This window comes from Paenibacillus sp. FSL R7-0652 (genome assembly GCF_038595045.1).
Taxonomy (GTDB): domain Bacteria; phylum Bacillota; class Bacilli; order Paenibacillales; family Paenibacillaceae; genus Paenibacillus.
This window is the reverse complement of sequence record NZ_CP152001.1, coordinates 5,430,700-5,661,385: the sequence shown is the minus strand read 5'-3', so window position 1 is coordinate 5,661,385 and position 230,686 is coordinate 5,430,700. Positions and strand designations below refer to the sequence as shown.

Here is a 230,686-nt window from a genome sequence, read left to right as displayed (position 1 = left end):
GAACTGGAGCATGCATGGATGTGTTATAACCGGATTGCTGAACTGATCCAGCAGATGAGAGCACTTCTGGTACGGGAAGAACATGGGCTTGCGCTGCAGGAGGATGCCAATGAGCAGCTTGTGCAGTGGCTTGGACAGGCGAAGCTGCTCGAAGAACAGGCGGTGGATTCTTTTCGTACCATATCAGCGCAGTATGCGGATCGTAAACGATCTACGGTACCCCGTTGGGGCACACACTCCGCACGGTAGAATTGGGGATGCAGTGGTACGATGAACAAAAGGAAGGCAGAATGGATGCAGGAATGGGGCTCAAAGCATGAAAAAAATGAGGTTATTGACTGATTTGGCTGATTTAATTCAGCGACCTCAGGCCAATTCGGAGATCACGAATACGGATACGTGGCGATACGGGGCAGGCACCTATGCAGATGCGTTATACCCTATTTTGTTACACAAAAAGTGGACACATCTTCCGCTTTATATGATTGCAGGCATGACAGCAAGTCTTTTTCGTTTCGTGGTGGACCGTCGTCTGACGAAGGAATCCGTATCGGCGTATAACTGGATGGCAGAAAATTTTGCTGCTGCCGATTTCATCGGAGTGACTGCGAGTCAGGCTGCCGGGTTTTCCTTTGAACCGACGTTTCCCCTTTATCAGAAGCAAGCTCTCCATGATATCAAAAATTCGATCGATCGGGGAACTGGGGCGATGCTGTGGCACGATCAATTTGTGGTGGTTGTCGGATACGATGATGACGAGGAAGTATTGTTTTTTTGCACAGGAGATGATCCTGACGTGCTTCGTTTGCCCTATTCCTTAGTCGGCCAGAATAACTCACCGTATTGGTATTATCAAGTGTTGGAAGCTCACCAATCCATCGATATGTGGGAAGTGTGCAAGGAGTCGTTAATCCAGGCTGTATTCAAATGGGAAACGCACGACTATATGCTGCCAGCGCAGGATTACGCTTGCGGTTCTGCCGCATACACCGCGGTTGCGGATGTGCTGCAGTCGGGAAACTATGAGACGCATCAGGCGGCAACGGTGCTTCGCTATTATGCTTATACAAGAGGGGACATCTCCTCATATGTCAGAGCACTTGAACATTTATCGCCGCAGATGGATCAAGTTATTAAAAAATACACAAAACTTGCGATTATCTATGCATCGATTGTTGAATTGTTGGATGATTCCGCGGCGTGGGATGCAAGAGAGCCGGAAAGTGTACAGCGAGTTAGTGCACTTATTCGGAGCGCAGGTGATATGGAACAAGCTGCTATTGATGCGATTAAACATGCTTTTCCCGAAACGATCAACAATCGCTTCTCGGATATTGGGCTGAGATAACACCGCGACACTTTAACATCAAATGAGCTGTACATCAAATGATTTGTAAAAAGACACCAGAGAGGCGATGAGCCAGTCTGGTGTCTTTTTGCGTATGATCCGAGTTTCGAACACAACGTGGATGAACGTTACTTTTACAAAATAATATATAAAATTTGAAATAAAGGTAATCTGAATCCTGATTCATTCCGAATATTATAATATATGGTCTTATTTGGATGGTGAATTCAAGGAATGAATGGGGGCAGAACGATGGTACGGAACCCGGAAACCCTTCAGGAATGTATCGAAAACGCAAGGCAGAGACTTTACCAGATGGCAAACCAATATACGAGTCTGCAGCATCCGGAAGTCATTCGTCAGTCGATGGTGCTGGATGAATTAATTAATGAATATAACGATGCCAAACGCTTCATTTCACGAACGAACCATCATAGCTAGGGTCAAGTGTACGAACGGCTGACTGAACCTCCGAAATTAGTCGTCCGCGTTCTTCGTAGAGCGGCATCTCTTCTTCATCAAACTGAAAATGAATTGTTCGGACATCGCCTTCAGACAGTGTCATATTATGAGATTCTAATTGAATGAGAAATGAGTCATCAAACCTTATTCCATCTCGGTCCCGGTAGCAGTACATATAGTCAATATCCTTTTCTTCAAGCACTAACACACCTTCTTCCGTCAACTTCATCATGGTATCCTCCTTCATAAAGTAGGGTATGCAGTATCTATTTACATTATATAGCGCCTGTTAAAATTTAGGGATAGCTGCATCATACATGACCTGAATATTTTATAACATGAATGATTTCTGTTTCGCTTAGTTGTAGGAGTTTAGTCTTCAAGTAATCGTACGAAAGTCTGACAAGGAAACAACCCATTTCACAAATACACCGAAACGAGGCGGCTGATATCTCATTTCGGTGTTTTTTTTGTGCTTCCTCCGAAGTTTCACGTCAGAGAAGAGACTCTTGATCAGAAGCAAGTAGGGGACAACCGTGCGTAAGACTTATTGTTGCGAGTGCAGTTGAACGTGTAAAATATAGGTGATTTGCGAATGTTAATGCGTATTTTTAACGTTGAATAGACAGGCTGTTGAGCTGATTTGAGATAGAGGCCATCGTGGTTTTAGAACAGAAGTACATACAACATGTTTTACGAAAGGCAGGAGATAGAATGACAGCAGCATTGGAACAAGCTTTGGAAGAGATAGTTCAAGCCATTCATGAATGGTTTGACGAGCAGGCGGCACGTACGGATTTAGAGCAGACGATCCAGCGAACGAAACTGCAGATGGGCATATTCGATGATATCTTTGTTTTGTACAAGCCGGGAAGAACGATTGTAGATAGCCTGGACATGGGATGGGATGAAGGCTCATTATCGACGCAGACGATCCGGTTTACAGAAGAACTGGTACGCACCGAGATCCAGCCAAGGCTGGTCGAGGTGGTTCAGGAGAAATTAGCCGAATGGGCTGATACACCGCTGATTGATTACCGGTTTACGTTTAGAGGCAAATTTCCTACGAGGGACGGGATGCTGAAGCTGACGCTGCTGGAATACATCAACGAAGAGAAAAGACAGCAGCTGCTGGAACGAATTCGTACGTATACGGAGCAAAAACTGGAGAAGGGCGTATACCCGACAAAGCCGCTTGAAACGAACTTTCTGGCAAAACATCTGCTTGATCCTGTGTTGTTTCCCTCTCTGGATACGGCATGGATCATCAGACAATATGAACGGATTCAAACGTTAAATCGGGAGCGGAAGGACGCTCTCGCCGAGCACCGTCATACGATCATTTATGCTTTGACATTATGGGCAGAACGGCAGTTTTTACCTCAGTATTTTGACGTTCAGATTTCAGATTATCGGGAAAATGAATACACGTTGAAGCCAGGCCAGAAGCTTGGCGGACTTGTTAAAGATATAAGTAAGGATAAGGAAATGGATCAGGATTTCGATCTGGCTCAGGCTCAGGATGAGGCTTCACACCCCATCGATCTGCTGCTCTATGCAGCGGTGATGATTCTGCGTTTCGAACCCAGTTACAGCAAGCCAAGGGGGCTCAAATTTCTGGAACTGGCCAAGCAGCTCGGTAGTAAGCAGGCAGATCGGATGTTGACCGAGGGAAGCGGTACATATAAGCCGGAAGATACTTATGTTAAAACGGAGCTGGTGGAATGCCAGGCCAATGATGTTTTTGCACGGATAACGATTCAGATACATCAGGAAGGACCGGGAGCATATCAACAGGCATTAACCTTTATTATTCGTTTGCTGGAGCAGGGATTCCCCAAAAGTTATCATATCAAATTGAAATCCAAAGTGAAGCAGTACCTCCCAATCAAAGGATTAGCCAAATCAGATACACACCGGTTTTTTGCCAATGCGCTGGTATATTCTGAGCTGTATCCTCTACTGGAGCAGTACGCACGAACGGCCATCCAGGAATTTGAGTTTTATGCCGATACCGAAGGGGAGAAAAACGGGATGCCTGGCAGTTATGCCGTCTTTGGGCTTGGACTTGCAGATGAACAGTATTTTCCTCTGGTTCACGATTATATGGAACAGGTCGATGATGAACATCAGATGATTCAGGACAAGTTTATTGCTGCTTTTGTCGATAAATATGGGGTATCAGCAGATTCAGCGCCGCTTCTCGTTCAGAGTTTGCGCCGTTCAACGGACGGACTGAAGCTCAAATTGCTGCCGGAGTTCGAGCAGGAAGAAAAGCTTGATTGGCTTCTTGAACAGGTTCAGCAGCTGGAAGCATATGAAGTAGAACGTGTGCTTTACCCGATTTTTGGCAAGGTGGAGAAACTGACAGCGCTGGCCCGTAAGGCGGAGGGGAAACGAAAAGAATTATTACTGGGGCTGTCAGAGGCCGCAGGCAAATAAACGATTCTGTTACCAATTCAAATAAATGAGCTTGGCGATCCATTAAAGAATGCAGCAGATATCATGAGATGTGATGAGAGGTGGAGCTTGAGATGGAAGCTTTAATGAGAGACGTCTGGCAGGGGTTGTCTGAGCAGGAAAAGCAGGAATGGATGCAGCGCATTGCGCTTCAGCTGCCTGAAGGGATGCAGTATGAGGGGTTGCAGACGTTTGAACGATATGGACAGCGGACTCAGACCGGAGTATTTACACACGATGAACAGCGATTCGTGTTTGTTCCAGGTGATCAGGTAACATTAGGTTGGGAAAAGTGGCATCACGGCATGGATGAGCAAACGACGGCTGATCTGCACGAAACTGCAAGCAGTTACGGGATTAAGGACGTACAATCGTTTCTGGCTGGCCAGATGTCACCTGTACGAGAAGTTAACATCGGACCAATGCTTGTGGAGTGTGAGACCATCTCCCTGGGGTGGATTGAGGTAACCGAGGAGGAAGCGTTTGCCCAGGAGCATGATGATTTTCCTAAAGCCTTAGCCGAATTCAAGGAATCGGGGCTGAATGAATATGAACTTCACCTGGAATTTAAACTGATTCAAGACAAAGGAGAGGTTCGAATTCTCTGGTTTAATGAAGGGATCGAACTGGAGGACATTGTAAGGGAAGAAACAGCGGCTGGATTCAGTTTGTTGACGGAAGACGAGTGGGAGTATATCTATGGGGGCGGATGCCGCACGTTATTCCCTTGGGGCGATCACTTTGACTATACGATGAGACTGAAGCATTTCGGGTATCTCCATAATGCTGATAAAGCCAATCCCCTGTCCGGGGATGAAGATACTGGAACAGAAGCATCCTCTTCAGTTGAACCAAATCATCGACCGTATGATCTGGAGCTGCCGAATTTCTTTGGTATTCAGTTTGCCGGAGATCCATATAAATACGAGCTTACGCTGGATGCAGATGGAGAAGCGATGCCAAAAGGCGGAGATGGCGGAACTCTGATTCATGGCGGAGCAGGCCCACTGCTGGGTTTTCTGCCGGCTGCCTCCGTGTTTTATCGGGATGTGAATGTGGATGAACTGGATTGGGAGGAACTGATGGATACCCTGTATTACAGAAGGGTGATCCGATTAACAGATATGAAGATGGACTAAAGCAAAAAATAGGGGGACAGCATATTTGCTGTGCCTTTTATATTTATAATTGGGTATATATAATCAGGCTTGGCTGCTTAACTTCAGGAATGGGGACACATTGAGCAGCACCCTCGTTCCTTTTACAATAAAAGAATGAGTGCTTTCTAAAGGCGTTCATTTTTGGAAAAGGGGAATACACGTGTCATTATATACATCCTTTCAGTGTAACGGTTCGGAGACGCTGTTTCTATTTGAAATCTTGAATATACCAGAGGCAGAACAGCTTCGGGCAGAGCTGCATGCTGCTGCAGGCCAGGGAGAGGCTGCACCTTCGTACACGCAGCTTCTCAAAGACCTGGTACAGGATCATGTAATAAACATCAACGATCAGGAAATTACGATAGAACCTCAGGTACATACGCTGCTTACGGCTTGCAAGCTGAGCAGTGCGGTAACCCGTCTGGAGTTATGCAGCACGGATCAGGGCAGATCCGTAACGTATGGTTTTTTATCAAGTGATCAGTTGGTCGAGTGGATCTGGAAGCCTGTGCATCATCAGTCCGTATTCACTTCATACCCTTCCTTACAGGATATGTTTCAAGTTCTCGGTAACCGACTGGATATTAATGATCCTCCGCCAGAAGCTGTTCCTGATCTGGGACAAGGGAGTATACGCACGTCCATCGGGGCTGACACGTTGCGCCGCTTGTTTGAATTGGAGATAAGCCCAGCGGGACATAGTGATGAACAAGCGGGGAAAAGCGGAAGAACCGAAGAAGCTAAAGAAACCGATAAAATGCAGGTCATATTGGAAGAAGATAAACATCTGGCTCAGGGCTGGGTGCAGCCCTTGTGCCGCAGTTTAGCTGCTCTAGAGCAGCAGGGCCGATATGAAGTGTATACCCGGGGTGCAGATGAGAGATCACAAGTCATTTATTTTATCGGCAGTACGAGTGGAAACTGGCTCTTTCTTGAAGGGGAGACAGAGGATCTGTTTACCGCATTCATCGTAACAGAGGAAGAGCTGGTACAGAGTCTCTTTCTGCTCACAACACGTTCCATATCCGTTCTTCCCTATGTGCGCTGAACGGGAGGGACGTTACGTCCGAAAAGTTAGGGGGATTGAACATGACAAAGATTGTTATGAAAGCAGCATATCTGAATGCACTTGCCCAGCAGATCGAACAAGTCACTGCACAGCTGCAGCAGGTTGATGGTATGCTGCAGCATGCGATCCAAGGAGCCGCATGGCAATCGGGTAACCGGCAGACGATCATTGGACTGTATCAGGCGCATCAGCAGCGTTTTCAAAGTGCAGGGCAAAGCATGCAGCAGCTGGCTGCTTATGTGAAAACAACCCGGCAGACGATGCAGCAGCAGGATAATGCTGGTGGTCAATTGGGGGTGACGGGTATTAATCTGCTTGCTCCGTTTGATGGGCTGGGCAGCACGGTCGGTACAGTAACCGCGGCTATGGCGGTTGCCCGTCTGGGATATCGAGTGAAGAACGGTTACATGGTCAAAGCTCAGCTGGATCGAAATACACCTCGGGTTCTGGTTCGTGAGAGCCATGATGCAGTCAAAGGCAATAAGGCTCCAAACGGGCGTCCAAGAGACTATAAAATCCATTATTTACGTGACATTGAGGCCAAAATTGCCAACGGAACAGCTACTCCGCAGATGAAGGAAATTGCCGCCATGCTCAAGCCTGGTTATGGAGTCAAATCAGCGCTGACGGACAAGCTGGGATGGGCCAGTGTGGGTATTGATGTATTTACAGATACCAAAGAAAATATTAGCGAAAATGCAGGCACCGACAAGATTGCTGGTGATATTATCGGGAACGTTGTTGTGGGCGGAGCCACCACTGTAGGAGCGACTCTTCTAACCGCAGCCGTTCTGCCAGCAGCAGCACCTGTACTGGCAGTAGGTGCCGTTGGTCTGGGAGTTTCGGTCGGTCTAACCTATCTTGCGGAAGGGATAAAGCTGGATATGGACCTGGACGGTGACGGAAAGGATGATTCGGTGAAGGATGTTGTCAAGCATGGCGCGAAGAAAGCCTGGTCTACCGTGGCGGGGTGGTTTAAGTAGATGGCGAATAAACAGCGTTCAAAACGTTCAGTGCATAAGGGAAATACGTCTGCTGGTCCTGTGATGTATGAAGGGACGCCGTATCCCAAGGAAACGTTCGAGAATTATCTGGTCATCTATGCACCGGATGGTATTCGGCTCAGCGCAGGCACACTCGTTCTGTTTTTTCTCAATGTATTTCTTCTGATACCTATATTCAGTGTACCGTTTCAAGCTTTGTATGCCTATCTGCTGCTTCCGCCGCTGGCTGTTATGAACCTATGGGCCATTGCTCTGATTGCAGTCCCGCGCAGGCTGCAGCTCAATTATGTATTGTTTCGAGGCGTATTCGGACTTGTATGCTCAGCTTCGTTTATGGTAGTTATACAGAAATTCGCCTATGAAGCACTGGGTCTGACTACGCCATGGTATGCGATTGGATCTTTTGCAGTATACTTCTTTGCCTTATCTCAGTATGTAAGGTTTCGTTTACAAAAATTAAAGCAGCCGCCTCAGCGTAAAAAGGAGGACAAAAGTACGGGTATGCCTATTGCTGCCTTAACCGCAGTTACAGGAGGAGCATACCTGCTGGCCAACATTTCACTGGCCTTCGTTACACAGCAGACGGTGGCTGTTGTTCTAATATGTGTATATATCCTGCTGGCTTTTGTTGTCTTTCATTTTGTTATGGATCTGCATCGATATTACTGGCTTCGCCGAGTTATGAATAGATCGGAGTCGGTTTAATTCAGCGAAAAAGCAGGCCTAAGCAAAAGGTCACCAGATATGAGGAGGATGAATAGTTTGGAAAATAATACACCTGCACTGCTGCCCAACGGGTCTGTGATTCGTTTGAAAGAGGGCACCAAAAAACTCGTCATCTATGGACGGAAGCAAATGTTAATGACCGAGCCTCCGCGGCAGTTCGACTATATTGGCTGCCCATATCCGGAAGGTTACATTAATCCGGATTACACTTATGTATTTAACCATGGGGACATTGAGGAAGTTATTTTCAAGGGGTATAGCGATGAAGAGGAAGAGGCTTTTGCAGCAGAGCTTGAGCAGGCGTGACGATTCATTACGTCAATTCTGATGTTGGCCTCGGCTGCTGGTATTCTTGATACAAACGGATCAGTGTTAACGTGACTGATCCGTTTCACGGAAACGTGTCGCAGTCTGCTGCAGCTGCGTGCCTGTCTCCATTAAACCTCGCAAATAACTGCTCACAGTGGTCATACTGTTATTCATGCGCTCCAGAAAATCACGCTGCCGATTGCCTTCCCATTGACCTTCGGATTGATCAATCATCGTTTTGAGTTGGTTAACGATGTCTTGTCCATTCTGCGAAGCTTTGTTGAATTGAACGGCAAGCTGCAGCAGCTCCTCTGGCGACAGATCAATGCGCTGATTCATAGTACACTCATTCCTTTCTATTTACATTTGCAAAATCGGGATAACTTCATTTATTATAACCCTTTCCGCATCAAAATGAAGCTGGACAAAAGCCGCGTTTTGCGAGCAGCATAAACGGCCTATAACCAAGACAAAACACACACTAGACGGCTTCCAGGTCTGAAGAGCGGAAGAGCCGATATCGTATGTGTTTTGTTATTTTATTTATGATCTTATGGGTTTATGATCTGATGATGCCTTATGAGCGTTATGAGGAAGAGGACTGCAATTACTTCATTTTTTGCACGCCTGCAGCCATCTGTTCCAGCTGCGTATGCGTCAATTGGTTGTTGGGCGAGCTGATTGTGACATAACGATCCTCCAGCTTGAAGGTGAGCATGTCGGTTTTGTCCGGTGTGTACCATTTGGCGGATACACCGTTAGGCAGTTTTACTGTTTTGCCGTCATAGCTGAACGAGTAGTCTCTAGGAGACACCGTTACATTCATGCGGTTAAAGACAAAGTTTACGCCATCTCCGCCTGCACCCACACTTTTGAATGTATCTCCCGCAACCATATGTTGTGGTGCATAAGCGGTGGTAAAGCCATCGAATTGAGCAAATGATTTATGGATCTGTTCCAGTTGTTGTTTGGAGTAACTTACATTTTCAAAAGCAGTAATACCTTGATCATTGCCGCTCTTTACTTTTTGTACAGAGACAGCGACTTGTTGCAACTGTGCTTGGGACAGCTTATGATCTGGCGAGCTAAGGGTGACATAACGATCATCCAGTTGGAATGTCAGCATGCCGATATCGCTTGGTGTATACCATTTGGCGCTGACGCCGTTGGATAGTTTCACTTCTTTGCCTGGGTATCCGTCTGAGTAGTCTCTCGGCGAAACATCAACCTTCATATGGTTGAAAATAAAGCTTACACCATCGCCGCCAGCGGCTGCGCTTTTGAACGTGTCACCTGCAACCATCTGCTGCGGAGCATATGCTGCCTCGAAGCCATCGAATTGCGCAAATGCCTTTTGGATAGCTGCTTTCTGTGCTGCGGTATAGGTTACATTGGTTAATGCAGTTGGATTGCTGTTCGTTTCACCAATAATGACTTGTTTGTTCGCACCATCGTAGGTTACAGGCACATGCAGTGCATCAGCCAATGCGCGAACCGGTAGATAAGTCGAGTTATTATACGTGATCGGTGCAAGTTTTTTACCATTCCCGTCAGTCGGTGTGTATGCTGCACCGTCTACATTAAAGCTAATCCCGTGATTGAGGTAAGCCGAGATTTTCTCCAATTGTGTTCCGGCATATACACCGGCTGCTCCGGTTAAGGTCATACCCAGCACCATCATGGTGGCCACGGATTTCTTCATATTTTTTTTCATCATATATATCTCCTTTTAATGGGGGTTATTTTGGTCTTGCTGTTCCTTATGGCTTTATATTACCCTTCGAACATATCCAGAATAATTCTGAATTATCTCCAACTTGTAAACATGTGTAACAATCTTTGCATGATGACGGGTAGTTGTTAACTGACGATCCAGAAGCAGCAGCTTGTACAGGATCGTGTGATTATGGAGGGAGGAAAACGGATGAATGTAAACAGGATTGAGCGGTTTTATAATATTGGACGAATACAGCGCTGTGCTGCCATAGAGCAGGGGAAAAGTTCAGATGCAAAATGCGTTACGTCTTCAGCTGGCAGATTTGTTTTGCGCAAACTGAGAAATCAACAGCAGGCTGTAAATGAAGACAGGCTTCATCGCGTATTATCACTGCATCATATCTCTCCGGCGCTGGTGAATACGCGTAATGGAGGGTCCTATGTTCGTGATCATGATGGGATCTATAACCTGCAGCATTATATTGAAGGAACGAGACCATTTAACCAAGCTTCCATACAGTTTGTGTATTTTGGCCAAATGCTTGCTCAATTTCACAGCCTGATTGGCAGGCTTGAAATCGCTGACCAGCCGGATCGCTTTGCTTTACCTTTGTTGTGGGCACAAGTCTGTGATAAAGTCAGAGGTTCTTCGTCAGCTGTTATTGGTTCACTGGAAGAACATGTACAGCGGTGTATGACGTATGCAGTCAGAGATGAGGGCGTAGTTCACGGTGATCTGGGGGTCTGGAATATGTTATTTACGGAGCAGAGGACGGTTTTGATCGATTTTGGAGAAGCGAGAAGAGGTGATCCACACTTTGATGCGGCTGCCGTGCTAACTTCAATGATTCCTGAAGCGGCAGCTGAGCATGAGTTTTTCTCCGCGTTGGAAGATGTGATGAGAGGGTATGCTGAGGCTGGTGGACTGCTCACAAAAGAACGACTGTATGAGCAAATCCATCTGTGGATACTGCGCGGCTGGTTGGCATCAATCAGAGAGAGGGGAGTTACCTCCCCAGTGGTGAGGTATATTGAGCAGGGCATGCAAAGAATTATAACTTTGAACAGGATGATACTTTAGTGTTCATACAGCCCCAATCAATTGTACAAATACAGTACAAATCCGCCTATGCCCAGTACGACGGCACCCACGTATACATATGTAAGTTTACTCAAATTTTGCCGTGTACGGCGATCATATTCGGGGTTACTGATGCGATTGGCTTTCGAATTTCCGATGATAAGTGTAGCAATTCCGCCAAACAAGGCGATCCCGATAACCAATGCATAAGGCAGCCAAGTCATGAGTTGACCTCCTTTTCCAGTCGATGGAAAGTGTTTGCTTCTATTGTATCTCAGGTTCACTCGCAATGTAAGCTATTATTGAGAAATATAGGAAATTTATGTGATCTGAATTTAAAGGATTTACATACACTATGTAGATGGAAAAATGAATGATATCTATACGATATATTACAGTTTGAGTTGTGTGTTTTAGACTCGGATCACTAGAACTTTATTTTTTTTTAGTTAAAAAAACCTAGATGTATCAAGGAATTGCGGCTTTCTTTATCGAAAGCTGTAATTTTTTTTGCCTGCGATGTGATCCAGAATGGAGAACCGTGCGTTACACCCTATGAAGACAACGACAAAGAACAAAGATACACAAACATACTTAAGGAGTGACTTACCAATGAAGATGAAAATGAAAACTTTTATTGCACCTGTACTTAGCTTGTCGCTGTTAATGCCAGGAATCGCGGGAGCTGCTGCTGCACCCCAGACTTCCACTTCCATGACGATGATGAAAGCATCCGTAAACACCCCTGCGGCTGACCTTAGAGCAAACCTGGATCATCTGCTGTCCGAGCACTTTGCGTTGGCGGTAACGGCTATGGCGAAAGCTTATGATGGAGCAAAAGATGCCGATGCAGCCTACAAAGCACTCGACCAAAATGCATTGGATATGCAGCCGGCGATTGCTTCGCTCTACGGTGAAGCAGGTGCCAAAGAATTCGAACGCATCTTCCGTGCACATAACAAATATACCGACGATCTGGTGAAAGCCACTAAGATGGGCAATCAGGCCGGCATCAAGCAAGCACAGGATAACATCAACGGATTCGTGGATGAATTCTCCACATTCCTGAGCACAGCAACAGAAGGTAAGCTGCCGAAAAACGCGGCTAAACAAGCATTGAAAGTGCATGAAGACCTCGTGCAAAAAGTATTCGATGAGTACGTAGCCGGAGATTACACCGATGCATACAAGGCATATCGTGAAGGGTTCAAGGAAATGTTCGACGTAAGTAAAGCACTTTCCACCGCGATTACTACACAAATGCCTGAGAAATTTAACAACACCAAAGCAGATACCAAAGCAGCTGATTTGAGATCTGCACTCAATCACTTGGCTTCGGAGCACTTTGCGCTTTCCGCTCTGCAAATGCAGGAGCAGTATGATGGGCGCACAGCGGCATCGGGTGCCCTTGTTACAGCAGAAGCTGGAAATACGGCAGACTTCAAAGCCGCGATTGCTTCTATCTATGGTAATGAAGGAGCGAATGCATTCGAGAAAATCTGGGTGACGGACCATGTCAATGCTCAAAGTGATTATGTCAAAGCGGTAAAAGATAATGATGCGACTGCGCGTGCATCCGTGCAAAAACGGATCGACGGATTTACAACGGAGTTCGCTACATTCCTGGATTCCGCAACAGCGGGCAACCTGCCGAAATCGGCAGCACAACAAGCCCTGACGACGCATGAAAATCAAGTGCAAAAAGTGCTGGATCAATATGCAGCAGGCAGCTATGATGCTTCTTACACGACGAACCGTGAAGGCTTCAAAGTGATGTTCGGGGTAGGTCAAGCGCTGGGTAATGCCATTGTGACCCAATTCAACGACAAGTTCCAAGAGACAGCACCTACCATGCCTGCACCAACACCAGCTCCGGACATGACAACAGTATGGATGAAGCTGAACAGCAAAATGCTGAAAATTAACGACAAAACAACGAACATGGATACCACACCTGTACTTTGGAAAAATACAACATACATCCCGCTGCGTTTCCTGAGTGAAGGCATTGGCGCGACAGTGAAGTGGGACAAAAAGGCTCAGCAAGTTACAGTTATGGCCGGTAATGATACACTCGTATTCTGGGTGAATAACACGGTCATGGAAGTGAACGGCACGAAGAAAAACGTTGGTTCCACCGTGTTTGTAAACAAAGACGGACGTACACAAGTACCGCTGCGTTTCATTGCTGAATTGCTGCAATGGAATGTGAAATGGGCTCAGAAAGATGGTTCCATTACGCTGACTAAAGCAATGTAAGGCAAACGTAACGCAAATATCGATGCTGTGCGCCAATACACTTTATCAGTTGATATCATCAATCTCATATTCATACCGAAAAAGCTGTCCATGTGGCAGCTTTTTTGTATTCGCCTGAAAGAGCAAATATTTGGTATAATTAATCGCGTAATCAATTACATAAGCATTCTAATAACTCGAGAAATACAAAGTGTTATTTAATTATTCAAAATGAACATTGAAAGAGGAGGACAGAGGTATGAGTTCAGCATCCCATTCAGAGAAGCCCGCACGAGGTGTGGATACCCGTTTATTTATTGCCTGGGCTGTGTCTGTCATTGCAACCGGGGGAAGTCTTTATTTTAGTGAAATCAAAGATTTTCTTCCATGTGATCTGTGCTGGTTCCAGCGCATCTTTATGTATCCGTTAACGATTCTGCTCGGGATCGCGTACTTCAAGGATGACGTAGGGATTACCAAATACGTGCTTCCACTGAGCTTTATCGGAGGTGGTATCTCCTTGTATCACGTTACTATTCAACGGATCTTCTCGGCTACGGGCAATGCGGTGGCATGCGGTAAGGTACCATGTTACACCGACTATCTGAACTGGTTTGGTTTTATCACGATTCCGCTGCTGGCGCTGATCGCATTTATCATCATTATTGTCATGCTGTGGGGAATTGGCAAAACATCTAAATCTTCTATTTAAGCATTTTTCTTAAACCTTCTATATTAAGTGTTTTTTTAAATCTACGTATGAAGTGTTCTTCTTAAATCTTCGTATGAAGTGTTCTTTTTAAATCTTCGTACTCGGAAAGGAACAATGGTGATGAAGGGACAAGCTCGCTGGTATATGCCTTTGCTCATACTGATTCTTTTTATGACCGGCTGCTCCTACACGGAGGGGTCCGCTTCAGGTGAGATGCCAGAGATGATTCGAGTAAAAATGATGATTCCGGATAAGGTGAAGGTGAGCGAAGAGGCTGCTTTACAGATTCAATTGACTCAGGGAGAGCAGCCTGTGAATGATGCGGATCATGTACAGTTCCAAATCTGGAATGAACAGAACGAACCTGAGGCCCCTTCCATTGAGAAGGGGATGATGAATGCCGATGAGCTCGAGGCGCGTGGGGCAGTAAAGGCCAGTTCTGTAGGCGATGGGATATATGAAGTGAAACATACATTTCTGGAGCCGGGGGTATACGTTGTTCAGGCCCATGTGACTTCAGGTGCAATGCACACCATGCCGAGGGCCAAAGTTGTCGTGGAATAATGCAGCCATGAGAGCAGTGGGATGATCCTAAACGTGAAATAGGTATATAATGATGGTGGATAAAAGAATGTAGATTGGAAAAGAGGCTACTATGGCAACTATTCACGATGTTGCACTCAAGGCAGGTGTTTCAGTAACTACCGTCTCGCGTGTATTGAACAACAGGGGTTATATCAGTCAGAAGACACGTGACAAAGTCTACCAAACGATGGACGAGCTGAATTATAGACCCAATGAGATTGCCCGTTCCCTGCTGCGCAAGCAGTCCAACCTTATTGGTTTGATCATTCCAGATGTATCCCATCCGTTTTTCGGAGAACTGGCCAGTTATGTAGAGTATTATGCATACCAGAATGGTTTCAAAATCATGCTGTGCAACTCTCATATGGACCCTTCCAAAGAACGTGAATATGTAGAGATGCTTAAAGGAAATCGGGTTGATGGAATTATCATGGGGAGCCACACACTTGAAGTGGATGAATACGTTAATCTCCATTCTCCCATTGTAACTTTTGATCGACAGATTGGAGAGGACATTCCGTATATATCCTCCGATAATTATCAGGGCGGTGTCATGGCGGCGGAGTTACTGCTCTCCAAGGGGAGAAGGCATATAGCTCATATCTGTGGTAATTTGGGGTTGAATATGCTTTCTAATCGTCGTACGACAGGCTTTCTGGATACGCTGGAGGCACATGGGGTCAAGCCAATCATGATTTATGAAACCGATCTCAATGTGTTTGATCAGCATCAGTATACGGAATTAATGGATAAACTGCTCACAGAGCAGCCGCTGTTGGACGGATTATTTGTAACGAGTGATCTTATGGCTGTTCATGCGCTTAAAAAAACGATTTCTAGCGGACGCAGGGTACCCGAGGACATCGCTATTATTGGATACGACGACAGCCGTTCAGCTTGCTACACTGTGCCCGGAATTACGACGATCAGACAGCCGGTAGAAGATATGGCTGAGCTGGCCGTTGAGCTGATTCGGCGCCAGATCGCAGAGGAACAGGTAAATATGGAGAATATTTTTCCTGTAACATTGGTGGAGCGGGAGACAACCTGAATCGGGTTGTCTCCTTTTTCTCGTGGAAGCGAGAGGTAGGAACTCTCGTGGCTTATTTGAAATCAGAAGAAAAATCAGTCAAAAAAAATTATTTTGATCGATATGTCAAACGATTGACATGTCAAACCTTTGACATTATAATCTGACTTGTAAGCGTTTCCTCTTTACACTAATGAATGGGGGCCATAACAAGATGAAAAAAGAACAACGGTGGATGGGGATTTGGGTTTTGTCATTAATTATGATGCTGGTTCTATCAGCCTGCGGTGGGAAAGCAGGCACGGATTCGAATGCTTCCCCGGGGTCAAATGATGGTGGAAGCGAGAATATTAAAATAACGATGCTCAACTCCAAATCAGAGATTAACAATCAATTGGAGCAGGCAGCCAAAGACTTTCAAGCGGAAAATCCAAATATTACACTTGAAATTGTGCCTGTAGGCAGTGGACAGTCTCCGTTTGAAAAGGCCTCTGCCCTCTATGCATCAGGTAATCCGACAACGATGATGATGCTGGATACCGGGGATGTTGAGAAGTTCAAGGATCGTGTTCTTGACCTTACCTCGGAGCCTTGGATGAAAGACGCAGTAGAGAACAGTACAACAGCTACAACGTTTGATGGCAAAAATTACGCTTTCCCTTTCTCCATTGAAGGATATGGATTCATCTATAACCAGAAAGTGCTGGATCAAGCGGTAGGCGGCACATTTGATCCCAAATCGGTAGAGACCACAGCGCAGCTGGAGGACTTGTTCAAAAAAATAGCAGCTGCCGGCAAAGCACCTTTGATTATTTCACCCATGGATTGGTCGCTTGGAGCGCATTACCTGCCGCTTGCTTATGGCGGACAATCCGCGGACCGTTCCCAAGTGGATCAATTCATGAACGATCTGAAAGCAGGCAAAGTAGATCTGGCGTCCAACGCTGTGTTTAATGGTTTGATGGATACCTTTGATGTGATGAAAACGTACAATATCGACAAGGCTTCACCACTTTCCGGTACGTATGAGCGTGGACCCGAAGTGCTCGGCAAGGGCGAAGTGGGAATCTGGTTCATGGGAAACTGGGCTTGGCCGCAAATTTCCGGATTTGATACAGCAGATGGGAAATACGGCTTCCTGCCGGTTCCTGTAAGCAATAATGCAGCCGACTTCGGCAATTCACAGATCTCTGCCGCCGTCTCCAAACGTATTTTGCTGGACAAAGAAAAAAGTACACCAGCACAACAAGATGCTGCGAAGAAGTTTTTGGACTGGATCGTTTACAAAGAGAAAGGTCAGGATTTCCTGGTGAAACAAGCCAGCATCATTCCAGCATTCAGTAACATTAAGCTGGAGCCAGCGGACCCGCTTGGCAAATCCATTAGTGAATACATCAAAGCAGGCAAAATTGAAGAATCCATGAGCACCCTTCCAGCCGATCATTGGTCCAAATTGGGAGCTTCCATGCAGAAATATTTGGCTAATGTTGTTGATCGCGCAGGACTTGCCAGCGAGATTCAAGCTTACTGGACTAACGTGAAATAAATGAATTAGTACAGCTTTACACACAGCATCATGGGAAGTTTTTCTCCACAGGACTGAAGCCTGATATGGGTCAGACAGAAAGCAGTATAAGTTACTTCTGACTGACCCATCATATCGGCGAACTGTCAGGTTCATGACTTGGAGAGCGATAGAGTGGAGGATGACAATGCTTACTGAAAAAGGATTATGGACACGTCTGCGCACTCGCCTGATATTTACGGGCCCTACATTATTTGCTTTTGCTGCAGTCATGATTATTCCGTTTTTGTACGGTATCTATTTAACATTTACGAACTGGGATGGCATTGCAGTAGACCAAAGCTTTGTTGGTTGGGATAATTACATCGGTGTGTTTAAAGATACAGTGTTCTGGCAGTCATTTGGTATGACGCTGGAGTATGTATTTATTACGGTTGTGTTAACCAACGTAGCTGCTTTTCTGCTTGCATATGCCGTAACCAGGGGAATCAAGGCACAAGGCTGGTTTCGGGCCGGTTTCTTCCTGCCCAATCTTGTAGGGGGTATTGTACTTGGTTTCATCTGGCAGTTTATTTTTAATCAGGTACTTGTATTTGCAGGTCAAAAACTGAACATGCCGTTCTTCTCCGCCTCTTGGCTGGCTGATCCGGACAAAGCTTTCTGGGCACTTGTTATCGTGACTGTTTGGCAGTATGCAGGTTATATGATGGTCATTTATATAGCCGGTTTGATGAACGTACCAAGAGATGTGCTGGAAGCGGCAAGCATTGATGGAGCAAGCAATCGCAAAATGCTCATGCGCATCGTACTGCCACTGATGGTTCCTTCCTTTATTGTGTGTGTCTTCCTGTCACTGCAGCGCGGATTTATGGTGTACGATCTGAATGTTTCCCTGACAAGTGGCGGTCCTTTCAAAAGTACAGAGATGGTATCCATGCATGTATATGAACAAGCTTTTCTCGCACGTGACTATGGGCTGGGCCAGGCTGAAGCCCTTGTTCTGTTTATCCTTGTGGCGACCATTACATTGCTTCAGGTGTATTTTAGCAAAAAGCTGGAGGTCGAGGCATGATGGCTGGACAATCACGTATTCTGAACGGACTGAAACTCGCAGCCTTAATTGTTGGCATGATCCTGTTCGTATTTCCCTTTGTACTGCTGATCTTGAATTCATTTAAAGCCAATCAGGCCATTACTTCTGACCCGCTCGGCCTGCCTGTTTCTTTTCAACTGGAAAATTACGCAAATGCGTTTGATAAAATGGGTTATTTATCGGCCTTCAGCAACTCCTTGCTGATTACGGTGGCTGGCGTACTGCTTATTGCACTCTTCTCTGCGATGACTGCACATTATTTTGTTCGACACCACAGCAAGCTGAATCAGTATCTCTTTTTCCTGATGGTAGCTGCGATGATTATTCCGTTTCAGGCGATTATGATTCCTCTCGTGAAAATTTACGGCTCACTTGGTCTGCTGGATAACAAGTGGTCACTGATTTATATGTATATTGGCTTTGGCAGCCCTCTTGCCGTATTTATTTACCATGGATTTGTCAAAAGTATCCCGTTGGAACTGGAAGAAGCTGCTCTGATGGACGGCTGCGGCAGAGTGCAGACTTTTTTCCGAATCGTACTTCCGGTACTGCTGCCTACTACCGTTACGATCAGTGTGCTGAACGTTTTATGGATATGGAACGACTTTTTGCTTCCATCGCTCGTGCTTACGTCGTCCGAGCAGCGGACGCTGCCGTTGTCCACCTTTTATTTTTACGGAACGTACACGGTGGATTATGGTCCGCTGATGGCTGGATTGGTATTGACACTGCTGCCTGTACTGATTGTATATCTTTTTGCACAGAAGTATATCATTCAGGGAGTTATGCAGGGCGCCATTAAATAAGTTCAGCAAGGCGAGATAGAGATACAGAGACTGGAGTGAAGACATATGAAGCATGAAGCGCAGATCGAAAATCGTTATACCCTTGAAAGGGCAAAGGCGTATATAGAGGAACATCGTCACAACGTTAGTCCCGTCTATCGTCTAGGGTATCACCTGATGCCGGAAGTCGGCTGGATGAATGATCCCAATGGATTTATTTATTTTAATGGCATGTATCATATGTTCTATCAATATTATCCTTACAAACCGGTGTGGGGACCGATGCATTGGGGCCACGCCGTAAGTCATGATTTGGTGACATGGTCGTATCTGCCTGTGGCATTAGCACCGGATCACCCGTATGATCGTGATGGTTGCTTCTCAGGTAGTGCTATTGTTCAGGATGGCAAACTTGTACTCATGTATACGGGGCATGTAGTCACCGGACCAGATAAAGATAAGGATTATCGCCAGACGCAGAATATTGCTGTATCAGAGAACGGCGTTGATTTTGTCAAAAGCGAGCTGAATCCGGTTATTGGACTGCATCAGATTCCAGAACATGCAAGTCCTAAGGATTTTCGTGATCCAAAAGTGTTTGAACGTAACGGCATGTACTATTGTGTGCTTGGGTCCAACGATGATGCCGGAAACGGAAGGATTCTGCTGTATCGTTCAGCAGACTTGCTGAACTGGACTTATGTTAACGTGCTGGCTCAGAGCGACGGAACGCTCGGGGACAACTGGGAATGTCCAGATGTATTTTCGCTGGATGACCGGGATGTGCTGATCATGTCCCCGCAGCGTATGCCAGCCCAAGGTGAACAGTATCGGAATCTACACTCCACCGTATACATGATGGGAACACTGGATACGGACAAGGGAGTGCTTCAATATGACGAGTATGTTCCGCTTGATTGCGGCTTCGATTTCTACGCACCCCAGACGATGGAGGATGCACAAGGACGAAGAATAATGATGGCCTGGATGGAGACATGGGAGAGTGAAATACCCACACAAGCATCCCACGCCTGGGCAGGGGCCATGACGCTGCCGCGCCAATTGATTCGTGAGGGAGAACGTTTGATATTCCAGCCGCTTCCCGAACTTTCCAAGTACAGAGTTTCAGGTGTGGAACAAAAGGCTCGTTCAGTAGAAGATGGCACACATGATCTTGGCATCAGCGGCGATTGTTATGAATTGCATGCTGTGTTTGACGCAGCGGAGGCTCAGTGTTTTGGATTAAAACTGCGCACAAGCGAACACGAGGAAACCGTTATTGCTTATGATGTACAGGAGCGTCGTTTAAGCATGAATCGCGATCGAGCCGGACAAGGACTTGGCGGAGAGCGTGCAGCGACAGTAGAGCTTCGTGAAGGCAAACTGGAGCTTCGTATTTTTGTAGACATTAGTTCGATTGAGGTTTTTATTCAGCAGGGAGAACAGGTTATGTCAGCACGGATATATCCTGACCCCAACTCTAAAGGGATTGAAGTTTTTTCACAAGGAAGATGCACACTGACCGAGCTTCGCAAATGGGATCTACAAGTATAACTCCGAATGCAGGAATACCCCTTGACCTTGAAGTATACTTCAAGGTTTATTCTTGTTGTATCAACCGCATTTGGAGGGAAAATCATGAAATTATTTGAATGGATATTCGTACTGGTAACGATAGCAGGGGCGCTGGGTTTGCCGTTTTATTCAAAACGCAGAAAGCTTGCGATAGTTGGACTTACTGCGTTGATCATTGCATTTCTGCTGCATGCAGTTATTGATTCATTGCGCGTGATGCTGCTGCCATCCTATATTGTTGCTCTCGTACTTTGCATTCTGTTCATCGTTCAACTTGTGAAATGGAGCCTTCGCGGTGAAGGCGATGTACCAGCACCGTATAACAAGAAATCGAGATTGCGTACCTGGCTGCGCGGTTTGTTCATCCTGCTTCTTACGGCTTTCTCTGGCATCGGATCAGGGCTGCTGACCTGGTATTTCCCGACATTTACGATACCCGAGCCAACAGGACAATTTGCTATCGGTACATTTTCACAGCGAATTGTAGATGAATCCCGTGAGGAGACTCTTTCTCCTGAAGCAGGGGACAAGCGGGAACTGATGATTAATGTGTGGTATCCAGTAGATCCAGAAGTTGCAGAAGGCATTAAACCGGAGTCATACCCTGCCGAATTGGGGGAAGCGATCAGTCTGGTGTTTGGCATCCCGCCTCAGGTGTTCAGTTACCTAGACACGATACCGACACATGTGGTCAAGGGTGCAGCGATGTCTAATGCAAGCAGTTCTTATCCCGTTGTCCTGTTCTCTCCCGGTGTCCGTTCGGCTCGTTTTCAGAGTATGACGGCGGTGGAGGAACTGGTCAGCCACGGTTATATTGTTGTAGGAATGGATCATCCGTATACGTCGGCTCAAGTAACCTTCCCGGATGGTCATAAGGTTTCTTATGATGCCGGGCCTGAATTTACAGCATCGGAAGAACTGTATCAATATAATGTGCAGGGAGTGGGCATACGTGCGGCCGATGCACGTTTTGTACTCGACACACTTGAACAGTGGAATGTGAACGATCCCAATCAGGTGCTGGAAGGCAGACTTGATTTGAATCATACGGGTATTATGGGACACTCGTATGGCGGAGCGACAACAGCAGAAGCACTGGCACAGGATGAACGTTTTCAAGCTGGGCTCAGTTTGGAAGGCGGATTTTGGGGCAGTGTATCCAAGTCTTCGCTGAAACAACCTTTTATGTACATCATGTCTGGCAAAACAGCCAAAAGTTTGGGACCGAATCCTACGGAGCATGAAAAATTATTCTATCCCGAGTTTGAACCCGATCTCCAACATGTAATGAAGAACAGTCTGAATGATACCTATTATCTAACCGTGGATGGATTTTTTCATCAGAGTTTTACCGATATTGCGTTAATTTCACCGCGGTTATTTGCCAAGGACATGCCTGCAGAGCATAATATCGATATTACGAGAAGTTATGCGCTTGCCTTTTTTGACCGTTACCTGAAAGGAGAAGCGCAGCCTTTGCTGCAGGGCAGTTCGGCAAAATTTCCCGAAGTAACGTATGATAACGAGTATACAAAGGTTCGCAGCAAACAGGCGGAATAAGTCTTCCGGAAAGGCGGAGATCGGTGTGCATACGATGACAAGAGGGCAGCTGGCTAAAAAAACGGGAGTAAGTATGGCGACACTTCGATACTACGAGGACAGCGGCATTCTGCCTGCTCCACATCGATCTCCTAGTGGATATCGGTTGTACACCGAGGATTATCTGGTCAAAGTCAAATTTATTAAAGACGCACAGATGCTCGGTTACTCGCTCAAAGAGATACAGGAGACTCTGCAGCTGCTGAGTAATGAGGATATGGAGAAAGAGACGTTGAAAACCCTTGTCCGCGAACGGATTGCCGACATTCAACAGCACATCGATCATCTGGAACAGATGCAGAAAAATTTGGCCGGATTGCTCCTTACACCAGAGGACGATATCGACAGCTATATTCAGTCATTTAGAGTAGAGAAGAGAGAGCCGTAATCACGGCTCTTTTTCTATTTAGGAGCACAGCAGACTTGAATGCAGACAAGTCGTATGTAACGAGCAGGAAATGGTGGTGAATAAGGTAAGTGCATGTTGATCTTTCTGGAGCCTGTAGGCAAAAACATCTGGAGTATGTGATGTGAAAAAACACCTCCAAAGCGAATCCTGAATGTCGACCATCAGGGTGCTGCTGTGGAGGTGTTTTCTTGTTTTTTCACTTATGTCATGCCGGTTTCACGCAGAAAGTGATGCACAATCTCTGTCTGATCCTTGATGCGGGTTGTACGCTTAACGATCAAAATAGAGTGCCAATTTTAAGGTTATGGTAATAAATTACTATGTCTAAGAGGGAGAGGGTGGTAATATGTTCTTATTTATTACAATTTTAGATGGTATTTAGGACCTAGTGAGTAAGTGTTTAGAGTTGGAAATACATATAATTTCAGAGTTTAGAAGTGAACTTAAGAAGGGATATATCAATCTCAGTTTATGTGGACTTCTAAATGAAGTTCTTTAAGCAAGACCTATATTGCGATTAAGGGTAAAGGAGATCGAATGAATGAGGAGAATGAAATGTCGTAAAATTCTAGCTGTTTTTTTATCAACAAGCATGCTCTTATCCAGTGCAGCGCTTGTCGGGGGAGACAGGGTTAACGCAGCGGGGACAGATCCTGTCAGTACAACGGTGTCTATGCAGGCCTCCGTAGATCAACCATCCGAGACCATGAATACAGCAGAGGCACCCCTTGCGAAACCGGGCAACTTAGTTGTAGAAACAACGGATGAAAAAATTCATGTTACTTGGGATGCAGTAGAAGGTGCAGAGAAGTATGCGTTAACAGTAGACGGGAACAAAGAATATGAAGGTGTAGAACGTATTTTCGAAAGGTTCGCACCTCCAGGTACATCATATGAAATCGCAGTGTGGGCCATTGATCAAGCAGGTACACCGGGTGAAAAATCAACAATAGTCGCGGAAACCAAAGAGAGACTAAAACCTGCAGCACCAACGAACTTTAATGTCACTACAGATGAAACTTCACTTACTGCAAGTTGGAATGCAGCAGAGAGAGCTTCCGGCTATGTCGTTACGGTAGATAATGAAAAAGTTTATGAAGGAAATGATCTTTCCTGCACCCTCGAAGGGTTAACACCCAATAAGCAGTATAGGGTAGAAATATGGTCAGTTAATGAATACGGAGTCAGCTGGAAATCAACGGATACTGTCAAAACTAAAGATCCAGACAATCTACCGGCTCCCAAAAACTTGAGAGTGGATTCAACCTGGAATTCAATTACAATTTCATGGGATGCTGTCGAAGGTGCTGATAAGTATTACGTTAGAAAGAACAACGACTATGTATATGATGGACCAGACACGACTTATACGATAACCAATTTAAATCCAGATGTTCCGTATACCCTCTATGTTTATGGATATAACACGACATCGAATAAACTTGGCGAACTGGGTAGAATCACTGGAGTAACCAAAAGATTGCCAGCACCGGATCATTTTAAAGTTGTACCCAAAACCAACTCCATTAAGTTATCCTGGGATGAGGTAGATCATGCTGTTGAGTACGAGCTGAAGCGGGGAAAATTAATCATTTATACAGGTCCATTAAAGACGTTTATTGATACGGATCTGGATGAAGGTAAAGCGTACAATTATACTGTCACTGCAAAGAATGATTACTCATCCGGTTATCCTGCTGCTGCGAGTACATCTACATTAGTTACACCACGGCTTCCATATCCTGAAAACGTTCGAGTGACCGAGCTGACATATAACAAAGTTCGCCTGGATTGGGATGCAGTAGATGGAGCGGAAGAATACGAAATCTCTAGGAATGGAATGACTATTGGGGTTCCTATGGAAACTTGGTGGATAGGAAATTTGGAAGGCTTATCAGGAGACATCTCGTATAAAATAGCCGCCATCAGGAAGGGAGTAAGCGGTGAAGCCGCAGTAAAAAAAGTAACTATTCCGAGCAGACCCGTACCAGGTGAAGCACCGAGTGGTAATCTGAAGTTAGAAGTGAATCGAATCTATCACGATCAAGTAAGCCTCGGTTGGAATCAAGTTGCAGGAGCTTCATATTACGATGTATTCCGGGATGAAACCCATAAAGTATGGTCGGGTAAACTGAATATAAAAACAATAACAGACAGCAATATGAAACCGGAAGAAAGTCATACGTATAAAGTAGTTGCAGGTAATGAATCAGGCATTTTAGAGTCAAACGTAATTCATGTAAAAACAGCAGCAAAGCCAAAGCCGATCGCTATCATGCCAGCACAGCCGCTGGAAGGAACGATTACATTTGATTTCAAAGTTACGGATGGCGCTGTGATGTATGTGGAGCGTAATCCGCAAACGGTCTATACCCCTCTAGAAGATGGGACCTATCGTCAAACCTATTATAATGCTGCTGCTGACGTAAGACGTGACGAAGGTATTGTTACCCCAATCAACGGCAGGCTGCATTTCAGTGAGACAGGCGTGTCCCCTAACAGAAACTACAACTATGATATCGTTGCTGTTGTACATAACACGGATGGAACAGAAACCGTAGTAGCCAGAGAAGGAATCAGTATCAGTACTCCTGCTGATGGCAGCGGTGCGACAGTGCCAGGAACTGTAGTTGATCCAGGTAATGGGGGAGGAAGTACACCAACACCGGGTTCAGGGTCTGGGAATGGAAACGGCACAACGCCGTCAGCACCTGGAACGGAAACAGGTGGAGCAGCTGCCAGCTCGCCTTCTGGAAACAGTCCTTCCGGCGGCGCCACTACTGGTAATGCAAAGAATGATCATGGAGCTGAAGATCGTTCTGGAACGGAAAAAGAGGGCACTAAAGTCACTCCTCGAGAGGAAACAAAATCGGAAACCTATACGGATATCGATACAAGCTATGCCAAAGAAGCCATTCTTTTTCTGACTTCCAAAGGAATCGCTAAAGGGTACTCAGATGGAACATTTGGCCTCAAGAAAAAGGTAACCCGGGCCGAATTTGCTGTCTTTTTAAATCGTGCTCTCGGGTACACCTCCTCATCTCCGTATGCCGGAACATTTAAAGATATCGATCCGAAAGCATGGTATGTGTCAGAACTGCATGCTGCAATCGAGAATGATATTACGAAAGGTTTTGCAGACCATACCTATCGTCCGAATGAAGTTATTTCAAGAGAACAGGCGGCGGTAATGCTGTCTAACGTGTTGTTGAAAAACGGATCATTGTTGTTGTCTGCAGTTTCATACGAAGATCATACCAACGTCGCAAGCTGGGCAAAAGAAAGTGTGAAACTGGTTACCCAAGAGTCCGTTATGAACGGATACCCTGGGAACAAGTTTATGCCCAAACGCTCCTTGAGCCGAGAAGAAGCTGCACAGTTGATTTATAATCTCGTCCAACTCGTAGACTAGGGTGTGTCTGAAAACGCTGAAGGGAGCAGATTTTGCCGAATTTTTGTTCCATGCCAGGAAGTTTACCGCAGGCGTGCCGGGGCACGTCAAGGGAAAGTGACGCAGCAGGGTGCGAAAAGGGGGAAAAAGATGCACTTCAGCGGGTTTCAAGACACGCCCTAAATAAAAGCACAGCGTTTATCGCAAAAATAAAACGCCTCCAAAGCGAATCCTGAATGTCGACCATCAGGGTGCTGCTGTGGAGGTGTTTTCTTGTTTTTTCACTTATGTCATGCCGGTTTCACGCAGAAAGTGATGCACAATCTCTGTCTGATACTTGATGCGCGCCGTGCGTTTCAGGCTCCAGCACGTTTCAACGGTGACAGACTTCGCTTGGAGCAGCCTTGAAGCAGCGGTACGAGCGGAGCCCGGCAGCTCATGCCGCTTCAGATTAAAATGATGCTTGCGAACCGAAATAGATCGGTTCATGCGTTCTATTATCCTGCGGCAGACCGGAACACTAGAGCTGCCCGGGTTGGTGATCAGCGTTTGTCCGAGGACGCGTGGACTGAGCTGGGACAGGCCGTTGGCTTCATGCAGATCAAGCCACCAGTCAGGCTGATGCTGGCGTGCAAGCTGGAATACAGCGGCTGCCAATGGATGTTTGGCTTTGCCGGATTTGCGGCGGGGAAAGGTACGATTCAGGTCGGGTTTACCTCTGATTTTCTTCATATATGCCTGCTGATTCACTCTCGGCACAATGATCAACGTTCCGCGATGGATCACGCGCCGCCCTGCGGCACAATCATCGGCAAGTTTCTGCGCAGCGGCCATGCTCGCTGTTTCATTGCCATGAACTCCAGATGTAATCATCATGACGGGCCCGGGATTCGTTCCGCGTATAATGTAATAAGGCACAGCATAAGGGCTTGAGGCAGCAAGAACATGTCTGGTCACAAGCATGACCCTCACCTCCGCTATTACAGTACGTCATGTCCCTCTTTCCTGTAACGGCGTTCGAACAGCCCTGTATCCCGATTCAATATAAAATAGGCCGACATTGGATTAATCAGTATACATTGTGAATCACATCCTCAAAGTCCGGTTCTTTCATCTCGATATCGTCAATCTCTCCCCACTGCTCCAGTTCCTTCAGAATGTCCATCGTACGCCACTCCTTCCGATTCACCAATGCAGTCAGCACCCGGTCGTCCATGCTTGTAACCTGAATGGCAGAAGGCAGCGTGTTCGGCAGCTGAACCTGTTTTCGGAAGGCGACACGAATCATGGTAGGAAGGCCGATCGTATCCCGTAGGGAGGAGATTGTACCGTCATACGTCAGCTGCCCATGATTAATGACCATGACACGGCTGCACAGCTGTTCGATATCATCCATATCGTGGGTGGTGAGCAGAATGGTTTTGCCAAACTCTTCATTTAATGTGCGCAGAAACTGGCGAATATTCCGCTTCGCATTCACATCCAGCCCAATCGTGGGTTCGTCAAGAAAAAGCAGTTCGGGATCATGCAGCATGGACGCTGCCAGATCGGCCCGCATGCGCTGCCCGAGGGAAAGCTTGCGAACCGGAGTCGCCCAGAATGATTCAAGATCCAGCAGTTCGGCGAACTGGGACAGCCGTTTCTTTTTGACCTCCGGACTCACGCCGTACATCTCTGCCAAAATATCATACGAATCCTTCACCGGTAAGTCCCACCAGAGCTGACTTCGCTGTCCAAATACGACCCCGAGTTGGCGAACCGTCCTGCGCCGTACCTCATGCGGATTCATCCCGCCAAGCAGCACCTCACCCCCCGTGGGGTGAAGAATGCCTGTCAGCATTTTGATCGTGGTGGATTTGCCAGCTCCATTGGGGCCAATGTAACCTACAAATTCCCCCTGCCGGATATCAAAGCTGATATCACGCACCGCTTCTTTGGTCACATACTGACGTGAGAACAAGGTGCGTACCCCCGAGAAGCGGCCTTCCCGCACAACAGGGGTTTTGAATTGTTTATGCAGGTTGCGTGCCGTAATCATATTCATGTGTATTTCGCCTCCTCCGTTAATGTATAAATAAATCGTTCAATGTATAGAGCTTCTCTAACTACCCGTACTTTGGTATTTGGTCATGCCGAACGCCCAGAATCGCAAACTGGCAGCTAAACATGTCACTGCTACCGTAGCAATGACGGCCAGCACCCATACACCGCCTTCACCGCGCAGCAGGTAGAGAGAGGGAATGTAGTTCACGAATCCAACGGGAATCGCAGTCAGCAGGAGGCTGGACATCCATTTGGGATAGAGAGTGAGTGGATATTGAGCCGCTGTGCGGGCGGCATCCTCTGTAATGACCTGCAGCTCCTCGATACGCGTCGTCCAGAAACCAAGAGTCGCTGTAGCGAGTCCGATGGAAAAAAGAATAATGGCTCCCGTTACAATAATAAACAGAGAGAGTGGGATGACCGTCCAGCCGATCTGCCCGCTGTGCATCATGCCCGCCAGCGACCAGCACAGAATGAATCCGCCCTGAAGCACTTCACCGATCATAATGCGGAAATTTTGCGGCATCAGTGCAAGCAGGACTGGCATCGGTCGTGTCAGCAGTTGATCCAGCTCACCACCTACCAAATATTTCTCCAGATGATGCACCTCATTACCGAATGTACGGTACAGCGTTTTGGATAACGTCATAATGGCGAAGAGGTAACCGATTTCATGCAGCGACCAGCCCTGGATTGCGCCAAACTTGTGCAGCACCAGTGCGACCATCAGAAACTCGGAGATTTGAATAAGTGCGGCGAGAATAGACCCCAGCACGAAATTAAACTTGTACTGCATCCGGCTGCGGATGCTGGTTCGAATGAGTATTTTATATAAGTGGAACCAGGAAATTGGCTTCATCCGCCCTGCACCTCCACTTTACGACGTAACACTTTGGTAATGGCAAGACAGAGCAGTGTCATGAACACACACCAAAGCAGGGTTCCCCACAGCAGGGAGCCATCTTCAAAACCAAGATAAATTCGGGTGGGAACATAGAGTAAAAATGGATAAGGAGACAGCCAGGCCAGTTGTTCCAGCCATGTTGGAAGCCATTCAAGCGGGATGAAGAAACCGGCCATCAGGTTCATCAGAGCATGATTAGCCCAGTGAAGCCAGGACGATTCCGTAGTCCACATAGAGGTTGCGCCGATGATGTAGTTCATACAGATGGATAAGTATGCTGCGCCAGCAAGTGCAAGTGCGGACCAGCCTATTGCAGCGGCCTCCGAAGGCCATTTTAGGGAAAAAACGAGAGAGTAGAGCAGGTAGATCGGCAGGCTTTTGTACACGAATTGGTAGGCGATCTGCCCCCATTCACGTGCCATCAGGTGGGTGAACAGATGAACGGGACGCATGAGGTCCAGCGCAATCTGCCCTGTCCTGACACTAAGCGGAATGCCCAGTCCGTTCGTCAGGAAACCCGAGATCCAGAGTGACGATTGCGTGAAGGCGATGTAACCGATCATTCCCTGTACCCCGTATTCTCCGAGCTGATGATCGGCCCCGATGCCGATCCAGAGACAAGCATACATGTAACCAAACATGGCGCTTGCCAGGTTGTGTACCATGTGTGCCCCGCGATATTGCAGGTTTCGGGCGTAGGCTTTGGAAGCGAGCGTAAGATAAAGCATATGACACCTCCGATAAGTGGATTGAACGGCGGACCCGTTCACTTCAGTCAAGGCGAAAAAGAGAGAAGGACAACAGCATACCAATATATTCCTTCACAGGCAAGACATTTTTTTAGAGAATACTGGAATCTTAGGGGTTGTTCATGAATGCGCCACAAGACAGGCAGGGAAGAATTCCTTTATAATGAAGAGGTAAAACCACAAGCGGTTACAATTGTGTTTATTCAAATTTAAAATAACCGCCGGGCATGTGCCTGACGATGGGTAGATGATTACCAGCACGAACAATCCGGCAAGAGAGAAGGATGTCATGAAGAAAATTGCATGGGTCACCGACAGCACCAGTACACTGGATTCCGCTTTTGCGGAGCAAAATCATATCTATATCGTGCCGCTGCGCATCGTATTTGGCGAGGAATGTTACCGGGAAACCGAGGAGATCTCGTCCGACATATTCTACGAGAAGCTGGATGCTTCTTCGCGCGCAAGCAGTTCACAGCCGCCGATTGGCGAATTCATTGAACTGTATGAGTCCATTAAGGATCAGTACGATGAGATTATTACGATACACTGCTCCACGGAACTTAGCGGAACGCTCCACACCTCAATGCAGGCTGCGGAGATTGCAGGCGTGACGGTTACCGCAATTGATTCGAGGGCAGGAGCCTATCCTCTTCGCGAGATGATTATGCAGGGCCTGGAGTGGCAGAAGCAGGGATATTCAGCTGCCGAGATTAAATCCAATATTGAGCAGATGATTGAACAGATGTCTTTTTATCTGATTCCTGCCAGCCTTCAGAACCTTCACCGCAGCGGGCGTGTGACAGGAACACAACTGATCATCAGCCAACTGCTCAAAATCCATCTGCTGCTTCGATTTGAAGAGGGCAAAGTCGTCGTTAACGAGAAAATTCGCACCTTCAAACGTACCAAGGAGCGCATGCTTGAGATGCTGAAGAAAGACGTGGAGAAAGTCAAACATGTATGCATTATGCATGCAAACAATCAAGAGGAAGCCCATACGATCAGACAGCAGATTTCGGAACTGCTCCCACGTTTAAAAACAGAAATTATGCCGTTCATTCCGGTAGTCAGCATTCATGCTGGAGCGGGCACAATCGGATTGTGCTGGATTCGCAGTGAGCATGCATAGGCACCCAACGAATCTGGATTGATATTCATAAGCGAGTAAGCAAAATAATTAATCATAAACAAACCTGATCGAGCACACTTGAAGCCCAAGTGCCTGTTTGGTCAGGTTTTTTTGATAGGTCATTGCCAATTTCAGCAAACTGTGAGGTAATGAAGAAAACGGTCTTATAGAACAGCTTCATAGAAAATCTTTTATATCGGAGGGAAGTTGATGTCAAGTCACCGTTTGCTGCTTGTTGAAGACGACCGCTCGATTAGTGAGATGGTTGGACCTTATTTGGAAAAAGAGGGCTTCGACCTTACATATGCTTATGACGGTTTGGAGGCAGAGCAGCTGTTCAAAGAGACGAAGCCTTGTTTTGATCTGATTATTCTTGATCTGATGCTGCCCCATCGCAGCGGGATGGATGTGCTGCAGACGATTCGCGCCAGCAGTTTGGTGCCCGTACTTATTCTTTCGGCGAAAGACGGAGAGGTGGACAAAGCGCTGGGTCTCGGTTTTGGCGCTGACGATTACTTGAGTAAACCGTTCTCGCTGATCGAGCTTACGGCTCGCATCAAAGCAGCGATCCGAAGAGCCAATTATACAGCCCAGCCCGCCGAAGAAACTGCACCTCATCAGCGGATAACGATCGGCGGACTTGTCGTGGATATAGAGACGTACGAAGTAGAACGCGAAGGGGAGCCAATTAAGCTGACGTCCAAAGAGTTCGGTATTTTAAAATTGCTTGTAACTCATCCCGGCAAGGTGTTCACAAAGGCACAGATCTATGCATCCGTCTGGAATGATCATTACTACGGAGACGAAAATATTATTAACGTACATATGCGCCGCTTGCGGGAAAAGCTGGAGGTTGATCCTTCCGCTCCACGTTACATCAAGACATTATGGGGGATCGGATATAAGCTGGAGGCGGAACAGGTATGATCATTATGCTTTGGCTCCTTTCTTTGTCTACAGTGCTGCTTGTATGTATAGCTGCCTTGCTTGGGCTGAGGCTGCGTAAACGCAGTACGCACCTGAGCTACATCCATAACAAAGTATCAGGGATTCTGGAGCAGGGTACGTTTGAACGTTTGCTGGTGTTTGATAGCGACGCGCAGATAAGCAGGTTGTTAAATGACATGAACCGACTGCTTGAGCATGCCCATCTGGCTAAGGCTGATTATGCTAACCAAGAGAAAGAGATGCGTAATATGCTCTCCAACATTTCACATGATCTGAAGACCCCGCTTACGGTTGTACTCGGCTATAGTGAAACGCTGCAGCACAGCTCATCCCTGACGGATGAAGAACGGAGAGTCATGACGGAGAAAATACAAGATAAGGCACAGGAAGTGCTGCGGTTAATTCATTCCTTTTTTGACCTCGCCAAGCTTGAATCCGGAGACCGTGAGCTGGAAGTAAGTCGTGTGAACATCAGCGAACTGTGCCGGGTGAAAATGTTATCGTTTTATGAATTGCTTACGAAGCTGGGACTGCATGTCGAACTGGACATCCCTGAACAGGACGTATTTGTAAGGGGGAACGAAGAAGCGTTGGATCGGGTGATGGATAACCTAATTACGAATGCCATGAAATATGGAGCCGACGGGAAAGTGCTGGGAATATCGATACTAAACCGTAAAGAGGGGCCGGTTACAATTCAAGTATGGGATCGGGGGAAAGGCATTCCCGAAAAAGAGCACAGCCGTGTCTTTGAGCGAATGTATACGCTGGAGGATTCCCGTAATCGGATGTATCAGGGCAGCGGCTTGGGCTTGACAATCACGAAGCGGCTGGTAGAACGAATGGGCGGACGTATTGACCTGCACAGCGTGCCGCATCAGCGTACCGTATTTTCCTTTACGTTAGAGGGGATGTAGGACGTTAAATGTCGAGCAGAAAAACTTGGAAAAGCGGAGCGTTCACTGAAAAGTTTTCTGAAAGAAATCAGCATCGGAAGCATATGCTTATCACCTGATTTCTCCCTTTCTAGAGGGAATCAAAAAAAATCTGGAGATACAATGTGGGGCGATTATTCTGCCATCGAAGTGTCTTTGTAAATTAGTGGGGTATCAACTTAAGGTTTTTGTAAGATTTGATTAATAAAAAAGCAGACTTTTTTCTTTACAATACAGATATAAGAACCCGAGCAGGGGACGTAAAGGAGAATGGCCAGATGAGTTATATTGCACGGACCATCAATCTAACGAAGGTGTACGAAGGGACAGAGGTTGTATCCGGCGTTCATATGAATATTAAACAAGGCGAGATTTATGGATTTCTGGGCCCCAACGGAGCAGGGAAAACAACATTAATGAAGATGTTAACCAATCTCGTTAAACCTACAGCGGGTGAGATCGAACTTTTTGGCGAAAAGCTGAACCCGAATTCATATGAACTGTTGAAACGCATGGGCAGCATAATCGAGTATCCCTTTTTCTATGACAAACTGTCTGCTAGGGAGAATCTGGACCTTCATTGTGAGTATATGGGTTTCCCGAACAAACAAATGATTGGCAAACATATGGAGATGGTCGGTTTGAAGGATGCGGGCAGTAAACCTGTGAAGGACTTCTCTCTCGGTATGAAGCAGCGGCTTGGGCTGGCTCGTGCACTTATAACGACTCCCGAGTTGTTAATTCTGGATGAACCGATCAACGGGCTGGACCCGGTCGGTATCAAAGAGATGCGTGAACTCTTCAAAAGGTTAAGCACAGAATATCGTATTACCATGCTCATCTCCAGTCACATACTCGGTGAAGTGGAGCAGGTTGCGGACACGATTGGCGTCATCCGTCATGGAAGGCTCGTAGAGGAAGTATCCATGGAAAGCATTCGCGGCAATCACACCGATTACATTGAAGTACAGGCTGCGGATCCCCGCAAAGCTGCCTACGTAGTAGAACATTTGCTTCATCTGGACAATTACAAACTGTTAGATGAGCAGACGCTGCGTATTTATGATCCGGGTCTTATCCCATCCGATCTCAACAGTAAGTTGGTCCAGCACGGTGTTGCGGTAGAGTCGATATCCAAACGATCGCATTCTCTGGAAGAGCACTTTATGAGTCTGATGAAAGGGGATGATGACGCTGCTTAAACTTATCCGTCTGGAATGGCGCAAGCACCGCTTTGCCCGTAATTTTGTGGGTGTGGGTATCGCCAATATCAGCATTCTTCTATTCATTATCCTGATTGGCATTACAGAACGAGGGGCTGCAGATTACGTCCTGGCGAATTACCATGACGCCTTCATCCTGATTGATACCATTGCCCGAGCGGTATTTATCATATTCGCAGGTTCCCTGATATCCAAATTAATCATTAGTGAGTACCGGGACAAAACGATGAATGTCATGTTCACCTATCCGATCAAGCGGCATAAAATTATCGCTGCAAAGTTAATACTGGTATTTATATTTACTTTCGCAATGATTATGTTTACAGATATTCTGATGGGGACTCTTCTGCTGGCTGCGAATCAATATTATGGCTTTATTACCGAGCCGCTGGGGTCGGCAGCGTTGGGGCAGCTGGTGCTTAAATACACGATCAGTTCACTCTCTGCAGCTGCGATGGCTCTGATTCCCCTATTCTTCGGTATGCGCAAGCATTCGGTAACAACTACAATGGTTGCTTCGGTTCTCCTTGTTTTCATTGTGTGCTCCGGTTTCGGCGGCCCTACAATGTCGCTCAACGATATCATCGTTATTCCGTTGACCTTAGGAGCGATAGGATTATGGATTGCTGCACTTTCCATGGTACGGCTGGAGACCAAAGATGTGAATTAAGACATAACTTCTTTTCCTTCTGAAAACCACGCGCTGCATGGCTTGACATGCCATTGACATCCGCACGTACAAGGGATAGGATAGTGTCAACTGAAACACGAAGGAGATTAGAACGACCATGACGATTCCTAAAACATTGACCATCGCAGGTTCAGATACGAGCGGCGGTGCTGGTATTCAAGCGGATTTAAAAACATTCCAGGAGCTGGGTGTATACGGAATGACCGTATTAACAACGGTTGTTGCGATGGAACCTGAAACATGGGATCACCAGGTCTTCCCTGTAGAGTTGAATGTGGTCGAAGCTCAGCTTCGTACTGTTCTGGACGGCATTGGCTTTGACGCCATGAAGACAGGCATGCTTGGTTCTGTTGATATTATTGAGCTTGTCGCCAAACATATTCGCCGCAGCGGTCTCCCGCAGATCGTTATCGATCCGGTTATGGTCTGCAAAGGCACGGATGAAGTGCTGCAGCCGGAAAATACAGAAGCGATGATCGAGTTTTTACTGCCGGGGGCAGACCTCGTCACACCAAATCTGTTTGAAGCTTCCCAACTGGCGAAGAGCGGTCCGATTCGTTCCAAAGAGCAGATGGAAGCCGCCGCAGCTGCCATTCATGCTCATGGTGCCAAGCATGTTCTGATCAAAGACCGCGGTGTAATTAACCCGGGTAAAGCGATGGACTTGCTCTATGACGGAACAAACGTTGAATGGTTTGAGGCTGATGTTGTCGGCTCCGGGTATACACATGGTGCAGGATGCACAACCTCCGCTGCGATTACGGCAGGTTTGGCTCGTGGCCTATCGGTGAAAGAGGCTGTACGTGAAGGAAAAGCGTTTATTACCAAAGCGATTGCTGGCGGGTTCCCGTTGAACCGCTTTGTTGGTCCTACACTGCATGCTGCACATCGTTTGGAGCACCAACGTTAATCATCGTTCACAATGAGCCTGTTCTTCACAGGACGGCCTGCAGCGCAGCGTATGCTTTTAATAAGCATATCCGGAATTTCATCTTAGGAGCGGTCAACAAACAGTGTACTGCCTGTTGGCTGCTTCTTTTTTTATGCTCATTTTGATAAAAAATAGTAACTTTTGGTATATATTAATCGTATATATGGTGAAGCAGATCTCTGAATGGATCTGGATTTATATGGATGCATCTGGACACATGAACGACACATGAAGCAGGTATGTTAACTTTAGTAATCGAGAAGGAGAGTCGGTCATGATCAGAACCGTGCTTCTGGTAGAAGACGAAAGCCGCATTCGCGAGATTGTGGCCGATTATTTTATAAAAGAACAATGGCATGTGATTGAAGCTGAGGATGGAGTACAGGCGCTGGAACAGCTGGCGCTGCATCAGGTGGATCTAGTCATACTGGATGTATTAATGCCTGAAATGGATGGCTGGACATTATGCGGTCATATTCGCTCTACTTCTGCCGTACCTATTATCATGCTCACCGCAAAGTCCGAGGATGATGACAAAATCCACGGTTTTCAATTAGGTGTAGATGATTATGTTACCAAACCGTTCAGTCCCCGGGTTCTCGTCGCGCGGGCGGAGACATTGATGAAACGTGTGGAAGGCGCGGTAGGACGTGAGCAGGGGGCGATCCGCTTTGGCGGGGTCACTCTTGATCCTTGGGCCAAACGTATAGAGAGAGACGGGGCCGAGGTGGAGCTTGCACCAAAGGAATATGAGCTGCTTCTCTATCTCGCTCGGAATGCAGGTATTGTCCTATCGCGGGAAGCGATATTGAATCGGGTATGGGGATTTGACTTTGAAGGTGATTCCCGAGTGGTGGACACACATATCAAGAAACTCCGCAGCAAATTGGGGGATGAAGCCAAGTGCATTCGGACCGTGATTGGTACAGGATATCGTTTTGAGGCGGAGGCATGAGAAGAAACGGCGTAACGATGAAGCTGTTTCTGGTCATGGCCGGGTTCCTGCTCCTGCTGTACGGAACAACGGTACTTGCCCAGCTGATCTGGTTCCCCGATTTTTACCAGCATCAGAAGATCACAAGTATGAAAAAGAAACTGTCCAAGTTTGAACAGCAGTATTCCGCGAGCCACTGGAATGATCTGCAGCTTGCCAAAGAAACAGGCAGGTTCATGCGCCAGAATCAGTCCCATCTCGTTATTTTGACGAATACAGGCAAACTGGTAGATGATCCCTTTCACATTACACTTCTTCAGGAAGACGGCAAGCGTGTGAAGGTTTCCCTATCTCTGTTCATTAATAGTGAGAACGCAGGCTGGATCAGGTCTCATCTGAAGTTTGGGCAAAAACTCACCGTAAAGGGGCCATCCGGCAATCTGGATCAACCTGAACCGATGGTATACCCATTCAAAATTCAGGATGCGGCTTCTGCCGCATGGGGAACGGAGACCTTTCAGGAATCACTGCTGCCGGTTCAGGAATGGACCGGGGTATTAACAGAGGTTGTGCTGCCTGACCTCGCGACCTGGAGTCAGCGGCAAGGACTGCTTGTGCAGGCTCTCGAAAGCCGGTTCCCATTGTCATCGGAAGATCAGCAGACGCTGTCTAACGGTAACATGATTAATGAGGAATGGACGGACGGCTGGAGCGGTGTCCGCAATGTGATTACGATTGCTCCGGTGCATCGTGCCGGTTCAGAGCAGCAGTTGATTTTTTCTCTCACCTCACTTCAGGAGATGCGGGAAGCGAATGAAGCGACTCGTTTATTTTATGGATACTTCGGCATTGGTGCTTTTGTTTTGATTCTGCTGCTTGCGCTGCTGCTGTCTCGAATTATTACAAAGCCGCTTCTTGCTCTGAATCATGTGGCCAAGAAGATGTCCACGCTGGATTTCACGGTGAAATCACCGATCCGGCGCAAGGATGAGATTGGCAGCCTTTCCGATAGTCTGAATGCATTATCAGGTACACTTGGTCAAACATTGGAGGAACTTAGACAGGCCAATGAACAGATGCGTACCGATATGGAAATGAAGCAGCAGATTGAACAGCGTCAGCGTAAGTTTTTTGCCGATGCCTCTCATGAACTCAAGACGCCTATCAGCATTATTAAGGGATATTCGGAAGGGCTGAAAGACGGCGTAAGTGAAAACAAGCGAGAACGCTACATTGAAGTCATTGTAGACGAAGCTGTCAAGATGGAGACGATGGTTGAAGAGATGCTGGATCTGGTGAGACTTGAATCTGCTGCGATTCAGCTGAATACAGGAGCGATTGCCCTGGCAGATATGATTGAAGATATTACCGGGCGTCTCGGACCTCAGCTGAAAGGTAAAGGACTTGAAGTTGTGCTTGTTTCCACAACGGAGCAGACCGTTGAAGGCGACCGAAGCAAGCTGGAGCAGGTATTTTATAATATTATGATGAATGCTATACGTCACGCGGTTCCGCAAACCGATATAATGATTGAGATTAGCAGACATGAAGGATCTGTCCACGTTACGATTGAAAATAAAGGTGAACATATTGCGGAAGAAGAACGTCAGTATATATGGGAGAGGTTCTACCGTGTAGAACGTTCGCGCAATCGCAAAATGGGAGGGACCGGGCTGGGCCTGGCCATTGCGAAGCAGATTCTGGATCTGCACGGGTGTGGTTATGGTGTGGAGAATACACCGGATGGCGTACGTTTTTATATTACATTTCCTAAAGCCTAGTATGAAAGGAAGTTAAATCTTATGAAGTCTTTACCATCCATTTTAACCTTGGGTAATTTAAGTTCGGGGATGCTTGCAGTCATTATGGCGATTCATGGGGAGTTCGCCTTGGCTGTGACGATGATCTGGGTAGCGATGTTCTTTGATCTATTCGATGGATATGCAGCGCGCAAGCTTCATTGCGAAGGGGAATTTGGCAAGGCACTTGATTCACTGGCCGATGTCGTTTCTTTCGGGACAGCTCCTGTGCTGATTTTATACCTTAACTCAATGACCGAAGTCGGTTTCCTGGGTATGGCGTTGACAGCATTGTTCCCCGTGTGCGGAGCACTTCGTCTTGCACGGTATAACTGTCAGAAAACACCCGTTAGTGGTTTTGTCGGAATGCCGATTACCTTCGCAGGTGGGCTGATGTCCTTCTTCGCTCTGTGGAGTCCTTATTTTACTCAGGGAGTAGCATACCTCGTTATTGTTGTATTATCAGGTCTTATGGTCAGCCAAATCCGTTTCCCTACACTGAAGCAGCTGCTGCCCTCTCATGAGAAGGATATTGTGGAACCGAAATAAGGAGCGAGTCGAGTATGGAATTTGCTAAAGAAATTATTAGTCAATATGGGTATTTTGCAATATATGGATTACTCGCTCTTGGCGTCATTGGACTGCCGATACCGGATGAGGTGCTGATGACCTTCGTGGGTTATCTCGCCTCCATCTCGGTTCTGAATTATTGTGTATCCATTGCTGTTTGCTTTGGCGGGGCGTTTACTGGAGGCATACTGAGTTATACCATTGGCAGAAAAGCAGGCAGGCCCTTGTTTGATAAGTATGGCAAATGGATAGGGATCAATGCCAAGCGATTCAGTAGGGTAGAGACCTGGTTTCTCAAGTATGGATCCTGGTCTGTTATTCTCGGTTACTTCATCCCAGGTGTTCGTAATCTGATGTGCTGTTTCTCTGGCATGAGCCGCATGGGGATGGGCAGATACGTAATTGTTTCAAGTATTGGTGCCTTTGCCTGGTGTGTCGTGTTTATTTCGATTGGTTTCTATGTAGGTGTATTAACGTAGGTTGGACAATCTGTGCAGGGTGGACAGATTATGTTCACTTCGCTAAAAGATTTCCGGTTCCCAGTCGCCGCATCCGGCATCAGTAAGGGATGCAAATTATAACTCAGGATAGAAGACCTCTTGTGCGTAAAGTGGTCTTTTTTACTGTCTATTTTTTTAAAAATAGCCAATGCCAACTCCAACTTAACTCCACAATTACCTAAGCCAAGCTAAGTGGACCTCAAGACGATTTAGGACTAGATTAAGCTGAGTCGAATGATTTCTTCAATCTTAACCTAAGCTCTTTAAAGCCCCCTAATCCAATTGGACACTCGAAGCTACCTCAGATACACTAAATGAAATGAGGAGAGTGTTCATGAAAAGACGATTTAGATGCCCAGTTGAGGCGAAAAAGGAGTATGTCGTAGAGGTGCTTTCTGGCCTTCGAACGGAGGTCGTGGCACGAAAGTACGGCATGTCTCCTAAAACGCTGACGACTTGGGTTCGTCAATACGAAGATGAGGTGGGGGAACTGGTGGCTAAAAAACAAAAAGAAACGCAACAAATACAGCAAGACGCAGCCAACTATCAAGAATTACAGGAGAAATACGATGAAGCTTTGAAACTTCTTGACGCAAAAGAATTAGAAAACCAGATTCTCAAGGATCTCGTTAAAAAAAGTACCCCGACTACAAACAGCGATAGTTTGGATTGAGCGAGGATATCCTGTCCGTACGGTGCTCCAGATCTGCGATGTTCCTCGCTCAACATATTATTATCACTTGAAACACCCTGAACGCCAGCAACCCATAAGTAGCGGAAGAAAAATCCCTGGATACCCTTACAACCAGCAAGGGAAACGTATTTCGGACACTCGGATTGTCGGGTTTCTTCGCCGTTTGATTCAAGGGCCAGATGCGGCATTTGGCTACCGAAAACTAACCGTGTTGTTGCGCCGAAAATACAACCTGGTGATTAACAAAAAGAAGGTGTACCGACTCTGTAAGACCCTCGATATCCTTCTCCCTCAGCGCGAACGAATCCATACCGCACTGAGGAAAGTGGCTAATAACCGGGTGGTGAATGGGCCTAACCAATTGTGGCAGATGGATATCAAGTACGGTTATGTTGCGGGGAAACGCCGGCACTTTTTCCTCGCAAGTATTATTGATGTCTTTGATCGTCGAATCGTCGCTCACCATCGAGGTAAAGCCTGTGACACGCAGAGTATCCTGAGCACCATCCAGCAGGCTCTGTTGACTTGGCGTATCCCTAAACCAACCCAAAGCTCGTGATTCGTACGGACAACGGCCCTCAGTTTGTGAGTAAGGCTTTCTATGCTTTCTGTGAAGAAGCAGGCTTGGAGCATGAACGGACACCCATTCGAACCCCAAATAAGAATGCTTTTATTGAATCGTTTCATAGTGTTCTGGAACGAGAGTGTTACCAGCGACATTGCTTTGAAAGCTACGAAGAAGCTTTTTCCGAAGTAGATCGCTATATTCGTTACTACAATAAAGATCGCATTCACGGCAGTTTGTACGACTGGTCGCCAACAGATTATTTACGTCTGGTGGACGAAGGAACCATAGCGCCTAAATCCATTGCGTTATGATGCGTCAATTTGAGAAAGAGCTAGCTAGTGTCCAATATTAAGGGGTTGAACCGAGCTAAAGCTGGACCAAGGGCCAAAATCGTAAGTGAACTAAAGCTAACTCGACCCCAAATATATCCAAGTCAAACCCAAGTCAAACCCAAGTCAAACCCAAGTCAAACCCAAGTATACTTAAGACATAGCCTGTCCAAACTACACAAACCACCCCAAAACGACCCTGAAATTCCGAATATTGAGTGAAGTACGTTTACCAAAATTCTAACGATTTCAGATAACCTTATTTGGGCGATATAGTGCTGTATGAAATTGTAACGATCCCCAGGAAGCTTATTTCGGCCAATTACCAAGAAACAGCCCCGGTTTTCCCATCCAATGATCCAAATAAGATCTCCTGAGATCGTTAGAAAATAATTGAGTGCATTATACCCCAAATAGCGTCTCTGGAAATCGTTAGAAAGAATTACTATAGGCACTTCTGTAGACAACTGCATCCATGCACTTTTCTCTTATGATCGTAAAGCGTAAGTCCGATACCTTTTATTACCGCTCGCAGCATATACGATCTGTTGGTCCAGCAGATTGCGGAGAATTTTTCGGGTGTGAACGTTAGAAATTCGCAGATGTGCTGCCAGCTCTGAAGGTGTAAAAGGGCGGACTATACGTCTTGCGTATCGGACTGCTTCAGCATCCAACCAGTTCAGGGACGGAGGTACATCTGCAGACACGAATTTACCTATGAAAGCCAGCACCAGCTGCTGACACTGTTTCGGTTCGTCTTTGATGGAGAGATAGGCAATTGGTAGAAAAGTCCAGTCTTCCAGCGTTAAAAGACAATGGCGCCAGCACAAATCCTTGAAACGCCTCACATCGAGATCACGGGCGTGAGGCCCATAGCCTTGAATTTCGATGCCCCCCTTCACGCCATTACCTGGTAAATAGGCTAGGTCCAGATAGCGATAACCGTTGTGAAAGTCCCGAACCTCCCATTCAGGGTAAAGATGGTTAAAGTTTTTCATTACAGGAAACCAGACAGAACGTAGAAATTCCAACGTTCCATGTTCAAGTCCATGTTCGATGCGGGACCGTACCCGTGGGTTTGTTTCTTTGGCAATCAGTGCTGCCATTCAACTCCCATACGCCTCATCAAAATCATAACTCATCTTGCTCATCCAATGACCACCCCCATAAATTTAAAAGCAAAAAGCCGCTCTGCCCCATTCAGCCTCCACAGGGGAGAGCTGGAAAATGGACAAAGCGGCGTGTACTCCACGACCGACATTCTTTCGTGTCACAAGTGACTAAAGAAATTACGATCACTTTATAACTATCATACTCGATTTACAGAAGTAACGCACTACACAACATGTGTAACTCTCATCACTGAAATGTTAACTATTACCTGCATCTACTTTTATCATGTTCGCTGCAAACTGATCTGTTCCATGCTGAGGATTTACCCATCCTGATGAGACTCTTCGATCCCGCGCTCCACACGACGGTCTCCCTTTTTACGGGCAAACGTGATCTTAAGCAGCGGTGGGGTGACTAGAGTGGTGACAATAACCATAATAACCACGCTGGTGAAATATTCAGCATCAAGCAGACCTGACGCAAGTCCAGTGGAGGCAATAATGAGAGCAACTTCGCCTCTGGAAATCATGCCTGCCCCGATGGCAATCGAAGAAGAACGGTCAAAACCGGTTAATCGGGCACCGATACCTCCGCCAAGAATTTTGGTCAAAATGGCTACAATGCTGATGACGATGATCAGGCCAATCTGAGAGCCCACACCCTCAAAAGTTACATTTAGTCCAATGCTGACGAAGAAAACGGGGACAAATACACTGTATGCGATAGGTTCCACCTTTTGCTCCACCTCATGTTTGAAGCCGGTTTGAGATACAGCAATACCTGCTGCAAATGCACCGATAATACCGGCAACGCCCATCCATTCTGCAAAATAAGAGAAGCCAAAGCAGATAATTAGTCCTGCCGTAATGACAGTTTCCGTAACGCGCAGCGGGGCCATCCATTTCATAATACGCGGCACGAGCAGCCAGCCTGCTGCAGTGATGATAACGAAGAACAGCAGCTTTTTACTGATCAGCCAGGCAATGGACACATCTCCGCCCCCCGTTCCAAGTACACTCATCATAACGGCGAGAAGTACAACGACGAGTACATCATCAACTACGGCAGCTCCCAGAATGGTTGTACCTTCACGAGAACTGAGCTGGTTCATATCCTTCAATGTCTGTACGGAGATACTTACGGACGTGGCACAGAACAACAGACCAAAGAACAGCGCATGAGTCTGTGACATCCCAAAGGCTATTGCCGATCCATATCCCCCGATAAAAGGTAAAATAACTCCGCCCACTGCCACAGCGAAAGCGGACTTCCAGTTTTTTTTCAACTGCTCCAGGTCGGTTTCCAGACCTGCAATGAACATAAGCAGCAGTACGCCGATCTCGGCCATGTAATGCACAAAATCACTTTTCTCCACCCAGCCAAGCAGGGCAGGTCCAAGAATAACACCTACAATAAGTTTTCCCAGCACCGATGGCTGGCCTAATCGAACGGACAGATCACCTGCAAGTTTGGTGAAGATTAAGATAAGGGCAAGAACGAGTACAAATTCCACAGTCGGTTTCTCCTCTCTGATCGCGGCATACTTAGAATATCCTTTCCAAGGGAAAACAACCCGTCCCAGCCGGTCTGCAACAGACAAAAGGCATGGAACAACGATAACAAGTTACCGTTCCATGCCTAAAAAAGACAAAGAGGGGCCCTTGGTGACAGGCTCCTCCGTAGTCGACGCGTATGTGATTAAGTGCATTAATTATAACACATCTGCCGACTTGGGTAAAATAGTACTCGGGCAAAAAGGGATGAAAACGGCCTTCAACGGGCATTTATACGTAAAGGCCGCATTTTTTGTTCAGAGTGTTGTCACTTAACAGCCCTGATTCGCCGAGATATAATGATATAGAACACAGAAAGTTAGGATATGAGGAGGATTTTGCATTGGCTAAAAAGGAAAGAGGGGATCTGGACATGTCATCCAATCAGACGACCCCGACCAGTAATAAAAATTTCGCAGGTATCATTATTACCATCTCCATTCTTGCTAACGTTATCATCCTGTTACTGTTTTTTGCACCATCGATCGGTTATAAAGGCGACGTCACATTTGACATTACTGTGCTGCCGCGCTTTAACGCCGTATTTAACAGCTTTACCTTTATCTTTTTGCTTGCGGCACTGATCGCGATCATCAAACGTAACGTCAAGCTGCACAAGCGCTTTATTTTAGCGGCATTTTCAACGACGCTGCTGTTTCTGGTGACGTATCTGACGTTCCACTATCTTTCCCCGGAAACGTCCAAATTTGGCGGCGAAGGAATCGTTCGTTCCATCTACTTCTTTATTTTGATCACGCACAGTATTCTGGCTGCGCTGATTGTACCGCTGGCGCTGTTTACCTTGGTATGGGGCTGGACGAACCAGCTTCAAAAACACCGTAAAATTGCACGCTGGACCATGCCGATCTGGCTGTATGTCAGCTCCACAGGGGTAGTCGTTTACCTGATGATGGCACCTTATTATTAATTCTATTTCACGGGTTTAACCATTCACGTCATGTATTTTTTCGAAAGAAGCTGTACCTGGGGTTAGCAGATACTAATACGGCTGCTGTATAAGTTTGCTGGATCTGTGGTTGATGTATCCAAGGAAGGAGGGGCACGTGATGTACAGAATAGTATTGATTCGCCATGGACAGAGCATGTGGAACGTGGAAAACCGCTTTACCGGATGGACTGACGTGGATCTGACTGAGGATGGTTACGGGGAAGCGCGTAAGGCGGGGAAAATTCTGAAAGAGCAGGGGTTTGATTTTGACTGTGCTTACGCCTCGGTACTGAAACGTTCCATCCGTACATTGGATATTGCGCTGGATGAGATGGACTTGATGTGGATTCCGATTGAGAAGACGTGGAAGCTGAATGAGCGCCACTATGGAGCGCTGCAGGGATTGAACAAACAGCAAACTGCCTTGAAATATGGAGAAGACCAAGTCCATGAATGGCGGCGTTCGATTAACGTATCACCTCCGGCTCTGGATGAGAATGATGATAGATATGTGCAGGATTTGGACAAGTATAAGCGACTTGGCTGCACGATCCCGCGTACTGAGAATTTAATGGATACGTCCAAGCGGGTACTGGAGTACTGGGAGGCAGAGATCAAACCGATGGTTTCGGCGGGAAAAAGAGTGCTGATCTCCGCGCATGGCAATACGCTCCGTTCCCTTGTCATGCATCTGGACCAAATGTCCGAAGCAGACGTGATGGCGCTCAACATCCCGACAGGCATTCCGCTTGTCTATGAGTTGAACGAAGAGCTTCACCCGATCGGTCATTTTTATCTGACCGCCGATGGCTCAACTTACAAACATGAAGAGATGAGCCATGCAGCTCGACCATCCGACTGAATCAAAGAACAGCTCATACAGGCTCGCGTAACGGAGCACAATAACCAAGCAAAGATGATCACCGAACCATTCTTCATTCGGTGGATCATCTTTTTTGTACGGTTAAACCGAAGCATCAGGGGTGTACCTGTGAGAGAGAGATTTATTTTTTCAAAGGCAGGCCTTGGTATCGTTTCGTTTGCGCTGGATCGGGTAAAACTCAAACAAGACACAACGTACATTAAACCCTAAGGAGGAGAGCTGCATGTCAAAACGGAAATTGCTTATGACAGCCCTAGGAGCTGGTGTGACGTATTTGATGAGGAATAAGCAGGCCCGAGATAAAGTGATCAGCACGGTATCCAATATGGTGAAAAAGAATGGATCATCCGCTCAGAGCGCCAGACCGCGAGCAGAGGTTAACAGCAGAGAGTGGAAAAATTAAGGCAGCGGCGTGATATACGATCGCGGCTATGTATGACTGTGGATCAAACCTGGGACGATGATTCCGGGTTTTTGTTTTGCAGGCTGCCGGGTTAGATACTGCGCTGAGAATGCGATTTTTACCAGGAAGAATGATACAATGAATACTTGCAGAACGTATGGAGGGAGATGCACTTATGGAAAATGGTCGTATGGACACAACCATGAAAAGAAATCGTTTGGGCACATCCGATTTAATGGTGGGGGAGATCGGACTGGGCTGTATGTCGCTCGGAACGGAACTGAACTCTGCGGTGAAATTGATTCACGAAGCTTTGGACCATGGTGTCAATCTGCTGGATACAGCGGACCTGTACGATGCTGGGCGAAACGAAGAGATTGTGGGACAAGCGATTAAAGGCCGCCGGGACCAGGTTATTCTTGCTACGAAAGTGGGCAATCGCCGGATTCCTGGTAAAGAAGGCTGGTCATGGGACCCGTCTAAAGCCTATATCAAACAGGCTGTGCATGAAAGTCTCCAGCGTCTGCAGACTGATTATATTGATTTGTATCAGCTGCATGGCGGCACACTTGATGATCCAATCGATGAGACCATTGAAGCCTTTGAGGAATTAAAGCAGGAAGGACTCATTCGGTATTATGGCATTTCTTCGATCCGTCCGAATGTCATTCGGGAATATGTAGAGAAGTCATCGATTGTCAGCGTGATGAACCAGTACAGCGTAGTGGATCGCAGAGCCGAAGAGGAAGTGCTGCCTTTGCTTGAGGAAAAAGAGATCAGTGTCATCGCCCGTGGTCCAGTTGCCAGCGGTGTGCTGGCTGATTCGGGAACAGAGAAGGCGAATAAAGGTTACCTGGATTACACGCCCAATCAGCTGCACCATATTCGCCAAGGGATGGCTCGGCTCGTTACAGATGACCGCAGCATGGCGCAGACAGCTATCCGTTATGCACTGGCTCACCCGGCTGCAGCTGCTGTCGTACCTGGAGCCAGCTCCAGAGCGCAGCTGCTGCACAACATTGCCGCAGCTTCGTCGCCACCACTCACCGCAGCCGAGGTTCAGGTCATTCGTGAGCATACTCCGGCTAACCGATACACACAGCATCGCTGATCGATTCGCTGCCTGTTTCCAAATGTAACTTTTTAAAGTACAATAAAGACAGGCGGCAGGAAGAGTAACGTGGACCAAGTTAGACTGCTGCATACAATAGGTAAACATGAACTAGAATGATATAAGGAGAGAACTCATATGGAAAGAATTCAAAGTGAACAGCAATACCTCGACCTGATTAACTCAGACGGTTTAACCGTGATCAAATTTGATACAACCTGGTGCCCGGACTGCAAAAACCTGGATCGCTTTATCGGTGATGTTATGAATAAACATACAGACAAATCCTTTTATGCCCTCGATGCAGAACAGTTCCAGCCGTTTGCGGAAGAGAATGGTGTACGCGGAATTCCAAGCCTGCTTGTATTCCAAAATGGCAAGAAGCTTGCACACCTGCACAGCAAATGGGCAAAAACCCCTACACAGATCTCGGAGTACCTGGAGACGCTTGAATCTAAAGTGTAATCGAATATTGATGTGATGAAGATGGATTCATGACGAAACCCCTGCCTGTCTTACGACCAAGCAGGGTTTTTTGAATTATGTGACTTCATTGGACTCACAGTTTGACAATGAACTTACATATTAACCATTTTATTTCCTTTGGGCTTGAGATTTACAAGCAGAATACTGGCAATTATCATAATCAGTCCGGCAACCAAATTGACCGTCACCGACTCTCCAAGGAATAAAACACTGCAGAGCAGTGCAATCAGCGGAATTAGAAAGGTAAAGGACCCTACTTTGCTGGCTTCTCCGTTACTGACGAGTTTGAAGAATGCAAGCCAGCCTAAGGCAATGACAAATACCGAAATAAACAGCATATCCGTTATAAAAGAAAGGCCCCACTGCACATTTCCCCAACTTTCAGATGCTGTCCCTGCCGCAGTGAGTACAATCCCGCCAACCAGAATCGGAATCGCCGTCATCCAGAGTCCATCTACTTTGGTAGAGTTCTTTTTCATGTATATGGTACCCGCAGCCCAGCTTAAAGCACTAAACAACCCAAGTATTACTCCCTCAGGGGATATCTGGCCAGTCATACCGCCGAGACTGATCACAGCTGTACCTGCAAAGCCCAGGAAGAGCCCGGTGATTTTCATCCCATACATTGTTTCTCCCAACCACAGCCAAGCCCCGATCCCGAGCAGTACAGGCTGCAGGAAAACGATGGAGGAGAATAATCCTGCGGGTACCTTTGTCAGGCCGACTGTCTGGAATCCGTAGAAAAAAATGATGTTAAATACCGCAGAGATCGCATAAATATGCCAGGTTTTCCGAAGCTGAAGTGTTTTGTAACGTGGAAGAGCATAGAGTCCTAGGACGAGCCCTCCAATCAGCAGACGCATGCCTGCAAAAAGAAGAGGGGGGGTAAAGTTTAATGCATATTTGGTCAAGGGCCAGTTTACTCCCCACATAAGAACCAGGAAAACCAGAATCCAGCCTGCTTTTGCACGTGATAAAGCCATAGGTCAAACGTCTCCTTTAAAGATACATAGCAAAGACTGCTGCAACCGCATGATCGCTCAATCTATACCATACTTCATGTGAATTCGGATAAGAACAGCGCCCAAGAGGTCTCTCGTTGCTCGCTCCGTGTTCTCCATGATACAATAACCAGCGGGATAATTGAAATGCATGTTAATTATGAGGAGCATACCAAAATAGTTATGAACAATTCACAATTACAGCTGTTTGTTAAAGTCGCCGAGACAGGAAGCTTCACACGCGCAGGACAGGAGATGAACATGACACAGCCTGCAGTCAGCCGGTCCATCTCCTCCTTGGAAAATGATTTAGGCGTTACGCTGATCATACGAGATCGGCGCAATGGTATTATGTTGACGGATATAGGGCAGCGAATTCTGGTCATCTTCCGACAGATTTTACAGCAGTACGATAAGGTGCATCAGGTGGTAGCTGCCGAGAAGGGCCTGGAGATTGGCACGATCCGCATTGGCTCTTTCCCCATGTCATCTGCACATCTGCTGCCCAGAATTATTCGCTCAATCCGAGACAGGTATCCGAATATCGAATTTGAACTGCATGAAGGCAATATTATGGAGATACAGGAATGGCTGCATTCACGTGCTATTGATGTCGCTTTAATCATCGCTACCGACAAGGAAGCTGCGGATATGAACTATGAAACGATGCCGTTATACAACGAAGAGATGCTGGCGGTGTTTCGAGAGGATGAGATATTTGCTAATGAGGAAATGTTACATGTGAGAAAACTGAGTGGACAATCGATGATTATCTGTAATGGCGGTTATGAAGTGCCGATTGTAGATCTGTTTGAACGTGCAGAAGCGGAGCTGAATATCGGCTTTATCGTGCATAACATCAATACCTGTCTTAACCTGATTGAACAGGGACTTGGAACAGCCATTCTGCCTGCCATTTCGCTGTCTTGGCTTCCTTCGGGTGTAAAAGCGCTGCCTACAGAGCCAAAGGCATATCGCTGTATCGAGATTGCTGTACCTTCGCTGATGGAGGCTTCCCCAGCTTCCCGTTTGTTTATAGAGACTGCACAGCAGCTGTACGGATCATAATCAGGGTCTTGTTTAGAATTTGTTCAGTGTCGTTCTGTATACTAATAGAACAAACTGAATATTGGAGTGAACAAGAGCCGAATGAGCAGAGAGATTTTGGAAGAGATGCATCAATTGAGCCATAATAATGATCGAAGGTATCATTTGCTGATGATTGGTGTAAAGCAGTTGTTAAATGAACAGAAGCTGAATAGGTATCGTTGGTTGGGGAGACTGAAGGAACGAAAAAGACAGCGAAGCATACAGGCAGATCGTTGGGAATAATATCGGATTACCTGAACATGCCTAAGTAATGCCAGGCTTACATTGTACATATTAAATTATAGCCAAATGGCGGCCCTGCTTCCGGAGGAAGACAGGGCCGCCATTTCTGCTGATCGGTTTGATGTTGGATAAGAATGGAGATGTGTAACCCCGTTTTTGTTCCATTCATATAAATTACATCATCAGAATCACGAAGAATACTGCTGCCAGTACAAAGCGGTATACAGCGAAGACAGTCAGGCTCAATCTTTTCAGAATAGACAAGAATGTCTTAATTGCCAGCATGGCCACGATGAATGCGGCGATAAATCCAATCGCAAAGATGAGAAAATCATCGCTGTTCAGATGATCAATGCTTTTGTACATATCGTATCCCGTAGCACCAATCATAATTGGAACGGACACGAGGAAGGTGAACTCTGCCGCAGCTACCCGGCTGATTCCGGCAAACAGGCCGCCGGAGATTGTGGAACCGGAACGAGAAAAGCCCGGCCACAACGCCAAAATCTGAAACATGCCTACAGCAAATGCCTGCTTGTAGGTAATATCATCAACATCATGTGTGGTAATACGTGAGCTTTTACGGCTCCAACGCTCAGCTGCGATCATCAGTAGACCACCGATCACAAGGCTGTACAGTACGGTTTGCGGACCAAACAAGTGAGCTTTAATCCAGTCCCGGAACACAAGTCCGATGACGACAGCAGGAACCATCGCCAGAATGATATGGCCCAGATTGAGACGGCGGGAATACGGCCTTTTGCCTCCGGTGAAGCGAAACATATCAATGAATTTGTTCCAGTACAATACAACAACAGCCAGTACAGCACCAAGCTGCACAACCACCTCAAACGTTTTGACTGACTCGTTGTCCTCTGATAGACCCAGCAGGTGAGCTGTCAGAATCATGTGTCCGGTAGAGGACACGGGCAAAAACTCAGTCAAACCTTCGATGATGCCCATAATAATGGATGATATAAAGTCCAATTCTCTTCCTCCTTGAGATGCAGATGACAGCCATAAGGGCCTGTCCTGCTATGACGATGTCTGTCCTTTCGAACAAGACTATCCTCTATTATGCTCAGAATGGTCTCCCACTTCAACTCTATGCTTGTAACCCGGTGTTTAAAACTATATTGACAAAAACCGAGTTATCCCATAGGATATACATTAACTGACTGACTAATCAATCGGGAGGTTTGCAATCATGGCCAAAATCAACGGTTTGGAGCCCGGAGAAGAGCGCCGAGACCAAATTATCCGTATAGCGATGGAACGATTCGCGACCCAGGGGTATCATCAGACCAAAATTTCCGATATTGTTCGAGAGGCTGGAGTTGCTCAAGGAACGTTTTACTGGCATTTCAAGAGCAAAGAGGCCATTGCCTCCGAAATTTTGTTAACCGGCAGAGAGCAGCTGCTGGAGGCGATCGGGCAGGGCTACCGCAAGGATGCGGGATCGGTTGAAGATATGGTGAAGGCCTCGGAGAAGCTGTTTACCGACTTGTTCACCTTTGCGGCGGCGAATCGGTATTTTATGGAGCTGCTGCTTAAGGGAATTGTGACCGAAGCGTCCGTTCAGGCGCTGGTCGAAGAGACTCGCAATGCGGTGGAGACGGCTTTCCGTCACAATATGGAGCGTGCTGTCGAACTGGGCATGCTGCCAGCAGATATGAAAGTACCCCTGCGTGCGGCGCTGCTTGTAAGCATGATCGAGGGTATGATCTCACGCTGGTTGTTTGGCTCGGAGGAGCTGCACAGCCGTTTCCCGGATATAGACGCTGCAGCGTTAGCAGCTGAAGCGGCGAGTTTTGAATTTTACGGCCTTCTTGGTACATAATGGGCAGCGGGGTCGTGGCGTTATTTTCAGGAAAGAGGCAGGAAAATTACACAATTACACGCTTCTTCACATGATTAAGCCAGTCACAGGGAATAATGGAAGCACCAAGAGAACATAAGATGAATGAGAGGAAGTTAACGTCATGAATAACACATATGGAACTAAAATTCGCAAAGGGTGGTCTCTCACCGCAATTCTGCTCATGGTTGTGCTCGTACTGAGTGCGTGCGGCAGCAAGGCTGCGGATAATGGGGACACGAATACGGGCAATACAAACAATGCAGCACAGTCTGGTGGCAGCGAACTGGAACAGATCAAATCCGCAGGTGTGATTAAAGTCGGCATGATGGGCACGTATCGTCCGTACAACTTCCTGAATGACAAGAAAGAAATGGACGGATTCGATGCGGATATCGCACGTGAAGTGGCGAAGCGCCTTGGCGTTAAAGTTGAATTTGTATCTCAGGAGTTCTCGGGTCTGACACCAAGTCTGCAGGCGAAAAAGCTGGATGCGATTATCAGCCAAATGACGATTACGGACGATCGTAAAAAAGTGCTGGATTTCAGTGATCCGTACATCACGAACCAAGTCAAAATTATTGTCAAAGAAGACAACAATGATATTACGAAACTGGAAGATTTCAAAGGCAAAACGATCGGTGTAGGTTTGGGCACTAACGATGAAACGTACCTGCGCAGCGAAGTGCTGCCCAAAGTTGGAGAGTTTACAATCAAAACGTATGATGATGTCATTTCATCCCTGAAGGACCTGAACGCAGGTCGGATCGATGCTACGATTAACAACCTGTATGCTTTGAAACCGATTATCGATGCGAATGGATTCAAAATTAAAGCTGTAGGCGAAGCAATCAAAAGCGACCAGGCAGGGATCGCGGTGCGTAAGGACAACCCTGAGCTTGTCGCTGCATTGAACGATGCGCTGCAAGGCATGAAGGACGACGGCACATACAATACTATTTTCAAAAAATGGTTTGGTGAAGAGCCTGCGCAATAATGAACCGGCAGGGCGAAGGGAAGTTTGATCCATGGAACTGGTATTCGAGAATATCCCCTTCTTTCTGAAGGGGGCTTATTATACGCTGTATGTCACGGTGATCTCCATGTTTTTTGCCTTTATCATCGGGTTGCTGGTAGCTATTGCTAGGCTTAAAGGGCCGGTGTGGTTAAGGCTGATCGCCAGATTTTATGTATCCATCATGCGGGGCACCCCGCTGCTGGTGCAATTATTCGTCATTTATTACGGGCTTGTCGACTATGGTGTAACGCTTGGGTCGCTTACGGCCGCTTGTCTGGGGCTTAGTTTAAATGCCGGTGCGTTTCTTTCCGAAACGTTCCGCGGGGCGATTCAAGCTGTACCGAAAGGGCAAACGGAAGCGGCATACGCGACGGGTATGACTCCCGCACAGGCGATGAGACGTATCATTTTCCCGCAGGCCGTGCGCATTGCCATTCCACCGATGGGTAATACCTTTATTGGCATGCTCAAGGAAACATCGCTAGTCGCTGCTATTGGCGTTACCGAACTGCTGCGTTCTGCACAGCTTTTGGTATCGCAGTATGCAGTCAATATGCCATTTTATCTGGCAATTGGCGTAATGTATTGGATCATGAGCATCGGCTTCTCGGCCATTCTGGAACAAGTGGAGCGCCGGCTGGCCCGGGCTTACTAAAGGGGGAGAGGACCGATGATTACTACAACCGGACTGACTAAACGTTTTCAAAATCATGAAGTGCTCACCAATATCGATATGCATGTAGATGCCAAGGATATTGTTGTCCTGCTGGGTCCCAGCGGTTCGGGAAAAAGCACCCTGCTGCGCTGTCTCAATGGACTCGAACAGCTGTCCGGCGGACAGATCGAAGTGAACGGCATTGTGGTAAACAGTGCAGATCCGCTGCGCGTGCAGCGTGCCCGGGTACTGGAGATTCGTCGCCAGACCGGCATGGTGTTCCAGCAGTTTAACCTGTATCCGCACAAGACGGTGCTTGGCAATGTCATGGAAGGTCTTATAACGGTGAAAAAAATAAAGCGGGATGAAGCCGCCGAGCGCGGGCGTCTTTTGCTGGGTCGTGTAGGTCTGTCGGACAAGGAGGACGCTTATCCTTCCCGTTTATCGGGGGGCCAGCAGCAGCGAGTAGCCATTGCGCGTGCTCTGGCGATGGAGCCGGAAGTGATGCTGTTTGACGAACCTACCTCAGCCCTTGACCCCGAACTGGTTGGAGAGGTGCTGTCGGTGATGAAAGAGCTGGCACAGGAAGGCATGACGATGCTGGTCGTGACACATGAGCTGAAGTTTGCCCGGAACGTGGCGAACAAAATCGTCTTTATGGCGGACGGTTCCATTGTCGAGACAGCAAGCCCCGAAGCCTTTTTTGAACACCCTGAGCAAGAGCGCACGCGCCAGTTCCTGCGGCAGATTACCGAATTTTAAACCACCCAGTGATGGGAAGGTTATTCTGTCATCGGAGTGTATGTGTAAACTAACTAAAGGAAGAAGGAAAACATCATGAATGTAACAACAGTATGGAAGGGAAAACGCGCCTTTACCTCTGAAGGACCTTCAGGGTATGCTGTAGGTATGGATGCCACAGCAGCATATGGCGGTGACAGCCAAGGCGCTACGCCGATGGAATTGTTACTGGCAGGACTTGGCGGCTGCATGGGGATCGACATTACGATGATTCTGGATGCTTTTCTGGATAAGATCGATTCGATCGAGATCGAAGCGCAGGGCACACGCAGCGAGGATATGCCGAAAGGTTTTACGTCCATTGATCTGATCTTTAAAGTAGACGGCGACATCCCGGATTACCGGATCTGGAAAGCCATCCAGATGGCCGAAGAGAAATACTGCGCCGTTTCCGCGTCACTGAGCGCAGATATCCATCCGAAGCTGATTCTGAACGGCGTAAGCACGCCACGTCCTTAAAACAGCTTTAATTTAATTTAAGCTTTAAAAACACATCAGATTTAATGAAAAGAGGCACTTCCAATCGTGGAAGTGCCTTTTTAGCGTAGGCATGTTTTTTGGGTTCCATCCATGTATCTCAAACCATATCTCCTTTTTAATGTCAAATCGAACGCTGCAGTTATGTGGTATGATGGATGCGCGGGTTAGCGTGACCTGTTTCTAATGAACTGAAGATGTAAGCGCTTATACGGACGATGGAAGGTGCAGATATGTTAAAACGGCTGATTCGAACTTCGAATAATCTCAAATTAAAGCATAAATTGCTCATTTCCTATGTGCTTGTTGTTATGATTCCAGTGCTGATTATTGGTCTCGCTGTTACCAGTTATTTTCGTCAGCAGGCGCTGGATAATGCCATCGGGCAGACCATCATTAATGTGGATAAAATTAAAAGCCAGACGGCGACCATGCTGCGTGTGCCCACCGATATATCCAACATGCTGATGTTCAATGCCGATCTCAAGGAGATCGTGAACCGGCGTTACAAGAGTGTGGTAGAGCTGACTTCGGCCTATCTTGCCTATAAAGACTTTCAGGAATATCGAAGGCTGTACCGCGAAATAGCCGGTATTCGATTTTACTCCCCCAACCCGACATTGATTAACAATCTTGAGTTTATTCCGGTGAATGAACGGACCAAGGAGAGCTACTGGTATAAGGAAGCGCTGAAAACGACGAGCATCGGCTGGTTCTATATCCCCGGCAGGGAAGACAACCCGGTTCACCGGCTCAGTCTGGTGCGCAAAGTTCCGTTTGCCGAATATAAGACCGAAGGTGTACTGATGATTGTGATCAATCAGGAGGAACTTAACGGCCTCCTGCGTCAGGAGCAGTTTGAGACGCTGATTACGGACGAACAGGGTTATGTAGTTGCAGCCAAAAATACCGAACTGGTCGGTAAGACGCTGGATGAGCTTGATTTTGGCGTAGATCTGCAGAGTCAGCCCAAAGGCACCATCGAAGCTGATTTTCAGGGGGAGCCTTCCAATATCGTGATTGATGAACTGGGGCCGGGGTCCAGCTTCAACAAACTGAAGGTCATCTCGGTGTTTGCGACCAAAAATATCGTGAAAGATGCTAACCAGATCAGCCAGATTGGCATGATTTTTATTACTTTGGTGCTGGTGATCGCACTGCTGCTGGTATATATCATCTCATTCCTGACCTCAAACCGGCTTCTCCGGCTCAGCAAACATCTGAACAAGCTGGCTCTCGGGGACTTGAATGTCACTTCGCGTATTGACGGAAATGATGAGATTGGTCAATTATCACGCCAGTTCAATTACATGGTGAAGAGCATTAACGAATTGATGACCCAGGTGGTCGAGACCACGGAGCAGAACAACCGATTGGAAATCGCTCAGAAAGAGATTAAACTGAAAATGATGGCCAGCCAGATCAATCCCCATTTTTTGTTTAACGCGCTTGAATCTATTCGCATGAAGGCTCATATCAAGGGGGAGGCAGAGATTGCGAATATTGTCAGGCTGCTTGGCAAGCTGATGCGAAAAAGTCTGGAGATTGGCAGCGGTAAAACGACGTTTCGGGCAGAACTGGAGATGGTACGTTCTTATCTGGAGATCCAGAAGTTCAGGTATGGAGACAGACTAGCGTTTGAGATTCATGTGGACCCTGAGGTGGAGAGAATGTATATTCCTCCTTTGATCATTCAGCCGATTGTAGAGAACGCCATTGTACATGGTTTGGAAAACAAGGAAGGTACTGTGCAGGTTCATATTCATATCTGGCTGAAGGATGGCATAGTGGGGGTTCGAGTTAAGGATGATGGGGCGGGAATCACGCCGGAAAGGCTTACTGAAGTGATGCAGTTTGTCAGCGGCCCCGAGGAAGAGGAGAAGAGCCGGATTGGGATGCGTAATGTGCATCAGCGTTTAACGTTGACGTATGGGGAAAGTGCCGGGTTACAGATTAACAGTGTGTACGGGGAAGGAACGGAGGTTTCTTTCACCTTGCCAGCAGGAGGGAACCAGCATGTATAAAGTATTGTTGGTAGACGATGAACCGAGCATTCGCGAGGGACTGACCACCATTATCGATTGGGAAAAATACAGCTTCCAGGTCATGGCTACAGCCGGAAGCGGGCGAGAAGCGATCGCCTGTTTCCACGAAATGAAGCCGGACCTGACCATTATTGATATACGGATGCCAGGCATGACTGGCCTGGAGGTAATAGAAGAGCTCCGCCTGACTCAACCGGATGCACATTTTCTGATTTTAAGCGGGTATGCTGATTTTGATTATGCCAAAAAGGCAATCAGCTTCGGCGTGGACGGCTACCTGTTGAAGCCGGTGGACGAAGAGGAAATCATTGCTGAACTGGAGCGCATTGCGGTGCAGCTTCAGCAGGAGCAGGAGACGCAGGCGCGTTACGCGGGAGAAGATACAGCCTACAGGGAACATCAGATTGAGGCGCTGCTCTATGACTCACTGCAGGGTACGGGAAGCAGGGAGGAAGACAGCCTTGGACTTCACTGGCCGCAGTATCAAGTGATTCTGCTGGAAATTCATGCAGCACCGGATCTGCAGCGAGGAAATGAGATGAAGCGCAAGCTGATTGAAGCATTTGATCAGAAGGAGAGAGGGATCGTGTTTTCCTTTCATTCCGGACTGGGGCTGTTAATTAAAGAAGTGGTTACTCGGGACTCTGCAGCACAGGAGATGTACGAGGAGCTGCAGGCATTACTCGCGGAATGGAACGTACACATGTACGCTGCTGCGGGAGAACCGGTACATTCTACAGCGGATATTGCCAGATCATACACACAAGCTAACACCCTTCTAGCGGAACGTTTCCTGTTCTCCGGGCAGCGAATCGAGCGCTGGGACGAAGGGCGGCTGTCTCCTTCAAATATTACAGATGTGAACGGTCAGGAAACCGTAACAGAAGGGGTACAGGAGCCTGATGAAGTTGAATTGGCGGACAAGCTGTATTATGCCCTGGATATTCGCAGTAGTGAATCCGTGATGCGTGTGCTTGGAGAGATGGAAGAGCGCCTGATTCCGTACCACTGGACGGAGCAGGCAATCAAAACAGCATTTTCTCAAGTGTTCTCGCTCGCATTTAACAAGCTTGCTGCGGCTAATCAGCAGATGCAGTCTATTATGCAGGAGCACTCGGTGCTGATTAACGAGGTATATCATCAGTTTACGATGGCCGACCTCAAAGCGATGGCAGCTGAGCATTTGAATCGTCTGATCCAGCGAATGGGCGGAGGCAGCAAGGATACAGTGATGAAACAGATGATTGAATTCATTCAACGTAATCCGGGCGAGAACCTCAAGCTTGAAGTTCTGGCTGAGGTGTTCAATTACAACAGCAGTTATTTGGGGAAATTGTTCAAGAATCACACCGGGGAGTATTTTAACGCCTTTCTGGATAAAGTCCGAATCGAGCAAGCCAAAGTGCTGCTTGACGAAGGATTAAAGGTGCATCAGGTAGCTTCAAGGGTGGGATATGCCAACGTGGACTATTTCCACGGTAAATTCAAGAAATATGTGGGTGAGTCTCCTTCGGCGTACAAACAATCCAGATCCCAAGCCCAAGCCAAAGAAACGGGTTATCAGGAGGGCGAAAACGAGTGATCCAGACTTACCTCTGGTGCTCATCGTAATTATAGCGGATGTACTTCCTGGAATAAGCAATGGTTTACGAATACCCTGCACCGTAGACTGACCTGCACAAAGTACAAGAGTCCAGAGGAAGGGTGGCCCAGATTATGAATCCGCAGTCGGATGCAGTCGAAGCGCGTTATACGATCCATTTGAATGGAACCTGGCATTTTCTACTGGCCCAGCAGGCCGAAGAACATACTGAACACAGCGGGCATAGTGAAAGCAGGAACACGAAGCAATGGTGCCCTCCGCACCCGGAGGATGCTCTATGGAACACGATTCAGGTGCCGGGGTCTTGGGAGGAGCAGGGGTATGGTCAGGCTCCCGGGTATGCCCGAATCGATACATGGACTAAAATTCGTGAGTATGAGGGCTCAGCTTGGTATGCCAGAGATGTCTTTATTCCCGCTGACACCCGGAGCGGACATTATGTATTCGGACTGAAAGGCGTGCGTTGGACATCAAGGCTTTGGTTCAATGGAAACGAAGCCGGCATAAGGGACAGCCTGCTTACTGAACAGACGTGGGATATAACCCCTTGGGTAAAGCCAGGGGAGAACAACCGTATAGAGATTTGGGTCGATAACACGATGAAGCTGCCTCTCGCGGGCAGTCACATTCATTCATTACATACGGCCGCGGCTTGGGGGGGCATTACAGGAGGAGCATTTCTGGAAAGGCAGCCTTTACGGCGGGTACATAACTTACGAATTGAGCCTGACATGGCCAGCGGAACGATATCGGTTCAGTGCACGATCAGCAGACCCGCTGAAGTCTCCGCATCACGGATGCAGCTGCGGATTGATATCGAGCACCCGGATGGAACATGGCTGAGGCCCCATCTTTATGATGTACAGAGTGCCGAGAAGCAAGTAAATGCCAGAACGGAGGCTCAGGAGAACGACGGAGCGGAAACAGGTGTGATTATAGTATCATATCGGGTTGAACTGGGAGCGGAGAGAACGATCATAGCGTGGAACGATGAGAACCCTGCTTTATACCGGGCAGTGGTTCGATTGAAGGAAGGGGAACAGGAGCTTGACCGGATGGAACAGCGATTCGGTATGCGTTCTTTTGCAGCACGTGGTAAACAATTAATCCTCAATGGAACGCCAGTCTTTCTGCGCGGGTACGTGGACTGCTGTATATTTCCGCTCACTGGATATCCGGTTTGGGATTACGAGCACTATGTGAAGCAGTTTCGCACAGCCAAGTCTTACGGCTTTAACCATGTCCGTTTACACGGGTGGAGTCCACCGGAACCGTTCTGGGAGGCCGCCGATGAAGAGGGCATGCTTGTGCAGGCAGAGCTTCCGCACTGGTCCCGTTTTTTTCAAGAGAGTCATACTGCTGCTCCGATAGAGATATTGAGCTATCTCACACAAGAACTGGATCGACTGCTGGAGGCCCTGCATCGCCATCCTTCTTTTGTCTTGTTCTCACTGGGCAATGAGCTGATTGGTGCGAACGGACATCCCGAACTGAATGCACTGATCGCAAGAGCGAGAGAGAAGGACCCGTCCAGATTATACACGGATAATACAGGCTTTGGGCAGCTTCCCCCACAAGGAAGAGAAGCGGATTATTATATTCAGTCCTTTAACTGGCATCCTCCGCTGGAATCCGTTTTGTCGGCGGTGCCGGATACGACACTGGATTATCATGCGGTTACAAGGCTGGCATCACACCCGGTCATCGGGCATGAACATGCACAGTTCACGATGTATGTGCGTCCCCAGGAGCGGGAGAAGTATACAGGAGTCTTTCGTCCTACGTGGTTAGATCCTGTCGAAGAGTCACTCCAGCGTAAAGGCATGATGGTGAAGCTGGAACCGTATCAGCAGGCAACGGGTAAACATCAGATGCGATCACTCAAAGAAGCGATGGAGCGAGTAAGACGTACGCCGGATGCAGCAGGCATCCAGCTGCTGGATATCCGCGATTTCCCGGGACAGGGGCATGCCACCACCGGTTTTCTGGATGTATTTTGGGAGGATAAAGGAATAACAACCCCTGCTGAAGTAAAACAGTTCAATGCTGATGTGGTCATACTTCTGAGCTGCATAGAGCGGACTTATTACGCTGGAGAGCTGATCGAGATTGATGTGCGCATATCTCATTATGGCAAAAGGACATTAAAAAATGCTTCCATTCACTGGAGAATGGCTGCGGATGGACAGCTGCTCACGGAAGGAGAATGGAGCTGCGGAGATATTCCCTGTGGTTCGGTCCTGTCTCTCGGAAGTGTGAAGATTGATGCACCGGGCCATGGTGTATCAGCCTTTCGAGTGGAGGCCGAGCTGCGCTGCCATCCTGTGAATGATGCAATTCATCCTGTCAGCGCTGAACACTCCATCGTGCATCCTGCCAATCATCTGACGTCCGTTACGGCAGCCCAGAATGTTTGGCATGGCTGGTCTTTCCCGGTGGTACAGGCGGCGAGCGAACGCCATGGGGATATGAAGCGCATCTGGAATACGATGAAGGAACTACAGCCCTTGCTGGTTGAATCACACTGCGAGCGTGTGGACCATGTAGATGGCTGCAGGCTGCTGAGACAAGGCCAGCATGAGCTGTTAATTGTGAAGTCCCTGACTCCCAATGTGCTGGATGTGCTCTTGAATGGCGGCCGTATTTGGCTGCAGCCGGATGCCGAGGATCTGTATGATCCGGTGGAAACGAAGTACCTGCCGGTGTTCTGGAATTATCTCATGTTTGCTGCGCAGCCGGGAGCCACGATGGGCATGCATATGGAGAAAGAGACCGCCCTTCTTGGGAGCTTCCCGCATGATGGGGCCTCCGATTGGCACTGGTATCATCTTGTGAATGGTACGCCTGCAGTTTGCCTCGACACGATGCAGGATGTTAATCCGCTGATTGAGGTGGTGGATCATTTCCACCGGGCCAAACGGCTGGCCTATGCATTTGAAGCCAGAGCAGGAAAGGGCCGTATTCTGGTATCTACTTTTCCTTTTACGGACACAGCCTTGATGAAGCGCCCGGAAGCCGCCTTTCTTTTTCAAGAGATGCTGTCTTATGTCCAGGGAGAGCAGTTTAAGCCGAGCAGTTCCGTTACAGCGGCCCAGCTGCTTGGAATGTTCAAGCTGAAGCCTATTCAATTTACATTGTGATATAAAGCATTTATTCGGAGACCTGCAAAGGTCTCTTTTTTATGTTTTTCGGCTAAAGGTAAACGATTTCTAAAAAACGTTTTCGTAAATATACTAACAAAGTTAAATCTAACTTTATATGGATTTATAAAAGTTAATAAGTCTATATTATCTCTAATTTTAAAGGATTAATGTCTGATTTTAGGGGGGGATATCTAATTTTTATATGATTTTCTCTAAAATCCAGATGGTATTTTGAAAACGCTCTATCGATTATGATTATTTTATAAAAACAGAGGAGGGGGAACGGAGATGGAAACGCTAACAAAGAAATCCGCTTCCGCGAAACGAAGCAGGGACCCCAAACCGCCATTGAAGCAGCGGCGGAACGGAGTTTGGGACAGAATGAAACAGCAGAAATATCTTTATCTGATGTCACTGCCATTCGTCGCTTGGGTTTTTGTATTTAACTATCTGCCGCTGTGGGGATGGACGATGGCTTTTCAAAATTATAAACCTGCCAGGTCATTCGGAGAACAGGATTGGGTTGGTTTTAAACACTTTGTAGAATTGTTCAGTGATGACCGGTTTTATCTGGTGCTTCGAAATACACTTGCAATGAGCTTGATGGGACTGATTGTCGGTTTTATCGTGCCGATTTTCTTTGCCATCCTCTTGAATGAAATGAAAGGTATGTTCTTCAAACGGGCTGTGCAGACCGTATCGTACCTTCCTCACTTTGTATCCTGGGTTGTTGTAGCAGGGATTATTACCAAGATGCTGTCGACCGATGGCGGAATTATCAATGATATTCTGATGGGTCTTCATATTATCGATAAGCCGATTCAGTTCATGGCGCAGGGGAACCTGTTCTGGTACATTGTTACCGCCTCGGATATGTGGAAGGAAACCGGCTGGAATGCCATCATCTATCTGGCGGCCATTACGGGTATTGACCAGGAGCTGTACGAGGCTTCACGTGTAGATGGTGCGAACCGCTTCAGACAGATGTGGCACATTACACTGCCGGGAATTCGAACGACGATCTCTGTATTGTTCATCATGTCGATAGGACACCTGATCAGTATCGGTTTTGAGAAGCAATTTTTGCTGCAGAACAGTCTAGTACTGGATTACTCGGAAGTCCTTGATCTCTACGCACTGAATTACGGTTTGAATATGGGTCGATTCTCGTACGGTACAGCGATAGGCATATTCAATTCCGTTGTCAGTATCATCCTTCTGTTTACGGCTAACGGTTTGTTCAAAAAATTCACCAAAGAAAGCATCATGTAGGGAGGGGGAGACATTATGGCGAACAAAACATTCAATGCCACACGGGGCGATAAAGTGTTCGATATATTCAATATCCTCGCGATGACCATGGTGCTGATTGTAACACTCTATCCATTCCTCAACGTACTGGCGATCTCGCTGAATAACTCGGCGGATACAGTACGCGGCGGAATCTACTTATGGCCTCGTGAATTCACACTGCAGAACTATCAGACAATCTTTCAATATGAGGGGCTGCTGCAGGGTTTGAAAATCTCCATTATGCGTACCCTTGTGGGTACACTGCTTGGGCTGATCAGTTCATCGATGATTGCCTTTACATTAAGCAGACCTGATTTCGGACTGAGAAAATTCGTATCCACAGCGCTGGCATTGACGATGTATTTCTCGGGTGGTCTGATCCCTGTATATATCCTGATGCGTGACCTGAACCTGATTGGTACATTCTGGGTATACGTACTGCCAGGTATGATCAGTGCGTGGAACGTATTCATCATCCGTTCATTCATTGACGGTCTGCCATATGCCCTTCAGGAATCGGCCAAGCTGGACGGTGCGAATGATTTCAAAATTTATTACCGCATCATTCTACCGCTGTGCAAGCCTGTACTTGCAACCATTGCGCTGTTCCTCGCCGTGGGACAGTGGAATGCATGGTTTGATACGTACCTATATAACGGCTCGAAGGCGCATCTGACTACTTTGCAGTACGAGCTGATGAAGGTGCTGCAGAGTACGCAGCAGGGCTCGGGTGCCGGACGGAACGCCAATGATATGGCACAGCAGATGGCACAGATTTCTCCGGAATCCATCAAAATGGCGATAACGATCGTCGTAACGGTTCCGATTCTGATTGTTTATCCGTTCCTGCAGAAGTACTTTGTTGGCGGAATGACACTTGGTGCGGTAAAAGCATAGACCTTGGTACAGATGTAAAGACTGGCCTAATAATGGATTGTAAACCTATAATAGAGTACTTATATAGAGAAGCTCAGGGTATCCCGACTGCTGCCATACACTATAATTTCAGTTTTGGCGGCGGGGCAGGGATCACTCATGAAGCTAAGAGAGGAACAGAACAGTTCCGTATAAGACAGACGTATGAAATAGGGAGGATTACCATTATGTCCAGTTTTAAAATGAAGGTCGCACTGGGGCCGCTTCTGGCTTTACTTTTGATTACATCCTGTGATGGAGGCGTCGGCGGTAAAACGTCACTTACGAATACCAGCGGAGCGCAGTCTCCGCTTACGTTCGATTTTTTCAGTGTTGATCCAAATCCAAACTGGAATGGCATGAAGGATGAAGTCGGCACGGTTATTACAGCCAAAACAGGCATCACCTTGAACGGCGAGTTTGCCGTTAGCGGGGGACAGGACAGAATATCCCTGATGGCAGCAAGTCGCGACTATCCGGATATCGTTTCACCCAAGGGTGAACTCAGCAAGCTGGTGGATGCTGGCGCAATGCTGGACCTGACCGACCTGATCGAAGAACATGCTCCCAACTTGAAGAAGCTGTATGGTAATTACATGAATCGGTTGAAATACAGTAACGAAGATCAGGCAATCTATGTGCTGCCGACGTATTATGCGGTGGACCAGAAATATTTTGATGCAGGCGGGGGATTCGGTATTCAGCATCGTGTGCTGAAAGAACTCGGATACCCCAAGGTTCGAACACTTCAGGACTATGAAAATGTACTGCGGGCATACAGCGACAAACATCCGATGACGGATGGTCAGCCGACCATTCCGTTAACGCTGGATGCAGACAACTGGAGAATCATGATTACCGTCACGAATCCGGCCTTTCTGGCCACAGGCGCACCGGATGACGGCGAATACTATATTCATCCGGAAACCTATGAAGCGATGCTGCATTACAAACGCCCGGAGGAAAAAGAGTATTTCCGCTGGTTGAATCATATGTACAGCGAAGGTTTGCTCGATCAGGAAAGCTTTGTGCAAAAATCAGATCAGTACAAATCCAAAATTGCAAGCGGACGTGTACTGGGTGTCATTGATCAGGATTGGGGGTATGCCGATGCAGAGGACGCACTGAAATCGTCGGGTAGAGCGGAGTCAGCTTATTCTCATTTCCCGGTGACACTGTCCGAGGAACTGAAAGATCACTCTTTTCAAGACCCAGGATTTGTATCCGGCTGGGGAGTAGGTATAACCACTGCTAATCCTGACCCGGTACGTACCATTCAATTCTTTGATTATTTGGCTTCCGAGGAAGGGCAGATTCTGATGAACTGGGGCATTGAAGGCAAACACTACGAGATCAAGGATGGCAAGCGTGTGATTCCGGCAGCGATTCAGGAGCAAAAAACAAACCATGCTTCTGCGTTCCAAAAAGAGTCTGGAATCGGACTATATAAAAATATGTCCGGACGCTATGGAGATGGCGTGAAAGATTCCACGAATAATTATTACACGACAAGTTTTCCTGAACAGATTGAAGCTTCATATACTCAAGCAGAGAAAGAGACCCTTCAGGCATACGGTGCTTCAACATGGAAGGATCTGTTCCCGAGTGAAGAGGAATTTCCGGTTAAACCTTGGGGGGCAGCCTATAACATGCCAGCACCAGGAGATTCGGATTATAATGTCGTTTTCCAGAAAACACAGGATATCATCCGCAAACGGATTCCCGAAGCTGTCTTAAGTTCACCCGACAAGTTTGATGCCATCTATGATGGCATGATCGCTGAACTGAACCAGGCGGGAGCAGAAAAAATGGAAAAACAATATACGGCATTGATTCAAAATCGCGTTCGGTTATGGAACGCTGATTAGTGTTCGGTAAGTACAGACCTGTCCATTGAAAAAATAAAATAGAACCCGGAATATCGGGTTTCTTTTATAACGAAAACGTTTTAGTGAAACCGTTTTAGATTTTTGAAATTAGCTATTGACAAGGGTTTTCTTAAATATTATGATTCAACTGTGAAAGCACTTACAATTAATTGTGCATCTACTGCAGCCGTCTACCCGACAGAAAGAAGATTAAACATATCTGAAGGGAACAAAGCCTGGTCACTCAGAACGGCACCCTCATCCACTGGAAAAAAAGTAAGCGCTTCTAATGTTACTGAATCTGAGAAGAACGTTGGATTCACCCGAATATGGTATGAGCAGGCAGGTCCTGTTGTACAAATACACAGCTTCATTTTATCCAAAAGGGGGATTACACATGAAGGGCAGAACACCAAAAACATTTGCAATGCTTTTGTTAGCCAGCGCGCTTGCAATCACAGCAGGATGCGGAAGCAGTGGAGAGAAATCAGCTTCAGAGAAACCGGTGGACACGGGTGACACGACGACCCCGATTACGTTTACATTCTTTGGAGCAGATGCCAGTCCGAACTGGAACAACATGAAGGATGCTGTCGGGCAGGAGATTACCAAAGCAACGGGGGTTACACTTGAAGCTGAGTATGATGTAAATAATGGCGGCGACCAGAAGATACCGCTCATGGCTGCCAGCGGTGATTACCCTGATATTATCTATCCTAAAGGAAACCTGTCGAAGCTGGTGGATGCAGGCGCAATGCTTGACCTGACCGACCTGATTGAGGAGCATGCTCCCAACCTGAAGAAAATCTATGGTGACCAGATGAACCGTTTGAAATACAGCACAGAAGATCAAGCCATCTATACGATTCCAACCAATATGGGTGTAGGTAACGTCGCGTTTGATGCTACTGGCGGGTTTGAGATTCAGCAGAAGGTATTAAAAGAGCTGGGCTACCCGGAAGTGAAAACACTCGAGGATTATGAGAATGTGCTGCGGGCTTACTATGAGAAACATCCAACAATCGATGGGCAGCCTACTATTCCGCTGACGCTGAATGCCGATGACTGGAAGATTATGATTACGGTTACAAACCCGGCCTTCCAGGCAACAGGTGCACCAGACGACGGGGAATATTATATCAATCCTGAAACCTATGAAGCGATGCTGCACTACAAACGTCCAGAGGAGAAAGAATACTTCCGCTGGCTGAACAAAATGTATAACGAAGGTCTCCTGGACAAAGATACCTTTGTTCAGAAGGATGATCAATATAAATCCAAAATTGCCAGCGGCCGCGTTCTCGGTCTGATTGACCAGGAGTGGAACTATGGCGAAGCAGAAAATGCACTCAAATCCAAAAACAACGGTGAGAGCACGTATGCGCACTTCTCCGTCTCATTGAACAAGGATATTGTGGATCATACATTCCAGCCAACCGGTTTTGACGGTTACGGTATCGGAATTACTACCTCTGCGAAAGATCCGGTTCGGATCATCAAGTTTATGGATTGGCTTGCTTCCGACGAAGGCCAGGTCCTCCGAAACTGGGGGGTTGAGAACCAGCATTATAAAGTCGAAAATGGCAAACGCATCGTGCCGGAAGATGTCCAGGACCGCAAGATCAACGATAACTCCGCCTTCACTAAAGAGTCTGGAATCGGGATGTATAACGTATTCAGTGCCAGATACGGTGATGGTGTGAAGGATTCCACAGATAACTACTACACAACCAACTTCCCTGAACAGATTCAGGCTGGATATACAGCAGCTGAGAAAGAAACGCTGAAAGCTTACGGCATTACAACTTGGAAAGATTTCTACCCGTCTGAGGATGATCTGAAGCTGAAGGATTGGGGTGCAGCATACAACATGCCGGTGCCTTCCGATACCGAATATAATGTTACCTTCCAAAAAACACAGGATATCATCCGCAAACGGATTCCTGAAGCGATTTTGGCCAAACCGGATCAATTCGACAGTCTCTATGACGGGCTGCTGGCTGAACTGGATAAAGCGGGCGCAGTAGAGATGGAAAAACAATACACCGTATGGATCAAGGATCGTGTATCCCTCTGGACGGGAAAAGATGTGAAGTAATGTTGGAACCATAACGATTGAAACAGGGGTCGTTGATTACATTTTACGAATAAGTTTGGCTTAACTAATATGTGGTATCCTCAGGCCCCTGGCCTGTTATACAGATAAAACCTTCATAAATAGGGGGAGATAGACAATGAGAGGCAGTATGAAAGACAGAATTACAGGTAAAAGACCGAAGACGTTTGCTATGTTAATGCTCGCTAGTGCGATGTTGGTTACTGCTGGATGCGGTAACTCCGGCACCAAGGAGACTACCGAATCCAGTGGTACCGATCCGATTACGATCTCATTCTTCGGTGCGGACCCTAGTCCAACCTGGAACAACATGCAGGATGCCGTTGGTAAAGAGATCACAAAGCAAACCGGAGTAACGATTGAAGCAGAGTATGATGTCAACAATGGTGGTGACCAAAAGGTTGCATTGATGGCAGCTAGCGGCGACTATCCAGACATGATTTTCCCAAAAGGAAACTTGTCAAAGCTGGTGGACGCAGGTGCAATGATTGACCTGACCGATCTGATTGAAGAACATGCACCGAACCTGAAGAAAATCTATGGTGATCAGATGAACCGTCTGAAATACAGCACGGAAGATCAAGCGATCTATACCATCCCAACGAATATGGGGGTAGACAACGTTGTCTTTGACGCGACAGGCGGATTCGAAATCCAGCAAAAGGTACTGAAAGAACTTGGTTATCCTGAAGTAAAAACACTTGAGGACTACGAAAAAGTACTTCGTGCCTATTATGAAAAACATCCAACGATCGACGGTCAGCCAACGATTCCATTGACGCTGAATGCCGATGACTGGAAAATCATGATCACGGTTACGAATCCGGCCTTCCAGGCAACAGGTGCACCGGATGATGGTGAATACTATATCGATCCAGAAACGTATGAAGCGAAACTTCACTACAAACGCCCAGAGGAGAAAGAATACTTCCGGTGGCTGAACAAAATGTACAATGAGGGCCTTCTGGACAAAGATACGTTTGTACAAAAGGATGACCAGTACAAATCCAAAATTGCCAGCGGCCGTGTTCTGGGCCTGATTGATCAGGAGTGGAACTATGGTGAGGCTGAAAATGCATTGAAATCCGCAGGCAAGGATGACAGCACGTATGCTCATTTCTCTGTTTCCCTGAATAAAGATATCGTTGACCATACGTTCCAGCCAACAGGGTTTGACGGTTACGGCATCGGAATTACCACGTCCGCGAAAGATCCGGTTCGGATCATCAAGTTCATGGATTGGCTTGCATCGGATGAAGGTCAAGTCCTGAGAAACTGGGGCATTGAAGGCGACCATTATAAAGTAGAAGATGGTAAACGTGTGATTCCGCAGGAAATTCAGGATCGCAAAGTAAATGATAACTCCGCATTCACCAAAGAAACGGGAATTGGCATGTATAATATTTTCAGTGCCAGATACGGCGATGGTGTGAAGGATGCAACCGACAATTATTACACAACGAACTTCCCTGAGCAGATACAGGCTGGATACACAGCGGCGGAGAAGGAAACGTTGAAAGCTTACGGTATCAGTACATGGAAGGATTTCTACCCTTCTGAAGATGATCTGAAGCTGAAGGAATGGGGCGCAGCGTATAATATGCCCGTACCTTCCGGAACAGATTACAGTGTTAAATTCCAGAAAACACAGGATATCGTCCGCAAACGAATTCCGGAAGCTGTCTTGACTTCACCAGCCAATTTCGATGCGACCTATGATGCATTCCTGGCTGAGCTGGACAAAGCCGGTGCAGTGGAGATGGAGAAACAGTATACGGAATGGATCAAAGATCGTGTGTCTCTGTGGACAGGTAAAGATGTGAAATAACAGGAGATATCCACTATGGTTTTCATCCGGAAAAGGCCCTCGCTCTGAGGGCTTTTTTTTGTGGAGCTGTGAGAAGGAGCATTGACGACATTTTTGAAATCGAATATAATCCTCTTATTGTAAGCACTCCCATTCCAAAATGGGATATCCCCGCTGGTTGTGATGTTATGACTGCTTAAAGCGAATTGCCTTTTTTATTTACACTTCTTCGAAAACGTTTTAGGAAACTGGTTTCGTAATGAAAATGTACCACCTATATTTTTAGTATGCCGCCGGATCAATGATCCAGGCGCCATCAGAGACGGAGGATTAAGCCATGACCATATTTCAATTCCCTCAGGATTTCCGCTGGGGAACAGCAACTGCATCCTATCAGATTGAAGGGGCTGCGCACGAGGGAGGACGCGGAGTTTCCATCTGGGATACATTTGCACGCACTCCTGGCAAAGTGTTTAATGGCGACAATGGTGATGTCGCTTGCGACAGCTACCACCGTTATGAAGAAGACATTGCACTGATGAAAAAGCTCGGTATCAACACCTATCGTTTCTCCATTGCATGGCCGCGTATTATTCCGGACGGAGATGGCGAAATCAACCGTGAAGGCCTGGATTTCTATCATCGTTTTGTAGATGCTTTGATTGATGCTGGAATTGAACCGTTCCTTACCTTGTATCACTGGGACCTGCCGCAGACACTGGAAGATGACGGGGGTTGGGGAAATCGCAGAACCGTAGATGCTTTTGTCAAATATGCAGAAGTGATCTTCAAAGAGTTCTCAGGCAAAATCAATTTCTGGCTTACCTTTAACGAACCATGGTGTATTGCATTCCTCTCGAATATGCTGGGTATCCATGCACCGGGTAACAAAGATGTGCAGACAGCCATTAACGTGGCTCACGGCCTGCTGGTTGCTCACGGTAAGGCTGTACAATCCTTCCGCCGTATGGGGATTACAGGACAGATCGGTATTGCTCCGAATGTTTGTTGGGCTGAGCCTTACAGTAAATCTCCTGAGGATCAAGCAGCATGTGATCGTTCGATCGCGCTGAACACAGACTGGTTCCTGGATCCAATCTACAAGGGCTCATATCCACAATTTTTGGTGGATTGGTTTGCAGAGGCTGGCGCAACCGTGCCGATTCAGGACGGGGATATGGAAATTATCTCAGAGCCGATCGACCTGTTGGGGATAAATTATTACACGATGGGCATTAACCGTTATAACCCGGAGGCAGGTGTACTTCAGTCTGAAGAGCTGAATATGGGCCTGATCAAAACAGACATCGGCTGGCCGGTGGAATCACGCGGCTTGTATGAATTCATGCATTACTTGCAGAAGTACGGCAACGTGGATGTATATATTACCGAGAACGGTGCCTGCATTAATGATGATCTGGAGAATGGGAAAATTAACGATGATCGCCGCATCTCTTATTATGAGCAGCATTTGGCCCAAATCCATCGGATTATCAATGACGGAATTAACCTGAAAGGTTATATGGCCTGGTCTCTAATGGACAACTTTGAATGGGCCGAGGGATACCGGATGCGCTTTGGTCTGGTGCATGTCGATTATCGTTCGCTTGTAAGAACCCCTAAGGAAAGCTTTTACTGGTATCAGAACGTGATCAAGAACAATTGGCTGGAAATTCGGAACTAATTGGTTTATTGTACGGATTTATGTTTCTTCTATTATATATAGGCGGCTCTGTCGGATATTTCCGATGGGCCGCTTTTTTCTGCTGTCTGAGTAAAAATGAAGTTCATAAACCGTTCATAAGCTTCAGCCTGTAATGGTGTTATGAAACGAGTGTTTTTGGGTTATAAGAAGTAAGAGGATGTGTGAATGCGTTTGTCAATATGTTTCACGGAAATAAAGTGTCCAAAATGAGAAATAAATTTGAACATTTATTGACTAAAATTCATACTAATGTGGTATATTTGTATAAGGAAAGCACTTACAAAAAGGGAAAAGGAAGTGTTTACTATGGCATCGAAGACAGCAATGGTCAGCCAATTAGAGCGTAAAGATAAAAATATGCGTCGCGCAGTCTTGACGATGACAGTTTTGGCATGGATTGCACTGATTACTGGAGTTGTGCTGTGCCTAATTAACTTGAATGATTTTAATGATCGTAATTTGGGATTAATGGTTGGCATTGGTTTTCTTGTAGGGAGCGTATTTATTTACGTCATTGCCAAAGCGATTGGTCTGGTTCATACACGCCGGGAAGACGAAGGCGCGGATTAATTATAATCCTGCGCAATATTGTCCATAATAAGACTGGAATATTCCCCGGAATCCAGTCAATAAAGCCCTTTGCGGATTCGTTGACCTTGTTCAACGGGACTGCAAAGGGTTTTATTTTGTGACCTGGAGTGTAAAGATTACAATGTACAAATATCAACCGATCCAGTGATTTGTGAGAAAAAATTCACACATTTAGGGTGTAAAATCGACAAATTTGTTAACAAGAATAAAAAAGTCGCTCGTTTCTGATATCTTTAGTAGGAAGAGAGTAGTATACTGATTTTTTAGTATGAGCGAATATTTGAGGAGAGGGGATCAAAATGAACAAGAAACCTAGGTCGCTAACTCGGATTATTATTCCGGTTGTCCTGACGTTGGTTACAATTGCCTTGATTGTCTGGCCAATGGTGGCAGGCGGGCAGTACGTTGTTATGGATCCGAAGGGGCCTATCGGCGCATCGCAGAGAGATCTGATTGTTATTACGACACTTCTTTGTGCGATCGTTATCGTTCCTGTGTTGATTTTGTCTGCTGTAATCGTTTGGCGTTACCGCGACAAGCCAGACAACAAAAACGAGTACCAGCCAAACTGGGCTCACAATACGAAGGCGGAAGTTATCTGGTGGACCATTCCGATTATTGTTGTCGGGCTGATTGCCATTATTACAGTTCGCTACACGTATGACCTTGAGCCTTCCAAGCCGCTGGCTCATGAGAAAGCACCAATTACGATTCAGGTATCTTCACTGGATTGGAAATGGTTGTTCCTGTATCCTGAGCAGGGCATTGCAACGGTTAACACGCTGAATATTCCGGCAGACCGGCCTGTGAAATTTGAGCTTACTGCGGATTCACCGATGAACTCATTCTGGATTCCGCAGCTGGGTGGACAAATTTACACGATGTCAGGTATGGCGATGACCTTGTATTTGCAAGCAGACCATGAAGGTAAATACTGGGGCTCGGGAGCTAACTTCACCGGTGAACACTTTGCGCAGATGCGTTTTGATGTAAATGCGACTTCGGATGAAGAGTTCGACCAATGGGTGAGGGAAGTTAAAGACCAATCCCAGCCAATGACACAAGAAACGTATGATGCTCTGGCGAAGCCGGGAACAAGTAATGTTGCTTATTACTCTGCCTTCCCTGAAGGTTTGTTCCAGAACATCGTGACTAAATATGTTGTTGACGGCAAAAGTGCTCACAGCAAGCATGAAAGTTCAAGTTCGAACGAAGCTGCTGGAGACAAATCCTTATCTGTACCGAAAGTAAATACAAGTACGAACTAAAGATTGAAAGGAGGCCCCCAATGTTAGAGAGATTAAAGGAGTTTGCATCGGAGTTTTTTGTAACCGGCGACCCGCTGATCTATGGAGCAGACGTGGCGATCGGGATTACGATTATTGCGATCGTATCGGTGCTGACTTATTTCAAAAAATGGGGCTGGCTCTGGCGTAACTGGTTAACTACTGTCGATCATAAAAAGATCGGTATTATGTATATCATTGCTTCCATTATCATGTTGTTCCGTGGTGGTGTGGATGCATTGATGATGCGTCTGCAGCTGGCTATGCCTAATATGGATTTCTTACATCCAGAACACTATAATCAGGTCTTCACAACACATGGTACGATCATGATCCTGTTCATGGCGATGCCATTTATGTTCGGTTTGTTTAACGTCATTGTGCCGTTACAGATCGGAGCAAGGGACGTGGCATTCCCGTTCCTGAACGCACTGAGCTTCTGGTTATTCTTCCTGGGCGCAATGCTGTTCAACCTGTCCTTCGTCATCGGTGGTTCACCGGATGCTGGATGGCTGAGTTATCCGCCTCTATCGGAGCTGTCACACAGTCCGGGGGTAGGACAGAACTTCTATATATGGGGTATCCAGATATCGGGTATCGGTTCCCTGGCGACCGGTATCAACTTTATGGTTACCATCATTAAAATGCGTGCGCCAGGCATGAAATGGATGAAACTGCCGATGTTTACATGGTCGGTATTCTCCACTTGTATTATTATCTTGTTTGCTTTCCCGATCTTGACCGTGACACTTGCACTGCTTTTCCTCGACAGGTTTGCCGGGGCGCACTTCTTCACACTTGATCTGGGCGGCAACCCAATGATGTATATCAACTTGATCTGGATGTGGGGTCACCCTGAGGTATACATTGTCGTCTTGCCGGCATTTGGTGTGTTCTCCGAGATCGTAAGTACGTTCTCTCGTAAAAAACTGTTTGGTTACAAATCGATGGTATTCGCGATGCTGATCATCAGCTTCCTGTCCTTCTTTACATGGGCGCATCACTTCTTCACGATGGGTTCCGGGGCGGACGTCAATGCATTCTTCGCGGTAACTACGATGCTGATTGCGATTCCGACAGGGGTTAAAGTCTTTAACTGGCTGTTCACGATGTATCGAGGCAGGATACGCATGGCTACACCGATGATGTGGACCATTGCCTTTATCCCGTGCTTCATCGTCGGGGGGATGACAGGTGTTATGCTGTCCGTAGCTCCTGCTGACTTCCAGTTCCACAACAGTTACTTCCTGATTGCTCACTTCCACCAAGTGTTGATCGGCGGCGTTGTCTTTGGATACTTCGCAGGTCTGTACTACTGGTGGCCTAAAATGTTTGGTTTCCAACTCGAAGAGAAACTGGGCAAATGGGCATTCTGGACTTGGAATATTGGTTTCTATGTCTGCTTCATGCCGCAGTACGCTGTCGGTCTGATGGGTATGACACGTCGTCTGAGCACATATGGCTGGGATACTGGCTGGTGGGAACTCAACTTCGTATCCACAATCGGGGCATTCCTGATGGGTGTCGGATTCTTGTTCCAAGTTGCACAAATTGCAGACGGTATTCGTAAATACAAAACACTCAAAGCATCTGGCGATCCATGGGATGGTCGTACGCTTGAGTGGTCTATTCCTTCACCAGCTCCGGAATACAACTTCGCTGTTACACCGCGCGGAGATGATGTGGATGAGTGGTGGGAAGAGAAAGAACGTCGTGCGAAAGGTATTCATCCGCCTGAGCCTGTATATGAGCCAATTCATATGCCGAAGAATTCCTCGATTCCGTTCATTATGTCTGTCTTCTGGTTCGTAGCCGGTTTTGGCTTCGTCTTCGGATGGCTGTGGATGGCAATTCTCGGACTTGCTGGCGTAGGTATCTGCATGATCGCTCGTTCCTTCTCTTACGATACGGATTATTATATTCCGGTCGATGAAATTAAACGTACCGAAGCGTCGTTAAGGGGGTCGGTATAGATGGCTCAAGCAGCCGCTAAGCACGGTGAGAATCATGCACACGGTCATGACCATGGCCACCATGATCCACAGGAAATGAAAATTCTCGGATTCTGGTTCTTCCTGATTTCCGACGTTATCCTGTTCTCCGTATTGTTCGCAACCTTCATTGTGCTGCGTGACAATACGGCGGGCGGACCGATTTTGTCTGACTTGATCAAAATGCCTGGTGTAATTGCCGAAACCTTCCTATTGCTCACAAGTTCCTTTACGAGTGGACTTGCGGTTCTGGCAATGAACCAGGGTAAAGTAAAACAATTGATTAACTGGCTTATCATTACAGCTGTTCTGGGTGCAGGCTTCCTTGCACTGGAAATTTATGAATTTGTTGAGATGGTTCACGAAGGATTCAGCTACACAACGAGTGCTGCTTCCGGCGCGTTCTTTACCCTCGTGGGTACTCACGGACTCCACGTATCGCTCGGTCTGATCTGGATGATCGGACTGATGTTCCAACTGAAAAAACGGGGTATTACCGATGTCACTCGCGGTAAAATCAACGTAATCAGCTTGTACTGGCACTTCTTGGACGTCGTATGGATTTTCCTCCTGACGATCGTCTATCTGATGGGGGTGATGTAGATGGCAGAGCACAACGCACATGATTCCCATGGACACGAACAACATGGCTCACTGAAGTCCTATGTCGTCGGTTTCATTCTGTCCATCGTTCTGACCATCATTCCTCTGGTCGTGGTGCTGAACGATATGATGGGCAAAACAGGAACAATGGTTGTTATTCTTGGTACAGCGGCACTTCAGTTTGTGGTTCAACTCTTCTTCTTCATGCATATCCGTGAAACAGAGAAGCCTCGCTGGAATGTGATGGCCCTTATCTTCGGATTGCTGATGATGTTGACCATCGTCATTGGTTCGATCTGGATCATGCTGAACAACGCAGTAGCACATTAATATGTAACATAGAGAACCTTCTCGTCTGTCATTCAGGCGAGAAGGTTCTTTTTTATTTTTTTGTAAGTAGTGGTATGGAAAAAACGATCATATGTGCTGTTATAGGTGGTTGCATAGAATGTTTTTAATGTTACGATGTTTATATAATGGAATGTTGTTCCAGCATACAGCGGGAAAGACTTAAGAGCTTGGTTAGGAGAGAGAGTAGAATGAGAGCAAAGGTCATCCGATATTATCGTTTTGGGGAACCAAATGAAGTACTGCTTGTGGAAGAAAAAGAAATACTACGGCCTGGGGAGGGCGAAGTAAACGTAAGAATGTTGGCCAGACCTATTAATCCATCCGATCTTATTCCTGTTCGAGGAGCCTATTCACATCGCACGCTGCTGCCGGCTGTTCCTGGTTTTGAGGGTGTGGGAGTGGTAGAGGCTGTCGGGAGCGGAGTATCACATCACATGCTGGGGCGTCGTGTTTTACCGTTAAGGGGAGAGAATACGTGGCAGGAAGTAGTGAAGACTTCTGCTAGGCATGCAGTCATCGTGCCTGATGAGATCTGTGACGAAACGGCATCTCAGATTTACATTAATCCCGTAACTGCTTGGCTGATCTGTAACCGTATGCTGCATCTTACGTATGGTAATACATTGATCGTCAATGCCGGCGGCTCTGCAATTGGGCGTGTATTTGCACAATTATCGAAAATTATCGGTTTTCGAATGATCGCGCTTACAAGGAGCGATCGGCACACTGCTGACCTGCTCCGTCTTGGGGCGGATGTCATCGTGAACACAACAAAGGAACAGCTTCAGGAAAGAATCATGACAATAACAGAAGGACGAGGCGCTGATGCAGCCGTGGATTGTATTGGCGGAACGGATGGAGAGCAGCTCGTGAGCTGTCTTGGACAGAGCGGTATGCTTATCAGTATTGGACTGCTTTCAGGAATTACCCCATTGTGGCATGAGTTAACCCGAGGAACACAAGTTCAAGTGAAGCTCTTCTGGCTTAAACACTGGGTGGAACGCTGTTCACAGGAGGAGTGGACGCAGGTATTTAATGAGGTAATGACGCTGATCCGTGCTGGGCAGCTGGTCATGGCAGACACGAGCGAGAACTATGAGTTAACGAATGTGCATCAGGCTGCTGCTGCGGCGGAAGCGGGTTTGAAGGGGAAAATACTTTTGAGGAGCTGGAGGTGATTGAGTTGGCAATTCTGAAAAAAATCATGTGTCTAAGTATGTTATGTATGGTTCTTCTTGTGCTATCTGCTTGCTCGGAAAAAACGGAGAGCAGCCTGGTGACGGGAGATGAGGAGCCGAGTCTTCCGGCGGTTGAAGTTTCTTTGCAGGAGGCGGAAGCCAGGGTTCCTTTCAAAATTAAACAGCCGGTCGTCCCGTTTGAAATCACCGAACAATATACTCGAATTTTAGAAACGAATGGAACATACGAAGCAGTGGAAATGACGTATGCAAACAAGGACGAGGATGCAAACTTAATTCTGCTGATCACCAACTCCAAGGCAGATACCCCTCCAAAAGGGAAAATAGGTCGTAAGTTAACCAACGGTTCACAAACCTGGGACCAAGGGAATGGAGAAATAAGTGCCATCTACTGGAGAGATGAGGGGTTAACTTATGCTCTTGTATCCGGCAAAAATAACAATCTTGAACCGCTGTACGACTACACAACATTATTAGAAATAGCGAATACGATCTAATGATTTTCATTTTTCTTAAAATAAGGGTACACAAAAGATACAAAATGAACTAAAATGAACTTATATGAACTTTAACAAACATTAATGAACACGATTGACTGTCAGAAGGACTCAACAAGGCTCGATCCTAACATTATTCATAAGACGAAAGGGATGGATTACAGATGGAAAACCGTTATGCAGCACACCCGAATGAAGTGAAGACGTATGATACAGCTCGTTTGCGTGAGGAATTCCTTATGGAGCAGTTGTTTGCCAAAGACGAACTGGTGACTGTGTACTCTCATGTGGATCGTTACATTGTGGGAACTGCAGTGACACACAGCAAGGACATCACCCTTGAAGTAAACTTGAAAGATATCGGAACGGACTTTTTCTTGGAGCGCCGTGAAATCGGTATCATTAATGTGGGTGGACAAGGTACTGTAACAGCGGACGGAGAAGTGTACGAAATTGGAGCGAAAGAATGTCTTTATATCGGTAAAGGGGTCAAGGAAGTTGTATTCAAGAGTAATGGCACCGAGCAAGCGGCTCAGTTCTATTTCGTTTCTACACCAGCTCACCATACCTATCCGACAGTAAAAGCAACCCAAGAGCAAGCACAGCCGAACCATCTCGGCAGCATCGAAAGCTCGAACGAACGTACCATTTATCGTTACATTCACCAGGGTGAAGGCGGAATCAAGAGCTGCCAGCTCGTGATGGGTATCACGGAATTGAACAAAGGAAACATGTGGAACACGATGCCTGCACATACGCATAACCGTCGTTCTGAAGTATACCTGTACTGGAATCTGCCTGAAGATGGCGTTGTATTCCACATGATGGGTGAACCGAACGAAACACGCCATCTCGTTGTACGTGATCGTCAAGCGATCATCTCTCCAAGCTGGTCTATTCACAGCGGTGTGGGTACGAGCAATTATACATTCTGCTGGGCCATGGCTGGGGAAAATCAGACGTTTGAAGACATGGACGGCGTAGCGATGAAAGATCTGAAATAAACAATAATCCAAGAATCAATACATGAATAAATACAAATAAATGATTGAATGAAGCAATGAACCATGTACAATGAATCTACCAATGAAGTAACCGATGAATGTTCGAATTTAAGCCGTCTGATGTGGAAGTGAATGGGAATGTGTCATTCAAACACGATATTCATTTTTGCATTCAGAAATAGGAAGTTGATTAGATGAATCCATTGAAACGACATGAAAAAATAATGGAGGCTCTGCTGGAGCGCCAGGAAGTCACCGTCAGCGATTTGAGCGAACTGCTGCAGGTGACAGGCAAAACGGTACGAGAGGATCTCGACAAGCTGGAGACTATGGGACTGCTTGTACGTGTACATGGCGGGGCCATGCTTGCTCAGAACGACCAGTATGGCATTTTGAACAGCAGGGGAGTGCTGGAGAAGCGCCAGTCCGAGAAAACCGAGATTGCGGAGCGGGCGCTTGCTTACATCAAACCGGGTGATATTGTCGCTCTGGATGGTGGAAGCACAACGCTGGAGATGGCGAAACGATTGGAGAATCAGCCGTTGACAGTGATTACGAGTGATTTGTATATCATTGCAGAGCTGACGAAAAAGGAACAGGTACGGCTGGTCGTTCCCGGTGGAGCGCGTGTGCGTAATATGTTGGTGGGTGAGGATACAGCGGCGTTTATCTCCGGTCTGAATATTCACAAAGCCTTTATTTCAACCACGGCGCTTCATCCCGAATTTGGATTGTCCATCTATACAGGGGATTTAGTTCCCTTGAAAAAAGCGATGATTGCTGCCGCACAGCAGGTATTTGGTGTGGTGGATCATTACAAATTCGGGCAGTTTGCTCTCCGTACTTTCGCGCAGTGTTCTGAACTGGATTATATTATCAGTGACCGACATCTGGAAGAAGAGACAGCGGATCTATACAGGCAGCTTGGTGTCAATGTGGATTACCATAGTTAACTTCATATCCTTTTTACGTAATGAAATAACGAATGATTAATGTTGTTGTTTGCATATCAAAGACATGCGGAGGAATTGTTCATGAACCCATTTGATTTAAGCGGACAAGTTGCCATGGTGACAGGTACTTCGGGAGGACTCGGGCAGGGAATGGCTGTTGGCCTTGCGGAAGCTGGGGCTGATGTGGTGCTGGTGTCATACTCCAAACCGGCAGAGACAGCAAGTGCTATTGAAGCGCTGGGACGCAAAGCGTATATCATTGAAGCTGACCTGAGCAAGGAAGAGGAGCTTTCAGCTGTATTTGAAAAAGCGCTCGCTTTCCAGGGCAGAATTGATATTCTCGTCAACAATGCCGGCATTATTCGCCGCACTCCGGCAGCAGATCACGCGCATCAGGACTGGCATGATGTTATTGCGCTGAACCTGAACAGTGTATTTTTCCTGAGTCAGCTGGCAGGCAGACATATGATTGAACGTGGAAGCGGCAAAATCATTAATATCGCATCGATGCTTTCCTATCAGGGCGGCATTAATGTACCGGGATATACAGCTAGTAAACATGGCGTTGCCGGGTTGACGAAGGCGCTCGCCAATGAATGGGCTGGCAAGGGTATTCAGATTAACGGAATTGCCCCAGGTTATATGGAAACCGATAATACAACGCAAATTCGTGCGGACGAGAATCGTTACCGCGATATTACGGCACGTATTCCTGCAGGGCGTTGGGGAACTCCTGAGGATTTGAAAGGTCCGGTTGTGTTCTTGGCTTCTGCCGCATCGGATTACTTGAATGGTCACGTACTGAATGTGGATGGCGGATGGATGGCACGTTAATCGGGCTTTCGAGATTCGCTCTGCAGAAGGAGGCAGTGAGATGAAACTTGGCATTCTGGCCCATACGTTTGGTAAACGGCCTACAGCTGAACTGGCACAGACGATTGCGGATAATGGATTCAACTCCGTGCAGCTGGCTCTTGCCAAAGCGTTGTCGGATATGGATTCAGCGAATGGCAAATTGAGCCCTGGATTCGCTAATGAGGTAGGAGAACAATTTGCCAGCCGCGGAGTGAAAATTGCTGTTCTGGGCTGTTATATCAATCCGATTGATCCTGATCCTGTGAGCCGTCGCGCAGACATTAACCGGTTCAAGGAACATTTGCGATATGCCCGGGATTTCGGGTGCAGTATGGTGGCAACAGAAACAGGAGAACGAACGACTTATCGGGATACTCATCCAGACACGTATGATGAAAAGTCATGGAGTGTTCTGAAGGACACGCTGGAGGAAATCACGGAGGAAGCCGAGAAATGGGGCGTACATGCCGCCATTGAACCTGTAGCGACACATACGCTTCATACGCATGAACATATGACCCGTTTGTTTGAAGAGATTCCATCATCTAATCTGGGTATGCTGTTTGATCCGTGCAATCTTATTAAACAGCATCATACAGCAGATCAAGGAGCTTTTCTGCGCGAAGTCATGGAGAAGCTGTATGAGAAGATTATCGTGATTCATGCAAAGGATGTAGCTTTCAATGTACAGGGGGAGAAGTATAATCCTGTTCCTGGTGCGGGAATTCTGGATTATCCGTTGTTCTTCGAATTGCTCAAGACGTATAAACCACACATTGATATCTCGCTGGAAGGTGTGAATGCAGAAGAGGCTGTTCCTGCTGCCAAGCATCTGCGTGAGGTGTGGAATGCTGTAAGGGTGTGAAGAGTTGAGAAGCTCGTCTGCTCATGAAGCTCACACTTATGATTTTGAGTTATATATTGCAAGTTAAATGATTGAAGTTGATTGAAAGAATCGAAAAACCTTTGCTGCGGCGAAGGTTTTTTTGCTGCAGGCGATGTGAGATTTACATATTTATATTTCTTATCGGAAAAATCGGAAATAAACTCTTTTCAAAACCGACATCTTGTGAGAGAATATGGAAAACATAAGCTGTCATGAACAGATATCAGTAAAGCAGGAATTGAGAATCAACACACACACAAGAATGTATATATCAAGGGAGGATTCAGAATTATGTCAAACGAACGTGAGCTTTCATTTGAAACATTAGCTATTCATGCAGGTCAAGAGATTGACCCTACAACTCAATCTAGAGCTGTACCCCTGTACCAGACCACATCTTATGGATTCCGCGATACGGAGCATGCCGCTAATCTGTTTGGTTTGAAAGAGTTTGGCAACATCTACACACGTCTGATGAATCCGACAACGGATGTATTTGAGCAGCGGATTGCGGCGCTGGAAGGTGGAGCAGGCGCATTGGCTACAGCTTCGGGTCAGGCTGCTATTACGTTCTCTTTGCTAAACATTGCTGGTGCTGGAGATGAGATCGTGTCCTCGGCGAGCCTGTACGGTGGTACGTATAACCTGTTCTCTACAACACTGCCGAAACTGGGTCTTGATGTGAAGTTCGTAGATTCCAGTGATCCAGAGAATTTCCGTGCGGCAATTACGGAGAAAACAAAAGCGTTGTACGCTGAAACGATTGGTAACCCGAAAGGTAACGTACTTGATATTGAAGCCGTGGCAGCGATTGCTCATGAGCACGGAATTCCATTGATCGTGGATAACACATTCCCAAGTCCGTATCTGCTTCGTCCAATTGAGCATGGAGCGGACATTGTCGTTCACTCTGCGACGAAGTTTATTGGCGGACATGGTACGTCCATCGGCGGTGTAATTGTAGACAGTGGTAAATTCGACTGGAAAGCAAGTGGCAAATTCCCGGGATTGACTGAGCCAGACCCAAGTTACCATGGGGTTGTGTATACAGAAGCGGTTGGCCCGATTGCTTATATTATTAAAGCACGTGTACAGCTGCTGCGTGACCTCGGTGCATCCATCTCCCCATTTAACTCATGGTTGTTAGTACAAGGTTTGGAGACACTGCATCTTCGTGTGGAACGTCACAGCAGCAACGCTCTGGCCGTAGCGGAATATTTGGAGAAACATGAAGATGTTCTTTGGGTGAGCTATGCAGGTCTGCCAAGTCACCCATCTTATGAGCTTGCACAGAAATATCTGCCAAGAGGGCAGGGGGCAATCTTAACGTTTGGAATTAAAGGCGGCGTAGAAGCAGGACGTAAACTGATCGAAAATGTAAAACTGTTCTCTCACCTCGCCAACGTGGGCGACTCCAAGTCATTGATCATTCATCCGGCAAGCACCACGCATGCCCAACTGACGGCCGAAGAGCAGACCGCAGCTGGCGTAAATCCGGAGTTGATCCGTCTGTCCATCGGTACAGAGAACATTCAAGATATCATCTATGATCTGGAGCAGGCGATTAAAGCGAGCCAGGGTGCAGGCGTAGGGGCTTAACGCGTAAGATAAATTAAAAGGTTAAAGAATAGTCAATGTACAGCATAAGGTCAGAGCCGTGTTCAGCGGACTTTGGCCTTTTTTGCGGGCCATTTTCGGTAGATGTCTGGCGAATTGCGTGTCTTGGTGAAACTTCACCAAGCGGAATGAGAGGATAAGAGTGTAGAGCGCTGTGTTTACTTTTGATATGCTTAATGTACTATAGTTCCCCTAGGAAGGAGGCGGACAGGATTACATTGCGTATAGGTTATGCTGTTCCCATTCTAATCTTAGCAGCTGCTGATATTGGCCTGTTGATCTTCATTATAAGCAGCTTTCAAGGTTTATCTGAGACAGGAAGGGCAAGTTTGCTGCTGCTTGTATTTGCTTTGCTGACTGCATTAACAATTATATCTATTGTTCGGTATATTTCATGGATTAGGGACAAAAGAATTTGATGTTTTTATGCAGGGCATGATCAGACAGGATAGGTGATTATATTTCTTTCTTGTGACTTTTGGCTGCTGTTAACGGGTTTGATTCCCTATTCAAGTTACTATTCAAGTCGCTGCTGGCGGCTTTTTTAGTATCTACGTTTGATGTTAAGTCTGGAGTTTTATTTGGGATATCCATTTACAAATCCACGACACAGGCATATAATAAAACAAAAGTTGCATTGAGTAAAAATAATTGCATAAGCACAAAAATGATTATCATTCTCACTGAATAATTGATTCATTGAGGATGCGAAATCATCTCTAAACCATGCTGCTGCGGGATTTCCGCAGCAGCATGTGCCATTTTTAGGGCAGTAACAATGGCTCTCATTCTCAATACAACTTAGGTTAAGACAGTCAGATGAGAAGCGGAAACCAGCAGCAGTCGAAATGTTCGATTCAGCGAAGTCCAACGAATAAGCAGAAACCAAAGCCAAAGCAAAACCAAAAGCGAAAGACAAAATGCAGTGTCGTTACGCTCAAAAACCCATACGGAAGGAACGTGATTTATATGCAAGCGATACACCAGCCTTTACAAGGAAAACAGCAAGCCAAGCAGCAATCGACCCATACTCCTGGTCCTAACCGGGGCAAGAAGCCGGACTTCCGAGTCATGCTGCAGAACAAGGAGATGCAGGCGGCTTTAGGCAGCGGTCTTATGATGCTAATTGCATGGGGGATTGCTCCTTACTTTGGGACATTGTCTGTCATACTTTACATTGCAGCTTATGTTATCGGGGGCTGGACCAAGGCGAAGGAAGGCATTGGAACGCTGGTCAAAGACCGCGACCTGGACGTTAACCTGCTGATGATTGCCGCATCACTCGGAGCAGCGGCTATCGGGTACTGGAATGAAGGAGCAATGTTGATCTTTATTTTTGCCCTCAGCGGAGCCTTGGAGAGTTATGCGACGGAGCGCAGTCACAAAGATATTTCATCCCTCCTGGCACTTAAACCCGAGACGGCACTGCGGATTGAAGATGGACAGATGAATGTGGCAGCTATTGAGGATTTGAAGCCAGGGGATCTGCTGCTGGTGAAGCCGGGAGAGCTGATTCCAGCGGATGGGGTGGTTTACCGGGGAAGCTCTTTTATCAACCAGTCGTCTATTACAGGAGAATCCATGCCGGTGGATAAGAACATAGGTGACGAAGTTTATGCAGGTACGGTGAATGGCGAAGGGGCAGTATATGTCGAGGTCACCAAGTCAGCTGAAGGTTCGCTGTTCGGCAAGATTATTAAAATGGTGGAAGAAACACAGGCTGAGGTGCCGGACTCGCAGCGTTTTATGGAACGCTTTGAAGGTATTTATGCTCGCATCGTTGTAGGAGTTACGATTCTGGTTATTGTAGGAACACCGTTGATCTTGGGATGGACGTGGAATGAAGCTTTCTACAAAGCAATGGTTTTTCTTGTGGTGGCTTCACCATGTGCGCTTGTTTCATCGATCATGCCTGTAATGCTGTCCGCAATGTCGAGCAGCGCCCGCCGCGGCATTTTGTTCAAGGGTGGGGCGCATATGGAGAATATTGCTCATACCAAGGTGGTTGCTTTTGACAAAACAGGTACGCTCACGATGGGAACACCCCAAGTAACAGATATTCTGACTGCACCGGGCATAAGTAGGGAGCAGCTGTTATCTGCGGCAGCGTCCATTGAAAATCTCTCGATGCACCCTCTTGCCCGTGCTGTTGTTGAACAGGCCAATAAGGAAAATCTGCCTTTGCAGGAAGCAGAGCATGTGCAGTCCATTACTGGACACGGCATTGAAGGAACGTTGAACGGCATCGTATGGAATATTGGAAGGCTGGATGGAACAGTGTGGGCACAAGATACACGAGAGATGCAGATGGAAGAGAGGAGAGCCGCGAAAACCCTGGGGCTAATGCCGAACGGAGAATCGAAGGATAGTAATTCCCTGGAACCCACAGCCGATGAAGTTGAAAGATCCGTAAACCGTGCTCCAGAGTGGGGAGAGGTATGTGCTGCGCTGGAGCAGGAAGGGAAAACGATATCCGTTGTAACCGTGAATGGTGAGTTTGCAGGTTTGATTGCGATGCGGGACAGGATTCGCCCACAGGCAGCAGCTGCTGTACAGAAGCTGAAGAGCATGGGGGTCGAAGCTGCGATGTTAACCGGTGACCGTGCCCGTTCCGCCTCGGTGATTGCTGGCGAAACGGGAGTTAGTCTGGTTTATGCAGATCTGCTGCCTGAAGACAAGGTGAAACAGGTACAATCGCTTCGCGAGCAGTACGGCCATGTGCTGATGGTTGGTGACGGGGTCAATGATGCCCCAGCACTTGCGGCAGCAACCGTGGGTATGGGGATGGGCTTATCAGGAAGCGGGACGGCCATTGAGGTAGCCGATGCAGTGCTTATGAATGATAACATTGAAGAGATTGCGTGGGTGATTGGGCAGGCTCGACGGGCAGAGCGCACGGTGAAGCATAATATGTGGTTTGCCATTACAGTTATTCTGGCATTGATTGCAGGAAACTTCCTGCAGGATGTCGCCCTTCCGCTTGGCGTGGTTGGTCATGAAGGAAGTACCATTCTGGTTATTTTGAATGGACTTCGGCTGCTGCGTTAAAGTTAATCTGTCATCAAGCTTAACGTGATAGCTTTATAAAACAACTTGCAGCGCCCGGCAGCTCCCGTTTGAACCTGTGGTCAGAGGGTAATAGTCGTAGAGACGATACAGCGTATCTCGCTAATGATAGTTACTCTGATAATAACTTTGAATAATAAGGGAGCTGTGAAAAAATGGGCCGTTACGTACAAGTTGAACCGAGTGTAAAAGTATATGTTGAAGATATTGGTGAAGGGACTCCGGTGCTGTTTTTGCACGGCTGGCCTGTCAATTATAAAATGTTTGAATACCAGTTGAATGTGCTGCCGAATCACGGGATTCGTTCAATTGCGATGGATTTCAGAGGTTATGGCTTATCGGATAAGCCGTCAACCGGTTACGACTATGATCGCATGGCAGACGATGTTCGTGCGGTCATAGATGATCTGGGGCTGACGGATGCGGTGCTGGCCGGGTTCTCTATGGGTGGTGCCATTGCTGCACATTATATGGCGCGGCATCAGGGGCACGGGGTATCCAAGCTGGCGCTGCTGTCGGCAGCGGCACCTGTATTTACCCAGCGTGAAGGTTATCCGTATGGTTTGACGCCGGATGAACTGAACGAGAAGATTATTGAGCCGATTTTCACGGACCGTCCAAAGCTGCTGGATACGTTTGGCGGGATGTTTTTTGCGAAGGAGCACAGCCAGCCTTTCATGCAGTGGTTCCATGCACTCGGCATGGAAGCTTCTTCTTATGGTACGATCAGCAGTGCCATGGCGCTGCGGGATGAGGATTTGCGCGGGGAGCTGGGAACGATCCAGGTGCCTACAGCCATTTTCCACGGTAAAAAGGATGAAATCTGTCCGTTCGAATTCGCGGAGGAGATGCAGAAAGCGATCCCTTCGGCTGAAATGGTTGTTTTTGAAGAGAGTGGACACGGTGCATTTTACGATGAGTTGAACAAATATAATGCCGAACTGATTCGCTTTATCCAATCTTGATCTTGATGTTGTAGATGTTGATGTACTAGTTAAAAAGAATAAACGGAACGCCCTACCGAGGATATAAGCAATTTCAGTAATTTCATGGAATCTTCATTTGTGGCAAAATAAAGAACCCGACTTCAGCGTGCAGCTGTTGTATCGGGTTCTTTTGGCTTTCCGTTTTGACGTCTAGCTTTTTTCGTTTATGTTCCATTTAGAACAGTTCGGTCAGCCCAATCATCGTAATCAGCCCAAACAGGAACGAGATTGTTGCTGCGCGTGCATTGCCGTCTCCGTGGCTTTCGGGAATCAGCTCTTTATAAACGATGAACATCATCGCACCTGCTGCAAACGCCAAACCGTATGGTACAAGGCCAGCCACCAGACTGCTGAGCGTATATCCGATCATAGCGGTAATAATCTCTACAGCTCCGGTCAGAGTTGCAATACCAAGCGCCTTGAAGCGGCCGATATTTTGATTGACGAGAAAGAGAGCGACCAGAAAGCCTTCGGGTGCATTTTGCAGACCGATAGAAAAGGCGATCAGATTCCCCAGATTCTCATCTGTACTAGCGTAACTTACACCGACAGACAAGCCCTCCGGCAGGTTATGCATTGTAATGGCTGCGATAATCATGAAGGCTTTGCCTTCAATTTTGAAAGGCATCTTCTCGGGATTCTCCAGATCTACGTGCGGGATCCGCATCTCCAGCACAAGCAGCACCAGGCTGCCGAGCATAATGCCAAACGCGAGCACGAACAGATTGGACTGTCCGAGTGCTTCGGGAATGAGATTGTACACCGAGGCCGAGGTCATAATGCCCGCTGCGTAAGCGAGCAGAATGTCGCGCAGACGATGTGATATTTTACGCATAAATAAAATCGGTACGGCTCCAAGTCCGGTAGACATGGCCGAAATAATGCTGCCTAGTAGAGCGTCGTTCATGCTTCCATTTTCCCTCCTGATGAAGACTTCTTCATAATCGCTGCCGAGCATTGACACCGTACATAAAAGAGATCATAATGAACAACAGATTAGAATGATTATAAATTAGAATTCCGTTTCTGCATAGGTGAATCGTCATATTCGCAGGCAGTTTATGGACATGACATGGGCTATTCGTTTTAGTGTATGCAAAGGCTCGCGCTTTTGATGCCGGAGAACCTGACCTTTTTGCAGAACCTGGGGGAGGAACTATACATGTATAAATCAATTATTATTGGAACAGGCCCTGCTGGGCTGACAGCAGCAATCTATCTGGCACGTGCTAACTTGAATCCGCTTGTTATTGAAGGACCACAGCCGGGAGGACAGCTGACAACAACGACGGAAGTAGAGAACTTCCCGGGTTTCCCTGATGGTATCATGGGTCCTGAGTTGATGGATAACATGCGTAAGCAGGCAGAGCGTTTTGGTGCTGAATTCCGTACAGGTTGGGTAAACAATATCGACATGAGCGAGCGTCCATTCAAAATTCAAGTAGAAGGTATGGGCGAACTTGTATCGGAAACGTTGATTCTGTCTACAGGTGCTTCCGCTAAATATCTGGGTATTCCAGGAGAAGAAACAAACGTGGGACGCGGTGTCAGCACATGTGCGACATGTGACGGATTCTTCTTCCGCAACAAAGAAATCATCGTTATTGGCGGTGGCGATTCCGCATTGGAAGAAGCAAGCTTTTTGTCCCGTTTCGGTTCGAAAGTAACCTTGGTACACCGTCGTGAGGAACTGCGCGGTTCCAAAATCATGCAGGATCGTGCACGCAGCAACGAAAAAGTAGAAATGGCTCTGAACCGCACACCACTTGAAGTTATTGCTGGCGACAACGGCGTAACTGGCTTGAAGGTACTCAACAACGCAACAGGTGAAGAAGAAGTGATTCCGGCAAGCGGCGTATTCGTAGCCATCGGTCATACACCGAACACAGGTTTCCTCGGCGGCCAGATTACGACGGATGAGCATGGTTACATTTTGACAACACCTGGTACTTCTGAAACCAATATCCCAGGCGTATTCGCATGTGGTGACGTTCAGGATACACGCTACAAACAGGCGATCACAGCTGCAGGCAGCGGATGTATGGCTGCGATGGATACAGAGAAATTCATTGAAAGCCTGGAGCACAGCGCGGTTGCATTGTAATTCGCAAGTTCAGTGTTTAAAGAGTGCTTGATTAAGCTTATTAATTATTAACCATATAAATCAAATAATCATTATGAGGTGAATTGAACATGGAAAACGTAATTGTATACACATCCACGAACTGCCCGAACTGTAAGTCTGTTAAATCTTTCCTGGCTGACAAAGGCATTGCTTACGAAGAGCGCAACATCGAGACAAGCGATGAGTTCGCACAACAAGTATGGGACATGGGCGTACGTGCAGTTCCTTTGACAGTAATCGGTGAACACCGCATCCTAGGTATGAATAAAACGCAATTCGCGAAAGTACTGGACGCTTAATTCATGCTATTCTAGTATGTAAGCTTACTGTGTAGTTTAAAAGAAATGAAGCTATTCCGGTTCGCGCGAGCCGTTTGAATATAGAAGTGAAGAGAGGAAAACCGTACCTGATGAGGTGCGGTTTTTCTGTTTTTTGCATTTTGAATGGAGTGGTGAAAGAGAAACAAAAAGAAGACGCGTAAAGCAGCGTCTGGGGTTCAAGACGTTGCGTATAAGCGTCTTCTTTTTCCGTTTGTACAAAAAATCCTATGCCTTTACATCCGTTGAGGTGTTAAGACGTTCTCGCTAGAAAAAAATACTCATAAACGTCTGAAATACGACATACACCAGCAAGCCTGACAGCATGTACATGACACCAGCCTTCTTTTTGCTCTGAAAAAATCGAAGTATGCCTAGGCTGAACAGGGGCGCAAGCACAATCAGGAACAGGAGTACGGTGACAAACACTGGCGCCGAGATATCTGATGTATCCACGTAGGTCACGAGTTTTCACTCCGTTTCATTATCGGATAACACAGCAGCGCGAGCGCTGCCATGACAAAAATCACATAACACCATTATACCTCTGGATTTCTTTAACAAAAAGGGAGGAAATGGGGCGAAATCTTGTCAATTTTATATGTTTTTGTGCTGAATATTAAACAGAGACGCGCACATTACCTAAGAACTGGGATATTGCAGCGTAGGCTGCCCCGATTCGGGTCGAGCGGCTGCCGAGCGCAGCCCATTCCACCTGCAGACTGCGGCGGTGATATGGCAGGGTTCGTTCCTCAACCACCTGTTTGAGTGCAGACTCAATCCAGGGTTTGGCTTCTGAAAGCGGGCCGCCAATAATGATGCGTTCCGGGTTAAAGCTGTTGACAATATTGGTAATGCCGATGCCGAGCTTGCGTCCAACCATTTCGTACAAGTTCAGTACAGCTTCGTGACCCTCCTGAGCCAGTTCAATCAATTCCTTGGTAGTACGCCCAGGCAGATGCTCCTGATCCGGGTGCTCATATACTTTTTCCGAGGCATACAATTCCCAGCATCCCCGATTACCGCAAGAGCAGGGCAGGCCCTCTGCTTCAATGGACATATGTCCAGTCTCACCCGCATACCCCCAGGCTCCCTTGTATAATTCACCGTCAACGATGATACCTGAACCAATCCCGATGCCTGCACTGATATAGATTAAATGACGCACGCCAATACCTGCACCAAAGTTCAGCTCGCCCCGCGCTCCCGCATTGGCTTCATTATCAATCGTAACAGGAAGCTTGAAGCTGTCCTCCATCATCGCCCGCAAAGGAACCATCTCCCACTTCAGGTTGGGTGCAAACAGCACAGTGCCCTGCTCATCGACCATCCCGGGAACACCGATGCCAATGCCGATCACGCCATGAGGGGAGGGAGGAGCCTGCCCGATCAGGTAATCTGCTGCCAGCTTTAATTGTTCGAAAACAGACGCTGCATCATGCTGCATCAGATCGGCGGCATATTCGGCAACGATTTGGCCCTCGAGGTCGGAAAGCACGCCTTTCAAACGGGTGACCGTCAGCTCCAGTCCGACTGCGTAACCCGCTGTTCCGCGAAAAAGCAGCATCAACGGCTTGCGCCCCCCGCTGGACTCTCCGGGGCCAATCTCCTGCACGAGTTCGTCACTGATCAGATCCGCGACCAGATTGGATACCGTTGCTTTGTTCAGACCCGTCACTTCGGACAATTTGGCCCGGGAAAGGGGGGCATGGCGCCGGATCGTATCGAGTACGATCGACTTGTTTATTTTTTTGACCAGCATCTGGTCGCCAGTAATTTTCATATCGCTTAGGCACTCCTATTCTTCGTAACAAAGGATTTCATGTATATCCGCTAAGAAGCTATTCGACTATTATAGCGTAAACGAACAAGGAAAAAACAATTTTATTTAACTTTGTTTAACCGATAGACAAAGTTAAAACGATGTGTTAGGATAACGTTGTAAACGATTTCTTATACAAACTCTTTTAAAACTTTTGAGGAGGCATTTATCACATGGCCTATTTTGAATCCGTTAATAAGATTGCATTCGAAGGTAAAGATTCCAAGAATCCATTTGCTTTTAAACATTATAATCCACAAGAAGTTGTCGCTGGCAAAACGATGGAAGAGCACTTCCGTTTCGGTATGGCGTACTGGCACACATTAACTGCAGGCGGAAGCGACCCGTTCGGTGCTGAAACAGCAGTACGTTCATGGGACAGCTACTCCGGTTTGGATAAAGCGAAAGTTCGTGTAGAAGCAGCTTTTGAATTCATGGAAAAAATGAATCTGCCATACTACTGTTTCCACGATGTAGACGTGGCTCCAGAAGGCGCATCACTGCGTGAATTCTACAGCAACATCGATACAATCGTTGATTTGCTCGAAGAGCACATGAAAGCAAGCGGCAAAAAGCTGCTCTGGAACACGGCTAACATGTTCTCCAATCCACGTTTTATGTTTGGTGCAGCATCCACTTGCAACGCTGATGTATATGCTCATGCAGCAGCTCAGATCAAAAAAGGTCTGGAAGTAGGTAAACGCCTAGGTGCAGAAAACTATGTATTCTGGGGCGGCCGTGAAGGCTACGACACATTGTTGAACACAGACATGCAGCTGGAGCAGGACAACATTGCTCGTATGTTCCACATGGCTGTTGACTATGCGAAAGAAATCGGCTTCGACGCTCAGTTCCTGATTGAGCCTAAACCAAAAGAGCCAACAAAACACCAATATGACTTTGATGCAGCAACTTCGATTGCTTTCTTGCAAAAATATGATCTCGACAAACAGTTCAAACTGAACCTTGAAGCGAACCATGCAACGCTGGCAGGTCACACATTTGACCATGAAATCCGCGTAGCACGTATCAACGGCATGCTCGGTTCCCTGGATGCCAACCAAGGCGATCTGCTGATTGGCTGGGATACGGACGAGTTCCCGGTTGATATGTATGATGCTACTCTGACCATGTATGAAGTGTTGAAAAACGGCGGTCTGGGCAAAGGTGGCGTAAACTTCGACGCTAAAGTTCGCCGTGGCTCCTTCGAACCTGAGGATCTGTTCCTGGCTCACATCGCAGGTATGGATACGTATGCGAAAGGTCTGAAAGTAGCTTCCAAGCTGATCGAAGACCGCGTATTCGATGAATTCATCGAGCAGCGTTACAGCAGCTTCAACGAAGGCATCGGTGCAGATGTTGTTGCAGGTAAAGCAACACTTGCTTCCTTGGCTGAGTATGCTTTGAACAACGAAAACCCACGCAAAAACCAATCCGGACGTCAGGAATTGTTGAGAGCAAAACTTAATCAATACATCTTGGCTGACTAATAACAGTCTTAGAGGAAGAGTAGATTCATGTCCGAACGAACTGCCTATGATTCTATGACTAGATCATTGCCGCAGATAAAGCAGGAATCATACCTCTTCCTACTCGGTGCAAAAGTATGCTGCACCCTGGACGTTGAATAAGCGTGACATTCAAACCGTCCCCGCTTTCCTCTGGGAAGGCGGGGACGGTTTGTTGTCATTGTTGGAGCCCGAGTTGCCTCAAACGAGTGCGGTTGTACCGTTTGAAGGAAAGCCTTAGAAGCGGCATGCAGAAACGGAGTGGGCAGAAAGAACCCGGAGAAACGAAGTGTTCGCATTTACAACCGGATTTCACCCTTGGAAAAGGGGGAATGAGGAAATCCGGGGGTAAGAGCGATCGCAGGGTTTTCTGCATACGGAGTGACCTTCCATGCCGACCTAAGGTTTCAATCCTGTATAAACGAAAGGAGTATACTTATGAGTTATGTAATCGGCGTCGACCTCGGAACGAGTGCAGTCAAAACCGTTTTGGTTAATCGTGAAGGCAAAGTGGCATTTGAGGCATCAGAGGCATATCCTTTGTACCAGCCTAAGGCTGGATATAGCGAACAAAATCCAGAGGATTGGGTGGAGCAGACTATTGTGTCGCTCCGCAAGCTGCTGGAAGTATCGGGTGTGCAGCCATCCGAGATTGAAGGATTAAGTTTCTCGGGACAGATGCACGGGCTGGTACTGGTGGATGCAGAAGGCAAACCGCTGCGTAATGCCATCCTGTGGAACGATACCAGAACGACAGCGCAGTGCCGCCGGATCGAGAATGTACTGGACAGCAAGCTGCTCAGCATTGCCCGGAACCGTGCACTGGAAGGTTTTACACTGCCCAAAATTTTGTGGGTGCAGGAAAACGAACCCGAACTGCTTGAACAAGCGGCTTTATTCCTGCTGCCAAAAGACTACGTCCGTTATCGCCTGACGGGGGATTACGCCATGGATTATTCCGATGCAGCAGGCACATTGCTGCTGGATGTGGCCGGCAAACAATGGAGCTCAGAGATTGCGGCAGCATTCAACCTGCCGATGTCCCTGTGCCCACGCCTGGTTGAATCCTTCGACGAAGTTGGCACGCTGCTGCCTGCGATTGCGGAGCAAACCGGTCTGGCGCAGGCAACCAAAGTTTTTGCTGGCGGTGCGGATAATGCCTGCGGAGCCATCGGCGCAGGTATCTTAAGTGAAGGACAAACGATGTGCAGCATCGGTACGTCCGGAGTGGTCCTCTCGTACGAAGAAAGGAAAGACCTGGATTTCGAAGGGAAGGTTCACTTTTTTAATCACGGGGAGAAAGATGCCTTCTATATTATGGGCGTGACATTGGCAGCAGGATACAGTCTTTCCTGGTTTAAAGATACGTTTGCCGCAGACAAATCATTTGATGTGCTCCTGCAGGGCATTGATCACATTCCGGCAGGAAGTCATGGTCTCTTGTTCACACCATATATCGTCGGAGAGCGTACCCCTCACCCGGACGCGAATATCCGCGGCAGTTTTATCGGCATGGATGCCGGGCACAAACTGGAGCATTTCGGACGTGCCGTTATGGAAGGAATTACGTTCTCCCTGCGCGAGTCAATCGATATTCTGCGCAGCGCAGGCAAAACCGTAAACGAAGTTATTTCGATTGGTGGCGGGGCTAAGAACGAAGCTTGGCTGCAGATGCAGGCCGACATTTTCAATGCCACGATTGTGAAGCTGGAGAGCGAGCAGGGCCCGGCAATGGGCGCAGCGATGCTGGCGGCTTATGGCAGTGGCTGGTTCCCGACGATGCAGGAGTGTGCGGCGGCATTTATTCGTCCGGCGAAGTCCTATGTACCGAATCCTGAGACGGCAGCGGTATATGATGATTTGTTTGCCCTTTATCAAGAGGTGTATGTACAGACACGTGGTATGAATGATCGTTTGGCGGCATATCGCTAAGTGGAATTTTGGATCGTGGTATTTTTCATATGATATAAGTTACGAGTCCATGGATAGAGAACGTATTCAGGAAGCATTCGCACAGGCGAATGCTTCTTTTTGTTATGAGCCGCAGTAAGTCCCCATAAAAAGAGGTAACGATACGATCGCTGCACAGCAGGAAACATATGTTTCTTAGGTCATCTCAATGTTTGTACCCTGCATAACCGCATTCGGGCTGAGCATAGATTGGATATAGAGTGTTCAGAAGAATTGCATCAATAGAACGTTCAGAAAGATTGCATTAAACGTTCAGAAAGATTGCATTAATGGAAGAGAAACAGGAAGTACGGGGGTGAGGTTTTGGATGAACAGGAGCAGCCTGCCAGAAATAGTCCGCATATCACTTTGTCGATGATTGTTCGCAATGAGGAGAGACGTTATCTCAAAGAAGCTCTGGAGACGCATCGTCCTTGGATTGATCAGGCTGTCATTATTGATGATGGGAGTACGGATGGAACGGCGGCGTTGTGCAGGGAACTTTTAGATGGAATTCCGCTTGTGCTGGTAGAGAATCCGGTGTCCCGGTTTTCTGATGAGGTAAGGCTGAGGAAGCAGCAGTGGGAAGAGACAACGGCGGTTAATCCGGAATGGATTCTTAATTTGGATGCGGACGAGATTTTAACGCAGGACTTCGGCATTCTGCGTGATGAGTTATTAAACGGACCGGAAGAAGCCATTTATTTCCGTTTGTATGATATGTGGAGTGAAACCGCGTACCGGGAAGATGCATTTTGGCAGGCGCATGCGTATTATCGACCTTTTCTTATTAAATATCGTCCAGGGATGGTTTATGAATGGAAGGAAACACCGCAGCACTGCGGCCGATTTCCTATGAGCATTCAGCATCTGCCTTATGCATGTCATGCCCCAAAAGTGAAACACTACGGCTGGGCCAGGGAAGAAGACCGTATCCGTAAATATGCGAGATACCAGACATTGGACCCGGAGGCACGGTATGGCTGGAAGGAGCAGTATGAGTCGATACTGGATGCAGCCCCGCGGCTTATTACATGGACTGATTGAGGAGAAGGGAGTGGGCTCGTTGAAGAAAGAACAGAAGGAAAAGAAGCGGCTGCCGCAGGAGGGTGAGAACCCTTCACACGATTTGCAAAAGTTGAAAGATCTGCAAGACCACCAAGACCTGCAGGACCTTCCGAAGTTAAAAGACGGCCAAGATCGTATATTGATCGCCAGCCCTGTGCGGCAGACAGCGGTGATTTTAAATGAATTTTTGGGCTCCCTGCAGACACTTGATCGAAGTACTGTTCAGACAGCATACCTGTTTGTGGATGACAATATAGAGAAGGCTTGCTCCCAAATGCTGCATGATTTTATACTTCGACATGACGGGACGGTAATTCAGGCCCGTGAAGTGAAAGATGTGGAATGTACGGAGGACCAGGGGAGTTACAACAAGGATGAAGGAGGTCACTACTGGAGGAATGAACAGGTATGGCGCGTTGCCAAACTGAAAAACTACATTTTACATTTTGCACGTGAACATCACTATGATGCTGTGTTTCTAATTGATTCCGACTTGGTGCTGCACCCGCGAACCCTCGAACAGCTTGCCTCCAGCGGCAAAGAGATCATATCCAACATTTTCTGGACACGCTGGCAGCCGGGAGCCAAGGAAATGCCGCAGGTCTGGCTTCAGGATGAGTACGCACTCTATCGACGAGGCGGTTCAGCTCCTGCGGGAACGGAAGCGGAAGATGAGGACGCGCAGACGAATGCTTTTCTTGATCAGCTGCGCATCCCGGGATGTTATGAGGTAGGCGGGTTAGGTGCCTGTACACTGATTCGGCGGTCTGTACTTGAAGCAGGAGTGAATTTTGACCGGATTCCGAATGTATCTTTTTGGGGAGAGGATCGTCATTTTTGCATTCGTGCTCAGGCCTATGGGTTTCAACTGTATGTGGATACTCACCTGCCTGCCTACCACATCTATCGTTTATCCGAGCTGCCGGGGGCGCTTGCCTATAACCGCAGAGTCAGACGAGGCGAAGAGGCGATCAGCATAACCTTATGTATGATTGTGAAAAATGAAGAGGCCTCCCTTGCCAGATGTCTGGATTCGGTAAACGGTATTGCGGATGAGATCGTCATCGTGGATACAGGCTCTACCGACCGGACACGTCAGATTGCTTCGCGTTACACCGATTGCATTTTTGAGTTTGAGTGGGTAGATGATTTTGCTGCGGCACGGAATTTTGCATTTGATCAAGCATCCTGCGAATATATTTTGTGGCTTGATGCTGACGATGTGTTTGAAGCCGTGGACCGTGCGAAGCTGATTACGTTGAAACGCTCGCTTGATCCCGCGGTGGACAGCGTGACCATGGATTATAACCTCTCCTTTACGCCAGAGGGCAGGGTGGCGTACAGTCTGCGGCGGAATCGTCTGGTACGGCGTGATCGCCATTTTCGCTGGATCGGGGCGGTGCATGAATACCTGGATGCAGCAGGCAATCTACTGCACAGTGACATCGCTGTGACCCATAAAAAAGACAAGGTGTACACAGATCGTAATCTGCAGATTTATCGCAAACGAGAGCAGGCTGGTGAAGATTTCTCGCCGCGTGACCTTTATTACTTCGGCAATGAACTCAAAGACCATGCTCATTATGAAGAAGCGATAACCTATTACGAAAAATTTCTGAATACTGGACTAGGCTGGGTGGAGGATCGGATTGCAGCCTGCCAGAAAATAGCGGATTGCGAGGCATTCCTGAAACGGCCGGAGCGGGAAGCAGCTGCGTTGTTTCGAGCCTTTGCCTATGATCTGCCGAGAGCCGAGGTGTGCTGTCGTCTGGGGGGATATTTTGCCGATAGAGAAAACTACCGCCAAGCTATTTTTTGGTATGAACAGGCCGTGCAGGCGATCCGTCCTGCGGATCCGATGGTTGTGTTAAACGAGGCTGCATGGACCTGGATGCCCCATCTGCAGTTATGCGTATGTTACGACCGAATGGGTAATCGGACAAAGGCCAAGGAGCATAATGATACTGCACTGGCTTATCATCCGACTCATCCAAGCATGCTCTACAATGATCGATATTTTAAGGATTTGGAGAAGGAAAGTGTGCTGGAGAACGCATAGCGTATGGGCAGAAGGACTTCGATAGCGGCATGTTAGCAGCGGGTAACAGTACTCATTGTTACTCCTCTTTTCAGATAACTATAATGAACATGGATGTTACCGTAGACGGCCTCTTTGCGATAAAGAGGTTTTTTTGTATCGAATAATACACTAAACGGACCTAACGTGATGGTTAAAAGGCATGATATTTCCTGTCTGAAACACAAAACAGAGGGAAGTGCAACAGGAACGGGCGAAAAAAAGTCTTTAATCTAACCAAATACGTTCAAAAACAACAATATAGAAAGCAGTACAGGAGCAGCGGGGTATATATAGAAGGAGTTTGTTTGATATTTATATCACAAAAAGTGAAAATCATTTAACGCACAGTTGATTATGACATCGTATGATGAACATATGGCCATTAGCGGAAAGGAGAGACGCCTTGTGAAAGCGAGAACGATGATTGGTGGTATGCTGGCTGTGGCTGCGGTAACGGCGGGAGGTTTATGGAAGGCGGCGGTAAAAAGCCAGACACCCAAAAAAATTCCGATTACGATAACACCGCCCATGCCCTTTGAGGACATTACCTTTGAAAGTGGAGGAGGACGAGTGCAGGGCTGGTTTATTCCAGCGAGACCCGATGTTCCCAAGCCTTGGCCGCTCGTCATTATCGCACATGGCTGGGGTTCCAATCGTTCGCGTGTGCTGCGATATGCACGCCCGATCTGGGAAGCGGGATATGCTCTGTTCATGTATGATGTTCGGAGCCACGGCGCCAGTGATCCAGTTCATGCTGCTTCAGCATACCTGTTCAGGGATGATCTGCTGGCTGCACTAACCTATGTATCCGGCCGATCCGAGATTAACCCGGAAGCTGTTGGTGTGTTAGGTCATTCTCTAGGTGGACTGGGGACAATTCTCGCACTGACAGAAGGCATTCCGGTATCAGCCGTCATCACCGACTCCATGCCATCCCAGTTTCAGGTCATTGTCAGTTCGGAGCTGAGACGCCGGCGTCTGCCTTTGTTTCCTCTGGCGCAATTAATTCCCCGCATCTGGTTCTGGCGGTTGGGTGAATCCCTGAAGACTTATCGGCAGAATGATCCGGTCATGCTGCTGAATGAACGGCGAAAAGGCGTGCAGCTGCCGCTGCTGATGGTGCATTCCAAAGGGGATAATTTTATTCCGCCGAGTGAGTTGGAATATTTTATGTCCAAAGCGGATCCGCCTGTAGAGCATCTTTGGGTTAACAGCAAAGGACACAGCTGCTCCGAGGAAGACCCGGCTTTCTGGAACGCGGTTATTCCGTTTCTGAAAACGCATGTTCATTCCGTTTCACAACCGGCTGCTGCACATGATGAAATTGCAGCAGAGCAGACCAGTACAGATCTTAATGCAGGCTGAAGGTAAACCTAAACAGAATATCCAAAAAGACAGCTTATAGATGGATACAAAATAGCTGAGAGATAGAGAAAAACGCCGGCAAGATTGGCGTTTTTTTGTTGCTTCCAGCCATATACATAAATTCACAATCGTAAAATTACCCGGAAAACAGCGATTAAAAAGGAAGCTTATGGTATCATAGAATAGAATGCCAATATTCATACAAGATCATTTATGATGCATTCTGTATGAAATTGAAGGGAGAGGTAACCATTTTGAGTTGGGATTGGAAAATGAATGGAAAGCTTAAAACGTTCACAGCCAAAGCCGCAGCATCAGCAATGGCAGCATTACTGTTTACGACACAGGCTCCGGGTTTCACAGGCAGCGCATTCGCTGCTCAAGCTGGAGAAGGCTCAGTGAGTAAAGCCGTGACGGGGGAAAATGAACAACTAGACGTAACAAGCAATGACGTGCCAGAGGGTGCAAAGATTTCATCCAGGCAAGCCGCTGAAAATATATTAAAGCTGTTTCCGTTATTAAAAAAAGCAACGATCTCGTCTGCGAATTTTGATTCGCCGAATTCCTATCCGCCACCGGATTACAAGGCATGGGATATCGGATTTCAAGTCACACAGGGCAATCACACAATGGGGTTCAGCGCAAATGTGCATGCAGGTACAGGGGAAGTACTCAGCGTACATCTGCCATCTGAATTTTTGGAAGGGCGATTATCCGCAACCGATGTTCGGCTGACCAAGGAAGAAGCTGAAAAGACAGCTGTGGAACTGCTGTATCAGGCGATCCCTGGACTTGAGGAAGGCCAGTATGAATCGCTTGGAGACATGTATTCACCGATGGAGCAGCAGGCGCTGTTTGGCCGCGCTCAATATCAGTTTGGTTATAACTTAAAACATGATGGAATATTGTCGGATGCAGAGACAGTCTACATAAGTGTGGATGAAAGAGGGCAGGTCGTATCCTATTCAAGGTCGACGATCTCGGCGAAATATCCATCCTCCAAGCCGAAGGCATCGGAAGAGAAAGCCAGACAGATGTTTGAGGATGGATTAGATGTAGAATTGGCCTATATTTCCAAAGAGCGTTTTTCTTCGAAAAAAGGTCAACAATATGTTCTTGGTTATTTGCCAAAAGGCGACAGCATTGGACCGATTAACGCGAATACGTTGGAAAGAATTGATCCGCTGACTGGTAAGGCTGTGAACAAGGACAGCCTGTATCTTAATAAAAAGGTGACAGGAGATGCAGCTGCATTTGCAGCGGCAGGCGGTCAGCGTTTGAATGTGCAGCAGGCGGTAGATCGAGTTGCAGCTCACTTTGATATTCCCAAGGATTACAAACTGCAGCACAGCCAGTTAACCAAAGGGAATTATGGTGACATGAACAATCAGGTGTGGAGTTTGAGCTGGAGCAACCGGAATGCAAACATATCGTATATGTTTATGCGCGACATCTCTGCTCAGGTCGATGCAGTGACAGGACAGGTGTACAGCTATACGCTGATGCAGCGGGTTGGACCAGAGATGGGGCAGGAGAAGCCATCTCAGGAGAAGGAGAGCAGGACTGTTACTCCGCAGCAGGCTGAGAAAAAAGCGATGAATACGATCATTGCAGCTGTTCCGAATGCAAAAGAGCAGTATCAGCTGTCCAGAATCATTGAAACGAAAGATGCCCGTACGTTCCTGTTCCAGCGTTATCTGAATGGAATTCCGGTTCAGGATGATACGGCGCAAGTTCAGGTCATGAATGATGGGGCCGTTACGGAGTTTTATACGCGCTTGGCGGCATCGGCGGAACAACTTCCGACAGATATCAAACCTGCGATTAGTTACGAAGAAGCCAAGGAACTTTATTTGAAAAAATACAAGCTGATGCTGAATTATACTCGCCACGGCGGATATAGTCTGGGCAGCAGTGAACCTGTACCTTTCGGAGTAAACCTGGCTTATGTACCTGTAAGCGGTAAGAAATCGATCTATAATTCTGACGAATTGCTGGATGCAAATACAGGAGAATGGTTCTTCACCTACGGTGGGGTAGATGCAGCATCTCAGGTAGAACCGACAGATATTGCCGGTCACACTGCTGAATCAGCTTTGCGTAATATGACCAAGCATAACGTACTGCTGCCTGACGAGCAGGGGCGTGTATTCCCGGACCGTGTCATTACACGTGGGGATTGGTTCAACTATTTGGCAAGAGCTCTTAATCCGAACATGGATATGTACTATAACAGCGACAGCAATGACAGACTTTTTGCTGACGTATCTCCGGACAGTCCGTATTACAAAGCAGTGAAGGTGTTAATGGATCAACGCTGGCTCGAGGGAGCAGATCCTGAAAAGCAGCTGAAACCCGAGGAAGAGCTGACACGTGAGGAATTGGCTGTGCTGCTTGTGCGTATTTTGCGTTACGAGAAGCTGGCAGGATATTACATGCAGCCGTCAGACCTGCCGAATATTGCTGATGCTGGTGCAATCAACAGCAAGGGTGCTGTTTCTCTGACTCTGAAGCTTGGTTTGCTTCCTTCTATTGAGGGAAGATTTATGCCTGCACGCAAAGTAACCGCAGCTGAAGCTTCTCAAGTCCTTGAACGCCTTGCCAAGCTGCAGGGAAAGACAGATACATTTATGAGCGGCAGCCGCCTATATTAATCCGGAACGAACGAAGTTCATAACTTGCAGTGCAGGGACATAGGATGAAGAGAAGCCGGAAACGTGATGACTGCAGCTGATAATCAAGGGGCCTTCCGTGGAAGGTCCCTTTTAAATTTGACTGCACTGGTATGAGAAATATAGAACAAGGAATGCAGCACTTTTTATGATACAATAAAGCATAAGAATGCTGTAAAGAGGGGTGGTTCCTTTCATGGCCAAGAACGCTAAACGAGTGATTACCTTATTGCTGGCCGGCTGTCTTGCTGCGGCCTGGCTTCCACGTACGGTTGATCTGGATCAATTGTATGCTGCCTCGGGTACATCCGAATTATCCACAGTGACGGATTTGCGTCAGACGCTGTTAAACGCGATGTCACAACGTAAAGAGGAACTAGTGTTTACCTATAAGGGCAATGTAAAGGGCCTGAAAAAACAGCTGCAGACCTCTATCGACGAAGCAATGAAGAGCGACCCCTATATTCAATATACGGTAAAAAGTTATGCTTTTAACTATAAAGGCTCGAATACATCAGCCGAGGTGAATGTGACCCTCTCTTACCGGGAGACGAAAGCACAGACCGATTACGTCAATCGGAAAGTCGCCAATGTTCTGAAAGAAATTATCAAACCTGGTATGAACAACCATGAGAAGGTCAAGGTGATTCATGACTGGATTGTGCTGAATGTCTCTTATGATACTTCATTGCAAAAATATACAGCTTACGACGGATTAGCTACAGGCAGTACTGTGTGTCAAGGATACTCGCTGCTTGCATACCGCATGCTGGAACGGGTAGGGATCGAGAATCGTATTGTCGAAGGTACAGCAGGCGGACAGCTTCATGCATGGAATCTGGTAAAACTGGATGGCCAGTGGTATCACATGGATACAACATGGGATGATCCGACACCTGACCGTAAAGGCAAGGTGAGTCATAATTATTATTTGCTAAGTGATAAAGAGATGGCGCGTGACCATGTCTGGACAGGCAAAAACAAGTACCCTGCGGCACCTGCGCCTTATCGTGATGCGCTGCTTAAGCTTGTGAAAGCACCAGGGAGCAAGCAGGAGGTATATCAGAAGCTGTACCACGCATTGGAGTACTCGCTCTATGATGAACAGGATGCGGTTAAGGAGCGGGCAGTGCTTAAAACCAAAGTCCAAGCTGTAATTAAAGAGGGCGGCACTTCGCTGACGTTCAGATATAAAGGAACAGAGAACAGCCTGATTGAAGATTTGCAGGACTTGTACCAGCTTGGTATGAAATCTATCTCTTATTTTGTCTCCAAGATGGAGGGTACGGCCGATCTGCGTGTCAAAATTAATTGGACATTATAGCGGACGCAGCATATTCACACGAAATACAATAAGCTTCAAATGTAGATATTATCAATCTACAATCTATGTGCTGCAGGATCAACAATCTGATAGCGTAATAGGAGCGCTCCATATGAGGGGCGCTCTTTTTGCTGTTCTGTTTACGAAAATGTATGTTGTCTATTTTTTGTATATGTTGCCCTGTTATTCTATTCCTCGGCGTCTGCCAACATTATGAACGAGGAGGATATGTGGAACATGAAGAGACGATTGGGCATCATGTTGATTGCACTATTGCTCATTACGCAATTGCTGCAAGGGATGGTGTTAACATCAACCGTGCATGCTCAGGATGACACAAATCATATGTCAGCCGGTACATTGAATGATCCAGCATCACCATCTGCACTGGAAGAGGATACGCTGCCTGAAGAACAGGTCAGCACGGAAGCTGGTGCAGATGAAGAAGCAGTCCCGGAAGCAGAAGAAGTGGACCCCACGGTGTCTGCAGAGGAAATGAATGAAGCAAGCATAAGCCCTATGGCTGCTCCCGCTGCGGCTTCGGAGATTCAGGAGAACCTGATCACGAGTGTGCAGATGTACAACCAGAAACCGGAGTACAACGGCAGCGGTCAGATCGAAGTTAAAGGAGACAAGATCGAAGATATTCGTCCGCGGATATCAGATGAGGTTGCGGTTGTTTTTACATGGGGATTCGGTGATGATGCCCATTCTTACGGAGACGGGTCAACCTTTACATTCCGTCTGCCTGACAAATTTATTATAGGCTCACAGCTGAAAGGGAACCTGGACGGGGGAGTCGGGGAATATGTTGTGAACCCGGACGGTACCATTGTATTTACCTTTAATGAATTGGTTGAACATGCCAAGCTGGAAGGAAACTTCTATGTCTGGCTCAATTTTGACGAGAGTAAAATGGAAGACGGACTGAAACAGAAGATCGACTTTAGCGGCGCAGGTCAAGGTATCATTGATGTGAATTTTGCAAATACCGCGAAGGATGGAATTCAGAAGTCAGGGAAAGCCAATAATAATAATTTTAACTCGGATCATATTGATTGGACGGTCGATTTTAACCAAGGCGAGAAGAGCATGACGAATGTTGTTCTGCAGGATACACTGCCACCAGAGCTTTCACTTCAGGGGGATATTGAAATCCGTGAGCTTCAGGTGCAGTTAAACGGTTCTGTGAAGGAAGGACCGGTGGTCGATAGAGCATCCCAGTTCCCGGTGAATCTTGGGAATATCGACAAGGCATACCGGATTACCTACAAGACCAGCATTAAGGCACCGACGAGTGCTCCTTATACAGGAGTCCTTTATACCAATGAAGCAGCGATAACAGCAAATGAGAGTGAGTATAATGAATCCGATGTTGGCCGTGTAACGGTCAGCTTCAATGAGCCGCTGAACAAGTCGGGCCAGGAAAGTGCATATGACCCGGTTACGCAGACGATTACATGGAAGGTGCAGTACAACTATAATCAGCAGAGCATCACACAGTCCAATGCGTGGCTGGAAGACCGTTTTGATACAACCAGACAGAGACTGGTTGCAGATTCAATTAACGTATATGAAGTTGAGATTCAATCTGGTGGTCGTCCTGGGACGAAAACATTAGTTGGTCCTGAAAACTATACCGTAAGTGGTGTTGATGACGGCTTTAATGAAGGTTTTAAGCTTCAGTTCAACAGCGGTATTAACAAAGCTTATGAGATTGAATACAAAACCCAAGCGATACCGCGTATATACGAGAATGAGACTGTAGTTAATACCGTGAATACACAGGATGGCACGACCAAGGAAGGCCGAAAAAATATTGAGGAAGTCATTTTAGCCAAAAGTGTAAAAAGTGAAAATTTCAATACCAAAGAAATCGAGTGGCAGATTGTGCTCAATCAGGATCAGAAAGAGATGACTGATATCGTCATCACAGATGACTATACAGGCAGACATATGAAGCTCATTCCAGACAGTCTGCAGATCAGTGGAGATCAGAAGGATCAGTTCGAGGAAGCACCAGTGGCTGACCCGGAAGATGCCAATTTCGAAAAAGGCTTCACGATTCGCCTGAAGCCGGGCGGTATGATCGATAAACGGCATGTGATTACGTACAAAACAAGCTTTGATCCAACGGCAGGAATGCCGACAAATAATGAATATCGCAACACAGCAGCGTTAGACTGGAAGGAAGCAGGCGCTGCACAGACCACCATTACCAAGTCTGCTGTTGTCAGACCGCAGAATTACACCATTGAGAATGGGAACAAGCGGGGCGAATACAGCGCCAAAGACAAGGCGATCACGTGGACAATTGATGTGAATTACAATCTCTATGATATTCAGGATGCTGTTCTCAAGGATACCTATATCGGTAATCAATCCTTTGTGGAGGGCTCATTTAAAGTGTATGAGCTTGAATTGAGGGGCGCCAACAATGTTACTTCTGTTGGTGATGAAGTTGTGCTGACATCAAGTCAGTTCCAGCTTAATCCCGATGGCAAAGGTTTTACACTGAATCTGGGTAACATCGGCAAAACGGCTTACCGCGTCGTATATCAAACCAGTCTGGATGGAGCTTATGCGGTGGAAGGCTCATACAGCAATCATGCTGTTTTGACGGATGGGGATGGCGGACCTGTTCGCTTTGACAAGGAAGCTGTGGTTACACCTGCCCATGGCGGAGTATATGTGAAGAAGACAGGACAGCAAGTGGGGACATCCGATCTGGCTTCATGGGTCGTGAACGTGAACCCGAGTCAGTCGTTCGTTGCGGCAGGTTCCCAACTATCAGACACATTATCCAGCAATCAAATTTTGCTTGCCGACTCATTAAAGCTGTATGAAGTCCAGCTGCCTGCAAACAATTCGGGCAATATTTCGGTAAAAGCTGGGCTGGTTGATCCAGCGGAATATGAATTGGTGGTAGAAGGCAACACCTTCACCTTTACTTTCAAGAATGACATAAACACAGCTTACCTTCTGGAATACCAGTCCTATATTAACGCGGATGACGGCGATAGAATCGAGAATAAGGCCGAATATGCAGGACAGTCTTCTTTCGTTGTGGGAGAAGGGAACCAGGCAGGGATTCGAGTATCGATGGCTGGTGCAGGTGGAGGCGCATCGACGGGTCTCGGCAAGATCAAAGTGCATAAAGTGGATGACAGCGGTGAGCCGCTGAAAGGAGCCATTTTTGCCATCTACAATGCTTCCGGCACAATTCTTCTGGAAACGTTGGAACCGACAGATGAGAACGGAATGGCGGAAAGCAGCCGAAATTACCGTCTTCACCTGACCAACGGTGTGCCATACCGTCTCAAAGAAGCTGCAGCGCCTGCGGGATATCTCGCTGACCCGGAATATGGTTCGGCTTCAGGACAAACGATTTTGTTTAAGGATGCAGCCGCAGCCTTCGAGATTGTAAACGAAAAGATTCGCCAGGGATTTGAACTGAAGAAGCTGGATGCAGCCGATTCCGCCAAAGTGCTGGAGGGGGCCGTGTTTGAACTGTATCGCATACAGGGCTCAACACGTGAGAAGCTGGATGAACTCACGACGGGAGTAGACGGCAGAATTGCTAAGGGTGATTTGGAAGCGGGAACGTATGAATTAGTTGAAATTCAGGCTCCTGACTTCTACACCGTGGACAATACACCGATTTCCTTCACGATTACAGCGAACCAGACACAGATTGTGACACTGACAAAGACGAACCAGATCGGTACAGGAGGCAAACTGACTGTAACGAAAGTGAACGCCAAGGATCAATCTCCGTTAAGCGGGATTGAGTTCGAACTGCGGGATTCTTCCAACAGCATTGTAGATAAGGGAGTAACCAATCAGCAGGGCATCATTGAGTTCAGCGATCTGGCTTATGGTGGATATAAACTGGTAGAAACCAAAGCGGAAGGTTTCGTCATTGAAACACCAGAGACTTCCATCTCCATTACCAAGCCAGACAATCAGGTCAAGATTGAAAACAAGGAAAATGACCGTTCGGTAAAACTCGTGAAATATAATACAGGCCGAACACAGCATCTTCAGGGAGCCATTTTTGAGCTGCGTGCTCAATCGGAACTTATGGGACCGGATGGAGAATGGTTGTTTAACAAAGTCACAGGCATCGACTCTGCGCTGCTGATAACCGATGTTCGTGGTGAAATTAACCTGAAGCAGCTTGAACCGAATACGTATCAATTGGTTGAAGTTAAAGCCCCGGCCGGATATCAACTGGACCAAACACCGGTTTTGTTTGAGATTACAGCTCAGCAGACCGAACCGATTGTTGTAGAAAAAACAAATCAGGCTGTTCCGGTATCAGGTGGACCAGGTGAACCGTATAATCCAGGTACGCCAAGCACTGGCGGCACTCCGGAACCAACTAAACCTGACACTCCTGATTCAACGAAGCCAAATACTCCTGTAGAAGAAAAACCAGGGATAACCGTGCCTGGTACAGTGGTCACAGACCCTTCACAACCGGCAGAACAAAACGGGAGCACAAGCAAACCGGAAGATGATTCCGAAGAAGTACCTTCAACCCCTGAGACAGGTGAAGGAAATGAGACAGAACCTCAGGTGGCAGAAGGTGATGATGCGGGCGAAGATGGTGAGCTTACCCCTTCTACTGGCACAGAATCTGAAAGTGAGGTTTCATCAGGAAACGGCAGTCATTCGTCAGCTCAAGGTATGCTGCCGAAGACAGGTGAAGAGAGCTCCATCGCTTACACGGTCTCGGGCTTAATGCTGATGGCGATTGGGAGTGCAGGGTACTTATACTTCCGCCGCAGAGAGAAATTCCAACGCTAAAGTGAGATGCTGACACTAACCTGAACTAATATGTATAACGTATAATTAAACACCCTCCAGCCTATGCCGCGAAGAATGGATCTTCGTGAGCAGGCGGGAGGGTGTTTTGACGTTTCTTTGGTTCAGGCTGGATGACGGTGAAGCAGTCTATTCAAGTGTTTACTTTTACAGCGCGTATAATGAGCCGGTGTGTAGCATCGATCAGCGGATCGCAGGTAATTAAAGTTAGAACTTCTCCAAGTCCCGGGTCTTTCAGTACAGATACATCGGAAGGCTCCACCACGGTAATCTTGTCGATTTCGTAGTGTATGGTTGTTTGATTGGCAAGTGTGATTTCTACGGAATCACCCAGTTTAAGCTCACCCAACCGGTTGAATAATCGACCTTTTCGATGAGCACGATGAGCAGCAATGGCCGCATTACCCGATTGTCCGATCGAAGCAGTCTCCACCAGATGGGCTGCAGCAAACTTCATATTTTCCTGAGTCGCACCTTCCAGAATAGGCAGACGCACATCAATAACCGGAATAGAGATAATTCCAAGTGTTCCGGGAGCGGGAGAAAGTTTGGCAGCAGCCTGAGTTGTTCCTTCTTGGTCTGCATGACCGGTATCGACACTGCGTTCAAAGGTATGATTCAGCTGGGACAAGCCCGACTGAAGATGTTCCAGTTCATCCAGGACTCGGCTCTGCTGCCAGTCATAATACATTCCTTGGAGCGTGGGAAAGCTGATCGTCAACAGGCCTAACAGCACAAGCAGGACAGACCATTTTTTCAAAGTACAGCTCTCCTTCGGTTGAGGTATAATAGATGCTCCTTTTCTATTGTACGGATCAACCTATACAAAATATGGACAGAAAAACCCCTATTCTAGCTGAACTCTCAGCAGAACAGGGGAAAGGATACCTTAAAGCTTATTCATTCATGCCGGATGAATCAGCAGGGGAGAAGTCGCATTCCTGCAGCGGAATAACCTTGGTCTTTTTGATCCATTTGTAACCAAGCCACAGAATCACGAACAGCGGAACACTCAGGTAAGCAACAAGGACCCCGCTCCAGTCGATCTGGTCGCCTATAAATGCCTGATAGTTCTGTCCCAGAATGACGATGATGCACAGCACAAAAGCAAAGATTGGCCCAAACGGGAACCATCTTGCGCGGTAAGGCAGGTCCCTGAGGTCTCGCCCCTGCGCAACGTAGGCGCGGCGGAAGCGGTAATGGCTGATTGCAATTCCGAGCCAAGTAATGAAGCCGCACATACCCGATGCATTCAGAAGCCATGTATACACGATGCCGTCACCGAAGAGCGAAGCGAGAAACGCGAGCATGCCAACGGCCGTGGTGACGAGCAGCGCATTCATCGGAATGCCGCGTTTGTTCAGCTTGCCAAGGAAACGTGGGGCCTTCCCGTCCCGGGCAAGAGCATACAGTACCCGGCTAGAAGCGTACATACCGGAATTGCCGGCAGAGAGCACGGAGGTCAGAATGACGGCGTTCATGACGGAAGCCGCAATGGCAAGCCCTGCTTTTTCGAAGACCAATGTAAACGGACTTACTCCGATGTTTTCCAAGTCACCTTTGAGCAAATTCGGGTGTGTGTATGGAATAATTAAACTGATTACGGTAATAGCCAGGATATAAAAGATCAGAATGCGCCAGAACACCTGACGGATGGCACGAGGCACATTTTCACGAGGGTTCTCGCTTTCACCCGCGGCAACGCCAATCAGTTCTGTTCCCTGGAAAGAGAATCCGGCCGCCATAAACACACCCAGTACAGCGAAAAATCCGCCGTGAAACGGTGCATCCCCGATGGTAAAGTTGCTGAAACCAACAGCTTCACCGCCCAAAATACCAAAGATCATAAGTACACCGACGCTCAGGAAGATGATGACGGTAGCGACTTTGATAATCGCAAACCAATATTCCGATTCTCCATACCCTTTGACGGACAGAATATTCAAGGCAAAGATCAATACCAGAAACAGCAAGCTCCAGAGCATGGATGAGCTGTCCGGGAACCAGTATTTGATGAGAACTGTAGCAGCAGCGAGTTCGGCGGCAATCGTAACCGCCCAGTTATACCAGAAGTTCCATCCCATGGCGAAACCCAGAGCGGGATCAACGAAACGTGCGGCGTACGTATTAAAAGAACCGGAGTCCGGCATAAAGGTTGCAAGCTCTCCCAGACTGGTCATGAGGAAATAAACCATAATACCAACGGCCGCGTAAGCAATTAATGCCCCGCCGGGACCGGCAGTCGAGATGGCTGTACCACTTGCCAGAAACAGTCCGGTACCAATCGAGCCGCCCAGGGCAATCATGGTCATGTGGCGTGCACGCAATCCTTTTTTCAGGGAAGGCTCGCTGGTAGTTGTTGTTTGTGATTGGTTGCTGCGGTCTTGCATGGTAACACTCCTTCATTTGTATTGCTGATGCTGTTACATAGGTCCATAAACAAAAAAAGACCACAGGCATAAGCCAGCGGTCTTAAACTTCAATATCCGCACCATATCCCAGATGATTAAGATAGCTCAACACAGCAGAATCCATACCTTTTGAACAAAGATAAAAATACGTGCTGTGACAGTTCTGCACCTTTCGGCTGCAGCCCCAGCTCACCGGACCGATAAAGGAACGTCCAGTGAACTTCGGCGGGTACACCTTTCGGCTGATCTCAACAGCGGCTCCTAGCGCCTTCTTCAGCTTACTGATCGCACCCGCGACCTCTACCTCACCATACAATGGATGAGGTGTATCTATTGTTTATGAAATTGAAATGAGAAATCACGCTTCGAGCAGCGTGTAACCTGTTAATCAAACAGACAACAAGTATACCGCTCATCGTTTTACAGTGCAATGACAAATGTTGGAGTGTATCTGTAAGGCCCCACTAAAGGAAGAGCTGAAGAAAAATCTAATCCTGCTTTTTATTCCTTCCTGCCATCTGCTGCCAGACGGTTCCGGCAGCCTGTTCGCCTGACTCGATGCGTTCCAGGGCCATTTTGGCCTGCAGACTCACTTCAAACTCAGGATCTTCAGCAGCGAGCCGGAGTGCCTGCTCGGCCTCCTCGGTCCCAACTTCATAGAGGAAGCGGGCTGCGCGCCAGCGTACAAGCTTGCTCTTGTCAGTTAACGTTTCGATCATAGCTGATGTAGCGGCAGGATCCCCAATGTCTGACAGCGTATCTCCCGCTGTGCGGCGCACGGCAGGAGAACTGTCCCGCAGCGCTTCATATAGAAGTTCCATCGCCTCAGGTGTGCGAATATCGCCAAGATAGACCACAGCCAGACGCCGAATTTGCATTTTGCTGTCCCGCAGCGCCTGAGCGACAAGCGGCAGTCTTTCCTCTGTTGGCTCCATACCATCCAGTGCAGCATACCGTACATTCCAGTCTTCGCTGCGAAGTGCTTCTTCCAGTTCGGCACCCTCCAGCGCACGGCGGTGCTCAATGAACTCCTCTGTATTGGTACCATGTGCAATAGCCTGCTGGATGACCTGCTCCAATCGTTCAGGTGGATACGCGGCTTCCAGTTCCTGCTCAACCTCACGCGCGATATCCGGCAGTTCACCGTACCGTACCCCGTAATCGCTCAGTTTGCGCTCTTTGATCAGCGTGGCACTGGCAACCTCGGTAACCGCTTTGACGAAACGGTCCGACAGGGAAATGCGTTCTTCGTTCGTACCGGCTTTGACCCGTATCTGCATCGGCACTCCCCGGAAGAATTGTACAAATACTTGTGCTTCTCCAAAGTGCTCACCTGAAGCATCTTCAGATTCAATCCAGTCCAGATTTACGCCTTCCTGACCCAGACGACTCTGTACTTCACCAAGAATGACAGACCAGTCAGCATTCCCCTTACGGTCCAGTGCAACGAAATCAGTGGTGTGGAACACACTTTTCACGCCCGGAATGTTAAGCATCTGACGAATAAACGCCGGAGCTGAACGTTCGTTGTCCAATGTATAGGTTCTGCGAATCCCGTCCTCCAGACGTTCGTCAAGATGCAGCATCATCGTATTTGGACTCGGTGTTGGTTCAATGGAAACTATATTCATGGGTGCAACCTCCTATAATACCAAATTGATACGTAATGTCCCGTAAAGTAAATCACACGGGTTATCTCTATTTTACATGAATTCAGGAAAACTGCGAAATGCATAACGGTCGGGAGATGCTCGGAAGATGGATGTGAAGAAATGCGAAGATTGTTAACACTTCTTTCATGTCCACGCACAAACATTCTTAAATGAAAGCTGACACAATGTAGGGAAGAAGCTAATGGAGGTTATACTTATGGAACCTGTTACTGTGCTAACGGATGGAGAGCGCTGTATCAACTATGAGAAAATCAATCAGTTGTTCGAGGATTGGATCGCTGCTGTGCCATCAGATTCAGTAAAGGAAACAGGAAGAGGAGACTGGGAAAATTCACGTTTTTGTATAGTGGATTACAGGAACGCCGAACAGGCTGTATCTGCAGCAAAGGCCATTCGTGCTTTTGTACCGGACGTTCCCGTACTGGTTATTACTGATTTTCAATCATTGATTCGCAAACGCCATCTGCGGGAAATTAACGGTACTGGTGTTGTGAAGATGCTGCTCTGGGATGAACAAGATCCTGACCATGTGGTTAGAAGCATTGAGCGGTGGCTGCACACTTTTGGATATGAAGCACCCTTAACCATGCCCTCCGTTCTATATATAAGGTAGAATGGAAAAATCATGGTAAGGCTGCTGCTGTTTATCAGCTGTAAGACAGCTTAATGGATGACCAGCTAGACCATATATTTATAGCCTGTACCCCATACCGTTTTAATATAACGGGGATTTTTGGGGTCGGGCTCTATTTTTTTGCGCAGACTGGAGATATGTACGTCGATGGTTCGATCCAGATAGGCACGTTCCGAGCCTTTAATCCGGTCCATCAGTTCATTGCGGGTAAACACTTTGCCCGGATTACGATACAATTCCTTCATAATTTCGAATTCTATATGAGTGACCTCAATTTCAACCCCATTGACAAAGAGTGTTCTTCTGTATTCATTGACATTGATCTGACCCTTAACTTCATCCGCCTGATTCTCTTTTACAGGTTTATCCTGGTAAGTAATAACGGACCTCCGCAGCAGCGCTTTAATTCTGGCATCCAGCTCTTTCAGACTAAACGGCTTGCAGAGAAAATCGTCCGCGCCATTATGTAATGCACGCAATCGGTCATTAAGCATTGTGCTTGCGGATATCATCAGTACAGGAACGGTAGAATTTTGACGAAAAGCATCAACAAGCTCATTGCCATCAATTTCGGGGAGCATTAAGTCCGTTACAACAATATCGGGCTGAAACTGGGGAAATAGATGAAGTGCTTCACGGGCATGATGTACCCGTTCCGTTATGTATCCTTCCTCCTCAAGAAAAAAAGCGATCATATCAGCCAAATTTTTCTCGTCTTCTATAAGAAGTACTTTGATAGACACTGCCTCACACTCCTGGGACAAGAATTTGTTAAGAAAATACGAAATAAATCATTTGAAATACCGCAAAATTTTTAATGTTTGTATTCCAGAATATAGGAAGTATACGCATCGTGCGAAAATACTGGAATAAATGTGACTTTAGTTTAACATGGGTATCATCTATTTCCGAACAATAAAAATTCCCAAACGTACGCCGGGTGTTACATACAGTATAATAGACCAGACGAGTGCACGGGGAATAAATATAGTGAAACCGTTCACACATGAGTGGCAGATCGCTTTGCTGCCCTTGTTATGACATCGTTCTGTGCAAGGAATCGGCTGTGGGTGAGGAAAGGTGCGCATGTATATTGTAAAAGCAAAAAAGATAATGGAATGGATTGCACTGAAGCTAAGAGTGCCTTGGATTGGGATCCTCTTATTGATTACGCTCGGTTCTTTGAGTGCAATCTTCCCATTTACGTTATTTTATGGAGTGCAGTTTATGCTGATCAGCGCTGCGGCTCTGGTGGCTCTCCGCTTATACGGTGCCATTTACGGATTCATAACTCTTATTGGCATTCATCTGATTAAAATTATGATTGTGGGGTGGGAACCGCTCACTGCACAAATTATTGCTGTACGGTTCATAGAGCTGTTCTGGATGCTGGGTTGGCTGAGGCGAGGAAAACTTGGAAGTTTAATTAAGGCTAACGCGATCTTCTGGATTGCCATGTTAATTCCTGTAATTGCTTTTGGTCATCTGATGATGGGATTAAGTATTGAACAGTTAAAGTACGAGTACATGTACATGGCTGTGATCAGTATGGTTAATGCGATGTTCGCAGGAATTGTAGTTGATTTCTGGTATACTACCGGAGGCCGTCAGTTGGGCCACTCCGTCACTATCCCCCTAAAAAGGATTGCATTCAAATACGTTGTTGTTTTTGTTATTTTTGTTTCCCTGCTGCTGCTGTCTGTGGACAGCCGGAGGCAGCTGCAGCAGATGAGCGAGATTATTTTTTATGATTTGAATCATGCGGCTAACGCGGTAGTACAGGATCTAAATGAACAATATGTTAACTCGGATAATTTAGAGATTACGATGAAGCGTTATCGTCACTTATTAGATGTTAATGTAATTCTCCTTGACCGAAAAGATACCGTAATTGCCGCGGGAATAGATACACTCCATAGAGGTGAGTATCTGGACATAAACAATTTCCGACTGCTGAAGGCGGGAGACAGCTCGATTCTGTTCAGTTCGGATCGGATATCCGGCAGCACACATTATAGTGATGTACTTCATTACTGGAGACAGGCATCTTTTGTGTATCAGGCAGACGTCGCTGCGGGAGCTCCTTACCGTGTGTTAGTACAGACCGATTCGGACCGTTATTATTCGCGTATTGAATCGATTTACCTGACAACGCTGCAGACCTTATTTTTCATCATTGTAACTTCAATGATTGTAGCAGCACCTCTGAGTAATAAAGTCGTCAGTCCTCTGCTTCGATTAACAAGAATGACGGGATCTCTTCCCAGAATCTTATTTCGAAACAGGCAGATGGAATGGCCCAGCAGTCATGTTACTGAAGTCCAGATCCTGATTGGCAATCTTCGAAAAATGGCTGACGTACTGCTTGAACAATTCGAACAGATCCGGTTGGATAAATTAACGCTGGAAGACCGGGTTATAGAACGAACCAAAGAGCTCAAAAACAGTGAAGAAGTAAAACGGGCCATCATTGATTCCTCCATCGATGCAATTATCGCAGTAGATGCCAGCGGATTAATTGTAGAGTTTAACCCGGAGGCTGAGCGAATGTTCGGACTTGGGCGGGAAGAAGTTGTACTTCAGAAGGAAGCTTCTTCTCTTTTTCAAGGGGCAAGCTTTCAGGAAATCAAAGAAATGCTGAAGGAAAATGAGTACAACGAAGGCAGGAGATATACCACAGTCGAGGAGATTTCAGGAGTCCGAAGAGAGGGCTCTGCCTTCCCGATTGAATACAAAATTGTAGAGGTTCAGCTGGGAAGCCATGAGTCTTTATATAACCTTTTTATCAAAGACATCACGGAACGAACCAGAGCCGAAGAAGAACGGGTAAGGCATGCGCTTGCGCTGGAGAAGCTGAATGCTGAGTTGATTCGTGAGAAGGTTGCTATTCAGGAACAGCGCGATATCAGTGAACAATTTATTGAATCGGTTCGCGAAGGACTTGTCATGTCCGACCGCTCAGGGACAATCACGATCGTGAATCGTAGAATTGAAGAGATGTTTGGGCTTGGGAATTTCTTGGGGGAATCGATTACCGACTTGGCTCAAGCGATTGATTCCATGGTGCTGACCGATAATTTCAACCTTACGGAACAGACCAAAGCCTTCTTGAATGGAGAACAAGCATTCATCGAGACGAATTTCTTTTTTGACAATGTAGAACAAAGTGTGTTTTCACTGTACATGAAACAGATGGACGTGCCGGGGAAAAAACATGGATTCCTGCTTGTCTTTCGCGACTTGACCGGAGAAGAGCGGCTAAACCGGATGAAAAATGAATTGATCAGTGTTGTCTCTCATGAACTTCGTACACCTGTAGCAACCATTATGGGATATGTGGAGCTGATGCTGATGTACGATCTCCCGGCATCTCAGCGGAAAGAGTTCATGGAGACCATTTCATCTGAAGGCAAACGTCTGAGCAGCCTGCTGGATGATGTACTTGATATCCAACGACTGGATAATGAGGGGATGACCTATCATATGACCTATGTTCCACTTGTGGATCTGGTTGAAGGTGTGGCCGAGCAGTGGAACATGAAGTCTTCTCAACGGATCTACGTACATGTCTTTAATGGTGATCTTTTTGCTTATGCGGACCAGAACAGGATTGTTCAAGTACTTCATAATCTGATTGGCAATGCGGTGAAATACTCTCCTGGAGCAGAGCGAATTGACGTAACGTTATGGGAAGAAGAAGGAGCACTTTGCATTGATGTAAGGGATTATGGGATAGGTATTGCCGAGAGCGAGAAGGAACTGCTGTTTAACAAGTTTTATCGTGTAGATAATTCGGATCACCGTCAGATTGGCGGAACGGGCCTCGGTTTATATATTTCCCGCAAAATTGTGGAGGATCATCACGGGAGTCTGACCTTCATGTCGGCCCCGGGTAAAGGCAGTACGTTCAAAGTCCGGCTGCCCAAACAGGACGTTGTCCTCTAGTGTGTTTACCGAAAGTTGATATGGTATGGAGAGCTTTTATCTTTTGGCACGTGTCGGTGCGGAAAGGTAAAGGCTTTTTTATTTTTATTTTTATTTTAAGCATTCAAGCTTTATTTTTCATCATTAATATTGTTTTTTCGTCATCTGGGATAAAAAATCGGGAACTTTTGCACACTGTATATAGAGCCATAATTTGCATCCTGTGCAAAAAGGAGGGCAACACATATATGTTTCGCAAACAAGAGAAAAAACTTATCATCGTCTGTCTTGTGGCAGCGGTGGCTGTGCTGTATGCCGTGGTCAAAAGCATCATCCGTATTATGAGTTATTGAAAATCCGTTCAGGCAGAACGAATCCGCTGTTGTACATAATCTATCATTATACAGCTGAACAACGATAACGATTACGCCGAAAGAGGAGTGTGCCCATGTCATCTCTGGACCCTGTACTGCTCAGCCGGATACTGACCGGTCTGACCCTGTTTGTGCATATTATTTTCGCTTCGATTGGCGTGGGTGTACCGCTCATGATTGCATTGGCTGAATGGCGGGGACTGCGCACCAATGATATTCATTACACGCTGCTGGCTCGCCGGTGGGCCAGAGGTTTTGTGATTACAGTGGCTGTGGGTGTTGTCACAGGGACGTCCATCGGGTTACAGCTGAGTCTGCTGTGGCCGATGTTTATGCGAGTCGCAGGTCAGGCCATTGCGCTGCCGCTTTTTATGGAGACGTTTGCCTTTTTCGTGGAAGCCATCTTTCTCGGAATATACCTTTACACCTGGGATCGTTTCAAAAAGAAATATACGCACATGCTGCTGCTCATTCCGGTAGCTCTCGGCTCATCCGCTTCCGCGATCTTTATTACAACCGTGAATTCTTTCATGAACCAGCCGCAGGGTTTCACCTTGATTAACGGCATCATGAAGGATATTGACCCGATCGCTGCCATGCTGAATCCGGCGACGCCAACCAAAGTATCCCACGTGCTTGCTTCCTCTTATACTTTGAGTGCGGGTGTACTGGCGGGTATTGCGGCGTTCAGTCTGCTGCGCGGACGGGACCATGTGTACTACAAAAAAGCACTCAAGCTCACAACGGTATCTGCGCTTGTATTTGCGATCAGCACCGTCATGATCGGTGACTCGTCCGGTAAATTTCTGGCGAAATATCAGCCGGAGAAGCTGGCCGCTGCCGAGTGGCATTTCAAAACGATGAAGGAGGCACCGCTCGTTTATGGCGGTATTCTGGATGAAAACAACGAGGTCAAATATGCCATCGAGATTCCTTATGCGCTGAGCATTTTGGCAGGCAATCGCCCGGATACGGAAGTGAAGGGACTGGAGGAATATCCGGCAGACCTCAGACCACCGCTGTCCATTCATTACATGTTTGACCTAAAAGTGACTACCGGGGTCATCATCCTGCTGATTCCAGTGCTCTACGTACTGCGCCGGTGGATGCCTGGACGTAAACCTTATCCCAAATGGCTGCTGCTTGGTATCGTGTTCCTTGGCCCACTGGCGATGATTGCGATTGAGCTTGGATGGATGTTTGCCGAGGTGGGCAGACAGCCCTGGATTTTGCGTGGATATATGAAGGTGTCCGAGGCGGCAACGACCTCCACATCCGTCGGTTGGATGCTGGTGCTGTTTATTCTGCTGTATCTGGTGCTGTGTTTCTCATGCATCCGCGTCATCAGCAAGCTGTTCCGCAACAAAGAGGCGGAGAAGGAACTGGATTCGCTGGGTCTGGAAGGAGGCATCGTGCATTGAGTTTTGAAATTGCGGGTATCGCGATATTGTGGACGTTCCTGTTCGGTTATCTGATTGTGGCGTCGATTGATTTCGGTGCGGGGTTCTTCAGCTTTTACAGCATTTTGACCGGACACGAAAACAAAATTCATAACATCATTCAGCGTTACCTGTCTCCGGTGTGGGAGGTGACGAATGTGTTTCTTATTTTCTTTGTGGTGGGTCTGGTCGGATTTTATCCCGACAGTGCGTTCTATTACGGGACAGCCCTGCTTGTGCCGGGTTCTCTGGCGATTGTCCTGCTGGCAATCCGTGGAGTGTACTATGCATATAACACCTACGGCAACCACGGGAAAAACAGCAAAATCTATCTAGCGCTGTACGGCGCAACGGGACTTCTGATCCCGGCGGTATTCTCCACCATTTTGGCCATTTCCGAAGGAGGGATCATTGAGCAGGCAGGCGAAAAGGTATTTTTTCGCTGGCGTGAATTTTTGACGAATCCCTACACGTGGTCTGTTGTGCTGCTGGCGTTGGTGAGTGTGCTGTACATTTCGGCGATGTTTCTGTCTTATTATGCGAAGCGGGCGGGCGACGAGCCAGCCTTTGGCGTCCTGAGGGAATATGCGCTGCTGTGGAGCCTGCCCACCATTTTCGCGAGTTTTCTGGCTTTTCTGCAAATTAACAAACAAAATCCGGCTCACTTCGAACAGATGGTCAATATGTCGTGGATGTTCATCGCATCCTTTATCTGTTTTGTCATTGCAGTGTCGCTTGTGTGGAAAGAGAAATATCTGGGATGGTGTTTCGTCGCAGTGATGCTGCAGTTTGCCTTCGCCTGGTACGGATACGGCCGATCGCATCTTCCGTACATTCTCTATCCATACATCAACATCTACGATAGCTTCACGAACCGAACGATGGGTATTGCATTGATTACGGCATTCAGTCTGGGGCTGCTGGTGCTCATCCCTTCGCTGGTGCTGATTATGAAGCTGTTCCTGTTTGATGCCAATTATGTACGCGGTAACGCCGGAAAAAAGAAAGGATGACTTCGCCATGTTCGCGACGATGATTTCGAATATTCTCTATATGCTGTCTGCTCTGCTTCCCCGGCAGCTTACGGTGCTGAGATCTGCATGGCCGACAGGCATCTATCCGGGACTGCACCTGCACCCGCTTTTGGAAGAAGGGGTGAAAGGCATACCGGGTATCACGGGGCTCAGCTTCTTTGAGACCTTTACGATTATGTATGCTCCGCCCCTGATTATGGTGGCTGCCATTGTTTTTCTGTTTGTGTATATGGCGGTATACAAAAATCCAAAGGATTGATCTCATTACAGCTGTGCTTCATGGCAGGTGGTACGACCGTTCGGGATGCGGGTAATCTGATGTTAAGAACCGAGGAAGGGAGGAGGCCCCTTCATGCCCAAAATTCGCTATAACAATATCGATAATGTCAGTACAGACAAAACGTTGAAGGAGTTCAAGCAGTGGAGAGAACAGCGCCGGCGCAAAGTCAAGGACTATTCCTACAAAGTCCCGAAGCATGACCCGGAGCTGGACTATTTACATGCCAACCGGGAAGAAACTACAATAACGTGGATCGGACACTCCACCTTTTTCATCCAGTATTATGGACTGAACATCGTGACTGACCCGGTATGGGCCGAGAAAATGGGATTTCAACGCAGGCTCGGTGCCCCGGGCATTCCGATTCAGGATGTTCCGCCGCTCGACGTTATCCTGATCTCTCATTCACACTATGATCATCTGCACCTGGCTTCCCTGCGCAAGCTGGTTACAGCAAAGACCCTTCTGATTGTACCGGACGGCTTGAGACGTAAAATGATCCGGAAGGGATTTCACCGATGTCATGAGATGAAATGGTGGGAGCACCTGGTGCTCGGTGGAGTGAAAATTACGTTTGTGCCTGCCCAACACTGGACACGCCGAACGTTGTTTGATACGAATACGTCTCATTGGGGCGGTTATGTACTGGAGCCGAATCACGCCGTACATGTTTCAGAAGAGAGCGCTGCGGCAGCGGCGAGGGAGACGGCCGAAGGATCTGTTTCTGCCGATTCAGATTCGCATAAACCCAGCGGTGGAAAACCGGCATTCGGAGAGCCGCCTGTCCTTTATTTTGTCGGAGATACCGGGTATTTCAAGGAATTCAAAACGATTGGTGAACGTTTCGACATTGGTGTCACGCTGATGCCGATTGGCGCGTACGATCCGGAATGGTTCATGACTTCCCAGCATGTGACACCGGAGGAGGCTCTTCAGGGATTCGTGGAAACGGGTTCACAGCTCATGGTACCTATGCATTATGGAACCTTTAAGCTGGCGGACGACACACCGAAGGAAGCACTGGATCGGCTGGAGACGGAGCGAGAACGGCTTGGAATCGCCAAGGAACGGATTCGGGTGCTGGGACACGGCGAGACCCTTCGCATCCGGCATGAGACTGCCGAGACAGAATAAAGGGGCTAACAAAAGCCAGCCAGATATGGTAATCTATAAACATACGTGCATGAACAGCATATTTACCAAAACTTTAATCCGTAAAAAGCGGCTGATTTTCGAATTTGCCGCTTTTTTGTGTTATAATATGGTGCCAGAATAGGCATCGGATATTGAATCCATGATTTTACGCAGGTTGCTATTCATGCAGTATGCAGATTAACCAATAAAGGATGGTATGCTTAATGATCAGTACAAGCGGCATCACGCTCCGCTACGGAAAACGTGCGCTTTTTGAAGATGTGAATATCAAATTCACGCCAGGCAACTGTTACGGCTTGATCGGTGCGAACGGAGCCGGCAAATCAACGTTTTTGAAAATTTTGTCCGGTGAGATTGAAGCCAACTCGGGAGAGGTGCACATCACCCCGGGCGAACGTATGGCCGTTTTGAAGCAAAACCACTTTGAATATGATGAGTACCCGGTTCTCGAAACCGTAATTATGGGTCACTCTCGTTTGTATTCCATTATGAAAGAGAAGGATGCCCTGTATGCGAAGGCAGACTTCACAGAAGAAGATGGCCTGCGTGCAGGTGAACTCGAAGGTGAGTTTGCTGAGCTGAACGGCTGGGATGCAGAACCGGATGCAGCAGCACTCCTGATTGGTCTTGGAATCGATCGTGATATGCATGACAAAAAAATGGTAGAGCTTAGCGGTAACGAGAAAGTCCGCGTATTGCTGGCACAGGCACTGTTCGGTCGTCCGAATAACCTGCTTCTCGATGAGCCTACCAACCACTTGGACCTCGAATCTATTCAATGGCTCGAGAACTTCCTGATGGATTATGAAGGTACCGTTATCGTCGTATCCCATGACCGTCACTTCCTGAACAAAGTATGTACGCATATCGCGGACATCGACTTTGGTAAAATCCAGCTGTACGTAGGTAACTATGACTTCTGGTATGAGTCCAGCCAATTGGCACTTGCTTTGCAGCGGGATGCCAACAAGAAAAAAGAAGAGAAGATTAAAGAGCTGCAGGCCTTTATTCAACGTTTCTCCGCGAACGCTTCGAAATCCAAACAGGCGACTTCCCGGAAGAAGCAGCTCGACAAAATTACGCTGGATGACCTGCGTCCGTCGAACCGTAAATATCCATTTATCAACTTCAAACCTGAACGTGAAGCGGGGAAACAGCTGCTTACCGTTGATCGTTTAAGCAAAGCGGTTGAAGGTGAAAACATGCTGAACGATATCAGCTTTGTGGTGAATAAAGGCGACAAAATTGCTTTTGTTGGCCCGAACGGTAATGTCAAATCGTTACTGTTTGATGTCGTGATGGGTGAAACTGAAGCAGACAGTGGTGAGTACACTTGGGGGGTAACAACAACTCAAGCGTATTTCCCGAAAGATAACTCGAAGTACTTTGACGGTGTAGAGATGAGCTTGGTGGATTGGCTGCGTCAATACTCCAAAGATCAGGACGAAACATACCTACGCGGTTTCCTGGGCCGTATGCTGTTCTCCGGAGAAGAAGCTTTGAAAAAGGCAAGTGTGTTGTCCGGGGGAGAGAAAGTCCGCTGTATGCTGGCAAAAATGATGCAGACCGGTGCGAACGTGCTCATTCTCGATGAGCCGACGAACCACTTGGATCTCGAATCCATCACTGCACTGAATAATGGTTTGATCGACTTTGACGGCACGATGCTGTTCACATCCCATGACCATCAGTTTATCCAAACGATTGCTAACCGCATCATTGAAATCACACCTACAGGTCTCATCGATCGTCAGATGAGCTATGATGAGTATCTGGAAAGCGAAGAAGTGAAAGAGCTGCGCAGCAAAATGTATCCAGTCGAAGCATAAAATCGCTTTTAAAATAAGAACAAACCAAAAACCGCAAGTCCTCCATAAGAGGGCCTGCGGTTTTTGGTTTTTCATGCTGGAGCTGAATAAACCGCCCCGGTACTCCAGTACATCTGTCTGGAACTAAGATCCGCCTGTACGACGGCGCTGGTTGTTCGGCTTTTTGTTGTTCTGGCTCTTCATCGCTTTAGGGCCGCCTTCAAAGTAAGCACCGGACTGGTTACCGGAATTTTGCTGCTCTTTCTTTTGTGCCAGCTTTTGACGGATTGCATCCTGCAGGCTGACCTTTTTCGGTTCTTTATTTTCGCTCATTGTATATCCCTCCCGGTCTTACAGTAAGCCGTCCAAATTGGACGGGATGTACTCATTTTATACGTTTTATAAAAGCCTCACAAGGGCAACCTGATAAAATGCCGGTTTTCACCAATTTTGCCTGAACCAACATTGTTTCTTACCTTCTACAGCCCTGCCTAATGGAAACTTTGTTTCAGCCTGCCTACAGCGATGCGGCTTGGCAACACTGTTTCTGTAGACCCACACGACCTGCATTTGGTAATATGAGAAAACCGTTATTGGAAACGTGAAAAGGAGTGTCGTCCGATTGAACGCTTACGAAGAAATACGTAAAGGAGAGCGGGGAGCCTGGATTAGTATTGCAGCTTACCTCGTATTATCTGCTTTTAAGCTTATCTGTGGATATTTATTTGCTTCCAGCGCTTTGCTTGCAGACGGCATCAATAACGCCACAGATATTGTGGCATCTGCTGCAGTGTTAATCGGGCTGCGCATCTCGCAAAAACCGCCAGATTCGGATCATGCTTATGGTCACTTTCGGGCGGAGACGATCGCGGCACTGATCGCCTCATTTATTATGGCTGTTGTAGGACTCCAGGTGTTGGTTGAAGCAGTTCGTTCATGGTACGCGGGTGATTATGCTGCTCCAAACCTTTGGGCAGCCGGTGTAGCCGTAATCTGTGCTGTGGTCATGCTGGGGGTATACCGCTACAATTCTCGTCTGGCCAAACAAATTAACAGTCAGGCTTTGCTGGCGGCAGCCAAAGATAATCGTTCGGATGCCTGGGTAAGTATTGGTGCTGCCATCGGTATTGTCGGTTCACAATTTGGACTACCGTGGCTTGATAAAGTGGCTGCACTCCTTGTAGGTCTGCTGATATGCAAAACAGCTTGGGAAATTTTCCGTGATTCCACTCACCTGCTCACGGACGGTTTTGACCAGAAGCAGCTGAATGATTTGAGGTCTGCCGTTGCCCGTGTTCCTGGTGTCGAAATCATTAAGGACGTCAAAGCACGAGTACATGGCAGTCATGTACTGGTGGATGTGGTGATTGAAGTGGACGGAGGATTAACGCTGATAGAGAGCCATGAAATATGTGATCAGGTTGAGGAACGTCTGAAACGATCACATAATATTATGCATGTTCATGTGCATGTTGAGCCGCGATCAGAAGAGACACATCCGAGCTAATCCACGAAACAGAATTTTTAGACCGCGTACATCAAAAAAAAGGACAGACGCAATGCTGCGTACTGTCCTCTTTACTTATGTTATAAACGATTATACCATATTATTGAATAGCAACATGAATCCAGGCTTTGCCTTTCCATGTGTACACTTGAACCCACTCACCGCCGTCAAATCCGTCAACCACTTCACCTGTCGTATCGATGACTTGGGCTGCCAGTGCACCGATTGGTTTGCCGTTTGGTGCATCATAGAACCATGTGCGCTCGAGCAGGTTCAGCAGCATTGTTGGTGCAGTAACTACGTCACTTGGTTTTACAAGCGGCTCCTCGAATTTGATATCATCAGTGGACGGTGTTTCTGTTGTAGTTGAAGTACCTTGAGCGCCTGTGGAATCAACGGTTGTACCTGTTACAGTCTCAGCATTACCTTCAACTGTTTCTACAGCAGGTTTGTTGACTTCAACAGCCGGTGTAGTAGTCGCCGGTGTAGTAGTAGTTGCTTCTGTACCAGATGCTGGCGTTGTTACCGTGCCGGTAACCGCTTCCTCAGCGCCTGCAGCAGCAGCCATGGAACCCATCAATGTTAAAGCAGCGGCAAAACTTACGATTTTTTTCATTTGTATTTCCTCCTCGATAGATATGTAGTTTTTGTTGCCCTGTGTTAAAAGTAACCAAGCAAGCATGTCTCTGAATCACAAATTATAACAATATTTTCTTGGTTTCTCCAGAGTCAACTGGCGCATCTGTGGGTATATAACAAGCTTGTAAAATTCATACTTTCGCGGCATACAAACGGGCGGGCTATATCATTAAAGTCCTGTTTTTCCAGGACTCTTCGGGGATTCAGGTTGGAATAAAGCAGAGGGGAGTGTAATACATAAATATAGGAAAATAGGAAGGAGTACCTGGCTTGAAACGAACAAAAGCCGACGTGCCCGGAGGCATCATCGGCTTTCGTATGTAAGCAAGTGAATCCAATTTAGACACTTTCATGTCATCGCATTCGGCTTCTTCCTGTAATGAGGGAAATGATAAAGAGTACAACAAAGATGAAGAAGAGTACTTTTGCAATAGAAGCGGCTGCTTCAACAATCCCGAAAAACCCGAAGATTCCGGCAATCAGTGCAATAATCAGAAAAACGACAGACCATTTTAACATGATAATCATCCTTTCGTAATATGGTTTGTGGCGTGGACTGTTGTGTCTCACTGCCCTGTGTAGTCTAACCTTAACCGAGTGCCAATGACTTGAAACATGGTGTTTTTTTCTACCGCTATACATCGATCGAGGCACATTTTCTTTTGTTTCGCCCGTGAAAGGCCCGGGTAACTATAGCAATAACAAAACCGACGCACTATGGAAAGAGAGGTTGTTCTTAATATGATCTATCAACTAAGCGTGGCCCTGATTGCAGTGGCATTTGCAGTACTTGTTTTCTTTCTGATTCGCACACTGAAATCGGCCCAGGGTTCACTGGATAACGTCTCTCAGACACTGCAGGAAGTGCAGAAGACCATCGATGAGCTCAGTTATGAAGTAAAACAAACGGTAAGACATGCGAATGACATCACGGCTGATGTGCAGCACAAGATGAAGAAGATTGATCCGGTCATGGAATCTGTCGAGAATCTGGGAGAAGTACTGAGTGAAGTGACGGCAGCAGCCAAGCAGGTGTCAACTACTCTCATGACCCGATTTCAGACGAAGCAGCCGAAAGCGGGAACAGGCAAAACGTCTGAATCCCATCAGGTAACGGCTCCACCAGCTACGGCTTCGGAACGTACACTGCAGTCCTATGAAGCCGTATATCATGATGATGCAAAGGGCGGGAAGAACTGGATGAAATATATCGATGTTGCGGCTAATGTATGGCAGCGTATGCGCAAATAACATGACCGTGTTCTGAATGAGGTGAAGCCTTCAGGGCGGTGATGAACCTGATGAAAGGGTGAGAATCATGATGAAACTACTGCTAGTGACGATGTTTAGCGTAATTTCTCCCTTTTCCGTTCAACCGGCAGCACCTGCTGCTCACGATATGCAGTGGACGGTAATGGAGGAACAGAAGCCAGAAATAACTTTGGCTGCTGATCATTCCGAGACGTTCGGGCAGTTTCGGACTCTGAATGGCGTTTCACTGGAGGATGGAAAGCAGAAAGTGTTAGGCAAACTGGGCCAGCCAGTCGATATCAAAAAGGACCCTTATCTGGGATGTCCGGAATATCATTTCCGTGATGTACATGTTGGAATATGTGAAGATACGGGCATTATTCAATATGTGCATGTCGATGGATCACGCGAAGACTTGAAAGTGAATGGGAAATCAATCCCGATGCACATTGACGCTATTCATCAAGCGCTGGGCAAACCGTATTATACAGCTGAGGATGGCGAGGTGTATGTTCGCGGTCAGTATGCAATCAAAGTGTATCTGAAACCGGGCTCCAGTGAGATTGAAGGGGTTGACTTTTTTGACGATGCGGTGTCCTGAGGTCAATAATCCAGCTTAGGTTTCAACGTAAAATAGTATGGTTATATACTATAAGAGCTCGATAAAGAAGATTAAATCAGAGGAGAGTGGAAACGATGAATTCAACCAACGCACAGGCTTATGCCAAAGTGGTAGAAAACGGAGTTCAAGCAGTAGAAGCGGTGAAAGAATTGCAGACTACTGGATACTTAGCTGATCATATCTTCGTACTAGCCCACGAGAAGGATCGTACAGATCGGATTGCTGATACGGCAGATGCTAAGGAGATTGGCATGAAAGAGGAAGGTATATTCGATTCCATGGCGAATTTGTTCCGTTCACGTGGTGACGAGCTTCGCGCCAAGATCGTATCGATGGGTTTCACAGAAGCCGAGGCTGACTTTTACGAGAGTGAATTGGATAAAGGCAAGGTTCTCGTTATTGCCAAAAAGAAAGACTAACTTTTAAAGGCTGAACCCAGGGCTGCTTTATCAGTTAATGTCCTGTGGTATAACAGCAAAGGCTCAATCAAAAACATAGATAAGGAATGGGGTGAACCCCATTCCTTATCTATGTTTTTGCAAGTTGTTCGCCCGGGCATGGGCGATAACCAGGTGAGCAGCAGATGCAAAAATGTTACAAAAGGATAGAGGGGAAATCCCTTTGATGGTGCTATTTTCTGATAGTCATTTTCTGGTTTTATCATTATAGTTATACTAGGAATTGTTATGTCTACTGACTCTTTGGATGAAAAATTTGTATAAATAAGGTTGTTCGATTAACTGATAATCATCGACAAACCCGGACGCCACAGATAAGGAGATAGAAATGAGAATACTTATTGTTGACGACAATCCGACAAATGTCATTATCATTCGAGAAATTTTGAAAAAGGAAAATTACCGCGATATTGTGACAGCAAGTTCCGCTATGGAGATGTTCGAAGTATTGGGAATCGGTGAGGATAACAACGAACCGCGTCCGAAAACATCGGATATTGACCTGATTTTGCTGGATATGATGATGCCTGAAATGGATGGAATTGAAGCCTGCAGCATCGTGCAAAAATTCGAAAATCTGAAAGACATCCCAATTATTATGGTTACCGCGATCGGTGATTCCAAAAAATTAGCCGAGGCCCTCGACGCGGGCGCATCCGATTATGTAACGAAGCCGATTAACAAAGTGGAACTGATGGCCCGCATTCGGCTGGCTTTACGTTTGAAACAGGAAAAGGATTGGCACAAGGAACGTGACCAGCGGATTCAGGATGAGCTGAAACTGGCGGCGATGGTTCAGAACGCCGTATTGAGCCATGCGATCGAAGATCCATCGTTCGAGGTGCATGCCATTTATAAACCATCTTTTGAGCTTGCAGGTGATCTGTATTCCTGGTTTCCTCTCGGAGAAGGACGGTATGGAGTACTGCTTCTCGATATGATGGGGCACGGCATATCTTCATCCCTGTTCACGATGTTTATCGCTTCCGTTCTTAAGGATACGGTAACAACGTATGTTGACCCGGAGAAGGTTATTCAGGAGCTGAACCGCCGCTTTAACCAGCTGCATCTTGGAAAGCAGCTGGTACAGTACTACTTTACAGCGATTTATTTGGTCGTTGATACCCGAATGAAGCGTATCGATTATGTGAATGCCGGGCATCCCCCAGCTTTATTTTTCCGCAGTGACGGCAGTGTGACTTCGTTTGACAGCGTATGCTGTCCTGTTGGATTGTTCGACAAAATGGATATTGAACCTCAAACTATTCATTACGAAGGTTCCGGGCATATAGCCATGTATACCGATGGGCTGCTCGAAGCGGTTCAGGGAGATCAGGAGCAGCAGCTGGAATTTCTGAAAGAACAGTTAAAAGGTTCTCATGAGTGGAATGAAGAAGCGATGCAGAAGCTGTTTTTTGATGATGAACTCAATCCGGAACGGGATGATGATAAATGTCTGGTGTGGATTACATTGGATAAAGGGGCGGAAACGGAATGAAAATCAGGAATAAACTGCTGATTGGTTTTACCGCCTTGATGGTCATCATGATTGCCCTCACCTTTGTAAGCTATGAACGGCTTAACAGCAGTAACAAACAGATCGATCAGATGTATCAGGAACGTTATCTTAAAGTCCGATTCACTTCTGCGGCGCGCGGGGAAGTCAACGATATTGCCAAAGTGCTGGCTAACTTGTTATTGAACCCGAACAATTCGGTCAAAGCAGCAGAAACGGACTTGAAGGAAATGAAGGAAAGGGGCGCCGGTTATCTGAAACAAGTCAGAGACCGGGCGGATACTGCCACGGAGCATCAACTTGTCGATCAGGTGAATAACGCGTGGGATGCTTATACGAATTATGCTTCAAGAGTGACTAGCCTGATGTCCCAGAATCGGGTGGAGGATGCGAACAACTATCGCAACTCGACAGGACTTGCGGTTCAGAAGGGAGCGGTGGACACCCTAAATGCGCTGTCTCGTTATCAGGATCAGGAGATTGATGCCGAGATCAAGGACGCCAATGCTGCCTATACGAGAGCGGTCCAGATAACGGTAAGCATCATGGTGGCCGGATTGCTTCTCGCCCTTGGAGTCATTCTCTGGGTGCTTCCAAGCATTACGCGTGGTCTGAACACAGTGTCGATGATGATTACCAGTTTTGGCAAAGGCCGGTACAAGACGATCCGCCGAATACAAATCAAATCGACCGATGAGATTGGGCAGATTGCCACTGTTTTCAAAGATGTCTCGAACGATCTCGAAGAGAAGTTGGAGATCGAAAAAGCATATGTACAGGCGCAGCAGGATCAGAACTGGATGAGCTCCAACATTGCGAGAGTACCTGAGCTGCTTCGCGGAATCGGCTCCATCCGTCAGATTTCCCAGATGTTTATTAGCGAATTCACACCTGTACTTGGTGCGCAGCTGGGCGTCGTCTATCTGATTGACGAAGAGAAACATCCAGATGAGCTGAGACGCTATGGGTCGTACGCTTTTGAAGAGAATGGAGAGCTGGGCAAAGAGGTATATCGGATTGGGGAAGGTTTGATTGGTCAGGCGGCACTGGATATGACCCCAATTGTGCTGGACCACACGCCTGATCAATATGTGAGCATTGGTTCCGCTTCAGGTTCGGCACCAGCTGCGGGAATTATGATCTATCCTGTCGTGTTTGAGGATGAACTGATTGGCGTGGTAGAACTGGCTTCTTTCGAAGGTTTTGGTGAAATGCACAAGCAGCTGTTCGGTCAGCTGATTATGAATTTAGGCGTCATTCTTAACAATGTTCGTCGTCGTCTTCGTGTCGAGGAGCTGCTGCGGGAGTCTCAGGCCCTTACGGAGGAGCTGCAGGTGCAGTCCGAAGAACTCCAGACACAGCAGGAAGAACTTCGCCGCTCCAATGAAAATCTGGAAGAACAGACGGATGCCCTTAAACGTTCTGAGGAACTGCTGCAGCGCCAGCAGGAGGAATTGGAGCATTTCAATACCGAACTGATTGCCAAGACGCGTGCGCTTGAGGAGCAGGTACGCGAGGTCGAAGAGAAAAATGATGAAATTGAGAAAACGAAGACACAATTGGAACAGCAGGCGATGCAGCTGTCGATGACCAGCAAATACAAGTCTGAATTTTTGGCGAATATGTCGCATGAACTGCGAACTCCGCTGAACAGTCTGCTCATATTGTCTCAGTTATTGTCGGAGAACAAGGATGGCAATCTCAGCAGCAAGCAGCAGGAATATGCACAAACCATTTATATGTCAGGCGCAGACTTGCTGAAAATGATCGATGAGATTCTGGATTTGTCGAAAGTAGATGCAGGTAAAATGGACATCAACTATGAGACGGTTCGATTGGATGAGCTGACCCACTTTGTCACCCAAAACTTTGGGCCGATGGCTAACAAGAAGGAATTGGATCTCAATATTGATTTCGACAGTTCGCTGCCGGAGTGGATCTATACAGATAGTCATCGGGTGAAGCAGATTTTACGTAATCTGCTCTCGAATGCATTCAAGTTTACGAATCGAGGTTCGGTGAACCTGATTGCACGTCGTATGAAACCGGAGGAGCTGCCTGGATACCTGAACACGAATCAGGAGTATCTCGGATTCAGCATCAAAGATACCGGGATTGGTATTCCGTCCGACAAGACGGATCTGATCTTTGAAGCATTCCAGCAGGTGGACGGAACGACCAGCCGTAAATATGGCGGTACGGGTCTAGGGTTGTCGATCAGCCGTGAGCTGGCAAGACTGCTTGGCGGAGCCATACAAGTAGAGTCCTCGGAAGGCGTGGGGAGCACTTTCACGCTGTTCCTGCCGGATAATCATGAGGAAGCCGAAATGGCCGAGGAAGAAGCGGCCAGAGAAGCAGCGGTATCTTCAGAACAGCAGCAGGAACAGCTTTCTGATTCTGGATCTGTGCGCAGATCTCAACAATCCATTCTTGCGCCTGATCCGGAACGCAGTCGTGCAGCTGATCTGTCATCAGCTCGCAGCACAGAGGTCACCCGGATTGAAGACGATCTTCACAATATCGTTGAAGGAGACAAAACACTGCTGATCATCGAAGATGATGTGAAGTTTGCCCATATTCTGATGGATATGGCAAGAGGCCGCGGCTTCAAAGCGCTGGTTGCCACTCAAGGGGATACGGGGCTGCAAATGGCCCGCGAATACCTGCCTGATGCTGTTATTCTTGATATTCAACTTCCTGTAATGGATGGATGGACGATTTTGGGCGAATTGAAGAGCAGTTCGGTCACACGTCATATCCCGGTGCATGTCATCTCGGTTGTTGATGATATGAAACAAGGATTGATGATGGGGGCTATTGCTTACCTGAAGAAACCGTCGAGTAAAGATTCACTGGATAAAGCATTCTCTCATATCGAATCCTATACAGAAAATCAGCTGAAACGGCTGCTCATCGTCGAAGACGACGAAATACAGCGTAAAGCGATCATCGAATTAATTGGTCATGATGATGTTGCTATTACGGCTGTTTCTACAGGCCAGGAAGCTCTCAATGAACTTCACAGCCAGCGTTACGACTGCATGGTACTCGATCTGATGCTGACGGATATGACGGGTTTCGAGCTGCTGGATCAGATTCGGGATGATGAGTATCTGAATGATCTGCCCATTATCATTTATACGGGGAAAGAACTGGATTCCAAGGAAGAGATGAAACTTCGCAAATATGCGGAATCCATCATTATTAAAGACGTGAAGTCACCCGAGCGTCTGCTGGACGAGACGACCTTGTTCCTGCATCGGGTAGAAGCCAACCTGCCTGAAGACAAACGCCGCATTTTGCAGAAGCTGCACAACAAAGAAACGTTATTCGAAGGCAAGAAGATTCTGCTGGTTGATGATGATATTCGAAATGTATTCGCGTTATCCAGCGTGCTCGAAGGGTACCGCATGGATGTTACTTTTGCTGAGAACGGCCGCGAGGCACTGGAGACACTGGAGAACAATCCTGATTTTGATCTGGTGCTGATGGATATGATGATGCCAGAGATGGACGGTTACGAAGCGATGACACGGATCAGGCAGAACCCGAAATTCGAGAAATTGCCGATCATTGCGCTTACAGCCAAGGCGATGAAAGAGGATCGCGGCAAATGTATTGAGGCTGGAGCATCTGATTATGTGAAAAAACCGATTCAAACCGATCAATTGTTATCATTAATGCGGGTGTGGTTGTATTCGTAAGCTCATTCTTTGGGTAATGAAGGACAATAACGAATACGCAAGTAACCAATGATGAAGTGGAGAGAAGTTATGACACCGTGGGAACCTAACGAGATGGGGGCAGATACGGTCCGTATACCGCAGGATGAAGAGCGTGAACTGATCGAGATTGAATTGCTTCTGGAGGGAATGCATCGTTTGTATGGGTATGACTTCAGAAATTATGCGCTGCCTTCACTAAGACGTAGAATATGGCACTATGCGCATGCAGAAGGTGTGAAAAGCATATCCGGGCTGCAGGAAAAAGTGCTGCACAACCGTTCGTCATTTGAACGGTTTGTACAGAATTTGTCCATTCCTGTAACGGAAATGTTTCGCGACCCATCGCTTTTCCGCATGTTCCGGGAAAAGATTATCCCAATCCTGAGAACCTATCCGTATATCCGGATATGGCATGCAGGCTGCTCTACGGGGGAAGAAGTGTATTCCATGGCGATTATGCTGCATGAGGAAGGCCTTTACGATAAGGCGCGAATCTACGCAACGGACATGAATGACCGTTCACTGCAGCAGGCTAAGGAAGGCGTATACGGTATTGAGAAAATGAAGTTGTTTACAACAAACTATCTGGAGGCAGGGGGCACAAAAGCCTTCTCCGAATACTATACAGCAAAATATAATTCCGTTATATTTCACCCGTTTCTTCAGAAAAATATTATTTTTGCCGAGCATAACTTGGCAACAGACCGGTCATTTAATGAATTTAACGTTATTTTTTGCCGCAACGTGATGATTTATTTCAATGATGAGCTGCGGAACCATGTGCACGGGCTGTTTCATGAGAGCTTGAGCCACTTCGGCATCCTTGTTCTGGGATCGAAAGAATCCATTCATTTTACAGAATACAGCGATGCTTATGAGCCGTTAGACCGGACCGAAAAAATATACCGGAAGATCAAATAGGGGGTTAGGCTAGCTATGGGGCTCAATGAACCAATCCACATATTACTGGTAGATGACCGCCCTGAGAACCTGCTTGCGCTCGAAGCGGTTCTGGAATCAGAACAGTACAAACTCGTCAAAGCAAATTCCGGAGAAGAGGCACTCCGTTGTTTGCTTAAAGACGAATTTGCGGTCATTGTGCTTGATGTGCAGATGCCTGGTATGGACGGAATTGAGACAGCGAAATTAATCAAGGCACGTGACAAATCCAAGGATGTACCGATTATCTTCATCTCGGCAAACAGCAGAGAGGCGGAGCACTTGTTTGCCGGTTATTCTGCGGGAGCTATTGATTATATGGTCAAACCGTTTATTCCTCAGATTTTGAAGTCCAAAATCGAGGGTTTTGTGGAGATGTTTATTTCGAACAAAAGACTCAAGACACAGACCATGCTGCTTCATCAGAAGACGCAGGAACTGGAGAAGATGAATCAGCAGCTTGTGCAGGCCAAAGAAGAAGCCGAGATTGCGGCTAACGCCAAAACCGAGTTTCTGGCCATGATGAGCCATGAGATCCGTACACCTATGAACGGGGTGATCGGTATGGTTGACCTGCTGATGGAGACCGAGCTGAGAGAAGATCAGAAGGAATATGTGGATATCGTGCGCCGCAGCGCCGACGCACTGGTTGCAGTGATCAATGATATTCTTGATTTTACGAAGATGGAGTCTGGCAAAATGGAGCTGGAAGAGCATCCATTTGAACTGGTTTCCTGCATACGGGAAGTGCTGGGTTTGTTCGCTGCAGAGGCAGGTAAAAAAAACCTGGAACTGGATTACTTTCTTGAAGACTCCGTGCCTGAATTAATCTATGGGGATATGGCAAGGCTTCGGCAGGTGCTGCTTAATTTGATCGCCAATGCGGTGAAGTTTACAGATCATGGCGGTGTATATCTCATTGTATCCGTGAACGAAGAGCAGGATGATAACATGTCTCTGGAGTTTGCAGTGAAGGATACAGGAATAGGCATCGCGCCTGACAAAGTGGATCGCCTGTTCCAGCCGTTCTCCCAGCTTGACACGTCGATGACTCGTAAATATGGCGGAACAGGCCTGGGGCTGGCTATTTGCAAAACGCTGGTTGAAATGATGGGCGGCCATATTCATCTGGATACATCGGAGAAGCGGGGAGCTACCTTCGTGTTCACCATACAGGCGAAGCGTTATGTAGAAAAAGAATTAGTGCAGGGTATTGGCGAAGAAAAGCTAACGGATTTGGAAAAAAAGGATAAGCATCCGACCGTGCTAATTGTGGATGACCATCCGATCAACCAGAAGCTGATGTCAATTATGCTGCATAAGCTGGGGCTGCTTTCAGATATTGCAGAAGATGGTCAGAAAGCACTTGAGATGGTGATGGAAAGCCCGTCGCCATATGATTTTATATTTATGGATTTGCAGATGCCGGTCATGGACGGTCTGGAATGTACAAAACGTATACGGGAGAGTGTTCCCCAGAAGCAGCAGCCCATCATTATTGCGATGACGGCTAACGTGATGGAGGGTATTCAGCAGCGCTGTACGGCAGCAGGCATGGATGATTATATCAGCAAGCCCGTGAAGATGGGCAGTGTCAAACAGAAGCTTGCTCATTTTCAGAAGAAACGTCAAGTCGTCAATCCGGGTGCTTCAGCAATGAATCAAGCGAATTGAATATTTTGCCAGTTATGTTTCCTGTTTCACTTGAGCATAAGTTGGGTTATAAGTAAGGAAACCATTGATCAGGAGAGAGATGTCTAATGAATACAAATAAAAATGAGAAATTCAATGCAAGAACCGAGACACAAGACGGTGTATGCACAGTGTATCTGACTGGCGAACTGGATTTGTCGGTTGCTCCTGACTTCCGTTTGGTAATGGAACCGCTCGTGGACAACAAGGATCAGGATCTGATTATTAACATGAAAGATCTCAAGTACATTGATAGCACAGGGATTGGTATCCTGTTATCTGTTCTCAAGGCCAGACATGGAATGGAAGCTCGCTTTGAAGTACAGGAAGTTCCTGCGCAAATTCAGAAACTTTTTGATATGACGGGTATAGCCAAATTCTTTGTTACACAGAAGAATTCCCAATAGGAAAGGATCGAAAAAGGAATGAATGCAGAAGTCCAAAGAATTACTCTTAATTTACCGGCGACAGCTGAATATGTGGATATTGTAAGACTTAATCTATATGGTGTTGCGTCCAAAATGGGATTCTCATATGAGGACATTGAGGATATGAAGGTTGCTGTGTCGGAAGCCTGTAACAACTCCGTATTGTATGCCTACTCTCATGAAGGCGGTATGGTTGAAGTGGTATTTGAAGTAGATGGTGATGCACTTGCAATTACTGTCAAAGACGAGGGTGCCAGCTTCGAGAATGTGAATCCTGCTGTATCGCGTTCCGGCCTTCATGACAAGGAACTGACAGACGCTCAGATCGGCGGACTTGGGTTCTATCTCATGCAAGCCTTGATGGACGATGTCAGTGTGGAGAGTGAGACGGGCAAAGGTACGAAAGTAGTACTCGTAAAACGTCTTGCAAAAAGTGAGGAGAAAGTATGAATGAAAAAGTGACTCCCCCAGAGTCCATGTCTGAAGCGATTGGTTTGATCTGGGAATATCAGCAAACACAGGACAACGAAATCGCCACAGTTCTTATCCGCAAGTACGAACCGATGGTCAAGATGGCCGCGGGTAAAATTGCCCGGAATCGACCCGATTTATACGAGGATCTGTATCAAACGGGCCAAATGGCCTTGATCCGATTGCTGAAGCAATACGATATCAATCTGGGGATTCCATTTGAACCGTATGCAATGAAGAGTATGATCGGTCACATGAAAAATTATCTTCGGGATAAGTCATGGTACATTCAAGTGCCGAGAAGAATCAAGGAAAAAGGGGCATTAGTACAGCATGCCATTGATGAGCTGACGGTGAAGCTGGAACGTTCACCCGGGGTTAACGAGATTGCTGAATATCTCGATCTTACACCCGAGGAGACGATTGAGGTTCTGGCCGGCCGTGAGTGTTATCACTATGTTTCTCTGGATTCTCCTTTATCTCAGGATGACAGTGCAGCGACACTCGGTGAACTGATCAGCGCGGATGTAAATGACTTTGATTCGGTTGAAAAACGGATGGATCTGCAGCAGGCATTAGGACAGCTCAAGGAACAAGAGCAGAAAGTACTTATTTTAGCGTTCCAGGACGGGCAGTCGCAGCGAGCCATTGCGCAGAAGCTGGGTGTCTCCCAAATGAGTGTATCCCGAATTCAGAAACGGGCTACGGAGAAACTGAAGCAAATTATGTCCAACGCTTCTATGCTATGATAAATCATTCTTATTGCTGCCCGAATACGGCTTGACGAGGACACGGTATTGCACTGGACTGCATACGTGTCCTTTTTGAATTTAATGGAGTAAGCCCAGGGCAGAAGAAAAATTCGACAGGGGGATGTATAGTGGATCAAGTCAAACTGGAAGCTAGGCGTGATCAGTTATCCTACGCCGAACAGTGGCAGTGGTGGGATTGGGCAGCTCCGGATTCCAGCAGTATGGACCATGCGCTGAAAGATCTGACGGAAGCATTTCCAGATATGGAGTATTGGCTCCGCAAAATTCCGGAGGTTGAATCCAACTATTTGTCCGTGCGTTACATGAATGGAACGGAACCCGTTATTTTTGGTTCTTTCTTATATGCCGTAAAAAATGAGAGAGAAGATACACGCAAAGGGAATCAGATGTATTTTTATGTAGATCAACATCATATGGTTACGCTCAATCTCGATGAGAATACAAGGGAGATTATGAAATCGGGCGAACGTAAGCAGATGCTGCGGCAGTGTACGCAGGCCAGAGAAGGCATGTTTGTGCTCTTTCGGGCAATTCTGCATTACTATCATGTCGGCATGGATCATTTTGAGATGAATTTGCGGGATCTGGAGCGAAGAATGGAGACCCGCAATGCACGTACATTGATGGATCAGATTATGGCCGCACGGTTCGAATTGCTGTACTGGAGCAATCTGTTTATTCCTTATTCCGAATTAATGGCGGCTTCCCGGGAGGCTTACCTTCAGGAAATTACAGAGAATCGTTTCTATCAGCAGCTTCGGTATCGTGTTGAGCGGATGGAGTGTTTGTTCCAGCATTATGAAAAAGAGATTGATACCTTGATCTCAATAGACAATGCGATATCCGGTGTGCGCGGCAATGAAATTATGAAAACTCTAACGATAGTAACTTCCGTATTCACGCCGGCTACAGCTGCTGGTGCGATCTGGGGGATGAATTTCGAAAATTTACCCCTGATAGACAAAACATGGGGAGTAGTACTGGTTATCGCACTGATCATCTGCAGCATGATCAGCATGTATATATGGATGATGATGAAAGGTTGGACGGGAGATTTGCTGAAAGTAAAATCTGCCCAGTCTTCCGCTCCGGGAAACCGGGACAGATAAGAGGATGGACCGCGGTAGTCATAGACCAGCGGCTCCTCTTTTTATTTTTTGTAATCCTCGATGTAGCCGAGCAAATCAGCAATATATTGGCCCACAATGGGCATATTGACGAATTGACTAAGGATAAAGGCAAGCAAACCAAGTACAACAAACGTACCGACGGTCAATCCGAGTCCGCGTGCCATACCCGCAGTGAAGTTGGTGATAATTCGTTTTTTTGCACTGCTGTAATTTTCAATGATGTCTTTGATTTGTGCTCTCTCCAGACTATCAGCAATCTGATCGAGCCGCGTATTCAGCCGTTTGACCTCGTGCCGCAGTTCGAATGGATGTTCACTAGTATCGTACTGCTGTGCAGGTGTTCCCCCTGTTACCGGGGTATTCCCATTGATCGTGACTTTACTCATAATGACGATTCCTCCGTTCGCTCTGGATAAAAAATAGCCAGCTGAATGCAGCTGGCTATTCATTGCTTGATCCCTTCAGCCTTTACAGGCTGGTCGAGTTCAGTTCTTTACGTGCATCTTCTTTCGCTTCTGCGGAAGCGGCAGCTACTTCGTCAGATGCACGGGTTGCTTCCTCAGCAACGTCAGCAGACGCTTTTCTCACGGAATCCATAACCTCATTACGGCCTTGGTTTACCGTTCTTGCCAGATCGGATGTTTTGGATGACACCGTTTTGGCAAGTTCAGAAGCTTTATCTCCAACAACAGTTGCCACTTCTTTGGTACGGTCAGTTACCATGCCCACCTTCTCGGACAGGTCACCACGCAGTTCGCGTCCTGGTTTCGGGGCAAACAGCAGGGCAGCTGCAGCACCCAGCAGACCTCCGATGAAAATGCCTTTGGCGAAAGTAGAACCAGTTTGTACAGGATATTGCTCTTCTGCTTTATTCATGTCTAATCACTCCTTATTCAAATTAAAAACAATTTACGAAACAACGAACACCATCTAACCCGAATCAGGCAGCCTGTCTTAGCAGTCTGGACACAAGCCCCAGCAAGAAAACAAAGAGCGCTGTACCAATGATGGCGGGGATGACTGCAAAGTTACCGATAACCGGTCCCCAGTTACCAAGCAAAAGTGCCCCCAGCCAGGCTCCGGCAAATCCGGCAATCATAGCACCAATCACACCGCCCGGCATGTTATGACCGGCAAGTGCATCTCCGATCAGACCAATAATGACCGCCATGACAATGCTGATAATAATGCCCCACATAACAACCGCCTCCTTTTCAACTTGATGCAGGATGTTGTCTGTTCGCGTTTGCTTACTTCGTATATAAACGCCGTGCATCTCGGTGAAACAACTATCTGCCCGATGAATAAACTGGAAACAGGAGACAGATGAACATTAAAGGAAACGTTTCATCCCCTGAATCCAGCATAAAATCCAGACGGATCCGGCAGCAAATCCGGCAATCACATCAGTAGGATAATGGACTCCGAGCATGATTCGACTAAGACCGATCAACAAAATAAATGTAATGCCGCAAAAAACAGGAATCCACCTAAGAGCTAAATCTTTGTCTCTCCATTCCAAGGCCCAGACGACAAAAAGCATGCCGTAGAATCCCATTGAAATCATGGCATGACCGCTGGGATAACTGTAGCCATGCACAACGAGAAGGTGATCCAGTTCCGGTCTGCTCCGTCTGAAAATTTCCTTCAATAGGGTGTTCAGTACCCACATCATGCCAAAGCTTATGCTGATTACACAGCCATATACATTTGTTCTGTGACGGCGCCTTGCGAAGCATAACAGTGCAAAGCCGGCTGCCGCGAGTACTGATATTTTGAATGAACCTATAGCTGTGATGAAAGAAGTATAAGGAAGCAGAGAGAGACGTGATTGGGAATGCAGGTAGAAGATTTGCTGTACCTGATTATCCAGCTGAATCAGGCGATCCAGGCCAACCCAGGCTCCTGCACCGGCTAACAACAATACAATGGATGCGCTGAGCAGTGCAGCAATAAGGGTATATTTCAGCAGAAATTGCAAAGGGATGATATGTGGCGGTTCAGATGAAAGATGTTGAGAGCTGCGCAGCATATAACTTATCTCCTTCTATACAAGTGTAGTTCTTCGGTAATGCTGATAAAGCTTTACCCGAAACGACTGTCGAAAAAACTGTAAAACCGTCGATTTTGTACTATACTAATGAGGATATCCCATGCGGCGCCGTGAAGCAAAGCAGAGATGAACTGAATTATATATTAAGTTGAATACTGCTTTTACACTTTAACGGAGAGGACAGAAAAAACCTGAAAAAGCGAAGCGCTCGCCTTTATCACCGGATTTTTCCCTTCGGAAAAGGAATTCAAAAAATCTGAGGATAAGCGCTACTCTCCAGGTTATTCTGTCTTCGGAGTGGACTGTGTAAAATCTTGAATTCAACTTGTATAGTCATGAATTTGGAAATATGAAGGAGAGAAACACGCATGGAGAGTGCTTTATTAGTTAAAGAATACCGTGCAGGCGTGATGGAATGCGCCCATTACGGACACATATGTATTACAGATGAGCATGGACGGGTTGTATATTCGGCTGGTGATCCCCATTTCAGAACTTTTACACGTTCATCTGCCAAACCATTTCAGGCGATCCCGGGTATTCGGGCTGGAATCGACCGTCACTATAACCTTGAAGCACAGGAAATTGCCATCATGGCCTCGTCACATCGCTCAGAACCCGAGCATATCCGAGTGCTGGAACATTTAGCCCGTAAAATCGGACTTGGCGAGGAATGTCTGATCTGTGCACCAAGCTACCCACTTAATGAAGAGAGCCGCAATTCCTGGATTCGTGCACAAGGAGAAAAACGCCGCATACTGCATAACTGTTCAGGCAAACATCTCGGAATTCTAGGGTACAGTCAGATGAAACAGTTTGATTTAAACAGCTATGCCGAGCCGGATCATCCCGTGCAGCGGGAAATTCTTGAAACGCTGGCAGGCCTCGCAGGCATTGAAGAAAAAGAGATTCAACTCGGGACGGATGGCTGCGGCTTTCCGGTATTTTCACTGCCGTTGTCTGCACTCGCGAGTGCATACCTGAAGCTGGCTTGTCCCGATCTTATCGCTGATGGCCCTACACGTACCGCTGTAGAAACGATTACTTCAGCTATGAATGCGCACCCTCTGATGGTCGGTGGGTTGAATCGGGTAGATTCGGTGCTGCTGGAGGACGATAACATCGTTGCCAAAGGTGGATTCAAGGGTGTATTTGGTTTTGCGCTGAAAAAAGAGAGACTGGGCATCACGTTTAAAGTACTGGATGGTTCCGAAGAAGAATGGGCCTCCATTACACAATCGATATTGAAGCAAATCGGTTATTCCAACTCCAAAACCGCTGCGAGGTTGGCTGAAGTATTCCCGGCAGCTATCCGTAACGACGCTGGGACTCTCGTAGGGGAAATGGAAAGTGAATTTGTACTCCACTCATTAAAAGATAGCGTGTAACCTTTGGAATGAGCGTGATTAGAATGACCGGACCCCGGGTAAAGATCACATACCAACTGGTATTGACCTTAACTTAATTTTAACACGCATGGATTACTGCCCATGAGGCAGTTCCAATCCTCTGGAGGTGGATGTATATGATTAAAGTAGTGACATCGGAAGAAAGGCACACGTCGGATCGAGGTTGGATACACAGTGAATTCAGCTTTTCCTTTGCAGATTACGAGGATCCAAGCAATGCCCATTTTGGTTGTCTGTTAGCCCATAATGACAACACACTGATGCCGCAGGAAGGCTTTAAAAAACATCCCCATCACGATCTTGAAATCGTCAGTTACGTAATATCAGGTACGCTTAAGCATACAGATAGTATGGGCACGGAACAGCTGCTGAAAGCGGGGACGGTTCAAGTGATGAGCGCTGGGACAGGTGTGGAGCATTCCGAAACGAATCCGGACACGGATGAACCTGTACGCTTTCTGCAGATGTGGTTTCTGCCTTCCCAGCGAATGCTTAAACCGTCTTATGCCTATCGTAAAATAGAAGAGTCTGCACCGCTGAATCGACTTTGTCCAATTGTATCAGGGGTGTCAGATCAGCCGGATGAAATTTCAGAAGAGGGTTCGCTGCGTATTGCGCAGGACGTAACCTGTTATCTGTCCAAACTGGAGTCGGGCAAGAAGTTAATGTATCCGCAGCATGAGGAGCGGCGTACACATTTGTTCCTTATTAGCGGTCATCTCGAGATTCAGTGCTCCGATGGCCATTTTAATCTCAAGCCCGGAGATGCGGCTCGAATCCGCAAAAGCTGTGACCTGCAAATGACAAGCGCAGGCAGCGAGCCCGCAGAATTTGTACTTATTGATCTACCTTGACAGGAGCACTGCATCAGAGCGTTGTATTGATCCGTTAGCACAGCCGAACAGGCTGTAAAAAAGGGACCTGTTATACATCAACATACGGATGTATAACAGGTCCCTTTAGTTTGTGTTTCTGCCAGATGTGAAGGCAGAGGTTTACGAATGATGGCCTATTTGCGCAGTCTGCCAAGTTCAGAAGCAACGGCTTCCACTTCCGAGATACTCAGATGCTCTTTACTCATGACCATCTCATACAAATCCTGCAGATCCTCATATTTCTCAAGTGGGAATGCTGAAGCCTGCATAGCGGCACCACTGGCCATCCGCAGTTTGGTCTTGATGGCTTCTATCATATATTCCATATTAGCTGCTGTTGCTTGTGTTAAATCCATCGTTTACTTCATCCTTTCCATCTTCCAGGGATGGTTTGTTCGCTTTTCATAAGAGAAACTCCTGTTATTGTAGCATGAGTGGAAGGAGACAAGCCAATGATTTTGCGGGGGGACGGAGCATCGGTTACAATATGGGAATAGAACTGAACGACTGGCATGAGAAGATCATGCCGGAGCTGTCCATCGTATCCGTTTATAACAGGAGGGAATTCAGCTTGACCTTATACAAACGAGAGCTGGTCCGGCAGCAGAGTCGAGGCATGCGTAAAGGTGTACATAGAGATCAGCTTGTTCTTTTTTTCAAGGACATCTTCCAGCGGCATAATCTCGACGAGATTACGTTTCTCTGTATCGGTACAGACCGTTCGACCGGAGATGCACTCGGACCCATGACGGGTACGCTGCTCGAAGAACAGGGTTTACCCCATGTAATTGGCACACTGGCTGCTCCATGTGATGCAGACACGCTCGAAAAGAGGTTGGCACATATTCCGGCACAGCATACCATTATTGCAATAGATGCCTGTTTGGGCCCGAAAGATGCTGCCGGGACATATTATGTATCCGGAGCGCCGCTTCGTCCGGCCGAATCCGTTGGTGGCAAGCTGCCGCCGGTCGGGCAGTACAGCTTAGCCGCAGTAGTTAATGCTAATGGACCAAGGCCGTATTCGATTTTGCAGATGACTTCTCTGTACCTTGTTATGAACATGGCCCAAACGATTGCCGATTCCATATCTGAGGCCCGGAGTGCACGACAAACGTTTCATTTGTGAGTTGATTGCTTAATAATATACAACCTGAAATATTACATTCGCGCAGAGAGAGGGATTAATATGGAAAAAGTGATGTGTGATGGAACGACGATTTGTTATGCCGAGCAGGGGAAAGGGGAAGCACTCGTGCTGCTCCATGGATACTGCGGCAGTTCATCTTATTGGGATGAAGTGGTGCCGGAATTGGCACGCGGTTATCGTTGTATCGTGCCCGATCTGCGTGGACACGGCAAAACGGATGCACCGGTTGGCAGTTATACGATTGAACAGATGGGCAATGATGTCCTGCAGCTAATGGATGAAATCGGTGTGGAAAAAGCGGTTATTCTCGGACACTCCATGGGCGGTTATATTGCACTTTCGATCGCACAGCATCATCCGGAGCGTCTGAATGCGTTTGGTTTGATTCATTCAACGGCGTTCCCAGACGGTGATGAGGCGAAGGAGAAACGCCTGCGTGCGGTATCCACCATTCAGTCTGAAGGTATTGTGAACTTTGTGGACGGGCTGGTTCCGGGCTTGTTCGCACCGGAGCATGTGGAATCCATGTCTGCACACTTGAATCGTGTGAAGGAAATCGGTTACCAGACTGCACCTCAAGGAGCAGTCGGTGCTGCACTGGCTATGCGCGAACGCCCGGATCGCCGGGATGTATTATCCGCTTCGCCGCTTCCTGTGCTGCTCGTGGCAGGAGAAAAGGACGGTTTGATTCCGCCGGAGCGCACTTTTACAAGTGATAAGCCTCATATTGTGCAGGCCACGATTGCAGGTGCAGGGCATATGAGCATGTATGAAGCACCGGAAGAGCTGATTCAGGTGATTAAGCAGTTTATGGCAGGTTTGACTGATTAAGATGAACTGAGAGAACGTTTGGAAAATGGAAATGAAAAAGACGACCGTATAGGACTTTCTGTTGAATTGAGCGAGTGTCTGGTAGATGACAACGGACCATCGTTTGCATATGAAGACCCCTGCATGTCTATGTGGACAAGCAGGGGTTTTTGATTTGTTTGCTGCCCGGCTTGGAGTTAGCCGGATTTTCGCTTTTTTTTACGGCATGAATTAAAATAAAACGTATAGTCAGGCGGAAGAAAAAGGTTGGAAGATGATAAAGAAATGAGGGGGCACAGCAATGTTCAGGAAGGATTATCTGCTCCGAATGATGGAGGAAATGACAGAGGCGATCGGCAAAGCCTTTACACTCAGACAGCAGCGTAAACATACGGAAGCTTTGTCTGAACTGGACGAACTGATGCGCAGACAATTTGGCATGAATCTCTCGTTGCTGAACTCGCTGCCCGCAGAGGATGTCATCGAAATGTTCCGCTTTCGGGGAGTCATTGAGGTGGACAATCTGCAGCAGGCGGCAAGACTTATTGAAGAAGAGGCTTATATTCACCAGGAGAAGGCCAGAGTTGAAGGCATAGATGATGAGGAGAAAATGGAGGCAGAGGATGCTGCGCTTGTCCGTTTAATGCGAGCTTCACATTTTTACCTGTATGCATTGAATCATGGGGCTAATCCGCAGCTGCTGCAGGCACCTGAACGTGTAGAGGAAGTGATGGAACAAATTCAGGGATATGAGCTTCCTGCCCGAACGGAAAAGCAGCTTGCACTGTACCGGGAGCATCAGGGACGATACGATGCAGCTGAGAACAGCTGGTACCGATTGCTGCATCTTGGCCCGGAGTATCCGGTGCAGTATGAGGATGATGCCAGAGCATTTTATCAGAGGCTGATCGAACTTACGGATGATCAGCTTGAACGGGGCGGCCTGCCGCGAGCTGAGGTTGAAGAGGGGCTGGCTCAGATTAAAGTTTCGGAAACGAGACGTTAGCAGCAGAGAACGTTTTCTGGATTCAGGCTGAAGTATGGAACGTGGACTTACAACACATATGGAGAGCAGGTCCCTCACTTGGAGCGGACACAAAATTATGGTATGGTAACGTGTGACCAAACCAAACCGAAAGTGAGATGTACCCCGTGGATTCGTTGCGAAAGCTTATACAAGATGTTTTTGAACAGAACTCGCTGATTACGGCGACCTGGAGTCAGCTGCGCAGACGGGACAATGTCTCGTTTACCAAAGTGCAGGTGAAGCCGGTAACGCTGAAAAATCAGCTTCATTATCAGTTTGCTTTTCATTATGCGAATAAAGTGCTGCATGAAAACTTGACCCCGGCTGAAGCGATGGCGCGCATGACTTTGTTATGTGAAGAGACGTTTCGTCAAGGGCTGCTCTGTACGACAGAGGCAGATTATCAAATTTTGATCAGCAAAAAATATAAAGTGTCAATTCTGACCAAATCCCCATCCAAAACAGCGGTGGACCTTTCCCACAATCGTAAAAAGCAGTATGTGCTGGAAGAAGGCGTTCCCGTTTCCTTCCTCGTTGAACTCGGAATTATGAATGAAGAGGGACGTGTACTTGCGCGCAAGTATGATAAGTTCAGGCAGATTAACCGTTTCCTTGAGATGGTGCAGGATGTTATTCCTCACCTGCCAGAAGGGCGTCCGCTGACCATCGTCGATTTTGGCTGCGGCAAGTCCTATCTGACCTTTGCCCTCTATCATTATTTGTCTGTACAGCAGCGTCGTTCGCTCAAGATTATCGGTCTTGATTTAAAGGCTGATGTCATTGAACGCTGTAATGATCTGGCTAGACGTCTGCACTATGGTGATCTGAAATTTCTCGTGGGTGACATTGCGGATTATGATGAACTGAATGAAGTGGATATGGTGGTTACTCTCCATGCTTGTGATACCGCTACAGATGCGGCTCTGGAGAAAGCTGTGCGCTGGGGGGCTTCCGTTATTCTTTCGGTGCCTTGCTGTCAGCATGAGCTGTATGACCAGGTTGAATCTTCGGTAATGAATCCGCTGCTGTCCCACGGCATTCTGAAAGAACGTTTCTCGGCACTGGCAACAGATGCGATTCGCGCCAAACTGCTCGATTTAATGGGATATAAGACACAGCTGCTCGAATTTATTGACTTGGAGAATACACCTAAAAACATTTTGATTCGCGCCGTACGTGGTCAGGCGGGTCAAGTGAGTGAGATGTGGGATGAATACACTGCATTCCGCGATTTCATCCATGCCGATCCTTATTTGGAGCGCGCCTGTGCAGACCTGCTTCCGGTTGAGGGAAGCAAGTCCGGAGGAAAAGTAGACAGGGAAAACTTGGAGCGATCTGCCAAGTGCAGCCTCCACTGATCTTGTATTGGGAATGTGATCGATGAGCAAAGGTTGATAAAGATTGAGTAGTAAAACGAGAAGTCGAAGCATCTACCGCATAAGTGGTCTGCAAATGTGAGGAAAAGGACATGCTGGTAAAAGGGTCGTTTAACTCGATGCCAGATCAAAAACAGAGAATTAATGAAATGATGTATCATTAATTCATGAGTGACAGGTCAACGCATAAGTAAAAATGTGTATCTGGAATATCCAATGCGTTGGTGCCGAGTTATTTAATGCTGTTAAATGTGAATATCTTGAATGTGATCTGTGTATGCCTGAATCAGTCAGAGGACAATCAGCATCGGCTGGTACTGTGGAGCATAATTCACAGTGCCAGCTCAGCTGAAAAAAGACAGAAGGACCCGTAATGAGGGTCTTTCTGTCTTTTTTATTGTTTTTGATGAAGAAAGGAGGAGGTGTGGAGTGGAGGAAAAAGAGAAAGTGAATGAAGAAGCAAAAAAAGATAGCAGCAGAGGGGGCGCAGGTCAGCAGGAACTGTTTTATCAGAATGGTGGTCAGGCAGAAGGCAGAGGTTTGGCAGGCCGCTCATGTCAACCCGGACGGTTGGATGAATTACCGGAATACGGGTGCTATTTGGCACATGACTGCAATACATATAACGATACAGCCGGTCCACACAGCCTATGGGTCACAGGACGGGTATCAGATACATCCAGCCGCTGGAGCAGGACGAAGGAAAAGAAAAGCAGGACAGATATGAACCGATCCAATTGGACGGCAGTCTTAGGTATGGGCACCTTGGTTGTATTGCTCGCAGGATGTTTGCGTAGAGGGTTATTCTTTTCGGCTGATGTATACCCCGTTATTTTGATGACCGCGGTCATCGTGAGCATTTCGCTGGTAATGTACATAGAGGGAATGCTGGAAACACAGCCTGCCGGCATGGACATGATACGCTTAGAATTCATGAGGCCGGAAAATCCGCAATTTATCCAGGTGTTATTTCCTTTGGTAGTCATGATGTGTTATGCGGTACATGCCTTGGCCGGCTCGGTAAGTACGCAGGGCAGCATCGATGAAATGCTGCGCTGGAGCCTGCTTGCGATGTTTGCCCTGCTCGCTGCGCTGCTGGCAGCGAGCAGGAATGGTGTGCGGTGGATTGCCTTGGGCTGGCAGCTGGCAGGCGGCCTGCTTGTGCTGAGCGGTATTCTTGCCGTGTGCGGTGTGATGCCGCTGCCTTACGGGATCATGCGCACAGCGGACCCGGAGATCAGCTCCGCCGGCGCTCGGCTCGGCGGATTGCTGCAGTACCCCAATGCGTACGGTGCCGTCGCCTGCATGTACGCATTGGAGCGGCTGACGGCAGCCGCGGGTGTGCTGGCCGGCCGGGCGGTCCCGGCACGCCGGCTCATCGCGGCGGTGCTGCCGCTTATGCCCGCGCAAGCCGCGCTCCTGCTGAGCGAGTCGCGCGGCGCTTGGCTTGCGGCCGGCTGTGCCGCGGCCGCCGCCTTGGCTCTGCAGCGGCGCGGTGCCCGCCTGCCGCTGCTGCTGGCCTTGGCCGCGCCCCTGGCATGCGCGGCCTGGCTGTACCGCCAGCTGGCTGCTGCCCAGCTGGCGCCTGCACCTGTGCCCGGCCTGCTGGCACTGGCCGGGGCATGGGCAGCTGCGCTGCTCGGCACGCTGCTGCTGTGCCGTCTCTGGCACAGCCGCGCCCGTGCTGGCCGCGCCGCTGCCTTGGCGACTACCGTGCTGGCGTGCATCGCCGCTGCACTTATGGCCGCAGCCTCCACCGCCGATCGCTTCGCGGCGGGTGTCGGCACAGGGGCATCCCGCCTGCAGATGTGGCGGGATGCCCTGCAGCTGTGGACCGAGGCCGCATGGCTCGGCCACGGGGGAAACACATGGCGCAGCATGTTCCGCGCCATTCAGTCCTCGCCGTATGTCGGCGGCGAGGTTCACAGCGGGCTGCTCGACCTGGCCCTGGATACGGGCCTGCTCGGCATCGCGCTGATTGCAGGGTGGATGCTCTTCACCCTGCACAGCATGCGACGCTTCGCACCGCGCCTGCTGCCGGCTGTACTTGTCTTTGCCCTGCATGGGGCTGTGGACTTCGACTGGAGCTATGCGCTCAGCTGGATGCTTTTCATCTGGCTTACGGCATGGGCCGCTGCGCTGAGAAGAGAAACAGAGGTAGCGGCACTCTACCCGTACGCGTTCATTAATGGCAGTGTGTCTGCTGCAGCTCCTGCTCCAAAGTCTCTTGTAGATACAGCTTGTGCAGGCTCGATCAATGATGCAGCTTCGCAGCCTGTGAATGCGCTGCAGCAATCTAAGCGATACTCGTACCACCTTACCTTACAAGCAATCCGTTTAAGGCTGGTCCTTGTCCATGCTTCCATTCAAACTTACATCCGTCCCTGTATCCAACTTCTTTCCAGCCCTGCATCACGCCCAATCAGGCGGTATACGGCGGCGTTTCTGCTCGCATGCTGGCTTGGGGGGACCGTCTGGATTACAGCGCATTACATGTGGGCAGCTATACAGTATCGTCAAGCAATTGCGGAGCCAATGGAGACTTCAACAAGTGTCGAATATTTTAAATCAGCATATCACTTGAATCCAGCCCGGCCTGATTTGGCGATTTCCTTTGCGCGAACACTGCCTTATGCAGAAGCTCATTCCATTTTACTGAACGGCTTGTCCTATTCGCCGCAAGATCCTGATCTTTATTTGGAGCTTGGGAAACGGGCATCACAATCAGGCCAAGGGAAACAGGCGGGGACATATTTTATCAAAGCCATCTCCTTAAATCGTTATGAGCAGGAAATTTATAGGGCGGCGGTGCACGAGATGGAACAGATCGCGATGCATGAAATTTCCCATGGAAGAGCCCGGCAGGCGCAGCAGACCGCTGCCGTGGGGGCGCAGATCTACGAGCAGTATAAAAATCTGGCAGCACAGGTCAATGCGGAATATATACGCAGTGATCGTCATTTCCAACTGGACAGTTCTTCTGCCTTATCGGGTGAGAACCTGCGCAGCATTGCTGCAGGTACCTTAATCAAAAATAAGCCTTACAAATCAATTAGATCGTGCATTCGCTGCAATTCACAGAACTGAAATGGCGAGCTGGACCCTGTATGTATTTGAACCTGCTTACCTGCCCGAGCTGCATTTGTTTTGGGATATCATTCGGTGATAACTCCCGATACGTAACGTTCCATGGTCTCTGGCTTTCCCTTTACGATTCATGGTCAAGATATGCTTTGAACAGGCTGACGAGGGAAAACACTGCCCGCCTGTTCCGGTCTTCTTTTTACAGACGATAACCGCCAAAGGCATGTTTGAAGGCTTCATTAAGGGATTCAACCTCTACATCCCACAGTGCCGCAATTTCTGCGCTGACTTCGGTATTCCACCATTCGCACAGTTTTTTACGGTCGCTGCGGTTTTCTCCAATCCAGAGCAGGTTTCCGATGACTTTGGCGTAGTATCGCTCCTCGGCCTGCTTCATGCGTTCTGGCGAAATGTACAATTTCAGCCTTTTGGCTGTACGATACAATTCCTTGCTGCAGGCACGGCGAATGCCTCGGGCAGAAGGAAGGTTTTGACCGGATTGCTTATGTTTGACCGGGGGAGATCCGGGTACAGATTTGAATGACATGTGCTCACGCTCCTCTCCCCATACCATATGCGAATCAGCGGCTGCGGGATACTGTCCCTGTCTCTCAAGTAGCCACGTTCAGGGGCCTGTGATAAAATAAGGACGAACTCCCATGGTGCGGCAGGGCACCGTCATTAAGGAAAAAGAGAGAGGGTTGAGATGGACGTTATTCATAACATTGTCAGCCAATTATTCGACTGGATTCAAAGTCTCGGATACTTCGGCATCATGCTCGGATTAATGCTGGAAGTCATTCCAAGTGAAATTGTGCTGGCATATGGCGGTTTTCTCGTTTCCCAGCATCACATTAATTTCTTCGGTGCGATGATTTTTGGTACAATAGGCGGGGTGCTGGCTCAGCTGTTTATTTACTGGATCGGCCGTTATGGCGGCAGACCTGTGCTTGAACGATACGGTAAATACATACTGATCCAGAAAAAACATATCGATCATTCCGAAGAATGGTTTCGCAAGTATGGTACGGGGGTTATTTTTACAGCGCGGTTTATCCCGGTCGTAAGACATGCGATTTCGATTCCTGCGGGCATCACCAAAATGCACACAGGCAAATTCATTCTGCTCACTACACTCGCTGTTATACCTTGGACTGCATTGTTTATATATTTAGGGATGATTCTCGGAGATCAGTGGAAGCATGTAGATGAGAAAGCGGCACCGTATATTACACCGATTCTGCTTGTTGCGCTTGCTCTTATGATTATTTATTTTGTTATTAAATGGATGAATGTACGTAAAAAGAGAGGAAGTGTGAAGTAATGTCTAAACCTAACTTGTCTCACAAATTCGGAAAAGGCCTGCCTCCGAAGGAATTTATCGCAAGTATGACCAAAAATCAAAGCGAATTTCAATCGAACTATGACAGCTTTGTCTGGGCAAGCGAAGAGGATCGTGAATTTTTTGAGAGTCTGAATCATCGTGACGACCTTCGTGTGCTGATTTTGGCAGCGGATTGGTGTGGTGATGTCGTTCGCAATATTCCGGTTGTATTTCAGGCTTTGGAAATTTCCGGCATCCCGACGGAAGTGCTGATTATGGAGAATCACCCGGAAGTAATGGATGAGTTCCTTACGATGGGCGGACGTTCGGTGCCGATTGTGATCTTTGCAGATACAGGCGGACACGTGCTTGGTCAATGGGGACCCCGTCCGCAGCATGTACAAGAAGTGATGGTGGAGTTCAAACGTCTTAATCCTGACCGTGAAGCTGCAGATTATCAGGACAATATGGCAGAGGCACGCAAAGAGATTCTGAAACGTTACGGTGAAGGAACGGAGTCTCATGCAGTTATCATTCGTGAACTGCGTGAACTGATTTCGGGGCTGTAATTCATATGCTGAACATTCGTACATTTACGCTCGGGCCGCTGCAAACCAACGCCTACCTGTTACAGGGAGAGGACCCGAGTAAAGCTGTTATTGTTGATCCGGGTATGAACCCTGGCCCGCTGCTCAAAGCAATTCAGGATTTGGAGATCGAGGCGATTCTTCTGACCCATGCTCATTTTGATCATATTGGTGGTGTAGAAGAGATTCGTAAGCTGAAGGGATGCCCTGTATATTTGCATGATCTGGAAAGTGACTGGCTGACTACAGCCAAGCTGAACGGATCATTGAATTGGCCGCAGGTAACACCACCGATCACTGCCGCTCCGGCAGAATTTGCTCTGGATGAGGGTCAGAAGCTGCAGCTGATTGGTCATACGTTTCAGGTGTACCATACCCCTGGACATTCTCCAGGCAGTGTAAGTTTGTTATGCGGGGATGATCTGTTTGCTGGAGATGTACTATTCCGGATGGGCGTAGGTAGAACAGACCTGACAGGTGGACGTGAACGTGATTTGGTGGATTCCATTCAGAACAAGCTGTACCGGTTCCCCGATGAGGTTAAAGTATATCCGGGTCACGGTCCCAAAACGACAATAGGGTACGAGAAACAAAACAACCCTTATGTTCCGGCAATATGATTCGACAGAATATGTGAATTAAGTCTGGACAAGTGTCGGATTTTTCATTAGAATAGCAATTAGTTGTTACAAGCGTTAAGGCATCACTTAACTAAAGCGTTGAATAGATACACCCAAACTCGCGAAGCACGCAGACTGTGGTCCATACCCGGTTTGCGTTCTTTTTTTGTTTTCAGCCGTTTTTCGGCAGAAATCGTAATTATAAAGGCCCAAAATAAGCAGCGCCAGCGAAAGAACATAACAGTGAAGGTTTACATAATAGTTACAGAACAAGAGAACGATTAATTCTAGGTGAACGAGAGTGAGGGAGATCGATGTGGAGAAAATAAACACGTTTCAGCCGAAGCAGCTGCCGGAGTATACATGTCTTGATGATCGACGAATCGAACTGCATTCCGTCATACGTTCCATGATTAAGGAAACAGCTTATCAGAAAGATTACATATGGAATACCAGTCCGATTCATATTTGCAGCCCTGATTCAGCTCATACTGACTCAAGCGGGTCAGTTTTACAAAATAAAAATGCAGATCATTTGGAACTGGTTGATTTAAAAACGGACATGGCGAACAGAGCCCGCAGGCTGCGGCAAAATGTGTGGAACAGCCGTGTGTTGAAAAACGGGGCCCGGAACCAGCGGTGGTTCGACAAACTGCAGGATTACCGAAATGGAGTCTGATTGCCCGGGAAATTGTCGTATGCATTTAATTATTTTTACAAAGATTGAATCCTCAATTGAACGTTTCGGCGGAGCCTGTCGTATAACCTTAAGATTGAGCAGGAAGTGGGTGATCATCATGATGAAAACAGCCGAACTGGAGGAAGTGCGAAGAGCGGCAGAGGGAGACGACAGTGCACTTGCGGCCTTATTGCAGCGCCATTACTCGTTTGTTTATAAATACTTGGTTAAAGTCACGATGGACCCTAACCTCGCTGAAGAGATTGTGCAGGATACGATGGTTCGCTGCATGGAAAACATTCGGCGTTATGATGGTCGTTCAGCGTTTTCCTCATGGATGATCACCATTGCAACCCGGATTTACATTGATCGAACCAGGCGAAGGAAAAGAGAACAGAACTGGCTTGAGCTGATTCGTCATCAGGCGATCCGCCGTTTTCGCTGGCAGCTCGAAAGTCGAAATGAGGAATGGACGGATGTGATGGATGCGATGACGAGGCTTACGCCTGAGCATCGCATTGCTGTGCTGCTGAAACATTATTACGGGTATGGATACGAGGAAATCGGGGAGATGCTGGGCATTCCAGCCGGAACAGCAAAGTCACGGACAGCTTATGGCCTCCGCCAATTGAGAAAGGAGCTGGAATAGAATGAGCAGGCCGAATAATACATCGGAGCAGGAAGTGGTACAGCGATTGCAGCAGTCTATGAAGGCGCTGGACGATGTCTGCGAACCGGCAGATATTCCTTCGCTGGCAGCACTTGAATCTCGTGCCAGAGAGCAAAGACGTATGAAGCGCAGAACCAATATAATTGAAATTCTTTTCTTCTGGCTCACTGCACTGATGGTAATTACTTTGGGTGTGTTGTTATTTCTTTCTTCTCCTGCCGTATACTTGGGGATACAAGTGCTGAGTACAATCATTGCCTTCATTGCAGCGGCGTTCTGGTTTATCCGGCAGCGGAAGGAGGCGGCGCGCCATGAATAAACTTCACTATTCATTGAGCGAAATTCATCCGGTAATGCTGGTGATGCTTGCGCTGCTGCTTTTGTTTCAAGGCACATGGATGTTTCAAGATGCACGTAGTCGCGGCCGCTTTCCTTGGTTATGGGGATTGTGGGGCATTACCAGCGTGCCCGGACCTCTGATGATTTATTGGTTGGTTGTGATTCGTACAGACCGTAAACGACACAGGCGGAAGTAAACATAACAGATGATATGGGAACGAGCAGCTGCGGTTGCGAATATCTTCAGAAAGATTTTGCACAAATATGTTGTTTAAATCTAGTATTCCTAGACATCGCTATTCTTTTCTAGTAGACTATACAAATAAATAATAATGATAGACTACCAGGAGGTTAGACGATGCTGCGATTAGGAGAGAAGGTTGTCATCGTCGCGGATGCGTTTGAGCAGAATCTTCCTGTGGGGGAATATGGATACATCATCGCTTATGACCGGAATCCGGACAATGCGTTCGATTACGTGCTTCGAGTGCCGCTGGTTAATCGGAATTTTTTCGTTCCATCCGGCGACGTCGATCTGGAAGAGGTTCTGCTGAAGCAGGAAGCTGAGCGGGTCGAGCGAGAAGCGTTGATAGATTACGCCCTTGCGACACATAATGAGAGACTGTTTCATCAATTGATGAATGGTGAGCCTCAAGCTGTGGAAGAAGAAGAGGAAACCGCGAATGATGTCATGTCCCAGGCGGATTTTATAAAGCAGGTTAATCTGCGTGCATGGATTTAAACATTAGAATGTTCAGGAGTCGGCTGATGCCGGCTCCTTTTTTGCATTTGCATTGAATTGTCGAACTATCTCACCTATAATTAGAAAAGTTATCTTGAGACTTTAGCCCGTTAAACGAACGCCTTGTTTTCAGTGGATGGTCTCAGGCACAGAACGAATGAAGGAGGCATCCGGTAATGAGTATTTCGAATAATGACGTTCAGCATGTGGCCAAGCTGGCCCGGCTTAATCTGACTGCTGAAGAAGAACAGACGCTGACAGGTCAGCTGAACGCGATCTTAAAATATGCAGAGAAGCTGAATGAACTGGACACGACAAACATTGAGCCAACAACTCACGTTTTGCATGTCAGCAACGTGATGCGTGAAGACGAAACCAAGGAAAGCCTGTCCATAGAACAGGTGATGCATAACGCACCAGAAGAAGAAGACGGGCAGTTTAAAGTGCCTGCTGTTATGGAATAACGGACAATTGGAAGGAGGACAAGTACTGTGAGTTTATTTGAACAATCGCTGCCTGAGTTACATAACAAGCTGCACGCCAAGGAGCTGTCGGTCAGCGATCTGGTGAATCAGGCTTATCAGAATATTGGTGCGCATGATGACAAAGTGAAAGCTTATTTGACATTGGACGAGGAGAACGCCCGCGCCCGCGCCCGTCAGCTGGATGACCGTCTTGTCAGCGGTGAGGAGAAAGGTTTGCTCTTTGGTTTACCTGTAGGCATTAAGGATAACATCGTGACGAACGGACTTCGCACGACCTGTGGAAGTCAATTCCTTCGCAATTTCGACCCGGTGTATGATGCAACGGTTGTCGAGAAGCTTAAGGCAGCGGATACAGTAACCCTGGGTAAACTTAATATGGACGAATTTGCCATGGGCGGTTCCAACGAGAATTCCAGCTTCTCCCCTGTGCATAATCCTTGGGCACTTGATCGTGTCCCAGGTGGTTCCTCAGGTGGATCTGCTGCAGCGGTTGCTGCGGGAGAAGCGTACTTCACACTTGGATCAGACACGGGCGGTTCTATTCGTCAGCCTGCTTCCTATTGCGGAATCGTCGGTTTAAAGCCTACTTATGGACTGGTTTCCCGTTTTGGCTTGGTGGCCTTTGCATCATCCCTCGACCAAATCGGACCACTGACCAAAAATGTAGAAGATTCTGCTTATGTGTTGCAAGCCATTGCCGGTTATGATGCTAAAGATTCGACATCTGCCAAGGTAGATATTCCGGATTACTTGAGCGGACTGACAGGGGATGTCAAAGGATTGCGTATTGCCGTACCGAAGGAATACATCGGTGAAGGTGTAGACCCGCAAGTAAAAGAGAAAGTTCTTGCTGCACTGAACGTGCTGGAGGGACTTGGAGCGACATGGGAAGAGGTATCCTTGCCGCATACCGAATATGCAGTAGCTACCTATTATCTGCTCGCTTCTTCTGAGGCGTCTTCCAACTTGGCTCGTTTTGACGGTGTACGTTACGGTGTGCGTGCGGACAATCCGGAGAATTTGCTGGATCTGTACCACCAGTCCAGAAGTCAGGGCTTTGGTCCGGAAGTAAAACGACGTATTATGCTCGGAACCTATGCACTCAGCTCCGGTTACTATGATGCGTATTATTTGAAAGCTCAAAAAGTGCGCACACTGATCAAACAGGATTTTGATGATGTTTTTGCCAAGTATGATGTCATTATTGGGCCTACTGCTCCTACAACGGCATTTAAGCTGGGTTCTCAAGTGGACAACCCGCTTACGATGTATCTGAATGACATTTTGACGATTCCAGTCAGCCTAGCGGGTGTTCCGGCGATCAGCATTCCTTGCGGATTTGCAGATGGTCTGCCTGTTGGCTTGCAGATTATTGGTAAAGCTTTTGACGAAACAACCGTACTGCGCGTCGCGCATGCGTACGAACAAAATACAGCATTCCACAAGCAGCGTCCGCAGCTGTAGACTGCCCGGAACGGAGGTAAATGAGAAATGTCCGCATCTAAATATGAAACGGTCGTTGGACTTGAAGTCCACGTGGAGCTGCATACCAACTCCAAAATTTTCTGCGGCTGCTCCACCGCTTTTGGAGCCCCGCCCAATACACACACCTGCCCGGTATGTCTCGGACATCCGGGCGTACTGCCAGTCCTGAATCGTCAGGCTGTGGATTATGCAATGAAAGCAGCTATGGCCCTCAACTGCACGATTGCTGATGTCAGCAAGTTTGATCGCAAAAACTACTTTTACCCTGACTCACCAAAGGCGTATCAAATTTCGCAATTTGATCAGCCGATCGGTGAGAATGGCTGGATCGATATTGAAGTCAATGGCGAGACGAAACGGATCGGCATTACCCGGCTGCATCTGGAAGAAGACGCCGGAAAGCTCACACACGTGGATGGCAGTTATGCATCACTTGTGGATTTCAACCGTGTAGGAACTCCGCTGGTGGAGATTGTATCCGAACCGGAAATTTCTTCCCCGGAAGAAGCACGTGCGTATTTGGAAAAACTGCGTGCCATTATGCAGTACTGCGACGTATCGGACGTGAAGATGGAAGAAGGTTCACTGCGTTGCGACGCCAACATCAGCTTGCGTCCGATTGGACAAGAGAAGCTGGGCACTCGTGCAGAGCTGAAAAACATGAACTCCTTCCGCGGTGTACAGCGCGGTTTGGAATATGAGCAGTACCGTCAGGCTGAAATTCTCGATGACGGCGGAGAAGTGGTTCAGGAGACACGCCGCTGGGACGAGTCTCAGGGTAAAACGCTGTCGATGCGCGGGAAAGAACAAGCGCATGATTATCGTTATTTCCCAGACCCGGATCTCGTAAAGCTGCATATTGATGCCGAATGGAAGGAACGCATCCGTGCCTCTATTCCCGAGCTGCCAGATCAGCGTAAAGCCCGGTATACATCAGATTATGGCCTGCCGAGTTATGATGCCGAGGTTATCACTTCCTCCAAAGCCATTGCAGATCTGTTTGAAGACAGTCTGAAATATACGCAGGATGCCAAATCCGTCTCCAACTGGATTATGGGTGACTTGTTGGGTTATCTCAACACTAATAACCTCGAGGTAACACAGGTTCCTTTGACAGGCCAAGGACTCGGCGAGATGATCGGCTTGCTGGAGAAGGGAACCATTAACAGTAAAATCGCCAAAACGGTATTCAAGGAAATGCTGGAGAGCGGCAAGCTTCCGCAGCAGATCGTTGAAGAGAAAGGCCTTGTGCAGATCAGTGACGAGGGAGCGATCCTTGCCATTGTAGAGCAGGTCGTTGCAAACAACCCGCAATCGGTTGAGGATTATAAGGCCGGTAAACAAAAAGCCATCGGTTTCCTCGTAGGTCAGGTGATGAAAGAAAGTAAAGGCAAGGCAAATCCAGCCCTCGCCAATCAACTGCTTGCAGATGTACTGAACCGCTAATCCTTCCGGTGAGGCCGGACAGAAAGAGGCTCGTCCCTGTGACAGCCTCTTTTTTGATATAAAATACTCAGAAGTCCGTTATTCATTTAACGGTTGATCCAGCCTGATGCGAGGAGCTGCTTAACGATGAAAATTCAATCGTTGTCACTGCATGATGAAGACATGTTAGCCCAGTTGTGGAGGCTGCAGCATATGGCTTACCGACTGGAAGCCAAGATTATCGGATTTCAAGACATTCCGCCTCTCCTGGATACGATGGAAACCCTGCAGCACTGCGGAGAAACATTCTACGGAAGTGTTGATGAGCAGGATGGAGAGCTCCTTGGCGCTGTAGCTGTAATGGAGGAAGAGCGGGACACACTAACGATTACTCGTATGATGGTACATCCCAACCATTTCCGCAAGGGGATAGCCGCATCGTTAATGGAGCACGTTTTCAAAGAACATCCTAATCTGTCTCGGTACATCGTTTCCACAGGAACGCTTAATACAGCTGCTGTAAATTTGTATACGAAGTTCGGATTTGAGCCTGTGGAAGCAGCACAGATTGCACCTGGAGTGGAATTAACAACATTTCATAAGAATAGGCTTTAAGCATGTGAACAACTTAGAGGAGGAACTACGACGTTGAGCAATCCTTGGTTTATTGATGAATGGCATATTTTGCTTCGTTTACTGTTGGCAATGCTGCTTGGCGGACTGGTCGGTCTGGAACGTGAGAGATCGAACCATGCAGCCGGGCTTCGAACGCACATTCTGGTTTGTCTGGGGTCTGCACTGATTATGATGCTGTCTATTTATGGATTTAAAGATTTTGCACATGAATTAAATGTACGGATTGACCCGGCGCGTCTTGCTACAGCGGTCATAACCGGTGTCGGATTTTTGGGTGCAGGAACGATTCTTTTCACAGGAAAATCGATCACCGGGCTCACAACGGCTGCTTCGATATGGGTGGTTGCCGCGATTGGTCTTGCTGCGGGTGCAGGATTCTTCTTTGCTTCCATCGTTTCGACCGTGCTCGTCCTTTTAAATCTATGGGTGTTTAACAAATTAGAACTGAGATATCTGCGCGGCAGCAAGCTGCATGTCATTACCCTCCACACGTTGTCTGAGCCAGGGACACTAGAGAAGGTATCGTCTTTTATGGAGCAGGAGAAGATCAAAATCCGTAAAATTACAGTGAATGAGCAGGATTTGGCTTTTGCAGAAGTAACCTCTGTTGAACGAAAAATAGAAATTGTGCTGCACGTTCAAGTGCCGCATGAATTTAAAACGATACAGATTGTCTCCAAACTAAGACAGTGGGAACACATGACCAAAGTGTCGATTGAATAAAGGAAATCATAACCCTCCGAGTACAGGAATGGCGGAGGGTTTTTCTTAATATCCATTTTTATTCCAGTTACTCTTCTGGCGCTTTAGGGTACTATCTAACCAAATGCATGATGAGGGGAATCGGTCATTTTCCGATGGAAGGAGCATGTTATGAAGAAGCGTCATCCGGGCAGCAAAGGAACGGGAAAAACGAGACAAACAAGAAAGCATAGAAAGCCCAAAACGGTACAGAAAAAAACACATAAGTTTATTGCCGGGCTGCTGAGTGCCATCATCCCAGGTTTGGGACATATCTATTTACGTCTGTATATGCGGGGGTTGACTTTTATACTGCTGGTATTACTTGATTTGTCTGCTCTTTTGTATTTCTCGTCCATTGGCATACAGATAAATGTACCTCTGTTAATTTTGCTGGCTCTCTGTATTCCGGTCATTTATTTCTACAATGTCTATGATGTGCTGCAGTCGGCTGATTGGGTGATGATGCGCAGGCGCCGGGCTGTAACCCAAGCAAATACGGACAAGCCGCTGTCTGGTGAGCGTTCTGAACGGGAACGAGTGATGGTGTGGGAGCGAGGCATTTCGTTTGGGCTCTTGTTAATTGTGGGAGGATCACTGATGGTGCTGTTTTTCCGGAAACCACGCTGGTTTCAAGAGATTATTGCGATGTACGGCGGATATGCTTTTGCAGTGCTGATGATCGCAGGCGGCTTGCTGCTGTTTGGCCGGGAATTCTGGGTTATGCTGCGCAGGAAGAGAACATAGGGAACGGATAGGGATGGAAGGAGTGAAAGGAATGAACCTTAAAATCCGGGTTGGACGTTTTACGGCTGCAGTCTTGATCGCGGTCATTGGTGTATTGCTCATATTGGATAAACAGTGGGGGACGGACTACCTCTACGAAATAGTGGATTGGTGGCCATTTTTACTTGTGGCACTTGGTGTGGAATGGATTATTTTATTCCTATGGACACGTAGAAGAGGCAGTCGAGATTCAGATCGTTCAGCCCAGTCGGATGAACGTCAAAAGATTCGTTTCAGACCGGATGCCAAAGGCATTCTGACGTCTTTAATTTTGACGGCTTCTGTATTTATTGTGACTGAACAGGATCACTACATGCATCTATGGAACCGGGTTAGTCTGAATTTGGGGGCTGCTTCAATGGACTACAGTCAGGCTGCCGGATACAAGGAAGAGAAAGAAACGATTGGAGTACCTGTTGGTATGGATACTTCGAACATCGTCGTTGAAGGTGTGAACGGAGATATTTCGCTGCAGCGCGGAGATACGGATGAGATTCAAGTGAAAACTGTTGTATGGGTAGACCAAACGTCTGATGTGCAGGCCAAGGCGGTCGCGGCAGCTTCTTTTGTAGAGGCCGAAGGGACCAAGGTCATTCATATTAAAGCGACAGGCAAAGCGTATGGTGAAAATGAAAAAACGCAGCCGCGTATGAATATGACAGTTATCGTTCCAGACGACCGCCGCTTCAATCTCGATATTCGGACATCCAATGGCGCGATATTGTTGAATCGTCCTGAAGCCATTAGTACCATCTTTGCCGAGACGGGCAACGGGCGAATTCGTATTACGAATGCGGTCGGCGATATTAAGGGCAAAACACTGAATGGCGACGTGATCATTGCCAAGGCGATCGGGAATGTGGACATGGACAGCAACCGCGGGGATATGAAGGCACGTGGCGTTTCGGGAGATGTGAATTTGACTACACAAGTAGGCAGTATCAGCATTACTGACTCATTTGGTGAGTTCACAGCTGATACCCGGAACGGCAATATTACGCTGGATGGTGCCAATCTGGGCGTTAAAGCTCAGTCCCTCAATGGCAGTATTAACATCGTCTCTACCAAAGTTGGCGGAGATTGGGATGTGTACAGTGCAGTTGGAGCAATTAACGTTATGATCCCCGAGCGCGGTGATTATAGTTTGACCGGCTCCAGCAGTTACGGTGATTTGCGGACGGATATGCCGTTTAACGTCAAAAACAAAACGATTGAAGGGCAGCTTGGTGAAGGAGAATACACAATTAAAATTGAAGGAAACAGTGATCTTGCAGTGCAGCGTAATCCTGACGTTCCCGTACCTGAAACGAATCGCATCGAAACAAGCGAAACGAATGCGGATGGGCAGCAGGAGACGGATGGAGGGACAAATCCCCAAGGGAACACAACGGAAGTTCCCACATCGCCGCGTTGACAATAAACTTGCAATCGCCGTACAATAAATATACACTGGCAAGGTTACATGACGTGAAAGAGCGTGTTTCGTTGTGAACGGCCGGAAATAACACTCTGTATGGAGGGTGGAGAGATCCCTTTTTCAAGCAGAGAAAGAAAGGTAAGGCGGTGGGCTTTATGGCAACACGTGTCCAACATGCGTTGGAGCAGCTCAAAACGACCGGTGTCCGTATTACACCCCAGCGTCATGCCATATTAAACTATCTGATGGAATCGATGGGGCATCCGACAGCCGATGAGATTTACCGGGCACTTGAACCCCAATTTCCAAGTATGAGCGTGGCGACAGTATATAACAATCTGAAAATGTTTCTGGAAGCAGGTATGGTCCGGGAACTGACCTACGGAGATAATTCAAGCCGTTTTGATGCCAATGTCACGGATCATTATCATGTGATATGTGATCAATGCGGCAAGATTGAAGACTTCAGCTATCCTTCGTTAAAGAGTGTTGAGCTTCAGGCAGAATCGAGTACGGGATTTGAAGTACATGGTCACCGATTGGAAGTATATGGTGTGTGCAAAAGTTGCAGGAACCAATAGAGATGATTTACAATATTGACGTGTGGAATTCAGTATGGATTCTTCACGTTTTTTATTTATAAAGGTATTGGAAGCAGGCGGCCTTATGGTTAATCAATAGTTTTGGGATCTTACTATCATGAATGGAATTTACGGAGGTAGTCGTTTGGGTAGAAAAAGTATATATACGCGTCGTAAACGACGTTCATTTTGGCCGGGATTGCTTGGAGCCTTTCTCGTGGCTGGCGGAGCTTATTGGCTGATTACCAGCGTTTGGTTGAATAAAGTCTATGAAGACCCGGATTGGCTCGGTAGAAATCAGCCTATTTTTGTAGATGGACAGCTTATGGATGAGGAAGCTTCAGGTAAAGGTGAGCAGCTTAAACTGCCTGTAAAAGTACTCCAGGAAACGATTGATCCAGGCATACGATATGAGCCGGATTCAGGTGATATTATTATTGCTTCTCCGGAGCGCGTGCTTCATATGAAAGAAGGCAGCAACCAAGCTGAACTGAATCATCGAGATTATCCGCTGAATGTAAAGCCGGAGGTAAAGTCTAATGAAGCGTATATTCCCCTTCAACCGCTGAAGGAGGTATACGGGCTGGCCGTTCAGGAGGACCCAACAACAGGAGCCGTTATTTTGATGCGGGGTGGAGACACGATCCAATACGCAGCTGTAGATACCTTGTCATCGAAAGAAGATCAAACCGTCCCGTTGTATAAGCGTGGAGCTGAGTCTTCACCTATACTTACAGATATGCAGCAGAACACAAGAGTAAGGGTATGGCAGACGGGGAAAGATCAGAGTTTTGTGCAGATGGATAATGGATATGCCGGATATGTAGATAATGATCATCTCGTTCTGGGCGAGAAAAAGACGCTGGACACACCGAAGTTTACACCCACTGCGGCGGAGAAAAAGTGGAAAAACAAACCTGTGAATCTGGTATGGGAAGCTGTATACAATCGTCAGCCTGACGTAAGTTCCATTGGGAAAATGCCTGGGGTTAATGTAGTAAGCCCAACATGGTTCCATATTACAGATGGGAATGGGACAGTGAAAAGCAAAGGGAATGCATCTTATGTGAACTGGGCCCATCGTTCTGGAATGGAAGTATGGGGGTTAATGGACAACAGTTTTGATCCGGAAATCACCAAGGAGGCGCTATCTACTTACGCTAAGCGTACACACATCATTGAACAGATGCTGGACTATGCCGGAACGTTCCGGCTGGACGGTATAAATATCGATTTTGAGAATGTGCATACCGAAGATGGACCGAATGTGACTCAGTTTGTACGTGAAATGAAGGCGATGGCCCGTATTCATGGATTGATGTTATCTGTGGATGTTACGCCAAAATCGAATAGCGAAATGTGGTCTGCCTTTTTAGATCGTCGCGGATTAGGCGCGTTTGCCGATTATATCGTGGTGATGGCGTATGACGAGCACTGGGCTGCCAGTCCAAAAGCTGGCTCGGTAGCCTCACTCCCTTGGACGGAGTCTTCGATGCGGCGCATACTAGAAGAAGATGACGTTCCTTCGGACAAGCTGATTATGGCTGTACCTTTGTACACACGGATTTGGACCGAGAAAGCGAATGAACAGGGAGAGATCAAGGTATCCTCCAAAGCAGTAGGTATGAACAGCGTTCAAGAACTGATTCGGGAAAAGAAGCTGAAACCTGTACTGGATCAGGCAAGCGGACAAAACTATGTGGAGTACAAGGAAGACGGTGCCGTCAAAAAGATCTGGATTGAAGATGTGGTATCCCTGCAAGCGCGGGTGGAGCTTATTGCTTCGTTAAGACTCGGGGGTGTGGCTGCGTGGAACAGAAGTTTTGCCAATGCCTCGGCATGGGAAACACTCAAACAAGCAGGTTACTCTAAATAATTTTTGAACTCATCATACACATCATTGGCAGTATGGAAAAAGCCCCGGTAGTGGATACCGGGGCTTTTTATGTTACAACTGCTGTGCGAGTGTGCATTGATAACGGATACGCTTACAGGATGTAAATTGCGCATCATGTGCATTGCTGGATACCCTGCAGCCGATCTGGAGGGAAGTTCAGACATCAAGTTGTGGGTCGATGAAAAACAGGACAGTGGAAGAAATACAAAAACGGGATTTCAGAGTGAAGCGCAGTTACTTGGAAGTTGCGGCGGGTGGACTAGATGCCTCCAAAGGTTGACTCATCGTGTTTGCTTTGTTTGGATCCATCGTCAGAATCGTATGACAAAACATGCAGCGATCCGTTTTACCCAGCATTTTGGTTAACTTGCCGCATTCCGGACAATCGACCTGTACAGCACTGGTTGAAAGCATGCCAGCCCAGAAATAAATGATTAAACTGCCAAGCATGGCAATAAGGCCAATTACGAGGCCGATGGCGGCAATGACCTTTCCGGCATGTCCCCAGAACACAATTCCTGCCGTCCCGAGTATCATTAGACCCATCCCTAACATGGTTAACAGTAATCCCCAAGTGCGAAAAGCATTAATTTTAGCTGATTTAAAAATCATGAAAAATGCTCCTATCGTATGAGTAGTATTGGACCCGAAAAAGAAGGAAACGCTGTACTTCATGTAGAATTACATTATAACTGACTTGGCGACATTCTGCCATGAATTGTATAAATTGTATGGAGGGAATCGTGGAATTAAAGAACCTTGCTTTTTTGTCTGAACAGTCGGAAGAGACAGGGGCAGTTGGGGCTATCGCTTATTCCCACCCGGGAGAGCGATTCCACGGCTCCCTGATTCAGGATTTTGACTTGCTTGTACTAATTGTGCATAACACAGATCAGCCTATGTCAATCGTCGAACACTACAGATATGGGGATCTTCGTTATCAGTTGATCTATGCAAGCCGTTCCGATCTGCAGACGACGGCAGTTACCGGAGAACATTATAATCTCATGCAGTGTCTGATAGAAGGAGAGATCATCTGGGAAACGGATCATGAGATTAGTTATCTGCGGGAGGAACTGTCTTCATTCGGAAATGAGCTGCGTGAACAAAAGCTGTTTCATGAGTTTACCCGTTTTTTGAAAATGTACGTTGAAGCAAAACGCCATATACAGCAGGGGCATGTTGTGGACGCTTATTATGATGCACTTGAGGCATTGGGAAATTGGGCAAGGATCGTGCTTATTGAGCAGGGGATATATCCCGATCATGCCGTCTGGACTCATGTTGAGCAGTTGGATCGCGCTTTGTGGAAACTGTACCAGGAGCTGACGGTAAGTTCGGAGACGTTGGAGCAGCGTGTTGAGCTGGTACTGCTTGCCTGTGAATTTTCCGTTATGTCCAAAATGGGAGAATGCTCCGAGCTTCTGCTGCGTGTAATAAGAAGTCGCAAAGAGCCATGGAGCATTAATGAGCTTGTCCATCATCCTCAATTAAGGTTTGTTCGTAATGACCTGCCTTTGATTCTTCGTAAGCTGGTGTTTCGTTCTATTGTAAAAGAATCAGCAGGTTGGCCTTCTCTGGAAGGAGAAGGACGGGAAATACGTTATTGGATGGAGACCTGAACCACTCCATTGATCGAATATGTGAAGCTGTGTATAAAGGAGGGGAAACCTTCCTTTTTTGTTTATTTAATAATTTATATATTTAGTGTTGACTCTAGTTATCGTAATATGGTACATTATATTTCGTTCCCCAAATGAGTTGATTCGTGAAAATGATAAAACACATTTGGATGCGGAATGAAGAAAATTAAGTTTTAAAAAAGAATTTTTTAAAAAAGTTCTTGACGAAAACAAACGAAATGTGTTACATTATTCAAGTCGCCGCTGAAACGCGGTAAGACAATGAAGAGGTAAACAAATCATGTTTGATCTTTGAAAACTGAACAACGAGTGAGTTACGATCTTGCTTGCAAGATCGACGCTGAGAAATCGGTATACGTCTTCGGACTGTATGATTTCGAAAGTGAAAATGAGATTTTTAATCTCGTCAGATTCAAAATGAGCTATTCGCTCTTTTCAATACCCCGATGGGTTCCGCAGCGTTTAACCACGCTGACGAAATTCATCTTTATTGGAGAGTTTGATCCTGGCTCAGGACGAACGCTGGCGGCATGCCTAATACATGCAAGTCGAGCGGACTTGAAGAGAAGCTTGCTTCTCGGATGGTTAGCGGCGGACGGGTGAGTAACACGTAGGCAACCTGCCCTCAAGCTTGGGACAACTACCGGAAACGGTAGCTAATACCGAATACTTGTTTTCTTCGCCTGAAGGAAACTGGAAAGACGGAGCAATCTGTCACTTGGGGATGGGCCTGCGGCGCATTAGCTAGTTGGTGAGGTAACGGCTCACCAAGGCGACGATGCGTAGCCGACCTGAGAGGGTGATCGGCCACACTGGGACTGAGACACGGCCCAGACTCCTACGGGAGGCAGCAGTAGGGAATCTTCCGCAATGGGCGAAAGCCTGACGGAGCAATGCCGCGTGAGTGATGAAGGTTTTCGGATCGTAAAGCTCTGTTGCCAGGGAAGAACGCTTGGGAGAGTAACTGCTCTCAAGGTGACGGTACCTGAGAAGAAAGCCCCGGCTAACTACGTGCCAGCAGCCGCGGTAATACGTAGGGGGCAAGCGTTGTCCGGAATTATTGGGCGTAAAGCGCGCGCAGGCGGTCATGTAAGTCTGGTGTTTAATCCCGGGGCTCAACCCCGGATCGCACTGGAAACTGCGTGACTTGAGTGCAGAAGAGGAGAGTGGAATTCCACGTGTAGCGGTGAAATGCGTAGAGATGTGGAGGAACACCAGTGGCGAAGGCGACTCTCTGGGCTGTAACTGACGCTGAGGCGCGAAAGCGTGGGGAGCAAACAGGATTAGATACCCTGGTAGTCCACGCCGTAAACGATGAATGCTAGGTGTTAGGGGTTTCGATACCCTTGGTGCCGAAGTTAACACATTAAGCATTCCGCCTGGGGAGTACGGTCGCAAGACTGAAACTCAAAGGAATTGACGGGGACCCGCACAAGCAGTGGAGTATGTGGTTTAATTCGAAGCAACGCGAAGAACCTTACCAGGTCTTGACATCCAACTAACGAGGCAGAGATGCGTTAGGTGCCCTTCGGGGAAAGTTGAGACAGGTGGTGCATGGTTGTCGTCAGCTCGTGTCGTGAGATGTTGGGTTAAGTCCCGCAACGAGCGCAACCCTTGATCTTAGTTGCCAGCACTTCGGGTGGGCACTCTAAGGTGACTGCCGGTGACAAACCGGAGGAAGGTGGGGATGACGTCAAATCATCATGCCCCTTATGACCTGGGCTACACACGTACTACAATGGCCGGTACAACGGGCAGTGAAGCCGCGAGGTGGAACCAATCCTAAAAAGCCGGTCTCAGTTCGGATTGCAGGCTGCAACTCGCCTGCATGAAGTCGGAATTGCTAGTAATCGCGGATCAGCATGCCGCGGTGAATACGTTCCCGGGTCTTGTACACACCGCCCGTCACACCACGAGAGTTTATAACACCCGAAGTCGGTGGGGTAACCGCAAGGAGCCAGCCGCCGAAGGTGGGATAGATGATTGGGGTGAAGTCGTAACAAGGTAGCCGTATCGGAAGGTGCGGCTGGATCACCTCCTTTCTATGGAGAATCGTCTTCTGCAATGAAGACATTCAAAAAAGTCTTCAGGAAGCATGCTTCCGAAGCGAGCTTTACTTCGTAAAGCTTTCAACTCACTCGTTGCTCAGTTTTGAGAGCTCAAACTCTCAATCATCTCGTTTTTTCGACGGACACCGATGGTGAACGGCCCGAAGAAACCGATTTGTTCTTTGAAAACTAGATATCGAAACGAAACAAACGCGAATTAGAACATTCCTTTTAGGGATGAATGCTGGCTCGGTTCAAGTAACCGAACAACAATCATCCAAGCTGAACTTGTGTCAACAAGTGAAAGTGTTTTATAAGGTAGATTGCTGGAGCGAGTGATCGAAATGGAGCGACTTTTGGCTTTGAACGAAGTTCAAAACAAGGGAAGCGACAGCTCGAACACGAGCGACTTGGTTAAGCTGCTAAGAGCACACGGAGGATGCCTAGGCGCTAGGAGCCGATGAAGGACGTGGCGAACAACGATACTGCCTCGGGGAGCTGTAAGCAAGCTTTGATCCGGGGATGTCCGAATGGGGAAACCCAGCTGGGGTAATATCCAGTTACTCACAACTGAATACATAGGTTGTGCAGAGGCATACCAGGGGAACTGAAACATCTAAGTACCCTGAGGAAGAGAAAACAATAGTGATTCCGTCAGTAGCGGCGAGCGAACGCGGAGAAGCCCAAACCAAAGAGCTTGCTCTTTGGGGTTGTGGGACGTCTCACATGGAGTTACAAAGGAACCGGTTAAGCGAAGAGGTCTGGAAAGGCCCGCCAAAGAAGGTAAAAGCCCTGTAATTGAAAGTCTGTTCCCTCCGAGACGGATCCCGAGTAGTGCGGGGCACGTGAAACCCCGTATGAATCCGGCAGGACCATCTGCCAAGGCTAAATACTTCCTAGCGACCGATAGTGAAGCAGTACCGTGAGGGAAAGGTGAAAAGCACCCCGGAAGGGGAGTGAAATAGAACCTGAAACCGTGTGCTTACAAAAAGTCAGAGCCCGTTTTAGGGGTGATGGCGTGCCTTTTGTAGAATGAACCGGCGAGTTACGTTCCCGTGCAAGGTTAAGGTGAAGAGCCGGAGCCGCAGCGAAAGCGAGTCTGAATAGGGCGAATGAGTACGTGGACGTAGACCCGAAACCGGGTGATCTACCCCTGTCCAGGGTGAAGGTGCGGTAACACGCACTGGAGGCCCGAACCCACGCACGTTGAAAAGTGCGGGGATGAGGTGGGGGTAGCGGAGAAATTCCAATCGAACTCGGAGATAGCTGGTTCTCCCCGAAATAGCTTTAGGGCTAGCCTCGGAAAACAGAGTCGTGGAGGTAGAGCACTGATTGGGTGCGGGGCCCGCAAGGGTTACCAAGCTCAGTCAAACTCCGAATGCCATAGACTTACTTCCGGGAGTCAGACAGTGAGTGCTAAGATCCATTGTCAAAAGGGAAACAGCCCAGACCATCAGCTAAGGTCCCCAAGTGTGTGTTAAGTGGGAAAGGATGTGGAGTTGCACAGACAACCAGGATGTTGGCTTAGAAGCAGCCATCATTGAAAGAGTGCGTAATAGCTCACTGGTCGAGTGACTCTGCGCCGAAAATGTAACGGGGCTAAACACACCACCGAAGCTATGGCTTGATGCTTGCATCAGGGGTAGGGGAGCGTTGTATAAGGGTTGAAGGTGTACCGTAAGGAGCGCTGGACATTATACAAGTGAGAATGCCGGTATGAGTAACGAAAAGATCAGTGAGAATCTGATCCGCCGAAAGCCTAAGGGTTCCTGAGGAAGGCTCGTCCGCTCAGGGTAAGTCGGGACCTAAGGCGAGGCCGAAAGGCGTAGTCGAAGGACAACAGGTCGAAATTCCTGTACCACCGTAAATCGTTACGAGCGATGGGGGGACGCAGTAGGGTAGTGACGCAGGCTGATGGATGCCTGTCCAAGCAGTAAGGCTGATGTGTAGGCAAATCCGCACATCATAAGGCTGAGCTGTGATGGGGAGTGAAAATTACAGTAGCGAAGGTCATGATCTCACACTGCCAAGAAAAGCCTCTAGCCAGATGAAGGTGCCCGTACCGCAAACCGACACAGGTAGGCGAGAAGAGAATTCTAAGGCGCGCGGAAGAACTCTCGTTAAGGAACTCGGCAAAATGACCCCGTAACTTCGGGAGAAGGGGTGCCCCGGTAGTGTGAATAGCACGAGGGGGCCGCAGTGAAAAGGCCCAAGCGACTGTTTAGCAAAAACACAGGTCTGTGCGAAGCCGTAAGGCGAAGTATACGGGCTGACGCCTGCCCGGTGCTGGAAGGTTAAGGGGAGTGGTTAGGAGCAATCCGAAGCTGTGAACCGAAGCCCCAGTAAACGGCGGCCGTAACTATAACGGTCCTAAGGTAGCGAAATTCCTTGTCAGGTAAATTCTGACCCGCACGAATGGCGTAACGACTTGGGCGCTGTCTCAACGAGAGATCCGGTGAAATTTTAATACCTGTGAAGATGCAGGTTACCCGCGACAAGACGGAAAGACCCCATGGAGCTTTACTGCAGCTTGATATTGAATTTGGGTACGATCTGTACAGGATAGGTGGGAGCCTTTGAAGCATGAGCGCCAGCTTGTGTGGAGGCACCGTTGGGATACCACCCTGATCGTATCTAGGTTCTAACCTGGTGCCCTTAGCGGGTACGGGGACAGTGTCAGGTGGGCAGTTTGACTGGGGCGGTCGCCTCCTAAAGAGTAACGGAGGCGCCCAAAGGTTCCCTCAGAATGGTTGGAAATCATTCGAAGAGTGCAAAGGCATAAGGGAGCTTGACTGCGAGACCTACAAGTCGAGCAGGGACGAAAGTCGGGCTTAGTGATCCGGTGGTACCGCATGGAAGGGCCATCGCTCAACGGATAAAAGCTACCCTGGGGATAACAGGCTTATCTCCCCCAAGAGTCCACATCGACGGGGAGGTTTGGCACCTCGATGTCGGCTCATCGCATCCTGGGGCTGAAGTAGGTCCCAAGGGTTGGGCTGTTCGCCCATTAAAGCGGTACGCGAGCTGGGTTCAGAACGTCGTGAGACAGTTCGGTCCCTATCTGTCGTGGGCGTAGGAAATTTGAGAGGAGCTGTCCTTAGTACGAGAGGACCGGGATGGACGTACCGCTGGTGTACCAGTTGTTCCGCCAGGAGCACCGCTGGGTAGCTATGTACGGACGGGATAAGCGCTGAAAGCATCTAAGCGTGAAGCCCCCCTCAAGATGAGATTTCCCAGTATGTAAGACCCCTTGAAGACGACGAGGTAGATAGGCTGGGGGTGGAAGTGCAGCAATGCATGGAGCTGACCAGTACTAATCGGTCGAGGGCTTATCCAATAGCAGGTTTTAAGTCGCGTGAGTTTCGTTTCGAATCTAGTTTTCAGAGAACAACACTCTGAAACATATTCCCTGATAGCTCAGTTGGTAGAGCACTCGACTGTTAATCGAGTTGTCACAGGTTCGAGTCCTGTTCGGGGAGCCATGGAGAGGTGTCCGAGCTGGCCGAAGGAGCACGATTGGAAATCGTGTAGGCGTCACAAGCGTCTCGAGGGTTCGAATCCCTCTCTCTCCGCCACAATCTTTTTAGCAAGGCCCGTTGGTCAAGGGGTTAAGACACCTCCCTTTCACGGAGGTAACAGGGGTTCGAATCCCCTACGGGTCATAGTTATCTTAATAACTAAAGCTTGAGATGAGAGAAGCATCTCATCAAAAAAAGACTTGATTTTAATATCAGGTTTGTGGTAAGATCATAAATGTGTTATTCGGAGGCTTAGCTCAGCTGGGAGAGCATCTGCCTTACAAGCAGAGGGTCGGGGGTTCGATCCCCTCAGCCTCCACCATATAATATTTATAATGACGCGGGGTGGAGCAGCCCGGTAGCTCGTCGGGCTCATAACCCGAAGGCCGCAGGTTCAAATCCTGCCCCCGCAATTTAACTTTCCTAACCGAAAGTGATCTGGAACCGTGGTGTAGTTGGCCTAACATGCCTGCCTGTCACGCAGGAGATCGCGGGTTCGAATCCCGTCGGTTCCGCCATTTAAGATTTAACATGAGGGAAGCTGTTCACTAGATCTGCTGTATGGCACTGATGCCCTAGATAAGGTGTAGCAACTCAAGCTTTAACTTTATTGCGGCTCGGTAGCTCAGTCGGTAGAGCAGAGGACTGAAAATCCTCGTGTCGGCGGTTCGATTCCGTCCCGAGCCACCTTTATAGAAAACTTAATATGCCGGTGTAGCTCAACTGGTAGAGCAACTGACTTGTAATCAGTAGGTTGGGGGTTCAAGTCCTCTCGCCGGCACCATGTAATCCTGGAGGATTAGCGAAGTGGCCAAACGCATCAGACTGTAAATCTGCTCCCGTACGGGTTCGGTGGTTCGAATCCATCATCCTCCACCAGTTTTTAGGGGCATAGTTTAAAGGTAGAACAACGGTCTCCAAAACCGTTGGTGTGGGTTCAATTCCTGCTGCCCCTGCCAATTATAATTTAATGAATGTATTCTATATGGCGATCGTGGCGAAGTGGTTAACGCACCGGTTTGTGGATCCGGCATTCGGGGGTTCAATTCCCCTCGATCGCCCCTTTGTTATCTAATGGGGATTAGCCAAGCGGTAAGGCAACGGACTTTGACTCCGTCATGCATAGGTTCAAATCCTATATCCCCAGCCATTACGCGGACGTGGCTCAGCGGTAGAGCATCGCCTTGCCAAGGCGAGGGTCGCGGGTTCGATTCCCGTCGTCCGCTCCATAATAAGGCGCCATAGCCAAGTGGTAAGGCACAGCTCTGCAAAAGCTTTATCCCCAGTTCGAATCTGGGTGGCGCCTCCAGCATATTTTTAGTATATGCACACAGCAAAATAAGCCGGCGTGGCGGAATGGCAGACGCGCTCGACTCAAAATCGAGTGGGAAACCGTGGAGGTTCGAGTCCTCTCGCCGGTATTAATAAAAGAGTTCATTAGAGATAGTCTCTAATGAACTCTTTTTTATTTGGTTTTAGTACCTGATTCAATTAGGTCGTATGAACATAAAATTGCTATGGGGTTCAGGGTACTATTGTGAAATTTTAAAAGTCTCGACTAGATGATGGAAATGATTTTATTGGAGGTCTGCCCACACTTGAAAATCGAACTGATGAAGTTCTTATAGATGCCTTATACTTGCATTTTTCGGACGAAGCAAGATCGCTATTAGTTGTGAAAGAGAAATAAGTTTTATCAACCATACCTGTTCATTTAAATATTTTATTTAGAAAGATGATGGAAAATATTTAAATAAATAATAATATATTGTATAATATGAAATAAGAACGACACGTTTTAAAATTTGGTTTTTGTTGTCGATAAATCCTTCACCATGAGTGCCTCATTAATTCCTTTCACAACAAGATGTACTTGCTGCTCTTCATCATCTCATGAACTTCGAAGCGCAATTTTAGTTTGGTCCGGATATCTTTGAAGTATCAAAACGGAGGTATACCTTAATGCAAGGTAACATGTTATATCATAAGTATTTGAAACCGATGTCCGAATATTATGGGAAGATGGAGATTAGTGACAAGGCATATACCTATGAACTAGATGAAGTTCCAGATACATATACATTGAAAACAGAAATTGATTCTGTATGGAAGTATTACCACTTCAAAGGGGAAAATATACCAGATCAAGGTTGGAAAATTCACATAACAGCATTATTAGAGGAATGTCAGGATGTTCTAAAGAAGGTTGCACGGATATGCATAGAGATTAATATTGATTTCAAGCATTTAAAGGATAGACAAAGCTTCTTTGAACTGAATTCAAAAAATGCGAATCGCGCTTCTTCCGGTAAGTTTATAACAATCTATCCTAGGAGCAATGAAGTATTCCTTGAATTGTTAGAAACACTTTCCTTAGCTACTCAAGACTTTAAGAAAGGACCTTATATTCTTAGTGATAAGAGATGGAAAACCAGCAATGTATTTTATAGGTATGGAGGATTTAGACGTATACTCAATGAATCCGGTCAACATTGTATCAGGGATAAGAAAGGTAATTTAATTGAGGATCAAAGGACTCCCTTTTATCATGTTCCTGACTTTGTGAAGGATTTCGACGATTATCTCAATTCTATTAATAATTCAGGAGATATGAAGACTGAAAATTTAGCAAGGTATAAGATTGAAGCAGCAATCAGCTATAGTAACGCTGGCGGAGTGTATCTCGCTACTCGAAAAAAGGATGATTTGAAGGTTATTATCAAGGAAGCCAGACCAAATGCTGGTTTAGATGGGGTTGCTCAGGACGCATTAACAAGGAAAAAAAAAGAGTATGATGCTCTGAGCAAGCTTAAAGATGTATCTGGCGTTGTCAATATAATCGATTATTTTAAGGAATGGGAGCATTATTTTTTAGTTGAGGAATTTATTGAAGGACAAGATTTAAGGAAATGGCTTGCGCAAAAATTCCCCTATTTCGGTAATAAGGATGATCTGAGAAACCACGCGAATCACGTTAAGAAGATATTGCTGCAGATATTCGCCATAATAGACGAATTGCATAGTCATGGTGTAGCTATGGGTGATTTGCAACCAGCGAATATAATGCTAGCTGAGGATCTGACCGTTAGTATCATTGATTTTGAAACCGCTGCTCCTGTACATTCTGAAGAAAAGATGAGTATGGGCACACTTGGATTTGTATCTCGGGAGATGAAGGTTAGTGGTGCACGAGATTGGTTTGCTTTAAAAAGGCTCTCAAGGAATTTAGCTCTTCCTGTCTTGACCTCAGAGGATTTAGAAGGATATCTTCAATATAACCATCTCAGTTGGATTAGAGAAAATTATGAAGCTCCCTTTTATAATTTCATTTTAGATATGCAGGATAAATGTGATCAAAGAATCAATGCTTACCAAAAGTATAGCCCTAAAGATATTGATTTGAATGATCGGACAATTGACCTCAACGTAAATTCTATCTTAAGTAAGTTAATATGTGGCGTTCAAGATAACTTAACAAGTGATGAAAGGCTCATTAATGGTGACATCCGACAATTTGAGATGATTGATGGGAAATATAACTTCTTAACTGGAGGAAGCGGCGCGGCCTTTACTCTACATAAAAATAACATCAGCACGATTGAAATAGATAATTGGATAGAAAATTATTTATTAGAGAATGTATCACAAATTGAAGACAATGGATTATTAACAGGGAAAACAGGAACTTGGGCTTTACTTTATGATAAAGGCTGCAAAGAAACGGTATTATATGAATTAAAACTTCTTAGAGACAATATTCATCAATCAAACATTTCTTTACGGTCAGGTCTTTCAGGAATTGGATTGTTCGTGATTAGTTTATATCTTGAAACTGGTAATAGTGAACATTTGCAATTTGCTAAAGAGATAGAAGAATTAATTGAAATTAATAGAGTCAAGGCTGGATCGTTAAAATTTAATGATTGGATGGCAGTGGAGATAGGCGCAATTGATGGATTATCTGGTGTATCTCTGTTCTATTCTGCACTTTATTCAGTTACCTATGATCAGAAATATTTGAATCAGGCGGAGTCATTGATCCAAGAAGATCTGGAAAAAACCCAAAAAGATAATGCGACGGGTGTATTACAAACTTTGGACAAAAGAAATCGCCTATTACCATACCTTTCAGGCGGATCTATTGGAATTGCACTATCTATATGGTACTTAAATCATGTGAGTGGACAAGATCTTTATAGAGAAGAGATGGATGCTATTTTACAATTATCAAAGACAATTTCCACAATCAGTGGAGGCCTATTTGATGGAGCAGGCAGCTTCCTATTACTTCCTCCCATGGTGAAGTGCGTTGAGCAGCGCAAGAAAATGATCAGCGAAATTCTAAATTTACTTAATATATTCTTAATTGAGAAGAATGGATATTATGTATACCCAGGACAATTTTCGTATAGATTAGCCGATGATATTTATACAGGAAGCTCAGGTATAATATTAGCACTAATGGGGATTGTCAAAGAAAACCCCGTTTACTGGATGCCTTTGGTAAATTCAGATGAATTTCTGGAAAGAACAAAATTCAACAACATGGGGATTCCGCTGAACATGATTGCAGAATGAATGCCTTAAATTCGAAATAGGAGGTGAGAGGATGAATGAAGTCTTGGAACTGCAAAAATTAGCACATGAAGCAGATGGTAAAGGTGATACGGTAGAAGCAATGATCACAACAACAATCGGACCGATAACTACTGTTATCACAACAAATTCCACAATCAGTATTCATAACTGCTAGATGTAAATCTTAAATTCTAAAAAATGGAATCAAATCTAAGAGGTACTTTTCACAGGAATCACATCTGTTAATAAATCCGTTAAACCAAAGAATACAAAAATATACTAATAGCGCTTATGAATCTCCGCGCTATACTGAGGCTGGATTAAAACCCAGCCTTTATTATTGTAAAGAGTTGTTTTTTTAAAAGGCTAGTATTGTTACTATCGTGTATGCTGATTTTTTTAATATGGATCTTAACTGATACGACTACAGCTAATTCATCTTTTCCCGAGAGTGCACTCACTGGATAAAACTAAGAAAGTTTATGAAATTAATCCTTCAAAAGTATTATCGGTAAACAAGATGGAAAACAGGCCTCAATTGTTCAACCTTTCTTACAGAAAGTATGGAGTGGAGCAAGTCACTCCCTATCATTTATAACAGTGCAGCTCTCAGCTCACCTACGAATTGATATTTAGCGATACGAACAAACGGCTGTGAATGAGCTCACTTTTATTAAGCATGTATATGGTCGACCCGATGTTCATCCTAAAGCCATTGGGCTGAGCATAGGTTTTCTGAAACAGCACTCTTGAGGATTCCATATCTCATAGGTTGTTTTTTTTACATTTAAATTCATCCTCACCCGATTTGAAGTTAGTTAGGTTATTGATGCGCATGATGAAAGGATATTATTGAAGCATTGCGTGAGAGAAATTTTTATTCACACTGGATAAGGGTTGACGTATATACTGATTAGGTCTATTGTAGATATATTAAGTCTATAATATAAAAGGAAGTGAAGAAGCTGACAACTCGACCGTTTACAGCAAACGCAGATATGCTATTTGACCTCGATGTGTGGGAACAAGCGTGGAAGGACCGACCAAGAAGTTCAAGATATAAGCCCAAAAGTGCCCCGTTTGATACAGAGGAAGCCTTCGAGCGATGGGCGAGGAATTATCATGACCAGTCGTTTACGGAGGAAGGCAGAGATCGTTCAGCACGCATCATGGGCTGGATTGAGAATCAGGGAGTCACATTTGAGGGGGCTTCGATATTGGACGTGGGAGCAGCTTCTGGTATATTTACGATCCCATTTGCAGCAAAAGGGGCTTCGGTCACGGCAGTTGAACCATCCCCGCTGCTTGTCTCGCTAATGAAGGAAACCATCCCCGCTGACTTGGAAAAAGACATCACGATTGTATGTGAGCGATTTGAAGAAATATCGATACAGGATAAAGGCTGGGAGAAGCAGTATGATATCGTGTTTGCGTCGATGTGTCCGGCCATGTCGGATTGGGAAACAATTGAGCAGGCCATTAACTGTGCCCGAAAGTATGTGTATATCAGTTTGATCGCAGGTGCCAAAGAGCATACGCTTATGGATGAGCTGAGAGTGGTGCTTGGTGTGCATGCTCCTTACAAGGCAGGCGATATGGCATTCCTCCAGCAGCTGCTTTACCTTAAGGGATATTCATATACGATGATTATTACAAGAGAAGTAAACGATTTTGAGATTCGGACAGAGGAATTGATCCAAAAACTGCCTGAATGGCTGCATACCTATGAAATGCCAACGGATGCAGCAGCATTAAATAAAGCTGAAAAATACATCCGTGACACTTACCCAGACGGCGTGGTCTCCTTCTCGCGAGGAGCAAGGTTTGGTAAAATGCTGATACAGCTTGAACAAGCTCATATGAAAACAGTGCCTCCAGTCCAAAGGTAATGCAGCTTCCAGCATATGGCGTCCTATTCCTGATTCATGACTTGGTTGGTCTGCGGCATGCCTGAAACTGGCATGAGGCCCTAAATCCATGATTCTGATGAGTAATAACAAATATCTCTTGCGATAGAACACTAACCTCTCACAGCCCGTTCAGAATGTTTCTTATGCTCCCGGTACCTCCCGGGAGTCATTCCCTCCCACTTTCTAAAGGAACGAATGAAGTTTTGCGGATTTGTATAACGAAGCCGTTCGGCAATTTCCTTTACTGTCCAGTCACTTTCGTCCAGCCACTTTTTTGCAATGTTTAACCGGTATCTGGTTAAATATTCGCTGAAAGAAGCCCCGGTCTCTCTCCGGAAAACGCTGCTTAGATAGTTGGCATTGTAATGAAGCCGTATCGCACATTCATCGAGCGTGAGGTCTTTGTCATAATCCTGCTGGATGATGGCGATGATCTTCTCTGAAATGTGCTGATATTGTGCGTACTGCCTTTCTTTGAAAATGTGAATGATTGGCAGAATCACCTGATGATTAAACCAATGCTCGATCTCAGCTGCATATTGCAAAACGTGAAGCTCACGGAAAAGAGAACGGTGACCTTGACAGATTTGTCCGAACGGAATACCGGATTCCTGAGCCAACTGCAGGATACGTGTCAACAGCCGCATCAGAGCGGTCTGATACTCTCCCGGAGCACATTCCATTGAAAAGAGGGTGTTGAGCATCTCGGTCAGTTGTATGGCGGCAGCGGTCTCGTCCGCCTGTTGAATCGACTGAAGCAGTGAATATTCAAGTGTCTCCGGATAAATCATTAGCCACGCTGTTGAAGCGAGGTCATGCTGTTCGTATTGAATAATAATGCCTGTCCCAAGCCGCAGCCGATGTGTCAATGCTTCCATCGCTTCATTGTATGCCTGAGGAATATGGTTCATTAAAAGGTGTGGCTGGCTCAGGCCGATACTGACCTTCAAGTCCAGCACCTCATGTATCTGCTGCTGCAGCTGTTCGGTCAGCAGCAGAAGCTGCTTACAGAACGTCGTCTTATCTCCTTCATTTGTGCCCACCACCGTTACAATATTTTGCTCCACAACAATGGGGAGCATTTGTTGTTCAGGTTTAATGCTTTCCTGAAGTATGTTTTGAAGCGCAAATAAAAGAAGAGATCGATCTTCCATCGTATATCTTTTGTGATTCAAAAGTTCAGGCTGTATTACAGCAACGGCAGTATGCTTCCATGCCTCAAGCTGTAAGGTATAACCTTGTTCACGTAATGAGTCATGTAAAGTATTCAAGTGGATCCTGCCTTGAAGCAGCTGCATCATAAAGTACGTGCGAATCTGGCCCTGCTGCTGATTTAATGTCGATTCCAACTGGGAACGAGCATTGGATAACCGAGTGACACCCAATCGAATCTGTTCCAGCTCATCGGGTTGTTTCACTATTTTTTGATTCGGCAGAACGGTATGCCCATTCCCGATAATGATCATATTCTCGCCTAATTGAGCAAGAATGCGCCTGATAGGGGCGAGCATTCGTCTAGAGCCCAGCCATGCGAGCAGCAGCGAAATCAAGAGCAGTGCTGTACTGAGATACAGCGTCTGGAACCCGATCTCGATATATTCCTTGGTCAGTGTGTTCTCAGGGGAGATGAGAATATATGTCCAGCCCTTTAGTGTAGGAGAACTGTAAGTTATCGAATAATCTGTATTGGCAAACCGCACTTCACGCTCGGCAAACGCTTCTGAATAAGTTACAGGTGTTAACATTTTAATGGTTTCACCGTTTGTTTGATCCTCCATACTTATAGCAGATAAAGGTTGTCCAATATAGGATGCATCCGGGTGAGTGATGATCCGCTGCTCTCGATTTATAATGATTAAACGAGAAGAAGCAAATTCAGTTGCGGCAGATTGTCCCAGCGGATTTTGCATGAAACATGCCGGAATTCCGGCGACCAGCGCTGCATTGGAAGATTCTTTTACATCAGGAATAGTTCTTGCAAGCGTAATATGATAATTGCAAGCTGGGTCGGAAGCCTGCTCACTGGAGATGCGCTGCTCGTTATCCTTCTCATTATTAAATATGGACGAGGGTGCAAGCTGCCATCCAGAGGTTAATGTGTCTGCAACCAGCTCTTTCATCGGGAGGGATAACGGAAAGCGGGTGTTAGCATAGAAGCCGACATGATCAATAAGCCAATCTTGAGACTGGTTGACCAGTATAATATCCAGCAAAGGTTCCCATGACTTCATATGCTGAAACTCTGTCTGTATCACGTCCGCCCGCAGCCGGCCAATCCGCTGATCTGGATTCGGGGCCGAGAGGGAACGGAGTGTGATTGGAGAGCGTACAGCTTGATCCAACATATAACTAACCGCAGCGAGCTTATGTTCCACATTGGACTGCAGCTGTTCAAGCAGCTGCTGATTGGTTTGTGTTCGATGCAGCTCACTTTGGTTGGAAGAGTAAATGAAAGCAGCAATTCCCGTCAACAGGATCGGCACGATACTTAACAGCAGCCCGAAGATAATCATTTTCTGAAGATAACTTATTGTTCGCACAGGTCCACTCCTTGATTCCTTGGTGTGATAGAGGTTTCTTCTATATTTTAGTAAACGCTTTCAATTAGAACAATCTAAATTTTGTTTATTTGGATAAAAAAGTAATTATCGAAACAAAAAACATGTGATGTACGTCGTTAGAGAGACAACGGCGTTTTTCCTACTAAGCTGACGGCCTTCCGTGAAGGGACATCGGTTTATGGGTAATAATCAGTATCCGAAGGGCTTTATCATGGTGCGAATATACCGGGTCTGGCCTACGGACAGTCCAAGGTCCAAGCGGATCCCCGACCTGAGTCTAGGTTCAAAAACCGTCCGCAGTCTGTTTTGAAAAGTCGCAGAATCCCCTAGAATAAGGACATAAGGTTAAACAAGAAACACAGCAGCAAACAAGCAAGTCAGAAACAAATGATTGATTCAACCGATGCAGGAATGAAGTGAACAACAAGCAGGATGAAGTTGATAATTAAAATGCTAACGGGAAGGGCGGTGAACAACAATTATGAGAATGAACAAGGGAAATGGCTGGGCAATCGTACTGATTGCACTTGGTGTACTGCTTCTCTTCGGAAAGTTAACACCTCTGCTTGGACATCTGATGGGTTACCTGATTCCGGTGGTGATGATTGCACTGGGGTATTACGGAGTTAAGCGAGGAAACGTAACGCTGGGATGGATCGTTCTAATCATCGGTATCGTATCTCTGCTGGGTAAACTTTCTTGGCTGATGGGACCAATTATCGCAATTGGATTGATTATCTTCGGTGTCTCGATGCTGAGCAGCAATCGCAATCCTCGTCGCCGCTATTGAGCAAGGCTACGATCAAGTAAAAGGAGGGACAGAACATAATGAGTGTATTTCGTCGAATGCGGGATATTACCGTAGCTAGTCTGAACGAACATCTGGAGCAAAGTCAGGACCCCGTTAAACTGATTGATCAGTTCCTGGTCTCGACCCGCCAAGACATTGGAGAAGCAGAGAAGCTTCGACACCAATATGCAAGCCATACAAGACAGATGAAACAGCAGGCAGATCAAGCTGCCGCAATGGTTAGCAAACGAGAAGAACAGGCATCCATGGCTTTGAAGGCAGGTGAGGAACATCTCGCCAAGCTGGCCCTGCAGGAGAAAATTCTCCATGAGGAAAAAATGGATCAATACAATGAATTGTACACACAGAGTGCTGCAGCACTGCAGGAACTCGATGATCAGATCAATCAATTGAAGGCAGAGTATCAGAATGTGTACAGCAAACGCCAGTATTATTACGCTCGTATGCAGACGATCCAGCTGCAGCAGCGAATGAATCAGCGAGGAAACTACAGTGGCCAGAACGTGCCCGGTATCTTTAACAAGCTGGATGATCAAGTCTCCGATTTGGAGTATGAGGCACAGAGTCTCCGGGATATCCGGCGAATGGGTCAGGATGATTCGGGATTATCCGGAAGCATGTCATCCTCTGCACTGGACAAAGAGCTGGAGCGCTTGAAGCAAAAGCTCAATAACGATAAAAAGGAGTAGTCACATGAATAAATTATACCGCTCAACGCGTAACCGTATGCTGACAGGTTTGATCGGCGGCATATCTGAAAATCTTGGATTTAGTACCACGCTGCTTCGGATCATTTTCTTCATCAGCATCTTCGCAACGGGTGGTACATCTCTATTCATCTACTTCATCGCGGCATTGGTCGTACCCAAAGAACCACACTACGCAGATCCATACGTATATGGTTCCGATCACAGAAGAGGTTATAAGTAAACGAAAGGAGTAAGCACATGAGCAAACTATACCGCTCAACGCGTGACCGAATGATGACCGGTCTAATCGGCGGCATATCCGAAGCGATTGGAATGGACTCTACGCTGCTGCGGATCATCTTCGTCATCAGTATCTTTGCAACCGGGGGCACAACATTGTTAATTTACTTCATCGCCGCTCTCGTGGTACCGAAAGAGCCGTTTCCGCCATATGATCCATATGGTTACGGCCCAGGTACCGGCCCTGGCAGAGGGTATGGCGGTTATGACCATCAGGCACCAAGAGATCCTTTTAACAACAGTCAACATCAACCGGGTCCCGGCTTTGGACCTGGCCCTGGATACAACAGCAGACCGCAGCCCGGCCCGCGTCCCTATGATAACAATGCTTATGGAACAGGAAGCCAGCACGAAAGTGAACTGGATTCCATGATGAAAGATATTGAGAAGAAGGCACTGAAAAAAGAGGTTGAAGAGCTTCGCCAAAAACTATCTCGTTACGAGAAGGGAGAAAAGTAAAATGGGAGTATTTAAACGAATTAAGGATATGACAAAGGCATCTGTAAATGATATGTTGGATAAGGTTGAAGATCCGATTGTAATGTTGAACCAGTATCTGCGTGACATGGAGGCCGAGATTCATGAGGCTGAGGTTACTGTGGCTAAACAGATGGCTAATGAGCGTCGTATGAAACAGCGTCTGGATGAAGCAGAACGAACTTCGGTACAGCGCGAGTCTCAAGCTGAAGCTGCTCTGACGAACGGTCAGGAAGAAGTAGCCCGCAAATTGCTGGAAGAGAAAATCTATTTTGATCAAAAAATTGAGGAGTACCGTGAACTGCATGCTCAATCGGAAGCACAAGCGAAAGATCTGCTGCAGCAGCTGCACGACATGAAAGACGAGTTCTACAAAATGCGCAACAAACGCAATGAGCTTGTATCCCGCGCACAGATGGCCAAAGCCAAGAAACAAATGTCTTCGATCAACAGTCTGCATTCCATCGAAAGCGGAAGTGCCTCCCTTGGATTCCACCGCATGGAAGAGAAGATCATGCAGCTTGAAGCTGAGGCTGACGTAGCACGTGCACCATACCGTAATACAGGATCGACATATACGAATCCGGTTGATCTGGAGAAACAGTTCAAAGTAGATCAGCAGCTTCAGGCTCTGAAAAACAAAATGGGCAGTGGTTCCAAAAACGAAGCAGGCGATACTTCTAAAGAATAACTGTTCGCTTGGTAGACAATATGATATTCTATAGATCGTGTATTATGTACGATTCGTAGAGCAAAAGTTAAGCCATACAGGATGTTATGCCTGCTATGGCTTTTCCGTCGAATGAAGATGATAAACTCACAGAGGAGGTGCGGCAGCCATGAGTAAACGAAGTCACTGGATTGCAGTCATCATTATTGTGGTTGGTTTTTTGATGCTGTTTAACCGAAATATGAACCTGCTGACGGCTGCCGCACTCGTTCTGTTAACATTGGGAATGCTTCAGGTTCGAAAAGGGGAAACACATAAAGGTTATCGTTATCTCGGTGTTGGCGCTGCCCTGCTGCTGCTGGATAACTTGATGATTGTATTTCTAATTGTACTAGCATCTCTGGCTTATTTTTATTCCAAGAACAAAAAGATTCATCTGAAGGAAGGCGTCATGAAAAAACAAAATTTCATGGCTCGATATTACTGGGATCAGTCCTCCTGGAGGCTGCGCAGTATGAGTCTGTGGCACGCCATTGGCGAGGTCAATGCAGATCTGTCTCTTTCCATTCCTGAGGAGAAACATACCATTGTGCTGCTTCAGGGTGTAATGGGGAATGTGCGTCTGACGCTGCCTGAAGATTACGGGGTAGAGATTGAGGCATCAGTACTGTTTGGCCGAATTAATCTGCTGGGCGAGCAGGATAGCGGCATGATGAATAATTTGGTTTGGAGAACACCTGGGTACGAATCCAGTGAACATAAAGTAAAATTTGTAATTTCTTATATTGTTGGCGACCTTAACATTCATAATCCGTAGTAATAAGAAACGTTGAAGAAAAGGAGGAATCCCGGATGAGGGACAGAAAACATACCGATATGGTTACCCGAAGCATGCGCGAAGGGATCCTCCTTGTATTCATTGTGTTTGCGGTCATTTTATATGTATTGTATACATATGGTTACCTGGCTCCATTTGCAGGCTGGCGTCATCTGATTCAATCAGGGCTGGCGCTTCTGCTGCTGCTGATTGGAATCGGTGCCGTCTTCGGATTTTATCAGAGCTATAGGGTCAAACGAAGGCTTGAATTATTAACGGAGACTCTGCTGCAGTGGGAAAAGGGATCCCTTTCCCGTACCGTGCCCGACCTCGGTCAGGATGATGTAGGCCGGCTTAGCGAACAGCTTGGCCGAATCGGCAAAAAGTGGGAAGATCAGGTATCTTCTCTCCAAAGGTTATCGACCAACAATGCACAGCTGGCTGAACAAGCGAGAATTACAGCAATCGTCGAGGAAAGACAGCGGCTGGCAAGGGAACTGCATGATGCGGTATCACAGCAGCTGTTTGCGATCTCGATGACAGCCACGGCGGTAGGCCGAAAGATGGAGAAGGATTTTGAACGAGCACAGCGTCAGGTTGCCTTGATTGAGGAAATGGCTTCAGTAGCCCAGTCCGAGATGAGGGCGCTGCTGCTGCATCTGCGGCCGGTCTATCTGGAAGGCAAACATCTGGAGCAGGGGCTGCGTGATCTGGTGATGGAACTGAAGACCAAAGTGCCGATGGAGATCGTGCTGGAGATGGATGAAGATATTCATTTGGTCAAAGGGATTGAAAATCATCTATTCCGGATCATTCAGGAAGCGATGTCGAATACGCTTCGTCACGCGAAAGCGGAGAAAATGGAGATTCGACTGCAGCGCCGGATGGATGCAGTTCGCGTATTGATTCGGGATGATGGACAGGGATTTGATCTGGATGATCAGAAGCAGGCTTCTTATGGATTGGCAAATATGCGTGAACGTGTTACGGAAATCGGGGGAGCAATTCAATTCGTGACAGCACCTGGCAAAGGAACACGAATTGAGATCACAATCCCTGTGATGAACGATGAAAGCGAGGTAGAACATGTCAATGGAACCGGAAATCGAAACGGAGACGGAAGCGGAAACGTCGATCAGAGTACTGCTCGTGGATGATCATGAGATGGTGCGTATAGGCCTTGCCGCTGTGCTGGATACCGAAGACGGTATCGAAGTGATCGGCGAAGCTGGAAGTGGAGAGGAAGGCATTCGGCTTGCTCAGGAATATAAGCCGGATGTGGTACTGATGGACCTGGTTATGGATGGCATGGACGGCATTGAAGCTACTCGCCAAGTACTCAAAATTAACCCGGAATGTAAAGTCATTGTGCTGACCAGTTATCTGGACGATGAGAAAATGTATCCGGTTATTGAAGCGGGTGCTTTCAGTTATCTGCTCAAAACATCCAGAGCTAATGAGGTGGCTGATGCAATACGGGCAGCTGCTCGGGGACAGTCCGTTCTGGAGTCGCAGGTTGCGTCCAAAATGATGAACCGGTTTAGACAGCCGCAGGCCGCAGCACCTTTACATGAGGAGTTGACTGATCGGGAGATGGATGTGCTGCGTTTGCTGGCACAAGGCAAGTCCAATCAGGATATTGCGGATGAACTGATCATCGGAATTAAGACGGTGAAGTTCCATGTAACGAATCTGCTTGCGAAACTGGGGGTAGACGACCGGACACAAGCAGCGATCTATGCCTATAAGAATGGACTAGCGGAATGAAGAAAGCCTGAAATATAAAGGAATATGCAGTGTGGATGTAATAGAAAGCTCGGTCTGCCTAAACTGGCGGAAGAGCTTTTTTTGTTGTGCCAAAATACATAAGCTTGTGTAGGGGTATAGGTCCAGTTGGAAGAGGGCATGCTGTTGATAGATTCATAGAATGAGAGAAAGAAATGGGGGAGTTCATTTGTTAAGTCGTTGGATGAATACAGCCATTATTGCGACAGCTATTATAATTTTAATCGGGGTTACACAGGTATATACAGAGAATGCGGCGGCAGGAAGGAGCTTATCCAAAGCGGCAGGACTGGAGCAGCTGCTGCATACAGCGGATGATGTGATAGAGCATGCAGATCAATGGGTAATTAAATGGCAAGCTGAAGGTAAAGGTGATGCTCGCGCCCAAGCGGCAAAGCTTGCTGTTAGCTTGGGGCTGGCAGATCCTGTTCAGATTCTTCAAACCGGGCACCATGTGTATCGCAGTGAGGGCACGGTCGGAGTCTCCGGGTCTGCTGTAGAGGTGTTGTTAAATGCGGCAGATACAGAGGAAGATCGATATTATATCATCGTTCAGCTGTTGGGTGGAAAGAAACTGGATCGTCAGAGGCTGCTGAGTCTGCATGAGCAGGTGGGAGAAATAATGGCTGAATCCGGATTGCAAGCAAGCTGGAATATGTCTGTGCAGGGAATGCTGCCTACCAAGGATGCATCCAAGGCATCTATGGGTGATGCAGATAAAAAAACTGGTGAACCGTTTGCGGGGATTGAAGCAAAGCTCTTCCGTGAGCTGCACATGATGGAAGTGGAGCGTTATGAGGATACAGCCACGAAAAGTGTTTCGTATCAGGCGGCTGAGCTGCCCCTGCAAGTTCAAAGTGGTCCGCATATGTTAAATATGCAGCTTGCCGTACATCAGATCAGTGGGCAGGGGGATACTCGGGTAACTGTAGGTTTTCCCGTCATTACGATTGAATATTGAATGATGGGGGTAGCGATACAGGTAATGATAGAAATAATGCTGCAGCATGTAGTGCATTCAATCTGGTGGATATGCTAAAATGGCATCACATCGAAGAAGGAACTTACTGGTAATTATCAGTTGGTTGTCAGAGGCTGAGCATCTCATTACATAGTTCGGGAAGCGGATCAGGAAGGTCTTCCCGGAAGAAAGAGGGACCTACATGGACATTAAACAGATGCAAAATGATGTGCAGACACCTGGTGCAGTTTTTTTCATTTTTGGAGCAACGGGCGATTTGGCCCGCCGGAAGTTGTTTCCGGCCATCTACAGTTTATACCGTGAGGGCAAGCTTGCCGAAGACTTTGCGGTTATTGGCGCAGCGCGCCGTCCGAGGTCCCAGGAACAATTCCGGGACGATCTGCTGGAATCCATCCAGGAATTCTGCCGTTATCCGGCGGGGGATTCAGAGGAATGGAATGCTTTTGCCGAGCATTTTGAATACAAATCACTGGATATTAACAACGTGGAGGGGTTCCGGGAGCTGCGGGAGCAGACCGAACGGCTGGAAGCCAAATTCAAGACACCGGGAAATCGGCTCTTTTATCTGGCTCTGGCACCGGAGTTGTTTGGCAGTGTGTCCTACAGTTTGAGAGATGGCGGCATGCTGGAGGGTGAGGGATGGAATCGTCTGGTGATTGAGAAGCCATTTGGATATGATCTGCCCTCGGCCGAGAAGCTGAACGCACAGATCCGCGAGGTATTTAAGGAAGAGGAAATCTATCGGATTGATCACTATCTGGGCAAGGAAATGGTACAAAATATCGAGGTAATCCGCTTCGGGAATGCCTTTTTTGAACCGCTCTGGAACAATAAACATATCGCCAACGTTCAGATTACATTAGGTGAGACGGTTGGGGTGGAAGAGCGAGGCGGGTATTATGACCATTCCGGTGCACTGCGTGATATGGGACAAAATCATATGCTGCAGATGCTGACCATGATTGCGATGGAACCGCCAAGTCGTCTGTTCCCGGAGGATATCCGCGATGAGAAGGTGAAGGTGCTTCGTTCCCTGCGGGAGTTTACCTCCGATGAAGATGTACGTAACAACGTTGTACGGGCTCAGTATACGGAAGGGGAATACCGCGGCAAACAGCTTCCGGGATATCGTCAGGAAGACAAGGTTGATCCGGAGTCGAATACGGAGACTTATTTTGCTGCACGCGTATTTGTAGACAACTTCCGCTGGGCTGGTGTTCCTTTTTACATTCGGACAGGCAAACGTCTACCGGTGAAAACGACGGAGATCGTGGTTGAGTTCAAATCGATGCCGAATAACGTATACCTCGGGAAAAAATACAAGCTGGAGCCGAATCTGCTGGTGATTCGGGTGAATCCGATGGAAGGCATTTATATCAAGATCAATGCCAAAAAGCCGGGCTCGGATTCCGAGATTCAGCCCTTGGCAATGGATTTCTGCCAGAGCTGCATGATTGGAATCAACTCGCCCGAAGCTTATGAACGCCTGCTGCATGATGCAGCAGAAGGCGACTCCACATATTTCACCCGATGGGATGAAGTGGCGACAGCCTGGTCTTTTGTCGACCGGATTGCTGCCGCTTGGGGGCGGAATCAGGGTGAACTGCACACGTATCCAGCAGGAACGTGGGGGCCTGAAGCAACAGCCAAGCTGCTGGAGCAGGACGGTTTCCACTGGTGGCCGGTGAATGGGCAGGATGAGGATAGTGTCGTTTGGCATGTGAATGGTTAAGAGCATGAGGAAATTAACCATAAGAGAATTCAAAAATTAAGGGCTAAATACTGCTTTTCAGGGGAGGGTCTTTGAAGAGCTCTGTGTAAATCTCCCTTTAGATTAACTATATGCTTTGGAAATGAGCCTTGGAAAATCGCATGAAAGATGCGGTTTTTCGGGCTTTTTCAGTTGAGATTGATTGGCGATTCACGGATGGACTAAAGGTTACATATGAAGGAAATAAATAATTAAAATTAAGTTGTTGACAAAAAGTAAGTGAATAACTTATACTCAACACATGAGTTAAAGAGCTGCGCAAATGACCTGCTGCGTTCGGACAAAAAAACATCGGAATCCGAAACAGGGGAACATTCATGAGATAAAAGGTAAACCAGTTGAAGGGGGTTGCGAGCAGATAGAATCATGAAAAAAATTTCGCATAATATCTTTAATCTAAGAATACTATTTTGTATATATCGAATGGAGGAAAAAGAAATGATGTTGGATGTAGGGTTGTTGTTGATTCGTTTGGTAATTGGTTTATCATTTATGGCACACGGAGCACAGAAGCTGTTTGGGTGGTTCGGGGGTTACGGGATCAAAGGGACAGGCGGCTGGTTTGAATCGATGGGCATGAAACCTGGCGCGGTAGTTGCTTTGTTGGCAGGGCTTGCCGAATTCGGCGGCGGGTTGCTATTGGCTCTGGGCCTGCTGACGCCGGTAGGCGGCGTTCTGATTGCACTGACGATGGTGATTGCTATCGTGAAAGTACATGGCGCTAACGGGTACTGGTCTACACAGAACGGATTCGAGTATAACCTCGCCATCCTTGTGGTGGGTGCAGCTCTGGCTCTGACAGGCGGCGGGCAATATGCGCTGGATGCACTGATTTTCTAAAATCGAATGATCAGTAAAGAATGAGAGGAACCTGGATGCCAGCTGCATGGCAGAAGGGTTCTTTTTTTGCGGAGAAAAGTGTTGAATTGGTGGAACGTAATCGGTTATTTTCGGCACAGATTATGGTACAATAGGAGAGTTGAATTGAGAACGAGTGAAGAAACATGAATGGAAGCACCGATCTGAAAGGATGAACTCCATTGTAAATGTGTAAAATGAATTTATCGTGTACCCCTGAAGATGAGGAATACATGCGAGTTTATAATCAACCGGCTTAGCCGGGTGGCATAAAGTTTAACGTATTAAAGTTATACCAAGAGAACCTATGGACCGGCGCTGACCGGATTAACGTGAACGAACGAATGAAAGGGATAGACGCTATGAGCAAAGCTGCAAATAACATTCTTCAACAAGAAGTGGACAAACGTCGGACGTTTGCCATTATCTCTCACCCCGATGCGGGTAAAACGACTTTGACCGAGAAGCTGCTGTTGTTCGGGGGCGCGATTCGCCTTGCAGGAACGGTTAAAGCCCGGAAAGCGAGTAAACACGCGACAAGTGACTGGATGGAAATCGAGAAACAGCGGGGGATCTCGGTTACGTCTTCCGTGATGCAGTTCGATTATCTGGGTCATCGGGTTAACATTCTGGATACACCGGGCCACCAAGACTTCAGTGAAGATACGTACCGCACACTGACGGCTGCCGACAGCGCGGTCATGCTGATTGACGTGGCAAAGGGTGTCGAAGCACAGACCATTAAATTGTTCCAGGTATGCGCGAAGCGCGGTATTCCCATTTTTACGTTTATCAACAAGCTTGATCGTGAAGGACAAAGTCCGTTTGATCTGATGGAAGAACTGGAGAACGTACTGGGTATTCGCTCCGTTCCAATGAACTGGCCGATTGGTACAGGGCGCGATCTGTGCGGTGTATATGACCGGATGAAAAATCAAGTGGAATTGTTCCAGGGTGACGATCACTCGACCATCAAAGTACAGAAGGTAGATGGTTATAAAGATCCGATTATTCGCGAGATGGCAGGCGAGTACCTTCATGATCAGCTGTGTCAGGAGCTTGAGCTTCTGGATGTCGCGGGTGACCCGTTTGATATGGAAAAGGTACAAAAGGGTGAACTGACACCGATTTTCTTCGGCAGTGCCATTAACAATTTCGGTGTACAGACGTTCCTTGAGAACTTCCTGGAGCTGGCTCCGAAGCCAGAACCGCGCCGCAGTACAGCGGGCGAGATTGAGCCGACGAATGAGAAATTCACCGGATATGTATTTAAAATTCAGGCAAATATGAACCCTGCGCACCGCGACCGAATCGCGTTCCTGCGGATTGTATCGGGCAAGTTCGAACGCGGCATGAGCGTTAAGCATAACCGCGTAGGTAAAGAAATCAAGCTGTCTCAGCCGCAGCAGTTCCTGGCTCAGGATCGGGATATTGTTGAAGAGGCGTATGCAGGCGACATTATCGGTCTGTTTGATCCGGGCATTTTCCGGATTGGAGATTCACTTAGTCAGAGCAGTGAAGTGGTATTTGATGAGCTGCCAACGTTTTCGCCAGAGATTTTTGCCAAAGTAACAGTTAAAAATGCACTGAAACACAAACAGTATCAAAAAGGGATCGATCAACTCACGGAGGAAGGTACCATTCAGGTGTTTAACACGGTGAGCTTTGATGAGACCATCCTGGGCGTAGTCGGTCAGCTCCAGTTCGAAGTATTTGAATACCGAATGAAGGGTGAGTACGGGGTAGATGTGCAGCTGCAGCGGATGCAGTACCAGTTTGCCCGCTGGATCGTGGACGAGAACTTAGACCCGAGCAAATTCCGGATTAACTCAGCTCTGGTAAAGGATAAAAAAGGAAATTACGTTGTACTCTTCGAGAATGAATATGCGATGAGAACAGCAATGGACAAAAACCCGACAGCGAAGTTTCTGGAAACGGCGCCTTAATGTCAGCTTGATATAATGAAATCCCTCCGCCGGTTGGTGGAGGGATTGTTTGCTTTTACCCTTACCTATTTGGCGGGATTGATCCTGCCGGGTTAGGGGAGCTTTTTTTGCAGACGGAACAAACGGTGTGATGGTCACTTCACCCGCTATGCTTCGATTATCGAAGGGGTTGAACGGGAATGGTGTGCAGATGCTCCTGCGCAATTTGAATCAGCTCATCCTGCTTGGCAGGTTCGGTGTTTTTCCAGATCATTTCAAAAATGGCGCCAAGTCCGGGCAGTGCTGCTTCGGGTCCATCCACGGAACCTTCAATCATCTCCCGGAGCTGGTCATCACTTTTATCATGAACCTTATGAACAATCGCTTCACGCAGGCTTAATGTAATGGGCATCGCAATTCCCTCCTCGGTTTATTCGGCTGCTGTATTACTGTTCCCTGTGAAGGGCGAGCGCATTCAAGTTTCTCCGTCTTTGTGGTATACTACGAAGGATTATTTACGCTGGCATCGTACTGAGAGCAGGTGCGCCATGCCGTAATGCAGCGGGAGGTTAAATACCCTGATGGCAAAGAAACAATATGCCGTAATTGGCATGGGACGATTCGGATCAAGTGTAGCGAATGCACTAAGCGGCATGGGATTTGACGTGCTCGCCATTGATGCGAACGAGCAGCGGACCCAGGAGATGTCCAATGTGGTGACCCATGCGGTATCGGCCGATTCAACAGACGAAGAAGCGCTGCGGGCGCTTGGCATACGGAATTTTGACGTTGTGGTTGTAGCCATTGGCGAGGATATTCAGGCGAGTATTCTGACAACGCTGATTTTGAAAGATATGGGTGTACCTGTACTGATCGTGAAAGCGCAGAATGAGCTGCATGGCAAGGTGCTGCAGAAGATCGGTGCGGATAAAGTGATCTACCCGGAACGGGATATGGGTCTGCGTGTAGCGCACCACCTGACGTCACCCAACATTTTGGATTACATTGAATTATCTGAGGATTACAGCATTCTGGAGATGAGAGCGTCCGAGCAGATGATTGGCAAAAACCTGCTGGAGCTGAACATTCGTGCCCGATTTGGCTGTAACGTCATGGCGATCAAGAGCAGGGGTTCAATGAACATCTCCCCTTATGCCGAGGATCGGATTGCAGACGGGGATGTGCTGGTAATTGTTGGACACAAAGATCATCTGACCAAGCTGGAGCTGGCCTATCCGAAATGATAATGAACAAACGTCATTTCGCGGATGGAGAGCAGGGTTTCACGCAGTTTGTGAGCAGAGTGCTTTTAGTTGACTAATAAGCCTCAAGTGGGAAGGATGGAACGATGGATATTGTATCACCGCAAAATACACGTGTAAAAGAATGGGCACAGCTGCTCGAGAAAAAGCATCGGACCCGTCAACATAAATATGTAATCGAAGGTATTCATCTTGTACAGGAAGCGCTGCGCGCCGGGGCTGATCTGGAGTGTATCGTATATGACGGGGAACAGGGGGTACCCGTTGAACTGTCTGGTCTGGAGAATCCATTGAAGCGAGTTGAGTGGGTTAGCGTGTCTCCTGCCGTTATTGCCAAATGTACGGATACGATGACACCTCAGCCTGTATTTGCAATTGTACGCAAAAGCAAAGAGCCGCTTCAGAGCCTGATTGCGGAGCCGCAGGGACTCGTTGTTGTACTGGATGGTGTGCAGGACCCCGGCAACGTGGGCACGATTATTCGCAGTGCGGATGCAGCCGGAGCAGCGGGGGTTGTTCTTGGTGCTGGTTGTGCGGATGTATATAATCCCAAAACAATTCGATCAACGATGGGTTCACTGTTTCATTTGCCCATTGTGGAGGGAGAATTGCAGTCGCTGCTTCCTGAGGCAAAAGCCGCAGGTGTGAGGCTGGTCAGCACCTCTTTGCAGGCAGCGTATTCGTGCTACAGTTATGATTTTACCCAGCCGGTGTGGCTTGTCATTGGCAATGAAGGCAAAGGCATCTCAGGCACCACGGCACAGCTCGTCGATGACGCAATTACGATTCCGATGCAGGGACAAGCCGAGTCGCTCAACGCTGCGATGGCGGCCACAATTTTGCTGTTTGAGGTGATGCGGCAGCGGATGGGGTAAAGAGTCGATGATGTTTTAAAGTATGGGCATGTTCAGTAAATCGGGCCGTTTCCGGATATTCTATTGGGAACGGTCTTTTAGCTGTTTTAGAAGGGGTTCCGTTTTCAGGACAGAATGTAAATGTACGGTTTCGAAACAAAAAACTAGACAGAGATTAATATTGGGTTGTTTTATTTCCTACTCATTTCACTTTATTTAATAGGCTTAGTGAGGAGGGAGATAGGAATGGATAATCTAATTCAATGGCGCACCAGACATCACTCATTAAAAATAGAGCTGCTAAGACTTAGCAGCAAAATTTTAGAATCAAATAATCCAGACGACATATTATTTTATCAAGAACTGTGTGAAAAGTATGCTTATCATTTGAAAAAGATAGAAAATGAGTGCTTCCAAGCTGTAGGAGTCAAGATGTGTTCGTGCAGCTTTAACCCTGAAAACTGTAGTTAAATAACAGCCCTTCCTTCAGTGGAAGGGTTTTTATGTGGTTATTATTTGACAAGGAAACATCACTTTCCTATTACAGTACAATTTAAAAGGCCTATTAGAACGGAGGAGGATGGAACAGAGAACATGGTTACTGGTTTTGATGTAAAAACGCTTACTGGAATGATTCTGTAATTCTATTTTACCTTTACCTAACAAAGCAGCCTACTCAAGGTTGTTTTTTTTTCTTTATTCTCACTTTGTATTCTAGAGGGAGTTCTTATGCATTCTACCCCATCTAATAGATGAAGGAGTGATTTTTCTTGAATGATGGCACTGGGGAAATAGTTCTAATTCCAAATACTACTGCTTCAATATATGAGGACAGTGATGAAATCCCATATGGTGTAAAAATGGTGGGTGCGCTCAATTATTGGAATCAAGGATTTACGGGGAAAGATGTTGTTGTTGCAGTTATTGATACGGGATGTCAGATGGATCATCCGGGCCTAAGGAACAGCATTATAGCAGGGAGAAACTTTACGCCAGATTTTGGAGGGGACGTTGGTAATTACGGAGACACACTGTTCCATGGTACTCACGTTGCTGGTATTATCGCGGGTTCTCTTAATGATGAAGGTATTGTTGGAGTAGCACCTGATGCCAAACTGCTGATTCTTAAGGCTATTTCTGAGAGCGGTGAGGGGACATACGATAATCTGATTCAGGCGATCGACTACGCTGTACAGTGGAGAGGGGACACTGGCCAAAAAGTGCGAATAATCACCATGTCACTAGGGGGAAGCAAGAACCATAGGGGGCTGTATGAAGCCATAATGCGTGCGATTGATGAGAATATTCTGGTGATTTGTGCTTCAGGTAATTCAGGAGACAATGACTTAGATACGGACGAGTTTATGTACCCAGGATACTACGAAGAAGTTGTACAGGTCGGTGCAGTAGATGAGGATCGTTTATTGGCTCCATTTTCGAACTCAAACGATCAGATCGATTTATACGCACCTGGGGTGGGCGTGTTATCAACCATTCCAAAATCGCGATATGCCGAGATGTCCGGGACCTCGATGGCGGCTCCTCATGCTGCAGGAGCTGCTGCTCTATTAATCAACAAGTTTGAGCTGCTCACATCAAGGCAGATGTCGGAATCCGAACTATATGAGGTTCTTAGGCAAAATACAGATCAGTATGGAAAATTGAAAATATTAAATCTCAAATAGGTTGTTAACGGTGCATCTCGAGACACTTTATTAGATATAAGGGCGCTGACCACTCCATACATGGCAGCAACCTTGGATTAAATTACTGCAGAGTTTAATCCACTAATTCAAATATACAGGAGGAAATAAGTATGAGTACCAATTACAAACGGGAATTGAGCAAAGTGGAGAAAGCATTTCTGGCAAACAGCCTGAAAGTAAATCCAGGTGTACAAACTATGATAGAGTATTTCACCAAGGAAGGATTCATTACTGAATCCCAGTTCAGCATCACCAAAGCAGTACAACTTCAGACGGCTGAACAAGGTGGGACTGTGACTGAAGTCGTGCTTGGTGATGCAGCATATGTCTGGTACAGCAGCTTTACACATGTTGAACATCCGGAGAACATTGAGCAAGTGATCGGTGTCATTGTTGAAGATGGGATAGAGAAGCAATATGAGATTGTTAATAATTCCGTACAGATGATTAACGAAGCAAAGGTTATTGATACAGCTGCGAAGGAAGAGGCGATTACACCACAAGATAACTGCTTTATTCATGGCAACTGGTGTGGGCCTGGTTGCAGTGGTCCAAGCGCACCAGTTGATGCAACAGATCGCTGCTGCATGTACCATGATAAGTGTTATGAAACCAACGGGTATTTCAGCTGTGAGTGTGATTCAAACGTTCTGGCATGCTTGAGAGGAGTCTCAGGTTTTGCAGCGGGGATCGTTAGAGCTTACTTTATTGCTGCACAAGTGGCCGGTGCGTGTTCTTGAGATTAGTCGAATAAACTCATTATGATGTTTAGTGAAATGACCGAATCCTTAAGTAGGATTCGGTCATTTCACTTCGATTAATTTATGGACCTAAGATCAAGGTGCCGAAAAACATATACAAGGGGAACAGTAACAGCGCCAATATATTGAAGATAATAAGTGTAGTATCTGTCTTCGTATGACCTCTCTTTTGTGCAAAATAAACGGCCAATAAGCCTATGGGCGGGAGGATAAATGTTGATTTGATACCGATACCGTCAAGAAATTGATCATAATGAATAAATAAGCCATCCATACAAAACAGAACAACGGCTGCAAGGAATGCTGCACCAGATACAACGCGTAATTTATTTGAACTCAAGTCTGAATCACATCCATTCACCTAATTTAATGTGAAATTAAATTGAAGTACTAGAACAATATATATAGATTTTACCATTATTTCAAATAAGATAAAAGAAAGCGTTTGATATCATTTGACAATCCGAAGCGGATGTCAAATATGCCAGTGATCTATGGGGAATTTGATGTTTATTAAACCGTTGGCGTATTTCGGATAATTTGAATTGATAAAGGTTTTAATTTCCATCAGTGATCGACCGATACCAAACGTGTTGAGAAGTTAGTCCATCATCTGTTTTTTAACTCACTTCCCCGATCTGTATGGAACACTAGATTTGGCCTAAATCACCTTTTAGCCAGTCTTTTTTTTGAAGCAAAGACTCGAATACCTTCAAGATAATGGAACCTGTCGCAGGATGGGAGATTATTATCTTGGAGGTGTTTTCATTTAAAATGCAAATATGAAATTAAATCGAACGATATCTAATGTTTAAACCAATATACAGTGTAAGGAGAAAGGGGATGGAAAATGAGTGAAGAGAACGAGTACATAACATTAGTGAGGCAGACCTTGGCTGGCGACCATGAAGCTTATGGAGAATTATATGAGAAAACAGTGACGGATGTATACCGCGCGGTTCGCTTTCTGGTTCGTGATGTGGCTGATGCGGATGATCTGGTGCAGGAGATTTACATTCAGGCCTATGGATCTCTGGCACGATATGATACGGGGCGTTCTTTTCGGTCATGGTTAATGGGAGTCAGCATGCGGCAGGTCAAAAATTACCGCCGTAGGAAAATGATGCAGTTCAGGTTCAAGCAGCGGATTGAACAGTTGGATAAAGATACAGGGAGGGAAGTAGATTTTTCATCACAGCTCGTCCGTAGATTATCGAATCAATCTTTACTGGAGCACGTCCAGCGGCTTCCTTACAAGCTGCAGCAGGTGGTCACCCTGCATTACTTGAACGAGTATACACAAGAAGAAGTCGCTGACATTTTAAATATCCCGCTGGGTACAGTCAAATCCCGAATTCACGCAGCACTTACCAAGCTAAGACAGAAGCATCAGCTGCATTCCGAACTTGCGAGAAAGGTGGATCATGCGAATGAAATTGGATAAACAGTTACGGTCGGCGTATCAGGAGGAAACGAAGAATTGGAACATCGGTGAGGGGGTTAAACTGAACGTGATGAAGGCTGTTCAGAAGAATGCGTCTGGCGTACGCAGTATCAGAAAGTGGCGGGTGACTATAATACTTGCGGCAGTACTTCTTATTCCCACAGGAGCCTATGCGGGGTATACATATCTTGCAGATGGAATATATGGTTCACAGGACAGGGTTACCTCTCTTGGTGGGAATACAGCGGATTACGAGCGGTTGGAAGCTAAGCTGCAGCAGGCAAAGGCTCATTTTACGGAAAACGAATTTGATTTGTACATGGGGCTGCTCAAACAATTTGGACAAATGGCATTCATTCACGCTGACGCTCAAGGTAAGATGAATCCAGAACAATGGAGTACAGCAGAACAGGAAAAGTTTAAAGGGTTAGCGGCTGAACTCCAACCGTTCTTTGATAAGCTGGAATCGCTGGAAAATAAGTCTTCCAGAGCTATACCGGTTTCACCGAGGCTGATGGACGAGGATACGTTCTGGACGGATCAGTTTGCAAAGGCAGAACAGCAGTTTACGAAGGAGCAGTATGCTGGCTTTAAATCAGTCCATGAACAGATGAAAAAGTATGAAACGATCACGAAAGACCCGGATGGCAATTATTACATGGATCGTTTGTCCGAGAGTCAAAGGTCTGATTGGGATCAATTAACAGAGCGGATGAGTGTATATTTGGAAAATCTGGGTCTAGATGTACGCTGATGCACAAAGAACAAAGAACTAACCTAAACCTGATCTCTTCCTCTCATCCTCAGTCTATACTGGTGCGGTGTGGTACCAACTACATTTCGAAATACTTTGCAAAAATAAGAGGGACTGGAGATGCCGACACGGTGGCCAATCTCGGGAATGGATAAGGAGGTACGGCCAAGCAGCACACAGGCTTGACGAATTCGTGCGGCCTGGGCATATGCAATGATGCTGGTGCCGGTTGCTTTTTTAAACAAATGAGACAAGTGATATACGGACAGATGCAGTTCATCTGCAACATGTTCTAAGCGAAAAGCTTCCGCATAATGCTGCTCAACCCACTGCATAGCTGCTTCGGCATGGGGGTCGATGATTTCTGATGGACCTGCTGCAGCGTTTGACGAGTACTGATCCAGGGGATGAGCTGCTGTTCTCCATAACCAGCGAAGCTGCGTCAGTACATCCAGTACAAAAAGGCAGGCATCTTCAGAGGCTTCGTAGGGTAACAAGTCCGGATACTGTACGCCGAAATGTTCCAAATGTTGAACCAGTTGAGAGTCTGGCAGCAGAGAGAGTGGCTGTATGGAGTGCTGCTCGCTGAGAAGGTGTTGAGTAAAATGATGCGTGGCGGTGAAGTGCGGCCAATATTCATGCAGCAGGTCAAGCTCCACCATAAGAACGGTGCGAACGAACGGGTGATCTTTCGATACTTGGATCTGCACATGATGCAGCTGGAAGGGCCGGAAAATCATGAGCATCCCTGGTTCCAGTGGAAAAACATGTCCCTCGGTTATTAATTGTCCGTAACCGTCATGGATATAGGTTAATTCCAACTGAGAGTGTGCGTGAAATACTTCACGAAAAGCGGTATAGGTTGTACGTCGGCACATCAAGCGGAATTGTTCGGCATGGATATGAGACATGTTATGTCACCTCCCTTTGATCGCAAGATGTTTCTATTTTATCACAGAATAAGCGCATAAAAGCGCTTTATTCTGAGGTAAGGTGAAGAGACCAAAGGAGGAATGATGATGATTAAAGCAGCTGTTATTGGCGCTGGTGCGATCAGCAGTGCACATATTGAAGCATATATGAAATTCCCGGAGCGATGCCAAATCACTGCTGTGGTTGATTTGTACGTTGAAAAAGCTCAAAAACGAGTCGATGAATATGGACTCCTGAATACGGAAGCGGCTGCGGATTATCACGATCTGCTGGAGGCCGATATTGACCTTGTATCGATCTGTACACCTCCGTATACCCATGCTTCCATCGCATGTGAATTCTTGAGGGCAGGCAAGCATGTTTTGGTGGAAAAACCGATGGCTTCTTCATTGGAAGAAGCAGACCAGATGCTGAAAGCAGCGCAGGAGAGCGGCAAACTGTTGTCTATTGTTGCCCAAAATCGGTTTACCACTCCTATGATGAAGCTTAAAAATGTGCTGGACAGCAAGCTAATGGGTCCTATTCTCCATGTTCAGGTAGACTCTTACTGGTGGCGGGGGCATAGCTATTATGATTTGTGGTGGCGTGGGACCTGGGAAAAGGAAGGCGGAGGATGTACACTTAATCATGCGGTGCATCACATCGATGCCCTGCTCTGGATGATGGGGCCGCCCATCGAAGTACAGGCGATGATGGCCAACACGGCACATGATAATGCCGAGGTGGAGGATATTTCGATGGCAATGCTTCGATTCGGCCAAGGAGCAGTTGGTATGATAACAAGTTCCGTAATCCATCACGGAGAGGAGCAGCAGATCATTTTCCAAGGGAAAGAAGCTCGGGTGTCTGCACCTTGGAGAGTGACTGCATCGATTTCACGCAGCAATGGATTTCCCGAACCTAATTCGAAGCTTAAGCAGCAGCTTCAGCAGCTGTTTGATGAACTGCCTGAAGTCCTGCATTCTGGTCATGCCGGGCAGGTTGACAATGTACTGCATGCCGTAGAGAAAGGAACGCCGCTTATTGTCGATGGAGAGAGTGGGCGTAATACCTTGGAATTAATCATCGCCATCTATAAGTCAGCAAGTATAGGGGAGAAAGTGGCTTTACCCATACGATCAGACGACGTGTTTTATTCCAGAGAAAGTATGATGAAGCATGCTGTTCATTTTTATGAGAAAAAACTATCTGTTGAAAATTTTGATGACATGGGTATTACGCTTGGACGCAGCTTGGATACAGAATAGAATGAGACAGATCACTTTATATGACGCGAAGCATCATGAACAGGGAATGAAGATGTGAAGATTGATTAAGAGGCCGCTGTATCTACAGAACAGCGGTTTTTTAATATGTTGGAACAATAAGAAAGTAATGCTCTTCATGCATGATTGCTAAGGAGGAATATCATTATGAAATGATGTTGAGGTGGTCTATATTTTTATGGATAGGGCGAGCAGTGATCAATGAGAACTTTCGAAGTAGAACGTAGAGGTGAAGAAGGATGAATACTAATTTAGTAGATCCCTACGAATTAAACATACGCAAGGCTCTCGATAAGATTTTACCCGGTGCATATGATAACATTGAAAAAATAGGGGTTTTCCAACCGAAATCAGAAAGAATATACTTGAGATATTAATTAAGTATGCATGCGAGAGTCAGAATGTAACTGTGATTATGTTAGCAAGGGATCGAATAAAGAAGATACCTTCGAGCTGTTTATCCTGCATTTTTTTGGAAGCTTTGGATGCAGTAATTGATTTTCAAGACGAGTGGGAGTACCGCAGATTGTTAGAATTAGTAAAAGAAGCCGTACCAGATTTGCTTACATTATTTATTGATCGAGGTTACTCTCAAAGGAGATTGAAGTACGAGAAGCGGCAGAAGATTTTCTTTCATTGATGTCTTGATAGGAGTGGGTAAAATGACTAAACAATCGGAAGCATTTATGCGTCAAATGTTAGAGTTTCTACCATCAACAGAGGCGTCCTACACAGAATCCGTTGTATTTAACGGTGAGGTGCTGGAAACGGTTATAATTGAGGATGTTTTTATGCCTGTAATCATTGAACTTATAAGACGGGAAGAAAATATCGATCTAATAGAACAAATTTTTGAATATTTTGAAGAAGTTTCGAATGATGAAGACGCTCACTTGATAAATATATTTTCAATCACGGCATTGGAGATTCTCGGTAACGAAGAAACCATTTTACGAACTGCCCAGAAATACATGGGACCTAGAACGAAAGAGCTTCAAAAAGAGGCGGATCGAGCTTTGGGAAGAAAAGTCTAGCTGCATTGACTGCAGCGAAACGGAATAGAAGGGGATTCCCTTGATCTATAGTTTATTTTTTGGAGAAAAATAGAGGATGGGCAGCAGATTTTGAAGGTAAGAAAGTTCAAGCTATTTGAATAATCAAAAGTGGAGGGAACAAAGGTGAGTTCTTCTAATAGTAGTGATATTAAGGGTTTTTTATTGACTTTGGAAGAAAATTCATATCCAATGAGTGCTTGTAACGAGGATGATATTACGAAATTAAAAAACTTGAGCCCAACCCAAAAACTTCCCTTAACCTATGTGGAGTTTATGTCTAAGGCAGGTAATGGTATTCATTTTCTGAAAGGTACCCACTACACGATGAAGGTTATATCCGAACTTAAGGAGTGGGCAGTTGAACTTCTGGATGAAAATAATTTCTCGCGAAAATTAACGAACAATCAGTTTGTATTTATGATGCATCAGGGATACATGTTCTGGTACTTTAATTTGGATGAAGGAGATAATCCACCAGTGTATCATTATGATGAATGTATAGATAATCTGACTGAATTCAGAAAGGTTAGTGATACGCTCTCAGAGTTTTTGATGTCATGGTATGACTAAAACATACCCAAAATACATGAAACCATATATGGAATTATTATTCTTATTACATAACAAATCCCAAGTGCCAAGTTGAAGCATTTGGGATTTTTTAAAACAAAGTATTGTATCGGTGACCCATTGAAAAAAATCTACAGCCACTTCTCCGCCCATCGCTCCACAGCGCTTAAAGCTCGCCCCAGCTCGGTTCCTTTACGAGAAAGCATATACTCTGTTCGAACGGGACGTTCCGTAATTACATGCCGGACGACCAATCCCTCTTCTTCCAATTCCTTCATACGCTCATTAAGTACACGTTTGCTCAAATCGGGAATATAAGCATGAATTTCACTGAAACGTTTGGGTTCCTCCATCAATGCATGGATAATTAAAGCTACCCATTTTCGGCCAATGATCTGATAAGATTGTTCCACCTTCTCGCATATTTGCTTGGCATTCTCATCATCGTTCATAACAGTACTCCTTTGGTTTAGTGTTACTTGTAATATACTTAGTATACTTATTGTAACCTTCTTGTCCACAGTGTATATGTATGAAATGTCACATTCCAATTGCTATTAAACTTACCACATAAAGCGTTAACATTCAACTGAACACCTGTAAACACTGGAGTTCACAGCTTAGACACGAATGTTGACGAATTGTGACGACGGGTGTAATATGGGTAACGTTAATTCTAGTGGTTACAATTTATAACCTTGATAAAATAATGGATCGAGGTTGTGGAGAGAAGGAATGTTCCCATGGTTGGATTCGGGCAGTATATATGAACGGAGGCAAGGCGGGCAGCATACCCACTTATTCCGTCTTTTGTCATGCTTGGATTTGACCATTTTGCAACATCATATACTATACTGCACAGATCATAGGAGGCACTCCAATGGATGCAATGACATTTGTCCTGTTCGGGGCAACAGGCGATTTAGCCAAACGTAAAATTTACCCTGCATTATACAATCTGTACGTAGATCAGAAAATGCCGAAGGCGTTCTCCGTCATCGGACTCGGACGTCGCGAACTGTCGGATGCAGATTTTCAGGCCAATGTAGAAAAGTCACTGCAGGAATTCTCCCGTCAAAAACCGGAGGAAGCTTCACAAGTGCGTGATTTTATCGGAGCTTTCCGTTACTGCTCGCTGAACAACACCAAGATTGAAGATTATAATCGACTGCTTCAACTTGTACAGAAGCGTGAGCAGGAACTGAATATTCCGGAAAATCGCATGTTCTACATGTCGGTGGCACCCGAGTTTTTTGAGCCAATCGCGCTTAACATTCAGGAAAGCGGCCTGGGTAGTACGAAAGGCTGGAAGAAACTGATCATTGAAAAGCCATTTGGACATGATTTGCAATCTGCTCGTGAACTGAACGAGAAGCTGAGCAATACGTTTGCGGAAGAAGAGATTTATCGCATTGATCACTTCCTTGGCAAACCGATGGTGCAGAACATCGAAACACTGACGTATGCCAATCCGGTCATTCAGGCACTTTGGTCTAACCGTTACATTGCTAATGTACAGATCACGGCGAGTGAAACTGTAGGGGTTGAGGAACGAGCTGCATATTACGATCAAAGCGGCGCGCTGCGTGACATGTTCCAGAACCATATGCTGCAGCTGTTGATGATGATTGCACTGCATCTGCCAAAACGCTGCACACCGCAGGAAATTCAATATAAAAAGAAAAAAATTGCTGAGTCACTGCGACCTCTGACCAAAGAAAATGTAGCTTCTGAAGTGATTCGCGCCCAATACGGTGCTGGTGAGCTTCAAGGCACACCAGTTGTTGGCTATCTGGACGAGCCAGACATTCCGGCAACTTCTCAGAATGAGACATATGTGGCCGCAAGACTATGGCTGGACGATCCATTCTGGAGCGAGGTTCCATTCTATATTCGTACGGGCAAACGCATGGCGGAGAAATCAACCCGAATCGTCGTTGAATTCAAGGCTCCACTTAAAACAGGCCATGAGTCCGAAAATACGATGGCACCAAACTTGTTGACACTGGAGATCGGTCCAGGAGAAAGCATCTCCCTGCAATTAAATGCGAAGAACCCACTGAACCACGGTGAGGTGGAAGCGATGCATATGACCTTTAACTCAGGAGAGCGCAAAGTACCTGAAGCGTATGAAAATCTGATCTTTGACGCGATGCGCGGAGACTCCACCTTTTTTGCACACTGGAACGAAGTGGAGCTGGCATGGCAGTGGGTACAGCCGATTCAGGAAGCATTTGCGGCAGGAAGCATTCCCCTGGATACGTACAGTGCAGGTTCGAACGGACCAGAATCAGCAGATCATTTGACTGCGGAGAATGGATTCCGCTGGTGGTAAGATCAAACTGATTGCAAGCTGCAAGTTATATCATTAAGCCCTGCATCATTTTTACTAACATTATACCGTTTCAATTTTGCATAAGTCCTTTCGACTTTCGCAACCGAAAGGCCGCAAACATTTTCTATATAGATCGCAGTTACATCACGATTTGCACAAAGGACCTTTAATCCATGGAGTGGAGGGGACGGGACGGAATCAATTCTGTAGAAACGAAGTGTTCGCCTTTGTATTCCAATTTTCCCATATAACAAATAAATCCGAAAAATTGGAATACAACAGCGATCGGAAGAATGATCCGTAACCGGAACGGTTGGTGCAAATGCGGATGTGTGCTGCAACCTGATTTACTTAACACTAAACAATCGCATAACAGGAGGATTTTATTATGAAACTCGGACTTATCGGACTCGGAAAAATGGGCTTGAACCTGGGCAGAAACCTGATTGATCACAAACATGAAGTGGTTGCCTTTGACCTGAACGCAGAAGCGGTTAATGAAATGAAAGAATATGGCGCACAAGGCGTATCCTCGTATAAAGAAATGGTTGAATCCTTGGAATCTCCACGTGTACTGTGGATCATGGTTCCTCACAATGTCGTGGATGCCGTGCTGGCTGAAGTAAGCCCGCTGCTGTCCAAAGGTGACATTATTATCGAAGCCGGAAACTCCCACTACAAAGAGTCCATCCGTCGTTACGAAGAGCTGAAACCACAAGGCATTCACTACATGGATGCAGGTACATCCGGCGGTATGGAAGGCGCACGTAACGGTGCATGTTACATGATCGGCGGAGACCCGGAAGCATGGGCGATCGTTGAGCCGGCATTCAAAGATACTTCCGTGGAGAACGGTTATCTGTATGCAGGTAAAGCGGGCAGTGGTCACTTCCTTAAAATGGTGCACAACGGAATTGAATACGGTATGATGGCTTCCATCGGTGAAGGTTTCGACGTATTGGAGAAAAGCGGATTTGACTTCGACTTCGAAAAAGTTGCCCGCGTGTGGAACAACGGTTCCGTGATCCGTTCATGGCTGATGGAACTGACGGAGCGTGCCTTCTCCAAAGACGCCAACCTGGATGAAATCAAAGGCGTAATGCACTCTTCCGGCGAAGGCCGCTGGACCGTTGAAACGGCATTTGACCTTCAAACAGCTACACCGGTTATCGCTTTGTCCTTGCTGATGCGTTATCGTTCCCTGGAAACAGATACGTTCACGGGTAAAGTCGTTGCGGCACTGCGTAACGAATTTGGTGGACATGCGGTTGAGAAAAACTAATCTTTTTGTGCATCAATTATTGTGAAATGTAAACCTTTCGCCTGTGCAGATGGCTCATCTGCTGCGGGCGGAAGGTTTTTTTATATTGGAACGGCCCGACTGATACATCCTGCGGATTTACCGGTCAAACCGATCCAATGCAGGGTTCGCCTTGGTGCGCGGTAAAATGCATTATCAGACACCAGCTCTCTGCGTTCGGCGTCCTCATGGGACATCTCCAGCGACCCCAAGCCAGGCTAAGGGGGCGCTGTCCTTCTTTTTCAGGACAACGCCGCATAAAGATAACCTATAAGCCTATGGCTCATCCCGCGGGGGAGGGACGCTCCAATGATGCGAAAGAGATGGAGAAGCCGAAGAAGGCGGCAGAAGGCGCCTAGCGGCAAACGCAAGGTATGGTTAATTGTTTTGCTCCTAGCTATATTTTGTTTGATGCAGGGTTTTGCGTATGTGGATAAAAAAATGAAGCCGCCCATTATGCATCTGGCCAAGATCCGAGTGAAACAGATTGCAACGGAGGCGATTAATAAAGCCATTACGGCACAAGTCGCTGAAGGGAAGACAACAGAAGGGTTAATTGACTGGAAAACCGATTCAAAGGGCAAAGTTTCGGGCTTTATGCTGAACTATAATGAGCATATGCGAATCACCGCAAGTACGATGAATGTCGTGCAGTCCACACTTCAGAACGTGCATATGTTAAAAGAGAAAATTCCGCTGGGTCAAGCTCTGGGCAGTCCGGTTATGGCCTCCTTCGGCCCGAGCATACCGGTTCGAATTGAACCTCAGGGAGCGGTGAAGGTAGACCTGAATACCCGCCAGCAAAATGCAGGCATTAACATGATTCTTGTCGAGGTCTATATTCATATTATTGCCGAGGTAGCCGTTGTCGTTCCTTTCGACATGGAGCCGGAGATCGTGGATACAGAAATCCCGATATCATATCTGCTCGTTGTTGGTGACGTGCCCATGTATTATTACGATAATCAGGGCAGGCCGGTCGGAAGCAACGGCAGTAATGCACCCGCAATTGCACTGCCGTCAGGTCAAGGAGGCGTATCAAGCGGAGGAGGCAGTGGTCACACGGGGAATGGGAGCGGTACTAACAGCGACAATGGAAGTGGTGCTGGCACAAACCATGGCGGCGGGACATCCAATGATCAACCGCAGGTTCAACCTCAGATTCCGCAGCAATCACCAGGAAGCAGTACACAGCCCAGCGGACTGGAGCTTGAACTGGATGTTCCTGATCTGAATGGCGGCTCGCAGTCCGGTCAAAGCGGGCATCCATGACAACATTAAATGAACCGCAGATGGCCGATTTTCTTTCGATCGTAATACGACACAGGCAGTCAAAGTGAGTGTTTTAGGCTGCAGCACAACGATATTACACCAAAAGGAACCTCACAATTTAGAGGTTCCTTTTTTAGCACGTGTTTAAGATCGGATTGATGCAGCAGCATGCTGCTGCATCAGAACATCAAGTCAGAACGAAGGTTACTTCCCAATTCGTTCAAACTTTTGTTTTCAATTTCTAGTTAGTTGGACATTCGAATGCACAGGTTTGCTGATCGCCTTATTTACTCTTCTTGTTCCTCTGGCTCCGTTCTTCCTGTTCCCAATGTCTAAGCAGTGGATAAGGATCGAACGACCACTCATGCAGTCCGCTATCGCGATAGATCCCGTAGTGAAGATGCGGCGGGAATTTCCCTTGTGTCCCCGGTTTGCCGTAGCCTGAGCTTCCAACCCATCCTACCACCTGACCAGGAGTAACAACATCCCCGATTTTAACACCTTTGTCAAAGCCCGACAGGTGAGCGTAATAGTGATAATGATTATTCAGATCACGAATGCCGATTCGCCAGCCTCCAAACGGATTCCAGCCTTTAATCTCCACAATGCCGTAACAGGTACTGCGAACGGGCAGACCATGGGGAGCGAATATGTCCGTTCCTTCATGAATACGATACCCTCCCCAGCTTCGCTTGGTTCCCCATGTACTGCGGTACGAATAATTGGTGCCTAAGGGAACAGGGAACGCATGTCCAAAAAGATCGAGATGATCAAAATGCTCATATAATTTCGCGAATTGCTGGATTCGCTGCACGGCTCTCGAATTGTGGTAATATTCCCAGAGTCCGATACCAAAATCTTCCTGCTTGCTTCCGTACTGCTGCATGATGGATGCCATGCTGTACAGCACATCCAGATCGTTGTTCGAGTCAGCAATACCGTCTCCCGATCCATCGCGACCTTTTCCGTTGAAAAAAAGAATGGAATTGGGATGCTGGTCTGTCTCATCCGGATTCAGCCATCCTCTCCAGGCCGGAGCAGTCATAAAAATACCGGTCAACCGCTCGGGATGTTTGCGGTCTTTTGGATGTGCGCGTGTAATGGTCCGTTCATATTGATCTATGGCGGCCAGTCTGTACCATGGAATCTGAGTCATTTGACCAATGCTTTCATACAGGTGGCGGCGTGCAGTAAAAATATCGGCTGGTTTGGGCTCCGCAGCCTGTGTTTGTGTATCCTTATGTGCAGTCGTCTCACCGTAAACATCAGCAGGCAGGAATGGGAGAAGCAGAGCGCCTGCGAGTATAGTTCTGATGCATAAGCCATAAGTGTTGCGAAGTATCCAGTGCTGTTGCACAGGGAAGCAGCCCCTTTCCGTTAAGATGATGCACTCGTGCCCGATAAATCAAGCTATAACCTAGCGTTCTTCAAAAGCTGCGTTTTTATCCATATCCACGCGATTGCACAAGATGTGACAAATGGGGGTTTTTCCAAGCCTTTCATGGTATAATATGTTCCGAGCAACAGCCTAACTTCAGTAGAAAGAAGGTTTATGCATTGGCTAAACGTGTTAAAGAACCGAAACCGGACTGGATTCGGATCAAATTGACAACCGGAGATAACTATCAGGAAATTAAAAACATGATGCGTTCCAAAACACTGCATACGGTATGTGAGGAAGCACGTTGTCCGAATATTTATGAATGCTGGGCGAATCGAACAGCCACTTTTATGATTTTGGGTGATATCTGCACAAGAGCCTGCCGTTTTTGCGCGGTGAATACGGGTCTGCCTACCGAACTTGATTTGCAGGAGCCGGAACGTGTAGCAGAAGCAGCAGAGCAGATGAATCTGCAGCACTGCGTCATTACAAGTGTGGCCCGGGATGATTTGAAGGACGGAGGAGCTGCGATTTTCGCCGAGACTGTAAAAGCCGTACGGAGACGTTTGCCGCTGTGCAGCGTGGAGGTGCTTATTCCGGATTTCATGGGTGATCGGGATTCACTTCAGATTGTTATGGATGCCAAACCGGATATTTTGAACCATAACATCGAAACCGTTGAACGGTTGTCAGACAAGGTTCGTGCCAAAGCGAAATATAAACGTTCACTGGAACTGCTTGCTCGTGCCAAAGAGATGCAGCCGAACATCCCGACAAAATCAAGCATTATGCTGGGTGTAGGTGAGGAATATAACGAAGTTTTAGCAGCGATGGATGATCTTCGCGCGGTGAACTGTGACATTCTGACGATTGGTCAGTACCTGCAGCCATCCGAGAAGCATCTGTTTGTTGAGAAGTATTATCCGCCTGAAGAATTTGCGGCTTTGAAAGAGGAAGGGTTGAAGCGTGGGTTCAGTCACGTGGAATCGGGTCCGATGGTACGCAGTTCTTATCATGCGCATGAACAGGTAAAATCAGCGAATCAGCATGCGGGACAGGCGGCAACACACGCATGATGGAGGAGTCCGGATTGGAACAGGATAAAAATAAGGATGAACAGCAGCTGGACCAGCAGCAGATGCAGGAGACTGTGCAGGAAACCGTTCAGGAGAAACCGAAAGCACCTGTAATCGTACAGGTTGGCGGCAAAAATTATGAGATTGTTCAGAACCACAAAGAGGGCTGGAATCCTGAAGTGTTTCGTGACCGGTACAGCGAAGTGCTGGAGCGCTACGACTATATTATTGGTGATTGGGGATACAGTCAGCTGAGGCTCAAAGGCTTTTATCGAGACAATCACCCGAAAGCCACAAAGGATTCGACGATTTCTTATCTAGTGGATTACATTAACGAATACTGCAACTTTGGCTGTGCATACTTTGTACTCCAGAAGTGCAAAGAGCAGCCCCAAGCAAAAGCAAAAAGCGGTTCCTGAGAAGGACCGCTTTTTTGATGCGTGAACAAAAGTTTTGTTTTTGGTTAGTCAGATGTGTTGTCTAGTCAAGAAAGGCAGTGCGTACGCGGTTCCAGAACGGATAAGGCCGAAAGCGCGCAAAGCTGACCTTTTGTTCGGAAACCTGACAGCGAACAGAGATCAGGTCTTCTACCATGACATTGACGTGATCAATCGTCAGCAGCAGACGCTGATCTTTGCGTGAGAAAATATCACAATGATGATGCTTGGGCAAAATGACTGGTGAACCGAGTGTCCGGTACACGCGATTGTTAATGGAAGCAATCTCCGCAATCTGGATGGCTTCAATCGTTGGATGTACCATGGCCCCGCCAAGCGCCTTGTTGTATGCTGTACTCCCAGAAGGCGTGGATACACAGATACCATCGCCCCGGAACATTTCAAAGGTAACGTCGTTGATATCGACCTGAGCTACAACTGTACCATCTACACCTTTTAACGTAAATTCGTTAAGCGCAATATAAGAGGCATTGCCCGACTTTTTACGAATCTCCAGTTCCAGCAATGGATACTGCACAATGCGCGGTTTGAGGAGATCGGGATCGCCTTTACCACTCATAAGTCTTACCAGTTCCCGTAATTCTTCTTTCTTCCAATCGGCATAGAAGCCGAGATGGCCTGTATGGACCCCAACAAAAGCAATGTCCGGGATGCGGTCGATGAAATTGTGAAACGCTTGAAGCATCGTCCCGTCGCCTCCGATGGAGATGACAATCTCCGGCGATTCTGCATCCAGTTTGAACCCTTCTTCCTTAGCCAGCGCGTGAAACTGCTGACTGAGATCAATCGATAACTGGTCTCCGCGGTCTTGAACATAGTATCTCAAGATGAAAGCTCCTTTGTGGTCATTATACTACCGATGATAATCAATTCCGAGCCAGAACACAACGTCAGATTGAACTTCAGGGCAAACTATTTGGACAAGGCTCTATTTTTTGATCCGTCTGGAGATCAGATGTGAACCGATCAAGGAGAGACACAGCAGGATGAAGAGGATACAGGTAAACACGGTTATTCCAGCTGTCACGATGAATTTCCAGTCTATTGTGTAATTAGAGAGTGATGGCAGGAATGTGTTCTCTAAAAATGCAGGTGAATCCGCACCGCCTATTAGAATAGGCCACAGTACCATGACGATCAGTGGTGCAGCAGCAGCATGAATAGCTCGGGCCAGCAGAAATGGTCCGTATCGCATTGGCGTACTGCTTAACACGCTCATAATCTGTGCATGAACAGAGAGTCCGCCCCACGAAAGTACAAAGGAGGCGGCGGCAACCTTGAAAATAAGAGGTGTGGAGAGGGCGGCGGCACCAGCCTCCTTGGCTCCAAGAGTTACCTCAAACAAACCACCTACCAGGCTGTGTGACAGGGAAGGCGGCAAACCCGCGAGATGCAAACCTTGTTCGGTCAGTGTGTATAATATGCCAAGCGATCCGGTTTGGACCAATAATTCCATAATGACAGAGAAGAATACAACAAGGCCTCCTACGATAATAATAAGTCGAAGGGAAGAGGATACGGCGTGCCGCAGCAGTTCACCAAATGTCCGTCCATCCGCCTGCCTTGCTTCATGCATTGCATAAATGGCGCGCAGGAAACGGCTGTGATGCTCTTCTTGTACAGTAGGGGACTCAGAAGGCTGGGGTGAAGCGCCACGCCCATGAAATCGCATCAGCACACCCACAAGAAAAGCGGCAGCATAATGGGAAGCTACAAGAATTGGGGCTATGGAGGTATTATGAAAAAAACCGACTGAAACTGCGCCGATCATAAAGATTGGATCAGATGAAGTGGTGAAAGCAACTAGACGTTCTCCTTCTTCTCGTGTGACCAATTTCTGTTCCCATAATTGTGCCGTTAATTTGGCTCCGGTGGGGTAACCGGATGCACAGCTTACTGCAAAAACGAAGCCGCCGCTTCCGGGAACACGGAATAAAGGACGCATAAGCGGATTAAGCAGTGTTCCCAGAAAATGCACGATGCCAAAACCAAGCAGCAGCTCGGACAGCACCAGAAAGGGAAACAGGGAGGGAAATAAAACATCCCACCAGATCGATAGTCCTCTCACACCTGCATGCCAGGTCTCTGCGGGATACAGAGCCATCAGGATACAAAAGATCAGGAGAGCGAGTGTAATCATAATTTGCAGGATGCGCTGAGGAACAGCCATGAATTTCTCTCCTTTATCATCAGGATGTATGATCCGTAATTGAGCAGGGGCTTTTGCCATCAATATATGAAAAAGATCGGACAAACAGTACAAAATAATCATGGGAAAGCGCTTGCAAAAGTGGCTGTGTTTTTGAATGATGTATGCTAAAATGGTAAAAACGCCTGAACGTCACCTAATTGTCATAAAGGTGGAATCAATAAGGATGGAGTGATGATCATGAGTCTTGTCGCCGGAGTCTTGGTCTGTGCATTTGTGTATGTTATACGTGCCTCGCTGGTGCGTACCGAAGAGGAAGATTGGCGAAGTTATTAACCGGATATGTGATGCGCCTGCCTGAGGGTTGGCGCTTTTTTTTATGATTTCTAGCTGTGAAGTCCTTGATACATAAGGCTCTGTTCTAATCTGATCCTTCATGTAATATAGGACTTTTTGTTTTTTTTTGATAGAATGAAGATGCTGGCCTTGGAGGCCATGTGTAGTGGTCTGCTGTCTAACATGTTCATGTGACGTGTTTTATATTGCAACATTCGACATTCGAAAGGGGGAAGAAGTATGAATCCCAACTTAAGTATTTATGACAATCTAGGGGGCGAGCAGGGGGTTCGAGCATTGGTTGAAGCTTTTTATCCAATCGTGATGCAGAATGAACAGCTGGCTCCGCTCTTCCCGGAAGATATTCGTCCGGTGATGGACAAGCAGTATATGTTCCTATCTCAATTTTTTGGCGGACCGGCGTTATTCTCTGAGGCTTATGGCCACCCGATGATGCGTGCGCGTCATATGCACTTTGAAGTGACCGTTGAGCGGGCAGAGGCATGGCTTGCCTGTATGAATCAGGCATTAACGCAAGTTGGCGTAGAGGAGCCGCTGCATTCGTTTATTTTGAAGCGTTTATCTGGGCCTGCGCACCATTTTGTGAACACGCCATAGTTCCAAATATACAAGAAGCCTGACGGGAGAGGGATGGAACAAGTGGAATTAGAACCGCTGTATAAGGTGAAGGTGACATGTCATTATTGCGAGACTGAATTTGAAACCTCACGTGTAAGACCAAGCTTGAAACGGCCTTACCGGACAGATTCTGATTTTTGTGCATATTACAAACATGAGAATCCTGATTTTTATGTTGTTCGGATCTGTCCCTCGTGTGGATTCGCCTCAACCGAGAATTCAACGGTTAATCTGAATGAGATGCAGCGCAAAGCGTTTATCGAACAGATTGGGAACCGCTGGGTGAAACGGGATTATAGCGGCGCAAGAAACCTGGAGCAGGCACTTGCTGCATACAAGTTGGGTTTGCTGTGTGCCCAGGTGATTCAGGAGAAAGAGCGTGTTGTTGCTGGCCTGCTGCATCACATTGCCTGGCTGTACCGGTATATGGAGGATCATGCGCAGGAACGGCGTTTTCTTGAGTTCAGCCTGGAGGCATATGTCAAGGTGTTTGAACGAGAGGGCACAGGCGGCAATGAAGCAAAATTGCTGTATCTGCTCGGAGAGCTGAATCGCAGAGTAGGAAAGTTCCATGAAGCAGTTCAGTGGTTTGGCAGAGTCATTCATGACAAGCGAATTACAGATGCAGCGATGATCCGTGCTTCCAGAGAACAATGGGCTTTACTGCGCGAACAGATGATATCCGGCAAAATGGAACTGCCGCAGGAAATGCTGGAAGCGGACAAAGAGGCTGCGAAGCGCAGCCCCCTTTAAGATGATTTCAAGGCATATTATCGGACTGGACGACTGGACAACAGATAATCATTATCCGTGTCTACCACAGTCATGCTGCTGTTACAGCAGGGGAACACAAGCAGTTTCTTTTTTCCTTCACGAATACGAATGAGTTCCTTAGGTTTCAGGGGCAGCAGTACATTGCCTGCATCGCAGAACGGGCACTGCTGTACATAAATATCCCCCATAATGACATCATAGGGCCAGCTGTTCTCAAAAGGGATCATTCAGATGTGCCTTCTTTGTCAGAAGCTTTGGCGGCTTCTTCTTTGGCCAGTTCTGCAATCTTCTGCATGAGAATATGTTGAGGCATATGCATCAGGTGTTCCAGAGGCACACCCAGAGATGCTGCTAGTTTGACGGCTGTTTCAGCCGATACTTGTAAAGGTTTCATAACGTTTACCTCCTGAAAAGTTGCTGCATTATTTCTTATTTCTCTAGTATAGAGATACGATACGTATAAAACCAGTTTTTAATTCAAATCCCATATTGAATTTACTGAAAGAGGTGCCTTATTCGATGAAAATGCCATTACATCCTGTTTGGGATCTGGAGTCCATCTTTAGTGGAGGTTCTTCTTCTGAAACATTTGCCGCGTACTTAACCGAATTGGAAAAGGATGTCCGAAAGCTGCAGGAAACGCTGAATCAGACGGCTGCTCCAGCGACACTGGAAGATACAGCAGCGTTTGATCCTGTTCTTCAACTGCTGCAGAGCTGTTATATGCGAATCTCTGAAGGGTCTGCGTTTGTATCCTGCCTGTCGGCGCAGAATCAGCAGGACAAAAAAGCCGCTCAGCTTCAAGGCACGATCAGTTCCATCGCAGCCATGCTGAACAGCAGCAAGTCCAAATTCGATAATACACTTAGCGAAACCCCGGATGATGTGTGGGAGCAGTGGCTGGCACGGCCTGATATGAAGCCGCTGGCCTTTGTATTGAACGAGAGTCGTACACAAGCAAAAGAAAAGCTGTCACCGGAATTGGAAGGACTTGCTTTGGATCTCGCTGTAGATGGTTATCATGGCTGGGGCAAATTTTATAATACCATCGTAAGTAAGGTAAACATTCCGTTTGAACAGGACGGAGAGACAGTCATGCTGTCTGCAGGACAGGCGGCCAACAAGCTGAGTGACAGTGATCGTGCAGTACGTGAACAGGTCTATTCTGCATGGGAGCAGGCCTGGACTGACGTAGAGGATTTCTGTGCAGATACATTGAACCATCTCGCAGGTTTTCGTCTGAAATTGTACGAGAAGCGAGGGTGGCATGACGTGTTGAAGGAACCTCTTGCCATCAACCGGATGTCCCGTCAGACACTGGATACGATGTGGGATGTTATTAACGGAGCGAAGCCGGTACTTGTGAAGTATCTGGAGCGCAAAGCAGAACTGCTGGGTGTGGATAAGCTGAGCTGGAGCGATGTAGAAGCACCGGTAGGCAGGTCTGCTGGAAAAGTAACATATGATGAGGCAGCTCAGACGATCGTTGAGCAATTTTCCAAATTCAGCCCTAAGCTGTCCAGCTTCGCCGAGATGGCTTTCGAGAAACGCTGGATCGAGGCAGAAGACCGTCCGGGTAAGCGTCCAGGGGGATTCTGTACTTCACTGCCTCTGAGTAAAGCAACCCGTATTTTTATGACCTTCTCGGGTACAGCGTCGAATGTATCTACACTCGCGCATGAACTCGGTCATGGTTATCATCAGCACATCATGGAAGAACTGCCTGCACTGAATCAGCGTTACGCAATGAACGTGGCCGAAACTGCCTCGACGTTTGCTGAGATGATTGTTGCCGATGCCTTGGTGCAAACAGCGAAGGATGAGCAGGAGAAGCTGGCGCTGCTGGAAGACAAAATTCAGCGAAGTGTTGCATTTTTTATGAACATCCACGCTCGTTTCCTGTTTGAGAATCGCTTCTATGAGCAGCGCAAAAAAGGGTTGGTCAGTGCCGATGAGTTGAGCAGATTAATGGCAGAGGCACAAGAAGAGGCATTCTGCGGCGTTCTTGCGTCCAATCATCCGCATTTCTGGGCATCCAAACTGCATTTCTATCTGACAGGTGTTCCTTTCTATAATTTCCCATACACCTTCGGATACATGTTTAGTGCAGGGATTTATGCTCGGGCTCAGCAGGAGGGCACGGCATTTGCGGGGAAATATGATGATTTGCTGCGTGACACGGGACGAATGACTGTGGAAGAATTGGCTCAAAAACATTTGGGTACAGACCTGACACAACCGGACTTTTGGCAAAATGCTGCGAATCTGGTCATTGCCGATATTGAGCAATTTTTAGAGATGACCGAGACGACAAAATAATATAAAAGAAACTGTATCCATGAACTTTTCATTCATGGATCAGTGCCGCAATGGATGCCCAGGGCATTCGTTGCGGCTTTTTTATTGGCTTCTTTTTTAGATGATATGGAAATTTTGTCGTAAATGAATGGAAAAGCTCGCTTTAAGGAAGATAAATGGCAATTAATTGTGCAAAATATAGTAAAAATTACCCAATAATGTTTTAATTTGTTGAGGAAGCAAAAGTGATGTCATATAATGAGGCGTAAGTCCTTGCTGTATAGGACCATAATCATAATAGGAGGAGTGGTATCGTGAAAATGGAACAGCTTTCATTAGCAAGACAGTTAGATTTGGTATTCAAAGAGCTGGATGAAGAGTTATCAGGTTTAGATTCAGGAGTAGTTTTTGTGCAAATACGAAATAACGTCATTGGGAAATTTGGAATTCGACATAATCCGTTAACGGGACGGGATGGACGAATAGAAAGGGAGGGAGAGGGGCTCAATAATACCCAACGATCTTCTTTTCGTGCCATGGCTCTGGAGACGCTGAAGTTCAAGCGCCGCTGGACACATGGAGAGATCCATTACGACTTTACGATAAGACAAGGTATGATTATGGTTGATGCTTCCATGGAATCCAATTACAATATGGCGAACCTGATGATTCGCTATCCTAGAACCAATACATATCTGGATTCCGGTACAGGATCAACATCCTAACGAGAGCAAATAAAGCGGCACTTCCGAAGAAGGCCGCCATTCATTACTAACTGCACTCAAGCAATAATTACGAGCTTACGAACGACCCGATAATTGCTGCTCAGCGATTTGTACCAGACGTTTTGTGATGTATCCACCCAGAGATCCAGTCTCACGGGAAGTATAGTTACCGTAGTAACCATCTTGCGGGATTGTTACACCCAGCTCTTGAGCAGCTTCCATTTTCAACTGCTGCAGTGCTGCATTCGCTTGAGGAACGACCAAGTTGTTGGAGCGGCTTCCGCCACCTTGATTTTGACTTCCGTACATATGTCTCACCTCCTTGTGGGTTGGTGATGTTAGTATGGGTTGAGAATGAGGAAATATACATGATATGGCGTAAGGGAATAAATGGATAATCATTCAAGGGCATGTTAACTAAAAAAGCCGATCCATTAAGGATCGGCTCGTTTAATTCAGGTACGAAAATATGAATGGAGAAGGTACATGGTATCCTGCATGAAAGGATTACTCAACTAATGGGCGGGATAACCTCGATATGTGAAATCAGTTCTACAGGCTGATCCGGTTCGAGCCGAATCAGTCCCGTTATCTCATCACTCAGCGGCAGATTCGGTGCATCCGGCAGCCAGGTGTAGGGTTCGATGCATAAAAATTGATCCGATTCACCTTTGGTATACAGCACCCAGTGTTTGAAATAAGCTTCATCCACTGAATATTTCAGCGTATATCCATCTTTTCTCCGCAAATGAGCAGCGGCTGGTTGACCTTCCGCAGCACGAAGAAGCGTATCCCAATTTCGGCCCTGCATGCTTATGCCTTCGCTAATAGAGGACCATTCATCATGCAGCGCTTCTAATTCGCCTGTAGGCAGCTGCTCTTCATTTTGCGCGTATAGTCCGGAAACCGGCAGCTGCAGCGTCCAGTCTGCGGGTTGGCCGTCCAGCAAAAACCATGTATGATACCCCATTCCGAAAGGAGCAGGTGTTGAACTCAGATTGGTGACACGCAGCCGCTGCGTCAGTACGGCGTTCTGCAGGCTGAACGTCATCTCAAGCTTCAGCGGGATGGGGAACTGTGCCATCCAGTGCTCTTCGTTTTGGGTCAGTAATTCAGTCGTGATCGCACAACCGTCTTCATCTTCTTCAATATCACTGACACACCAGGACTGGCTGCGATGGAGACCGTGAATATGGTTATCATGCGCCGTATTCTGATCGAACTGATAACGTACGCCTTCATACTCGAATTGTCCCCGGTGAATACGTCCAGGCGGTATGAGCAGAGGAACCCCAAAATGATAAGGTTTCTGCAAATAAAAAGCCAGATCGTCTTCGTCCGGACGACGAACAATGTCCCGGTTCTGCACCAAATCGCGAATCGAGATGATGTTATTTCCCAGACGAGGCAGCAGAGTGATTTCCAATTCACGGCTATGTAGGATATACGTATCGTAACCATTCCATTGACCTTTGGTCACTTGTTTCATATCGATGCTCCTTTTCCCACTCGAAATCTGTCTGCAGGCAGTAATGCTGCTGCAGGCGTGTCATTGTAATCATGCCAACTTTTATTGTGATATTCTGCGGGCTGGTTCCAAAAGCCTTCACAGAATAAGCAATACCATCATAACAGATTTTTAAGGATCAGGAAAAAACGCATTCCATTTTGACATTCAGGCTTGAGCGCATTAAGATGGAATTCTAGAAGTCTTTAAGAACTGAATGAATTTAAAGCGATGACAGGGATAAGTAGACAAAGAGTACTCTCTTCAGAAAGCCAGTGGTTGATGTGAACTGGTGAGAACTCTTTTTTGAATGGACCCTTGAGTGTATGGCTGAACGGGTAAAGGCTCTCACAGAGCGTCCACAGTAGGTTATGCCGGTTATTCCACGTTACGGAACAATGAAGGCTTTTCTTTTCCGATATGCTCCTGCATGTCAGAGCAGCGGAGGGGATAGCGAATAAGGGTGGCACCACGGTCTCACGTCCCTTGCGGATGTGGGGCTTTTTTGCGTTCGCAGAGCGAAGATAAGCGGCAGTTTGAAGTTAGAGGCTGCATGCGCAGCGACTATGAAATCAGGGAGGCATCTGAAAATGAAAACAGTATTATCAGGTATTCAGCCAAGCGGTAAGCTTACTTTAGGAAATTACATTGGCGCTATCAAAAATTTTGTGAAATTACAGCATGACTACAAGTGTCATTTTATGGTTGTGGACCTTCATGCGATTACGGTACCGCAGGAACCAGAAGCACTGCGTGAACAATCCGAAGCTGTAGCGGCGCTCTTTATCGCTGCAGGCATTGATCCATCCAAATCAAACGTATTTTTGCAATCTCATGTGCCGCAGCACGCGGAACTTGGATGGTTGATGACAACGCTGACCTCTATGGGTGAGCTGGAACGGATGACGCAGTTCAAAGATAAATCCTCCGGCAAAGATTCGGTAGGTGCTGGTTTGTTCGTATATCCATCCCTGATGGCTGCAGATATTTTGCTGTATAATGCGGATCTTGTCCCGGTTGGAGAAGACCAGAAACAGCATCTGGAGCTGACTCGTGATCTGGCGGGCCGCTTTAATCATCGTTACGGGGAGTATTTCACCATTCCTGAACCTTATATTCCACAGGTAGGCGCCCGTGTCATGTCACTCGATGATGCATCCTCCAAAATGAGTAAAAGTAATCCGAATGCTGGCAGTTATATCGCGCTGCTGGACCCGCCGGATGTTATTCGGAAAAAAATCAGCCGTGCCACGACAGATTCTGGCCGTGAAGTTGTGTATGATCCGGCAAATAAACCGGAAGTCAGCAATCTGATGAGTATTTATGCAGAGTGTGCAGGTATGACACTGAATGAGGTTGCAGCACGTTATGAAGGTAAAATGTACGGGCCGTTCAAAAAGGAATTGGCTGAGGTGGTTGTATCTGTAATTGAACCGCTGCAGGCGAGATATAACGAAATTCGCGAATCTGGTGAGCTTGCAGATGTACTGGAGAATTCGGCACGCCGTGCGGAAGAGGATGCTGCGAAGACACTTGATGCGGTGAAAGAACGAATGGGCTTTGTTCCTAGACGCAAGTAAGGGAAAAGTGGCTAGAGCTTAACGTCAGTTAGTTGGTTTCAAATAAAGGATATAAATAATGAAGAATATCAATCATTTATGATGTGAAAAAGAGGAGGCAGATGAATTCATCTGTCTCCTCTTTCTTTGAATGTTGAATGGATAACGTTAATTTGATGTGAGCGGCGCCTATGAGGCCGAAGTGGATTCGGAAGCCGAGCGAGCTTCCAGACGTTCTTTTTTGGCCCGAATGACAAATCCCCATACGATGTTAGCCATGGACAACACAAACAGCAGGAAAGCCAGCCAGCCGTTGTAAGAAATCGTGATCGCTGTAACCGTTAACAAAACAATCGAAGAAAATGCAAACCATAAGGATAAACCTTTACTCATTGGGAAAAACCTCCATGTACAAATTTAATGAATTTTCGTATAACCTGAAGCGTGCGAGCCATAATAATCTTGCAAGCTTGCAATACATTACAGACACAGATTGAAAGGAGATTTTAAATATGGCTCAAGGATCTCGCTCTTCTAACAACTTGGTGGTACCTCAAGCGACAGCAGCCCTGCAGCAGTTGAAAATGGAGGCTGCACAGGAACTGGGTGTAACCATTCCACAAGACGGCTACTATGGTAACTACACTTCCCGTGAGACTGGATCTTTGGGTGGGTACATCACCAAACGTCTGGTACAAATCGCTGAGCAGTCTCTGGCTGGGTCTGGCAAATAATTTATATACCAAAGCAGTAAAGCCCGGGGCGATATCGCCCCGGGCTTTTCCCGCGCAATCATTCCTATCTCTGATTGTGCCCTGCAATCCACACTGCGTCAAGGGCGAGCAGATAAAAGTTTTTTATCCATTTTTTCATCACTCAGCCATCCTACGTACGTATCAATGGTTTCAAAGTTCCGATCCATGACGACTACAGCGACAAAAGGATACTGCTTTCGGTGTCGATAGCGGACATCTGCCCAGCGAACTTTATATCCGGATGGCAGTTCCTCTACCTCTGCCACAGCATAAGAAGTGAAGTAGAGAAATGCACTGACCTCTGGCGCTTTACGTGAAGCCGCAACCGCAGCATGGGTGGAAGAGGTGGCATGGAGACTCCAGGTCAGCTCGGACCCATCCATTTTGCCGAGTTCATAGCTTCCATCCTTATTCGTTTTGACGACATGCCAGCGGCTCCATGAGATCGTTGGAATGACGATATATTTAGCTGATTCCGGACTGTTATCCATACGTCTGACCTTTCGAACCACCAGTGCGCGAGCGATTGTGCGCCATATATAATACACGCCAATCAGGATGTACAGCGCAGTAAAAAGTGGGCCGGGCGCAAACAGGTCAAAGGCCCATAACAAAATAGCAATAACGTGAGTTGTGAACAAAAATGGATCAAAAATATGAATGATGTTCCAGGCAATCCAGCGTTCGGTAAAAGGTCTTGCAGCCTGGGTCCCATAGGTATTGAACAGGTCAGTGAAAACATGTACGCCAACAGCTACGGCAGTCCAAAGAGCTACATGGCCGAGTGAAACTCCCGAAAAGATCAATCCGATCACACCTGTAATCAGCAGAATCCATAACAGCAGAAACGGCAGGGAGTGGGACAAGCCCCGATGATTCCGAATATACAGTGAATTACTTTTAAAACGCAGTGCAGTATCAATGTCGGGCGCCTGGGAACCGACAATGGTGCCGACCATGACTGCGGCTGCGAGCATAGGATTCGCTGCAACGACAGGATCAATATAGGCGAGACCAGCCAGACCAATGCCCATGACAAAATGTGTAGAGGTATCCATAAACGTCTCCTTTATAAGGTGTATCGTCTTCAAACATGTTTCTCTATCTAGGTGATACCCATATCTAGTGTATATTATCCGCCTGCGAAGATGCAAAACATGCTGAGCTCTGGTAACAATCTGCCCAATTCCCAACAAATGTACGAACATTGTCAAACTATTTCCCTGATTGCTGTGATAAAATTTATATCGGAAGCGGAGTGAAAAGAATAAACATTCCGTCATGAGACGGGCGTGTTACGTATCAGACTCTTCATATACCGAGATCTGCCGATAAGGAAGTATTATTTTATACATATGTATCCCTGGGCTGAAGCGATAACGCCATAATGAAAGATAACGTATTTAATAAATTACCTGGCGTGAACGGTTACAAGGCACAAGGGCTGCAGTCGAACAGAGTATTTATTTTGCTAAGCAATGTATGCGTATTCACCATTTATTGTTGGGGGGAAGGGAAGAAGATGCAGATCATTAAGAAATACAAATGGACATGGATATTGCTGGGCATTGCACTGATTATGGCGGTATATTTAATGTGGAACACGGCGTTTGCCAGCAAGGAGAAATTACCCGAGATTCGCGAAATTCAATCGTTCTCAATGGAAAATGTGGACGGGAGTACTGTATCGCTCGCGGATACACAGGGCAAAGTGCGATTATTCTACTTTTATTTTACCAGCTGCCCTGATGTGTGTCCGATTACGACATTTACGCTGTCTCAGGTGCAGGACTTGTTGAAAGAGGATGGAACTTTTGGAGACAAAGCTTCCTTTGTATCCATTTCCTTCGACCCGAAAGTAGATACGAGGGAGAAAATCAAAACGTTTGCTGACCGTTTCCATGCGGATTATTCCGGCTGGTATTTCCTGCGAGGAGATATGGATCAAACGAAAAAGTTCGCCAAAGAATCGTTTCAGATTTTGATTGAAGGAGAGAACAAGGATGATTTTGCCCACATGAATATGATTGGTCTGGTGGATGAGAATAACCAGCTGCGCAAGGTATATAACGCCTTTAATACAGAAGATGTACAGCCGGAAGCCATTGCCGATGACATTCGCAGGTTAATTAAAGAATAATAAATGCATCGTAACGAATGGTTTATTATCGAATTCGATTCATGTATTAACAACAGCGATCAGATAGTAAATGAAGAAAGGCTGTGTCCGGTTAACTTAACCGGACACAGCCTTTTGTTTCTCAAGTTTAGTACGAAGGTTGGTCGGGATACCGGATATGCTCCTCCAGTCCAGCCTTCTCCAATTGGGAAATGATGTATTCATCAGGTGTACCTTCGACCCCTGCGTACCCACGTCTTGTGTACATTTGTACTGCATCGGGAAAAGCATCCCGCAGTACACCTCTTATTTTTTTGCCGGAGCTGTCATTATCCATGAACAAATATACATCATCATACCCCACTTGCTTACGAAGCACCTCCAGTTTGAGAGAGTTCAGCGTTCCAAACGTACACAGAATATTGATCTCTGGTCCAACCAGACGTTTAAGTTTGCTGCGATCATTCTTACCTTCAACAATGACATGAATAGGCATCTTATTCCCCCCTGATTCGAGAGCTGTTGTCGACATTCCCCGGGAAATGTTACAGCGAAAGTCGACGGAATGTACATATAGTGTATCTGGAAATGAGGGAATGATGCAAAGTTTAAATGATCTGTATTATATGCTGGCAGCCAAATTAGAGATACTGAGCGGAAACGGGTTAACCAAGAATGCTTTTGGCATCGGAAGATGACAGGGATGCACCATGTCTGGACGTATAATATGGCAGCAGCAGAATACCAATCATTAGCAAAATAAAGGCAATAAAGTAAGGGGATACGCCAAGCCTCAGCTGTCCTGCTGTAATCGGACCAATAAAGGAGCCAATAGAGGTGGCAATCGACTGTAACGAGAAAATACGCCCAAGCTTTCTGCCGCCGCTTAAATGGATAAAGAGAGTAGCCATGGCGGGGAAAATGATGCCTTTGGACATCCCGAGCACAAATAAGATAATCGATAACGAAACCTGCGGTATGGCTGCCATAACAAAAAAGCTTAAGGACATCAGCAGCACGCCAGCTACCAAACGAAGTTTCGGCGAATAACGGTTCAGGAACAGCATGCTGAGTGTGAAAAGCGCACCTATGCTGATGATTGAAAATAAGAGTCCGGTAGACATCATGGATGAATGCCCGCCGCCTCGCAGAGGCAGTTCAAAGAACAGAATGCCTTGGGCACAGGCAATGACCAGAGGCAGGATGAAATAGCGCCACGACACGGGCAGGAACACTTTGGTGGAGTCTTTGGCTGTATGACTGAGCTCATTCGGGCTGGACGTCGCCGTGGCAGACTTCGCTGGTTCCGTTAACGGCTGTGGCTGACGGACAAGACCGCGCGGCATCGTCAGCAGTGCAATGACACCTGTCAAAATGAGCAGGTAGCCGAGACTGGAGAAGGTGGCGGAAAAACCCATCGCACCTACGATAACTGCACCTGCGGCCGGTGACACCACAGAAGCCAGCGTGTGCACAACGCCGTGACCGGACATGTATTTGCCTTGTTTAACCGGATCTGTAGAGAGCTGAGCAAGCAGAGCCAGACATGCCGGAGACAGAAAAGCCAGTACAAATCCGCTGATCGAACGCAGCGCGAGCAGCTGCCAAGGCGTATGAACATGGGCCTGCAGAAGCAGGATGATGCCTGCACCTACCAGGCTGAATACGATATATCGGCGGCTGCCGTGTTTATCAATCTGTGTCCCGGCAATCAGATTACCGGGCAGATGGGTTAAGGAATAGATACCCATCATCCAGCCGATGAAGGTTGGAGCTGCACCGAGCGATATGGCAAAAGGCGTCAGAATGGGATACTGGGCGTGCAGATCGAACACAGCTAGAAACAGAAACAGGTATAGCCAGATGGCCGTTTTCACTAGAGCCCCTCCTTGTTAGGCGATGCCTGCTGATATACAGGTCTGGAACGTGTTCACGTTCGTCGGACAGATCCTCATGGTACTACTTGTACGCCTGTAAGGACGAACTTAGACCGTTTATTTTTGCCGGAGAGGGCTTAGCTGACAGGAGGTTCGGAAATCATGTATAATATTCGGGAAGTCAATAATGAACTCTAATACGGAAGGTGTAATCATGAACATAGAAGTGATCAAAGAGTTTGTGATGCAGAACTGGCTGGTGATCGTCGTTGCACTGATCATTTTGTTCTTTGTTCTGAATGTGGTCAAAACGATGTTAAAATGGGCGATTGCTATCATCATTATTGCGGCTCTTCTGATATACAGCGGCATCTCCATTGAACAGATCAAAGAGACCGTCACAGACGTGCAGTCCAGCACGATGGACACACTCAAGAAAGAAGCGACAAGCATCATGCTGAAGGAAGCTTCCAAAGCAACCTATGCGGCGGGGCAAAATGGTGAATTTACGATTACCAGCCCTAACGTGGAGATTAAAGGGAACACGAAGTCTGACAAAGTTGATGTGACGTTCCGCGGGATTTCAGTTGGCGAATGGAAGCTCGACAACGAAACGATCCGAACATTTGTCGAACAGGCACAAAAGAACAAAACAGCACCTGCTTCGTAGTTAAAGGAGGAATAAAGACGTGCTGCAAACATGGCTGGACAGCCTCAAGGAGTTAAATGGCATTACCATTTTGCTGCTGCTGATCGTAGCGGCTTCCTTACTGCAGGGATGGTCCAGAGGAGCTTCACGTTCCGCGGGAAGACTCTTTGGTTTCCTTATGGACGGTATTATGGCGGTCATCGGTATTTTATTATCCATCGGATTAACCTTATGGCTTGCGCCATACGTGCAGCAGTGGTTGTCTGCGCATGCCGCAGCTATGCCTAACCGTGAGTTGAACCGATGGGAGCAGTTGTATTATACGCTGGTTACAGCCATTGCAGATTTTCCGCTGATGCGGTTTGCCGTATTATTTGTACTGAGTTATGGCATCATTCGCATGATCCTTGGTTTCTTATCCTCCTTCTTGTTCCGCAGAAGACATTCAGGTCATGAACCAGACAAACCTAAAGGCATGATCAGCCGTCTGACAGGTGCGGTCATTGGTACAGTTATCGGTTCGGTCCGCGGAATGATTGTGATCGCGGTATTGTTCATGATCGTCAGTCTTTATCCGGGCAGCATGTTCAGTCGGTATGTGGAGGCCTCACCGATCTATATGCAGGGAGCCAAATCAGTTATTGAGCCGTTGTCCGGTACGTTCATCAAGGACAAGCTTCCGGTATTTACCCAGGCCGTTCAGAAGGAACTGGGAGGTATTCTGCAGCGGAAGTACGAGGTGATCGATCATAATATTCCGGCAGATATTGAACAGGCTGCGCAGGAGATCGTCAAAGGGAAAACGACGGATGAAGCGAAAGCGAGAGCTCTGTACGATTGGGTAGGTACCCGGATTCAATACGACTACGGGAAAGTAGATGATTACGAACAGAAGGGGATATGGCATGAGCAGACCCCTCAGAATACATTTGATACTCGCAAAGGGGTATGCATCGATTATGCCCGCCTCTATGCGGTGATGGCACGTTCCCAAGGTATTAATGTCAGGGTGGTTACAGGTTTGGGATATAACGGTCAGGGAGGTTACGGCCCTCATGCTTGGAACGAAGTATATTTGAGTGATTCCGGGAGCTGGGTTCCGCTTGATCCAACCTGGGCGATTAGTGGAGACTGGTTTAATCCTCCCAATTTTGCCGACACCCATGTGAAAGATCAGTCCGCTTGATTGTAAGCCAGACAAGGTTCTGAATATAACGACACTTCCAGGTGATCATGCCGGGATTATCCGGCAGCTGCGCTTATGTATCAAAGTCATGAAAGAGGTAGGATGAATGAAAAAGCATTCCAACGAGAAGGATGAACTTGCGGACAAACGGCGGTTTAGTTACCGGATGAACGTATTTTTCTTTGCTTCTTTTGTCATATTTAGTGTGATTATTGTGCGCTTGGCCTATCTACAGTTTGTAGAAGGTCCCGAGCTCAGTCAGGAGGAAGCGAGCAACATTACAAAGGATGTACCGCTTGCTCCTGTGAGAGGAACGATCTATGATTCGACGGGCACGGTGAAGCTGGCATACTCCAAACCGATCCAGTCCTTGTATCTCACATTGTATAAAAACTACGGGGATGTGGAGGGGAAGCCGAACCCCAAAATTGGCGAAGTTCAGGACATGGCCAAGCGTCTGAATGAAGTCTTCGAAAAGTATAAAGCCAAAGATGCCGAATCTTTGACTGTGGATAAAATCATTGAAGAGATGGACTTGAATTCACGCAAGGCGAACGGTTTTATGCCAAGGCTCATCAAGAGTGATTTGTCCGAAGGAGAGGTGGCTTATTTCCTTCAGCATAAGGATGAATTCAAGGGCATCCAGATCATAGAAGAAAGTGTACGTTACTACGATCCGGACACAGTAGCTGTTCAATCCATTGGTTATTTGAAAAAATTCAAAAGCTCCAAAACATTGAACAAGTATAAAGAAGTGGATGAAGCGAATAAAACACAGACCGATCCAGGCTTGGTGTATACAGAGAATGAGTTTGTCGGATTCGATGGACTTGAGCTTCAGTATCAGGATAAGCTGCGAGGTAAAAGTGGTTATACGTCGGTTGATGTTGATCTGCGCAACCTGCCCGAAGGTGTAGCAGGTACAACACCGCCGCAAAAAGGATACGACCTGATCTCCAGCATCAACAAAAATGTGCAGGTGAAAACCGAGCAGGCGATCCTGGATCAACTGAGCTGGCTTCATCGCAATCCGGTATCAGGCAGACTGCATCCTAATGCAACCACCGGATTTGCCGTTGCCATGGAAGTAGATACAGGTAAAGTAGTGGCAGCTGCCAGCATGCCTGATTATGACACGAATGTGTGGAGAACGGGCAGTATAAGCAATGAAGATTACGATAAAATCAAATATATTTATCAGAACGGTACAATTCGGGGGTTCCTGCCTAGTGATTCTAGAAAAAGGGCTGAATCCGTTGTATTGCTCGGTTCAACGATCAAGCCGCTCAGTGTCCTGATCGGATTAAAAGAAGGATTCTTTACGACTAACACGGTGTATAACGACCGGGGTTCAACCACATTCGGCGGAGACAACCGCCGCGTACAGAACTCTTCGGGTCACGTCTACGGTCCGATGCGTCCACATGATGCCATTCGTCATTCCTCTAACGTATTTATGATCGACGAGATTGGTAAAAAGCTTTATGCCCAATATGGAGCTAAGGGCGTTGGCGTGTGGGATAAGTACATGGAGCAGTTTGGACTCGGTGTGAAAACAGGAGTCGATCTGCCCAATGAATGGCCTGGGCGTAAAGAATATTTAGAAAGCGATGAAACATCCCTCACCAAGCTGGTATATGCCTCCTTTGGACAGCAGGGTAAATATACAACGATGCAGCTGGCACAGTACACAACGATGTTAGCGAACAAAGGAAAACGAATGCAGCCCCAGTTCGTGAAGGAGTTCCGGGATTCAGAAGGTAATGTTGTTGAGAAGGTGAAACCGAAGGTACTCAGCACAGCAGAATTCAGTGATGCATACTGGAATGAGGTACAGCGTGGTATGGCCACCGAGGTTTCTTCCTTTGGCGGTTTCCCTTATGATTTTGCCAGAAAAACAGGTACGTCGACACAGAGTATTGGAGGCAGACCGGTGGATAACGGGGTGTTTATCGCATACGCGCCTCGTAACAATCCGAAGCTGGCTGTTGCTGTCATGATCCCTGAAGGGGGCTTCGGCTCCAGCAGTGCGGCTCCGGTTGCAAGGGCAATCTTTGATGCTTACGATCAAGAGTTCGGCCTGGACGGCATCCCTAAAAAAGATAAAAACAAAGAAGCAGACACGAGTACACAATAATCCGGTAGTGAGACACTGCAGGCAGAAGAAGGCCCTCAGAATAATCTGATGGGTCTCTTTTTGTTGAATTTTATGTAACCTAATGATTCGCAGTACGTTATATACAGAGGGAGTACAGCAGATTACCGTATTCAACGTTTAAAAATGAGCATCGATGCCATACGTTTGGCACTACCATTATTACAGAAATGTAACCAAAAATAGAAGGACGTTACAGTTTGCTTTTGATAAACTTAAGAGGAGAAAATATGTCGATTCGGTCTGTTCTGACGTTTTAACATGATTATAAATATATTACTTTTTTAGGAACGGAGAGAGCAGCACATGTTTAAACGATTGAAAAACAAACCGCCGAATGAAAATGAACGTGTGGTTGACAAAGCTTCGACAGCCAGACTGAATATGTTTTTTTTCGCGGCATTTGTGATATTCAGCATCCTTATTTTTCGACTGGCGTTTGTGCAGTTTGTAGAAGGACCTGAACTGACGTATATGGAGTCTACCCGGAATACAAAGGATATACCGCTTGCTCCGGTACGGGGTCCGATCTATGATGCGACCGGCAAGGTGGCGCTTGCTTATTCGGAGCCGGTGCAGTCCCTGTATGTTTTGTTATATGAAGATTATCGCAATGATGATCGCAGGCAGGAAGCCGAGGAGTTGGCACAGGAGCTTGCCGATATATTCAAACGATTCAATCCGGGAGATGAGACGCAGCCGGATGCGGAGGAAATTGTCAAACGGCTGGATCTCAATCATCAGAAGACGTTTGGTTATGTACCAAGACTAGTTAAGTCTGATCTGTCGACCGAGGAAATCGCTTTTTTTATGGAGAAAAAAACGGAGTACCCCGGCATCATGGTTCTGGAAGAAAATGTACGCCGATATGACCCGGATCGGGTTGCCGTACAAGTTATTGGTTACACAAGAGAATTCAAACGTGTTCCAACAACAATGAAGCAGTACCAAACCATTATGAAGCAATCTGCCTCTCAACGTGACCCGGGTCTGGTGTACTCACAGGATGAGAAGGTTGGATTTGACGGTCTGGAACTGCAGTATCAGCAGGAGCTTCGCGGGCGAAGCGGATATCAATCCATTGACATCGATTCCCGGAACCTGCCTACGGGTACGATGGAGTTGACTCCACCGGAGAAGGGATACAGTCTGGTCTCCACGATCAATAAGGAGATTCAACTTGCGGCACAGCAGGCTATTACCGATGAATTGCGGAAACTGCCTAAAGCTATCACGGGTTACGCTGTAGCGATGGAAGTGGATACAGGTAATGTCGTAGCGATGGCCAGCATGCCGGATTACGATCCGAATGACTGGGATTATGACAAAATTAAATATGTATTCCGCAACGGGACAACAGAGTCCTTCCCTCCGAATGATAACAAACCGCGTCATGCTGAATCCGTTGTGCTGCTTGGATCGGTTATTAAACCGCTGAGCGTACTCATCGGACTGAAAGAGGGACTGTTCACTGCGGGAGAGACGTACCCTGATAAAGGGTATGCTGTACTTGGCAAAGATGGACGACAAGTGAAAAACTCTCACTCGGCGTATAACGGAAATATTACGGCACGCAGAGCCATCGAAAAATCTTCCAATGCATTTATGATTGATATGGTGGGTAAGCGGTTGTTAAACCAATATGGTGGAACAAAAGCCATTGAAAAATGGGACGAATACATGAAGAGTTTTGGTTTAGGTGTGTCCACAGGCATTGATCTGCCTAATGAATTTCTTGGCCGACTGGAGTATAAGGAAGATCATGAGTCGGCTCTAACACGCCTGGCGTTTGCATCATTT

Annotated in this window: 208 protein-coding genes, 15 tRNA genes, 2 rRNA genes, 1 riboswitch and 1 other annotated feature (2 of these 227 running past the window's edge); of the genes, 180 read left to right on the top strand and 45 right to left on the bottom strand. The window is 47.0% G+C overall.

Annotation, left to right across the window (positions count from 1 at the left end):
- The 3 genes from MKY97_RS24945 to MKY97_RS24935 all read left to right on the top strand — a co-directional run.
- Positions 1–249, top strand: partial view of a hypothetical protein gene (locus MKY97_RS24945; protein ID WP_342552897.1) — the 3' end only. Its footprint begins 750 nt before the window's first position; only the last 249 of its 999 coding nucleotides appear in the window; its start codon lies off the left edge, out of view; its stop codon occupies positions 247–249.
- A gap of 67 nt (positions 250–316) precedes the next feature.
- Complete coding sequence (locus MKY97_RS24940; protein WP_342552896.1) at positions 317–1,348, top strand: hypothetical protein; 1,032 nt, start codon at positions 317–319, stop codon at positions 1,346–1,348.
- A 252-nt stretch (positions 1,349–1,600) separates the two neighbouring features.
- Entirely contained in the window at positions 1,601–1,789 is a 189-nt protein-coding gene (locus tag MKY97_RS24935) for an aspartyl-phosphate phosphatase Spo0E family protein (protein WP_342552895.1), read from the top strand.
- On the opposite strand, the gene MKY97_RS24930 is transcribed toward MKY97_RS24935, so the two are convergent.
- The gene (locus MKY97_RS24930; protein ID WP_342552894.1) at positions 1,761–2,042 is read right to left on the bottom strand and encodes a hypothetical protein; all 282 of its coding nucleotides are present in this window, start codon (positions 2,040–2,042) and stop codon (positions 1,761–1,763) included. The two genes, MKY97_RS24935 and MKY97_RS24930, sit on opposite strands and share 29 nt — an antisense overlap.
- 482 nt (positions 2,043–2,524) lie before the next feature.
- Between MKY97_RS24930 and MKY97_RS24925 the strand changes: the two genes are divergently transcribed.
- From MKY97_RS24925 to MKY97_RS24900, 6 genes are all read left to right on the top strand, one after another.
- Positions 2,525–4,252: a DUF6138 family protein gene (locus MKY97_RS24925; protein ID WP_342552893.1), complete on the top strand. Its 1,728-nt coding sequence runs from the start codon at positions 2,525–2,527 to the stop codon at positions 4,250–4,252.
- Between the two features lie 92 nt (positions 4,253–4,344).
- Complete coding sequence (locus tag MKY97_RS24920) at positions 4,345–5,409, top strand: hypothetical protein (protein ID WP_342552892.1); 1,065 nt, start codon at positions 4,345–4,347, stop codon at positions 5,407–5,409.
- Positions 5,410–5,590: 181 nt separating this feature from the next.
- Positions 5,591–6,478: a hypothetical protein gene (locus MKY97_RS24915; protein ID WP_342552891.1), complete on the top strand. Its 888-nt coding sequence runs from the start codon at positions 5,591–5,593 to the stop codon at positions 6,476–6,478.
- A gap of 41 nt (positions 6,479–6,519) precedes the next feature.
- Entirely contained in the window at positions 6,520–7,482 is a 963-nt protein-coding gene (locus tag MKY97_RS24910; protein ID WP_342552890.1) for a hypothetical protein, read from the top strand.
- On the top strand, positions 7,483–8,208 hold the full coding sequence (locus MKY97_RS24905) for a hypothetical protein (RefSeq protein WP_342552889.1): 726 nt from the start codon (positions 7,483–7,485) through the stop codon (positions 8,206–8,208).
- A gap of 57 nt (positions 8,209–8,265) precedes the next feature.
- Complete coding sequence (locus MKY97_RS24900; protein WP_342552888.1) at positions 8,266–8,535, top strand: DUF4176 domain-containing protein; 270 nt, start codon at positions 8,266–8,268, stop codon at positions 8,533–8,535.
- 66 nt (positions 8,536–8,601) lie between these two features.
- Here the strand turns inward: MKY97_RS24900 and MKY97_RS24895 are convergent, their stop codons facing one another.
- Both MKY97_RS24895 and MKY97_RS24890 read right to left on the bottom strand, forming a co-directional pair.
- Entirely contained in the window at positions 8,602–8,877 is a 276-nt protein-coding gene (locus tag MKY97_RS24895; RefSeq protein WP_342552887.1) for a WXG100 family type VII secretion target, read from the bottom strand.
- A 268-nt stretch (positions 8,878–9,145) separates the two neighbouring features.
- Positions 9,146–10,255, bottom strand: coding sequence for a hypothetical protein (locus tag MKY97_RS24890; protein WP_342552886.1), 1,110 nt, complete (start codon positions 10,253–10,255; stop codon positions 9,146–9,148).
- Between the two features lie 207 nt (positions 10,256–10,462).
- Here MKY97_RS24890 and MKY97_RS24885 point away from each other — a divergent pair, with 207 nt between their 5' ends.
- Positions 10,463–11,335 carry a phosphotransferase gene (locus tag MKY97_RS24885; RefSeq protein ID WP_342552885.1) on the top strand — a complete coding sequence of 291 codons (873 nt, stop codon included), beginning with the start codon at positions 10,463–10,465 and terminating at the stop codon, positions 11,333–11,335.
- 17 nt (positions 11,336–11,352) lie between these two features.
- On the opposite strand, the gene MKY97_RS24880 is transcribed toward MKY97_RS24885, so the two are convergent.
- Positions 11,353–11,559, bottom strand: a complete 207-nt coding sequence (locus tag MKY97_RS24880; RefSeq protein ID WP_311278476.1) for a hypothetical protein — start codon at positions 11,557–11,559, stop codon at positions 11,353–11,355.
- A 388-nt stretch (positions 11,560–11,947) separates the two neighbouring features.
- On the opposite strand from MKY97_RS24880, the gene MKY97_RS24875 reads away from it, so the two are divergent.
- From MKY97_RS24875 to MKY97_RS24825, 11 genes are all read left to right on the top strand, one after another.
- A complete protein-coding gene (locus tag MKY97_RS24875; protein WP_342552884.1) occupies positions 11,948–13,594 on the top strand; it encodes a copper amine oxidase N-terminal domain-containing protein in 1,647 nt (548 codons plus the stop codon).
- A gap of 238 nt (positions 13,595–13,832) precedes the next feature.
- Positions 13,833–14,285 carry a disulfide oxidoreductase gene (locus MKY97_RS24870; RefSeq protein WP_342552883.1) on the top strand — a complete coding sequence of 151 codons (453 nt, stop codon included), beginning with the start codon at positions 13,833–13,835 and terminating at the stop codon, positions 14,283–14,285.
- Between the two features lie 120 nt (positions 14,286–14,405).
- Positions 14,406–14,849, top strand: a complete 444-nt coding sequence (locus MKY97_RS24865) for a FixH family protein (protein ID WP_342552882.1) — start codon at positions 14,406–14,408, stop codon at positions 14,847–14,849.
- Between the two features lie 91 nt (positions 14,850–14,940).
- The gene (locus tag MKY97_RS24860; RefSeq protein ID WP_342552881.1) at positions 14,941–15,921 is read left to right on the top strand and encodes a LacI family DNA-binding transcriptional regulator; all 981 of its coding nucleotides are present in this window, start codon (positions 14,941–14,943) and stop codon (positions 15,919–15,921) included.
- Positions 15,922–16,114: 193 nt separating this feature from the next.
- Positions 16,115–17,446, top strand: a complete 1,332-nt coding sequence (locus tag MKY97_RS24855) for an ABC transporter substrate-binding protein (protein ID WP_342552880.1) — start codon at positions 16,115–16,117, stop codon at positions 17,444–17,446.
- A 166-nt stretch (positions 17,447–17,612) separates the two neighbouring features.
- The gene (locus tag MKY97_RS24850) at positions 17,613–18,497 is read left to right on the top strand and encodes a sugar ABC transporter permease (protein WP_342552879.1); all 885 of its coding nucleotides are present in this window, start codon (positions 17,613–17,615) and stop codon (positions 18,495–18,497) included.
- Positions 18,497–19,324 (top strand): carbohydrate ABC transporter permease, encoded by an 828-nt coding sequence (locus MKY97_RS24845; RefSeq protein WP_342556449.1) that lies wholly within the window; start codon positions 18,497–18,499, stop codon positions 19,322–19,324. The genes MKY97_RS24850 and MKY97_RS24845 overlap by 1 nt, the downstream gene beginning before the upstream one ends.
- A gap of 45 nt (positions 19,325–19,369) precedes the next feature.
- Complete coding sequence (locus MKY97_RS24840) at positions 19,370–20,857, top strand: glycoside hydrolase family 32 protein (protein WP_342552878.1); 1,488 nt, start codon at positions 19,370–19,372, stop codon at positions 20,855–20,857.
- An 84-nt stretch (positions 20,858–20,941) separates the two neighbouring features.
- Positions 20,942–22,438, top strand: coding sequence for a lipase (locus MKY97_RS24835; RefSeq protein ID WP_342552877.1), 1,497 nt, complete (start codon positions 20,942–20,944; stop codon positions 22,436–22,438).
- Positions 22,439–22,472: 34 nt separating this feature from the next.
- Complete coding sequence (locus tag MKY97_RS24830; RefSeq protein ID WP_342556448.1) at positions 22,473–22,865, top strand: MerR family transcriptional regulator; 393 nt, start codon at positions 22,473–22,475, stop codon at positions 22,863–22,865.
- Positions 22,866–23,427: 562 nt separating this feature from the next.
- On the top strand, positions 23,428–26,298 hold the full coding sequence (locus tag MKY97_RS24825; RefSeq protein ID WP_342552876.1) for an S-layer homology domain-containing protein: 2,871 nt from the start codon (positions 23,428–23,430) through the stop codon (positions 26,296–26,298).
- Positions 26,299–26,562: 264 nt separating this feature from the next.
- Here the strand turns inward: MKY97_RS24825 and MKY97_RS24820 are convergent, their stop codons facing one another.
- The 4 genes from MKY97_RS24820 to MKY97_RS24805 all read right to left on the bottom strand — a co-directional run bounded on the left by MKY97_RS24820 (position 26,563) and on the right by MKY97_RS24805 (position 29,952).
- Positions 26,563–27,240, bottom strand: a complete 678-nt coding sequence (locus tag MKY97_RS24820; protein WP_342552875.1) for a succinylglutamate desuccinylase/aspartoacylase family protein — start codon at positions 27,238–27,240, stop codon at positions 26,563–26,565.
- A gap of 106 nt (positions 27,241–27,346) precedes the next feature.
- Complete coding sequence (locus MKY97_RS24815) at positions 27,347–28,315, bottom strand: ATP-binding cassette domain-containing protein (RefSeq protein ID WP_342556447.1); 969 nt, start codon at positions 28,313–28,315, stop codon at positions 27,347–27,349.
- A 63-nt stretch (positions 28,316–28,378) separates the two neighbouring features.
- Positions 28,379–29,179 (bottom strand): ABC-2 family transporter protein, encoded by an 801-nt coding sequence (locus MKY97_RS24810; RefSeq protein WP_342552874.1) that lies wholly within the window; start codon positions 29,177–29,179, stop codon positions 28,379–28,381.
- Entirely contained in the window at positions 29,176–29,952 is a 777-nt protein-coding gene (locus MKY97_RS24805; RefSeq protein ID WP_342552873.1) for an ABC-2 family transporter protein, read from the bottom strand. Before MKY97_RS24805 ends, MKY97_RS24810 begins: the two co-directional genes overlap by 4 nt.
- A gap of 268 nt (positions 29,953–30,220) precedes the next feature.
- Between MKY97_RS24805 and MKY97_RS24800 the strand changes: the two genes are divergently transcribed.
- The 12 genes from MKY97_RS24800 (at position 30,221) to MKY97_RS24745 (ending at position 40,889) form a co-directional block, all read left to right on the top strand.
- On the top strand, positions 30,221–31,105 hold the full coding sequence (locus tag MKY97_RS24800) for a DegV family protein (protein WP_342552872.1): 885 nt from the start codon (positions 30,221–30,223) through the stop codon (positions 31,103–31,105).
- A gap of 210 nt (positions 31,106–31,315) precedes the next feature.
- Complete coding sequence (locus MKY97_RS24795) at positions 31,316–32,032, top strand: response regulator transcription factor (protein WP_342552871.1); 717 nt, start codon at positions 31,316–31,318, stop codon at positions 32,030–32,032.
- 5 nt (positions 32,033–32,037) lie between these two features.
- Complete coding sequence (locus MKY97_RS24790; protein WP_342556446.1) at positions 32,038–32,970, top strand: sensor histidine kinase; 933 nt, start codon at positions 32,038–32,040, stop codon at positions 32,968–32,970.
- 296 nt (positions 32,971–33,266) lie between these two features.
- The gene (locus tag MKY97_RS24785; RefSeq protein ID WP_342552870.1) at positions 33,267–34,190 is read left to right on the top strand and encodes an ABC transporter ATP-binding protein; all 924 of its coding nucleotides are present in this window, start codon (positions 33,267–33,269) and stop codon (positions 34,188–34,190) included.
- Positions 34,174–34,881, top strand: a complete 708-nt coding sequence (locus MKY97_RS24780; RefSeq protein WP_342552869.1) for an ABC transporter permease — start codon at positions 34,174–34,176, stop codon at positions 34,879–34,881. The genes MKY97_RS24785 and MKY97_RS24780 overlap by 17 nt, the downstream gene beginning before the upstream one ends.
- A 118-nt stretch (positions 34,882–34,999) precedes the next feature.
- Positions 35,000–35,812 (top strand): bifunctional hydroxymethylpyrimidine kinase/phosphomethylpyrimidine kinase, encoded by an 813-nt coding sequence (gene thiD / locus MKY97_RS24775; protein WP_342552868.1) that lies wholly within the window; start codon positions 35,000–35,002, stop codon positions 35,810–35,812.
- A 295-nt stretch (positions 35,813–36,107) separates the two neighbouring features.
- Positions 36,108–36,788: a response regulator transcription factor gene (locus tag MKY97_RS24770; RefSeq protein WP_342552867.1), complete on the top strand. Its 681-nt coding sequence runs from the start codon at positions 36,108–36,110 to the stop codon at positions 36,786–36,788.
- Complete coding sequence (locus MKY97_RS24765) at positions 36,785–38,548, top strand: HAMP domain-containing sensor histidine kinase (protein ID WP_342552866.1); 1,764 nt, start codon at positions 36,785–36,787, stop codon at positions 38,546–38,548. Before MKY97_RS24770 ends, MKY97_RS24765 begins: the two co-directional genes overlap by 4 nt.
- 21 nt (positions 38,549–38,569) lie before the next feature.
- Positions 38,570–39,115: a CDP-diacylglycerol--serine O-phosphatidyltransferase gene (gene pssA, locus MKY97_RS24760; RefSeq protein ID WP_342552865.1), complete on the top strand. Its 546-nt coding sequence runs from the start codon at positions 38,570–38,572 to the stop codon at positions 39,113–39,115.
- A 14-nt stretch (positions 39,116–39,129) separates the two neighbouring features.
- The gene (locus MKY97_RS24755; protein WP_342552864.1) at positions 39,130–39,615 is read left to right on the top strand and encodes a DedA family protein; all 486 of its coding nucleotides are present in this window, start codon (positions 39,130–39,132) and stop codon (positions 39,613–39,615) included.
- A gap of 355 nt (positions 39,616–39,970) precedes the next feature.
- Complete coding sequence (locus MKY97_RS24750) at positions 39,971–40,309, top strand: transposase (protein ID WP_342552863.1); 339 nt, start codon at positions 39,971–39,973, stop codon at positions 40,307–40,309.
- A 346-nt stretch (positions 40,310–40,655) separates the two neighbouring features.
- Positions 40,656–40,889 carry a transposase family protein gene (locus tag MKY97_RS24745; RefSeq protein WP_342552862.1) on the top strand — a complete coding sequence of 78 codons (234 nt, stop codon included), beginning with the start codon at positions 40,656–40,658 and terminating at the stop codon, positions 40,887–40,889.
- An 826-nt stretch (positions 40,890–41,715) separates the two neighbouring features.
- Here MKY97_RS24745 and MKY97_RS24740 read toward each other — a convergent pair.
- Positions 41,716–42,333 (bottom strand): transcriptional regulator, encoded by a 618-nt coding sequence (locus MKY97_RS24740; protein WP_342552861.1) that lies wholly within the window; start codon positions 42,331–42,333, stop codon positions 41,716–41,718.
- Positions 42,334–42,662: 329 nt separating this feature from the next.
- Positions 42,663–43,853, bottom strand: a complete 1,191-nt coding sequence (locus MKY97_RS24735; RefSeq protein WP_342552860.1) for a cation:proton antiporter — start codon at positions 43,851–43,853, stop codon at positions 42,663–42,665.
- A gap of 413 nt (positions 43,854–44,266) precedes the next feature.
- Here MKY97_RS24735 and MKY97_RS24730 point away from each other — a divergent pair, with 413 nt between their 5' ends.
- The 5 genes from MKY97_RS24730 to MKY97_RS24710 all read left to right on the top strand — a co-directional run bounded on the left by MKY97_RS24730 (position 44,267) and on the right by MKY97_RS24710 (position 47,704).
- Complete coding sequence (locus MKY97_RS24730) at positions 44,267–44,821, top strand: DUF420 domain-containing protein (RefSeq protein WP_272039954.1); 555 nt, start codon at positions 44,267–44,269, stop codon at positions 44,819–44,821.
- Positions 44,822–44,960: 139 nt separating this feature from the next.
- Entirely contained in the window at positions 44,961–45,704 is a 744-nt protein-coding gene (gpmA, locus tag MKY97_RS24725; protein WP_342552859.1) for a 2,3-diphosphoglycerate-dependent phosphoglycerate mutase, read from the top strand.
- 244 nt (positions 45,705–45,948) lie between these two features.
- Positions 45,949–46,128, top strand: coding sequence for a hypothetical protein (locus MKY97_RS24720; RefSeq protein WP_342552858.1), 180 nt, complete (start codon positions 45,949–45,951; stop codon positions 46,126–46,128).
- 202 nt (positions 46,129–46,330) lie between these two features.
- Entirely contained in the window at positions 46,331–47,239 is a 909-nt protein-coding gene (locus MKY97_RS24715) for an aldo/keto reductase (RefSeq protein ID WP_342556445.1), read from the top strand.
- Between the two features lie 138 nt (positions 47,240–47,377).
- Positions 47,378–47,704 (top strand): thioredoxin family protein, encoded by a 327-nt coding sequence (locus MKY97_RS24710; protein ID WP_342552857.1) that lies wholly within the window; start codon positions 47,378–47,380, stop codon positions 47,702–47,704.
- 113 nt (positions 47,705–47,817) lie between these two features.
- On the opposite strand, the gene MKY97_RS24705 is transcribed toward MKY97_RS24710, so the two are convergent.
- On the bottom strand, positions 47,818–48,708 hold the full coding sequence (locus MKY97_RS24705; RefSeq protein ID WP_342552856.1) for a DMT family transporter: 891 nt from the start codon (positions 48,706–48,708) through the stop codon (positions 47,818–47,820).
- Positions 48,709–48,909: 201 nt separating this feature from the next.
- Between MKY97_RS24705 and MKY97_RS24700 the strand changes: the two genes are divergently transcribed.
- Positions 48,910–49,794: a LysR family transcriptional regulator gene (locus tag MKY97_RS24700; RefSeq protein WP_342552855.1), complete on the top strand. Its 885-nt coding sequence runs from the start codon at positions 48,910–48,912 to the stop codon at positions 49,792–49,794.
- Between the two features lie 81 nt (positions 49,795–49,875).
- Positions 49,876–50,058 carry a hypothetical protein gene (locus MKY97_RS24695; protein ID WP_342552854.1) on the top strand — a complete coding sequence of 61 codons (183 nt, stop codon included), beginning with the start codon at positions 49,876–49,878 and terminating at the stop codon, positions 50,056–50,058.
- A gap of 174 nt (positions 50,059–50,232) precedes the next feature.
- Here the strand turns inward: MKY97_RS24695 and bacA are convergent, their stop codons facing one another.
- Positions 50,233–51,045, bottom strand: coding sequence for an undecaprenyl-diphosphate phosphatase (gene bacA, locus MKY97_RS24690; protein ID WP_342552853.1), 813 nt, complete (start codon positions 51,043–51,045; stop codon positions 50,233–50,235).
- 220 nt (positions 51,046–51,265) lie between these two features.
- Here bacA and MKY97_RS24685 point away from each other — a divergent pair, with 220 nt between their 5' ends.
- The 28 genes from MKY97_RS24685 (at position 51,266) to MKY97_RS24550 (ending at position 87,226) form a co-directional block, all read left to right on the top strand.
- Positions 51,266–51,898 (top strand): TetR/AcrR family transcriptional regulator, encoded by a 633-nt coding sequence (locus tag MKY97_RS24685; protein ID WP_342552852.1) that lies wholly within the window; start codon positions 51,266–51,268, stop codon positions 51,896–51,898.
- 142 nt (positions 51,899–52,040) lie between these two features.
- Positions 52,041–52,913 (top strand): transporter substrate-binding domain-containing protein, encoded by an 873-nt coding sequence (locus MKY97_RS24680; protein ID WP_342552851.1) that lies wholly within the window; start codon positions 52,041–52,043, stop codon positions 52,911–52,913.
- Between the two features lie 31 nt (positions 52,914–52,944).
- Positions 52,945–53,589, top strand: coding sequence for an amino acid ABC transporter permease (locus tag MKY97_RS24675; protein ID WP_342552850.1), 645 nt, complete (start codon positions 52,945–52,947; stop codon positions 53,587–53,589).
- 15 nt (positions 53,590–53,604) lie between these two features.
- Positions 53,605–54,351, top strand: coding sequence for an amino acid ABC transporter ATP-binding protein (locus tag MKY97_RS24670; RefSeq protein WP_342552849.1), 747 nt, complete (start codon positions 53,605–53,607; stop codon positions 54,349–54,351).
- 75 nt (positions 54,352–54,426) lie between these two features.
- Positions 54,427–54,849: an OsmC family protein gene (locus MKY97_RS24665; protein WP_090924948.1), complete on the top strand. Its 423-nt coding sequence runs from the start codon at positions 54,427–54,429 to the stop codon at positions 54,847–54,849.
- A gap of 251 nt (positions 54,850–55,100) precedes the next feature.
- The gene (locus MKY97_RS24660; RefSeq protein ID WP_342552848.1) at positions 55,101–56,891 is read left to right on the top strand and encodes a histidine kinase; all 1,791 of its coding nucleotides are present in this window, start codon (positions 55,101–55,103) and stop codon (positions 56,889–56,891) included.
- On the top strand, positions 56,884–58,494 hold the full coding sequence (locus MKY97_RS24655) for a response regulator transcription factor (RefSeq protein ID WP_342552847.1): 1,611 nt from the start codon (positions 56,884–56,886) through the stop codon (positions 58,492–58,494). Before MKY97_RS24660 ends, MKY97_RS24655 begins: the two co-directional genes overlap by 8 nt.
- Before the next feature lie 134 nt (positions 58,495–58,628).
- The gene (locus MKY97_RS24650; protein WP_342552846.1) at positions 58,629–61,655 is read left to right on the top strand and encodes a sugar-binding domain-containing protein; all 3,027 of its coding nucleotides are present in this window, start codon (positions 58,629–58,631) and stop codon (positions 61,653–61,655) included.
- 291 nt (positions 61,656–61,946) lie between these two features.
- Entirely contained in the window at positions 61,947–62,930 is a 984-nt protein-coding gene (locus MKY97_RS24645; RefSeq protein WP_342552845.1) for a sugar ABC transporter permease, read from the top strand.
- A gap of 15 nt (positions 62,931–62,945) precedes the next feature.
- Entirely contained in the window at positions 62,946–63,848 is a 903-nt protein-coding gene (locus tag MKY97_RS24640) for a carbohydrate ABC transporter permease (protein ID WP_342552844.1), read from the top strand.
- 206 nt (positions 63,849–64,054) lie between these two features.
- Positions 64,055–65,734 (top strand): ABC transporter substrate-binding protein, encoded by a 1,680-nt coding sequence (locus MKY97_RS24635; protein WP_342552843.1) that lies wholly within the window; start codon positions 64,055–64,057, stop codon positions 65,732–65,734.
- Positions 65,735–66,131: 397 nt separating this feature from the next.
- Positions 66,132–67,832, top strand: a complete 1,701-nt coding sequence (locus MKY97_RS24630) for an ABC transporter substrate-binding protein (RefSeq protein WP_342552842.1) — start codon at positions 66,132–66,134, stop codon at positions 67,830–67,832.
- Positions 67,833–67,968: 136 nt separating this feature from the next.
- Positions 67,969–69,678 carry an ABC transporter substrate-binding protein gene (locus MKY97_RS24625; RefSeq protein WP_342552841.1) on the top strand — a complete coding sequence of 570 codons (1,710 nt, stop codon included), beginning with the start codon at positions 67,969–67,971 and terminating at the stop codon, positions 69,676–69,678.
- Between the two features lie 316 nt (positions 69,679–69,994).
- Complete coding sequence (locus tag MKY97_RS24620; protein WP_342552840.1) at positions 69,995–71,341, top strand: GH1 family beta-glucosidase; 1,347 nt, start codon at positions 69,995–69,997, stop codon at positions 71,339–71,341.
- Positions 71,342–71,668: 327 nt separating this feature from the next.
- Positions 71,669–71,932, top strand: a complete 264-nt coding sequence (locus tag MKY97_RS24615) for a hypothetical protein (RefSeq protein ID WP_342552839.1) — start codon at positions 71,669–71,671, stop codon at positions 71,930–71,932.
- A 320-nt stretch (positions 71,933–72,252) separates the two neighbouring features.
- Positions 72,253–73,221 carry a ubiquinol oxidase subunit II gene (gene cyoA, locus MKY97_RS24610; RefSeq protein WP_342552838.1) on the top strand — a complete coding sequence of 323 codons (969 nt, stop codon included), beginning with the start codon at positions 72,253–72,255 and terminating at the stop codon, positions 73,219–73,221.
- Positions 73,222–73,241: 20 nt separating this feature from the next.
- Positions 73,242–75,212, top strand: coding sequence for a cbb3-type cytochrome c oxidase subunit I (locus MKY97_RS24605; protein ID WP_342552837.1), 1,971 nt, complete (start codon positions 73,242–73,244; stop codon positions 75,210–75,212).
- The gene (gene cyoC / locus MKY97_RS24600) at positions 75,213–75,833 is read left to right on the top strand and encodes a cytochrome o ubiquinol oxidase subunit III (protein ID WP_342552836.1); all 621 of its coding nucleotides are present in this window, start codon (positions 75,213–75,215) and stop codon (positions 75,831–75,833) included.
- A complete protein-coding gene (cyoD, locus tag MKY97_RS24595) occupies positions 75,834–76,163 on the top strand; it encodes a cytochrome o ubiquinol oxidase subunit IV (RefSeq protein WP_342552835.1) in 330 nt (109 codons plus the stop codon). It begins immediately after the preceding gene.
- A 209-nt stretch (positions 76,164–76,372) separates the two neighbouring features.
- Positions 76,373–77,362 (top strand): zinc-dependent alcohol dehydrogenase family protein, encoded by a 990-nt coding sequence (locus tag MKY97_RS24590; RefSeq protein WP_342552834.1) that lies wholly within the window; start codon positions 76,373–76,375, stop codon positions 77,360–77,362.
- A 5-nt stretch (positions 77,363–77,367) separates the two neighbouring features.
- The gene (locus MKY97_RS24585; RefSeq protein WP_342552833.1) at positions 77,368–77,880 is read left to right on the top strand and encodes a hypothetical protein; all 513 of its coding nucleotides are present in this window, start codon (positions 77,368–77,370) and stop codon (positions 77,878–77,880) included.
- A gap of 164 nt (positions 77,881–78,044) precedes the next feature.
- Positions 78,045–78,884 (top strand): 5-dehydro-4-deoxy-D-glucuronate isomerase, encoded by an 840-nt coding sequence (kduI, locus tag MKY97_RS24580; protein WP_342552832.1) that lies wholly within the window; start codon positions 78,045–78,047, stop codon positions 78,882–78,884.
- 194 nt (positions 78,885–79,078) lie between these two features.
- Complete coding sequence (locus MKY97_RS24575) at positions 79,079–79,837, top strand: DeoR/GlpR family DNA-binding transcription regulator (protein WP_342552831.1); 759 nt, start codon at positions 79,079–79,081, stop codon at positions 79,835–79,837.
- A gap of 81 nt (positions 79,838–79,918) precedes the next feature.
- Positions 79,919–80,671 carry a 2-dehydro-3-deoxy-D-gluconate 5-dehydrogenase KduD gene (gene kduD / locus MKY97_RS24570; protein ID WP_090924445.1) on the top strand — a complete coding sequence of 251 codons (753 nt, stop codon included), beginning with the start codon at positions 79,919–79,921 and terminating at the stop codon, positions 80,669–80,671.
- 40 nt (positions 80,672–80,711) lie between these two features.
- Positions 80,712–81,557, top strand: a complete 846-nt coding sequence (locus tag MKY97_RS24565; RefSeq protein ID WP_342552830.1) for a sugar phosphate isomerase/epimerase — start codon at positions 80,712–80,714, stop codon at positions 81,555–81,557.
- A gap of 312 nt (positions 81,558–81,869) precedes the next feature.
- Positions 81,870–83,177, top strand: a complete 1,308-nt coding sequence (locus tag MKY97_RS24560; protein ID WP_342552829.1) for a homocysteine synthase — start codon at positions 81,870–81,872, stop codon at positions 83,175–83,177.
- A 987-nt stretch (positions 83,178–84,164) separates the two neighbouring features.
- On the top strand, positions 84,165–86,243 hold the full coding sequence (locus MKY97_RS24555) for a heavy metal translocating P-type ATPase (RefSeq protein ID WP_342552828.1): 2,079 nt from the start codon (positions 84,165–84,167) through the stop codon (positions 86,241–86,243).
- Positions 86,244–86,416: 173 nt separating this feature from the next.
- Positions 86,417–87,226: an alpha/beta hydrolase gene (locus MKY97_RS24550; RefSeq protein ID WP_342552827.1), complete on the top strand. Its 810-nt coding sequence runs from the start codon at positions 86,417–86,419 to the stop codon at positions 87,224–87,226.
- A gap of 196 nt (positions 87,227–87,422) precedes the next feature.
- On the opposite strand, the gene MKY97_RS24545 is transcribed toward MKY97_RS24550, so the two are convergent.
- Positions 87,423–88,154, bottom strand: coding sequence for a ZIP family metal transporter (locus MKY97_RS24545; protein ID WP_090924449.1), 732 nt, complete (start codon positions 88,152–88,154; stop codon positions 87,423–87,425).
- A 255-nt stretch (positions 88,155–88,409) separates the two neighbouring features.
- Here MKY97_RS24545 and trxB point away from each other — a divergent pair, with 255 nt between their 5' ends.
- The gene (gene trxB / locus MKY97_RS24540; RefSeq protein WP_090924450.1) at positions 88,410–89,351 is read left to right on the top strand and encodes a thioredoxin-disulfide reductase; all 942 of its coding nucleotides are present in this window, start codon (positions 88,410–88,412) and stop codon (positions 89,349–89,351) included.
- Positions 89,352–89,440: 89 nt separating this feature from the next.
- The gene (locus tag MKY97_RS24535) at positions 89,441–89,671 is read left to right on the top strand and encodes a glutaredoxin family protein (protein ID WP_111268376.1); all 231 of its coding nucleotides are present in this window, start codon (positions 89,441–89,443) and stop codon (positions 89,669–89,671) included.
- A 285-nt stretch (positions 89,672–89,956) separates the two neighbouring features.
- On the opposite strand, the gene MKY97_RS24530 is transcribed toward MKY97_RS24535, so the two are convergent.
- Both MKY97_RS24530 and MKY97_RS24525 read right to left on the bottom strand, forming a co-directional pair.
- Complete coding sequence (locus tag MKY97_RS24530) at positions 89,957–90,154, bottom strand: hypothetical protein (RefSeq protein WP_342552826.1); 198 nt, start codon at positions 90,152–90,154, stop codon at positions 89,957–89,959.
- 154 nt (positions 90,155–90,308) lie between these two features.
- Positions 90,309–91,472, bottom strand: coding sequence for an ROK family transcriptional regulator (locus tag MKY97_RS24525; protein ID WP_342552825.1), 1,164 nt, complete (start codon positions 91,470–91,472; stop codon positions 90,309–90,311).
- Positions 91,473–91,684: 212 nt separating this feature from the next.
- On the opposite strand from MKY97_RS24525, the gene xylA reads away from it, so the two are divergent.
- The 8 genes from xylA to MKY97_RS24485 all read left to right on the top strand — a co-directional run bounded on the left by xylA (position 91,685) and on the right by MKY97_RS24485 (position 108,290).
- Entirely contained in the window at positions 91,685–93,001 is a 1,317-nt protein-coding gene (xylA, locus tag MKY97_RS24520) for a xylose isomerase (protein ID WP_123065876.1), read from the top strand.
- Between the two features lie 456 nt (positions 93,002–93,457).
- A complete protein-coding gene (xylB, locus tag MKY97_RS24515; protein ID WP_342552824.1) occupies positions 93,458–94,951 on the top strand; it encodes a xylulokinase in 1,494 nt (497 codons plus the stop codon).
- A 342-nt stretch (positions 94,952–95,293) separates the two neighbouring features.
- Positions 95,294–96,016, top strand: a complete 723-nt coding sequence (locus MKY97_RS24510; protein ID WP_342552823.1) for a glycosyltransferase family 2 protein — start codon at positions 95,294–95,296, stop codon at positions 96,014–96,016.
- Entirely contained in the window at positions 95,967–98,096 is a 2,130-nt protein-coding gene (locus tag MKY97_RS24505; protein ID WP_342552822.1) for a glycosyltransferase, read from the top strand. Before MKY97_RS24510 ends, MKY97_RS24505 begins: the two co-directional genes overlap by 50 nt.
- 426 nt (positions 98,097–98,522) lie before the next feature.
- Entirely contained in the window at positions 98,523–99,482 is a 960-nt protein-coding gene (locus MKY97_RS24500) for an alpha/beta fold hydrolase (protein ID WP_342552821.1), read from the top strand.
- Between the two features lie 227 nt (positions 99,483–99,709).
- Positions 99,710–102,136 (top strand): YcdB/YcdC domain-containing protein, encoded by a 2,427-nt coding sequence (locus MKY97_RS24495; RefSeq protein WP_342552820.1) that lies wholly within the window; start codon positions 99,710–99,712, stop codon positions 102,134–102,136.
- Between the two features lie 214 nt (positions 102,137–102,350).
- Positions 102,351–103,478, top strand: coding sequence for a transglutaminase domain-containing protein (locus MKY97_RS24490; RefSeq protein WP_342552819.1), 1,128 nt, complete (start codon positions 102,351–102,353; stop codon positions 103,476–103,478).
- 237 nt (positions 103,479–103,715) lie between these two features.
- Positions 103,716–108,290: a collagen binding domain-containing protein gene (locus MKY97_RS24485; RefSeq protein WP_342552818.1), complete on the top strand. Its 4,575-nt coding sequence runs from the start codon at positions 103,716–103,718 to the stop codon at positions 108,288–108,290.
- 151 nt (positions 108,291–108,441) lie between these two features.
- Here the strand turns inward: MKY97_RS24485 and MKY97_RS24480 are convergent, their stop codons facing one another.
- The 3 genes from MKY97_RS24480 to MKY97_RS24470 all read right to left on the bottom strand — a co-directional run bounded on the left by MKY97_RS24480 (position 108,442) and on the right by MKY97_RS24470 (position 112,350).
- A complete protein-coding gene (locus tag MKY97_RS24480) occupies positions 108,442–109,068 on the bottom strand; it encodes a class D sortase (RefSeq protein WP_342552817.1) in 627 nt (208 codons plus the stop codon).
- A gap of 136 nt (positions 109,069–109,204) precedes the next feature.
- On the bottom strand, positions 109,205–110,698 hold the full coding sequence (locus tag MKY97_RS24475; protein ID WP_342552816.1) for an amino acid permease: 1,494 nt from the start codon (positions 110,696–110,698) through the stop codon (positions 109,205–109,207).
- 114 nt (positions 110,699–110,812) lie between these two features.
- A riboswitch (Lysine riboswitch) is annotated at positions 110,813–111,030 on the bottom strand.
- 177 nt (positions 111,031–111,207) lie between these two features.
- Positions 111,208–112,350 carry a virulence factor gene (locus MKY97_RS24470; protein WP_342552815.1) on the bottom strand — a complete coding sequence of 381 codons (1,143 nt, stop codon included), beginning with the start codon at positions 112,348–112,350 and terminating at the stop codon, positions 111,208–111,210.
- Between the two features lie 238 nt (positions 112,351–112,588).
- Here MKY97_RS24470 and MKY97_RS24465 point away from each other — a divergent pair, with 238 nt between their 5' ends.
- Positions 112,589–113,005: a hypothetical protein gene (locus MKY97_RS24465; protein WP_342552814.1), complete on the top strand. Its 417-nt coding sequence runs from the start codon at positions 112,589–112,591 to the stop codon at positions 113,003–113,005.
- Between the two features lie 65 nt (positions 113,006–113,070).
- Here the strand turns inward: MKY97_RS24465 and MKY97_RS24460 are convergent, their stop codons facing one another.
- Positions 113,071–113,769 carry a response regulator transcription factor gene (locus MKY97_RS24460; protein ID WP_342552813.1) on the bottom strand — a complete coding sequence of 233 codons (699 nt, stop codon included), beginning with the start codon at positions 113,767–113,769 and terminating at the stop codon, positions 113,071–113,073.
- A gap of 343 nt (positions 113,770–114,112) precedes the next feature.
- On the opposite strand from MKY97_RS24460, the gene MKY97_RS24455 reads away from it, so the two are divergent.
- The 6 genes from MKY97_RS24455 to MKY97_RS24430 all read left to right on the top strand — a co-directional run bounded on the left by MKY97_RS24455 (position 114,113) and on the right by MKY97_RS24430 (position 123,061).
- A complete protein-coding gene (locus MKY97_RS24455; RefSeq protein ID WP_342552812.1) occupies positions 114,113–116,971 on the top strand; it encodes an ATP-binding protein in 2,859 nt (952 codons plus the stop codon).
- A 427-nt stretch (positions 116,972–117,398) separates the two neighbouring features.
- A complete protein-coding gene (locus tag MKY97_RS24450) occupies positions 117,399–118,745 on the top strand; it encodes a cytochrome ubiquinol oxidase subunit I (protein WP_342552811.1) in 1,347 nt (448 codons plus the stop codon).
- Positions 118,742–119,776 (top strand): cytochrome d ubiquinol oxidase subunit II, encoded by a 1,035-nt coding sequence (locus tag MKY97_RS24445; protein ID WP_342552810.1) that lies wholly within the window; start codon positions 118,742–118,744, stop codon positions 119,774–119,776. The genes MKY97_RS24450 and MKY97_RS24445 overlap by 4 nt, the downstream gene beginning before the upstream one ends.
- A gap of 7 nt (positions 119,777–119,783) precedes the next feature.
- Positions 119,784–120,056, top strand: a complete 273-nt coding sequence (locus MKY97_RS24440; protein WP_342552809.1) for a hypothetical protein — start codon at positions 119,784–119,786, stop codon at positions 120,054–120,056.
- Positions 120,057–120,149: 93 nt separating this feature from the next.
- Positions 120,150–121,211, top strand: a complete 1,062-nt coding sequence (locus tag MKY97_RS24435) for an MBL fold metallo-hydrolase (protein ID WP_342552808.1) — start codon at positions 120,150–120,152, stop codon at positions 121,209–121,211.
- Positions 121,212–121,435: 224 nt separating this feature from the next.
- Positions 121,436–123,061, top strand: a complete 1,626-nt coding sequence (locus MKY97_RS24430; RefSeq protein WP_342552807.1) for an ATP-binding cassette domain-containing protein — start codon at positions 121,436–121,438, stop codon at positions 123,059–123,061.
- A 123-nt stretch (positions 123,062–123,184) separates the two neighbouring features.
- On the opposite strand, the gene MKY97_RS24425 is transcribed toward MKY97_RS24430, so the two are convergent.
- Positions 123,185–123,373, bottom strand: coding sequence for a hypothetical protein (locus tag MKY97_RS24425; RefSeq protein ID WP_342552806.1), 189 nt, complete (start codon positions 123,371–123,373; stop codon positions 123,185–123,187).
- A gap of 289 nt (positions 123,374–123,662) precedes the next feature.
- On the opposite strand from MKY97_RS24425, the gene MKY97_RS24420 reads away from it, so the two are divergent.
- Positions 123,663–124,547, top strand: a complete 885-nt coding sequence (locus MKY97_RS24420; RefSeq protein ID WP_342552805.1) for a cation diffusion facilitator family transporter — start codon at positions 123,663–123,665, stop codon at positions 124,545–124,547.
- Positions 124,548–124,647: 100 nt separating this feature from the next.
- Here the strand turns inward: MKY97_RS24420 and MKY97_RS24415 are convergent, their stop codons facing one another.
- Both MKY97_RS24415 and MKY97_RS24410 read right to left on the bottom strand, forming a co-directional pair.
- Positions 124,648–125,163, bottom strand: a complete 516-nt coding sequence (locus MKY97_RS24415; RefSeq protein WP_342552804.1) for a hypothetical protein — start codon at positions 125,161–125,163, stop codon at positions 124,648–124,650.
- Positions 125,164–125,540: 377 nt separating this feature from the next.
- Positions 125,541–125,705 carry a DUF1328 domain-containing protein gene (locus tag MKY97_RS24410; RefSeq protein WP_342552803.1) on the bottom strand — a complete coding sequence of 55 codons (165 nt, stop codon included), beginning with the start codon at positions 125,703–125,705 and terminating at the stop codon, positions 125,541–125,543.
- A 222-nt stretch (positions 125,706–125,927) separates the two neighbouring features.
- Here MKY97_RS24410 and MKY97_RS24405 point away from each other — a divergent pair, with 222 nt between their 5' ends.
- The 11 genes from MKY97_RS24405 (at position 125,928) to MKY97_RS24355 (ending at position 138,170) form a co-directional block, all read left to right on the top strand.
- A complete protein-coding gene (locus MKY97_RS24405; RefSeq protein WP_342552802.1) occupies positions 125,928–126,437 on the top strand; it encodes a DUF948 domain-containing protein in 510 nt (169 codons plus the stop codon).
- Between the two features lie 67 nt (positions 126,438–126,504).
- The gene (locus tag MKY97_RS24400; protein WP_342552801.1) at positions 126,505–127,038 is read left to right on the top strand and encodes a hypothetical protein; all 534 of its coding nucleotides are present in this window, start codon (positions 126,505–126,507) and stop codon (positions 127,036–127,038) included.
- A 95-nt stretch (positions 127,039–127,133) separates the two neighbouring features.
- Entirely contained in the window at positions 127,134–127,478 is a 345-nt protein-coding gene (locus MKY97_RS24395) for a general stress protein (protein ID WP_342552800.1), read from the top strand.
- A 367-nt stretch (positions 127,479–127,845) separates the two neighbouring features.
- Complete coding sequence (locus MKY97_RS24390; protein ID WP_342552799.1) at positions 127,846–129,015, top strand: fused response regulator/phosphatase; 1,170 nt, start codon at positions 127,846–127,848, stop codon at positions 129,013–129,015.
- Positions 129,012–132,737, top strand: coding sequence for a response regulator (locus MKY97_RS24385; RefSeq protein WP_342552798.1), 3,726 nt, complete (start codon positions 129,012–129,014; stop codon positions 132,735–132,737). Before MKY97_RS24390 ends, MKY97_RS24385 begins: the two co-directional genes overlap by 4 nt.
- Before the next feature lie 69 nt (positions 132,738–132,806).
- Positions 132,807–133,679, top strand: coding sequence for a protein-glutamate O-methyltransferase CheR (locus MKY97_RS24380; protein WP_342552797.1), 873 nt, complete (start codon positions 132,807–132,809; stop codon positions 133,677–133,679).
- A gap of 15 nt (positions 133,680–133,694) precedes the next feature.
- Positions 133,695–135,371 carry a response regulator gene (locus MKY97_RS24375; protein ID WP_342552796.1) on the top strand — a complete coding sequence of 559 codons (1,677 nt, stop codon included), beginning with the start codon at positions 133,695–133,697 and terminating at the stop codon, positions 135,369–135,371.
- Between the two features lie 86 nt (positions 135,372–135,457).
- On the top strand, positions 135,458–135,796 hold the full coding sequence (locus MKY97_RS24370) for an STAS domain-containing protein (RefSeq protein ID WP_342552795.1): 339 nt from the start codon (positions 135,458–135,460) through the stop codon (positions 135,794–135,796).
- An 18-nt stretch (positions 135,797–135,814) separates the two neighbouring features.
- Positions 135,815–136,267 carry an anti-sigma B factor RsbW gene (gene rsbW, locus MKY97_RS24365; protein WP_342552794.1) on the top strand — a complete coding sequence of 151 codons (453 nt, stop codon included), beginning with the start codon at positions 135,815–135,817 and terminating at the stop codon, positions 136,265–136,267.
- On the top strand, positions 136,264–137,037 hold the full coding sequence (locus tag MKY97_RS24360; protein WP_342552793.1) for a sigma-70 family RNA polymerase sigma factor: 774 nt from the start codon (positions 136,264–136,266) through the stop codon (positions 137,035–137,037). Before rsbW ends, MKY97_RS24360 begins: the two co-directional genes overlap by 4 nt.
- A 131-nt stretch (positions 137,038–137,168) precedes the next feature.
- Positions 137,169–138,170: a magnesium transporter CorA family protein gene (locus MKY97_RS24355; RefSeq protein WP_342552792.1), complete on the top strand. Its 1,002-nt coding sequence runs from the start codon at positions 137,169–137,171 to the stop codon at positions 138,168–138,170.
- 41 nt (positions 138,171–138,211) lie between these two features.
- Here the strand turns inward: MKY97_RS24355 and MKY97_RS24350 are convergent, their stop codons facing one another.
- From MKY97_RS24350 to MKY97_RS24335, 4 genes are all read right to left on the bottom strand, one after another.
- Positions 138,212–138,577 (bottom strand): DUF5665 domain-containing protein, encoded by a 366-nt coding sequence (locus MKY97_RS24350; protein ID WP_342552791.1) that lies wholly within the window; start codon positions 138,575–138,577, stop codon positions 138,212–138,214.
- Between the two features lie 82 nt (positions 138,578–138,659).
- Complete coding sequence (locus MKY97_RS24345; protein WP_342552790.1) at positions 138,660–139,067, bottom strand: YtxH domain-containing protein; 408 nt, start codon at positions 139,065–139,067, stop codon at positions 138,660–138,662.
- A 64-nt stretch (positions 139,068–139,131) separates the two neighbouring features.
- Entirely contained in the window at positions 139,132–139,389 is a 258-nt protein-coding gene (locus MKY97_RS24340; protein ID WP_293198004.1) for a GlsB/YeaQ/YmgE family stress response membrane protein, read from the bottom strand.
- Between the two features lie 135 nt (positions 139,390–139,524).
- Positions 139,525–140,223, bottom strand: coding sequence for a phosphatase PAP2 family protein (locus MKY97_RS24335; RefSeq protein WP_342552789.1), 699 nt, complete (start codon positions 140,221–140,223; stop codon positions 139,525–139,527).
- 389 nt (positions 140,224–140,612) lie between these two features.
- Here MKY97_RS24335 and MKY97_RS24330 point away from each other — a divergent pair, with 389 nt between their 5' ends.
- Both MKY97_RS24330 and MKY97_RS24325 read left to right on the top strand, forming a co-directional pair.
- A complete protein-coding gene (locus MKY97_RS24330) occupies positions 140,613–141,632 on the top strand; it encodes an asparaginase (protein WP_342552788.1) in 1,020 nt (339 codons plus the stop codon).
- A 137-nt stretch (positions 141,633–141,769) separates the two neighbouring features.
- Positions 141,770–142,507 carry a pirin family protein gene (locus tag MKY97_RS24325; RefSeq protein ID WP_342552787.1) on the top strand — a complete coding sequence of 246 codons (738 nt, stop codon included), beginning with the start codon at positions 141,770–141,772 and terminating at the stop codon, positions 142,505–142,507.
- A 155-nt stretch (positions 142,508–142,662) separates the two neighbouring features.
- On the opposite strand, the gene MKY97_RS24320 is transcribed toward MKY97_RS24325, so the two are convergent.
- Positions 142,663–142,884, bottom strand: a complete 222-nt coding sequence (locus MKY97_RS24320; RefSeq protein ID WP_342552786.1) for a DUF1128 domain-containing protein — start codon at positions 142,882–142,884, stop codon at positions 142,663–142,665.
- 131 nt (positions 142,885–143,015) lie between these two features.
- Here MKY97_RS24320 and yyaC point away from each other — a divergent pair, with 131 nt between their 5' ends.
- The 5 genes from yyaC to MKY97_RS24295 all read left to right on the top strand — a co-directional run bounded on the left by yyaC (position 143,016) and on the right by MKY97_RS24295 (position 149,978).
- A complete protein-coding gene (gene yyaC, locus MKY97_RS24315) occupies positions 143,016–143,657 on the top strand; it encodes a spore protease YyaC (RefSeq protein WP_342552785.1) in 642 nt (213 codons plus the stop codon).
- 60 nt (positions 143,658–143,717) lie between these two features.
- Positions 143,718–144,509, top strand: a complete 792-nt coding sequence (locus MKY97_RS24310; protein ID WP_342552784.1) for an alpha/beta hydrolase — start codon at positions 143,718–143,720, stop codon at positions 144,507–144,509.
- A 280-nt stretch (positions 144,510–144,789) separates the two neighbouring features.
- Positions 144,790–145,494 carry a DUF6483 family protein gene (locus tag MKY97_RS24305; protein WP_342552783.1) on the top strand — a complete coding sequence of 235 codons (705 nt, stop codon included), beginning with the start codon at positions 144,790–144,792 and terminating at the stop codon, positions 145,492–145,494.
- A 137-nt stretch (positions 145,495–145,631) separates the two neighbouring features.
- Positions 145,632–146,873 carry an SAM-dependent methyltransferase gene (locus tag MKY97_RS24300; RefSeq protein WP_342552782.1) on the top strand — a complete coding sequence of 414 codons (1,242 nt, stop codon included), beginning with the start codon at positions 145,632–145,634 and terminating at the stop codon, positions 146,871–146,873.
- Positions 146,874–147,320: 447 nt separating this feature from the next.
- Positions 147,321–149,978 carry an O-antigen ligase family protein gene (locus MKY97_RS24295; RefSeq protein WP_342552781.1) on the top strand — a complete coding sequence of 886 codons (2,658 nt, stop codon included), beginning with the start codon at positions 147,321–147,323 and terminating at the stop codon, positions 149,976–149,978.
- 196 nt (positions 149,979–150,174) lie between these two features.
- On the opposite strand, the gene MKY97_RS24290 is transcribed toward MKY97_RS24295, so the two are convergent.
- A complete protein-coding gene (locus MKY97_RS24290) occupies positions 150,175–150,522 on the bottom strand; it encodes a dehydrogenase (RefSeq protein WP_342552780.1) in 348 nt (115 codons plus the stop codon).
- 159 nt (positions 150,523–150,681) lie between these two features.
- Here MKY97_RS24290 and MKY97_RS24285 point away from each other — a divergent pair, with 159 nt between their 5' ends.
- The 17 genes from MKY97_RS24285 (at position 150,682) to MKY97_RS24205 (ending at position 164,368) form a co-directional block, all read left to right on the top strand.
- The gene (locus MKY97_RS24285) at positions 150,682–151,299 is read left to right on the top strand and encodes a DedA family protein (protein WP_342552779.1); all 618 of its coding nucleotides are present in this window, start codon (positions 150,682–150,684) and stop codon (positions 151,297–151,299) included.
- Positions 151,299–151,868, top strand: coding sequence for a thioredoxin family protein (locus MKY97_RS24280; protein WP_342552778.1), 570 nt, complete (start codon positions 151,299–151,301; stop codon positions 151,866–151,868). Before MKY97_RS24285 ends, MKY97_RS24280 begins: the two co-directional genes overlap by 1 nt.
- A gap of 5 nt (positions 151,869–151,873) precedes the next feature.
- On the top strand, positions 151,874–152,506 hold the full coding sequence (locus MKY97_RS24275) for an MBL fold metallo-hydrolase (RefSeq protein WP_342552777.1): 633 nt from the start codon (positions 151,874–151,876) through the stop codon (positions 152,504–152,506).
- Between the two features lie 316 nt (positions 152,507–152,822).
- Positions 152,823–153,185, top strand: a complete 363-nt coding sequence (locus tag MKY97_RS24270; RefSeq protein WP_342552776.1) for a hypothetical protein — start codon at positions 152,823–152,825, stop codon at positions 153,183–153,185.
- A gap of 121 nt (positions 153,186–153,306) precedes the next feature.
- Entirely contained in the window at positions 153,307–153,834 is a 528-nt protein-coding gene (sigY, locus tag MKY97_RS24265; RefSeq protein WP_342556444.1) for an RNA polymerase sigma factor SigY, read from the top strand.
- Position 153,835: 1 nt separating this feature from the next.
- On the top strand, positions 153,836–154,174 hold the full coding sequence (locus MKY97_RS24260) for a YxlC family protein (RefSeq protein ID WP_342552775.1): 339 nt from the start codon (positions 153,836–153,838) through the stop codon (positions 154,172–154,174).
- Positions 154,167–154,391, top strand: coding sequence for a sigmaY antisigma factor component (locus MKY97_RS24255; RefSeq protein ID WP_342552774.1), 225 nt, complete (start codon positions 154,167–154,169; stop codon positions 154,389–154,391). The genes MKY97_RS24260 and MKY97_RS24255 overlap by 8 nt, the downstream gene beginning before the upstream one ends.
- 161 nt (positions 154,392–154,552) lie before the next feature.
- A complete protein-coding gene (locus MKY97_RS24250) occupies positions 154,553–154,936 on the top strand; it encodes an ATPase (RefSeq protein ID WP_342552773.1) in 384 nt (127 codons plus the stop codon).
- A gap of 176 nt (positions 154,937–155,112) precedes the next feature.
- Positions 155,113–155,400 carry an Asp-tRNA(Asn)/Glu-tRNA(Gln) amidotransferase subunit GatC gene (gene gatC, locus MKY97_RS24245; protein WP_342552772.1) on the top strand — a complete coding sequence of 96 codons (288 nt, stop codon included), beginning with the start codon at positions 155,113–155,115 and terminating at the stop codon, positions 155,398–155,400.
- Between the two features lie 27 nt (positions 155,401–155,427).
- The gene (gene gatA, locus MKY97_RS24240) at positions 155,428–156,885 is read left to right on the top strand and encodes an Asp-tRNA(Asn)/Glu-tRNA(Gln) amidotransferase subunit GatA (protein WP_342552771.1); all 1,458 of its coding nucleotides are present in this window, start codon (positions 155,428–155,430) and stop codon (positions 156,883–156,885) included.
- A gap of 27 nt (positions 156,886–156,912) precedes the next feature.
- A complete protein-coding gene (gene gatB, locus MKY97_RS24235) occupies positions 156,913–158,352 on the top strand; it encodes an Asp-tRNA(Asn)/Glu-tRNA(Gln) amidotransferase subunit GatB (RefSeq protein WP_342552770.1) in 1,440 nt (479 codons plus the stop codon).
- A 126-nt stretch (positions 158,353–158,478) separates the two neighbouring features.
- Complete coding sequence (locus tag MKY97_RS24230) at positions 158,479–158,946, top strand: GNAT family N-acetyltransferase (RefSeq protein ID WP_342552769.1); 468 nt, start codon at positions 158,479–158,481, stop codon at positions 158,944–158,946.
- 33 nt (positions 158,947–158,979) lie between these two features.
- Positions 158,980–159,690 (top strand): MgtC/SapB family protein, encoded by a 711-nt coding sequence (locus MKY97_RS24225; RefSeq protein WP_342552768.1) that lies wholly within the window; start codon positions 158,980–158,982, stop codon positions 159,688–159,690.
- 150 nt (positions 159,691–159,840) lie between these two features.
- The gene (locus MKY97_RS24220; RefSeq protein ID WP_342552767.1) at positions 159,841–160,455 is read left to right on the top strand and encodes a hypothetical protein; all 615 of its coding nucleotides are present in this window, start codon (positions 159,841–159,843) and stop codon (positions 160,453–160,455) included.
- Between the two features lie 31 nt (positions 160,456–160,486).
- Positions 160,487–161,908, top strand: coding sequence for a DUF4097 family beta strand repeat-containing protein (locus tag MKY97_RS24215; RefSeq protein WP_342552766.1), 1,422 nt, complete (start codon positions 160,487–160,489; stop codon positions 161,906–161,908).
- A gap of 158 nt (positions 161,909–162,066) precedes the next feature.
- Positions 162,067–162,492 carry a peroxide-responsive transcriptional repressor PerR gene (perR, locus tag MKY97_RS24210; RefSeq protein ID WP_342552765.1) on the top strand — a complete coding sequence of 142 codons (426 nt, stop codon included), beginning with the start codon at positions 162,067–162,069 and terminating at the stop codon, positions 162,490–162,492.
- A gap of 145 nt (positions 162,493–162,637) precedes the next feature.
- Entirely contained in the window at positions 162,638–164,368 is a 1,731-nt protein-coding gene (locus MKY97_RS24205) for a glycosyl hydrolase family 18 protein (protein WP_342552764.1), read from the top strand.
- 255 nt (positions 164,369–164,623) lie between these two features.
- Here the strand turns inward: MKY97_RS24205 and MKY97_RS24200 are convergent, their stop codons facing one another.
- The gene (locus MKY97_RS24200) at positions 164,624–165,001 is read right to left on the bottom strand and encodes a DUF2614 family zinc ribbon-containing protein (RefSeq protein WP_342552763.1); all 378 of its coding nucleotides are present in this window, start codon (positions 164,999–165,001) and stop codon (positions 164,624–164,626) included.
- A 131-nt stretch (positions 165,002–165,132) separates the two neighbouring features.
- Here MKY97_RS24200 and MKY97_RS24195 point away from each other — a divergent pair, with 131 nt between their 5' ends.
- The 21 genes from MKY97_RS24195 to MKY97_RS24095 all read left to right on the top strand — a co-directional run bounded on the left by MKY97_RS24195 (position 165,133) and on the right by MKY97_RS24095 (position 178,065).
- On the top strand, positions 165,133–166,011 hold the full coding sequence (locus tag MKY97_RS24195) for a nucleotidyltransferase-like protein (RefSeq protein WP_342552762.1): 879 nt from the start codon (positions 165,133–165,135) through the stop codon (positions 166,009–166,011).
- A 508-nt stretch (positions 166,012–166,519) separates the two neighbouring features.
- Positions 166,520–168,074, top strand: a 16S ribosomal RNA gene (locus tag MKY97_RS24190).
- 418 nt (positions 168,075–168,492) lie between these two features.
- Positions 168,493–171,417 (top strand): 23S ribosomal RNA (locus MKY97_RS24185).
- The 16S and 23S rRNA genes sit together here with 15 tRNA genes alongside, the layout of an rRNA operon.
- 69 nt (positions 171,418–171,486) lie before the next feature.
- Positions 171,487–171,562: transfer RNA gene (locus MKY97_RS24180), tRNA-Asn, on the top strand.
- 1 nt (position 171,563) lies between these two features.
- Positions 171,564–171,655 (top strand) — tRNA-Ser (locus MKY97_RS24175).
- Positions 171,656–171,670: 15 nt separating this feature from the next.
- Positions 171,671–171,742, top strand: a tRNA-Glu gene (locus MKY97_RS24170).
- A gap of 102 nt (positions 171,743–171,844) precedes the next feature.
- Positions 171,845–171,920: transfer RNA gene (locus MKY97_RS24165), tRNA-Val, on the top strand.
- Between the two features lie 17 nt (positions 171,921–171,937).
- Positions 171,938–172,011: transfer RNA gene (locus MKY97_RS24160), tRNA-Met, on the top strand.
- A gap of 27 nt (positions 172,012–172,038) precedes the next feature.
- Positions 172,039–172,116, top strand: a tRNA-Asp gene (locus tag MKY97_RS24155).
- A gap of 96 nt (positions 172,117–172,212) precedes the next feature.
- Positions 172,213–172,285: transfer RNA gene (locus tag MKY97_RS24150), tRNA-Phe, on the top strand.
- Positions 172,286–172,306: 21 nt separating this feature from the next.
- Positions 172,307–172,382, top strand: a tRNA-Thr gene (locus tag MKY97_RS24145).
- Between the two features lie 9 nt (positions 172,383–172,391).
- Positions 172,392–172,477, top strand: a tRNA-Tyr gene (locus tag MKY97_RS24140).
- 6 nt (positions 172,478–172,483) lie between these two features.
- Positions 172,484–172,557 (top strand) — tRNA-Trp (locus tag MKY97_RS24135).
- Positions 172,558–172,586: 29 nt separating this feature from the next.
- Positions 172,587–172,659: transfer RNA gene (locus MKY97_RS24130), tRNA-His, on the top strand.
- A gap of 14 nt (positions 172,660–172,673) precedes the next feature.
- Positions 172,674–172,748 (top strand) — tRNA-Gln (locus tag MKY97_RS24125).
- 4 nt (positions 172,749–172,752) lie between these two features.
- A tRNA-Gly gene (locus tag MKY97_RS24120) sits at positions 172,753–172,827 on the top strand.
- Between the two features lie 6 nt (positions 172,828–172,833).
- Positions 172,834–172,907 (top strand) — tRNA-Cys (locus MKY97_RS24115).
- A 33-nt stretch (positions 172,908–172,940) separates the two neighbouring features.
- Positions 172,941–173,019 (top strand) — tRNA-Leu (locus MKY97_RS24110).
- Positions 173,020–173,560: 541 nt separating this feature from the next.
- A complete protein-coding gene (gene lanKC / locus MKY97_RS24105) occupies positions 173,561–176,176 on the top strand; it encodes a class III lanthionine synthetase LanKC (protein WP_342552761.1) in 2,616 nt (871 codons plus the stop codon).
- A 31-nt stretch (positions 176,177–176,207) separates the two neighbouring features.
- The gene (locus MKY97_RS24100; RefSeq protein ID WP_342552760.1) at positions 176,208–176,351 is read left to right on the top strand and encodes a class III lanthipeptide; all 144 of its coding nucleotides are present in this window, start codon (positions 176,208–176,210) and stop codon (positions 176,349–176,351) included.
- A gap of 781 nt (positions 176,352–177,132) precedes the next feature.
- Positions 177,133–178,065, top strand: coding sequence for a methyltransferase domain-containing protein (locus tag MKY97_RS24095; protein WP_342552759.1), 933 nt, complete (start codon positions 177,133–177,135; stop codon positions 178,063–178,065).
- A 131-nt stretch (positions 178,066–178,196) separates the two neighbouring features.
- Here the strand turns inward: MKY97_RS24095 and MKY97_RS24090 are convergent, their stop codons facing one another.
- Positions 178,197–180,626, bottom strand: coding sequence for a helix-turn-helix domain-containing protein (locus tag MKY97_RS24090; RefSeq protein WP_342552758.1), 2,430 nt, complete (start codon positions 180,624–180,626; stop codon positions 178,197–178,199).
- A 502-nt stretch (positions 180,627–181,128) separates the two neighbouring features.
- On the opposite strand from MKY97_RS24090, the gene MKY97_RS24085 reads away from it, so the two are divergent.
- The 12 genes from MKY97_RS24085 to MKY97_RS24030 all read left to right on the top strand — a co-directional run bounded on the left by MKY97_RS24085 (position 181,129) and on the right by MKY97_RS24030 (position 191,753).
- A complete protein-coding gene (locus tag MKY97_RS24085; protein WP_342552757.1) occupies positions 181,129–181,437 on the top strand; it encodes a hypothetical protein in 309 nt (102 codons plus the stop codon).
- Between the two features lie 38 nt (positions 181,438–181,475).
- Positions 181,476–182,147, top strand: coding sequence for a PspA/IM30 family protein (locus MKY97_RS24080; RefSeq protein WP_342552756.1), 672 nt, complete (start codon positions 181,476–181,478; stop codon positions 182,145–182,147).
- Between the two features lie 4 nt (positions 182,148–182,151).
- On the top strand, positions 182,152–182,388 hold the full coding sequence (locus MKY97_RS24075) for a PspC domain-containing protein (protein ID WP_342552755.1): 237 nt from the start codon (positions 182,152–182,154) through the stop codon (positions 182,386–182,388).
- Between the two features lie 17 nt (positions 182,389–182,405).
- Complete coding sequence (locus tag MKY97_RS24070; protein ID WP_342552754.1) at positions 182,406–182,906, top strand: PspC domain-containing protein; 501 nt, start codon at positions 182,406–182,408, stop codon at positions 182,904–182,906.
- Position 182,907: 1 nt separating this feature from the next.
- The gene (locus tag MKY97_RS24065; RefSeq protein WP_342552753.1) at positions 182,908–183,615 is read left to right on the top strand and encodes a PspA/IM30 family protein; all 708 of its coding nucleotides are present in this window, start codon (positions 182,908–182,910) and stop codon (positions 183,613–183,615) included.
- Between the two features lie 148 nt (positions 183,616–183,763).
- Entirely contained in the window at positions 183,764–184,411 is a 648-nt protein-coding gene (gene liaF / locus MKY97_RS24060; protein ID WP_342552752.1) for a cell wall-active antibiotics response protein LiaF, read from the top strand.
- 35 nt (positions 184,412–184,446) lie between these two features.
- Positions 184,447–185,568 (top strand): sensor histidine kinase, encoded by a 1,122-nt coding sequence (locus MKY97_RS24055; protein WP_342552751.1) that lies wholly within the window; start codon positions 184,447–184,449, stop codon positions 185,566–185,568.
- Positions 185,504–186,178 (top strand): response regulator transcription factor, encoded by a 675-nt coding sequence (locus MKY97_RS24050; RefSeq protein ID WP_342556443.1) that lies wholly within the window; start codon positions 185,504–185,506, stop codon positions 186,176–186,178. The genes MKY97_RS24055 and MKY97_RS24050 overlap by 65 nt, the downstream gene beginning before the upstream one ends.
- A 187-nt stretch (positions 186,179–186,365) precedes the next feature.
- Positions 186,366–187,157 carry a YwmB family TATA-box binding protein gene (locus MKY97_RS24045; RefSeq protein ID WP_342552750.1) on the top strand — a complete coding sequence of 264 codons (792 nt, stop codon included), beginning with the start codon at positions 186,366–186,368 and terminating at the stop codon, positions 187,155–187,157.
- 202 nt (positions 187,158–187,359) lie between these two features.
- The gene (gene zwf, locus MKY97_RS24040) at positions 187,360–188,910 is read left to right on the top strand and encodes a glucose-6-phosphate dehydrogenase (RefSeq protein ID WP_342552749.1); all 1,551 of its coding nucleotides are present in this window, start codon (positions 187,360–187,362) and stop codon (positions 188,908–188,910) included.
- A gap of 480 nt (positions 188,911–189,390) precedes the next feature.
- Positions 189,391–189,789, top strand: a complete 399-nt coding sequence (locus MKY97_RS24035) for a DoxX family protein (RefSeq protein ID WP_342556442.1) — start codon at positions 189,391–189,393, stop codon at positions 189,787–189,789.
- Positions 189,790–190,169: 380 nt separating this feature from the next.
- Complete coding sequence (locus MKY97_RS24030; protein WP_342552748.1) at positions 190,170–191,753, top strand: peptide chain release factor 3; 1,584 nt, start codon at positions 190,170–190,172, stop codon at positions 191,751–191,753.
- Positions 191,754–191,910: 157 nt separating this feature from the next.
- Here the strand turns inward: MKY97_RS24030 and sspI are convergent, their stop codons facing one another.
- A complete protein-coding gene (gene sspI, locus MKY97_RS24025; RefSeq protein WP_184183075.1) occupies positions 191,911–192,144 on the bottom strand; it encodes a small acid-soluble spore protein SspI in 234 nt (77 codons plus the stop codon).
- A 169-nt stretch (positions 192,145–192,313) separates the two neighbouring features.
- On the opposite strand from sspI, the gene MKY97_RS24020 reads away from it, so the two are divergent.
- The 5 genes from MKY97_RS24020 (at position 192,314) to MKY97_RS24000 (ending at position 196,294) form a co-directional block, all read left to right on the top strand.
- Entirely contained in the window at positions 192,314–192,976 is a 663-nt protein-coding gene (locus tag MKY97_RS24020; protein WP_342552747.1) for a TrkA family potassium uptake protein, read from the top strand.
- 104 nt (positions 192,977–193,080) lie between these two features.
- Entirely contained in the window at positions 193,081–193,869 is a 789-nt protein-coding gene (locus tag MKY97_RS24015; protein ID WP_342552746.1) for an RNA methyltransferase, read from the top strand.
- Positions 193,870–194,094: 225 nt separating this feature from the next.
- Positions 194,095–194,319: a hypothetical protein gene (locus MKY97_RS24010; protein ID WP_342552745.1), complete on the top strand. Its 225-nt coding sequence runs from the start codon at positions 194,095–194,097 to the stop codon at positions 194,317–194,319.
- A gap of 299 nt (positions 194,320–194,618) precedes the next feature.
- The gene (locus MKY97_RS24005) at positions 194,619–195,533 is read left to right on the top strand and encodes a S8 family peptidase (RefSeq protein WP_342552744.1); all 915 of its coding nucleotides are present in this window, start codon (positions 194,619–194,621) and stop codon (positions 195,531–195,533) included.
- Positions 195,534–195,664: 131 nt separating this feature from the next.
- Positions 195,665–196,294 carry a hypothetical protein gene (locus MKY97_RS24000; protein ID WP_342552743.1) on the top strand — a complete coding sequence of 210 codons (630 nt, stop codon included), beginning with the start codon at positions 195,665–195,667 and terminating at the stop codon, positions 196,292–196,294.
- An 82-nt stretch (positions 196,295–196,376) separates the two neighbouring features.
- Here the strand turns inward: MKY97_RS24000 and MKY97_RS23995 are convergent, their stop codons facing one another.
- Positions 196,377–196,655 (bottom strand): hypothetical protein, encoded by a 279-nt coding sequence (locus MKY97_RS23995; RefSeq protein ID WP_342552742.1) that lies wholly within the window; start codon positions 196,653–196,655, stop codon positions 196,377–196,379.
- A 510-nt stretch (positions 196,656–197,165) separates the two neighbouring features.
- Here MKY97_RS23995 and MKY97_RS23990 point away from each other — a divergent pair.
- Positions 197,166–197,759 (top strand): sigma-70 family RNA polymerase sigma factor, encoded by a 594-nt coding sequence (locus MKY97_RS23990; protein WP_342552741.1) that lies wholly within the window; start codon positions 197,166–197,168, stop codon positions 197,757–197,759.
- On the top strand, positions 197,746–198,513 hold the full coding sequence (locus tag MKY97_RS23985; protein ID WP_342552740.1) for a DUF3600 domain-containing protein: 768 nt from the start codon (positions 197,746–197,748) through the stop codon (positions 198,511–198,513). The genes MKY97_RS23990 and MKY97_RS23985 overlap by 14 nt, the downstream gene beginning before the upstream one ends.
- A gap of 23 nt (positions 198,514–198,536) precedes the next feature.
- Here the strand turns inward: MKY97_RS23985 and MKY97_RS23980 are convergent, their stop codons facing one another.
- On the bottom strand, positions 198,537–199,424 hold the full coding sequence (locus MKY97_RS23980; protein WP_342552739.1) for an AraC family transcriptional regulator: 888 nt from the start codon (positions 199,422–199,424) through the stop codon (positions 198,537–198,539).
- Between the two features lie 108 nt (positions 199,425–199,532).
- Here MKY97_RS23980 and MKY97_RS23975 point away from each other — a divergent pair, with 108 nt between their 5' ends.
- The 3 genes from MKY97_RS23975 to MKY97_RS23965 all read left to right on the top strand — a co-directional run bounded on the left by MKY97_RS23975 (position 199,533) and on the right by MKY97_RS23965 (position 202,336).
- Positions 199,533–200,693, top strand: coding sequence for a Gfo/Idh/MocA family oxidoreductase (locus MKY97_RS23975; RefSeq protein ID WP_342556441.1), 1,161 nt, complete (start codon positions 199,533–199,535; stop codon positions 200,691–200,693).
- 680 nt (positions 200,694–201,373) lie between these two features.
- Complete coding sequence (locus MKY97_RS23970) at positions 201,374–201,745, top strand: resolvase (RefSeq protein WP_342552738.1); 372 nt, start codon at positions 201,374–201,376, stop codon at positions 201,743–201,745.
- Between the two features lie 144 nt (positions 201,746–201,889).
- Complete coding sequence (locus MKY97_RS23965; RefSeq protein ID WP_342552737.1) at positions 201,890–202,336, top strand: SMI1/KNR4 family protein; 447 nt, start codon at positions 201,890–201,892, stop codon at positions 202,334–202,336.
- Positions 202,337–202,467: 131 nt separating this feature from the next.
- Here MKY97_RS23965 and MKY97_RS23960 read toward each other — a convergent pair whose 3' ends face one another.
- Complete coding sequence (locus MKY97_RS23960; RefSeq protein WP_342552736.1) at positions 202,468–202,788, bottom strand: helix-turn-helix domain-containing protein; 321 nt, start codon at positions 202,786–202,788, stop codon at positions 202,468–202,470.
- Between the two features lie 428 nt (positions 202,789–203,216).
- Here MKY97_RS23960 and zwf (MKY97_RS23955) point away from each other — a divergent pair, with 428 nt between their 5' ends.
- The 3 genes from zwf (MKY97_RS23955) (at position 203,217) to yunB (ending at position 207,243) form a co-directional block, all read left to right on the top strand.
- The gene (gene zwf / locus MKY97_RS23955) at positions 203,217–204,671 is read left to right on the top strand and encodes a glucose-6-phosphate dehydrogenase (RefSeq protein WP_342552735.1); all 1,455 of its coding nucleotides are present in this window, start codon (positions 203,217–203,219) and stop codon (positions 204,669–204,671) included.
- A 388-nt stretch (positions 204,672–205,059) separates the two neighbouring features.
- Entirely contained in the window at positions 205,060–205,953 is an 894-nt protein-coding gene (gnd, locus tag MKY97_RS23950) for a phosphogluconate dehydrogenase (NAD(+)-dependent, decarboxylating) (protein ID WP_342552734.1), read from the top strand.
- Between the two features lie 327 nt (positions 205,954–206,280).
- Complete coding sequence (gene yunB / locus MKY97_RS23945) at positions 206,281–207,243, top strand: sporulation protein YunB (protein WP_342552733.1); 963 nt, start codon at positions 206,281–206,283, stop codon at positions 207,241–207,243.
- Between the two features lie 283 nt (positions 207,244–207,526).
- On the opposite strand, the gene MKY97_RS23940 is transcribed toward yunB, so the two are convergent.
- Positions 207,527–208,600, bottom strand: a complete 1,074-nt coding sequence (locus MKY97_RS23940; RefSeq protein ID WP_342552732.1) for a M23 family metallopeptidase — start codon at positions 208,598–208,600, stop codon at positions 207,527–207,529.
- 200 nt (positions 208,601–208,800) lie between these two features.
- Between MKY97_RS23940 and lipA the strand changes: the two genes are divergently transcribed.
- Positions 208,801–209,700 (top strand): lipoyl synthase, encoded by a 900-nt coding sequence (lipA, locus tag MKY97_RS23935; protein ID WP_342552731.1) that lies wholly within the window; start codon positions 208,801–208,803, stop codon positions 209,698–209,700.
- The gene (locus MKY97_RS23930) at positions 209,697–210,119 is read left to right on the top strand and encodes a YutD family protein (protein ID WP_342552730.1); all 423 of its coding nucleotides are present in this window, start codon (positions 209,697–209,699) and stop codon (positions 210,117–210,119) included. Before lipA ends, MKY97_RS23930 begins: the two co-directional genes overlap by 4 nt.
- A 61-nt stretch (positions 210,120–210,180) precedes the next feature.
- On the opposite strand, the gene MKY97_RS23925 is transcribed toward MKY97_RS23930, so the two are convergent.
- Both MKY97_RS23925 and ylbJ read right to left on the bottom strand, forming a co-directional pair.
- Positions 210,181–210,984 (bottom strand): NAD kinase, encoded by an 804-nt coding sequence (locus MKY97_RS23925; RefSeq protein ID WP_342552729.1) that lies wholly within the window; start codon positions 210,982–210,984, stop codon positions 210,181–210,183.
- A 102-nt stretch (positions 210,985–211,086) separates the two neighbouring features.
- Entirely contained in the window at positions 211,087–212,328 is a 1,242-nt protein-coding gene (gene ylbJ, locus MKY97_RS23920; protein WP_342552728.1) for a sporulation integral membrane protein YlbJ, read from the bottom strand.
- 555 nt (positions 212,329–212,883) lie between these two features.
- On the opposite strand from ylbJ, the gene MKY97_RS23915 reads away from it, so the two are divergent.
- Positions 212,884–213,261: a globin gene (locus MKY97_RS23915; RefSeq protein WP_342552727.1), complete on the top strand. Its 378-nt coding sequence runs from the start codon at positions 212,884–212,886 to the stop codon at positions 213,259–213,261.
- Between the two features lie 33 nt (positions 213,262–213,294).
- Complete coding sequence (locus tag MKY97_RS23910; protein ID WP_342552726.1) at positions 213,295–214,035, top strand: DUF2225 domain-containing protein; 741 nt, start codon at positions 213,295–213,297, stop codon at positions 214,033–214,035.
- A 17-nt stretch (positions 214,036–214,052) separates the two neighbouring features.
- Here the strand turns inward: MKY97_RS23910 and MKY97_RS23905 are convergent, their stop codons facing one another.
- Positions 214,053–214,283 (bottom strand): hypothetical protein, encoded by a 231-nt coding sequence (locus tag MKY97_RS23905; protein ID WP_342552725.1) that lies wholly within the window; start codon positions 214,281–214,283, stop codon positions 214,053–214,055.
- On the bottom strand, positions 214,280–214,450 hold the full coding sequence (locus MKY97_RS23900; protein ID WP_342552724.1) for a YycC family protein: 171 nt from the start codon (positions 214,448–214,450) through the stop codon (positions 214,280–214,282). Before MKY97_RS23900 ends, MKY97_RS23905 begins: the two co-directional genes overlap by 4 nt.
- Before the next feature lie 125 nt (positions 214,451–214,575).
- Between MKY97_RS23900 and MKY97_RS23895 the strand changes: the two genes are divergently transcribed.
- Together MKY97_RS23895 and MKY97_RS23890 are read left to right on the top strand one after the other, a co-directional pair.
- On the top strand, positions 214,576–216,375 hold the full coding sequence (locus tag MKY97_RS23895; RefSeq protein ID WP_342552723.1) for a M3 family oligoendopeptidase: 1,800 nt from the start codon (positions 214,576–214,578) through the stop codon (positions 216,373–216,375).
- Positions 216,376–216,665: 290 nt separating this feature from the next.
- Entirely contained in the window at positions 216,666–217,079 is a 414-nt protein-coding gene (locus MKY97_RS23890) for an O-methyltransferase (RefSeq protein WP_342556440.1), read from the top strand.
- A 75-nt stretch (positions 217,080–217,154) separates the two neighbouring features.
- Here the strand turns inward: MKY97_RS23890 and MKY97_RS23885 are convergent, their stop codons facing one another.
- Together MKY97_RS23885 and MKY97_RS23880 are read right to left on the bottom strand one after the other, a co-directional pair.
- Positions 217,155–217,388 (bottom strand): alpha/beta-type small acid-soluble spore protein, encoded by a 234-nt coding sequence (locus MKY97_RS23885; RefSeq protein ID WP_090919627.1) that lies wholly within the window; start codon positions 217,386–217,388, stop codon positions 217,155–217,157.
- 202 nt (positions 217,389–217,590) lie between these two features.
- A complete protein-coding gene (locus MKY97_RS23880) occupies positions 217,591–218,568 on the bottom strand; it encodes an aldose 1-epimerase (protein WP_342552722.1) in 978 nt (325 codons plus the stop codon).
- 240 nt (positions 218,569–218,808) lie between these two features.
- Positions 218,809–219,076 (top strand) — a binding site (T-box leader).
- 100 nt (positions 219,077–219,176) lie between these two features.
- Between MKY97_RS23880 and trpS the strand changes: the two genes are divergently transcribed.
- A complete protein-coding gene (trpS, locus tag MKY97_RS23875; RefSeq protein WP_342552721.1) occupies positions 219,177–220,166 on the top strand; it encodes a tryptophan--tRNA ligase in 990 nt (329 codons plus the stop codon).
- 168 nt (positions 220,167–220,334) lie between these two features.
- Here the strand turns inward: trpS and MKY97_RS23870 are convergent, their stop codons facing one another.
- Positions 220,335–220,538, bottom strand: a complete 204-nt coding sequence (locus tag MKY97_RS23870) for a hypothetical protein (RefSeq protein ID WP_342552720.1) — start codon at positions 220,536–220,538, stop codon at positions 220,335–220,337.
- A 119-nt stretch (positions 220,539–220,657) separates the two neighbouring features.
- Between MKY97_RS23870 and MKY97_RS23865 the strand changes: the two genes are divergently transcribed.
- Complete coding sequence (locus MKY97_RS23865) at positions 220,658–220,879, top strand: alpha/beta-type small acid-soluble spore protein (protein ID WP_056702318.1); 222 nt, start codon at positions 220,658–220,660, stop codon at positions 220,877–220,879.
- A gap of 98 nt (positions 220,880–220,977) precedes the next feature.
- Here MKY97_RS23865 and MKY97_RS23860 read toward each other — a convergent pair whose 3' ends face one another.
- Positions 220,978–221,958 carry a metal-dependent hydrolase gene (locus MKY97_RS23860; protein ID WP_342552719.1) on the bottom strand — a complete coding sequence of 327 codons (981 nt, stop codon included), beginning with the start codon at positions 221,956–221,958 and terminating at the stop codon, positions 220,978–220,980.
- A gap of 464 nt (positions 221,959–222,422) precedes the next feature.
- Between MKY97_RS23860 and MKY97_RS23855 the strand changes: the two genes are divergently transcribed.
- Positions 222,423–223,040: an SCO family protein gene (locus MKY97_RS23855; RefSeq protein WP_342552718.1), complete on the top strand. Its 618-nt coding sequence runs from the start codon at positions 222,423–222,425 to the stop codon at positions 223,038–223,040.
- A gap of 127 nt (positions 223,041–223,167) precedes the next feature.
- On the opposite strand, the gene MKY97_RS23850 is transcribed toward MKY97_RS23855, so the two are convergent.
- Together MKY97_RS23850 and MKY97_RS23845 are read right to left on the bottom strand one after the other, a co-directional pair.
- Positions 223,168–223,515: a toprim domain-containing protein gene (locus tag MKY97_RS23850; protein WP_342552717.1), complete on the bottom strand. Its 348-nt coding sequence runs from the start codon at positions 223,513–223,515 to the stop codon at positions 223,168–223,170.
- 169 nt (positions 223,516–223,684) lie between these two features.
- The gene (locus tag MKY97_RS23845) at positions 223,685–224,896 is read right to left on the bottom strand and encodes an MFS transporter (RefSeq protein ID WP_342552716.1); all 1,212 of its coding nucleotides are present in this window, start codon (positions 224,894–224,896) and stop codon (positions 223,685–223,687) included.
- Positions 224,897–225,083: 187 nt separating this feature from the next.
- Here MKY97_RS23845 and MKY97_RS23840 point away from each other — a divergent pair, with 187 nt between their 5' ends.
- The 4 genes from MKY97_RS23840 to MKY97_RS23825 all read left to right on the top strand — a co-directional run.
- Positions 225,084–225,566: an ATPase gene (locus MKY97_RS23840; RefSeq protein ID WP_342552715.1), complete on the top strand. Its 483-nt coding sequence runs from the start codon at positions 225,084–225,086 to the stop codon at positions 225,564–225,566.
- Between the two features lie 19 nt (positions 225,567–225,585).
- Complete coding sequence (locus MKY97_RS23835; RefSeq protein WP_342552714.1) at positions 225,586–226,731, top strand: transglutaminase domain-containing protein; 1,146 nt, start codon at positions 225,586–225,588, stop codon at positions 226,729–226,731.
- Between the two features lie 106 nt (positions 226,732–226,837).
- Complete coding sequence (locus MKY97_RS23830) at positions 226,838–228,868, top strand: penicillin-binding transpeptidase domain-containing protein (protein ID WP_342552713.1); 2,031 nt, start codon at positions 226,838–226,840, stop codon at positions 228,866–228,868.
- Positions 228,869–229,192: 324 nt separating this feature from the next.
- Positions 229,193–230,686, top strand: the 5' portion of a protein-coding gene (locus tag MKY97_RS23825; RefSeq protein WP_342552712.1) for a penicillin-binding transpeptidase domain-containing protein. It continues 477 nt past the right edge of the window; the window shows 1,494 of its 1,971 coding nt (coding positions 1–1,494); its start codon is at positions 229,193–229,195; its stop codon lies beyond the right edge, outside the window.

Bases quoted from the DNA above. Each gene is read 5' to 3' on its own strand.
- MKY97_RS24435 (WP_342552808.1), top strand. From the start codon at position 120,150: ATGCCCAAAATTCGCTATAACAATATCGATAATGTCAGTACAGACAAA.
- MKY97_RS24385 (WP_342552798.1), top strand. From the start codon at position 129,012: ATGAAAATCAGGAATAAACTGCTGATTGGTTTTACCGCCTTGATGGTC.
- MKY97_RS24345 (WP_342552790.1), bottom strand. From the start codon at position 139,067: ATGAATAAAGCAGAAGAGCAATATCCTGTACAAACTGGTTCTACTTTC.
- cyoD (WP_342552835.1), top strand. From the start codon at position 75,834: ATGGCAGAGCACAACGCACATGATTCCCATGGACACGAACAACATGGC.
- trpS (WP_342552721.1), top strand. From the start codon at position 219,177: ATGAAAACAGTATTATCAGGTATTCAGCCAAGCGGTAAGCTTACTTTA.
- MKY97_RS24790 (WP_342556446.1), top strand. From the start codon at position 32,038: ATGCTTTGGCTCCTTTCTTTGTCTACAGTGCTGCTTGTATGTATAGCT.
- MKY97_RS24255 (WP_342552774.1), top strand. From the start codon at position 154,167: ATGAATAAACTTCACTATTCATTGAGCGAAATTCATCCGGTAATGCTG.
- MKY97_RS24330 (WP_342552788.1), top strand. From the start codon at position 140,613: ATGGAGAGTGCTTTATTAGTTAAAGAATACCGTGCAGGCGTGATGGAA.
- xylA (WP_123065876.1), top strand. From the start codon at position 91,685: ATGGCCTATTTTGAATCCGTTAATAAGATTGCATTCGAAGGTAAAGAT.
- MKY97_RS24870 (WP_342552883.1), top strand. From the start codon at position 13,833: ATGAGTTCAGCATCCCATTCAGAGAAGCCCGCACGAGGTGTGGATACC.
- MKY97_RS23865 (WP_056702318.1), top strand. From the start codon at position 220,658: ATGGCTCAAGGATCTCGCTCTTCTAACAACTTGGTGGTACCTCAAGCG.
- MKY97_RS24700 (WP_342552855.1), top strand. From the start codon at position 48,910: ATGAACAATTCACAATTACAGCTGTTTGTTAAAGTCGCCGAGACAGGA.
- MKY97_RS23900 (WP_342552724.1), bottom strand. From the start codon at position 214,450: ATGAAACCTTTACAAGTATCGGCTGAAACAGCCGTCAAACTAGCAGCA.
- zwf (WP_342552735.1), top strand. From the start codon at position 203,217: ATGGATGCAATGACATTTGTCCTGTTCGGGGCAACAGGCGATTTAGCC.
- MKY97_RS24030 (WP_342552748.1), top strand. From the start codon at position 190,170: ATGAGCAAAGCTGCAAATAACATTCTTCAACAAGAAGTGGACAAACGT.
- gpmA (WP_342552859.1), top strand. From the start codon at position 44,961: ATGTACAGAATAGTATTGATTCGCCATGGACAGAGCATGTGGAACGTG.
- MKY97_RS23895 (WP_342552723.1), top strand. From the start codon at position 214,576: ATGAAAATGCCATTACATCCTGTTTGGGATCTGGAGTCCATCTTTAGT.
- MKY97_RS23830 (WP_342552713.1), top strand. From the start codon at position 226,838: ATGAAAAAGCATTCCAACGAGAAGGATGAACTTGCGGACAAACGGCGG.
- MKY97_RS24705 (WP_342552856.1), bottom strand. From the start codon at position 48,708: ATGGCTTTATCACGTGCAAAAGCAGGCTGGATTCTGGTTTTCCTGGTT.
- MKY97_RS23975 (WP_342556441.1), top strand. From the start codon at position 199,533: ATGATTAAAGCAGCTGTTATTGGCGCTGGTGCGATCAGCAGTGCACAT.
- MKY97_RS24415 (WP_342552804.1), bottom strand. From the start codon at position 125,163: ATGAAAAAAATCGTAAGTTTTGCCGCTGCTTTAACATTGATGGGTTCC.
- rsbW (WP_342552794.1), top strand. From the start codon at position 135,815: ATGAATGCAGAAGTCCAAAGAATTACTCTTAATTTACCGGCGACAGCT.
- MKY97_RS24410 (WP_342552803.1), bottom strand. From the start codon at position 125,705: ATGTTAAAATGGTCTGTCGTTTTTCTGATTATTGCACTGATTGCCGGA.
- MKY97_RS24665 (WP_090924948.1), top strand. From the start codon at position 54,427: ATGAATGTAACAACAGTATGGAAGGGAAAACGCGCCTTTACCTCTGAA.
- MKY97_RS24335 (WP_342552789.1), bottom strand. From the start codon at position 140,223: ATGCTGCGCAGCTCTCAACATCTTTCATCTGAACCGCCACATATCATC.
- kduI (WP_342552832.1), top strand. From the start codon at position 78,045: ATGGAAAACCGTTATGCAGCACACCCGAATGAAGTGAAGACGTATGAT.
- MKY97_RS24080 (WP_342552756.1), top strand. From the start codon at position 181,476: ATGAGTGTATTTCGTCGAATGCGGGATATTACCGTAGCTAGTCTGAAC.
- MKY97_RS24920 (WP_342552892.1), top strand. From the start codon at position 4,345: ATGGAAGCTTTAATGAGAGACGTCTGGCAGGGGTTGTCTGAGCAGGAA.
- MKY97_RS24200 (WP_342552763.1), bottom strand. From the start codon at position 165,001: ATGATTTTTAAATCAGCTAAAATTAATGCTTTTCGCACTTGGGGATTA.
- MKY97_RS23985 (WP_342552740.1), top strand. From the start codon at position 197,746: ATGAAATTGGATAAACAGTTACGGTCGGCGTATCAGGAGGAAACGAAG.
- MKY97_RS24575 (WP_342552831.1), top strand. From the start codon at position 79,079: ATGAATCCATTGAAACGACATGAAAAAATAATGGAGGCTCTGCTGGAG.
- MKY97_RS24715 (WP_342556445.1), top strand. From the start codon at position 46,331: ATGAAAAGAAATCGTTTGGGCACATCCGATTTAATGGTGGGGGAGATC.
- MKY97_RS24755 (WP_342552864.1), top strand. From the start codon at position 39,130: ATGGAATTTGCTAAAGAAATTATTAGTCAATATGGGTATTTTGCAATA.
- MKY97_RS24375 (WP_342552796.1), top strand. From the start codon at position 133,695: ATGGGGCTCAATGAACCAATCCACATATTACTGGTAGATGACCGCCCT.
- MKY97_RS24405 (WP_342552802.1), top strand. From the start codon at position 125,928: ATGATCTATCAACTAAGCGTGGCCCTGATTGCAGTGGCATTTGCAGTA.
- MKY97_RS24215 (WP_342552766.1), top strand. From the start codon at position 160,487: ATGAACCTTAAAATCCGGGTTGGACGTTTTACGGCTGCAGTCTTGATC.
- MKY97_RS24895 (WP_342552887.1), bottom strand. From the start codon at position 8,877: ATGAATCAGCGCATTGATCTGTCGCCAGAGGAGCTGCTGCAGCTTGCC.
- MKY97_RS24815 (WP_342556447.1), bottom strand. From the start codon at position 28,315: ATGATTACGGCACGCAACCTGCATAAACAATTCAAAACCCCTGTTGTG.
- MKY97_RS24850 (WP_342552879.1), top strand. From the start codon at position 17,613: ATGCTTACTGAAAAAGGATTATGGACACGTCTGCGCACTCGCCTGATA.
- MKY97_RS24350 (WP_342552791.1), bottom strand. From the start codon at position 138,577: ATGAGTAAAGTCACGATCAATGGGAATACCCCGGTAACAGGGGGAACA.
- MKY97_RS23990 (WP_342552741.1), top strand. From the start codon at position 197,166: ATGAGTGAAGAGAACGAGTACATAACATTAGTGAGGCAGACCTTGGCT.
- lanKC (WP_342552761.1), top strand. From the start codon at position 173,561: ATGCAAGGTAACATGTTATATCATAAGTATTTGAAACCGATGTCCGAA.
- yunB (WP_342552733.1), top strand. From the start codon at position 206,281: ATGATGCGAAAGAGATGGAGAAGCCGAAGAAGGCGGCAGAAGGCGCCT.
- MKY97_RS24485 (WP_342552818.1), top strand. From the start codon at position 103,716: ATGAAGAGACGATTGGGCATCATGTTGATTGCACTATTGCTCATTACG.
- MKY97_RS24425 (WP_342552806.1), bottom strand. From the start codon at position 123,373: ATGAGCGAAAATAAAGAACCGAAAAAGGTCAGCCTGCAGGATGCAATC.
- gnd (WP_342552734.1), top strand. From the start codon at position 205,060: ATGAAACTCGGACTTATCGGACTCGGAAAAATGGGCTTGAACCTGGGC.
- MKY97_RS23905 (WP_342552725.1), bottom strand. From the start codon at position 214,283: ATGATCCCTTTTGAGAACAGCTGGCCCTATGATGTCATTATGGGGGAT.
- MKY97_RS24550 (WP_342552827.1), top strand. From the start codon at position 86,417: ATGGGCCGTTACGTACAAGTTGAACCGAGTGTAAAAGTATATGTTGAA.
- MKY97_RS24835 (WP_342552877.1), top strand. From the start codon at position 20,942: ATGAAATTATTTGAATGGATATTCGTACTGGTAACGATAGCAGGGGCG.
- MKY97_RS24935 (WP_342552895.1), top strand. From the start codon at position 1,601: ATGGTACGGAACCCGGAAACCCTTCAGGAATGTATCGAAAACGCAAGG.
- MKY97_RS24675 (WP_342552850.1), top strand. From the start codon at position 52,945: ATGGAACTGGTATTCGAGAATATCCCCTTCTTTCTGAAGGGGGCTTAT.
- MKY97_RS24590 (WP_342552834.1), top strand. From the start codon at position 76,373: ATGAGAGCAAAGGTCATCCGATATTATCGTTTTGGGGAACCAAATGAA.
- MKY97_RS23915 (WP_342552727.1), top strand. From the start codon at position 212,884: ATGAATCCCAACTTAAGTATTTATGACAATCTAGGGGGCGAGCAGGGG.
- MKY97_RS24360 (WP_342552793.1), top strand. From the start codon at position 136,264: ATGAATGAAAAAGTGACTCCCCCAGAGTCCATGTCTGAAGCGATTGGT.
- gatB (WP_342552770.1), top strand. From the start codon at position 156,913: ATGTCCGCATCTAAATATGAAACGGTCGTTGGACTTGAAGTCCACGTG.
- MKY97_RS24660 (WP_342552848.1), top strand. From the start codon at position 55,101: ATGTTAAAACGGCTGATTCGAACTTCGAATAATCTCAAATTAAAGCAT.
- MKY97_RS24400 (WP_342552801.1), top strand. From the start codon at position 126,505: ATGATGAAACTACTGCTAGTGACGATGTTTAGCGTAATTTCTCCCTTT.
- ylbJ (WP_342552728.1), bottom strand. From the start codon at position 212,328: ATGGCTGTTCCTCAGCGCATCCTGCAAATTATGATTACACTCGCTCTC.
- MKY97_RS24655 (WP_342552847.1), top strand. From the start codon at position 56,884: ATGTATAAAGTATTGTTGGTAGACGATGAACCGAGCATTCGCGAGGGA.
- MKY97_RS24300 (WP_342552782.1), top strand. From the start codon at position 145,632: ATGTACCCCGTGGATTCGTTGCGAAAGCTTATACAAGATGTTTTTGAA.
- kduD (WP_090924445.1), top strand. From the start codon at position 79,919: ATGAACCCATTTGATTTAAGCGGACAAGTTGCCATGGTGACAGGTACT.
- MKY97_RS24805 (WP_342552873.1), bottom strand. From the start codon at position 29,952: ATGCTTTATCTTACGCTCGCTTCCAAAGCCTACGCCCGAAACCTGCAA.
- MKY97_RS24250 (WP_342552773.1), top strand. From the start codon at position 154,553: ATGCTGCGATTAGGAGAGAAGGTTGTCATCGTCGCGGATGCGTTTGAG.
- MKY97_RS24100 (WP_342552760.1), top strand. From the start codon at position 176,208: ATGAATGAAGTCTTGGAACTGCAAAAATTAGCACATGAAGCAGATGGT.
- MKY97_RS24290 (WP_342552780.1), bottom strand. From the start codon at position 150,522: ATGTCATTCAAATCTGTACCCGGATCTCCCCCGGTCAAACATAAGCAA.
- MKY97_RS24560 (WP_342552829.1), top strand. From the start codon at position 81,870: ATGTCAAACGAACGTGAGCTTTCATTTGAAACATTAGCTATTCATGCA.
- MKY97_RS24625 (WP_342552841.1), top strand. From the start codon at position 67,969: ATGAGAGGCAGTATGAAAGACAGAATTACAGGTAAAAGACCGAAGACG.
- MKY97_RS24260 (WP_342552775.1), top strand. From the start codon at position 153,836: ATGAGCAGGCCGAATAATACATCGGAGCAGGAAGTGGTACAGCGATTG.
- MKY97_RS24440 (WP_342552809.1), top strand. From the start codon at position 119,784: ATGTTCGCGACGATGATTTCGAATATTCTCTATATGCTGTCTGCTCTG.
- MKY97_RS23980 (WP_342552739.1), bottom strand. From the start codon at position 199,424: ATGTCTCATATCCATGCCGAACAATTCCGCTTGATGTGCCGACGTACA.
- MKY97_RS24325 (WP_342552787.1), top strand. From the start codon at position 141,770: ATGATTAAAGTAGTGACATCGGAAGAAAGGCACACGTCGGATCGAGGT.
- MKY97_RS24395 (WP_342552800.1), top strand. From the start codon at position 127,134: ATGAATTCAACCAACGCACAGGCTTATGCCAAAGTGGTAGAAAACGGA.
- MKY97_RS24465 (WP_342552814.1), top strand. From the start codon at position 112,589: ATGGAACCTGTTACTGTGCTAACGGATGGAGAGCGCTGTATCAACTAT.
- MKY97_RS24450 (WP_342552811.1), top strand. From the start codon at position 117,399: ATGTCATCTCTGGACCCTGTACTGCTCAGCCGGATACTGACCGGTCTG.
- MKY97_RS24390 (WP_342552799.1), top strand. From the start codon at position 127,846: ATGAGAATACTTATTGTTGACGACAATCCGACAAATGTCATTATCATT.
- MKY97_RS23840 (WP_342552715.1), top strand. From the start codon at position 225,084: ATGAACTCTAATACGGAAGGTGTAATCATGAACATAGAAGTGATCAAA.
- MKY97_RS24020 (WP_342552747.1), top strand. From the start codon at position 192,314: ATGGCAAAGAAACAATATGCCGTAATTGGCATGGGACGATTCGGATCA.
- MKY97_RS24305 (WP_342552783.1), top strand. From the start codon at position 144,790: ATGTTCAGGAAGGATTATCTGCTCCGAATGATGGAGGAAATGACAGAG.
- trxB (WP_090924450.1), top strand. From the start codon at position 88,410: ATGTATAAATCAATTATTATTGGAACAGGCCCTGCTGGGCTGACAGCA.
- perR (WP_342552765.1), top strand. From the start codon at position 162,067: ATGGCAACACGTGTCCAACATGCGTTGGAGCAGCTCAAAACGACCGGT.
- MKY97_RS24800 (WP_342552872.1), top strand. From the start codon at position 30,221: ATGATTACCAGCACGAACAATCCGGCAAGAGAGAAGGATGTCATGAAG.
- MKY97_RS24740 (WP_342552861.1), bottom strand. From the start codon at position 42,333: ATGGCAGCACTGATTGCCAAAGAAACAAACCCACGGGTACGGTCCCGC.
- MKY97_RS24075 (WP_342552755.1), top strand. From the start codon at position 182,152: ATGAATAAATTATACCGCTCAACGCGTAACCGTATGCTGACAGGTTTG.
- MKY97_RS24860 (WP_342552881.1), top strand. From the start codon at position 14,941: ATGGCAACTATTCACGATGTTGCACTCAAGGCAGGTGTTTCAGTAACT.
- MKY97_RS24370 (WP_342552795.1), top strand. From the start codon at position 135,458: ATGAATACAAATAAAAATGAGAAATTCAATGCAAGAACCGAGACACAA.
- MKY97_RS24910 (WP_342552890.1), top strand. From the start codon at position 6,520: ATGACAAAGATTGTTATGAAAGCAGCATATCTGAATGCACTTGCCCAG.
- MKY97_RS24905 (WP_342552889.1), top strand. From the start codon at position 7,483: ATGGCGAATAAACAGCGTTCAAAACGTTCAGTGCATAAGGGAAATACG.
- MKY97_RS24645 (WP_342552845.1), top strand. From the start codon at position 61,947: ATGGAAACGCTAACAAAGAAATCCGCTTCCGCGAAACGAAGCAGGGAC.
- MKY97_RS24495 (WP_342552820.1), top strand. From the start codon at position 99,710: ATGAAATTGAAGGGAGAGGTAACCATTTTGAGTTGGGATTGGAAAATG.
- MKY97_RS24545 (WP_090924449.1), bottom strand. From the start codon at position 88,154: ATGAACGACGCTCTACTAGGCAGCATTATTTCGGCCATGTCTACCGGA.
- MKY97_RS24685 (WP_342552852.1), top strand. From the start codon at position 51,266: ATGGCCAAAATCAACGGTTTGGAGCCCGGAGAAGAGCGCCGAGACCAA.
- MKY97_RS24605 (WP_342552837.1), top strand. From the start codon at position 73,242: ATGTTAGAGAGATTAAAGGAGTTTGCATCGGAGTTTTTTGTAACCGGC.
- MKY97_RS24670 (WP_342552849.1), top strand. From the start codon at position 53,605: ATGATTACTACAACCGGACTGACTAAACGTTTTCAAAATCATGAAGTG.
- MKY97_RS24825 (WP_342552876.1), top strand. From the start codon at position 23,428: ATGAGGAGAATGAAATGTCGTAAAATTCTAGCTGTTTTTTTATCAACA.
- MKY97_RS24750 (WP_342552863.1), top strand. From the start codon at position 39,971: ATGAAAAGACGATTTAGATGCCCAGTTGAGGCGAAAAAGGAGTATGTC.
- MKY97_RS24310 (WP_342552784.1), top strand. From the start codon at position 143,718: ATGGAAAAAGTGATGTGTGATGGAACGACGATTTGTTATGCCGAGCAG.
- MKY97_RS24765 (WP_342552866.1), top strand. From the start codon at position 36,785: ATGAGAAGAAACGGCGTAACGATGAAGCTGTTTCTGGTCATGGCCGGG.
- MKY97_RS24050 (WP_342556443.1), top strand. From the start codon at position 185,504: ATGGAACCGGAAATCGAAACGGAGACGGAAGCGGAAACGTCGATCAGA.
- MKY97_RS24615 (WP_342552839.1), top strand. From the start codon at position 71,669: ATGGCATCGAAGACAGCAATGGTCAGCCAATTAGAGCGTAAAGATAAA.
- pssA (WP_342552865.1), top strand. From the start codon at position 38,570: ATGAAGTCTTTACCATCCATTTTAACCTTGGGTAATTTAAGTTCGGGG.
- MKY97_RS24085 (WP_342552757.1), top strand. From the start codon at position 181,129: ATGAGAATGAACAAGGGAAATGGCTGGGCAATCGTACTGATTGCACTT.
- MKY97_RS24015 (WP_342552746.1), top strand. From the start codon at position 193,081: ATGGATATTGTATCACCGCAAAATACACGTGTAAAAGAATGGGCACAG.
- xylB (WP_342552824.1), top strand. From the start codon at position 93,458: ATGAGTTATGTAATCGGCGTCGACCTCGGAACGAGTGCAGTCAAAACC.
- MKY97_RS24770 (WP_342552867.1), top strand. From the start codon at position 36,108: ATGATCAGAACCGTGCTTCTGGTAGAAGACGAAAGCCGCATTCGCGAG.
- MKY97_RS24795 (WP_342552871.1), top strand. From the start codon at position 31,316: ATGTCAAGTCACCGTTTGCTGCTTGTTGAAGACGACCGCTCGATTAGT.
- MKY97_RS23885 (WP_090919627.1), bottom strand. From the start codon at position 217,388: ATGTACGGAAGTCAAAATCAAGGTGGCGGAAGCCGCTCCAACAACTTG.
- MKY97_RS24780 (WP_342552869.1), top strand. From the start codon at position 34,174: ATGATGACGCTGCTTAAACTTATCCGTCTGGAATGGCGCAAGCACCGC.
- gatC (WP_342552772.1), top strand. From the start codon at position 155,113: ATGAGTATTTCGAATAATGACGTTCAGCATGTGGCCAAGCTGGCCCGG.
- MKY97_RS24830 (WP_342556448.1), top strand. From the start codon at position 22,473: ATGACAAGAGGGCAGCTGGCTAAAAAAACGGGAGTAAGTATGGCGACA.
- MKY97_RS24680 (WP_342552851.1), top strand. From the start codon at position 52,041: ATGAATAACACATATGGAACTAAAATTCGCAAAGGGTGGTCTCTCACC.
- MKY97_RS24280 (WP_342552778.1), top strand. From the start codon at position 151,299: ATGTCTAAACCTAACTTGTCTCACAAATTCGGAAAAGGCCTGCCTCCG.
- MKY97_RS23860 (WP_342552719.1), bottom strand. From the start codon at position 221,958: ATGGATACCTCTACACATTTTGTCATGGGCATTGGTCTGGCTGGTCTC.
- MKY97_RS24865 (WP_342552882.1), top strand. From the start codon at position 14,406: ATGAAGGGACAAGCTCGCTGGTATATGCCTTTGCTCATACTGATTCTT.
- MKY97_RS24620 (WP_342552840.1), top strand. From the start codon at position 69,995: ATGACCATATTTCAATTCCCTCAGGATTTCCGCTGGGGAACAGCAACT.
- MKY97_RS24630 (WP_342552842.1), top strand. From the start codon at position 66,132: ATGAAGGGCAGAACACCAAAAACATTTGCAATGCTTTTGTTAGCCAGC.
- MKY97_RS24535 (WP_111268376.1), top strand. From the start codon at position 89,441: ATGGAAAACGTAATTGTATACACATCCACGAACTGCCCGAACTGTAAG.
- MKY97_RS23960 (WP_342552736.1), bottom strand. From the start codon at position 202,788: ATGAACGATGATGAGAATGCCAAGCAAATATGCGAGAAGGTGGAACAA.
- MKY97_RS24565 (WP_342552830.1), top strand. From the start codon at position 80,712: ATGAAACTTGGCATTCTGGCCCATACGTTTGGTAAACGGCCTACAGCT.
- MKY97_RS24470 (WP_342552815.1), bottom strand. From the start codon at position 112,350: ATGAATATAGTTTCCATTGAACCAACACCGAGTCCAAATACGATGATG.
- MKY97_RS24940 (WP_342552896.1), top strand. From the start codon at position 317: ATGAAAAAAATGAGGTTATTGACTGATTTGGCTGATTTAATTCAGCGA.
- MKY97_RS23850 (WP_342552717.1), bottom strand. From the start codon at position 223,515: ATGCCTATTCATGTCATTGTTGAAGGTAAGAATGATCGCAGCAAACTT.
- MKY97_RS24875 (WP_342552884.1), top strand. From the start codon at position 11,948: ATGAAGATGAAAATGAAAACTTTTATTGCACCTGTACTTAGCTTGTCG.
- MKY97_RS23930 (WP_342552730.1), top strand. From the start codon at position 209,697: ATGATGGAGGAGTCCGGATTGGAACAGGATAAAAATAAGGATGAACAG.
- MKY97_RS24855 (WP_342552880.1), top strand. From the start codon at position 16,115: ATGAAAAAAGAACAACGGTGGATGGGGATTTGGGTTTTGTCATTAATT.
- MKY97_RS23855 (WP_342552718.1), top strand. From the start codon at position 222,423: ATGCAGATCATTAAGAAATACAAATGGACATGGATATTGCTGGGCATT.
- MKY97_RS24430 (WP_342552807.1), top strand. From the start codon at position 121,436: ATGATCAGTACAAGCGGCATCACGCTCCGCTACGGAAAACGTGCGCTT.
- MKY97_RS24490 (WP_342552819.1), top strand. From the start codon at position 102,351: ATGGCCAAGAACGCTAAACGAGTGATTACCTTATTGCTGGCCGGCTGT.
- MKY97_RS24065 (WP_342552753.1), top strand. From the start codon at position 182,908: ATGGGAGTATTTAAACGAATTAAGGATATGACAAAGGCATCTGTAAAT.
- MKY97_RS24055 (WP_342552751.1), top strand. From the start codon at position 184,447: ATGAGGGACAGAAAACATACCGATATGGTTACCCGAAGCATGCGCGAA.
- yyaC (WP_342552785.1), top strand. From the start codon at position 143,016: ATGGGAATAGAACTGAACGACTGGCATGAGAAGATCATGCCGGAGCTG.
- MKY97_RS24320 (WP_342552786.1), bottom strand. From the start codon at position 142,884: ATGGATTTAACACAAGCAACAGCAGCTAATATGGAATATATGATAGAA.
- sigY (WP_342556444.1), top strand. From the start codon at position 153,307: ATGAAAACAGCCGAACTGGAGGAAGTGCGAAGAGCGGCAGAGGGAGAC.
- MKY97_RS24840 (WP_342552878.1), top strand. From the start codon at position 19,370: ATGAAGCATGAAGCGCAGATCGAAAATCGTTATACCCTTGAAAGGGCA.
- MKY97_RS24730 (WP_272039954.1), top strand. From the start codon at position 44,267: ATGTCATCCAATCAGACGACCCCGACCAGTAATAAAAATTTCGCAGGT.
- MKY97_RS24810 (WP_342552874.1), bottom strand. From the start codon at position 29,179: ATGAAGCCAATTTCCTGGTTCCACTTATATAAAATACTCATTCGAACC.
- MKY97_RS24220 (WP_342552767.1), top strand. From the start codon at position 159,841: ATGAAGAAGCGTCATCCGGGCAGCAAAGGAACGGGAAAAACGAGACAA.
- MKY97_RS24695 (WP_342552854.1), top strand. From the start codon at position 49,876: ATGAGCAGAGAGATTTTGGAAGAGATGCATCAATTGAGCCATAATAAT.
- MKY97_RS24640 (WP_342552844.1), top strand. From the start codon at position 62,946: ATGGCGAACAAAACATTCAATGCCACACGGGGCGATAAAGTGTTCGAT.
- MKY97_RS24380 (WP_342552797.1), top strand. From the start codon at position 132,807: ATGACACCGTGGGAACCTAACGAGATGGGGGCAGATACGGTCCGTATA.
- cyoA (WP_342552838.1), top strand. From the start codon at position 72,253: ATGAACAAGAAACCTAGGTCGCTAACTCGGATTATTATTCCGGTTGTC.
- thiD (WP_342552868.1), top strand. From the start codon at position 35,000: ATGACGATTCCTAAAACATTGACCATCGCAGGTTCAGATACGAGCGGC.
- MKY97_RS24820 (WP_342552875.1), bottom strand. From the start codon at position 27,240: ATGCTTGTGACCAGACATGTTCTTGCTGCCTCAAGCCCTTATGCTGTG.
- sspI (WP_184183075.1), bottom strand. From the start codon at position 192,144: ATGCCCATTACATTAAGCCTGCGTGAAGCGATTGTTCATAAGGTTCAT.
- cyoC (WP_342552836.1), top strand. From the start codon at position 75,213: ATGGCTCAAGCAGCCGCTAAGCACGGTGAGAATCATGCACACGGTCAT.
- MKY97_RS24340 (WP_293198004.1), bottom strand. From the start codon at position 139,389: ATGTGGGGCATTATTATCAGCATTGTCATGGCGGTCATTATTGGTCTG.
- MKY97_RS24070 (WP_342552754.1), top strand. From the start codon at position 182,406: ATGAGCAAACTATACCGCTCAACGCGTGACCGAATGATGACCGGTCTA.
- MKY97_RS23970 (WP_342552738.1), top strand. From the start codon at position 201,374: ATGACTAAACAATCGGAAGCATTTATGCGTCAAATGTTAGAGTTTCTA.
- MKY97_RS24930 (WP_342552894.1), bottom strand. From the start codon at position 2,042: ATGATGAAGTTGACGGAAGAAGGTGTGTTAGTGCTTGAAGAAAAGGAT.
- MKY97_RS24525 (WP_342552825.1), bottom strand. From the start codon at position 91,472: ATGAAAATTACTGGCGACCAGATGCTGGTCAAAAAAATAAACAAGTCG.
- MKY97_RS24635 (WP_342552843.1), top strand. From the start codon at position 64,055: ATGTCCAGTTTTAAAATGAAGGTCGCACTGGGGCCGCTTCTGGCTTTA.
- MKY97_RS24555 (WP_342552828.1), top strand. From the start codon at position 84,165: ATGCAAGCGATACACCAGCCTTTACAAGGAAAACAGCAAGCCAAGCAG.
- MKY97_RS24845 (WP_342556449.1), top strand. From the start codon at position 18,497: ATGGCTGGACAATCACGTATTCTGAACGGACTGAAACTCGCAGCCTTA.
- MKY97_RS24000 (WP_342552743.1), top strand. From the start codon at position 195,665: ATGAGTACCAATTACAAACGGGAATTGAGCAAAGTGGAGAAAGCATTT.
- zwf (WP_342552749.1), top strand. From the start codon at position 187,360: ATGGACATTAAACAGATGCAAAATGATGTGCAGACACCTGGTGCAGTT.
- MKY97_RS24230 (WP_342552769.1), top strand. From the start codon at position 158,479: ATGAAAATTCAATCGTTGTCACTGCATGATGAAGACATGTTAGCCCAG.
- MKY97_RS24925 (WP_342552893.1), top strand. From the start codon at position 2,525: ATGACAGCAGCATTGGAACAAGCTTTGGAAGAGATAGTTCAAGCCATT.
- MKY97_RS24890 (WP_342552886.1), bottom strand. From the start codon at position 10,255: ATGATGAAAAAAAATATGAAGAAATCCGTGGCCACCATGATGGTGCTG.
- MKY97_RS24885 (WP_342552885.1), top strand. From the start codon at position 10,463: ATGAATGTAAACAGGATTGAGCGGTTTTATAATATTGGACGAATACAG.
- MKY97_RS24035 (WP_342556442.1), top strand. From the start codon at position 189,391: ATGTTGGATGTAGGGTTGTTGTTGATTCGTTTGGTAATTGGTTTATCA.
- MKY97_RS24285 (WP_342552779.1), top strand. From the start codon at position 150,682: ATGGACGTTATTCATAACATTGTCAGCCAATTATTCGACTGGATTCAA.
- MKY97_RS24505 (WP_342552822.1), top strand. From the start codon at position 95,967: ATGAGTCGATACTGGATGCAGCCCCGCGGCTTATTACATGGACTGATT.
- MKY97_RS23870 (WP_342552720.1), bottom strand. From the start codon at position 220,538: ATGAGTAAAGGTTTATCCTTATGGTTTGCATTTTCTTCGATTGTTTTG.
- MKY97_RS24785 (WP_342552870.1), top strand. From the start codon at position 33,267: ATGAGTTATATTGCACGGACCATCAATCTAACGAAGGTGTACGAAGGG.
- MKY97_RS24720 (WP_342552858.1), top strand. From the start codon at position 45,949: ATGTCAAAACGGAAATTGCTTATGACAGCCCTAGGAGCTGGTGTGACG.
- MKY97_RS23910 (WP_342552726.1), top strand. From the start codon at position 213,295: ATGGAACAAGTGGAATTAGAACCGCTGTATAAGGTGAAGGTGACATGT.
- liaF (WP_342552752.1), top strand. From the start codon at position 183,764: ATGAGTAAACGAAGTCACTGGATTGCAGTCATCATTATTGTGGTTGGT.
- MKY97_RS24475 (WP_342552816.1), bottom strand. From the start codon at position 110,698: ATGCAAGACCGCAGCAACCAATCACAAACAACAACTACCAGCGAGCCT.
- MKY97_RS24710 (WP_342552857.1), top strand. From the start codon at position 47,378: ATGGAAAGAATTCAAAGTGAACAGCAATACCTCGACCTGATTAACTCA.
- MKY97_RS24650 (WP_342552846.1), top strand. From the start codon at position 58,629: ATGAATCCGCAGTCGGATGCAGTCGAAGCGCGTTATACGATCCATTTG.
- MKY97_RS24275 (WP_342552777.1), top strand. From the start codon at position 151,874: ATGCTGAACATTCGTACATTTACGCTCGGGCCGCTGCAAACCAACGCC.
- MKY97_RS24010 (WP_342552745.1), top strand. From the start codon at position 194,095: ATGGATAATCTAATTCAATGGCGCACCAGACATCACTCATTAAAAATA.
- MKY97_RS23880 (WP_342552722.1), bottom strand. From the start codon at position 218,568: ATGAAACAAGTGACCAAAGGTCAATGGAATGGTTACGATACGTATATC.
- MKY97_RS24880 (WP_311278476.1), bottom strand. From the start codon at position 11,559: ATGACTTGGCTGCCTTATGCATTGGTTATCGGGATCGCCTTGTTTGGC.
- MKY97_RS24455 (WP_342552812.1), top strand. From the start codon at position 114,113: ATGTATATTGTAAAAGCAAAAAAGATAATGGAATGGATTGCACTGAAG.